A 230,686-nucleotide genomic window follows, 5' to 3' on the forward strand; every position below is an offset into this window, starting at 1 on the left:
TGGCAGACCTGACGACCGTTCAGGACGACGATTACCGCGACTGGGATCACGATGAGTTGTTCAAAACTGAAATCGGGGTAGGAGAATGTGCTTCCGTGCTCGTTGACCTCGTGGCGACTACCATCATTGAAGGCCAGGAGAAACTGAACCTTGCGAAAGAGTCTTTCGAATCGGGTGTCTGGGCGGATTCGATTTACCATGCTTACAACGTGTTCATCACTGGGGCGAAAGGTCTTTTAATGTCGAAAGACGTGACCACCAACACGCAGTATGGCATTATTAACGACTTCGAAACGCATTTCGGGCAGGAGTTCAAATATGATGTTCCTGCGGAATTTGCAGTAGAAAATCAGACTGAAGCTCCGTTCAAGTCATTGGTATTCAGTATTAATAAATTCGAGCCAAGCGAAGCATTCGCCAGCTATTTCATCAATACTGCCGAAACCTTCCTGAATTTCGTTCGCGAAACCCGCGAGTCTCAATTGATCGAAACCGGGGAGCCTGCCTTGCAAGAGCTCTCGTTTGGAAAGGATAGCTAATAAACGGCGGTCGGTGGTCAGCGGTCGGTGGTCGAAGTTATTGACCGCCGGCCGCCGACCACCGACCGCGTCATCACCATGAAACTGACACTTATCGGTGCGGGCCCGGGCGATCCCGACCTGATCACCCTCAAAGGGATCAAGGCCCTGCAAAAGGCGCGGGTTGTCTTGTACGATTCCCTTGCACACCCTTCTTTACTGGATTACTGCCCGGAAGATTGCGTCAAGATCCTCGTCGGCAAACGCTTCGGCAAAACCAGCTGCGGTCAGGACGATATCAATGACCTGATCGTCGAAAAGGCGCGTCAATACGGCGAAGTGGTGCGGCTGAAAGGCGGCGACTCCTTCATATTCGGTCGCGGTTATGAGGAGATTCTTTTCGCAGCTGAGCACGGCATTGAATCGGAAGTCATTCCCGGCATTTCGAGCAGCTACGCAGCCCCGGCATTGGCAGGCATCCCGTTAACTTCACGCGGCATGAGCGAGAGTTTCTGGGTGATTACCGGTACCACCAAGCACCACGAACTTTCCAAAGACGTCCAGCTGGCCGCTCAATCGACGGCGACGGTGGTCATTTTAATGGGCCTTCACAAATTGCAGGAAATCGTCTCCATTTATTCGCAACTGGGCAAATTCGACGAATCCATTTCCATCATCCAGAACGGCACGCTGGAAAACCAGAAGGTAGTTACCGGCAAGATCGGGAATATCGTACCGCTGTCGCAAGTAAGCGAAATGGCTTCTCCGGCGATTATCGTCATCGGAAAAGTGGCGGCACTGCCGGATCTTTCTTACGGAAAAGTACGGGAACTGATGCAGGATTCGCAGTCGGTGAATGGCCTGGCGAATTAAAGCAGGCCTAGCAGCCAGTCGAGATTGATGCTGTTTTCGTGGCCTCTGAATTCGACGAAATAGATAATCCCGGCCAAAATCACATAACTGATAAACAGCCATTTTTTCTTCACCTCATACTGATCGCGGTGGTGAAAATAGTCGTACACCATCGAGGCCGTGAAACCGAAGATCATCAGTACAAAACAGAGCATGCCGCAATCCTGGCGGTAATGCTTGTACACGTGCAGCGCGGGCGCCCCCAGTACGAGGTACATTAGCCACATTCCGAAACCAGCGCGGTACAGATAAACGCTTAATCGGCGATCATTCTTGATATCAAATAATCCTTCCAGCATAGCATTAATTCTACTGTTTGAACCAGTGAATATAAGAAAAAAAATTGATCGGAAGTGCTACCTTTGCCAACCGGTTATTGGTTTGCAAATGAAGTAATCTCAAATGAAAGCGTTTTTTACCCACTTGTCCCTGAATGTCCTTAATGCGATTTCGAGACTATCCTGGGCAAAAATTTACAAGCTCTCCGACATCTTTCGGTTCCTCATTTTTGATATCGGTCAATACAGGAAAAAAGTCGTATTAAGCAATCTTCGAAACAGTTTCCCCACCTACGACGAACAATCCATTCAGGCGATTGCAGGCAAATTTTACCGCAATTTCACCGATATCATCTTCGAAACGATCAAACTCAAATCTATTTCCAGGGAGGAACTCTTGGCCCGGATCGACCTCGATGTGGCTATTCTGGATTATTATTATGAGAAAAATCAAAACCTGGTCGTAGTGGCTGGACACCTGGGAAACTGGGAAATGCTCAACCTCTTTGGCTCGGTACGGCTGTCGCACCAGATGGTCGTAGTCTATCACGAACTTCAGAATGATGTATTTGAAGACTGGTTCAAAAATGTCAGGACGCGGTTCGGCACCGAAATGGTAACCATGAAGGAAGCCATTTCCAAAGCCATGCAACCTCGCGACCGGCCGTTTATATTTATCCTGATCAACGACCAATCGCCCGTACCCGAAAAAGCATTCTGGACCAAATTCCTGAATCAGGACACCGGTGTGTTTCGTGGCGTGGAACTGATCGCACGGCGGCTCAATTCTCCGGTCTTATATATGGCCGTTTTAAAGAATGAAGCAAAAAGAGGATTTTATAAAGGTTATTTCAAACTGATCACCGAATCGCCGAAACAGGCGCCCAACAATAGCATTTTACAGGCACAGATTGGATTCCTGGAACAGGATATCATCCATCAACCCGAAAACTGGCTCTGGTCGCACAAGCGCTGGAAACACAAAAAGCCGGAAAATCTGCCGCAATCACAGTTACTTCAGGAAATATAAAGTGAATAAACCGGTCAAATTCCTCGTCCTGCGCTTTTCCTCCATTGGCGACATCGTGCTCACGACGCCCGTAGTACGCTGCCTGAAAAAGCAGATGCCGGAGGCCGAAATCCATTATTTTACGAAAAGCAAGTTCGAATTCCTGCTCCGCGACAATCCTTACATAGATAAGGTATGGCTGCTCGAAAAAGGTAACGCCAGCGAAATCCTGTCGCTCCTCAAAAAGGAGAAGTTCGACTATATCATCGATCTCCACCGCAATATCCGCACGCTCCGCATCAAATGGACGCTCGGTGTGCCCGCATTCAGTTTTGAGAAGCTCAATGCGCAGAAGTGGCTGATGACACAGTTCAAAATCAATTACCTACCCGATACGCACATTGTAGACCGGTGTTTGGATACTTTAAAAACATTCAACATTAAGAATGACGGCGAGGGGCTCGACTATTTTATTCCTTATAAAGACCAGGTAGAGCTCGAATGGCTGCCTGAAACGCATCGGGAGAGCTACGTCGCCTACGCGATCGGCGGGCAGCACTTCACCAAGAAAATGCCTGCGTCCAGGATGATCGAGCTTTGCCGTAAGATCAACCATCCGGTAATTTTGCTCGGCGGGCCGGAGGATTTCGAAGCTGGCGAGGCGATTCGCCTGGCATTAGGCGACGCGCAGATTTTGAATGCCTGTGGTAAATACAATTTCAACCAATCGGCTTCCCTGATACAAAAGGCGTTGATCGTCTTCTCGCACGACACGGGATTGATGCACGTTGCGGCCGCATTCAGGAAGAAGGTTTATGCTATCTGGGGTAATACGATACCGGAATTCGGGATGTATCCATATCGGACTTCATTCGAGAAGCTGGAAGTCAAGGGCCTCGATTGCCGCCCGTGCTCGAAGATTGGCCATAGCAAATGTCCGAAAGGCCATTTCAGATGTATGAACGATATTTCGTTCGATTTCCCGATCCCAGAACTCCCGCAGCAAAATTAGTGTTGCATTTCAGTCCGTTATTCATCCACACAAACATCCAAAATGGCAAAAAAAGTAAACATTGGTCTGGTGCAAATGAGCTGCACTTCGGACGTTGATGCTAACTTTCAGAAGGCTACCGAAAAAATCCGCGAGGCTGCGCAAAAGGGCGCAAATATCATCTGTCTGCAAGAGCTGTTCAAATCGCTCTATTTCTGCGATGTCGAAGACCATGGCAATTTCAGCCTGGCCGAGGCTATTCCGGGTCCTTCTACTGAGTCGCTGGGTGCATTGGCGAAAGAGTTAGGCGTGGTGATCATCGCCTCGCTGTTCGAGAAACGGGCGCATGGCTTGTACCACAACACCACCGCCGTACTCGACGCGGACGGCGCTTACCTGGGCAAATACCGCAAAATGCACATTCCCGACGACCCGGGTTACTATGAAAAATTCTACTTTACCCCCGGCGACGCTCCCGTATCCGAGCAGGACACAGACGGCTACCGGATCTTCAATACCAAATTTGCCAAAATCGGCGTGCTGATCTGCTGGGACCAATGGTACCCTGAAGCGGCCCGCATTACCAGTCTCATGGGCGCGGAAATTCTCTTCTATCCTACTGCCATCGGCTGGGATGTGAACGAAACTGATCCCATTATCAATGAAGAGCAATACGGCGCCTGGCAAACCGTGCAGCGCGGGCATGCCGTCGCAAATGGTGTGTACGTGGTGTCCGTGAACCGCGTCGGCCGCGAAGCCGACCAGCAGTTCTGGGGCGGATCGTTCATCGCTAACCCGCAGGGAAGGCTGCTTTACCTGGCCCCACACGAAGGCGAAGTGACGCACGTGGAAGAACTGGATCTCGAAAAGCTCGATTTCTACCGCACTACCTGGCCCTTCCTGCGCGACCGCCGCGTGGATTCCTACCGCCCGATCTTGAAGCGGTTTATAGACTAGTCCTGATGTAGGAATATAACTATTTTAATACTCGCAAAAAGAGCGCCCCGGCAACAGGGCGCTCTTTTTCGTTAATGCACACGTTTGCATACCCCGGTGCACGAATAATGCCCCGGTAACCAGATGTTACAATTTTATAAGTATCACAATTCGATAAACATCTATATTTAAGACAATTACGAGCAGAAAATTAGGGCATTAATCTATAAAATTAGTAGGAAGGGTTAAAAATCGGATTAGTAAAACTATTTATCGAATTATTACAATAATAGTCTGTATTGATTTTAAATCACCAATTTTTATTGCAAAAAACTTCAATTTTTAAATCTAATCTCTTGCATTATTTGACATTGTCAGTATATTTGAAAAGTCATTAAACGAATGACAGAACTTCTGAACCGATGATATATTCCAGCCGCACATGAATATATCTGACCGTGTTGAGAGGGCCTTGCAGAAAACCGGATGAGCCGAAACATGGACGCCGGGCAAGTTACGCTCCAACACAATATAATTTTTTTAATACAGGTTGCTTAATACCGTGGACAAACACCGCTTGTCGACGTCTGGCTTTTTTATGGCCTTGCTGAAACTATTCGAACTGTTTGTCCTCGATTAAAGAGGGTATTGCTTTCCGGAAAAGCAGTGTTGCAAGCTTATGGCTGTGTTGTTCTGTCCACGCGAAAGTGTGTGCGGCGCACGGAAGTGTGGACGCCACACAGCCATAACTTTTTCTCCTCCTACTACCACCGAATACCTAACAATTTAACTCTGATTCCCCATGCGTAAAGTTCTACTCTTATTTATATGGGCTTGTCTGTGTTCTCCGGTCGTTCTCGCACAAGTGCGGCAACTGTCCGGCAAGGTAACGGCAGCCGAAGATGGTCTTGGACTTGCAGGCGCGTCAATCATTTACAAAGGCACCAATGTAGGTACAAATGCCGATGCTGACGGTAATTTCAGCTTTTCGGTTCCAGGTGACGGCACGCTCGTCATCTCATATGTAGGTTTCCTGATCAAAGAAATGCCGATCGGAAACCAATCCAAATTCGACATCAAACTGGACGCCGACACGCGACAGCTTGCCGAGGTGGTCGTAACCGCATTCGGTATCGAGCGCGAGAAAAAGGCGTTGGGATATACAGTACAGGAAGTGAAAGGAAGCGCATTGACCGAGTCGCGTTCAACGAACGTAGCCAATGCACTTTCGGGTAAAATAGCCGGGGTACGCGTTCAGTCGAACGGCGGCCCGGGCAGTGGCTCAACCATCCAGATCCGCGGGGCGTCGTCCGTTTCGGGCAATAACCAGCCGCTGATCGTTATCGACGGTGTACCTATGGAACAGACTGCAAGCAAAACGTGGGGGGGTGGTATTTCGGAGATCAACCCCGACAATATCAAGGAAATGTCCGTTCTCAAAGGGCCAAACGCGGCTGCATTGTACGGCTCGCGAGCTGCCAACGGCGTTATTTTGATTACTACTAAAAACGGCCAGGGTACGAAAGGACTTGGTGTGGATATCAACTCCAACATCACTTTCGAACGTCCGTGGATCAAACCGAACTTTCAGAACACCTATGGTGGGGGTAATGGCTACCGCACCTGGTATACCGACGGATGGAGCGGTAACATCACCGATCCGGCAGAAATTGCGCAATACCGCGCCGTTTACGACGCAAGATATCCTCTGGTGGGATCAGAGGGAACCGACGAAAGCTGGGGAGCTCCGATGGACGGGCGCCTGGTGAGACAGTGGTGGACGGGTGACGATGTTGCACCACTGACTCCTCAGCCCAACAACTGGGACGAGTACTGGAATACCGGTCGTACTACTACGAATAGCATTGCGCTCAATGGTGGTAATGATAAAGGTTACTTTCGCCTCGGCCTGAGCCGCGTGGATCAGACGGGCATTATGTATTACAATGATTTCCATCGTAATAATTTCCGCATTAACTCGGGCTACAACCTGACCAAAAACCTGAGCATTACGCTTTCGGGCGAGTATATCAAATCGGGCTCCGACAACAAGAGCTACGGCAGCGGACAGGAGTTCATCTGGTCGCACCGGCACGTTTCGTGGGCGCAGTTACGCGACTATGAGAGCTATATGGGTGTTCACAACCAGCGCGGCAACGACACCGACCCACCTAACTGGCAGCATACTTTCTTTACCAACCCCTATTTCTCGCAAAAGAAATTGCCTCAGAGCAACGAGAAAGACCGCCTGTTGGGCAACATCGCGTTGAACTACAAAATATTGCCTTCGCTGAGCCTGATGATCCGAAGCGGAACCGATTTCTGGTCGGATACCCGCATTAATGTGTCCAACTTCCTGCGCGTCCGCAACGGCGTGCGCACACCGGGCCGCTATTCAGAAGAAGTACTCCGCAGCCAGGAAACGAACTCGGATTTCATGTTGACCTACAACAAGAATATCTCACCCGATTTTGGATTGAATGTGCAGGTGGGAGGCATTAAAAGGACTAATTATTACAAAAGAAACTATTTCTATGTAGGCGAGCTCGTGGTGGATGGCCTCTACAATGCCGGAAACTCGGTTCCAAGCCAGAACACGATCGAATCGGAGATCCGCAAATCGGAAACGCAGAGCTTGTTCGGAACTGCTAACCTGTCCTGGAAAGACGCATTGTTCCTTGACCTGACCGCCCGCAACGACTGGTCGAGCACGCTGCCTGCCAATGCACGCTCGTACTTCTACCCATCCGCCTCATTGAGCGCGGTACTGACAGAGTTGTTCGATGTGAAAAGTAATGTATTCACATTCGGCAAAGTCCGCGCCAGCTATGCTCAGGTAGGTAACGATGCCACGCCCTACCAGCTCGCACAGACCTACCTCGCCAGCGGTTCATGGAATGGTGCCGTTCCGAAATTCTCTGAAAACATCCAGATCGCCAACAGCGGCCTGAAACCGGAGATTACAACCGGCCTCGAATTGGGTGCTGACTTGCGCTTTTTGAAAGGCAAAATTGGTTTGGATGTGACTTATTACAGCCAGACTACCAAAGACCAGATCCTCGGTGTAGAAATCTCGAAAGCCAGCGGCTACAATACCCGTATCCTGAATGCAGGAAAGATCACCAACAAAGGGGTCGAAATTTCGATCAGCGGAACACCCGTGAAGCTGCCCGGCGGTTTCAGCTGGGATGTGTCGCTCAACTGGGCGCGTAACCGCAACAAAGTGGTTGAACTCGCGGAAGGGCTCACAACCTACACGCTGGCAACACAACGCGGTATGTCGTCGGAGGCACGTGTAGGCCAGCCTTACGGCACATTCTACGGCGTAGGTTTCCAGAAATACAATGGACAAGTGGTTTACGGCGCAAATGGTTTGCCATTGACAGCCGCAGGACAAAAATTGGGTAACATCCAGCCCGACTGGATCGGCGGTATGCTGAACACACTGAATTACAAGGGCTGGTCGCTGAGCGCATTGGTGGACGTTCGCATGGGTGGCGACATTTATGACGAAGGCACCGGAACCGCCCGCTGGACAGGCCAGTATGCCGAAACCGCATTGGGCCGCGAGGAAGGTGTGATCGGTCAGGGAGTACGTGAAGTGACGGCTGCCGATGGATCGAAATCGTACATTCCTAACGACATTATTGTCACTGCCAATCAGCTTTATGGCTATTCCAACCCCCGTAACTACCACGAGTCGGCGATTTTCGATGCGAGCTATGTGAAACTGCGTGAAGTATCGCTTGGCTACACATTTGCCCCTTCGCTTTTGAAAAAGGTAAAAATCCAGTCGGCCAAGATATCGCTCGTGGGCCGGAACGTTTGGATGATCTTCAAAAACACCCCGCATATCGATCCGGAGATCGATGCGAAAGGTGGAAACCAGCAAGGATTCGGTTATGGCGAGCTGCCTAGCTCCCGCAGCATTGGTGCCAACCTGTCGCTGTCGTTCTGATCCTGTCCAAATTATTTGAAGACCTAAAATCACTTCGAGATGAAAAGCATTTTAACCCATAAAAACATCTGGATGACAGCCCTGGCAGGCGCATTGAGCATCACCAGCTGCACCAAGGATTTCGACAGCATAAACGTGAGCCCGAACAGCCCTACGGCCATCGGCCCGCAGTACCTGCTTCCTACCGGCATCGAAACCTCCATTGACCGCTACTGGGGCCACCGCGACCGCTTCGAGCGCATCAATATCGATGCAGCCGAACTATACGTGCAGCATCTTACCCGCAACATTTACAGCAACGAAGGCGACGACTACACCGTTTCTCCCGCATTGCTGTCCAACAACTGGAAAGGCTTTTTCAACGATGGCCTGCTGAACTTCCAGCGGATTATCAACCAAACCAATGCGGAATCCGCTTCACCTAACGCTAATTATGAAGGAGTCGCGCTGGTCATGCGTACCTGGGTATTCTCGCTGCTCGTGGACATGTACGGCTCCATTCCTTACACCGACGCCATCAAAGGCACGGCGGGGACGCCGGTTTACACACCGAAATACGATTCGATGGAAACCATTTATGCCGGCCTGCTGAATGACCTGAAAACGGCGAACGAAAAGCTATCGGTTGGCGGTCCGGCTATCGCGGGGGACATTTTGTATTCAGGCGACATTCTCAAATGGAAGAAATTCGCCAACTCTCTCCGCCTGCGCCTTGCCAACCGCCAGGCTGCCAAGAAACCGGCCGAATCGAAGGCGATCTTCACCGAAATCCTCGGCGACGCAACCAAGTTCCCGATTTTCAGCAGTAATGCCGATAATGCCTCGCTGAAATGCACGACTGTGCTCCCGAGCAACAACGAATGGAACCAGATCCTGATCCAGGGCGGCCGTACCGACTGGAACATCAGCAAGACGCTGGCCGACAAAATGAATGCATTGGGCGACACCCGCATTACCGTGTATGCCAACCCTAACAAAGATGGCCTGTATCAGGGCCACGCCAACGGTCTGCCCGACGCCATTGCTACCGGCTATCTCGCAACAAGCTCGACCATCGGAAAAGCATTTACCGACGCGGCCGCGCCCGAAGTGATCATGACCTACGCCGATCTCAACTTCGTCCTGGCCGAAGCGGTTATCGACGGCGATATTACCGGCGACGCCAAAAAGTATTTCGAAACCGGCATTACCACCTCTTTCGCACAGTACGGCCTCACGCCGCCTGCCGACTACATGACCAAAGCAGGACCGGTAAGCAAGGAAAAAGTCCTCGAACAAAAATGGATCTCGCTCTTCGGACAAGGTGTGGAAGCATGGATCGAATGGCGCAGAACGGGCTTTCCGGTATTCCCCGCACCCGATCCGCGCGCAGTGCTGAACAATGGAGGAACGCTCCCTACACGCTTCAACTACCCGGCGTCCGAGTATTCCCTGAATGCTGCCGCAGTAGGCGACGGTGTGAAACTCAACGGCGGTGCCGACGACATGAAAACCAAACTGTGGTGGGCTGAGAAATAACGGTTTATTCCCAATTCCAAGACTTCGAAGATTATGAAAAATATCAAATCGCTTTTCCCTTCTGCTTGTCTGCTACTCGCATTGTCGCTCGGGTTTGTGTCCTGCAAAGAAGAAGATCCGTTCCTCGACCGCGATGTGGCTCCGGTGTTGGTGGACATCGTAGGAGCACCTTTCGGGGCTCCCATTGCCAGCGAACCGACCGTGGCCTATGCCGCCACCGCTGAAAAATTGACACTTTCGGCAAGGTTACTGGAACTCGACAAGACCAATATTCTGGATCATACCAAAGGCATCGACTCCATTCCCGTTCCGAATTTGGCCATTAAAATCACCCTGCGCACAGGCGCGGTTCTGGGCGAGGTTAGTTCCGATGCACAGGGAGTGGTCAAGCTCGACAAAACCTGGGCGGACCTCGGCGTAACCGCACCAAAAGCCGGCAGCATCATCAAAATATCCTGGTCGGGCAGCCACAAGGGAATTGCATTTACGCGATTCTCGCAAGTACAAGCTAACTAATTGACAAACAAGTCACATAGCCATTTACATTGGCTACATTATTTGTAAATTGAAATAAGGTTTTCACTCCTGAATATTAATCGTCACGTACTTAAACACTTGAACAATGAATCAAAAAATTGACCGTCGGAACTTGTTAAAATCCGGTTTAATGGCATTAGGCGGCATCGCCGTAGCCCCACACCTTACTGCTGGCGCATTCGAAAACACCCCGTTGGCAATGGATCCTGAAAGCCGTATTTACCGCAGCCCAATGGTGAGAGAGCATTTCTTGCCGGCTGATTTCAAAGCGCCCAAGATCATTGCCAAACTCAGTGCCAATGAAAACCCTTACGGCCCGCCCATGTCGGCCCAGAAGGCAGTAGCGGAGTCCGTGAAAAACGGTAACCGTTACGCATGGAAAGAAATGTACGACCTCATCGATAAAATCGCCAAGAAAGAAGGCGTTACAGCAGACCACATTATGATGGGCCCCGGCTCTTCCGATTTGCTCGAAAAAGTGGCATTGGTAACTTTCATGAAAGGTGGCAATATCGTTTCGGCTGACCCTTGCTATATGTCGCTCGTGAGCGTGGCGAAATCGGTAGGTGCTACCTGGAAGCCCGTTCCCTGTACGGCAGACTGGTCGCACGACCTGAAAGCGATGGAAGCAGCCATCGATAAGGATACCAAACTCGTTTATGTTTGTAACCCCAACAACCCGACCGGCGCTATTACCAAAGGCCAGGACCTGCTCGACTTCTGCTCACGCGTTTCCGAAAAAGTACCGGTATTTGTGGACGAAGCTTACATCGAGCTCGCGGTAGGCGCCGATACGCAAAGCATGGTTTCGCTTCTGGCACAGAAGAAAAACGTGATCATCGCCCGTACTTTCTCGAAGATCATGGGAATGGCCGGTATCCGCGTAGGTTACATTGCCGCGCAGCCTGAGTTCCTCGAAGGCATCAACAAAATCACCCGCGGTGGAATGGGTATTTCCTACACGTCGATCTTCGCGGCATCTGCCAGCCTCGACGACAAAGACTTCCAGGGCAACACCCGCAAGCTGAACCACGAGGCAAAAACTTACCTCTACGAAAACCTCGACAAGATGGGTTACAAATACATCCCATCATACACCAACTTCGTGCTCTTCCCGATCAGCATTCCGGGCAAGGAACTGCTCGGTAAAATGACCGCCAAGGGAATCGCCGTACGCTCGTTCGACATCCAGAGCAAACCATGGTGCCGGGTTAGTATCGGTACCATGGACGAGATGAAGGCGTTTGTGGGCGCATTAAGCGCGCTGAGTTAAGCCTTTGAATGCATAACGTTCATGTCATCCTGAACGAAGTCGAAGGATAGTTGCGTCATCGCCTCGTACTTCGACTTCGCTCAGTGTGACAATGTGATTTTGCTTTTGTCAGTCTGAGCGAAGTCGAAGACAGTCCTTACCGCATTTCACTCCTGTTACTACAATACCTCGTTACAACATCATCGCGAAAGCAACACTCCTCTTTAATCTTCGATACACTCCTATTACTCATTAAATATTCCCAACCATGAGTGACGCATTACAAAAAACCATTACGCTGTTATTATTAATTGCTTTGGGATTGTTGCTCAAAAGCAAATTCAAGAATAAAGACCAAACCAACGGCATCAAGGAGATTATCCTCTCCGTGGCGCTGCCCTCAACGATATTTATCTCTTTAATGAAGATCGACATCGATTCGTCGATGTTCGTCATCCCGCTCGTTACGCTTGTTTTCAACTTCCTGATGTTCTTTTCCGCACCGCTTGCATTCGCGTTATTTGGGATAGAAAAAAACAGCCCTACCGGTCGCACATTGATGATGCTCATTCCTTCCTTGGCGCCGGGTTTGTCGTGTTTTCCATTCATCGCGGAGTTTTTGGGTGAAAAAAGCCTCGCTATCGCGGCATTGGCAGATGTGGGTAACAAGTTTTTCGTACTCATTTCGCTTTACATTCTGGCGATGAATATGTTTCTCAAAAACAGCGACGACAAGGAGACCAAAATGGGCGGAAAACTGAAAAGCCTCTTTGCCAGCATGTTCCAGGAGCCGATCAACCTGCTTATTTTCGTCGCCATCATCCTGCTGAGCCTGGGCATCAATTACAGCTCGCTGCCGCCGGTCATCGTAGATATTTTTGATAAAACCAGTGCTATGATGACGCCGCTCGTATTGCTCTTCATCGGCCTGGCCGTGCAACTAAAAGAAGGGAAGAAGCGTATCGTTGCAAGTATACTGTTCTTCCGCGCGGGCATTACGATGCTCATCAGCGCGGGGATGATCTACGTCCTGAACATCAACGACCAGAACATGGTGTTGCTTTCGATCGTGATTCCCCTGAGCGCCGCCAGTTTCTGGCCCCTCGCCCACATTTCCGCGTTCAACCTGCGGGAAGATGCCAAGGCTATGCCGAAGGAGAAAAGAACATTTGATCTGGAACTGGCCGTGTTGTTACTTGCATTCTCATTACCATTCTCAACGATATTAATTTTAGCGATTTTGTCTTCGGGTTCGTTTTTCGCGCATACTTCCACACTCATTACCGCCGGCCTGGTGCTGATTTGCCTCGGCGCGGTACCGAATGTACTCAGCAAGGTATTCGTAAAAATGTCCAAGGCATCGTCATAATCCAACCCATATGAAGGTCCTGACCACCAGTATTTTTTCACTCCTGTCACTTACAGTCGTTGCCCAAACCGAGATCGCGTCCGTCAGCAGCATTCAGTCGCAGGCTACGATCCGGATTTCGAAGAGTACCAAGCGGTGTAAGTATTTCTCGGCCAATGCGCCGGTGACAATGGCCGACGGCAGTCTCAAATCCATCGCCGATGTACGCGTGGGTGAGCATGTAAAGACGTGCAAAGACGGCAAAACGACGAGCACGCAGGTGAGGCAGATCGATGTTTTCAACCAGCCGACTTCACCATTGACAGCCGTGTATTTACGCCCGGCGGAAGGTAATGCGACCTCCGGCTCACCGATCGTACCCGCTTTGTTGCTCGAAGCAACGCCGTACCACCTGGTTCAAACCAATCATGGAAGAAAACGGATGAAAAAGCTGTCGAAAAAGGATATTCTTTACCATTATGAACCGTCCACGGGTATCGTGTCGTCCTGGAAAGTGGGCGCGGTCCAACAGAATGCGAGGCGGGTGAGTAAAGCCTACAACCTCGAGACGGTGGACGGCACTTACCTGGTCGATAATGTGATGGTTGCCAACAACTGATCTTATTATTTGCTCAACAATCCGGTAAAGCCTCGTTCTCGGGGCTTTATTTTTTTGGTCTGCTTCGAAACCTTTTACGACCTTTGCACTTCATTTTTGAGCAGAACAAATACATTGCATATTCCGTGACGGCAAATACCGCTTCATCAACACCCCGCGAATTGGGTTTTACATTTCCGGCCGAATGGGCACCGCACCGCGCCACCTGGCTTACTTTCCCGCATAACGACGCATCGTGGCAAGGAGATAAGCTGTCCAAAATGCGGCCGCAATACCTGGCATTCATCAAGGCGATCAGCCAGGGAGAAAATGTAGGGATAATCGCCAACGACGAAGCATTGAAGCAATTCATCACCGGCGAGCTAGTGAAAACGGGGATTGATCTTGCTAAAATCGAATTTATAGTAAAACCCACCAACGACGCCTGGTGCCGCGATCACGGTCCTTCTTTTGTGGTAAAACCGGAAACCGGCGAAAAAATGATCGTCGACTGGGGGCATAATGCCTGGGGCGGCAAATATCCGCCGTATGACGACGATAACCGGACGCCACGCGCGGTGGCCGAATACCTGAACCTGCCGGTCGTAAACCCGGGCATTATCATGGAAGGCGGTTCGGTGGAATTTAACGGAGCGGGAAGCCTGTTAACGAGCAAATCATGCCTGCTGAACCCCAACCGTAACCCGCATTTGAACCAGGGCCAGATCGAACAGCTACTGTACGATTACTACGGTATCGAGCAGGTTTTGTGGGTGGAAGACGGCATTGTCGGCGACGATACCGACGGGCATATCGACGATACGACACGTTTTGTAAATGAAGATACCATCGTGGCCTGCGTCGAAACCGACCGTAATGATGAAAACTTTGCAGTTTTGAATACCAACCTGCAAATGCTGAAAGAAATGCGTTTGCTGAACGGAAAGCAACCGAACATTATCGAGCTGCCCATGCCGAAAGCCGTCATTATCGACGATTTCCGCACGCCTGGCTCCTATGCCAACTTTTTGATTTGCAATGCAGGCGTTATCGTGCCGGTATTCAACAACCCGCACGACCAGATTGCGATCGATATGCTAGAAAAAGCATTTAATGGCAGGCAAATCATTCCGCTTTTGGCGACGGAGATCATCTGGGGACAGGGCAGCTTCCATTGCCTGAGCCAGCAGGAGCCGCTGATTTAATATAGAAAGCCGGGAAGCCATTGATAAGCTTCCCGGCTTTTCTTTTACATATCCGGTTTCTTACGGGTAATAAGAACCTCTTCCAGCACATATTTCCTCGTAGCGGAAGCGCCATCATCCCATCTGAAATGTAACGACGGCTGCGCGGGGTTGGCATATGCCAGCACGTTGTCTATCAATACGGGCCGGTCGGTAAGCGTGATATTCCCGCCCGATTTCAACACCGTCAGATTGAATTTCTTGCTGCTTAGATTGAGCGTTACGATAATGGTATGCGAAACACCGGTGGGAATGTTGCCCAACACCTGCTCTCCCCCGGAAAAATTCGTCATCATACTCAACTGCCCCGTCTCAGTAATAAACATTCGCGTGATCATCCCCGCCGAGCCATCGGTAACGTCAATGAGCATGCGCTCGCCCGAGCCCGAATGTGTGGCCGTGAACATAAACCACAGGGTCTGGGTAAAATCGGTAGAAATACCTTTAAATGACAGGAACTGATTATGGGCGGTAAGTCCGGGCGTGTTGATCTCCGTGAAAGTAAGCGATTTCTGACCGGCAGTAGCGGAGGCCGTCACCTTAATGCGTGGTTGCAGCTCGGTGCTGTACGTTATTTCGTCGCCCGTGGGGTCGCCGGGAAGGTTCTTGGCGGGAAGCGAACCAATTGTTTCACTTTCAAATTTTGACGTCAGAATTGTTGTCGTCTTGCATGAGGCTAATAACGTCGTTAGCAATAACGCATGGAGAAAAAACTGGATGGTCTTCATAAGTGCATTGAGTTTGGTGTTTGCCAAAAGTAGCACCCTGATTACCTGCATTTCAGCGTATTTATACCCGCCTGATTATCCGGCTTTTGCTACGCATAAAAAGGGAAAACCCCGCATTCAGCCTTGTTACTGTTCTTCAAATTCATACCAGGGCACATTTGTATAATCTTCGCAATGCCATGCTATTAACCGTGAGCTTTGGGAGTGCAGTAGGTAACTTAGTACAAATTACTCCGCATCCGCCAAATTTTCCCAATCGGCACGCTCGTGCAGGAATACATTGTAATCCACAAAGCCGCGGATGCCATCGACCCAGCCTTTTTCGCTATGCTGCCAAAACAACACGTGCGCGTCGGACGCGAGGTCGTTCAGGTGCGTGCGCGAGTAGCCTGCTAACCAGAGCGGGTATTCGTCGAAGTTGCCGGAAATGTATTTTTTATAATAATGCTCATTTACGTAAATAATGGGTTTCACCCCGTAGTGCGCCTCTATGAGCGTTAGCCAGTTGCGGACACCTTTAATGATAATGTCGTCCGGCTTGCCGCCATTCACTTCCAGATCGAGCACAGGCGGCAGGTCACCCGCTTCCATTCTTACCTGGCCGATGAAGTTGTCTACCTGGCGGTCGGACATCACGCGCGGGTTATAGAAATGGTAGGCGCCACGCTTCATCCCGACCCTTTTTGCTTCGGCCCAGTTTCGCTTAAACTGCGTATCGAGGTGTGTTGCGCCTTCGGTGGCTTTGATATAGACAAAATCAATCCCCACATTTTCGGAGCGGGCGCTTTTGAGTTTATCCCAATTGATCTTCGCGTTATGGTGAGAAACGTCGATACCATGCACTTTGTAGCGTAATGGCAGTTTAATGCCGAACTTGCTGATGAACTCCCATTGGTTTTCGTCCGTCCTGTCGTTCCACCAGATCAGCCCGCCAATTACGATCACAATAGCCCCGATAATGGCCCAGCCCTTTGCCGGGAGGGGTTTCAGATAATTTACTTTACTTCCCGAGGAGCGGGTTTTCTTTTTTGTCATACCCTGCAAAATTAAGAAAGATCGTTATTCCCGACATACCGCCACTCATTTTCCCTGGTTACCATTCATGTACTTTGCATTACATAGTACCTAGTATTGCCCATATATTTGAATCAACAAAACGGAATTATTAGCCATCTTTAAAACAACATAGCCATGAAACCTTCAATTAAATCCATCGCAATGACAATGGTAATCGCTGCCACCTTCGCTTTCAACTCTTTCGCAGACGACAAGGAAAGCAAAAAAGCAGCCGCATTCGGAACCGGTATTTTCGCTTCGAACAGTGGTAAAATCCACGTCAATGTTGACAAATACACCGACAATCGGGCAGTGGTGCTGATCAGCAACAAAAGCGGAGAGGTCATGTATCGCGAAACGATCGACCGTAATACTGCCAAGTTCAGAAAAACCTTCAATGTGAAAGAATTGCCTGCCGGCACTTACACGATCGAGGTTTCTGCTAATGGTCAGAAAGCCGAAAAGGATTTTGAAGTAACCGAGATCCGCACCGAACGCCAGATTTCCGTCAAGTAACCAGCCCTATCCAGTAAGCAAAATGGCCAGCTCCGACACCGGGCTGGCCATTTTATTTTGTATTTCAATGCCAAATCAGATCACTACGTTCACGATCCGCTTCGGCACTACGACTACTTTCTTGGCCGGCTTGCCTTCCATCCATTTCTGAACGGCTGCATCCGCCAAAACCTCTTTCTCGATTTCGGCCGGCGGCGTATCCAACGGGAATGTCAGCGAAGCGCGGACCTTTCCATTGATCTGTACCGGATATTCGAATACCGATTCCTGCACATATTTCGCTTCGAACACGGGGAACGCCGCTTTGGAAACCAATCCGGCCTCGTTACCCAGCGCAGCCCACAATTCTTCCGAAATGTGCGGCGCGTAGGGCGAAAGCAGGATTACCAGTTGTTCCAGCACTTCTTTGCTCTGGCACTTCTGGCCGCCCAGTTCATTCACACACACCATAAATGCACTTACCGCCGTATTGAACGAGAAGTTTTCGATATCCTCGCCAATCTTCTTGATCGTTTTATGCAGGGTTTTCAACTCCTCCGGCTTGGCAGGAACGTCTTTGACCTGCCACTGACCGGTTTCGGTATAGAACAAACGCCACAGCTTGCGGATAAAACGGTAGGTGCCGTCGATACCGTTGGTATTCCAGGGTTTCGCCTGATCCAATGGCCCGAGGAACATTTCGTACAAACGCAGGGTATCGGCCCCATAGCGCTCCACGATGTCGTCCGGGTTTACGACATTGAACTTGGATTTAGACATTTTCTCCACTTCCACGCCGCAGATATATTTCCCGTCTTCGAGGATGAATTCCGCATTCTCCCCGGAAATATCATGGCGGGTAGCCTTGAATTTCTCCACATCGAGCACGTCGTTTTCAACGATATTGACATCCACGTGTAATGCAGAAACTTCGTATTGGGATTTCAAACCTGCGCTTACAAATACCGGCCTACTATAATCATCTCCTTTAACCCGATACACAAAATTGCTGCGTCCCTGGATCATCCCCTGGTTGATCAGCTTCTTAAAAGGCTCCTCCTCCTGGACAAAGCCCCGGTCTTTCATGAATTTATTCCAGAAACGGCTGTACAGCAAGTGGCCCGTCGCATGTTCGGTCCCGCCGATGTACAAATCCACGTCTTTCCAGTAACCGATCGCTTCTTTCGACGCGAACTCATTTTCGTTTTTTGGGTCCATGTAGCGGTACCAGTACCAGCTGCTGCCCGCCCATCCCGGCATGGTGCTTAGCTCATAGCCGTTGCCAGAGCCGTGTTCCCAGCCTTGCGCACGGCCCAGAGGAGGCTCGCCGTTTTCCGTCGGCAGGTATTTATCGACTTCCGGCAAATTCAAAGGCAATTCGTTCAAGTCAAGCAAATAAGGTACCGGCTGGCCTTCGCTGTCGTTTTTGTAATAAACAGGCACCGGCTCGCCCCAGTAACGCTGGCGGCTGAACACCGCATCGCGCAGGCGATAGTTGATCTTCCCTTTCCCTATCCCTCTTTCTTCCAGCGAATCGATCAACTTTTGGGTTGCTTCTTTGTAAGTCAACCCATTGATAATACCTGAATTGATATATTTCCCGTCCTTCGTTGCGTCGGCCTGGGTTTCAGTCTCTTTTTGCGCGTCGAGGATCGGGATAATGGGCAAGTTGAAATGCTTCGCGAAGTTCCAGTCGCGCTGGTCGCCGGATGGCACGGCCATCACCGCACCGGTTCCGTAGCCGGCCAAAACGTAATCCGCAATGTAAACCGGCACTTTCTCCCCGCTGAACGGATTGAGCACATACGCGCCCGTGAATGCGCCCGAAACGGTTTTGACGTCCGACATCCGGTCGCGCTCCGATTTCTTCTGCGTCATCGCAATGTACGCATCGATTTCCCCGCGCTGTTCCGCCGTCGTGATCACATCCACCAGTTCATGCTCAGGTGCAATCACCATGAACGTTACACCGTAGATCGTATCGACACGAGTTGTGAATACTTCGATGTAGGGAGAAAGGGAGGAAGGGGAGGAAGGAGTATCCCCTTGTCCCTTTCCTCCATCCTCCCTTTCATCCCAAACTTGAAATTTGACCAACGCCCCAACAGACCGTCCGATCCAGTTACGCTGCTGCTCTTTCAATGACTCCGTCCAATCCACGGTATCCAGCCCGTCGATCAACCGTTGGGCATATGCGGTAATACGCATCATCCATTGGCGCATTAGTTTCTGGATTACGGGGAAGCCGCCGCGCTCCGAAACGCCGTCTTTCACCTCGTCGTTCGACAATACCGATCCCAGGCCGGGGCACCAGTTTACGGTGGCGTCGGCCACGTAGGTCAGGCGGTATTTCAATGTCATTTTATATTTTGCCTCTTCCGACCATCCATTCCACTCTTCGGCGGTGAATGCAGGGGTATCCTCGTCGGCCGGCGCATTCACTTTCGCATTACCTTCCTGCGCAAACTTCGCAGTCAGCGTTTCGATGGGCTCTGCCTTGTCGGTGTCATTGTTGTACCAGCTATTGAACAGTTCGGAAAAAATCCACTGCGTCCATTTGTAATAGCCCGGGTCGGAAGTCCGCACTTCACGGCTCCAATCGTAGCTCAACCCGAGGTTTTTCAACTGCTCGATGTAACGGGTAATATTCTGCTCCGTCGTGATGGCCGGATGCTGGCCAGTCTGAATCGCATATTGCTCGGCGGGCAAGCCGAAGCTGTCGAAACCCATCGGATGCAGCACATTGAAGCCTTTCAGCCTTTTGTAGCGGGAATAGATGTCCGAGGCGATGTACCCCAGCGGGTGGCCCACATGCAGCCCCGCACCCGAGGGGTAGGGAAACATGTCCAACACATAATACTTAGGCAGGTCCGACTCGTTCGACACGCTGAATGTGCCGTTCTGCTGCCAGTAATCCTGCCATTTTTTTTCTATTTCCCGATGACTGTACTCACTCATATCGTGTTAGTTGTTATGTTTTTACCGGGCTACCGGTGTGCATATCCGCCCAGCATCCTGATTATCAGAAGGTAAAGCTTTTGTTTATTTTCTGTTCTCGCAAATAAACCGCAAAAATAGCGTTTTTTGGTCGGATTAAGGTTGTCCGTCATATTATTAGGTCGCGATGACATGCGGGCGCCTTAAGGTGCACCTCCTCGCAACGATGCCGATCTGTGTGAACGGTCCCGTTTTTTTGTAATGCATGGATGCCGAATACAAGGCTATTTCTACTTTTGTGTTTCATTCGTTAAATTGCCTGTAAGCAAAATCGCACAAAATCAGGCTCATATATCAGCACTGTGGCTATTAATCAAGATAATGTAAGACTGGTTTTCGGACTCAAACTCAAACAGCTCCGGCTCGACAAGGGGATGTCGCTCAGCGAACTTTCCCAGAAATCGGGGTTGTCGATCTCCTATATCAATGAAATTGAAAAGGGGAAAAAATACCCGAAATCCGATAAGATCCTTGCATTAGCAGGCGCCATGGATGTCGATTATGATACGCTCGTTTCGTTAAAACTGAGCAAGCGGCTGGAACCGATTTCCGACCTGCTCAGCTCAAATGTACTGACGGAGCTCCCGCTCGAACTGTTTGGAATAGACCCCGCAAACCTGCTTGAAATCCTCTCCGACGCGCCTACCAAGATCAGCGCATTCGTGGGAACCCTCATTGAGATCGCGCGGAATTACAATATGTCGATCGAGAAGTTCTATTTCTCGGCACTGCGGACTTACCAGGAAATGCACGACAACTATTTCGAAGACATCGAACTCGAAGCGGAGCGTTTTCTGACGGAGCATCATGTAGAGCCGGCCCGGCTGCTCGACGAACAGCAGCTCGAAAGCATCCTGAAAGAGCAGTACCATTACACGATCGAGCCTATCAACGAGCGCACAAATCCCGAGTTTGCCACCGTGCGGTCGCTGACGATCACCAATGCAAACGGCACACGGCTTCTGATAAATGCACATTTATCCTCCGTCCAGCGTGCATTTATCTACGGGCGTGAGATCGGATACTTGTATCTCAACCTGAAAAACAGACTACATACGACAGCGCTGGTGGAAGCAGAGTCGTTTGAACAGCTTTTGAACAACTTCAAAGCGTCCTATTTCGGCAGCGCGATCATTATTAAAAGAAGCCTGCTGGTACCAGCCATCGCCGATTTTTTTGCGCAAAAAACCTGGCAGCCCGATAAACTGATCCAGCTTATCCACGATTTCAATACCACCCCGGAGTCATTCTGTTACCGGCTCAGCAATATCCTGCCGCGCTACTTCGGCATTAACCAGATCTTCTTTTCGCGTTTCAACAACTTCGTCGGGCAGAATATCTTCCATATGACCAAGGAAATGCACATTTCCAGGAAGCATTACCCGCACACCGTCCGCGATGAGCATTACTGCCGCCGCTGGGTTGCCCTCACGATCCTGAACGATCTGGGCGAGATTATTCAGGCTAAACAGCCGCCCCGCATCCTCTGCAAAGCGCAAAAATCGACGTACATCGATACGCAGGACCAGTATCTGGTAGTGAGTTTCGCGCAGCCGATGTCGCCGGCCCCTAACCTGAACGTGAGCGTGTCGATGGGTATTTATCTCGACGAGCAGACGCGGGAGAAGCTGGCATTTCTCGACGATCCGGCCCTGACATCCCGCGAAGTAAACCAGACCTGCGAACGCTGTTCACTGTTCGATTGCCGGGAGCGCATTGCCGCGCCGGTAATCCTGCAAAAACGGCACAAGAACGAAGAACTCAGAAAAGCCTTAAAAAGAATGATTAACTAATCATTTTTGGTTACTTATAATATTTAAAGAACGTAAACCCGGGAAAATCTGAACCTTCAATGGGGGTTTCCTGTCAAATGAATGTCTAATAAGTAACCTGCCAGTTCTATTAGAAAAATCTTAGAAATAGGAGGGTGAAATTTTACAGTTCTCTTCTCAACTATCTTTGTTTACTATTTGAAGAAATTGCTATGCCCGGCACTTATGATTTTGAGGACCTCATTTTAAAACTGTCGACGCCGTTTTATATATGTCTGATCGGTCTTGAGATCTTTTTAACACACAAAACACCACACGGAGAGCTGGCCGAACGTCCGGCCTATTCGTTCAGGGATACGTTCACGAATGCAGCCCTCATGCTGCTCAACGGCGGGATCGATCTGCTTTTCCGCGCCGCCTATATAAGCGTATTGATCTGGTTTTACAATTTCTCTTTCGTGGAACCGATCTCAAATCCCGCAATGTACTGGCTCGCGTTGTTCCTCGCCGAGGATCTCGCGTTTTACACATTACATTATGTGGACCACCATTGCCGTTTGTTCTGGGCCGTGCACGTGACGCACCATTCGTCGGAGCACTTCAACCTCACTACCGGCTTTCGGTCGTCGGTTTTCCAGCCGCTCTACCGTTTCATCTACTTCATTCCACTTACGTTGGTCGGTTTCAATCCGGCTGATATTATCGTCATGTACTCCATCACGCAGATTTACGGCATTATCGTGCATACCGAATATGTGGGCAAGCTCGGCTGGCTGGAATACATTTTCGTAACCCCCTCGCACCACCGCGTACACCACGCAAGCAACGTCCGGTATCTCGATAAAAACATGGGGATGTGCCTGATCATTTGGGACCATATTTTTGGCACCTTTCAGGAAGAACTGCCCACCGAGCCACCCCGCTACGGCCTCACCAAGTCGACAGAACAGCAGGGCCTCAGCCAAACCGTTTTCCACGAATGGAAGGCTATCGGGGAAGATTTCAAACAACCAGTGGATTTTAAAACAAAGCTAAAATACCTCCTCAAGGCACCTGGATGGTCTCCGGACGGCTCACGGGAAACGAGTAAGGATTTGCAGAAGAAGCTTGCGGCTATGCCGTCAGCCGTCGGCGGCCAAGAAGAACGTCACTTAAACGCCCCAATCCCCGTAATTTCCGCCCCCAAGATCAGCAAATGAATATCGTGCGTTCCCTCGTACGTGATCACCGATTCGAGGTTCATCATATGCCGCATAATGGGGTATTCACCTGTGATGCCCATGGCGCCGAGGATTTGCCGGGCTTCACGGACTATGTTCAGCGCCATTGCCACATTATTTCTTTTAGCCATTGAAATCTGTACGGTCGTTGCATCGCCTGCGTCCATAAGTTGGCCAAGGCGCCATGCAAGCAACTGCGCTTTGGTAATTTCCGTCAGCATTTCGGCCAATTTTTTCTGTGTCAACTGGAATGCGGCAATGGGTTTGTCAAACTGAATGCGTTCAACGGCATACTTCACTGCTGTTTCATAGCAGTCGATAGCCGCCCCGACAGCACCCCAGGCGATGCCATACCGCGCTTTGTCGAGGCATTGCAATGCGGCTTTCAGGCCGATGGCGCCGGGGAGAATATGCGATTCGGGAATCGATACATGGTCAAAAACCAGCTCGCCCGTCGCACTCGCGCGTAGCGACCATTTGTTATGGATTTCCGGGGTTGAAAAACCTTCCATTCCCCGCTCGACGATCACGCCTTGCACCCTCCCCTCTTCATTCCGCGCCCACACCACACCTACGTGCGCGAAAGGCGCATTGGAAATCCACATTTTGGAGCCACTAAGCACATAACCGCTATCCGTTTTGGCCAAATGCGTCATCATCCCGCCGGGATTCGAGCCATGATCAGGTTCGGTCAATCCGAAGCAGCCTAACCATTCGCCCGAAGCCAGCTTCGGCAAATATTTCCGCTTCTGCTCCTCCGAACCAAAGGCATAGATCGGCCACATCACCAGCGAGCTCTGTACTGAAACCGTCGACCGCATGCCTGAATCACCTCGTTCGATCTCCTGGCACATCAAACCGTAACTGGTATAATCCAGTCCACCCCCGCCATATTCTGCCGGAATAGTGGGGCCAAATACGCCCAGCTCACCAAATTTTGGTATTAAATACAATGGAAACGCTGCTCGCTGGGCAAAATCTTCGATAACGGGCTTGATTTCCCGATCAGAAAAGTCTCGCACAGCCTGCTGAATGAGGCGCTGCTCTTCTGTCAGAAGGTCGGAGATGCTGAAAAAATCGGTCTGGGTCATTGGAAATGAGTCAGGCGTGCATGAGCTTGCCTTTGGCTTTTGGGATCTCTCGACCCAACTCTTTTGCCGTTCTAAGGCATTCGTCGATCGCTGTTTGCACATTGGCTAGCGCCTCGCTCTGTGTTGCGCCATCAGCCATACATCCCGGAAGCTCGGGGACTTCAACAAGAAAAGACCGATCCTCCTCGCTCCAATACATAATCAATTCATACTTACTGTTCATAGCTGAAAAGTTTGTATTCTAAAATAATTGCCCTGACCTGCTTAACTTGATAGGGTTTCGCCTTGCTACCCAAAGGCTGAATATTTACAATTTCTGAAATATTCTCCTTATAAAAAATTCTATGGCTGCCTGAACCTATCCCCCAAACACCTTCTTCACATAAACCAAATCCTCCTTATGCGCCTGCAAGCCGTCCATCGTCTTGGGCGAAGTTTTTTCCAGGCATTGCTCCAAAACCAGATGCGGTTTTACGCCCAGGCCGTCGAGCGCCTGTACCAATCTTGGATAGTCGATATCCCCTTCCGTGAACGTCTCCTGCCAGATACCATCTTTCGATTGCCGTAAATGCAGCTCGGCAATGCGTTTGCCGTACAATTTCACAATATCAAACAATGCCACCTGCGAATTGCCGGAACCGCGGTAAATCCAATGCACGTCGAGGCATAGCGATACGTTCCTGGGATCGGTGGCTAGCAGCATATGATGAAACTCCCGTGCGGCTGCACGCAGCTCCACGTCGTGCGTGTGATATGCGAGGGTGATCCCCCGCTTTTTCAACTCCGCACCGAGCTTATCGAGGTTTTTCGCCTGCTCGGTCAGTTGTTCGTCGGATTTATTCTTGTCACTTCCCCATTGAATAGGATTAGGGTTTGTCACGATGATTTTCGTATCCGCAGGTTTGAGTGCATCCGCGATCGCCAGCACAGACCCGATCGATTTGGACGCTTCCCCTGTTTCGTGCAACGAGGTATTGACGTACACGGAGGGCATCGCGAGCCGGTATTTTTTGAGTACTGGCAACAGTTTGGGCACCTCGTCGGCGTTGTTGAATGCAGGCTCGTAGGCTTTCAGACCCGTCTGGGCAAATTCCGCGAGTGACGCATCCGGGTCCTTGCCCCAATCTTTACCATCACGGGCGTAAAAAGTGATCCACGAATATTGGTTGCACGATAACGGCAGCGCAGCGGCGTTTTGCCCGGCACGGGCAGCTTCGGAAAGCACTGCGGCCCCGGCGGAAACAGCCAGCGTGTTCAGGAATTGGCGGCGGTTTTGCGACATGGTTACACGGGTTTGGAAGTTTGCTTGATTGTCGTCTTCCATAAAAGGAGGACGAGTTGGTTTGTTACCCGGCGAGCGGGAATGGACAGGGGGTGTCGGAGATGGTAATGTGTTATAGGGAATGATCAGAAGTTGCCGCGTGCGTTCAGAAATTGTCTGCTGTGAAAGTATGCATACATTTGTGGCATTAAAGGATAAATCCCTTTCCATCATATGCATCATACGCTTCAACTGACACTGGCGCCGGAAATCGCGCTGGACGACGACAATTTCCGCCGATTTGTAATTCAGAAACTCCGCCTGCGCGAAAGCGACAACCCGTTTATTCGTAAAACACGCCAATCGATTGATGCCCGTAGCCGGCAGGTAAAAATTAATGTTCAAGCCGAAGTCTATGCCGGAGAAGCCCCACCCGCCTTGGTAGGTACACGCATTGTGTACCCGGATGTGAGCAAGCGCCCGCAGGCATTGATCGTCGGTTGCGGACCGGCCGGAATGTTTGCCGCATTGCGGCTCATTGAACTGGGTATCAAGCCTGTTTTGTTTGAGAGAGGAAAAGATGTGCGTACGAGGCGGCGCGATCTGGCGGCTATTAACAAGGAACATTATGTCAACCCGGAATCGAACTATTGCTTCGGGGAAGGTGGCGCCGGAACTTATTCGGACGGCAAACTTTACACCCGGTCCAACAAACGCGGCGATATTCGCAGGGTGCTGGAAATATTCGTCGCACACAGCGCCAGCGAGCAGATATTAATTGACACGCACCCGCATATCGGCACCAACAAGCTGCCGGTTGTCGTTTCCGAAATGCGCGAAAGCATTTTGAAAGCAGGTGGGGAAATTCATTTTGACACCAAAGTCACCGACCTCATTGTCAGCGATAACCGCATTACCGGTGTGGTTACCAATGACAAAGATGAGCATACAGGCATCGGCGTCATATTGGCCACAGGCCATTCGGCCAGGGATATTTACGAACTGCTGCATGCCAAAAACATTCTTATCGAAAGTAAGTCGTTCGCAATGGGCGTCCGGATCGAACATCCGCAAAATACGATCGATAAAATCCAATATCACTGTGAAACCGATCGCGGCCCGTATTTGCCGGCGGCGTCTTACAGCCTGGTGACGCAGACCCACTATAAAGGCGTACAACGGGGTGTTTTCTCGTTCTGCATGTGTCCGGGCGGGTTCATTGTACCGGCGGCCACTGCGCCCGGCGAGGTGGTCGTAAATGGCATGTCGCCCTCGCGCCGCGACTCGCCCTATGCCAACTCGGGCATGGTCGTAACCATCGAGGAAGCGGATCTTGCACCCTACAAAGATTACGGCCCGATGGCAGGCTTGCAACTTCAACGCGAACTGGAACAAGCCGCTTGCAAACTCGGAGGAGCCACACAAACTGCGCCGGCGCAACTGGCGGTTGATTTTATTAAAGCCCGTACCTCCGCCCACCTGCGTGAAACTTCTTATCAGCCCGGTCTGCAATCCGTCGATTTATACGACGTGCTTCCCGGCCATATTGCATTCCCGTTGCGCGATGCATTGTCGGATTTTGGTCGTAAAATGCGCGGTTACCTCTCCGGCGATGCCCAGCTGATCGGCGTCGAAAGCCGCACTTCCTCCCCCATCCGCGTCCCCCGTGAGCGTGAAAGCTGCGAGCACCCTGAAATCAAAGGTTTGTTCCCTTGCGGCGAAGGTGCGGGATACGCAGGCGGCATTATGTCGGCAGCCATGGACGGCGAAAGATGCGCAGAGCAGCTTGCGAAGCTGTATGCCGGAGCGCCGGCCTAGACGGTTACAATCGACGTAAGTAATTGTTATATTTGCATACATTGATTGCAACAATTATCACACACTTGTTATGCCTGAAATTTTCAGAATGTTCGGCATGAAGTTTTTCATTTATAGCCTGGAACATCTACCGTCCATATTCATGTCAGGAATGCAGACGGAACTGCCAAGTTCGAGAAGATTTGAGCCTCGAAAGCTTTTTCGACTTCAAAAGAGTGCTCAACTACGCAAAGATTTAGGTTTCGTACGTTAACTTAGGCGTAATGTTCTGCCACCTAACTCTTCAACACCTCAGCCAACATGGCCCCATTGGAATCATTTTCCTCTTTTACCGAACAATTAACCCAAAAATTGAAGTATCCGCTACCTGGTGAGACGGCCCACCAGGTGATGCAGGCTTCCTCCCGGCTTCGACTGACTTTCAAACCCAATGCCCGCACACGCAAAAGTGCCGTTCTCATCCTTTTTTATCCCTACCAGAACCAAATTTACTTCCCGCTGATCCTCCGGCCAGCCTATGACGGCGTGCATAGCGGGCAGGTCGCATTCCCTGGCGGGCGTTATGAGCTGAGCGATGAGAATCTGATCCGCACTGCCTTGCGGGAGGCGCAGGAAGAGATCGGTCTTCGGCTGACGGATGTCAAAATCCTGGGTGCATTAACGGAGCTTTTCATTCCTGCGAGTAACTTCCATGTGCTGCCGGTAGTGGCCGCGATGCCCTACCGTCCCGACTTCTATCCCGACGCGCGAGAGGTAGAAGATATTTTTGAGATCAAACTCGAAGAAATTTCTGATATTAATATTATCGGTTCGAGTGACATCCAAATACGTGGAGAACAGGTACATGCGCCGCATTATATGGTCCAGGGTTACAAAATTTGGGGTGCTACGGCCATGATGGTCAGTGAGCTACTGGCTGTGCTGAATGCGCCGGACAACTAAGTTTTATTGCTTAAATTGCTATATTAGCAGTTAATTCAACCTGATCTTCCGGTAAACTTCACCCTGTTTCCTTCTTTTTGAATGAGCCAGTCCCCCAATGAAGACCGGGAAGCGGATGGCTGATCAATTTTTTCTGGATACTTAAAACCTGGTTCCTCCTGCATTTATGGACGAAAACGGAGCTGCGCCCGACGTAGAAGATAGCGGATTGCATGATAAACTGCCCATTTCGGGCTTATACGAAAACTGGTTTCTTGATTATGCCTCTTATGTAATTCTGGAACGTGCCGTTCCGGCGATCGAAGACGGTCTGAAACCCGTTCAGCGGCGCATTATGCACGCGCTCAACGAGATGGACGACGGCCGCTTCAATAAAGTGGCCAATGTCGTAGGCTCGTCCATGCAGTACCACCCGCATGGAGACGCGTCTATTTACGACGCGATCGTCAATATCGGGCAAAAGGAACTGTTGTTCGATACGCAGGGTAACTGGGGCGATATCCGCACTGGCGACGGCGCTGCGGCGGCACGTTACATTGAGGTCCGGCTGTCGCGCTTCGGAAAGGAGATCGTTTTCAACGACGACACTACCGAATGGCAGCTTTCCTACGATGGCCGCAAACGTGAGCCGATCACACTGCCGGTCAAATTCCCGCTGCTGCTTTCGCTGGGCGTGGAAGGTATCGCGGTAGGTTTGTCGACCAAAATACTCCCGCACAACTTCTGCGAGCTCATCGAGGCCTCCATCAGCATTCTGCAAGGCAAAGACGTGACTATTTACCCTGATTTTCTCACCGGCGGCCTTGTCGATGTTTCCAACTACAACGACGGCCATCGGGGCGGAAAAGTGCGGGTACGTGCCAAAATCGAAGAAGAGGATAAGAAGATGCTCGTCATCCGGGACATTCCTTTTGGCACCACTACTACTTCCCTCATCGAATCGGTCATCAAAGCGAACGACGCGGGGAAAATCAAGATCAAAAAAGTGGTGGATAACACGGCGGCGGATGTGGAGATCCAGGTCCATCTCGCACCCGGTGTTTCGCCCGATATTACGATGGACGCCCTGTACGCATTTACCGAATGCGAGGTTTCCATTTCGCCGAATGCGTGTATTATCATCGCTGAAAAGCCGCATTTTGTCGGCGTAACCGAGATTTTAAAATACAACACCCAGCAGACCGTCCATCTCTTGCAGCGCGAGCTGGAAATCAAGCGGCTGGCATTGCTGGAAAAGATACTCTACGGCTCGCTCGAAAAGATCTTCATCGAAAACCGCATTTACCGCGACATCGAGGAATGTGAAACTTTCGAGGCTGTGATCCGGACCATCGACAAAGGTTTGGAACCTTACAAACCACAGTTTTACCGTGAAATCACCGACGATGATATTGTGGAGCTCACCGAAATCCGCATTAAACGTATCTCGAAGTACGATGGCTTCAAGGCCGACGAGCTGATGCGCAAATGGCAGGAGGATTTGGCGGAAACCGAGGACAACCTGGCACATATCACCCGTTTCGCGATCGAATATTTCAGGGATTTGTTGAAAAAATATGGCAAAGGCAGAGGCAGAAAGACCGAAATCCGTGCATTCAACCAGATCTCAGCGAATATCGTGGCCGCCAATAACCAGAAACTGTACGTCAACCGGGCGGAAGGTTTTATCGGTTACGGCTTGAAAAAAGACGAATACGTGATGGATTGCTCGGATATCGACGACGTGATCGTATTCCGCGGCGATGGTCGTTGTGTGGTCACAAAAGTACAGGACAAGGTTTTTGTAGGAAAAGACATTATCCACTGCGCTGTTTTCCTTAAAAATGATGAAAGGAAGGTCTATAACCTGGTGTATGTCGACGGCAAAACCGGCGTATCCTACGCCAAGCGCTTCCAGGTAACGGCTGTCACCCGGGACCGCGAATATGACCTCACGCAGGGAACGCCGAAATCGAAGATCACGTATTTCACGGCGAACGACAACGGTGAGGCCGAAATCATTACGGTTAATCTCCAAGCCCAAAGCAAAGCGAAGGTCAAGCAGTTTGACTATAATTTCGCCGAACTATTGATTAAAAACCGAAGCGCGATGGGTAACATCCTGACCAAATATCCCGTCCGGAAACTTACCCTGAAACAAGCCGGCCGCTCGACGCTTGGCGGTGTGGATATGTGGTTCGACCCAATCATCGGCCGCCTGAACCGCGACGAGCGCGGCGAATACCTCGGCAATTTCGGCCCGACCGACAATATCGTCGTCATTTACAAAGACGGCAGCTACGAGCTCACGAACTTCGACCTGACCAACCATTATGAGCCGCACGAGGTATTGCTGGTCAAGAAATTCGACACCAAGCTACCGATTACCGCCATTTATTATGATGCGGGCCAAAAACAGCATTTCATCAAAAGGTTCAACATCGAGACCTCTTCGCTGGACAAGAAATTCCTTTTCATCAGCGATTCGAAAAACAGCAAGCTGATCCTCGCCAGCACGGATATTCGTCCGCGACTGGAAATCGTTTATCCCAAAACAGCTCAAAAAGAGCAAAGCACCGAGGAATACCTGGTAGAGGAAATGGTCGATATCCGCGGATGGCGCGCGCAGGGCAACCGCATCCCGAACGACAAGTTCAAGGACATTCGCTGGCTCGAACCGCTCACAGTACCCGTGGAAGAGCCTGAGGTCGTGGCAGGCGATCCGGCGGCCGGCGATCCGGCGGCCGGCGATCCGGTATCAGAGGAAGTCGCCGACGAATCTGCCGACGATGCGGCGAATGCTTTCGAAGAAAATACTGTTGATTTGGAAGAGGATGAAGATGGTGGCGATTCATCAGATGACGCGGATTCTGAACCCAAAGGCGAGCCAAAGCCAAAGAAAGAAGGCAAAAAAGGTTCTGACCCAAAAAGTCAACTAGGGCTGTTCGAATGACCACCGGCTGAACCGGTAGCTAATCCACAAGCAACAAAAGTACCCGCCGATCGCGTACATCAGATTTAAACGCCGATGTACGCGATGCGGCAGAATTTCCAGGAACTGAAAATTCAAAAAGGCAACACGCGTACAGGTGAAAAAATTGATCAAAATCATATTAGCCTTATTATTTGCCTGCATGGTTTTCATCCTGCTTTGTAATTTCTGGGTAGTGTATTGTACGCGGCAATACTCCTATTTCTCGATCGAAAACCTGCCACCGAACGACGTGGCGCTGGTGTTGGGTACGAGCAAAAAGTCGGAGAAAGGAGGCGAAAACCTTTTTTTCAAATACCGTATGGAGGCCACCGCCAGGCTTTTCAAGGAAGGAAAAATCAAATACATCATCCTCAGCGGAAACAACGATTCGCAATACTATAATGAGCCGCTGGATATGCAGCGTGCGCTGCTGAACCTGGGCATTCCGGAGAATGTGATGACCCTCGATTACGCCGGTTTCCGCACGTTCGATTCGATCATCCGCTGCAAAGAGGTGTTCAATCAGGACAATTTCACCATCATTTCCCAGAACTTCCATAACGCCCGGGCGCTATATATTGCGCATAACGAAGGCATTAACGCCATTTCTTTCGCCGCGCAGGATGTTCCCGACGGCTATTCCTTTCGTACGCTCATACGTGAGTACCTTGCACGCCCGAAAGCCGTGCTCGACGTTCATATCCTGCGCCCGGCAGCGGATGTTACTTCTAATATCCAAATAGGCAAAAATGAGCATGAGGAATGAGGCCGCGCCGGAACATAGCCGCCCTGATCTTTCTCGTTGGCCTCTTTTGCACGAAAGGCTTCTCGCAAACGACTTATACCATTAAAGGCCGGATTACCGATGCCTCCACGGGTGACCCTATTCCCTTTGCGAACCTCGGCATCCGCGCGCAGCTCGGCGGCACCACGACCAATTTTGATGGCATCTACGAGCTGAAATTCACTCCTCCTGCTGATTCTGTGACTGTGACGTACGTGGGATACACGAGCCGCAGCAAGGCCATCATGCCCAATCTGCCCGAACAGGTGATCGACATCCAGCTTTCGCCCGGGACCACGCAGCTACGCGAGGTTAAAATCCTGGCAGGCGAAAACCCAGCCTACGCAGTAATGCGAAAGATTGTGGCACGTAAGAAGGCCAACAATCCCGATGAACTGACGGCATACGAGTACGAAGCTTACAATAAGATCCAAATCGATATCGATAACCTTTCGAAGGGGTTCAGAGACCGCAAGTCGGTCAGGAAAATGACCCATGTGCTGGAAAAATTCGACGAGGTGAAGGGAGAAAATGGGGAAACAATTATCCCGATCTTCATTTCCGAGTCCGTTTCCGGCGTTTTTTACCGCCGCGATCCGCAGAAAAAGAAGGAGGTCATCAATAAAACAAAGGTTTCGGGTGTAGGGCTGACCGACGGCAGCGTCGTTTCCCAGCTTATCGGCTCTACATTCCAGCAATATAATTTTTATAACAACTGGCTGAATATCCTGCAAAAAGACTTCGTTTCGCCCATTTCCGACAACTGGAAACTCTATTACGAATATTACCTGGCCGATAGCGTCGACAATGGCTCGGGCTACGATTACCACATTGAATTTGAACCGCGGCAAAAGCAGGACCTCGCATTCACGGGCTCACTGTGGGTCGACGGGCAGACATTCGCATTGACGCAGATCGATGTGAGCGTCGACAAGCGGGCAAACCTCAACTACATCGACCGCATCAAAATCCAGCAGTCTTACGAATTATCGGAGGATGAAAAGAGCTGGCTGCCGCAAAAAACCCGCGTATTGATCGATGTGGCCGAGCCTGCCCCGCAAGCCGCTGGTATGCTGCTGAAATTCTATTCAGCCCAATCCAAATACAAGATTAACTCGCCGCGCGACAGCCGGTTTTACGACACGGCCATTGAACTAGCCGAAAATTACCGCGACCATGATTCTACTTACTGGGCAAAAAACCGCCCGGAAGACCTGACTCCGACGGAAAAACTGACTTTTGAACTGATCGATTCGCTGAAAGCCCTGCCGGTTGTTAAAACCTATACCGAGCTCCTCAACATTTTTGTCAACGGCTACAAAAGGATCGACAAATGGAATATCGACGTGGGGCCGTATCTGTTTTTATATGCCAATAATAAAGTAGAAGGCCACCGTTTCCGTCTCGGCTTCCGAACCGATCCGGGATTTAGCAAAAAATGGATTTTCAGCGGCTACGGCGCGTATGGCACGCGCGACCACGACTTCAAATACGGCGGCGGGCTCGACTACATCATCAGCAGAAAGCCCTGGACAATGGCCGGCGTTTCTTATTCGAAAGACCTGGAACGGCTGGGTTTGTCCCCCGAAGCGATCGGCCCCAGCACTATTTTCGGTGCATTATCGCGGTTCGGCGCATTCCGGCGTCCATACTGGCAGCAGGATATCTCCGCCTATTTCAAAAGGGAAGTCGTGAAAGGGCTTACCGGCAGTGTGCAGCTCCGTCACCGCACCTTTGACCCGCTCTTTGCATTCACCTACCGCACAGATCCGGCAGCCGGTGAAGATTCCCCTATGAAGAGTGCGTTCGACATTACCGAAGTAAATTTCGAAGCGCGGCTCGCTCAGAAAGAGACCTTCTTATTGAATGATAATGAACGAATTAGCATGGGGAATGGCAACTCGCCCGCATTTACGCTGCGCTACACGCATGGCTTCAAACATTTGCTGGGCGGGGATTTCAATTATAACAAATTTTCCTTCAATATCCGGCAAAGCTTCCGCGCGGGGGTGATCGGACGTACCTATTACAATGTTACGTTCGGCTATATTCCTTCCATCCTGCCCTACCCGCTGCTTTATACACCGCTGGGCAACGAATCATTCTTTTATGTGGAGAATGCGTTTAACCTGATGCGCTATTTCGAGTTTATCAGCGACCGGTATTTCGCCTTGCGTATGGAGCACAATTTCGAAGGGTTTATATTAAACCGCATTCCGGCTATCCGGCGGCTGAAACTGAGGATGCTGGCTACGGGAAGGTTGTTCTACGGGAGTATCAGCCATGCCAACGAGACGCTTACCACCACTACCGACGAGTCGGGCAAGCAGGTACTGGCATTCAACCGGTTAAATTCAAAACCTTATATCGAACTCGGCTACGGGATCGATAACATTTTCCGCACCGGGCGCGTCGATTTCATTCACCGGCTGACCTATCTGGATAACCCGAATGTGACACCATTTACTGTGAAAATTTCCTTCTGGTTTAAATTGTAGGGATTACAAAATGCTTTTGAGGTCTTTGGAAGCATAAGTCAAATGCACTTCCTGCCCGATTTCGAGGTCGGGTTTGTTACGGTAAAAGGATAACTGCTCTTTTCCTTTAATACAACGGATTTCCCAATGGTTGCCGTGGAAACGCACAGCCTCTACTTTGCCTATCCAACGGCTTTTTTCCGGGTTACGCGTCGGCTTGATCTTTTCGGGGCGAATGTAAAACTGCTTTTTGCCTTTTTCGCCGGCGATCCAGTTAATATCGCCTGTCAGCTCAGCCACGTAGCTGTTTGCCGGGTTGTTGTACACTTCCTGCGGCGTACCGATCTGGATAATTTCACCATCCCGGAGCACAGCGATCCTGTCCGACCAGGCCAGCGCGTCGGCCGCCTCGTGCGTGACGAATATGCAACTCATTTTCTGCTGCCTGCGCAAGCGCTCGATCGCGTCTGCCAGTACGCGACGGTTATGGTTGTCCAAATGGGCGAAAGGCTCGTCGAGCAGCAGCACATCCGGACGTTCGGCAATCGCCTTGGCAATGGCGGTGCGCTGTTTTTCACCGCCGGAAAGGAGTTTGGCCTTGCGGTCTTTCACACTCTTCAATGCGGTCGTTTCCAGCAACTCCGCCACTTTTTCGAGTCGGTAATCCAGCTCATAAAAGCGCAGGGAATATGCGATATTCTCCTCGACGGTCTGATTGGGAAACAGTTCAAATTCCTGATGAATGAGCCGGATCGCCTCGTGGCCCGGCATGAGCTCGCTCGCCACCGGTTTCAGCAATTGTCCCTTGAAAAAAACATCACCTTGCTCCGCATCCAGGAAACGTCCCAGAATGCGTAGCAAGGTGCTTTTCCCCGACCCGCTCTCGCCCAGAATGCCCAGCCACTCGCCCGGCGCGAGTTCGAGGTCGATGCCGGCCAGGACGGTGTCTGTACCAAATGTTTTGGTGATCTTTTGTGCGCGCAGCGTCGGTCGGGACTGTTTCATGCTCAGGCCCAGGTGATTTTTTCTTCGATTGTGCTATTGCGGCGTACCGGCGTTTCCGGGGCATTGTGGTAGCCGAGGTAATAAAGGCCCAGGCATTTCTGTCCTTCGGGCAAGCCCAGGAATTCGCCCAGCTCTTTCAATACCGCGGGGCTGCTCCAATACGAGCCAATGCCGTACGCAGTGGCGGTAAGCCACATATTTTGCACCGCACAGGCTACCGCGGCTGTTTCTTCCCACTCGGGCAGGTCGTTCGGGTGAAGCTCCGCATTGATAGCGATCACACAGGCCGATTTCAATATCTTTTCGCCGGCAGCCTCGTAACGCGCCTGCGAGAATGATTCTGCGGGCGTATTGTTGCGGTAGCGGTCCATGAAGAAGCTCGCCAAATGCTGCAACTTCTCCTCTCCACGGAACACAATGAAGCGCCAGGGTTCCGTGCGCTTGTGTGTAGGCGCGTAGTTGGCGTTTTCGAGGATATTTTCGATCACTTCCTGCGGGATCTCCTTTTGGATGTAGTTCGGTGGGAAAATGGCCCGGCGTGTGCGGATGATATGATTAATGGTATCTACTGTCTGTTCCATTGTAAATTGTTTTACTGCTCAAATCTGGTCAAAGGGCAAAACTAACGATTATACCCAAAATTCACCCCGAACTCGTGTTACTTTGCCGCTAAACCATTATTTTCAGCCTCCTCTTTGGCAAAACCCGTAATTTGGCCCGTCAAAACCAACACCAACCAAACTTCAACTCGCATGCTTGTTACTACTACCCCGAACATCGAAGGTAAAAGAATCACAAAGTATATCGGACTGGTGAATGGTGAAGCCATTATCGGGGCCAACTTCGTCAAAGACTTTCTGGCCGGCATCCGCGACGTCGTGGGCGGGCGCTCCGGCTCGTACGAGCAGGGGCTGCGCGAGGCCAAAAGCATTGCTATCCGCGAAATGATGGAACAGGCGCAGCGCCTGGGAGCCAATGCGGTGATCGGCGTGGATATCGACCTGGAAACAATCGGAAATGGCAGCTCGATGCTCATGGTGAGCGCCAACGGTACCGCGGTGTGCTATGAATAACAGCGCCGCGGCGCATTAAATTTAGAATACGCCCCGGGCGATCTGCGATACGTTATCGGACTTGCCCATTGTATAAAAATGAAGCACCGGCACGCCGTAGGCCATCAGCTCCTTGCATTGCTGAATGCCCCATTCGATACCTACCTGACGTACTTCTTTATCCGTTGCGCATTTTTCAACTTCGTTCACTAGGTCTTGCGGGAATTCCAAATGGAATATATCAGCCAGCACCGTCAGTTGTTTCCTCGTTGATAACGGTTTCAGGCCGGGAATAATCGGTACGGCAATGCCCTCGGCGCGGCAGCGCTCTACGAAACTGAAATATTTCTGGTTATCGAAAAACATCTGGGTCACAATGTAATTAGCGCCCAGCTCGATTTTCTTCTTCAATGCCGCGTAGTCCGAATCGAATGACGCCGCGTCCAAATGTTTTTCAGGATAGCCGGCGACGCCGATGCAAAAGTCTGTCGGCGACATTTCGGTTTCGGCGTTGAGTAAAATTCCTTTATTCATATTGTCAACCTGCGTTACCAGCTCCGAAGCATAGGTATGCCCGCCTTGTTTCGGCCTGAAAACACCCGCCGATTTCTCAGGGTCGCCGCGCAGCACCAGCACGTTGTCGATGCCCAGGTAATGCAGGTCAATCAACACATCTTCGGTTTCGTCTTTGGTAAAGCCGCCGCAAATCACATGCGGCACCGCATCCACCTTGAAACGTTCCATCAGTCGGGCGCAAATCCCGACAGTGCCGGGACGCTTGCGGATCGGGATACGTTCAATTGTACCGTCGGGACCGACGCGGTCGATCAGCTCTTCGCGGTGATAGGTTACATCTACAAAAGGGGGATTGAATTCCATCAAAGGTTCAATGGAATTCAGCAGCTCATTGATATTCTGCCCTTTCAGCGGCGGGATGATCTCGATCGAGAATAGGGTTTTGCCTTCCGCACGGCGGATGTACTCGGTAACTTTGGTCATCTAGGAATGATGTGGTGTGTTGTAAAGGAGTACAAAGAAAGCAAAAAAAAATGGCCTACCGCATTACAGTAGGCCATTCCACGTAAACCCTCCTCTATCAGTGTTCGTCAAAAATGTTAATTGGGTTTCTGACAGGGCGTCAGGCCCAAAGCAACAATTTGCTTGACTGAATACTAATAACTAAAATTCTGTGCCAAATTAGGAAAGAATGCGCTTATGAGCAATTTATATCAAACTTTTTTTATTGAAATGTAGATAAGATACTACATTTTTTTCAAAAATCCTGTTTTAACAGCGTTTTAACACATTTACCAGTTACATGCAGTGTTTACTAATTCACCACTTTTGGGAAATCATTCCCCAAAAGGTTACACATCTTGTAATTTCTACTGAATTGCCCTCGTCATTTCGATATGTTCGATATCATCTTCCAGGTAAATCTCGCTCGACTGCCTGAAACCGAACGACTCATAGAACCTTTTGAGGTACAGCTGTGCCCCTATTCGGATCGGGACCTTGCCATATAATTCTTCCAGTTTTTGAATAGAAGCATTGAGCAGTTCGATACCATACCCTGCCCCGCGCCCGCGCGGCGACACGACGATACGCCCGATTGCCGGATATTCATACGACACTCCGGGTGGAACAATGCGTGAAAATGCCATCAATTCACCATCACGGTAGCCCGAAAGATGGTGGCTTAATTGATCCTTGTTATCCATATCGAGAAAGCAGCACCGCTGTTCGAGGACGAAAACCTCGCTTCGCAAGCGTAGAATGCCGTAGAGCTCAATTGTAGTAAGTTCGTCGAAGGTTTGAAAGCGCCAGTCTAGCTGATAATTCATGAAAGTATTGAGCAAAAGAATTTATTTTATCTGATATTGACCGTTTTTATAAATTTGCGCACAATTAGCAATACCAAGGTACCAACATTAAAATAACTAATAATACATTACAAGTATGGGAAGGGCTTTTGAATACAGAAAGGCACGGATGTTCAAGCGGTGGGACAAAATGGCCAAAACTTTCACCAGGATTGGCAAGGAGATTGTTCTCGCCGTGAAAAACGGGACCGCCGACCCGGCCACCAACTCCAAACTCCGGGTGCTGCTGCAAAACGCAAAAGCAGTGAATATGCCCAAGGAAACTGTCGAAAGGGCTATCAAACGGGCCTCTTCCAAGGATCAGGAGGACTACAAGGAAATGGTGTATGAAGGTTACGGCCCTCACGGGATCGCCATTCTCGTGGAAAGCACCACCGACAACCCCACACGCACCGTTGCCAACGTAAGGAGCTACTTCAACAAGCTGGGAGGAAGCCTCGGCACAATGGGCATGCTGGATTTCATCTTCGACCGTAAATGCATTTTCAAAATCAAAAACACCGGCAAGGACATCGAAGAGCTGGAATTCGAACTGATCGACGTAGGCGGAGAAGAGGTGTTTTTGGATGAAGAGACCAATCTGATCAACATTTACGGAGAGTTCCCCGCCTTCGGTGCATTGCAGCATTATTTTGAAGAGAATGGCTACGAAATCGTCGAAGCGGATTTCGAACGCATTCCGAACGATACCAAAACATTGAGCGACGAACAGGTTGCAGAAGTCGAAAAACTGATCGAGAAGATTGAAGAAGACGACGACGTGGTACGTGTGTTCCACAACATGGCTTAATGCAGCGCCACAATCCGGTGTTGTTTTTTCATAAATTCAAAAAAAGTCCCGGGCTCCTTACCTAACAGGGAAGCGCCCACGGGCGATGAAGATGAGACTGCTATCACGGTCTCATTTTCTATTTTAACGGCTCCCAGGCTCACGGCGATAAAGAACCACCCGGCTGTCGTTTCCAGCAGCGAGCCTACCGAGCTGCGTTCAGCCGAGCTGCGTGCAGCCGCACTGCGCACCGGTGCATCGCTTTCGCCGATCTTTTCGAGGATCAGCCGCTCCTGCCGCGCCTGCTCGTACTGCCGCGCATGCATATTGCGGTCAAGCTGCCCCATCGAGCGCGACGTTTCATATTTATCCCCCATCGAGCTCTTACCCTGATCGTTCGCCGATTCCTGCGCCGCCTCCATGGCGCTCCACGCTACCTGCATGCGCTCGTCGAGAAGTGACTTTATGTGGGCGATTACCGTTGCCTTATCCATTTTCCAAATTGTGTTTGCCACAAATATAACAAGGCACTCGGCAATTATCCTTCGATCCGGAACGCAACCGGGCAATCACCCATAGCCGCAAAAAATCTCGCTCTTCAATTACGAATTATTTCGATAATAGACTACACCAAAAAGCGAAATAATACAACGGATATGAAATTATTTATCAGGATATCCAGAGCTACATTTAAAATCACACAACTTACTGAACATTAAGCCAATAAAGCAGAAAAATACCTCAAAATAACTGCCGGTTTATTAGTATTTCATCTACAATAATTTTAATTTCTGTCAGAAAAATCTCCATCTATCATCATGAAATATTTATACTACATAGTATCAATGGCGATGTGGGCCTCGTGCACTGTCTGCCTGGGTCAGTCTATCAAAATTAATGAGTTGATGGCTTCTAATTCCGCTTCCTATCTGGATGAAACCGGCTCCGACGAGGATTGGATCGAGCTTTACAATGCAGGCGGGGTCGCGGTCGACTTGGGCGGTTACTACGTCAGCGACGACCCGGGCGAGCTGAAAAAGTTTCAGTTACCCAGCGGCACGGGCAATCTGATCATCCAGCCCGGCTCATTCCTTATCCTCTGGGCAAGTGGTGTGCCATCACGGGGGTCGAAGCACCTGGGATTTGGCCTCAGCGGAGACGGGGAACAGTTCCTGCTCGTTGCGCCGGACGAAACGATTATCGATCAGGTCATTTTTCCCAAGCAACGAACAGACGTGTCGTTTGGCAGGAAAACCAACGGGTCCGTTGAAATCGTCTATTTTTCGCCATCCTCGCCCAACGCGAGTAATGTGGCGGCTAATTCCTATACCGGTTTCGCCTCCGCACCGATTATGAGCGTGGAAAGCGGCTTTTTCCAAAACAGTTTTAATCTGACTATTTCCACGGCCGCACCGGGCGCGGAAGTGTACTACACAACCGACGGCTCCCAACCGGACAAGGACAATATCACGCCGCCTGGCAAAGCCTATCAATACAAAAACCAGTACCCGAAAGACCCTGGACAATCGGCTGGGCCTACATTCACCAACAATTTCCTGACGCTGAAACAGAATTCGCCGGTCGATATCCAGATTACCGACAAGTCGTCCCAGCCAGATGTATTCGCGTCGATTTCCGCCACCAACGATTTCACCCCTACCTATAATTCGGTCCCCATGAAACCGGTATACAAGGGCACAGTTATCCGCGCGAAGGCTTATGAGGCAGGAAAACTACCCAGCGATACGGAGTCGCGTACATACCTGTTCACGGCGGACGGTCAGCCGAAATCACAGCTCGCGGTATTCTCGATCAAAACCGACCCGGACGATATGTTCGATTATGAGGATGGCATTGGTGTTGCGGGAAAGGATTTTGTGGATTGGCGCAATAGCAACCCCGGCGCCGGATCGTTCGGCGTTCCGGTCGGCAATTACCACCGCGGCACGGAAATCCCGTCGAACGTGGAAGTACTGATCAACGGTAGCGTGGTGATCAACCAGGATCTTGGTCTGCGCATTCATGGGCAGGGATCAAGAGCCCACGACAAGAAAAGTTTCCGGCTGTACTCCACCGGCCCGAATGCATCGCAAAGCGATATCGACTATCCCCTTTTTCCCGCGTTACCATTTCACACATTCAAGCGGGTTATCCTCCGGAACTCAGGAAATGATTACGAGAGAACGCTCATGAAAGATTCTTACATCCACCAGATCGCCAAAGGGCTGGACATGGAATTGCAGGAATACCGGCCCGTTACCACTTACCTGAACGGCGAATATTGGGGCATTCACGACCTTCGGGAGCGGGAGGACGAATACTATTTCGCGAGCCATTACGCGCTGGAACCCGAGAACATAGAGTTTTTTGCAGATCCCGACATTGAAAACAACTCCGGGCATTACGCCGACCTGTCCAATTTTATCAAAAGCAATAATATGGCCGATGCCAACAACTACAACTATGCTTTGGACCGGATGGATATGGACAATTTCATAGACTACTGCATTCTCGAACTCTATTGCGCTAACTGGGACTGGCCGTATGGCAACATCACTTACTGGCGCCACAAAGTGCCCTACAATCCATCCGCCGGTAAGGGCAAAGACGGACGCTGGCGCTGGGCGCTGTTCGATGTAGACCTGAGTTTTGAGGATGTGACTGCCAACCAGTTTCCGAAAGCATTGGGTGCTCCGGATCATTTGCTCCAATATCTCCTGCAAAACCTGACTTTCCGGAACAAATTCATCAACCGCTACGCCGACCTAATCAACTCCCACTTTCTACCAGCCCGGCTTCTTGCCCAGATTGATGTTTGCAAAAACCTTATCGCAAACGAAATACCTAGAAATATCGAGCGGTGGAACCGCCCTTCGAGCTATGCTACCTGGGAATCGAATGTCAATCTCATGGTGAATTTCGCTACGAACCGGCCGGGTGTCGCGCGGAGCCATATTCAAAGCCAGTTCAACCTCGTCGACGGCACACGGTCCCTCACCGTCAACGTCTCGAACCCCGACCAAGGCTATGTGCGTGTCAATACGATCGACATCCTGCCGACCACGCTGGGTGTTGCTGCTACCCCCTATCCCTGGACTGGTACCTATTTCAAAAACGTGAATATTACATTGACAGCGGTTCCCAAGCCGGGCTACAAATTCCTGCAATGGGAAAACGCTTCAAACCAGGTTGTTTCCAATACGGCAACAATTACGTTTGCCCCCTCCTCCACGACCCCCTTATTTCGCGCCGTGTTTGCTGTGGATGTCGCACCCGTGCAGGTCCCAGCTCCCCTGGATGCCGGCGCATGTGTATACAATTTCAACGCCTGGCTTGCCACAGCCACCGGAAATACCTTTCCCGACAATATGCGGTTTGTCTATATGGAAAACGACGATCCCGGCCTTACCTCGAACGTAGTGGGCTTCACAAGCGGCGTTTACAACCTCACCAGCCGCACACGGATCAACGGCCTGAACGACGCCGGTATTTCATTTATCAACACGGGCAACGCTGCGGGTAACCCCGGCTACCCCGGCATGAAACTCGGAGGAGCTATTCTTGCATTGAACACGACGGGAAAAACGCAGGTCAGCGTAAAATGGACGGGCGGTACGATTACACCCAATACCAGGCCGTACGCGCTCCGCCTGCAATACCGTCTTTCCGAAACCGGGCCATTTACGGACGTCCTGAACACCAGCAACCAGCCGGTGGAATATGTCCGGTCGGCTACGGCGGGGCATGAGCAGATAATCAACTGGGTAGCGCTTCCCGCAGAGGCACTGGACAAACCATACGTTCAGTTGCTGTGGCGGTATTACTGCACCGACCCTACTGCCACCGGTGCCCGGGATGAATTGCGCCTCGACGACATTACCGTACAAACCTGCACCAACCCATTGCCGGTAACACTGCTAAACTTCAACGCAAAGGCGGTAGAAGAGAAGGTGTTGCTGACCTGGGTAACCACAGAGGAAAAAAATAGCGACTATTTTGATGTGGAGCGATCCAACGACGCACGCAGATGGGCAAGTATCGGCCGCATCAGCGGAAGAGGGACTATCAGTGCATTCAGCGAATATCGGCTTGAAGACCCGCAGCCGCTTCCCGGAACCAGTTATTACCGGCTTAAACAGGTAGATACCGACCAATCCTTTACCTATTCGCATATGATACCGGTTCAGCGTCCTGGTTTTGCGGTAAGTGTTTTCCCGAATCCTGCGGATCACATATTGTATATTAAACTGGCTAATCAAAAAGACCGTTTCAGCTATATTATATCCGATGTTTCCGGGCAGGTCAGATTGCGTAGCTATGCCGCGCAGGGGCGGTCGTCGATACCCGTTGGAAGCCTCTCTTCGGGACTGTACCTGATACGGATACAGAACAATGACGGGACGGCTACTTCACTGAAATTTATCAAGAAATAAGTACCCGCTCAAACTCCGGCCTTGCCTTAAAGTGGCAGGGCCGGAGTTTTGTTATCCGAAAATCACCTTCGGATTTTCGCATTGACCGCTTCCTTATTATCTTTGCCAAACTTTCTTGAATACAAACAATGACACAACTTTCGGTCCGGCACTTACTTGGAATTAAAAACCTGAACGAGAACGACATTCAAACTATCTTAGATACAGCGACTCAGTTCAAAGAAGTCATTAACCGTCCCATCAAGAAAGTCCCTTCCCTCCGCGACATTACCATTGCCAACGTTTTTTTCGAAAATTCCACCCGTACAAGGCTCTCATTCGAGCTGGCGGAGAAAAGGCTTTCTGCCGATGTAGTGAATTTTTCGGCTTCCGGCAGTTCGGTAAAAAAGGGGGAGACATTGCTCGACACGGTCAACAATATCCTCGCCATGAAAGTGGATATGATCGTGATGCGCCACAGCAGCCCCGGGGCGCCGCATTACCTGTCTACCCGCATTCCGGCGAACGTCGTAAATGCAGGTGACGGCACGCACGAGCACCCTACCCAGGCATTACTCGACGCGTTTTCAATGCGTGAAAAACTCGGAGACCTGACCGGCAAAAAAATTGCGATCATCGGCGACATTACGCATTCACGCGTGGCATTATCCAATATTTTCTGTTTGCAAAAATTAGGGGCAGAAGTGATGGTATGCGGCCCATCAACGTTGATTCCTAAACATTTGGGCGAACTAGGCGTGAAGATCGGACATAATGTGAAAGAGGCATTGCAATGGTGCGACGTCGCGAACGTGCTGCGTATACAGCTGGAACGGCAGCAGATCAAGTATTTCCCGTCGCTGCGCGAGTATTCGTTGTATTATGGAATCAACAAAGCCATGCTCGATGAGCTGGACAAAGAAATCGTACTAATGCACCCGGGACCTATCAACCGCGGCGTGGAACTTTCATCCGATGCGGCAGATTCGCAGCATTCGATCATTTTGAACCAGGTCGAAAATGGGGTGGCCGTACGAATGGCCGTACTCTATTTATTGGCGCAGCAATAACCCGCCGGTCAACACCTTACTTCCTTTCGTTTCCTCCCGAGAAGGCCTTTGTCCCATGTTTTTTGAATGTAGTCGGGCGGATATGGCACTTTGCATTCGGTATTGCCGACGTCAACCTTCACTTTCCCAATCCTTTTACCAACTTCCATCGCCTTCTCTGCCAGCGGCGGATAATAGGAGCCCACCGCGATCACGAAGCCATTCATTACATACCGCACGCGGTTCTGAGCGGAATGCACTTCGCGTTCGACCCGGTTGAGCAATCGCTCGATTTCGCCTTTGTCGAGCTGATCGTCCGGCGTTAGGGCTAGAATGCATCCCCAGGTCGCCCACCCTGCATCGGCTGTCAGTTCGTCATCGGACTCGATCCATTTTCGGGCCATTTCAAATTTATAAGGACTTTCGGCTGCATTCCAGGCCACCGTGTACTCGCTGATCATGTACCACGAAGCTCCCTCGATCCATTCGTCGAGCACTTCGGGGGTCATCAACACAGGTCTCGACATCAGCCCTGCCAGGTACATCGCATCTGAATTGCCGGTTTTGAACAATTCCAGCGCCAGTTGGTGGTTATTTCGATGTTTTTTGAGGATCGGCTTCATGTCGCCGATCTTCACGCCGTACAATGGCTCCGCCGCCCCATGGTTCCTGAAAGTTTTGAGGGTCTGCTCACTTCCCAGCAGCGCCAGCTCGTTCATTATTTCCCTTACCTGGTCCATTTCCGGATGATTTGGTTTTCATTCAAAATATAATGTTTTTAAAGAAAAATTTACTTTTCATCCCATTCTAAAAATACATTTATCATGACATATACCGAAGGAATGCTTCGCGATGGGGCACTCGAAAACAAAACGATCATCGTCACCGGAGGCGGCACCGGGCTGGGAAAGTCAATGGCCTCCTATTTTCTCCGTTTGGGCGCGAATGTGGTGATTTGCAGCAGAAAAGCGGAAGTGTTGGAAAGAACCGCATCCGAGTTGAGACTGGAAACCGGCGGCAACATCATTTTTGCAGAATGCGATGTCAGAAAGACAGAGCAAATCGAAAATGTGATCGCAAAAGCCATTGAAACATTCGGCCGGGTCGATGGGCTGGTCAACAACTCCGCTGGGAATTTCATCAGTCCCACGGAACGGCTTTCATACAAGGCTGTCGATACCGTGGTCGACATCGTGCTGCGCGGAACCTACTATTTTACATTGGCTCTGGGTAAATACTGGATCGAGAACCTTATCAAAGGAACTGTGCTCAATATCGTCACCACCTATGCCACCACCGGTTCGGGCTGGGTAGTACCGTCGGCCATGGCCAAGGCAGGCGTATTGACCATGACCAAGTCGCTGGCATTTGAATGGGCCCGGCATGGTATCCGTCTCAATGCGATCGCTCCCGGTCCGTTTCCTACCAAAGGCGCCTGGGACCGGTTGTTTCCCGAGGAGCTGGCCAGGAAATTTTCCTTCGAAAACCGCATTCCGCTCGCGCGCACCGGTGATCATCAGGAATTGGCTAATCTCTCCGCCTATCTGATTTCCGACTTTTCGGCCTATATGACGGGCGAAGTCATTACCCTCGACGGCGGAGAAGTATTGGGTGGCGGGCAATTCAATTTCCTAAAAGAAGTAACTGACGATCAATGGGATGCCATCGAAGATCAGGTCAAATCGGCAACCCGCGGCGGGAAGAGTCCCGAATAAAAATTTTATTACCGTTTTATTGGGTAATTTTGCCCGTTCGTTCGTTATTTGACAAACGATGAATACACGTACATGAGAACAAATCTTCGCTTTTGTATCTATATAATGTCTGTTTTGGTGATGGCCGGGTGCGCATCATCGAATAAGCCGATGAAGCAGATCCCGGAGGCGCAAGTGCGTCCGATGGAGCAACAGCAGGCATCGGCGCCGGTCAATGAGGAGCTTACCCTGGTGGCAATTCAAAGCAAGTATTTGTTGAAAGACACGACGCAGACGTCGGTATTTCTGTATGTGGACGCTTTGAAAGGCAAGAATCCCATTAGCGTGGCCGATTTTGTCAGGCTCTACAACCTCAACTACGTCATTTATTCGGATTACGGTACACGCGAACGCCTCGGTTACGGCAATGTAAAGCTCGATTCGACGAATGTTTCCCGCATGGGCGATAAAATCGTGATTTCCTACGAATTGAAAAGTCCGAACCGTGACTATGGTGTGTTGCTCAGCGAAATCAGCCAAACCGGTACGCTGAAAAAAGTACTGAACGACCTCACGATCCGGTTCAAAAAACTGGCCGTGAACCAAATGTACGGCGTCTATACGGGCAACTCCACTCAACCATTACAGAGGCATTATATAAGTTCAAACGAGCAGTTTACGATCAAAAAAGCGGGCGAAAGTGCCGATCAGCTGCATGTTTACTACTATAACCACGACTTCGAACCGGCAGGTTCGCCGATGAACATCGCTCCGAAGGGGGGCAACAAATCACTCGAAGTGGATAGCACATTTACGATCTCCGCCAATCAGCCTTTGCAATTCACCAGAGAAGGACTTTACAATATTTTCGCAGACACCACCCAATCGGAAGGACTGGGACTTTTGGTCGTAAATGAGCGCTTTCCGAAAGTCACACGCCCTCAATTGCTGCTGGGGCCCTTGCTTTATATGAGCACCAACAACGAAATCAACGAGATTAAGAAGGCAGAGGATTATAAAAAGGCGTTGGATAAATACTGGCTGACGCTCATGAATGGCAATGCGCCGCTGGCTCAGCAGTCGATCCGCTCGTTCTATGGCAGGGTTGAAGAAGCCAACCAACTGTTTACGACTTACAAGGAAGGCTGGAAGACCGACAAAGGAATGATTTACATCGTATTAGGCCCGCCGGATAAAGTACAACGCAGTAAAGACCGCGAAGTGTGGACCTACGATCACAGAGGTAACGCTCAAAACGTCAATTTTACATTTAACAGAAGAAACAATCAATTTGTGGATGATCATTATGAACTGGTTCGCTATGCCGAATACCAGCCGATTTGGTATCCAGTAGTAGAAGCATGGAGAAACGGAAGTATACGGTAAGAAAACCAGCCCCCAGACAGTCCCAGGCCGACATGGTCTTTGGTACGCAATCGGTATTAGAAACCCTTCGTTCGGGTAAAGAAATCGAAAGGCTATTTATTCAGCGCGAGTTCGGGCTCGCGGAAATTGAAAAGCTCGCCAAAGAGCTCGGCGTCCCCTATCAGCGCGTACCGGTCGAAAAACTGAACCGCGTAACCCGCAAAAACCATCAGGGAGTCATTGCATTTGTGTCGCCGATCCAGTACATGCCATTGCACAATGTGCTTACGCAGGTATATGAGGAAGGCAAAACCCCACTCCTGCTCCTGCTCGACCGCGTCACCGACGTGCGGAACTTCGGTGCCATCGCGCGTACGGCCGAATGCGCAGGCGTGCAGGCGATCATTGTCCCTACCAAAGGTGGTGCACAGATCAATGCAGACGCAATGAAAACCTCATCCGGCGCATTGAACTTCCTGCCCATATGCCGCGAACCTAACCTCTGGGAAACACTCATGTACCTCAGGAACAGCGGATTGCAAATCATCGCTTGCACAGAGAAAACCGACAAATCGCTCTATGATATTGATTTTTCCATCCCTACGGTGATCATCATGGGCTCGGAAGAAGATGGTATTTCAAAAGAATTCATCGACCTCGCCGACAGCGGCGCTAGAATCCCGCTCGCCGGGCACGTGGAATCGCTGAATGTGTCGGTAGCGAGTTCTATTGTTTTGTATGAAGCTGTGAGGCAGCGAATCAAATAGCCAAAAGATAGCTTTTATGTAAATGTTTGCTATATTTGAATAGCACCTGAACCGGCATTGGATTGCAACTCCTCTAAGCACGTCGGGTGCTTTTTTTATTCCGAGGAATCCCAACGTAAAGTTTCAGTAATTGAGTATAGGAAATACCGTCCCTGAACGGTCATCTGGATATTAAAATAGGCGGTTCTCCCGCCTATTTCTGTTTCAAAATAAGATATCCGGCCACATGCTCTTTGGGATGTGTAAAGCCAAGGTAAACAGCGCTAGCTAACGCTTCTTCAAGTCCTTCCATTAGCAACTGAAGCTTGTCCGGATAGGAATTAAATAGCTGGTTAATGCATTCTTTAATTCCCGACATGTTGAACTTTATCTCAGCACCAAACTCATCGCGAAAGATCCCGACATTTTTAGCCACCAAATCTTCCTTTACCCTTTTTCTCGCCACCCGGCGCAAGTGATTTAAATCCATCTGTAAGTTTGTTGATGATGAAACTGTACAGAGGAACTATTGAGTAGGATGAATGATATAGAGAACTAAATTACAGACTAAACCAAATTATCTCACTCCTGCCGGAAACTCTTCATAATCCAGCCACCGCCGATAACGTCGTCGCCTTCATAAAAAACAGCCGCCTGGCCCGGCGCAATGCCATTGACGCCGTCGTGAAAACGTGCCACGATTTGATCAGGGCCGGTTTGCTCGATAATAGCGGGGGTTCCATCGTGTTTATAGCGCACTTTGGTTACCGTTTCCAGCGGCTTCTCAATCGATGCGTATTTTTGAAGATTCAATTTGCTTACATTCATCCCGTCGCGGAAAAGGTCGGGCATGTCGCCCAGCACCACTTCATTGGTATCTTTCCGGATCTCGGTCACGAACACCGGGCGGCCTAATGCAATGCCAAGCCCCTTGCGCTGACCAACCGTGTAGAACGGGTAACCCTCATGCTTTCCTACGACCGTACCATCGGCGTAGACGAAGTTACCGCCTGCTACTTCCGCTTCCAGGCCCGGAATGCGCCTTTTCAGGAAGCCACGGTAGTCGTTATCGGGCACGAAACAGATTTCATAGCTCTCCGATTTGTTTACCAAATCGATAAAGCCCCTCTGACGGGCCATTTCGCGGATTTCGGTTTTATGCAAATAGCCTAACGGCAGTTTAGTGCGCGCCAGACTTTCCTGCGATACACCCCAAAGTACGTAGCTCTGGTCTTTCCAGGCATCGATACCTTTGGATACATAATGACGGCCGTTATTAAACTGCATATTGGCATAATGCCCGGTAGCGATAAACTCGCAATCGAGGCGGTCGGCGCGGCGGAGCAGCGCATCCCATTTGATGTGGGTATTACAGAGCACGCACGGGTTAGGTGTGCGGCCTTCGAGGTATTCGCCTGTAAAATGGTCGATTACATAATCGCCGAATTCGGCACGAATGTCCAGAATATAATGCGGGAAGCCAAGCTCTACCGCGATATTACGCGCGTCGTTGATGGAATCCAGCGAACAACAGCCGGTCTCCTTCTTGGTACCGCCGCTACTGGCATAATCCCAGGTTTTCATGGTCATACCAATGACCTCATAACCTTGTTCGTGGAGAAGAACAGCTGCAAGCGAGCTGTCGATGCCGCCGCTCATGGCGACAAGAATGCGTCCGTGTTTACTCATTGTAGTAATCTGCCGAAGGTTGAATGCCTTCCGATTGATGATTTGAATTGACAACTTCAACAGCTGCGAGCTGCCGAATGGTTCCGCAAAGGTAGGGATTAATCGCCGGAATACTGCCGGAGCGTTAAAACTTCACGCGCTCACCATCCTGATCACATTCTTAATATTCAATTCGATGATCTCGGTCATCGTCTCGCATTTGTGATAGTGCCCGTCCGAATAATGCATGGCAAGGCTTTCGCGCAATTGATGGATATTGTCCGACGTCGAAATTTTGTCTTTGATACTTACGTCCCGCAGGTCGCGCAGGCGATAACGCTCGGCTTTGGCCTGATACATAATCGACGATTGCTCTTCCTGCTGGTATTGGACCACTGTTTTATCGGTCAGATATTCCATAGCCAATTGCACGTATGCCCGGTTTTCTTTAAAAAACTGAGGCATATATACTTTAAGATTGCCCTCGTAAAACTGCTGATCGAAGTCGATGGCGCGGAGGCGGAACTGAAAATCGTCGAAATCGGGGGTAATCTGCATCACAAAATTGTAGGAGCGCATATCGCCCAACAAGGTGATCTTGCAACGCTCGTTGAACTTCACAAATTCTTTTGCAATCCGGATCGGGTTATAGTCGGGGTCGCGCATGCGTGTACGCGCGAACTCGTCGCCCGGAATACCGGCGATATGCTCCTCGATCAGCGTTTCTCCGTCGACGATATAATTGACCTGGTTGGGCGAGAAGATTTCTTCCAGCTCCAATCCGTAAATGCGGGAAGAATCGGCCTTCTTCACATAGAAATAGTCGTAAATATCGTTCAGCCGGTTCACGATCTTGACGCGGAACGGGTTGGAATTGCCGAACTTGCAGTAGTCGATGCGATCGATGTATTTATGCTCGACAATGCGCAGGTTACCGGACGCTTTGAGCATCGCATACACCTTTTTCAGCCCGGAATGCAGCCTTTCCAGCTCATGCGGCGGGTAGAGCGGACTCTCCCATAACGTATCCCTGCCGTTCTTGTCGGTCACCGGAAACGACTCGTAGAAGTTCTGCAGATCGTGATAAGCTACCGGCAACCGGGCGTCGCGTTGATAAAAACGCAGGTATTTGCGCAGCTCCGGACTCACCGGATAGATCGGTTTTTTCTTTAATATTTTAACATCACCCATTTCCATAAAAGGAAGTTACGCATATTTGATCGATTAAAACCATCGAACTGCCACTATGAGCTTATACGGACTGGTGATTTGCGGCGGCGAAAGCATGAGAATGGGTACCGACAAAAGCCTGCTGGTTTATTACCAAAAACCACAGTACGAACACGTTGCCGATCTCCTCGCACCTCTGTGTGAGCGAGTAATCCTCTGCTGCAATGCGGAACAACACAAGACCTTCCGTACCGGCTACCCAAAATTGACGGACATGCCGAAATTTGGCGGAGCAGGACCTATGAGCGGATTGCTAACCGCATTCGAAACCTTTCCGGGAAACGACTTCCTGGTGGCCGGTTGCGATTATCCTTACCTCACGACCACCGATCTGGCTAATTTTCTGCATGATACTGATAAGGATTTGACGGCTGCGGCCTTTTATAACCAAAACGCATTCTATGAGCCGTTGTTAGGATGGTATTCCCGGTCGGCAGGCAATGCTTTGCTGAAAACATTCGAAAACGGCTCGCGGTCGTTGCAGCGTTTTCTTCAAGCGGAGAAGGCGGGAAAATACCGGCCCATGTCTGAACAAACGATGCTCAGCGTAGATACAATGGAAGATTTCCGGGCCGTAAAGCAAGCGCTTGAAGCCGATAATGACTTTCAAAATGGAAACCAGTTCGATAACCAACCATAAAATCGTCCGCATTAGCGGATACGACGCCGAAGTGCTCGACGACCAGCTCGCCGTGGAGGAGCCGCTCGAAATACAAATTACGTTTCGGTCGGGAGGGCGAAAAGAGCGTAAAAGTGTTTCGGTTACCATGCGTACGCCAGGTAACGATCGTGAACTCGCCGCCGGATTTCTGTTCACGGAAGGCATTATCGATTCCCAAAAACAGATCGACGGTATTGCGCATTCACCATTCGACGAAAACCGGGTGATAGTAACCTGCGCACCTGATTTTGAGCCACAACTGGGTTCCATGGAGCGCAACTTCTACACCACATCCAGCTGCGGTGTGTGCGGCAAGGCGAGCATCGATGCGATCAGGACCCGATCCGCTTATACGAATGCAAATGAGGGCCTGGTTTTGAAAAAAGAACTGTTGTACCGGCTCACGGAGCAGATCGCCCAACACCAGAATACGTTCGAAACCACCGGCGGGCTGCATGCCTCTGCGCTTTTCGACGTTTCCGGACAGTTTATGATGTTGCGGGAAGATGTGGGACGGCATAATGCGCTCGATAAACTTATTGGTGCGGCATTGATGTCGGACCGGTTGCCGCTTAACGAACACATTCTCCTCCTCAGCGGCCGCGCGAGTTTTGAACTCATTCAAAAAGCTACGATGGCTGGCATCGCAGTCGTAGCTGCGATAGGCGCGCCATCGAGCCTGGCGGTGCAACTGGCAGAAGAGAGCGGCATTACATTGGTAGGGTTTCTTAAAAAAGACAAGTTCAACATCTACACCGGTCACCACCGGATCTTATAACTATGAAAATCCGCATTCACCGGAATTCCGTGCGTTTCAGGCTTTCCAAAACGGAGGTCTCACTGCTTGAAAATGAAGGGCATCTGGAAGAAATAACCGATTTTGGTTCCGCTCAATTGCGCTATGCAGTCGCAAAATCGGCCGGTGCTGACCTGCAAGCGCGGTTTGAACAAAACAAAATCACGCTGGACGTCCCGGGGAAACTCCTCGAAGGCTGGGCGGCGAACAATACCGTCGGGTTCGAGGGAAATATGCTGCTGGGCGACGGCAGTTCGTTGTTTATGTTGATTGAAAAAGATTTCAAATGTCTGGATAATGTCGATGAAGATCAGTCCGACAATTATGACAATCCCAAAAGCTGCTGAATCATGTCCGAAAACCTACTCCCTGTTCCGGGTGCCGAAAATCCCGAAAAACTGACCGGTTTGAAACAAGGCCCGATCAAAAAAGTGGCTGCCGGCATTCCTGCCGTGGTTTCCGCATTGGAAATGACGGTCAGTGAAGCAGGTTTGCAGCGCGGGATGAAAGCGCTTTTCAACCTCAATAAAAAAGGCGGCTTCGACTGTCCCAGCTGCGCCTGGCCCGACCCGGACGATGAGCGCTCGGGCATCGCCGAATATTGCGAGAACGGTGCTAGGGCCGTCGCAGAAGAAGCCACCACAAAAAAACTGACCGCCGAATTCTTCTCGCAGCATTCCGTACATGAGCTGGGGAAACTTTCGGATTACGAAATCGGCGGGAAGGGTCGCATTGCCGAACCGATGTTCCTGCCCGCAGGCGGCACGCATTATCAACCCATTACCTGGGATGCTGCTTTTGAAAAAATTGGAACACAACTTAACGGCCTTGCCTCGCCCGACGAAGCCGTATTTTACACCTCGGGCCGCACCAGTAATGAAGCCGCATTCCTCTATCAGCTTTTTGTGCGGGAATTCGGTACGAATAACCTCCCCGATTGCAGCAATATGTGCCATGAAAGCAGCGGAACCGCATTAGGCGAGTCGTTGGGCATAGGAAAAGGCTCCGTTACCCTAAACGACTTCTACCAGGCCGAGGTGATCATGATCCTCGGGCAGAACCCGGGTACCAACCACCCGCGCATGCTTTCTGCATTGCGAAAGGCGAAAGCGAACGGCGCCACCATCATTTCCATCAACCCATTGCCCGAAACGGGGCTGATGGGTTTCAACAATCCGCAAACCGTAGCAGGGGTGCTGGGCATTAACCCCACATTGACGGACATTTTCCTGCAAGTGAAGATCAATGGCGATTTGGCATTGATCAAAGCCATTGAGTTGCTGTTGCTGAAAGAAGAAGAAAAAAAAACGGGTGGCGTTTTCGACCAGCATTTTATAAACCAGCATACACAAGGATACGCCGATTTCCTGCGGGACCTAAAAGAATACGATGCCGAACAACTCGCCGCGCAGGCGGGCATACCTTACGCGCAGGTGCAGGAGGTGGCGAGCGTGCTCGCGGGGAAAAGCAAAATCATTGCCTGCTGGGCCATGGGGCTCACACAGCACAAGAATGCAGTGGCGACCATTAAGGAAGTTGTGAATTTGTTGCTGCTTAAAGGCAGCATCGGCAAGCCCGGCGCAGGTACTTGCCCGGTACGCGGGCATAGCAACGTCCAGGGCGACCGCACGATGGGTATTTTCGAGCGTCCGTCCGCCAGGTTTCTTGATTCGATTGAAAAGAATTTCCATTTTTCGCCGCCGCGAGAGCATGGGTATGATGTGGTGGAATGCATCAAGGCCATGCATGCCGGCGAAGCGAAAGTATTTTTCGCGATGGGCGGCAATTTCCTTTCCGCAACGCCCGATACGCGTTTCACTGCCGAAGCATTGCAGAAATGCAAACTCACCGTCCACGTTTCGACGAAACTGAACCGCAGCCACCTGGTTCACGGCCAGGAAGCATTGATATTGCCCTGCCTCGGCCGGACTGACAAGGATATGCGCAATAACGAGAACCGGTTTGTGTCATGCGAGAACTCCATGGGTGTGGTTCAGTTATCGCGCGGCGTGCTGGAACCGGTTTCAAACGAGCTTTTGAGTGAACCGGAGATCGTTTGCAGGGTGGCAAAAGCTACATTAGGCTCGCGGAGCAAGGTTAGCTGGGACAAGTACATCGAAGATTACGATCTCATCCGTACTGACATCGAACGTACCATTCCCGGTTTTGCGGATTACAACGAGCGGGTAAGGCAGCCCGGCGGATTCTATCTGCCCAACTGCAACCGCACTGGCGACTTCGACACGCCTACCCGCAAGGCGCATTTTCACATCGCTGCACCGCAAATGCAGGAGTTGAAAGCAGGCGAGCTCATGATGATGACCATCCGCAGCCACGACCAGTTCAATACTACTATCTACGGCCTGAACGACCGCTACCGGGGCATTTACAACGAACGGCGGGTTATTCTGATGAATGCGGGGGATATGCAGCAACGCAAACTCAAAAACGGAGACCTAGTCGATTTGCATAACAACTACGATGGCGTGGAACGCGTGGCGCACAAGTTCGTGGTGGTCGAATATCCCATTCCCGAGCAATGCACAGCCACCTATTTCCCCGAAACCAACGTGCTGGTACCCATTACGAGCGTCGCGGAAAAGAGCAATACGCCAACGTCCAAAATGGTGATCCTGACGCTTAAACCTCACCAGGGCTGTTAGGATAAACTTAATATTATCCTAACAGACGGACGCACAAGTTGCCGTAATTTCGGGCCTGTTTGCCTGATGGGGGTAAAAAGAGCCGGAAAATATCTTTTTAAAGGAAGTTTAATTTGAATACAATGAAAAAAGGATTTTTAATGCTTGCAATCGGGCTGATGAGCCTGGTGTCGATGGAAGGTATGTCTCAAAAGAAAAACAAGGTGATCGCGCACCGCGGTGCCTGGAAAAATACGGGTGCTACCGAAAATTCAATCGGCGCACTGGAACACGCCATCAAGCTGGGTTGCTATGGCAGCGAGTTTGATGTGCACATGTCGGCCGACTCGGTTTTGTATGTTTTGCACGACCATTCGATCCAGGGAACGAATATCGAAACGACCAATTCAGCCGAGCTTTCGAAGATCAAATTGGCGAATGGAGAAGCATTACCGACTTTGGAGGCCTATTTGAAGGCGGGTTCGAAGCAAAAGAAGACTCGTTTGATTCTCGAAATTAAAACTTCCAAAATCAGCAAGGAACGCTCGTTGGCATTGGCTACCAAATGCGTCGAACTGGTGAAGAAAATGAAGGTGGAAAAGATTACCGACTACATTGCATTCAGCTGGGACGTTTGTCTGAAAGTGAAAGAACTCGCACCGAAAGCACACGTGGAATACCTGAACGGCGACAAAACGCCTGACGAAATCCAGGCGGCCGGCCTCGACGGTATCGATTACCATTTGAGTATTTTGAAGAAAAAAGAGGATTACATTCCCGCAATGCGCCAGAAAAAGCTGACTACCAACGTGTGGACAGTAAATGATGAGGCAGATTTGAAATACTTCCTCGAAAAGGATGTGGATTACATCACCACCAACGAGCCGGAGCTGTTGCTGAGCCTTTCGAAGTAATATTTTGGAATACATTCAAATCAAAACTCCCGACCGGCAACCGATCGGGAGTTTTGATTTATAATATCACCAGGATTACATTAACGAATGCGCGCCATCTGCAACTGCCCGTTCGTTTCCTGCCACGCCCTGATTACCTGCGTAAGCTGCTTGTACTCGATCAGGAAGCCATCGTGGCCGTACAGCGAATCGATCTCCTGGAATGCGGCATCCGGAATGTGCCGGGCCAGGAATTGCTGCTCCGAAAGTGGAAAAAGCAAATCGGACTTAATGCCCAATACCAGCGTTTTCGCCTTCACGAGCCCGAGCGCATGCACGATCCCGCCGCGGTTGCGACCCACATTATGCGAATCCATGATTTTGGACAACGCCCAGTAAGAGAATGCATTGAACCGTTTCACAAATTTGTCGCCCTGGTATTGCTGGTACGACGACGCACGGAACTCGTCGATCTGGTCGGGATTGTCGCGCGCTTGCGTAAAGTTGTAAGTATCATAATTACGGTACGAAAGCAATGCAATCGACCGCGCCGCGCGCATGCCCATTGCTCCCGCATCCGGGCCTTCCTCCGCAAAAGTCGGATCGGCCTCGATCGCCATCCGCTGGGACTCATTGAACGCGATACCCCAGGGTGAATGGAGTGCATTGGAAGCGATCAGGATCAGTTCTTCGAACAAATCGGGCTTTTCGACCGCCCACTCCAGCGCCTGCTGCCCGCCAAGCGACCCGCCGATGCAGATCTTGATCTTGTTGATCGCCAGCTCCTGCCGCAAAAGATCTAATGTTCCTACGACATCCCGTACAGTAAGTGTCGGAAAGTTGCGGTAATAGGGATGGTTCGTCCTTGGATTTACAGAAAGCGGCCCCGTGGAGCCGTATGCCGAGCCGAGCACATTCACACAAATGATAAAATGCTGCGCAGGATTGAAATATTTGTCGTCGCCTACGAGCCCATCCCACCACTCGGTCGCATTGGAGCTGCCGGTAAGCGCATGGCAAATCCAGACGATATTGGTGTCGCTGGCGTTCCTTTCTCCATAAGTGGTGTATGCGAGTTCAAACCCTGGCAATTCACCACCCATTTCGAGTGTGTAGGGATACGGGTATTTAAATGTCTTCTGTTCCGCTTGCATAAGAGCCACAGCACGTGGTTAAATTCAACACATGGTAAAATGGACAGCCGAAATACAATTTTTCGGTTGTAGCTGCGAGACTAAAGCCAATCGGCTTACGGAAATTTCTAACTGTAAGAGCACACGAATTGATTTTATATCTCCTAATAACTTAGGTGGGAATTAGCACCTTTCTCCGATGTGGTAGCAGGTTGCCAGAGGTTCATAGAGCCCATTCTCTCGCCTCTTCTTTATAAATCAACCGCCGTTCAAGGGAAGCAATTGATTGATGGTGCAATATTAAGTGCGGATGCCTGAAAATACAAATAAATGCAAAAATTCTGTCGGTCGCCGGAGCTCGCCCGGGCTGCGAGAGCTTATCTTTGCCCGTCAACTATTTTATATCGAATGAGAATCTTTTTTCACAGTCTGCTGCTCGTTTTGGGCGCTATGCAGGCATCCGGACAGTCTGTAACCCCTTCACCGGAAAACATCCGCAAGCACATTTCCTACCTGGCTTCCGACAAAATGAAAGGCCGCGGTACGGGAAGCAAAGAGAACGAGAAAGCTGCGAAGTATGTGGCGAAACAATTCAAAAAGTACCATCTTTTACCCAAAGGAACCGAGGGCTATTACCAGCCTTTCACCGCGAAAATCCGACGAATAGTCGTTCCCGATAGTGTTCGCCAAACCCGGAATGTGATCGGCTTTCTCGACAACGGGGCCCAATATACCATCGTCATAGGCGCTCATTTTGACCACCTTGGCCTCGGCCGCCAGGGAAGTTCCAAAGCCGAAAAACCAGAAGGACAAATCCATAACGGCGCCGACGACAATGCCTCCGGCGTGGCCGGATTGCTCGAACTGGCGCGGTATTTTTCAGGAAATGATAAAAAGGAGCCGTATAACTTCCTGTTTATCGCTTTCGGAGCGGAAGAACTGGGGCTCGTCGGCTCACGGTATTTTGTGAATAACCCGACGTTACCCTTGGCCGATATCAACTTTATGTCGAATATGGACATGATCGGCCGTTACGATCCAGGCCGGGGCGTGGGCATCGGCGGGTATGGTACCAGCGAGGAATGGCCCGTAATTTTTAAGGATGTGAAAAGCGATACGAAGTTTTTTACAGACAACGCGGGAAGCGGCGGCTCGGATCACGGTCCGTTTTACGCCAAACAAATACCCGTGCTATTCTTCCATACCGGCGGACACGACGACTATCACAAGCCGACCGACGACACGGAGAAGGTCGACGCAAATGCGGAGGCTGGCATCCTTGGTATTCAGATCAAACTCATTGAGAATGCGATGTTATTACCAAAACTTAAATTCACAGAAGTCAAATAAGTTATAATCCAGTCTGAAACCCTTTAAAGTCAGTTTGTTTTGTACGGTTTTGTTGCTCCATCATTCACTTATGGCCAGGCTCACATCTCTCCCGAGGAGTTGTACGGAACGCTGTTTCGTGACGTCCAATGCAGCCACATTTTCTCCGACTCCAAAACATTCGCGGATGCCGTCCCACTGGAAGATCCGGTCCTGATCATCGAACGGTATCACCAGGAAAAGGACGGACCCGATTTTGATATGGAAACATTCATTCGGGCGCATTTCAGAATGCCGGTGCATATTGCTTCCGATTTTGTTACTGACAAGGATGATGCGGTGTCCGAGCATGTTGGTAAGCTCTGGTCCATTCTAACGCGGCAACCCGAGAATCAGGAACGAGGCGGGTCACTCATCCCCCTGCCCCATCCGTATGTGGTGCCGGGCGGGCGTTTCCGTGAGATTTATTACTGGGACAGCTATTTTACAATGTTGGGGCTCAAAGAGTCGGGCCGGGCGGAACTCATTGAGAATATGCTCAATAACTTTGCTTATCTGGTGGATACCCTGGGTTTTATCCCCACTGCCAACAGGACGTACTACCTCAGTCGCTCGCAACCGCCGTTCTTCTCATTGATGGTGAGGCTGTTCAGTGAAATGGAAGGCAAAAAGGTTTTGAAAAAATACCTGGCCCAGATGCAAAAGGAGTATGATTACTGGATGGATGGCTGCCAGGAGCCCTGTGAGCCTTTTACGGCACACCGGCGCCTGGTATACTTGCCCGACGGCGCACTGTTGAACCGCTATTGGGATGACAAAGCAACACCACGGCCGGAGTCGTACAGCGAGGACATGGATCTCGCGCACGAGGCGCAAGAAAAGTACGGCACCCCGCCTGACGAGCTTTTCCGGCATATCCGGGCCGCCGCTGAATCGGGTTGGGATTTCAGCAGCCGCTGGTTTGCCGATGAAAACGATTTTGCGTCCATTCACACCACCGACATCCTGCCCATAGACCTGAATTGCCTGCTATACCATCTCGAAAAGGCCATTGCGGAAGCCTACCTGTTGAACGATAACCGGCGGATGCATTTGCTCTACGAAGAGAAAGCCAGGCAACGGAATATTGCCATTCAGACCTATTTCTGGGATGAGTCGAAGCACTATTATATGGATTATGATTTGAAGAAAAGGGATTTCACCAAAGCCGTGACCATCGCAGGTGCCTTTCCGCTATTTTTCAAACTTGCGCCCAAGCCCCACTCACATTATGTGCGGGCGTATATCCGCCTGAACTTTCTGAAATCGGGTGGACTGCTGACCACCACGGTACGCACCGGCCAGCAATGGGACGCGCCAAATGGCTGGGCCCCGCTGCAATGGATCGTTTACAAGGGGTTACGGAACTACAATTTTCACAGGACTGCCAACGAACTGAGCGACGAATGGCTAGGGCTGATCGAGAAAGAGTTCAGACATTCGGGAAAAATGCTCGAAAAATACAACGTGTCCGACACCAACCTGATCGCCGGAGGAGGTGAATACGAAATCCAGGAGGGCTTCGGCTGGACGAACGGCGTTTACCTTCGCATGAAAAACAGAAAACGTTAGGAGTACTTCGTAGTCTAAATGCTTTGATTTTTTATCCATTTCCAATATATTATATTAAAAATTGCCAAAAAAAGCACCCCGTAGCCGATATTTTTAATACATTGCCATCACCAAGCCCATTTGACTTCATGAAACTCCCCATATACCAAATCGATGCTTTTACTGACAAGTTGTTTGGTGGAAACCCTGCTGCGGTAGTTCCTTTGGAACAATGGCTACCCGAGGAAACGATGCTCGCCATCGCCTCCGAAAACAATCTTGCCGAAACGGCTTTCTATGTCCCGACAGAAAACGGTTTCCATATCCGCTGGTTTACGCCCTTGGTGGAAGTTGATCTCTGCGGCCACGCCACACTTGCGGCTGCCTATGTGATTTTCAATATTCAGAACTACGAAGGGCAGTCGATCAGCTTCGAGTCGAGAAGCGGCGTGCTCACCGTCGACTGCAAGGAAGATTGGCTTACGCTGAACTTCCCTGTCGATCAATACCACATCGCCGTGCCACCACCAGGGCTGGTTGAAAGCCTGAAAAACACGACGCTTCTGGAAGTTTACAAAGGCAAAACTGATTACCTCGTTGTACTGGAATCGGAGGATGAGGTCAGGAACCTGGATCTTGACATCATTATCCTGTCGACCATTCCTGCGCGTGGTGTGATCGTAACCGCCACCAGCGACGACGTGGATTTCGTTTCCCGTTTCTTCGCGCCACAATCGGGCATCGATGAAGATCCGGTAACCGGCTCCGCGCACACGACTTTGATCCCCTACTGGGCCGACAAGCTTTCTAAAACGCAACTGAATGCGCGCCAGCTCTCACGCCGCGGCGGTTTTCTGAAGTGCGAACTGGATGGCGACCGCGTTTACATCGGCGGCCAGGCGAGGTTGTATCTCAAAGGCGAAATCCTCGTAGATTAGGCGCGGACGGCCATTCGGGGACGGCCATTCGGGGACGGCTAGTCGCTCTTTTTCCCGGCAAATTTCGTCCGTTGGCCGGCATACAAGCCTGCAACGACAAGTACCGTCCCGAAAATGGTGTAAATCGTCACGGGCTCGCCCATGAGCCACCAGGCGAAGAAAAATCCGAACAACGGGCAGAGGAAGAGCCACAACGATGCCTTTACGGTATCAATGCGGAGCAGGTAAAACCAGCAGATCAATCCTACGATCGAAACCGCCAGGCTGAGCCAAAGTACCGAACCCCAGAAAACAGTATCTAATTTGGTAGTACTGAGATCGGCCATTAACAAGGTGGCCGGCAGCAGAAAAACGCCACCCAGGAACACCTGCCAGCCGTTGATAAGCAAGTTAGGGAGCTCCCATTTCACGGTTGCATAATAAACGCTGGCCGCAGAAACGGTTACCATGCTGACGAGCAAGAGGGTAATGCCGCCTATTGTCGTGTAACTGTCGGCGAGCAGCGGATAAGTCGCTACGGCCACGCCGCCCATTCCAAGGATTATCCCCGTCCATTCTTCTGCTTTGGGTTTTCGTTTCAGCCACCACGATGAGAGCAATACGATCATCAACGGGTTGGTGGACACTGCCAGGCTGCCGATTCCGGCCGCGGTATACTTCATCGCGTACACGTACAGGCCCAGGTAGAGCGTTGTATTCAGAAAACCGAACAACGCCAGTTGCTGCCATTCTTTTCTGGTGGGCAACCGGTAGGCTTTATTTTTGACAAATACGTACGAAAATGATAGCAGCAAGATACCAGCTATAAAGAACCGAACGTTTGCCAGTATCAAAGGAGATGCCGATTGCACGCCAAACTTCGTTGCTACGGATGCCGACGACCAGAGAATGGAAAAGAGAAGACCGATACCAATGTTTTTCACGCGCAAGAATAATAAGAGTCCAAAATTACAAGTTGTACTTCGGCTTCCGCCCCCACTTTTTATATTTTTGGGTATGATTAACAAAAAGAATGCCCTGCGGACGGTGCTGATTGCTCTGTTTTCTGCCCCGGCGCTGCATGTTCACGCCCAGAACCAGTGGACTTATGACTTCAATAATGGCTTCTTGCCTATTGAAAGCGGCGGACCGGCACTGAAACCGCTCGGGCAAGCGGGGCAGATCATCAAAGAGCACATTCCCGGCTCCGATTATCTTTCACGATCGATCTATGTTTTCGAGAAAAACAGCGGGCTGCAATTCAACAATGCCGAAACCAAGGGCTTCCTGAACAAGTCGTTTACTGTCGAGATCTATTTTAAACTCGACGAACTCGATAGCTGGAAGCGCGTGCTCGATTTCAAGAACCGCAAAAGCGACTACGGCACCTACATTTACAATGGCAAGCTCAACTTCTATGACTTTGCCGTGAGCGAAAAAGCACCCGTGCGCGCAAAACAGTACGTGCATTATGTGTACTCGCGAGATCATGAGACAAAGATCATCAAAATGTACATCAACGGGCTTTCGAAAGTAGAGTTCAAAGATCCGGGTACCGAAGGCGTTCTCGACGCGGACCAGGTGCTGAACTTGTTTCAGGACGATCTGATTGCCGGCAACGAATCCAGCGCGGGCACTGTGGCACTCGTACGCATTTACGACCGCGTGATGACGCCTGTTTTTGTGCGCCGGAGCTACCAGACAATCGCCAAGAACTTTAAAGAACCGGTCGCCAAAAAAGAGGAGCCCAAGGAAGATCCGAAACCGGTGGAAGAAAAACCCGAACCCGCCCGGAATAGAAACCTTGCTATCGTCACAGGAAGAGTTTATGACGGTCGTAACCTGAAACCCGTCAATGATGCCGAGGTTCATGTCCGGAAATCAGCGAATGATTCCCTGGTAGCGCACACCAAAACCGTTGACGGCGTCTATAACGTAGAACTGCCGCCGCACGAAACCTACCGCATTACCGCGCAGGCCGACGGTTTCCAGTCGAAAAGTGTGGTTGTCAGCACCAATAATCGCTTCGAAGAGATCAAAGCATTGATGAATATGGTTCCTGAAACGCATTCCACGCCGCTTTCGACGCTGTATTTCAGTCAGGGTACCGAGGTGCTGGAAGACAGCGCTCTCACCGACCTGGATTCAATCGTCACCTATTTCCAGAGACGGCAGGATTTGAGGCTAGTACTGAAAGGCCATACCGACAATACCGGAAGCTTCGAGAAAAACCTGGAACTTTCCAACAAGCGGGTCGAGACCGTGAAAGCCTATCTGATCGGAAAAGGCATCCTGGCCGATCGTATTGAAGCATCAGGTTACGGCTCGGCACAACCGAAACTGATGAACCAGACAGAATTGACAAAAAAATCAAACAGACGAGTGGAAGTGTGGGCAGAGCAGATAAAAAGATAAAGCCATCTCATGGAGATGGCTTTATACTGACTATTCCTAAACCCTTAACCTTTTCTTATCTTATATATTTTCTAGCTTTAAAAGCTGTCTTTTCTTTATCTGTTAACGTTTCAGGCCTGCTGATCGTTTCATTGTTTCTGTAAAGTAAGAATACTATCAATAATACTCCAATTTTTCTTCTTTACAAAATTCAGAGAACTTAACCAATATACGGCGTTAATTATTCTCCAGATCTGACGAAATTTTGCTGTTTCGCTCTTTTAAACGTTTTCTACACACTTAATTTCGCAGACATAGAACCCCGAAATTCCATTATTATGCAAAGATAACAGTATTTCAGTCTGGCGTCATGGATTTATTCAATTCCCCTTCTGCCTTATTGCATTACAAATGTCCGCATTAATTTTGAAATTACAAATTATCCAAAATGCAGTCATCAAAATTTTCTTTGGAATTTTCTCGCAATTTCAACAATTTAAAACTTATTTTATATTAAAAATCAGCAATTAACTTTTATTAAATTTCGAAAAAACGATCAAAAACCAAATAAATACAATTCTTGAAATATTTATATTTTCTTTAAAAAGTACAATCATTGGTTATAATTATTCATTGTCGATTGTATCCCCAAAGTGCAAAATGATGTAACCATATCCCCAGCTTTGTCCAAAATAATGGGCAGCTCCGCCATTTCCTCATTGGAAAAAGGTTTAAGTACATAATCTACTTGCCTGCCTCGCGGAAAATTATTTCCGATCCCGAAACGTAGTTTGGGGTATTCTGTAGTGCCCAGTAATTCCTCAATATTCTTCAACCCGTTGTGCCCGCCGTGGCTGCCTTTGGGCTTGATCCGCAGTGTTCCAAACGGCAATTGCAGCTCATCCACAATGGTTAACGTATTTTCGGTCGTGACTTTGTACTGGTCCATGTAATACCGGATTGACTTACCGCTCAGGTTCATGTAAGTAGTCGGCTTGATAAAATAAATATGCCTGCCTTTATACTTCCACTCGGCCACAAAGGCTAGTTTTTCAAAGGAAAACTTGAAGTCGTGCTGCGCAGCAAGGCGATCGAGCACCATAAAGCCGGCGTTATGTCGGGTGAAAGCATACTCCGGACCAATATTTCCGAGCCCGGCAATCAGATATTTCATTGAATAAAAGTTTTAATTTCGTCTAAGAGCACATTAATTTAGGCTAAAATTCAGGGAAATTTCATGATACCCCAAAAACGATTAGTACTTAGCAGCCCTCTTCTGGAAATAATGATCAGCCGGCTATGCCAGCAATTGATTGAGAATCACCAGGATTTTTCAAACACGGTCGTCATGGGTTTGCAGCCCAGGGGAATCCATTTTGCCGAACGTATTGTGACGGAGCTGCGTGAAAAAACCGGGCAGAATATCTTGGTAGGGCATTTGGACGCTACGTTCTATCGCGACGACTTCCGCCGCCGCGAGTCCCCGCTTGTGCCGAACAAAACCAATGTGCCCTTCCTGATCGAAGGCAAAAAAGTGATCCTGATCGACGACGTGCTGGCCAGCGGCCGCATGGTACGCGCCGCGCTCGACGCCATGACGGCATTCGGTCGCCCCAAAGCAGTGGAATTGCTCGTGCTCATCGACCGCCGCTACAACCGCGAGCTGCCCATCGACCCTGATTACGTGGGAATGGAGGTTAGCACGGTTGAAACGCAACGCGTGCAAGTCGAATGGAAAGAGCAGGGATTCGACGCCGATCATATCTGGCTCGTCGACTAAAATAATTATGGTTGGTGGCCGGGCCGGGAAGCTTCTTCCTTGGCCTCTATTTTCCCGATTTCGTCGGTCTTGTAAGTCAGTTTATTGACGTAAAACACCTCGCGCCCCTGCACTACCGACGACGTGCCGATGCGCTGCATGCCGTAGGCAAGAAAATATTGGCCATACCAGGGCGAAAGGTAGCCGTCTTCATTGTTCAGGACCTTTTCCTTTTCCGATTTCGGATTGATTTTGAATTTTTCCGTCTCCACCACCACTTTATTGCGACTGATCACCTCGGTATGGATCTCGCCTTCCTGTGGATAAGCCAGTACAAAGTAATCGTCGACCGGCGTCACCTGTACCATTTCCTGTAAATCGAAGCTGGTGAGGTCTTTGATCGTAATGGTGTTATCCCAGATAAATTTTCCGCTCCGGTCGAAGCCGCATACGATGGCATGGGTGTAGCGGTAGCCTTCGAGCGCTCGCGCCACGTACGGGCGCGAAATGCCTCCGGAAATAATCGGGCTAGTGGAGCGCTGATTGGGGTAATACACTTCCGCTACCAACACAATTTCCTTCTCCGTCTGGATCAGCTGGTGCACCAGCAACCGATACCTGAACCGGTTCTCCTTGCCGAGACTTTTCCGCTTCCCGATCTTTTCGAGCACCCGAGCACGGCGCTTGGGTTTCATGTAATTGAAAAAATTCTGCAATTCGGAAAACTCGATGAACTGCGGCTCCTCGGGCGTATCGTCCGAAATGTGGGTCACGTAAAGCCCCTGCGAATACTGGGTACATCCTACGGAATAGTTACCGATCAGGTAAGAATCATTGGGGTTCAACGGGACGATCTGACCGGAAATGAAGCTGTAACGAGGATCGCTTAATGTAGTCTTTTTCAGTAGCTTACCGTCATAATTATAGGTCTTTATTTCAAAAACACAATTCTTCTTCCTGTAAGCATAAGTGATCACGTTGATGTATCCGTCGATCTCATTGATATCCACATTGTTCAGTTCGGTATTCTTTTCAAAAAGACCCGGCAGCACGCGGGTGGTATGGTCGAAAAACGAATGCACGATCACGACCGGCCGTGAGCGGTAATAGCCGGAGACCAGCGCCTTGCTGCCGATCACCTTAAAATGCTGCACATCCACCCCCGAAAGCAGGTTGCCCTTATAAGTATCGATGGAACCGTCGTTGAAATTCAGTTGCAGAAACAGGAACTTGTCGGTATCCGGCTCGGCGAAGAGCCAATAACCGCTTTCGTCGGCCTTGTAAGCCATTACGGGGATGTATCGAAAGTCAAGCTTGTACGAAGTACGCCAAAGGGCTTTCAGCGTCGTATCGTATTTCACAAATTCCCATTGTTCGTTGCGATTCGAAAACTCATTGCCCCTGATTACCGACAAAATACCCCGCTCGCCCAGGCTGAAAACCTCAAATTGCTCGGAAGAAGAAGAACTAGTCGGGATTTCGAGGCGGTCGGATTGTTGCAATTGCGCCCAGGCACCCCAGAGCGGCGCGAACACCAGTAGCAGCATTAATTTCAACCCGGAATAATTTATAGAACGGTTATGCATAACTTCTTCCTTCTGGGGTGTGACACAGATCAATAATTAGCCTAATTTTGCATCCTGCAAGGCTTACATTGCTATTAATATTAGAAATAATTTCACTTAAATAAAAACTTGCGGGAATGTATCTTTTAAAACGAGAAAGCGTTTCCGGAATACCCGATTTTTCATGACAATTGAAGCAATACTTAAAGAGGATATTCAAAAAGCGGTCCAAAAACATTTCCAGCTGGACAATCAGGAGATCCTTCTGCAACCCACCAAGAAAGAATTTGAGGGATTTTACACATTTGTCACTTTTCCTTTGACCAAAGCCGCCCGCAAGGCCCCAGCCGAGATCGGGCAGATCATTGGTGATGAGCTCCTTGCATCTTCATCAGTCGTTGCAGGCTTCAATGTCGTACAGGGATTCCTGAATATCAGTCTCAAAGACAGCACCTGGCTCGACCTGTTCGGCAAGATCTTTACCGATGAAAAATTCGGCTCGCTGCCTTCGAACGGAAAGTCTGTCATGGTGGAATTCTCTTCCCCTAACACCAACAAGCCGCTTCACCTCGGCCATTTGCGCAACAACTTCCTTGGCGATTCGCTTTCGAGGATCCTGAAAGCAAGTGGTTATGATGTGGAAAAAACCTGTTTGGTCAACGACCGCGGTATCCACATTTGCAAGTCGATGCTGGCCTACCGCGAACTGGGCAACGGCGAAACGCCGGAGTCCAGCGGCATTAAAGGCGATCACCTTGCAGGCAAGTATTACGTCTTGTTTGATGTTGAATATAAACAGCAGATCAAGGCACTGGTCGAACAAGGTCTGAGCGAGGAAGAAGCCGCTAAAAGAGCTCCCTGGATTTTGGAAGCGCAGAAGTTGCTTCTGCTTTGGGAAAATAATGACCCGGAAACGGTAGCGCTCTGGCAAAAAATGAACAACTGGGTTTATGAAGGCTTTGCGGAAACTTACAACAAAATCGGCGTGAGTTTCGACAAAACCTATTATGAATCAAACACTTACCTATTAGGCAAGGATATTATCGAGGAAGGACTCCAAAAAGGGGTATTCTTCAAGAAAGCGGACAACTCCGTCTGGATCGACCTTACGAAAGAAGGGCTCGACGAAAAGCTGGTACTCCGCGGCGACGGCACATCCGTCTACATTACGCAGGACCTGGGTACAACCGAGCTAAAAAACAACGATTTCGGCAATGACCGTTACCTGTGGGTGGTAGGTAATGAGCAGGATTATCACTTTAAGGTATTATTTGCCATTTTGAAGCGCCTTGGCCGGACTTACGCCGATGGCTGCTACCACATCAGCTACGGAATGGTGGATTTGCCCTCCGGCAAAATGAAATCCCGCGAAGGCACAGTTGTCGACGCCGATGACCTGGTAGCGCAGATGGTGCAAACCGCTGCCTCTCGTACGCAGGAACTTGGTAAAATCGACGACTTCAACAGCGAAGAAGCCAAACAGCTTTACAACCAGCTCGCATTGGGCGCATTGAAATATTTCCTGCTGAAAGTAGACCCGAAGAAACGAATGCTGTTCAATCCCGAAGAATCAATTGATTTTCAGGGACATACAGGGCCATTTATCCAATACACGTACGCACGTATCCGCTCGATCATGCGCAAGGGTGAGCAGGCGGGCATCCTTGCGGAAATTCCGGGTGACAGCTACGTGATGCACCAGGCCGAACGCGAGCTGGTATTTGCGTTGTCGCAATATCCGGTGAAGGTATTAGCGGCAGCCAACGAGTTCGCCCCGTCACTCATTTCCCAGTATGCATTCGACCTCGCGAAGGTTTATAACCAGTTCTATGCGGAGGTTTCGATCTTCTCCGACCCGGATCCCGAGGCGGTAAAACTGCGCGTCGCATTATCAGGTGCTGTTGCGGAAACGATTCGCAAGGCTTTGGGGTTATTGGGCATAGACGTTCCCGAAAGAATGTAGGAAAATAGTTACCAAAATCTGCTGATCAGTGCGTTTTGGATATGGTAACAACTCAAATATGTGCCAACCGTTTTATTCATATATGTACTAACCATAACCAAAACTACGATGAGCCTTATTAAGACACTTTTCATTATGATTACTTCACTAATTACCGGACTTTTCGTTGATAAATCCGAAATAGCGAGCCGTCCGGAGAATGCTCCTGTTGCAAAGCAAACGCTTTATGATTTCAAGGTAAAGTCGCTGGTAGGCGGCAAAACCGTTGATTTGAGCAAATACAAAGGCAAAAAAGTAGTGATCCTGAATGTGGCTTCCAAATGCGGTTACACGAAGCAGTATGCCGACTGGGAGAAATTCTACAAAGATCACGGCGACAAAGTGGTGGTTTTGGGCTTCCCTGCCAACAACTTCGGTGGACAGGAGCCGGGCACGAGCGATGAAATCGCTACTTTCTGCTCTGCAACCTACGGCGTTACATTCCCGATGTTTGAAAAAGTATCGGTACTCGGCGACGACCAGGCACCTATTTACAAATGGCTGAGCAGCAAAGATTTGAACGGCTGGAACGACAAAGTTCCTACCTGGAATTTCTGTAAATACGTGATCAACGAAAAAGGCGAGCTGACCAACTTCTTCGCCTCCAAAGTATTGCCTACCGACGAGGAATTTACGAAGGCGGTTGGGATTTAATTTTGTAACTGCCGTAGGTCGCTTCCAGAGACGGTCTACGGCAGTTTTACTCACACATAACTACACGCAACTATGAAAGACATTAACGAAGCCCGCCGCTACCTCTCCAATGCCAAAGAAATCCTTCGCGAAAAAGCGATAAAGGAAGATGGATTTTACAAAGACAGAAAGCATGTAAAAATGGCGGGTCATACCGCCTATTCCGGGGTGTTGGTTGCCTTGGACGCAGTTTTTGGGGATAAGAAAAAGGGTAGGAAGAGCGTAGAGTGGTACAAGGAAGAGCTGTCTCAAATTGACAAGAAGATTCTTACGGCATTTGTTGGGGCTTACGACACGCTCCATCTGGCTATGAGCTACGATGGAAACCTTGTTGCCGGCATTTCCCGGGAAGGCCTTGATCTTGCCGAAATAATTATCAACTGGGCCGAGCAAAAAACGGCGGCCTGACATTACCCGATTAATATTACCGAAAATGAATCCCTGGATTGAAGCCGCACGTCCCCGTACATTACCTCTTGCATTATCCTGTATTTTAATGGGCTGCTTCCTGGCTGCGGCCTCGGGGCAATTCAGCTGGCCGGTAGCGGGTCTGAGCGTTCTGACGACGATACTTCTGCAAGTACTTTCCAACTTCGCCAACGATTACGGCGATGCCGTGAATGGGAAGGACACCGAACTCCGGGAAGGGCCGCAGAGGGCTGTGCATTCCGGGCAAATTACGGCTGCCAAAATGCTGCGGGCGATCATTATTTTCTCGGTACTGGCATTGATTTCAGGCATTACCTTGCTGACGATCGCGTTGAAAGGCGCACCAGCCAATACATTCTGGGTGTTTCTGGGCATTGGAATTGCCTGCATTATCGCGGCTATCACCTACACCGCCGGCAAGCGGCCTTATGGCTACGTGGGCCTGGGCGACCTTTCGGTACTGATCTTCTTTGGTTGGGTGGGCGTCATCGGCAGCAACTTCCTGCATACCCATATCTGGAATTGGGGATTGCTCCTGCCGGCAACAAGCTGCGGCCTATTCGCCGTAGGCGTATTGAATATCAACAATATCCGCGACATCGATTCGGACCGCGCGACCGGGAAAAACTCGATTCCCGTACGCATTGGCCGCGAAAAGGCAATTGTATATCACTGGTGCATTCTGCTGATCGGCATGCTTTGCGTGACGGTTTACACGGCGCAGCATTTTTCCAGCTACACCAGCCTTATCTTTTTCCTCAGCTTTCCATTGTTTGTCAAAAACGGTCTGGCCATTTCACGCCTCACCAAAGCAAGCGACCTCGATCCGTACCTGAAACAAATGGCACTTTCGACGCTGCTTTTTGTGATCCTTTTCGGGATTGGAATTGTACTTTGATGCCTATTTCAAGTAAGGTTTGATCGCATTGCCCAGCAGGCTGTAACCTTTTTCATTCGGATGTAAGCCGTCGGAAAATAGCGCTTCGTCGATCTTGCCGTCGGATTTCAGGAATACTTTTCCCGGATTTACAAACATCACATCGGCCTCACCGGTGATCTGTAACAGTTTTTCATTCAATCCCGCTACGCGTTCTTCCTGTTGGCGACGTGGGTAAATGCCCATCATTACAACCTGTGCCTGTGGCTGACGATATTTGATCGCTTCGATCAGCTGCTTCCAGCCCGCCGCGATCTCTTCGTCGCTGTTAAAACCGATATTGTTTGTACCAATATTAATGAAGATCTGTTTAGGCCTAAAACCGTCCAGCTCGCCATGGTAAATGCGCCATAGCACGTTCTCAATGCGGTCCCAGCCGTAGCCCATATTTACCGAATTCTTGCCGAAAGTGCTGCCCCACGACGATTCGCCTACCGCCCTCGGTCCCTTCGGCATACCGCCCCAAAAATGCGTGATCGAGTTGCCGATCACTACCGTTGCAGGTGATGATTTGCTGTTTAGCTCCAACACTTCGGAATGTCGTTTCTCCCAATCATAATTGTGCAGCTCGCGCATTTGGGTTGTCGGACGTGTTGTAGAAACATCACCTGACGGCTCATGCAGGATCTTTCTCAAATGCATTTCGTAGCCATCGGCATATTGCAGCATTCCAAGGTCGGTAGGATGTGTTCCGTCCACAGTCGACTCGTAGGTTTGGCCGAAATCCTCTTTCGGGATCAGATAAATATCCTGAAAGCCCTGTGACTTCAATGCCGCAAAAGCGTCTTTCAATACTTCATTTACCTCTACATAATAATGCTTGCTTTGCGGATTAATATCCTCGTCGGTGTAACCTGCATGCTCCGCGAGCGCAATAGGCACGTCCGGCCGCTTCTTGCGCAATGCAGTAACGGTGTTGATCACCCGTTTCCTAATCTCTTCGGTAGTCAGTCCGAGCTTGGAATCGGGCCTGATCGTCAGATTGGGAAGACAATCCAGTACATAGACTTTCGCGTCGATCTCCGCTACGAGGTCTACAACTTCCTGTTCCAATCTGCCATTTCCTGAAAAACCGAGGTTGATCGTCGGCCGATCCATTTTACGGCCTAATATCGACGTCCAAGCCATTCCCGGCCGGGATGCGCAAGCACCTTGCGCAATAGACGTTCCGTAAATGACGATTGGCTTATCAGGCCTTACAGCGAGCGGCATGAACTCGGTTCCCGCGGGCGTGCCAACTTCCAGCCATTTCACACTATTGTAGAGGGGAAGGAACAAACGATACTCTCTCCCATGCTTATGGTAATTGTCGTTCGGGGCCAGGTTTTTAAAATCGTAGGTAATGGTATCTCCGAATGCATACTTCCCCGCGCACCAGCGCCATTCGCCATCATTGCTTACCGCATACAGATCAACCCCGCTCACACCCGTCGCGGGCATATGCGGGAGCGCGTGCTTGCCTCCGACTGTATAACGGATCTTGATCTCGGAAGAGTTGGCGCGAAACCTGATCATCAATCCGGCCGATTGGTTAGACAAATTCCACACCACATCACGCACCTGCTTTTCAGCACGCGCCGGCAGACGGTCGTACGGATTTTTCAGCTCCTTTGGCCAGGCTTGCCCTTCGACGACAGGAAAAGGTGCAGATTGCGGATTCCACCAAACATACTGGCTATTTTGTGCCAAGACCTGAATACCCAGCAACAGGCACAGGCACACACTTGAAATAGATCTGAAAAGCATAAAAATGAAAACGGACACCGATGTATCGCTACAAAAGTGCCCGTAAGGCTATTTCTCCCGTTTAAGGAAAGATTATTATTTCACGATTACGCCCTCGGCAACAAACGTCAGTTCATCCTTCGGTTCGGTAATTTTCGCAATTTCTTCTTTGCTCTGGCCCGCATCCTGCGCGTAATGCCTCAAATGCTCCGCCGACGCTGTCGTTTTCTTCGCCTCTCCCTCAAAGACCACGGTTTTGCCGGTTATGTCTTTCGGCACAAAAAACGCATAATCCTTGAATACAACGCGCATGGTCTCGCCATTATCCAGGTTCACCTTCATCCAGCAACCTTTTGCCTGGCAAACCGATTCTACGACACCCGTCACTTTGGCCTGCATTTCGTTCTTATCGCCCATCTTAGCCGGAAGCGCCGTCGCTGCAATCGCGCTTTTATCATCAATCTGCTTCCCGAAGTTGCTTTGAGCTTTTGCGAAGGTTATTGTTAATACTAAGCAGAGTATCGAAATAAGTTTTTTCATTTTGATCGAATGTTTAAAAGTGTGCTAATCAACATAAAGTTAACACCTCTCCCAATACAATCAAAACCCCGCTATTCCAACACTTCTACCCAGCCTTTGCAATGATTACCCCGCGGCGTGTCGACTACGTAGAGGTAAGTCCCATTGGCAATTCCCTTCCCCCAATCATTCTTGTAATCAGCCGATTTGAAGATCGATTTGCCCCAGCGGTTGAAAACTTCCAGGGACGACGAGGCGACCGGGACGATAAAAAAGTCGTTCTTCCCGTCGCCGTTGGGGGTAATGACGTTGCTTAATGTAAATGCAGGCTCAGCGCTGATTTTTTTGGACGCCGTAAGCGAGCAGCCGGCTGCATTGTAGGCTGTGAGTGTAATCGTGTATTCCCCCGGGACTTCGTAAATGTAGTTCTTCACCTCCTGGGCAGTCATGGGGTTACCGGTACCCATATTCCACTCGTAGCGCTGCGCATGGCCGCCTTTGCTGGCCAGTGAATAGGAAAACGGCTCGTTACAGGCACCACCGGATTGCACTACTTCAAAATCGGGAGCATAAGACTGGTCGACCTTCACGGTGATCTCGCGAAGCGGTCGGCAGCCGTCCTCATATAAGCCTTCGATGACGTAGGTCGTCGTTTGCGTTGGTTTTACGGTCACGGATTTCCCCATCGTTTCCTGCAAACCGGTTGTAGCATGCCATTTGTATTGCGGGGCCGTGCCCGACACGGTGAGCGTCACAGTCGCGCCCTGGCATACTTCGGTATCAGGCATGTCCACGAAGTCCGCCTTTTTCTCGACGCCTACTTTCACCCGCTCAGTGACTTTGCAGCCCGTAGCATTGCTGATTTCAACCGTGTATTCAGTTGTTTCTTTGACCGTTGCAATCGGCGCGGCGATGCTTGCATTGTTCAACCCGGCGGCCGGTGACCATTTATATTGCGTACCGCCGCTGGCGCTCAGTTTCACCGTGCTGTTTTCACAGACCGTGGTATCCCCTGTTACCTTTGTCGCCAATGTCTCGACAATGATCTTCTTTTCAGCCACATCCATTCGCTTGCAGCTCAACCGGTTGTAGGCCGTAAGGGTCACTGTATATTCCCCCGGTTTCGTAAAAACATATTCCGATTGCCCCTCTTCTCTCGAGATGGTATTTCCATTGACTTCCCAGATATAATCTACCCCGCCTTCGCTCGTATTCACGAATGTCAGTTCCAGCGGCGGGCAACCGCGCAGCACGTCTTTGGTTTGCCCGGCATACACGTCGAAATCCGCTTTCAAACGGTCGATATCAATCTTGAATGCCGCATTGTTACAGTTGTCGCTATTGTTAGTTTCCGACCAGGCCTGGGGCGTGACGGGAAAGTGGCTGCCTCCGCAGGCGCATGTAGCGTGGTAAATCATACCATTTTTATCGAACCGGCTGGTTCCGCCGTCCACATGGTCGCCTTGCAGGCGCGGGTCTCGCGCGAGGCTTCCGAAAAATGTGGCATATAGCAATGATTTTGCGCCTTGTTCTAGAATTGCGATGTAAAAGTTGTTTCCGTTCGTGGTAGGCTGAATAGCATCCTCGGTGACGGGCAGGCCTGTGGTACTGCTGGTCACGTTGTTATTGGTGCCGCTGTTTACATTTCCACCCCAGCCGGCGAGGTAAATATTCCCGCATTCACTCACCAGGAACGCCGTCGGGGAAATATCCGGGGTGCCGCGTCCGGAGCCTATCACCGTCGAGAACAACGATTGCGACAATGAAGCATTCAATGCTTGCACAAACTGCCCGCTTTTTGCATTCTGGTACACGCCCTGGCTGACCGGATAGCTGCCCATCGTAAGACCGTACACATAAACCTGATTGGCCTGATCGATATCCAGCAAATAGGCCCCATCCTGCTTATCGGTTCCAAGGTAAGTCAATGCCGAGAGCTGGTCATTCACAAAACGGGCCACAAAACCGTCCTCGGTCCCTTTCAATGCCTGTTGATAAGCGCCTGTTTTGGTGGGCAGGTTACCGCTTTGCGAAATGCCCGCGGTGTATACTTCTCCACTAGCTGTTACTTTTAATGAATAGGCTGCATCCCATTTATCCCCGCCCAGGTAGGTCGACCATAGTAATTGATCAAGCCCGGCGGAAAGTTTGACCACTACCCCGTCCTGGCCACCTCCCAACTTGCCTTGCGAAGGATTTTTCAGTGGGAAATTGGCTGAATTGGTGGAAGAAACAATATAAACGCGGTCGCTGTTGTCGACTCCTATTTCGCCACGAAAACTATCGCCGTAATTCCGGATCGCCACATCGTCCGTGACGCTCACGCCGTCATTACCGCTTCCTCCCAGAAATGTCGAACCGGTAAGCTGTTTTCCGTCTGTACTGAGCTTTGAGATGAAAAGGTCACTGCCATTGAGCAGGTCGAGGCCCGAGATAGGCGTCATACGCGTTCCTCCGCCAAATGTTGATTGAAATGCCTTCGTTAAGGGATAATCTTTGGAGGAGGTTGTTCCCAGAATGAGCAGTTCTTTTTTACTGTTCACGATCAGGCTGGTAGGCACGTCTGTCGCGTCGCCCCCCAGGAAAGTAGCATACAGGAGGTCCGAACCGGCGGGGTTGAACTTCATGATCGAAACATCGACAAATCCAGCAAATTTGACCTGAAATGCACCCGTCGTCGCGGGGAAATTATTACCGAACACCGTGCCGCCGGAATAGAGGTTACCTTCATCGTCATACGTCGCGGTGTGGCCCCAGTTGTCGACCATTGAACCCGAGTAGGTCGAGAAAATCAGTTCCGGGTCGATCGTAAGCGGCAATGCTTTGTTATAACCGGCAGGCAGTTCGAAATGCGCGATATGATCTTCGGACATGCGAAATGCAGAAGCCACCTCCGCAGTGCGGGCATTGCTGCCCGTTTGAAATGAATACGGCTGGGCTTCTTTGATATCCCCCACCGAAGTTTTAATCACAATCTGTCCTGATTCATTCAAAGACACCTCCTCAGCGCCTTTATACTGAAAACTGATCCGGGAAGCGTCGGCCCCGGGCTTGACAATGAATTCATATTTCAGCTTCGCCTGGTTGAGGTAAATGCGGAGGTCGATATCGGGGTAAATATTTTCATATACAACCTCTTCAAAACCCTTCACACCGCTCGCCCAGTTTTTGGCATCATTTCCGAGAAAGTAATTAAAATGCCCTTTGCCTTCCTTTAAAGGCTTATATCGCACATTCGGAGATGCATGGAGGAACGATACTTCCACCCCGTGCGCGCGCAGGTCAGGTACGCTCGCGTCCCCCCGTGCACCCGGCGCCTGAGTGTGTCCCTTCGCGTGCATTGCGGAGATTTTCGAGCCCTCATACAATACGTAAAGCAGTGAATGCGATTTCAAAAACAGGAACCCGCCCGGAATGGCGGCGCGGAAACGGACGTCACTGTCCCATTGCCCCTTGTTTTCGATAAAATATGCCGAAGCAGCCTGCGAATGGTCGGCTGTGCGGACGATGATCAGAAACGATATGAAGAGAAGCCGTAAAGTTTTCTGCATAGTCCGCGCGGCATGTTTTTTCTATTTGAACGCAGAAACCGAGATGATATTTTTACAAAATTCGTATTCCTGCTGCACATTTGAACCCAGTAAAACCAACTGGTTCTGTGTATTATCCATTACGTGATCGAGGTACCAATTGATGCCTTGCACGTCCAGATTTGTTGTTGGCTCATCCAGAAAAACCACTGGCACATCCGACAGGAATGCCAGCCCCAGTTTCACCCGCTGCTTCATACCCGACGAAAAATGCCGGATAATCTTCCCGCTCGCATGAGGCAGTTGGATAAAATCCTCAAAATCTCTCGCCGAAATGCCGTTTTTAAAGGGCTTGAACTTGTTATGAAATTCGATCTGCTCCCGCAACGTAAACTCCTCGATCAGTTCCAGATAAGGCGCCGCGATGACAAGGTGTTTATACCAATGGTCGGTTTCGATTTCCTTACCGGTAACGTCGGTATAAGCGATTTTTCCTTCCGAAACCGGGATCACACCCGTTAACAGTTGTAACAATGTAGATTTCCCGCTTCCATTCGGGCCCACAAATACATATTTCTCGCCAGCAGCGAGTTCGAAGCTGGCGTTTCTGACAATCCACTCTTTGATGAACTTCTTGCCTATTTTCTCGACTGTAATCCGCACAGGTTTTCTTTAATATTCTTATTTATTTGCTGCCGTAGTAGTCCCAAACGGCCTTCGCGATGCGGGCGATCACCAGCTCGCGCGTATCCATGTTCGCGGCAGCGTCGGAAACGAACACTACGACCGCAATGTCCTTTCCATTGGGCAGCCTGATAATCCCCGCATCGTTGGTTGCTGCGGATATTCCTTTGTCATTTGTGCCCGAAGTGCCCGTTTTGTGCGCCACTTCCGTGCCTTTTGGAAGCAACCCTTTTATCCTTTTTAATCCGGTAGGCCCTTCCACCATCATTTTCCAAAGATAATCATGGCTCGCTTTCGACAGCTTTCTACGCTCATACGCGATTTGCAGCAATTGCAGGTAGGCCGAGGGGCGGGCATAGTTGGTATACTGCACGTCCCAGCCTGCTTTCATTTCCTTTTCGGTCGCTACGATCGCAATATCTTTCACGCCCAACGAATGAATATACTCATTCACTTTTTTAGTGCCGCCGGCGAGCTCGAAAAGAATGTCGCATGCATTGTTGTCGCTTTCAGAAACCGAGTAGCTCAGGAGTTCGCCGATCGTAATGTCGAAATCCTGGTTCGGACGTTTGTCGCGCATCGGGCTGTGCGTCTCCGGGTCGAGCCCGGCACTTTTTACGTGAATTTTCTGGTTGATTTTATATTTCCCCTTATCCACCAGATCCAGCACCGCTATTGCCAGCGGAAATTTAAACGTGCTCTGCATGGGAAACTTATGTTCCTGGTTCATCAGCAGCGTTTCCCTTGTCTTTAAATCCATTACCCCCACGCCCACAATGCCTTTTGCGTCCTTACTAATGGTCTCGATTTCAGATTTGAGTTTTGCCTGCTGGGCAAATGCGAGGATTGGAAATAGTAGTATTAAAACTAAAATCCGGGCAAATCTGATCATAGGAATCGTTTTAGGCTTGATAATCTCTGATTAATTGTGACCGGTGCGCTCGGATCTTCGGTCTTCGATCGTCAGTTTTACTAATTCAATGCGCGTATCCTGTACGGAAACGATCTGAAAAGAATACGGCGGCATTTCGACAACTTCGTTTTCATCGGGCAAATCGCCGTAGAAGTGGATCAGCATACCGGCGACGGTGTCGTAGTCTCCTTCCGGAAGCTCCCAGCCATATTTTTCATTCAGGTAATCGAGCTCATGACGTGCGCTGAGCATATAGGTGTGTTCGTCGAGCTGGCGTTCCGTCCAGTCTTCCGTCGTATCGTATTCATCCTGGATTTCCCCGAAAATCTGCTCTACCACGTCCTCTACGCTCACCAGGCCCGATGTCCCGCCGAATTCGTCCACTACCAACGCAATACTCCTGCGCTCTTCCAGAAAGCGCAGCATCAGGTCGCGCGCAGCCATGGCTTCGGGCACGATCAGAATGGGCGTAATGATGCTGCTGATCTCCTTGGGCTTTTTAAACAACGACAATGCATGGCAGTAGCCCAGCACCTCGTCCACCGATTCTTTATGTACAATGATTTTGGAGTGACCGCTGGTGAGAAAGGCCGTCCGCAAATCCTCGATGCTCGCATTCACATTCACGGCCGATATTTCCGTGCGCGGAATCATACAATCCCTGATTCGCAAATCTTTGAAGTCCAATGCATTGATAAACATCTTTTCCTCAATACTGTGGTCGTCGAAATCGGGATCATCGGCGGATATGATGTCGTCACGTAATGAAGGCGACAGAATATTTTCTTTCACAAACGGCTCGATCACCCAATACAGCGGCGTCATCAGCCACTCACCGAACCTAACCGGAAATGCTTTTAAATCGAGCACCTTTGGAAAACTCCGGCCGATTTTGACCCAACTCGAATAGCAGACCATCCACAAAACTGCCATCGCCGCAAAAAGCAGGGCGATTAGCAACCAATTCTGCGTTCCTGTGTTCAGTTCAAACAAAGGAAAAACGGTGATTACACCCATAAAGCAGCCTAATGCAACGGCCAGCAGGCGGATCATCCTCAGAATGCGACGCCAGTAGAGCGTTTGCTCCACCTGCTCGTTTTTTTCATGGCGGAGCGAATACCGGTCGATCCACACATCCAGCAACACCGACCGCACGGCCCCGTAGTAGCCCGCCAGCATGAAGAATATGATGGTCGTAACCAGGAGTATCAGGTTCATTTCTTCGGATTTTTACCAGGTTTGGAATGGACCAACGGACTGGTGGATTTTTTAGATACAGCCTCCGGCTCCCCTGCCTGTTTCGCAAGCGTGGCAGCTTTCAACCGGCTGAATTGGAATAGCAAAAAGCAAACAATGCACAACAGTAACAGCCAGTAGCTTTCTAACAGCCCGGCGCGCCGGAATTCGAGCACCCAAAGCACCAGAAAGCCGAATGCGAGGGCCAGGAAAATCGTCCGGATCAGTTTGGAATTCATTCGTGAAGGTTCTTCTTAAACATGCGGGTCTGCGGCCCCATTTTTTGCAATGATTTTCAAAGATACACAGATTGCGCCAAAACGGTCAATGCTGGATTAATCTTCGTTTCAACCCATAATAAACCATACATAACTCGGTCATTTCGCCCTAAAATAGCTAACTTGCGAAGATTGCCGTACAATTCAGGGCCGACACTTGAATTGTAAAATTAATTCTTGAAAAAATATCCTTTATTACTATGAGCGAAACGACAAAACGCTTTGCACCCGGTGTTGTAACCGGCGATGGAGTTAGTGAAATTTTCCGCCACGCCAACGAAAACAACTATGCCCTTCCGGCGGTTAACGTGGTAGGTACCAACTCGGTAAATGCGGTCCTGGAAACAGCCAAAGCGGTTAACAGCCCTGTCATTGTACAGTTTTCGAATGGCGGTGCTATATTTTATGCAGGAAAAAGCCTTTCAAATGCCAACCAGCAAGCGGCTATCGCAGGCGGTATCTCGGGTGCGATGCACGTACACCAGATGGCGGCATTGTACGAAGTTCCGGTGATCCTTCACACGGACCACTGCGCTAAGAAACTCCTTCCCTGGATCGACGGTTTGCTGGATGCTGGCGAGCGTTATTTCGACCAATACGGTAAGCCATTGTACAGCTCGCACATGCTCGACCTTTCGGAGGAGCCTATCGAGGAAAACATCGAGATCTGCGCTAAATATTTTGAGCGTATGGCGAAACTCGGAATGACACTTGAAATCGAACTTGGCGTGACCGGCGGCGAAGAAGACGGTGTTGATAACTCAGATGTTGACAGCTCGAAACTGTACACGCAGCCTGAGGAAGTGGCATTCGCTTACGAAGAACTTTCTAAAATCTCCCCTAACTTCACCATTGCAGCTGCATTCGGTAATGTTCACGGGGTATACAAGCCAGGTAATGTGAAGTTGGAGCCGAAAATCCTTCGCAACTCACAAGAGTACATCAAACAGAAATTCGGAACCGGCGACCTGCCTGTTAACTTCGTATTCCACGGAGGATCAGGCTCATCCCGCGAAGAAATCCGCGAAGCGATCGAATACGGTGCGATCAAAATGAACATCGACACCGACATGCAATGGTCGACCTGGGAAGGTGTTCTCAACTATTACAAAGCGAAAGAAGGCTACCTGCAATCCCAACTCGGCAACCCCGAAGGCGCAGACTCGCCAAACAAAAAATACTACGATCCACGCGTATGGCTACGCAAAGGCGAAGAGAGCATGATCTCGCGTCTGAAAGTGGCGTTCGAAGATTTGAACTGCATTAACCAGTTGGGGTAATCGGTTTTCTGATTTTGACATTAAGTAAAAAAGCAACCTTCACCGGTTGCTTTTTTGTGTTATCAGCGCTTAACTCTCCACCATCATCCGCTTCCGGTGCGCGACACCCCAATCCCGCAGTGTCGCGATCACGACTTTCAGCGAATGCCCGTACTCCGTCAGCGAATACTCCACAACCACCGGAATAGAATCATAAACCGTCCGCTTCACAAGGTCGTTCGATTCCAGTTCACGCAGCTCTTTCGAGAGCATTTTGTCGGTAATGCCCGGCACTTCCTTCGCGATTTGCGAGAAGCGTTTGTTACCGAACATAAGGGATATAATGATAGGCAGCTTCCATTTGCCGCTGAGTACTTCCAATGCGTCGCGTACGGGGAGGATGCTTTTGGTGCATTCGTCCAGGGTGTGCGGGTGCGATTCCTTTGTCTTTTCCATAGCTGATTTTTTCACTATCCTTTTGTATACTACTTACAAATGTATAGCAAATTTAATTAAGTTTGCATGTCGATTCGTAAACGGCACACCAAACTTAGATAAAAATGAGCGAGTTAATAGAAAAATTGAACTGGCGCTATGCTACCAAGCGCATGAATGGCCAGACAATCCCCCAGGAAAAACTGGACAATATCCTTGAAGCGATCAAACTGGCACCTTCTTCGGTAGGTTTGCAACCTTACAATATCGTGATCGTAGAAGATAAAGCACTGAAAGACAGAATATATCATGAAGCCGCGACCCGCCAGGCGCAAATACCGGACGCTTCACATTTGTTGATTTTCGCGGTGTGGGAGAAGCTGACTTCGCAGCATGTAGAGGATTATCTCAAACTTGTTGCCTCGACCCGCAATGTGAGCATGGAATCGCTGGCAGGTTTTCACAGCAGCATTAATGGCGGTATCCTCAGCCGCAGCGAGGATGTAAATTTCGACTGGTCTGCACGCCAGGCTTACATTGCCCTGGGCCACGGGCTGGTGGCTGCCGCTACCGAAGAGGTGGATGCTACGCCGATGGAAGGCTTCGACGCAGCCAAGGTAGATGAAATCCTCGGACTTCGCGAAAAAGGTCTGCGCAGCGTGGTGATCCTCGCATTGGGCTACCGCGACGCGGAAAAAGACCCTTATGTGCATGCGAAGAAAGTGCGCCGGGCGCATGAAGAACTTTTTATATCGATATAGGCTTTTGTTTTAGTGGCTTTTAGGTACCACGGATAACAACGCGGCAGACCGCGAATTAACACGAATGTTATGAAAGTTGAAATATGGAGTGATGTAATGTGCCCGTTTTGCTATATCGGCAAGAGGCGCTTCGAGCATGCGCTGGCAGAATTTCCGCAGCGGGACCAGATTCAAGTGGAATGGAAAAGTTTTCAGCTGAACCCTCAGATGAAAACCGAACCCGGCAAGAGCATTAACGAATACCTGGCCGAAACGAAAGGCTGGACGCCCGATTATGCGGCACAAATGAATGATCATGTGACCAATATGGCCGCAGAAGTGGGTTTGGAATATAATATGGACAAAGCCGTGCTCGCGAACTCGTTCGATGCGCACCGGTTTTTGCAATTTGCCAAAACAAAAGGGCTGGGCGACGCCGCTGAGGAACAATTGTTCAAAGCCTATTTTACGGATGGTAAGAACACGGCCGATCACAATACGCTGGTAGAACTGGGCACCGCAATAGGCCTCGACGCCACTGAGCTGAGAGCGGTACTCGAAGGGACGCGTTTCAGCGAGGACGTGCGCAGGGATGTGTACGAAGCACAGCAGGTTGGTGCGCGAGGCGTTCCGTTCTTCGTGCTGGATCGCAAATATGCGGTTTCAGGAGCACAACACACCGAAACTTTCCTTGGGGCTTTGCAGCAATCGTTCGGCGAGTGGGAAAAGGCGAATCCGAAACCGCTCGTGAGCCTGGCCGATGGTGCGAATTGTACCGTCGACGGCGAGTGTGACTAAGTCAAAAATATCTGTTTGAAAGCGGCATACCGGAACTCCGGCATGCCGCTTTTTTGTTGCCCGCCACATCGCTGGTACGGTTCTATAAGTAAAGTGAATAGCGGTGGTCAGGATTGTCATGTAATTTGTGCTAATTGCGCTAATTTGTTGCACAACATACCTGCCCTCTAACCACCGCTATCAGCACTTTACACCCGACTATATGCGTTTTCTGGCATTCTTGATGCTTTTACTGGCAGTGCAACAATTCTCCCGGGCCGGTGGGATCAGGGGCCGCATTACGACAAAAAACGGCGAGGCTCTTCCCTACGCGGGCATTGCGGTGAAAGGCACGAGCAACGGCACGATGGCCAATGAAGAAGGTGAATATGAATTCAGCCTCGCGCCCGGCAATTATGAGATCATTTTTCAGTATTTGGGTTTTAAAAGCATTTCCAAAACGCTCACAATCGGCAACAATTTCACCGAACTGAACGTGACCATGGAAGAGCAGGCACTCAGCTTACAGGAAGCCACCGTCGGCAAATCGAAGGAAGATCCGGCATACAGCATTATGCGGCGGGCTATTGCCAAAGCACGTTTTCACCAGTTGCAGGTACGAGGTTATACGGCGAAAGTATATTCAAGAAGTACGGGCGTAGCCACCAAGATCCCTTTCCTGCTTCAAAAAAGGTTGAAAAAAGAGGGCGTGCAGCAAGGTAAAGCCATTCTGAACGAAAGCGTGGCGGAGATCAAATACCGGCGCCCCAACAATTACAGCCAGCGCATTATTTCCACACGCAACAGCCTCGACAACAGCATTCCTTCCCCGAACGAGTACATTCTCGCCAGTTTGTACAGCCCTGAAATAGCCGGCACGATTTCTCCATTATCCCCCAAATCTTTTGCCTATTACAAATTTGAATACGAAGGCTATTTCGAAGAAAGAGGCCAGATCGTCAATAAAATAAAGGTTATCCCAAAAGCTTACGGCGAAGGGGTTTTTAAGGGAAGCCTGTTTATACTTGAAGACCGTTGGGCAATCCATAGCTACGACTTGCAAACTACAACCAGCGGCTTGAACATTTCGGCCAAACAGCTATTCAGTCCGGTGCAGGGCGCCTGGATTCCGGTCAATCAACAGTTCCGGCTGAATGGTAGCTACCTTGGCTTCGCGGGTGAATTCCGTTACCTGGTTTCATTAACCTACGAGAAACTCGACGTAGATCCCGGCCTGCGGGAAGACATCAACATTGCCGATCATAAAAAAGAAGATGCCCCCAAAGTAAAAGGTGGCAAAGATCTCGAAAACCTAATCCAGGCACAGAAGGAGTTTTCAACCAAAAATTTCAGAAAACTCACCAAACAATACGAAAAACAGCAGAAAAAAGAACAAAAAGAACAGCTGGGCAACGACCGGCTCGTGCGGCAGGATTCCATCGTGATCGATTCGATGGCGAACAAGCGCGACACTATTTACTGGCAGACGTTGCGCCCCATCCCGCTGACAAAATCGGAAGTTTCGAGCTATGTCACCCAGGATAGCATCAAAGTCGTCAAGGACTCTGTCAGGGTCAAAACAAAACCTGACTCGACACATTTCAAACCTGTGCACCTGATCCTCGGCAATACTTACGCGCTCGGAAAACGAAATTCTTTCTATTTCAAAAGTCCGTTGCTATCCATCAGCTATAATTCTGTCGAAGGAAACGCGATTAACTTCATCACCGAATGGCAGAAGCGATGGGGTAAATCGGCGTATTTCAGTCTGCGGCCTTTGGTGCGCTATTCTTTTGGCCGAAAGCGGCTGTACGGAAATCTCGAAACGAATATCGGCGGGAGAAACTGGAATCTGGGACTTTCCGGCGGAGAAATGGCGTCGCAGATTAACAATCGTGACCCTATCCCACCCTTGCCCAACAGTATTGCCGCTCGCTTTGTCGACCGCAGCCTGATGAAGGTCTACCAGAAACAATACGGCCATATCCAATACACGCTCCGCAATATCGGCGACGTACTGAGCCTGAACGCAAGCCTGGATTTTGAACATCGTAAGGAGCTTTTCAACCAGGAAAGCGCGCGACCGATTATTTTCTGGAATCAATTCGGGTTTACGCCTAACAGGCCGGTTAACCGCGAGTTGGATAACACCGGTTTTGCAGAACATAATGCCTGGATATTCGATATTACCGCCACATTGCGGCCGTGGAGAAGATACCTGATCAGAAATGGCGAAAAACGCTATTTGAGAAGTCGGGGGCCGGCTTTTATTGTCAATTACAAAAGTGGGCTGGGCTTTCTGGGAGATTCCGATTATTCGTTATTGCAAGGTACCATCCGGCAGGATTTGAGCCTCGGGCCGCGCAGCAACCTCGAATATCTGATCAACGGCGGTGGTTTCTTAAGCACAAAAAAGATGTACTTTCCGGACTATCAGCACTTCATGGGCAACGAATTCTTCTTCCAGTATGTCTACCCACCCGATCAGTTCCGGATGTTGCCCTATTACCGTTACAGTACTTCGAAGTGGTTTTTCCAGACACATTTAACCTGGACCATGCAGCATTTCCTGCTCACACGCATACAGGCATTGCGCGTAACCGGCATTTCGGAGACGTTGCAGCTGCATTATCTGCGTGTACCCACAATGCGAAACTATTCAGAAGCGGTTTATGGAATTGATAATATCATGCGGATCGTCCGCTTGGAGGCCGTCGCGCAATTCCATGGCTCCCATTTCCAGGGGATGGGATGGCGCGTCGGTGCCTCTTTTCGGTTCGGACGGTAACTATTTCACTTTTGAAGCCTTGAAACGCGGAGCGGTTTTCGGAACCGTAGGCCAGGTATTGTTATCAACTTCGATATCAGCCATGCGCTGGCTCGGGTCGATCACGATCGTCTGAATGTCGGCAATGTTCCGGTCAATGGTGAAGGAATATTCAGGATAAGTCCAGCCCCAGTCAGCCATTTGCGTGGTTTTAGAATACCATTTCTCAGCCTTTTCGCCGCGCATAATTTCGAGCGGAATGTAAAAATTCTCCTGTGTTCCGTCCTTATAGCTCACGACCACATCCAGCGGCATGGGCATTTGCCCGATCCTTTCCAGCACCACATCGGTTTTGCCGGCATTAGCCAACACTTCACGGATGCCGTAATCGATCGTCTTGGTTGTTCCCACAAAATTCTCCCAAAACCAATCCAATTCCAGGCCCGATTCCTTTTCCATAATGCGTTTCAAATCGGTCGGATTGGGATGTTTGAACTTCCATTCGGCGTAATATCGCTTTATGGCGCGCTGAAATATTTCCTTACCCATAATATAATTCAGCTGGTTAAGGAAAACCGCGCCCTTGTTATAGCTGGCAATGCTGTATGCTTTGTTGGTATTGTAATGATCGGCGTGCGTAGTAAGCGGCTCTTCCGTTCCCGACTTCACTAAACTGCGGTAGCTGGTGGTAGCAGCGCGTTGCGGATCGCCTTTCGAAGGAAACAACTCGCCCATCACAATATTTTGCGCATAGGTCGTAAAACCTTCATCCATCCATGGGTATTTGGATTCATTGGTTCCCAAAACCCCCTGAAACCAGCTGTGGATCGATTCATGCACCGTCACGCTCGTCAATGCGTGGAGGTTCAGCCGACCGGTGATCAGCGTCGCCATCGGGTACTCCATTCCGCCATCGCCGCCCTGGATCACCGAATATTGTTTGTAGGGATAGCGTCCAAACTGCTCGTTCATGATCTTGAACGAACGCACCGCGAGCGGCTCCATTTGCTTCCAAACATTGGCCAGCGTATCGGTCTGATAGAAGAAATGCAGGTCAAGGTTATCATCCACTTTCACGACATCGTGCTGATAATCGCGGTCGGCTGCCCACATAAAGTCGTGAACGTCCGGCGCTACGAAATGCCAGGTAAGGCGCTCGCCCGGTTTGTGCGTCACATTTTTATTGGAATACCCGTGACCGATTTTGTCAGGGTTCTGCAGATAGCCCGTTCCGGCAATGGTGTAGGCCGCATCCATCGTAATTTTGACATCGAAATCACCCCAGATTCCGTAGAATTCGCGACCGATGTAAGGATTGGCGTGCCATCCTTCATAATCGTATTCCGACATTTTGGGATACCACTGCGCCATCGAGTAGTCGATGCCCTCGTTGTTGTTACGGCCCGTGCGACGAATTTGTAACGGCACCTGTGCTTCGAATTCCATTTCGAAAGTATGGTTCGACTTCGGAAGGATTTTCTCGTTGAGAGTTACTTCCAGAATCGTCCCTACCACCTCGTATTTCAGCGATTTGCCATTCTGTTTCAGCGAAAGCACTTTTTCATAGCCGATTTCCGAAGGCGATAATTTGGAAATACGGTCCTTCACCCTTGAATCCGGGTCGCTGATGGAGCGCGAGCGCACGTCCATCTGGCTGCCTGGCTGGAATGCATTCAGGTATAAATGATAAAATACCTTTTGAAGCGTGTCGGGAGAATTATTAGTGTAGACGAGTTTTTGGGTGCCCTTGTACTGGTGTTTGACCGCATCAAAATCAATTTCCATCTGATACTTCGCGCGCTGCTGCCAACGGTCACTTTGTGCTGAAACCCGGAACGCAAGCGCGACCAGCAATAGCACAGATAAATTAAACTTCATTAGAACATTAGTAATTTGATTAAACCGCAAATTAACGGAATCCCTTGAAACTGTGCATCATTCTCCACAAAAAACCTCATTTTTAAGCGATTCCAGCCGTTTAGGGCATTTGGAGCGGCTGTGAGATGCTGGCACATATTTGGTAACTATTGAATCAGAAATCAATAATTAAAAACCTAAATACTTGTCAATCATGCTTAGATGGACCGTAATATTTCTCGTCATCGCTATCATTGCCGGTATCCTTGGATTCGGCGGAATAGCCGCAGGTGCAGCCGGAATTGCTAAAATTCTTTTCTTCGTATTCCTCGTTCTTTTCGTGTTGAGCTTACTAAGCCGCGGAGTCGGGCGATCCTGACATTTTACAAAAACACCACATATAAAAAAAGCGGACGATGTCCGCTTTTTTTATATTCGTTATTCCCATTCGATGGTAGCCGGCGGTTTCGAAGAAATGTCGTAAACGACCCTGTTCACCCCTTTTACCTTATTGATAATGTCATTCGAAACTTCCGCGAGGAAATCGTACGGCAAATGCGCCCAGTCGGCTGTCATACCGTCAACCGAAGTTACGGCCCGCAGCGCGACTACGCGCTCGTATGTACGCTCATCGCCCATAACGCCTACACTCTGCACAGGCAGGAGCATGGCACCGGCCTGCCAAACGTCTTTATAAAGATCCCATTTGCGGAGACCTCCGATGAAGATAGCGTCCACTTCCTGCAAAATCGCCACTTTCTCGGCAGTGATTTCTCCCAAAATACGGATCGCCAGGCCTGGGCCCGGGAACGGGTGACGGCCCAGTATCTTCTCGTCAATTCCCAGTGTACGTCCAACCGCCCTTACCTCGTCTTTGAACAGTGTATTCAGCGGTTCGACAATTTTCAATTTCATAAAATCGGGCAAACCACCCACGTTGTGGTGCGATTTGATGGTAGCCGAAGGTCCCTTCACCGAAACGGATTCGATTACGTCGGGATAAATAGTACCCTGGCCAAGCCATTTCACGTCTTCGATCAGATGCGCTTCCTGATCGAAAATATCGATGAACGACTTTCCAATCGCCTTGCGCTTCGCTTCCGGATCACTTAGCCCGTCGAGTGACTGGTAAAAGTGCGATTTAGAATCGACACCTTTGATATTGAGGCCCATATCCTGGTAAGAATGGAGCACCTGCTCAAATTCATCCTTACGCAAAAGGCCGTTATCAACGAAAATACAATATAAATTCTGACCGATCGCGTGGTGCACCAGCGTTGCGGCAACCGTAGAATCCACACCTCCCGACAATGCCATTACAACCTTGTCATCGCCTAGTTTTTGACGAAGCTGGTCGATGGTGTGCTCCACAAATGACTCGGACGTCCACTCCTGCTTGCAACCGCAAATGTTAACAACGAAGTTATGCAACAGCTTTTTGCCTTCGGTGGTGTGTGTAACCTCCGGGTGGAACTGGATACCGTAAGTGAGTTCGTCCTCCACCTTGAATGCCGCCACCTTTACGGATTCCGTGGAAGCGATCACGTGGAAGTTCTGAGGCGCGCGGACGATCGTGTCACCGTGTGACATCCAGACTTGCGAGGATTCCGACAAACCTGCGAGCAATGAAGAATCGGTATCATCGATTTCCAGGCGTGCACGGCCGTATTCGCGGTGTTGTGAAGGTTTCACATCGCCGCCCAGCTCCTGTGCGAGCAATTGCGCACCGTAGCATACGCCCAGCAGGGGTAGTATTTTGCGAAATTTGTCGAGATCGATCCGGGGAGAGTCTTCGTCCCTTACCGAACAGGGGCTTCCTGAGAGAATGACGCCTTTGACGTTGGGAGTGAGTTCGGGGAAGTTGTTGTATGGGTGGATTTCACAATAAACATTCAGTTCGCGAACTCTGCGTGCAATTAACTGGGTGTACTGCGAGCCAAAATCTAAAATCAGAATTTGTTCAGTCATATATATATGCTATCTAAAACGCAAAGGTAGGGAGATTGGGGGAAAAGCAAAAAACGAAGTTGAAACTTCGCCACTTCCGTCGTTCAAACAGCTATTTAACCGTTTAAACTTTTTTACAACCTATATGCAACTTCCTTTTATCCCTTTGTATCTATAAGCCGAAAGATAGACACACACCACTTATATAATATTAGAACCATTTATGTAATCAAAGGTTCTATGTTATACCAAGTACCTATCTTTGCAGTGTACCTAATGGAACAACTCACCCACGGTACACTGAACTTTCAACTATTAGCCATGAAAATCTTAATGAACCTAACTGCAGCGCTGCTGCTGGGCAGTGGATTTGTGCACGCACAAGCTCCCCAGCCTCTTACCGGAAAAGGAAAAGTCACCGGCGCGGTGCTGGATGAAAAGTCGCAACCGTTCCCGTTCGTGAATATCCTCCTGCTGCAAGCCAAAGATTCTTTGCTTGTAAAGGGTATTGCAGCCGATGAGGATGGCAAGTACGCATTCGATCAGGTTGCCGCTGGCAAGTACCTCACGCTAATCTCGATGGTAGGTTATCAAAAAGCTTACAGTGACCCCTTCAATATCAAAGACGCTCCCGTAAACCTTCCTACTGTCACCCTCAAAACCGACATAAAATCGCTGAACGAGGTGACTGTCGTAGCTAAAAAGCCGTTCATCGAACAGGAAATCGACCGGACGGTTGTGAATGTCGAAAACAGCATTGTGTCCGCAGGCGCAACGGCATTGGAAGTGCTCGAACGCGCTCCCGGTGTGACGGTCGATCAGCAGAACGAGCAGCTAAAACTGCGCGGCAAAGAAGGTGTGATTGTTCAGATCGACGGGAAACAGACCTTTTTATCCCAACAAGAGCTCATCACCCTCCTGCGCAACACGCCCAGCGATAATATCGAGAAAATTGAGTTGATCACCAATCCTTCGGCCAAATACGACGCTGCCGGTAACTCGGGGATCATCAACATTAAAATGAAGCGCAACAAGAACTACGGCACCAACGGAAATATCAATCTCGGCGGCGCGTGGGCAAAATATGGCCGTGGGAATGTGAACGGAACGCTTAATCACCGCGCCGGAAAAGTGAGCTCGTTCATTAGCGCAGGCGCATTTTATAACAAAGGATTTAACAACAACGACATCTACCGCACCATCCCATACGAGGGTAAAGTCACCATTTTCGACCAGAAAACGGAGCGTATCAACAGATCGGAATACTATAATGTACGTGCCGGTCTTGACTACTTTGCAACGGACAAAACTACGGTAGGCGTACTGGTTTCCGGGTTCTACAACGATTGGAGCAACCCTTTCGGACAGACCAATACCCGGATCCTGAATGAAGACCTTATCCTTCAGCGCTCATTCCGGACCAACGTTTTCAATGGCGGCAAAATGAATAATATCAGTTCCAACGTGAACCTGAAACACCAGTTCAATGACAAAGGCAAGGAATTGACGTTCGATCTCGACTACGTGCATTATGGCGGTAAAAAGGAGAGCAACCTCGATACCCGTTATTTCAATGCAAACGGCACGCCAGATGATGCCGCCACTGAGATCGTCCGCAACGATATGCCCTCGGACATCAATATCGCCATGGCAAAACTGGATTATACGCAGCCGATCGGCAAAGGCAAGTTTGAAACCGGTTTGAAATCCAGCTTTGTGACTTCGGATAATGACATGGTGTTCGAAACTTTCATCGACAGCTGGAAGCTGGACCCCAGTCGCTCCAACCGGTTCAAATACACCGAAAATGTGAATGCAGCTTATGCGAATTATGCGGGTGCATTTTCCAAAAAGGTCAAATATCAGGTTGGGCTCCGCGCCGAGCATACGCATTCGATCGGTAACTCGGTCACCTTGAACCAGAAACGCGACAGAAATTATGTAAACCTGTTCCCGAGCGTGTTCCTCTCGAATCAGCTGGACACCAACAACGTGATCAACCTTTCATACAGCCGTCGGATCGACCGTCCCAATTACCAGTCGCTGAACCCGTTCGAGTTCTATCTTGACCCGTATACGTTTCAGCGTGGTAACCCGAACCTGAGACCGCAATACACGCATTCGTTCCAGTTGGTACACGTTTACAAAAATGCTTTGAACACGACGCTGGCTTACAGCCGCATTAAAGATATGATCGCGGATGAACTGCCTCAGCAGATCGCTTCGGAGAACAAAACATTTGTAACGTCGGATAACCTTGACAATCAGGACAACATCAGCCTGACCGTCTCTTTCCCGATACCGGTTACTAAATGGTGGCAAGTGCAGGCGAACTTTACGGGTGTTTACAACCATTACAAATCATATTACCTCGAACAACAACTGGAAATCAAGCAGGTATCGTGGAATATGTACGCCAGCAACCAGTTTACGATCGGCAAAGGTTGGTCGGCCGAGCTCTCGGGATGGTATAACAGCCGGCAGTTCTACGGCTTGTACGCAGCCCATCCAATGGGGATGATCAATGCAGGCCTGCAAAAGAATATCCTGAACAAAAAAGGAACGATCCGTTTGAATGTGAACGACATCTTCTGGACTAACCGCTTCAATGGTACCGCGGTTTACAAGGATATCGATTTCAAAGTGCGTTCCGAATGGCCAAGCCGCCAGTTCAGATTGACCTTCACGTATAACTTCGGTAACCAGAATGTGAAGGGTGCCCGCCAGCGCAATACCGGCTCTGATGATTTGCAGAAGCGCGCAGGTGGCAATTAAGAGTGGAATCCCGGCCGAACGAGGCCAGTGTTCATAAATTAGTTAGGTTTGTTATGCAGAAAATCCATCCCGCGATGTGCGGGATGGATTTCTTTTTGCTATAAACCTAAAAAAGGAATGCTTATGCCTGAAGTGCAGCTACACCCGGAAGTACTTTGCCTTCCATGTATTCGAGCAAAGCGCCGCCGCCGGTTGAAACGTAGCTCACGCGGTCGCCGTAGCCTGCATTGTTGATCGCAGAAGCCGAGTCACCACCGCCGATAAGCGAGAATGCGTCGTTTTCTTCTGTTACCGCAACTACCGCCTTAGCGATTGCGTCAGTGCCGATTGCAAAGTTCGGGAACTCAAATACACCCATAGGACCGTTCCAGAGAACAGTTTTCGAGTTTTTGATAATATCCGCGAAAATCTCAATGGTTTTTGGACCAATATCCAAACCTTCCCACTCATCAGGAATACTACCTGCTTCAACTACCTTACGCTCCGCGTCGTTTGAAAATTTGTCGGCGATCACCGTATCCAGAGGCAGGATCAGGTTTACACCTTTTGCTTTCGCCTTCTCCACGAGTTCAAGCGTAAGCTCCTGCTTGTCGGCTTCGAGCAACGACTTGCCGATGCTTCCGCCTTGTGCTTTGGAGAATGTATAGGACATACCGCCGCCTATGATCAGGTTGTCGACCTTATCAAGAAGGCGTTCGATGATCAGGATTTTATCGGAGATTTTCGCTCCACCCATAATAGCGGTAAAAGGTCTTTCTGAATGTTCGAGAAGACGCTCTGCGTTATCCAGCTCTGCTTGCATCACATAACCGCAAACTTTATCGGTGAAGAATTTACCGATCACGGCTGTGGAAGCGTGCGCGCGGTGTGCGGTGCCGAATGCATCCATTACCCACACGTCGCCCAGTTTGGAAAGTTTCTCAGCAAACGCTTCGTTACCCTTTTCTTCTTCTTTATAAAAACGCAGATTTTCGAGCAACAGAACTTCTCCCGGCTGCAATGCAGCGGCAAGCTCCGTTGCACTTTCACCAATGCAATCGTCGGCGAACTTCACTGTCTTTCCGAGGATCAGCGACAATGGGTTTACCAGGTGTTTCAGAGAGTATTTTTCGGTCGGGCCATCCTTGGGGCGACCCAGGTGTGACATTAAAATGACGGAACCGCCGTCATTAAGAATCTTGCTGATTGTCGGAATGGTCGCACGGATACGTGTATCGTCCGTGATCTCAAATTTGTCATTAAGCGGGACGTTAAAATCCACGCGGACCAGGGCTTTTTTCCCTGAAAAATCATAAGAATCTAATGTTGTCATGGGCAGGTAAAATTGTTTTCCATAGGTAGCAAATGTAAACCAATTTCTTAATTATATACTACGCATTTAACAAAACACAGCATCCATCATACGTATAATCCAATTTTTACCTTTCATTTTTCTATAAAAGCTTTAATTAACCAAATATTAATATAACCGTCCTTCACTTGCCGGGTTCAGAACGCCCGTGCCCCTTTTTCCATGAAAAGCATTGATAATTTTAATATCCTGAAAAAGATATTTTTGGTAACTTTATTTCTTCATCAACTAAAAAAGTAACCGTTTTGTCTGCCCAGTTAACCGACCCGTTCGCCGGGGAACAGGTGTTTCCCACGGATTTGCCGCCCAAGTACTATCTCGAATATTTCAATTACGTGCTCGCGTTCGTACGCAAGCGCTACGTGCACATCCTGCATGAGAGTGAGCTGGAATTTCTGGACAATTACGAGTCGCTTTCGGAGGATGCTCAATGCCTCTTCATCCGTTTCAGCAACCGCAGCAAATCGTTCTTCCGTACCAACAGCCTTTCCTATTCCGAAATTGAGGATATGCCTGCCGTGCTTACCGAACTTCAGGAATGCGGCTTCATCGAATCCCTCTGCGAAGCGCATGATGGCCGGTTTGCGGAAGTAATCGATCTTTTTACCAAACCCGAATTGCTGGAAGTTACCCGGCTGCTCCAACCGGAAATAATGCCTTCCAAAAGCATTAAAAAACCCGATCTGGTGCGGTGGTTGTTGTATGAATATGATTTCGCGGTGCTGTGCGAGGTAATCAGTGAAATTGAACCGGTGGTAAAGGTGTCGTTCGAAGCGGAAGTTATGCTGATGAAATTCCTGTTCTTCGGCAACCGCTATGCCGATATGACCGAATTCGTCGTCCGTGACCTGGGCCATGTGCGGTTTCAATCCTTTGACGAACAATACCTTTCTATTCAATTCGATACGCGGAAGGACGCGGATGATACACTAATGGTCTCGCTGATGAAGGAAACTTTCGACGTCATCAAAAACGACCGCCCACCGGAGGAAATCTACGACTGGTTTATGAACTGGCACGTAGCCAGCGGCACCGGCCTGAGTCATAAGGCTTTACCATCGTTCAATACATTCATATTAAAAGTCAGCGCCTGGCTGGAACGCAAGAAAATGCTCTCGCAGGCGCTCACCATCTACCAGCTTACCGGCGACGCCCCCGCCCGCGAGCGGCGCGTGCGATTGCTCTATAACCTGGGAGAGATCGACGAGGCACTGGCATTGTGCGAGGAAATTGCCGAAAGCCCGCAAAACGCCGACGAGCGCTTTTTCAGCCTCGATTTTTATGAGAAGATCAAAAACAAAAAGGCCCGGACCGTCAAAAGGACGACCCAGGCTTTGAAGGCTGCCGAAGCGATTGAAGTACCGATTTCTTTCCGTTTCCGTGTGGAATTCGGGGCGATAACCTATTACCAGGAGCAAGGCTACAATGCGTTTTTCAGCGAAAACGAGCCGTGGCGTGCATTGTTCGGGCTGCTGTTCTGGGATATTATTTATGACACCAATGTCCAGACGATCCATAACCCGCTGCAACGCATTCCGTCGGATTTCTTCCTGCCCGATTTCTATTTCAAACGGTCGGAACAATTGAAGGAACGGCTCGCCGCCGCGCATTCGCGCGAGATCATCGACGAGCTCGTAAGCCAGACATTTGCCGACAAATACGGCATTACCAACGTGCTGGTGCCCTGGTACGAAGGCGCATTGGAGAAGGTATTAACCCTTACCTCGCTCCTAAGCCCCGAAAAGATCCACAAGATCATGCTCGAAATGGCGCTGAACCTCCGCGAAAACACCCGCGGCTTCCCCGATCTGCTAGTCTGGAATGAGGACGACTACGCATTCATCGAAATCAAATCTCCTACCGACCACCTTTCATCGCGGCAGCTGCATTGGCAGCATTTCTTTGCCGAACATGGTGTGCAGAGCCGGATCGTGCGGGTGAACTGGATCAAGGAAAATATCAGTCTAATGTAAACTCGGCCGTCACGGGCAGGTGATCCGAGGCATATTTCTCGTCGATTACCTTCGTGTTGGCACTTTTGAGTTTGCTGCCTTGCTTGTGCATAATGAAATCGATGGTCTTCTTAGGCACTTCAACCGGGATGGTCGGCTTGCAATCGGTGCAGGAGCGTGTGAAATATTTATCAAAATAGGCGATTACCGGGCTTTCTGGGGTCGCATTGAAATCGCCTCCGAGGATCATCGGCAGTTCCGTTTCACGGAAATGCTTCCAAATGGTTTCCGCTTGCAGCATGCGGTTGGGTTCTTTCAGACCCAAATGCGTGCTAGCGAAAATCAGTTTGCGGTTATCAGGCAATTTCACGGTTACCGCGGCTATCGTACGGTCTTCTTCCTTCAATTCCGGGCGGATCGGCAATGCGAATTTCGCCGAATCGACGATCGGAAATCTGGTCAGAACAGCCACGCCGTAATCGCCTCCCTGGTGATCGATCGCTTTGGAAAAATAGAATTTCATGCCTGTGAGCTCGGCCAGTTGCTGCGCCTGGTTCTTGCCTTTTCCGGAACGTTCGGTATTCACATCCACTTCCTGCAATGCCACAAAATCGGGTTTTTCAGCATTGATCACCTTCGCAATAGCTTCCACGTCGATCTTATCGCCGGCCGACGGCGGGTTACAATGGTGGATATTGTAGGTCATTACTTTAAAACGCTGCTTTTTGGCAGGCTGGTCGGGCGACGTACTTGCTACTGCGCTGAATGCTAGGAGCGTGAGTAAAGAAAAGAAGTAATTCTTCATTGGTGGTACAAAGGATTTAGGTCTATAATGTGCCAAAAATAGCTATCATTACACATTCATTAACAATCCCTGCTTCATGAAGCTCCGAAAAATTCTATTCGCCGCGGCTGCGCTGACGGGCCTCGGCGTGGCGCATGCGCAAACCCGGCCCGAGGATGTGAAAGGTTTCACTCTCTCCAACGGCATGAAATTCCTCGTCTTGGAAGACCATTCCATCCCCACCGCCAATATGTACCTTTTTTGGAAGGTAGGCTCGCGCAACGAGGTCCACGGAATTACCGGCCTCTCCCATTTCTTCGAACACATGATGTTCAACGGCTCCAAAAACTACGGCCCGAAGCAGTTCGACCGCGTGATGGAAGCCAACGGCGGCTCCAACAATGCCTACACTTCCGAAAACGTGACGGTCTACACCGACTGGTTTCAGAAAGACGCATTGGAAACGATTTTCAAACTCGAATCGGACCGCATCGGCCACTTGTCCATTGACCCTAAAATGGTGGAAAGCGAGCGCGGCGTAGTCCTTTCTGAGCGCAGTACCGGGCTCGAAAACAGCAACTACAGGCTGCTGGGAGAACTCGTTCAATCCGTGGCGTTCCAGGAGCATCCGTATATGTTCCCGGTGATCGGTTTTGAGTCGGATATCAAAAGCTGGACGCAAGCCGATCTGGAAAATTATTTTAAGACCTACTATTCGCCCAATAATGCGACCGTCGTAGTGGTGGGTGATATTAAATTTGACCAGGTCAAAAAACTAGCCGACCAATATATGGCGCCGCTTCCTGCGCGTGGCCTGCCGCCGAAGATCCGTACCGTGGAGCCGCCTCAGAATGGGGAGCGGCGCGTGACAACTTACAAGGACATTACTACGCCAAATATACTCCTGGCATACCACGTCCCCGAAACCGCCCATGCCGATTACTATGCGCTGGATTTGTTCAGCAGCCTGCTGAGTTCGGGCAACTCTTCGCGGCTCGTGAAATCGCTGGTGATGGACACTACCATCGCTTCCAGTGTGTCCACAGGGCTCGATAACGGCTTCGATCCTACGCTGTTCATTGTTTTTGGCGTGGCCGGTGACAACGTTTCAGCACCGGATCTTGAAAAAGCCATTGAAAAACAGATCGATATGATCATTCAGAATGGCGTGACCGACACCGAATTGCAGAAAGTGAAGAACCAGAAACTGATGGAATTCTACCACACGCTTGAAACCATCAATGGAAAGGCCAACAGTCTCGGGACATACGATGTGTTTTTTGGTGATTATAAAAAGATGTTTGAAGCGCCGGAAAACTACAAAAAGGTCACAGTGGACGACATTAAGCGCGTTGCAACCCAATACTTCACCGAGCGCAACCGCACCGTAGGCTACCTGCTTCCCGAAAAATCGAAATAACAGCCATTCAAATTCAAATTGGAATGAAAAACATATTGATGCTAATGCTCGCCCTCTGCGCATTCGCGGCCAAGGCGCAGAATAATTTCAAAGTACCGCCTTACGAGACTTTCAAACTCAAAAACGGGCTCACCGTTTATCTCATGGAGCAGCACGAGGTGCCGCTGATCAACGTTTCGGCGGTATTCGACGCCGGTTCCATCAACGACGGCGAGCGCTACGGGCTGGCCAGCCTGACAGCCGATGCATTGCTTTTCGGCACGCAGAAATACACCAAGGCGCAGATCGAGGAAATGACCGATTATGTCGGCGCGAGCATTTCCACATACGCTTCAAAAGACAATGCGGGCCTGGCGGCTTCATTTGCCGTGAAAGATCAGGAAAAGCTTTTTGAACTGATCCAGCAAGTGCTCATACACCCGGTTTTCGATGCGACCGAATTTGATAAACACAAACAACGGACTCTGCTCGAACTCGCGCAGGCCAAAGAAAGCCCGCGTTCGGTGATTGGAAATTACTATAATGCATTCCTGTTCAACAACTTCCCCTATGCGACGCCCACAACCGGCAGTAAATCGACCGTTGAAAAAATTGATGTAACAGCGGTGAAAGCATTTTACCAAAGCAACTACACCACCGGAAAAGGCGCCATTTCGATTGTGGGCGACTTCAAAGCGGCGGATATGAAGAAAAAGGTAACCGCATTGTTTGGCGAATGGAAAACCGCGCCTGCAAGAATGGTGAAACGCGTGGCCCCCAATCTGGAATTCGACAAAGCCCGCGTGCTGCTCGTGAACAAGGACGACGCTCGCGAGACTACATTCATGATCGGCGGCAAGGGAATTGATTATAATTCACCGGACTACGTACCCGTTACCGTGATCAACACCATTCTCGGCGGCCGGTTTACTTCCTGGCTGAATGATGCATTGCGGGTCAATTCCGGCCTGACTTACGGCGCTGGCAGCCGTTTTACCCGTTACAAATATGCCGGTACATTTGGTATCAGTACTTTTACAAAAAACTCCACGACCGTTCCGGCGATCGATATGGCGCTAAGCGTGCTTGATAGCCTGCATAAAACCGGCATCAATGAAGAAATCCTCGCATCCGCGAAGGCCTATGTGAAGGGTGATTTCCCGCCGGATTACGAATCGGCGGGTGCATTGGCCCGGTTGCTGACGGATATGTTCACTTACAATTTCGACGAAAGTTTTATCAATACTTTCCAGAGTAAGGTCGACGGGCTGACGGTCGCGCAGGCGAAGAACATTATCGCCACCTATTTTCCGAAGGATAAGCTGCAATTTGTCTTTGTAGGCAAGGCCTCGGAGATTAAGGAACAAGTCAAAAAGTACGGCGAGCTGAGCGAAAAGCAGATCAAGGCCGACGGATTTTAGTATATCAATAACAGGTATTGCTTTAAACAGAGACCGGGTCTCGCTAGACCGGGCTCCCGGGGCCCGGCCCACCGGTAACTTTTTGGCAATACCTATCTAAAACAATCAACGAGATGACAATGAAAAAACTAATCGGTCTGGGCTGCCTGGCTGCTGCATTGCTGACGGGCGAAAGCGACCTTTTTGCACAGGGCAAGCCCGTTTACACCGCTCCGATCGGCTTACAGGCATATACATTCCGCGGCAGCTGGGGCAAAGGCATCGAAGCGACGCTGGATACGATCAAATCGCTCGGCGTTACTGAAATGGAAGGAGGCCCCATCGCTGGCATGACTACCGAAGAGCTCCGCAAGCAGCTCGACAAACGGGGTATTAAAATGAAATCCATTGGAGCGGATTACAAAAAACTGAGCGAAAGCGCCGCACAAACGATCAAGGATGCCAAAATCCTGGGAGCGACCTACGTGATGGTACCCTGGATTCCTCACGAAAAAGGCAATTTCAACCTCGAAACCGCGAAAAAAGCAGTAGCTGATTTCAATAAAGCCGGAAAAGAGCTGAAAGAAGCCGGCATTTCACTTACCTACCACAACCACGGCTACGAGTTCGTGCCCTACGAGGATGGTACGTTATTCGACTACATTGTTAAAAACACCAATCCTGAATACGTAAACTTCGAAATGGACGTTCTCTGGACCGCATTCCCTGGACAAGATCCGGCGAAACTGCTCCTGAAATACCCGACCCGCTGGAAACTGATGCACTTGAAAGACCTGAAAAAAGGCGTGAAAGGCGACCTTTCTGGCGGCACGCCAACCACCAACGACGTAGCATTGGGAACCGGCCAGATCGACATCGCCGCCACTTTGAAAGCGGCGAAGAAAGTCGGCATCAAGCATTACTTCATCGAAGACGAAAGCCCGTCATATTTGAAGCAGATCCCGGTTACGATTGCTTATATTAAGAGTATTAAGGAATAGGGAGGAAAGGGAGGATGGAGGAAAGGGAGGATGGAATTAGTTCTGTCCTCCCTTTTGCATATTCCTTCCTCCCTTCCTCCTTCCTCCCTTTCCTCCTTTCAAAGTTACCAGCCCGGATTCTGCTTCAAAGTCGGTGTGCGCTGCAACTCGTCCTGCATGATCGGGAAGAGATAATGCCTTGGCGTTACGAAAACGCGGCTTTCTACGAAATAGCGCTGCATCCGATATTTTTTACCATCCACTTCGATTTTTCCATTCGGGTCTTCGACGGGCTTCATACCATTGATCATACGTTGCGTCTTCGGATAGGGCCAGTAGCCTTGCGAACGCTGTTCGTTGGTCGAACCGGCACCTTGCCACGCCTGCTCGCGCGCGACTTCTTTTGGCGAGCTGGCTTCCAGGTACAGGCGTGAGGTCCAGATCCGGTTATTTTCATAAAACAACTCCACCCTTCTTTCGCGCTTGATGTACTCGTCCATCAACGCCTTACTGCTCTGTGCTTCTGGTGGAATGGGCGCCATGAATGAGCGCTTTCTTACATCATTCAGCATTTGGTAAATCTCCGCATTGGGCCCCGCCGACTCATTTACCGCTTCCGCATAAATGTAAATAAACTCGGGGAGGCGCCACACCGGCGGACCGCTGATGGCAAAACTCTTATCTCGGTTCCAGGATTCGCGCAGGATTTTGCGCAAGAAATAACCGGTCGTCGAAGAGTTGGAAGCTCCGATCTTGTCCGCACCGGTAGCCGTGTTGATCACCTTTCCTTTGAAAGTAGAACCGTGATACACGATGTCGCGGTAAAAACGCGGGTCTCTTTTCACGCTTTCGTAAGGGTTACCATCGTCGTAACCGTCGGTTTTCGCGCGCGAACTGTAAACCGGGTAGCCAAATCCATTCGCCGCAATGTATTCATATTCATCCACTTGCTCCTGAACCGGCATCTGGCGTGAGCTGCCGCCCCAGCTTGGTGGGTAAATGTCGCCCTGCCAGTTATTATCCTTGTCGCGGGTGACGAAGAAAACAGCTTCGTTCTGGAATGACTGCATGTCGTGGTACAAATCCCAGAGCCGCGCGGGTACTTTGGAATTATTATTGTTCACCCCGGCGTCGTCGCGAAAATCGGCTGCGTCGTGCCCCTGATAGAGGCTGTAACGCTGGCGGCCATCGACCTTGAATTCGATTACCGCCTTAGCCGCTTCTTTGGCTTTCACCCAGCGATCCACATTATAAGTGTATTCGCTGGCAAACTGGCGCGTATCGTTCGGGAATGTACCGCCATTCCACATCGGCGTAGCGGCCATCCAGGAAATCATCGCTTTCAGGCCCAGGCACGCTCCTTTATCCACCCGGCCGAAATCGGCACCGCCCCAGCTGCCCGGCACCAATGCAAATGCGGAATCGCAATCCTGCTTGATTTTGGCGGCAATGGTATGGAAAGACTCCTGCTTGAAATCCATCGGATCGGTGGGCTGGATGGTGTGGGTAATATAAACCACCTCCCCGTACATCCGTGCGGCCAGGTAATGGAAGTAGGCGCGCATGAAGTAGGTCTCACCGAGGCGTTTATCGAGGTCGCCAGCTTGCAGCGGGTTATCCGGTGTCTTGTATTTTCTAACGCCCTCCAAAATCACATTCGCCTTGCGGATGCGGGCATACAAATCCCACCAGTACTGCCCGCGGCTGCTGCGATCGGGCATGGCGTTGGGGTTCCAGTCGCCGGTATTGAACTTGTTGGTAAGGCTTCCTTCCGCTGTCGAGCCTTCCGCCTCGTCCGTTACCGGCGCAGACGAGAAGTGTGAGAAAAAAACCAGTGGACTGTTAGAACCTTTGGCATTGTCGTAAAGGTCCGTTACCAATTGGTTCATTTTGTTATATCGGGTAAAGACCTGCTCGGCATCTACCTGATCGTCGGGTTTGCGGTCGAGGAAATCCTGCTGGCAGCCCGACAACACTACAAGGCCGAATGCGATGCTTGTAAATATTCTTCTGGTATTCATAAAAATCAGGTTAAATCAGAATGAAATGTCGACGCCAAAATTCACTACCTTCTGGATCGGGTACCAGTCGCCCGAGCCCTCGCGGGTTTCGGGGTCCATATCCACGTCTTTGAGCCCGTCCCAGGTAAGCAGGTTCATGCCTTGCACGTAAATGCGGAAGTTGTCGATACCGATCTTTTTGATCGCCGTTTTAGGCAGATTATAGCCTACCTCCACCGTTTTCAGACGGATGTATTTCGAATCATACAAAAACAAGCTGCTGTTATTATTCTTGTTGTTGCTATGATCGCCGAAATGCAATGCGGGATAAGTCGCTGTCGCCGCGGTTTCTGGCGTCCAGCGTTTCAAGTGCATCGGTTTCACTTTACCATATTTATCCTGGCTGAAAAGCGGAAAATCGTACACTGCCGCGCCGGACAGCTGCACCGCCGCTCGCGACGCGCCCTGGAACAATGCGCTGAAATCGAAGTTCCTGAATCGCCCTCCTACCGGCAGACCGAACATCAGCTCCGGGTTGCGCGGGTTGCCCACGGCGGTGCGGTCGCCCAGGTCGTCGATTTTACCATCGCTGTTCAAATCCTTGTAAACCACATCTCCCGGTCGGAGCGTACCGAACGATTGAAACCCGCTGCCGTTGTTCATCGCATTCAGTTGATTCGCCTCTTCCTGGTTCGCTACGAACCGGTCGAAAATGTAATCGAAATGCTCGTCGATGCGCTTGCCGGTGTTAGCCCTTCCTGGTGATGCGTAGGGAATCTCATTCATGAAGATGATTTTGTTGCGGGCAAAAGTCATATTCGGACGAACAAAATAGGTAAAATGCTTACCAATGCTGCCGGTCCACCCGAGTTCGAAATCGAAACCTTTGTTGTTCACGATACCCGAGTTGAGGAACGGTGCGTCCTTACCGACGATGTCGGGAAAACCCAGCTTGTTACCACCGCCCATATTGGTGATAATGTCGTAGCGGTGCTCGCGGAAGAGGTCGAGGGTCAACGTAAGGTGTTTTAGGAATGTAGCGTCGATACCGATATTGGTTTTACGTGCCTTTTCCCAGGTCAGGTTCGGATTCGCCAAGTCACCTTCCGACAGGAAACCGCCCGCGCCCGAGCCGAAATTGTCGGTACCGAAGTTGTAGTCGCCACCGCGTCCGCCAAAATATTGGAGGTAAATAAAACGCTTGTCGTCGGGAATCTTGTCGCTTCCTACTAAACCAAACGAGCCGCGGATTTTCAGATTATTGAGCCAGTTTTGGGTATTGGTCATGAAACGTTCCTTCGTCAGCACCCAACCGGCCGCTACCGACGGGAAGAAACCGTAACGTTTACCTTTGGCGAAGTTCTCCGATCCGTTATACGCCGCATTCACTTCCAGCAAATAGCGGTCGTCGTAGCCGTAAGTAGCCCGGGCCGTAATGCCCTGGTAGCTAAATGGCACCTGGTTGTTGATAACCCGCTTAGACCGGTTGAAAAGTACCATTCCCGTTACATCATGCAGTCCGAAGTTGCGCATATAGTCGAGTTTGGCCTGAAAATAGGCCCGGCTTTCATTGCTGTTGTTGTTATACCCGTTCCCGATCGTCTGGTCGATATTGTACTTGTTCCCCGACTTGTACGCACCCGCATAATGCCCGGGCGTGCGGTAAATGTCGCTTCCAGCCGTCGGTACGAATGTCGCATAACCTGGGTACTCGCGGTAACCTTCCGAGTAAGTGCCCACTTTACGATCGATCCAGCCGCCGTCGTTGGCGTCGTAAGAGAACATTCCTTCAATGGCCAGGCCTTTGGTGATAAAATTCAGCTTATGCCCCAGCGAGAATGACCCATTGAGATAGGTGTTTTTCTCATTCAAAAACCCGGTGCGGCTGAGTTCCCCCAAAATGTTGAAGCGGTAAATCTGGTCGCCGTACAGCATTCCGAGCGGATTGTTGGTCTGGAAAACCCTGTTCGCGGGATCGTCGTTCTGTTCCACAACGATCGGCAGGTACGAAGGCTGCGTGTTTGCCAGCTCCACAATGCGCGCAGCTGTGGTGCCGGGTGCATTGCGGTCGGTAATGCGGGCTCCGAGGTCTAGCTTGGCGTAAAAGTTATCCGTAATGTCGATATCGATGTTCGAACGGAAATTGTAGCGTTTGAAAACTGCCTGCGTATTGTTCGTCGTCAGATCGGTGTGGCGATAATTACCATCCTGCTGGAAGTAGTTGGCCAGGACAAAATACCTGGCCCTCAACGATCCACCGCTAATAGATAAACTGTAATCGTGCTGTACACCCGGCTTGAATGCGTAATCGAAATAATTCCAATTGTAGCCCAGGCCATCGGAGTTATCGCCCTTCGCCTTGCGGAAGTCAGCAATGGCTTGCTCGGAGAACAAGTTCAATGTCGTAGGATCGGCGTCCGGGTTATCGTTTCTTCTTGCTTCGTTATAAAGCATCGCATAATCCGCTGAGCCCAGGTAAGTCGGGAATTTAACCGGCTGGTTAATCCCCACCGATCCCTTGAAATTCACTGTCGCCTTATCCTGTACCTTTCCTCGCCTCGTCGTGATCAGGATTACCCCATTCGCACCACGCACACCATAGGGCGCTGTGGCAGAGGCATCTTTCAAAATCGTAAATGTCTCTATTTCGGAAGGTGCGAGGTAATCCATGCTTCTTTCCAGACCATCGATAATCACAATGGGTGCCTTGTTGCCGTAGGTGGCCGTTCCGCGGATGAAAATGTCGCTCCGGTCCACACCCGGCTCGCCGCCGCTGAACTGATTGGCGAACAAACCCGGCAACCTTCCAGCCAATGCATTGGTAATGCTGGCCGTAGGGCTTTGCTTCAAATCCTCTGTGGTAATGGTCGCGATCGAGCCGGTAATGGTCGCTTTACGTTGCGAACCGTAACCTATAATCACGATCTCTTCCAATCCATTCAAATCTTCTTCCAGCTGAATGCTCAGCGCCGTCTGGGTTCCTACTGTCTGTTCTTTTTTGAGATAACCAATAAAAGAAACCACCAAAACATCGCCCGCCTCTGCTTCCACGGTAAACTTGCCGGTGACATCGGCTGAGGTTCCCTTATCGGTACCTTTCACGATCACCGTCGCACCGGGCAACGGATTGCCTTTCGCATCGGTAATGGTTCCGGTAATTTCGCGGATCACCGTCTCGGGCACTGCCGGCACATTAATTTTCGGCACGGGACCGACCCCGTCGTTCACCTCCTTTTTGTAGATCGCGATTTGCTTACCTATTACCTTATACGTCAGGTCTGTTCCTTTGAACGCGGCATTTAGGATAGCCGGTACAGTTTCGTTTCTCAGGTTGAGATTAATATTGATATCCTGCTTTCCTGAAAAAAGATCATCCCTGTAAAATATATGGTAACTGGTTTGTTCCTGAATTTGCCTGAACAGCGTAGCCAGATTTCCGTTGCGGATTTTGACATCCATCCGGCTTTTCTGGGAATACCCCGTCGCATGCACGCTCATCATCGCGATCCATAACAGCAGCACTGTTAGTTTCATGATTCTCAGCAATTTTGATGGGTGCAATTCTCCCAAAGGGCAATACCCTTTTTGGTCAAATTTTTTCATAAATTTGAATCGACTTTTGTGAATACAATGGTTTAAGGATCACTTGCTTGCCGGCAAGTGTGAAGATTCGGGAAACGTTGCCGCGTTTCCCGTTTTTTATGGTTTGATAGTGCTTTCCTCCAATACGTACCTCCTTTCGTTAGGTTGCTGTTTGTAAATGAGCCCGGTAGTCAGCGAGATTCCCTCCAGCGTTTTGCGAATGTCCTCTTGCAGTTCGAGCGATCCGCGGAATGTAACTCCCGCGAGTTTCGGTTGTTTTAGTTCAATATCTACCCGGTAATACCTTGATAGCTTTTTCAGGATTTCGGCCAGTGGCGCACTGTTCAATTCCAGATAGCCGTCTTTCCAGGAAACATATTCGCGCACATCCACCTGTTGCGTCTGCAATGTTGCCCGCTCCTGGTCGAAAACGGCCCGTGTGCCCGGCGTGATCTTCGTCTTTTTCGATCCGAACAATGCCTGCCGCTGGGTGGTGAGCTCCACACTCCCTTTGGTAAGCACCGTCGCCGTGTAAGGATCATCATCATAGGCACTTACATCAAATTCGGTCCCCAGCACTTTTACCTCCATATCTTTGGTATGCACATAAAAAGGCGCGTTTTCGGCGTGGGTAACCGAGAAGTACGCCTGGCCTTCGAGGTATACCTCACGCTGGCCTTTACCGAAATGCGACGGATAAACCAGCTTGGAGCCGGAGTTCAGCCAGATACGCGTCCCGTCGGAAAGCGTCAGCACCGACCGCTTGCCGTAGGGCACGATCAATGTATTAAACTGCTGATCCCCGGCCACTTGCTGGCCTATTGTCGATGAAGAGTCAACTTGAATGAGCGCACCGTTGTCCTTATAAACGACGCTCGAATGGTCTTTCCGCAGGCTCACCGCGCGTTCATCGGCGAGAATGAGCCGGGTTTCTTCCGGTATTTCCTTCGCTTTCGCGGCCACATCCTGCATTACCCGCGCGGAATCTTCGTAGAAAACCAGGTAGCCGACGCCCGCGAGCAACAGCAACGTCACCGAAGCCGCAGCGGCGATCCAGAATGTATTAAATGATCTTTGCTTTCTCCGCGAGATGGTTTCTTCCACCTGGTTCCAGAGTGCATCCTTTTCGGTTGGGGAAAAGGCTTCGTTACGGAGGGTTGTAAACAGCAGCTTCGCCCTTTCGCCGGCCACTCTTTCCGCTTCGGTCAGATGTTCCGGCTCCGGTATCGGCTCCTGTTTGTTGCTTTTTCTTTTCATGGAAGCGCTTGTTTAAACTACAAGAGCGCAACCGGTTGCAGATATAGACTTCTAAAAGGATTTATTTTAACAAAAAATAGAAAATATTTTCTTAACAACACATTATCAGGAAGATAGCCCCAAATTCCAGCTTACCTCGCAGCTCTTTGAGGGCCCGGTACACGAATGTGCGGCACGTAGGGACGGAAATCTGCATGATCGCCGCGATTTCGTCGTAGTCGAGGTCCTGGTGGAAACGGAGGTAGAGAATCTCGCGCTGGCGATCGGGAAGCAGGTTGATCTCCACAGCCAGGTGGTGCAGGATTTCGCGCTCCTTCTCGTCGGTGATCAATTGCTGCTCTATACTGAAAGTGAATGCATTAATGGCAAGTGAATCTTCCGTATCCCAGCGGTCGAAACGCAGCATGGACGATTTCCGGTGCGCCAGGTGCAGCTTCCTGCGGAGTGATTTCAGGAGATAGAATTTCACATTGACCTCCTGTGCCAGATTTTTCCGGTAGCCGTGCAAATCGATGAACAAATCGTGAATGCAATCCTTCACCAGGTCACGGTCGGTACTGTACCGCATACCGAATGCATACAGCACGTCGGCGTACTGGTCATAAAGGTCGCTAAACGCATCTGAATCGCCGGAAATGAAGCGTAGCCAGGTATCATGGTCCGGGTCTGAATGTGTCATAACTCAAGTTCAATGCATATTTCCCGAAAACGTCTCTCCAAAAGGTTTGTCCAAAAGGGCATTAAATTTAGTGAGTATCTATTAAACTTATTAAATATCTCCTGTTTCTTCTCCCTATTTTTATACCAGAAGAATTGGTGCAGCCGGCATATTTGCCAAGTCTGAAGATACTTTTTACTTTGCATCAAAAAAGCAATCAACATGGAACCAGCACTATTGAATGAAGTCCCGTCGCTCGATTTGGCCGATTTTACATCGGGAGATGCCCGGCGAAAGCAGCAGTTTGTGGAAGACCTGGGCGCGGCATTTACCAACATCGGTTTTGTAGCCATTAAAAATCACGGGTTAAGCGACGCGCTGCGTAACGATCTTTACGAAAATGTAAAGATATTCTTCTCGCAGCCGGACGAAGTCAAAAAAAAGTATGAGTTCCCTGAGCTTTTCGGTCAGCGCGGTTACATTGCCAAAGGCAAAGAAACGGCAAAAGGTTTCAAAGTAGCCGATTTGAAGGAATTTTACCACGTAGGGCAGCCCGAGCCGATCGGCCAGATGCCTTCCAATATTTTTCCGGAAGAGCTTCCCGATTTTAAAAAATACACCCTCGAAGTGTACCATACTTTCGAAAATACGGGCAAAACGCTCCTCCGCGCCATTGCCATTTACCTGGGTCTACCTGAGGATTATTTTGAAGATAAGGTTAAAAATGGCGATAGCCTGCTGCGTGCATTGCATTACTTCCCTATTCCAAACCCCGAGCTGGTACCGGAAGGTGCGGTAAGAGCTGCGGCGCACGGCGATATCAACCTCATTACCCTGCTCATGGGTGCCAGCGCCGAAGGCCTCGAAGTACTCCGCCGCGACGGAGAGTGGATCGCTATTACCGCATTGCCCGACCAGATTGTCGTGAACGTGGGCGATATGCTCGACCGGCTGACGAACCATAAACTCAAATCGACCATTCACCGGGTGGTGAACCCGCCGCGGGAGAAAATGGGGAGCTCACGCTATTCGATCCCGTTCTTCATGCACCCCCGCGCCGACATGGACCTGACGAGCCTGGATAGTTGTGTGACAACGGAACATCCGAAGCTGTATACTAACATGACCGCCGGGGAGTTTCTCGATGAACGTTTGCGGGAACTCGGTTTAAAAAAATAAAAGCTCCTCAGCTTGTCCTATCCACCCATCCGTCGCTTTCGGTACATCATTTACCTGATGGACATCCTGCTGCTGTCGCTGACGGCATTCGGAGGACCGCAGGTACATCTGATGATGATGATCGAGCGTCTGGTGCACAAACGGCGGTATGTCACTGAGGAAGAGTTGCTTGAATTACAAGCACTTTGTTCCATCCTGCCTGGCCCCAGTTCCACGCAGACGGTCACGGCAATTGGCTTGAAAATAGGCGGGCAGCCGCTCGCCTACCTGACGTTGCTCGTATGGTCGCTGCCTGCGATGGTACTCATGACGCTCGCGGCCATCGGCATACATTACCTCGAACGGAATTCCATTTCGCTGGATTTCACACGGTTTGTGGGGCCTATGGCGGTTGCATTCCTGATGTACGGAGCTTCTTCCATTGCCAGGAAAGTCATCCACAACACCCAGGGCTGGACATTCCTCGTCATTTCTACAATCCTCGCGTACATGTACCCGTCGCCTTACATGACGCCCGTGCTAATCGTGTGCGGAGGCGTGGCTTCTTCGCTTAATTTCAAGAAGCACGAAAAGATGGAAAAGGCCCAGATCCGTATCAAATGGCGTCCTATCATCTTCTGGATTTCCGTGCTGATCGCGGCAGCTATTATCGGTAAAATCACCAATTCATTGCCTGTCAGGCTTTTCGAGAACTTCTACCGGAACGGTAGCCTGGTTTTTGGCGGCGGACAGGTGCTGATCCCTATTTTGTACAACGAATTTGTGGAGTTCAAGCATTACCTGACCGAGCAGGAGTTCCTGGCAGGCATGGCGCTCACGCAGGTGGTGCCCGGGCCTGTGTTCTCCATTGCCACGTTTGTAGGAAGTGTATCGCTGCAATCCCACGGCTGGTTCGGCCAGATCGTCGGCGGGTTTGTGGCAACCGCTGGCATCTTCCTGCCCGGCACGTTCTTCATCTTTTTTGCCTACCCTTTCTGGGACCAGCTGAAACGCTACCGTGGCATACGGGCTTCCCTGGAAGGCATCCACGCCGCCAGCTGTGGCCTCACCATCGCCGCCGCCATCTCGCTCTTTCAGCCGATGATGACGAATATGCAGCCCGTGGCTACCGTTATTGCGACGCTGGTGGTGGTTGCATTCGGGAAAGTGCCTTCGTATTTGATCATTCTGGCCGGGTTGTTGCTGGGGTTGGTGTTTTGATGGCGGATTTAGGCTGAGAAAGAAATTCATGTGTATATTTACTTGAATAGTTTTCCCAAACCCAATGACCAGACACCACCTTATCCTACTAACACTCCTTTTCCTAGCAGCATTTACTTCAAAAGCTCAAATCAGCACCCCGCCCGGCTTTTTGCAAAACAAAACCAGCACGTCCCGACAATGGGTCGATTCCGTTTTTGCGACTTTGACGCCCGACGAGCGCATTGCCCAGCTGATTATGGTCGCGGCGGTATCGGATACCAAGCGGGCATTGATTGATCCCAAAACGAGTAATCCGGCGGTAGTGGAGAAATTGATCCGCGAAAATAAAGTGGGCGGGATCGTATTTTTTCAAGGCGGGCCAATGCCACAGGCGAGATTGACGAACTATTATCAGTCGATTTCCAAGGTACCGCTTCTGGTGGCAATGGATGCGGAGTTTGGTCTGGCGATGCGGATCGATAGTACGGTCCGGTACCCGTATCAAATGACTTTGGGCGCCATTCAGGGGAATAACGACCTGATTTACGAAATGGGCGCACAACTCGCAAAACAAGCGCGGAGGCTCGGAATGCATATTAATTTTGCTCCGGTTGCCGATGTGAACAATAACCCCAATAACCCGGTTATCAGTTTCCGGTCGTTTGGGGAGAATAAATACAAAGTAGCTGAAAAGGCCGTCGCCTACATGCGGGGAATGCAGGACAATGGACTACTGACCAGCGCAAAACACTTCCCTGGCCACGGCGATACCGGCACCGATTCGCATTACGACCTTCCGTTGATATCCCATTCGGCACAACGCATTGATTCACTGGAACTTTATCCGTTCCGCGTGCTCATTAACAATGGTTTGAGCGGCATGATGATCGCGCATTTGAGCATTCCTGCACTGGACAAAACGCCTAACTTGCCCTCTACCCTATCCAAACCGATTGTAACAAACCTGCTGCGCAGCCAGCTCGGATTTGAAGGGCTGATTTACTCCGACGCGATGAATATGAAGGGGGTAACCAAATACTTCCCCGACGGCAAAGCCGATGCAATGGGCCTCGAAGCAGGCATGGATCTGCTGGAATTCACCGAGGACGTGAACAAATCCATTGCAGAGATTAAAAAGAGTATTGCCGAAGGCAGAATCACACAGGCGGAGATCGACTACCGCTGCCGCAAAGTGTTGGAAGCGAAGGCCTGGGCGGGTCTTAACCATTACAAACCGGTTGATCTGAACAATCTTTACCAAGACCTGAACCCAAAAGCCGCTGAGCTAACTAACCGCCTGCTCACTGAAAAGGCCCTTACAATACTTAAAAACGATAATAGTATCCTGCCGCTTCGGGCGCTGGATACGTTGAAAATCGCCTCCGTTTCCGTAGGAGCTGATACTGCTACGACGTTCCAGAACACATTGGGGCTTTATACGACCGTCGACCATTTTCAAATTCCCGCTAAGGCTACTGCCGATCAGATCGAGGCGGTGCGTTCGAAATTGAATGCATACAACCTGCTGCTGGTAGGCGTGCATTTGGGCAGCATTTCCCCGCGGACAAGCTATGGCCTCACCGAGCCAATGAGCGCAGTTTTGCAGGAACTGATCGCCACCAAAAAAGCGGTGGTTTCTGTTTTTGGAAATCCATATGCTTTGAACAAAATGCCGAAAACCGACGACGCGAAGGCGCTGATCATGGCTTACCAACTTACGCCCTATACGCAGGATTTGTCGGCCCAGTTGATTTTCGGCGCTATTCCGGCATCCGGCAAGCTGCCCGTGACGGTCAATGCACAATATCCTTATAATGCAGGCATCGAAACTCCGGCGCTCGGCAGATTGAAATACACCATTCCCGAAGAAGTCGGGCTGGATTCGAAGGTTATTACTTTTAAAATAGATTCCATCGCCAATGCTGCTGTAACCCAGAAGGCAACGCCGGGCTGTGTGGTGCAGCTGGCCAAAGACGGGAAGGTATTTTTCCGCAAAGCCTATGGGAAGCATACCTACGAGGGTAATCACGCGGTAAAAGTGACGGATTTGTACGACCTGGCCTCGGTAACCAAAATCACCGCTTCGACCCTCGCATTGATGAGCCTCTGGGACGAGAAAAAGTTTGATCTGGATGCGACTATGAAGGACTACCTGCCCGACTTTGAAGGTTCCAATAAAGCAGACTTGCAATGGCGCCGTGTGCTTACGCACAGCGCCCGTCTGAAAGCATTTATCGTACTTTGGAAAGAAGCACAAAAAGCCGACGGCAGCTGGAAAAGGAAAACGTTCAGCACTAAACAATCCAAAAGATACCCTACGTCGGTAGTGGGTGACAGCCTGTTTATTTACAAGAATTACGACAAAACCATTTTCAAATCGATTCGCGATTCTCCTTTGAATGAAAAGGAAGGTTATGTTTACAGCGACCTTTCATTCATCCTCTACCCACAGATTGTCAAGCGGTTAAGCGGCGAGAATTTTGAAGATTATCTTAAAAACCACTACTACCACAAACTGGGCGCCAATACGCTCACTTTCAACCCGAAACGCTTTTATAAACTGGACGACATCGTGCCTACCGAGCGCGACACGTTCTTCCGCATGACGCAGCTGCACGGCCAGGTACACGACGAAGCCGCTGCAATGCTTGGCGGATTGAGCGGCCACGCGGGGCTTTTCGGCACTTCCAATGATGTGATGAAAGTGTGGCAGATGTATTTGCAGGATGGCTATTACGGTGGCCAGCAGTTGTTGAGTAAGGATGCATTGATCGAGTTTACGCGCTACCAGTATCCTGAGGAAGGCAGCCGCCGAGGTATAGGGTTTGATAAGCCGACTTTCAAATATACCGGCAATGCTCCGCGGTATGCGAGCCCGTCGAGCTTCGGGCATACGGGCTACACCGGCATTATGACCTGGGCGGATCCTGCCTGGGGGTTGAACTACGTCTTTTTGTCGAACCGGGTGTATCCAACGCGTGAAAACAATAAAATCTCGTCGATGAACATCCGCACGTCGATCATGGATGTGGTTTACGAGCAGCTTTTAAAAAAGTAACCCCGGTTATCCGCAGCGAACCCTGAACTCGCTACCTTTGCAGTATTCACGAACAAGGCTACAACTATGTACTATCGGTTTGACAAGGAAAAAGCATCGCGACGGCCCGGAATCACGCCGTTGAAGGAGGCTATTGACCAAATGCTCGACAGGTACAAGCTCCGTAACCGATTCGACCAATCGTACGTGGTTGCACACTGGGACAAGATCATGGGTTCGGCGATTGCCACCCGTACCAAGAAAGTGTACATCAAAGACGGCACCCTTTTCCTGCAAATCGAATCCGCGCCGCTACGCAACGAACTTTTCCGCGCAAAAAGCAAAATCATCGAACTCATCAACCGGGAAATGGGTAGTGCGTTGGTGCAGGATGTGGTTTTTGTTTAGCATTGCTTATTACTCTAAATGAATCCAATCCAATTTCCTGCATTTCTGAAACCCGGTGACCGCATTGGGGTTTTGGCTCCTGCCAGCATTGTGAAATATGAAGATGTTCTTCCCGGCATTAAGTTGTTTACCGAACAATGGGGCCTGGAAGTGGTCGAGGGGAAAACGCTGAGAACTTCATTTAACCAGTTTTCGGCTTCCGATGAAGACCGGCTGACGGATATGCAGCAAATGTTAGATGATCCTTCCATTAAGGCCATCATTGCCGCCCGCGGAGGGTACGGTTGTTCACGGATTGTGGATAGCCTTAATTTCGATACGTTCCTCCAAACCCCGAAATGGATTGTCGGTTTCAGCGACCTGACGGCCTTTCTTTCGCGAACTTTCCAGCTAGGCTTTGCGAGCATTCATGCGCCGATGGCCAAAACCATTACTTGCGCCGGCGCAGAACTGGCAGGGGAATCGCTCAGACAGATGCTTTTCGGCGAAATGCCCGCCTATGAGATACCCGCCCATCCCTTGAACCGCTCCGGCCACGCAACTGCCCAGGTGGTAGGCGGAAATCTGTGCCTGCTTGCGCATATGATCGGCTCCGACACAGAGACGGATACGGATGGCAAAATACTCTTTATCGAGGATATCAATGAATATCTGTACAATCTCGACCGGATGATGATTCAGCTCAAACGGTCGGGCAAGCTGGCGAAACTGGCGGGACTCGTCGTAGGGCAGTTTACAGACATGAAAGACAACAACAGCCCGACTTTCGGAAAGGATTCCTACCAAATAATCGAAGAGCATGTGGCGGCGTTCGGTTATCCTGTATGCTACGATTTCCCCGTTGGCCACGTCGGCGACAACCGCGCGATGGGCGTGGGTATGGAGGCTGCGTTGTGCGTCGATGGCGATGGCGTGCAACTCCGTTTTCTATCAAATTCCGCAGCTGTTTAGCTAAGAGATATGACAAATTTCAAGGACAAGGTCGTGTGGATCACGGGGGCGTCGTCGGGTATCGGCGAGGCATTGGCAATGGCTTTTGCCAAAGAAGGTGCGAAGCTCGTATTAACGGCCCGCCGCCGCGAGGAATTGGAGCGGGTGAAACAGCTGACTGCATTACCTAATGCGGACGTATTGGTATTGCCTTTAGATGTCACCCAATTCGATCAGGCCGGGCCTGCCGCCGCGCAGGTAGTAGCCCATTTCGGACGCATTGATATAATGGTGCACAATGCGGGCGTCAGCCAGCGTTCGTATATAGACGACACTGACCTGGAAGTTTACCAGAGCCTGATGAATGTCAACTTTTTCAGCACGGTAGCGCTTACAAAAGCAGTATTACCGCACATGATCGCCCGGCAATCCGGCCACTTCATTGTCATGAGCAGCGTTGCAGGAAAGATCGGCACGATTATGCGTTCTGGTTACAATGCGGCCAAACACGCCTTACATGGCTTTTACGACTCGCTGCGCGCTGAGGGTTATAAGCATAACATCAAAGTCACGACCATTTGCCCCGGCTATATCCGCACAAATATTTCCTTAAATGCATTGAATGCCTCGGGGGACAAATTCGGTAAAATGGATAGTAACCAGGCCAAGGGCATACCCGCCGATGTTTGCGCCGAAAAAATATTGGATGCCGTCAGGAAGGATAAAAAGGAAATCTATATCGGTGGTTTTAAAGAGGTTGCAGCCATTTACCTCAAAAGGTTCTTCCCGAACCTGCTGTTTGACCAGGTCAGGAAGAACATTCCGGAATAGCCATAATGGCTATTCCATAGCTGCTATTTTCCCTTCGCTTTTTCGAGATAATCGGTAGCCAGGCGGGCGATGGAGCGCACGCCGAGCACGAGGCTGCCTTCGTCCACGTAAAAGTCGGGCGTGTGGTGTGGTGCGGCTTCCGCTACGCTTTTACCTTTTGGCATACCTCCCAAAAAGAAGAAAAAACCGGGTACTTTCTGCTGGTAAAAGGCGAAATCTTCGGCCCCGGTTTTAACAGGAATTACATTTACATTCTCTTTTCCCGCCACATTTTCCAGTGTCCCGATCATTTTGGCGGTCAACGCTTCGTTGTTGACTGTTACCGGGTACATCACATCGATATCAACCGACGCAGTAGCTCCGGCGCTTTCCGCTATGTTGGTTGAAATCTCGTGGAGGCGCTTGTGCACATAAGAATGCATTTCTTCATCAAAGGTCCGGATGGTACCGATCATTTTGACGGATTCCGGGATAATATTCTGTCGCACGCCGCCATGTATTGCCCCTATGGTCACCACGGCGGGTGCTTGCGTGAGGTTCAGGTTACGGCTCACGATGGTCTGCAATGCAGTCACGATCTGCGAAGATGTCACGATCGGATCAACGCCCGACCACGGATAGGCACCGTGCGTTTGTTTTCCTTTTACGTCAATACTGAAAAAATCCACCGCAGCCATCGTCGCGCCGGAGCGGTAGGAAATCTTACCGACTTCAATCTGCGAATCGATGTGTAGCCCGAAAATCGCATCGACCTTCGGATTCTCGAGTACTCCTTCCTTCACCATTAGTTCAGCTCCTCCCTCCTCACCTTCCGGCGCTCCTTCTTCGGCCGGTTGGAATATGAATTTGATAGTCCCGGGAAGTTCGTTCTTCATAGACGCCAGCACTTCGGCCACGCCCATCAGAATCGCAATGTGCGTATCGTGCCCACAAGCGTGCATAACACCCGTAGTCTGACCTTTGTATTCGGTCGTCACTGTCGATTTGAACGGAATATCCACCCGCTCCGCTACCGGCAGACCGTCCATGTCCGCCCGCAAGGCAACGACCGGACCTGGTTTCCCGCCTTTCAGGATTCCTACCACGCCCGTATGCGCAACGCCAGTTGTCACTTCGATCCCCAACCGTTTCAGGTGGTTGGCAACCTTCTCAGCCGTTTTGAATTCCCTATTGCCCAATTCGGGATTCTGATGAAAATCGCGCCGCCATTCCACCAGCTTCTTTTCCAATGCCGGTGCTTTCTGATCGATCGATTTTGCTAATGGTGATTGTGCGTAACCTGACTGTCCGACCGCAACCGCGATCAGGACCGCTGCCGACATCCGGCAGAACTTGTTTGAAATCTTGCTCGTAAAAGGAGTTGTCATAGGAAGTTGTTAAAGGACCAGATTTTCAAGATCGGAAAGAAATGCTATGGTTCCAAAATAAAAAAGGCCTTATCCGCAGTGGATAAGGCCTTGAATATGCAAATGCTTGAAATCAATGCTCGTCTTCGCGGAAACCGGTACGACGGTAGCCGGCATATTCATACTGCTCTCCCGGCACTTCCTTGAACTCAAATTTCACATAGATGGAGTCCGTTTTGTTGCCTCCGGGAGTGGTTGCCGCTCCTTTGATGATTTTACCTTCCAGAATCGACACCGCGCTAGCGCCTGTGTTGAGGTTGGGCAGATCTGTGGATGCATTAAAAGTCATACCAGCGAGGCTAACCTTCGATATCACTTTGATCGGCGGATAGTCGTAAGGTTCCAGCAAACCGTGGTCATCCACAATGAGGTCTGTTTCATTATTTTCAGCGGTGTTGGCTGTTGTAACCAGGTGGTAGCCGATGCCCTGGTCTTCACCGGCTGCATACAACTGTACCCACCATTCGCCTGCCATTGCTTGCAGCTTAGTGCCTTCGAGAGCCGGTTCGCTGCCAAGATCGCAGGAAGTCATTGCGAACACCAATAGTATCAGAGAATACTTTATATATTTCATAACGTCAATTTTATTGTTTTACAAAAGTGCGAAGCGCTGTACCAAAGCCCGGGTTGATTACAACCCAACTGTAAGACACCCCTTCTTTGATCGTTGCATTGGTACATTCGAATGCATTACCGGGTGTCAGCTGGTAAGGAACGCCAAGTTTGCCTTTATCGAAATAATAAAAGAAAACAGCATCGCCGGGAGACGGAACCGCCACACCACCGACGTTATCCGCCTTATAGAGGTTGTCAGCTACTTTTGTCACTTTGGAAACACCCAGAGCTCCCGCATTACGTTTGTATGAACCTGTGATGTCAACACCCCAGGCGGCGCTCGAAATTACCCCTACATAGCGGTATTCGGTAGACGAGTATCCGTCCTTATTCACCGCATCGTATTGAATCGTATAAACGCCCGGTGTTTTTGTATCCACCGTTCCGGTCACTTTCACCTCGATGTCCTTATCACCCTCCTTGGCGCCGGCACCCGGGTCCGTAAAGGCGGCACCTGCTTTTACCACATTCCACTGCTCACCTTTCAAAGTGATAATGGGGTAGTAAGTAATCGTCGAAATGCCTTCCGTCACCTTATCCTCCTCGCACGAAAATGCTGCAAACAAGGTCAAGGCTGTTAATATAAGTTTTAGTCCTTTTTTCATAATATCAGTTATCAATGACCTTCAATTATTTCATCCACCAAACCTTGGCCGTAACCGGTACTGCCGCAGGCGCGTTTATATTACCATCACGTGAGGTGGACGTGTATGGAACACGTTTGGGCAATGCATTGCCAACGACAGATTTCGCTGCAACAGTCCATTGTCCGGGAACGTAGCTCGCATTGGTAGTAGCAACCGGCGATTTTTCAGGATAGCCAGTACGCGCCTGATCCCAGAACGACTCATATCCCTGACGGAACATGGCAACCCATTTTTGGTAAATGATCGCTTTCAGTTTGGCCTCCATATTGCCGGTCGACGGGTACTCGTAAACTCCGCCTTTTGCGATCTTTTTGGCGTCGAACGCAATATTGAATTTCGCATATGCCGCCGTTACCGCCTTGTCATAGAACTCTTTCGCCTTGGCGTCGTTCCCGATGCGGAGGTAGGACTCGGAGAGCATGAAATAGACCTCATCAATACTAAAAAAGTAGAATGGGTCGGTTGCGGTCATTTTTGCTACGCTGGGCGTGTTGGGTCCAATCGCTGTATTAAGGAAATCACCTTGTTCGAGGCCGGATTGACCGGTGGTGCCGGGTGTAAAGTAAGCTGCGAGCCTGGCATCGTCTCCGTTTGCCTGCAAATAAGTCTGGAGCGTCCGGCTCAAACGCAGGTTGGTTCCTGTATTCAGCTGGCGTACGTTGTTCTCGTACAATGGATTGCTGCGGTTCGGTTCGTCTACAAACTTGGTAACCGCCGCATCATCTTCCAGTAATGGCGTATTCGCGTCAAGCATTGCTTTGATAGCTGCGACAGCCTGAGTTGCATTCGGGCTCGCGGTTTGGCGGAGATACATTTTCAGCTTCAATGTGTTCACGAAACGTTTCCACTGGTCAATCTGATTGGCTGCGCTTAAACCTCCGTACACGAGGTCGGACGACACCGCAGTTGATTTGCCATTGTTAAAATCAAGTGCCAGGGCAGCGTCGAGCCTTTTCAGCAATTCCGCGTACACGGCAGGACCGTCGTCATACTTCGGTGCTTTGATTGTTTCAACCTGTAATGCCTCAATCAGCGGAATTTTGTCAAACCAGTCGGCCAGCATCTGAAAGCCATAAGTTTGCACGGCCACCGCTTGCAATACCATGTTGTTGTTACCGGTTGCAGTTGCCTTGATCTTCACATCTTCGAAGTCGTTCAGACCACCTGCGTACAATTCTGTCCATGCGATATTGTAGTCCGACGGTTGGAGATCGTAAGAATCGATGCCACGGTACTGAGAGCTCGCATTGGACTGCGTCCAGTGCTGTGACCAAAGTCCGCCGATGATCGCAAAATCGCCTCCAACGACACCAAGAACCGAGGCCTGCGCTGCGGGCAGCACAAATTCGGGCGCTACGTTCGTCGGGTTATTGGGATCTTCGTTTACGTCCAGCCAGTCGTTGCAGGAGCCCAGTGAAAGCGCCGCAAGAAGCAGGACACTATTTTTTATAATACCTTTCATTTGAATCCTAATTAGAATGATAGATTTAACTGAACGCCGTACGTTGCGGTAGAAGGGCCGGCAGAGAATTCACCATACAGGTTTTTCAGGCTGGTTCCGAACGTATTGGCTTCCGGGTCTACGACGTGGTTAGCCTTTGGCGTCCACAAAACGAGGTTGCGACCGAAAATACCCACCGATGCACCCCTTACCGGCAGCTTTTCCAGCGACTTCTTAGGCACGGTGTATGTGAGCGACACGTTTCTTAGTTTGAAGAAAGTTTTCGGCAACACGTGGTTATATTCGTTAGCTGATGTCGATCCACCGTAGTAAGTGAACACATCGGCACGAGATACAGGAACAGTGTTTGTCGCATAAGTATTATCTCCGGTTTTGATCACCGAACCCGGCACAACAAACGGCTCGCGGTCGTTGTATTGAGACAAATATGAGTTACCGTTGAAGTAGTTCAAACGAGCGGTGTAGGAGTAAAACACCCCTCCGTTACGATAGTCGCCGTTCGCGCTGAACTTGAAACCTTTGTAGTCCAGGTAGGTTGAGATACCCAAAGTATAGTTCGGGTTGACAGAACCTCTGTAAGTTTCTTCCGAGCTCACCAGCGGCAAACCCGTTGTTTCGTTTACGATCGTATTTCCGTTCGGGTCACGCTGTACATCAGGAGAATAGATGGCGCCCAGCGGCTTGCCTACCACCGCACGCAGCTTCACGTTGTAGCTGCTGTTCAGGAGGATGTTTCCTGATCCGCCTTCCAGACCCAGTGATTCTACTTCGTTCCAAATCTTGTTGTAGTTTACTGTAACGCCCCATTCGAATTTCTCAGCGCGTATCGGGATCAGGTTCAATGCCAATTCAACCCCTTTGTTCCTTACGCTACCCAGGTTGACCGTCTGCGTCGTAGCACCGGTTGCCGGTTCGAGGGCGAGGCTAATGATCTGGTTTTTGGTCAGCTTGTTGTAATAACTCAGGTCAAGGCCAACGCGTTTTCCGAAGAAACCCAACTCAAGACCTCCTTCGTATTCGGTCGAGATCTCAGGTTTCAGATTCTGGTTTCCGAGGTTATTTGACACTTCATAAGCATTCAAACCACCGAATGGGAAGTTGATGTTACCAAAGCCACCCGCACGCGTAGAGCCCGGCACATATACAGAATAGACCTGATAAGGATCAGCATCGTTACCCGCAGATGCGGCCGCGAAACGTACTTTCACGAAAGGAATTTCTGCCGGCAGTTTGAACACGTCGGACAATACGGCGCTGATGCTCGCGCTCGGATAGAAGTATGAGTTTTTGCCTTTTGGCAGCGTGCTCGTCCAGTCGTTACGCGCACCTACTGTGAGGTACAACCAGTTGTCGAAACCGAATGTGGCCTGCCCATAGATACCTACCAGACGGCGCTTACTTGATGTAGCGAAAGTAGTAGGCGTCACAGAGCTATTCGAGAGGCTGTAAAACCCAGGAAGATCGAGGTTGGTCACCTTCGCAAAGTTGGTTAGTGCGGTTCTTTCATTGAGGTTGTGCCCAAAGAATGCCTGCACGTCAAAACGGGATCCGAAATTGTGTTTGAAATTAAAGATCAGATCGCTGTTGAACTGGCGGTTTTGTTTTGCCAATTGCGAAACACTACCGAAAACGTCATTGGCAGTACTGTTTGGCGTGCCGTCAGCGATTTTTCCAACATTACCCCAGTCTTTCTGGAATGCGTCGGAATAGTCACCACCCACTCTGAATCTCACATCCAGACTTTTCAGCAACTGATAACCAAATTCGATGTTACCGAAAATACGGTCCTCATCATAGTTGTTACCCTGATTGTACAATGTCCAGTAAGGGTTCTGAGCGTATGGGGTGAAATAGTTATCCAACGTCATGAACTTGTAGTACGGGCTGCTAGGATCCAGCAGCGCTTTTGAATCGACGATCGAGTGGTCGCGCGGGATCTGGATGATCTCCTGCCATACTACTTTACCTCCGCCCGCATCGTCGCCCTGGCCGGTTGCTACCGCCTTCTGGTTTTTGTGAACGTAGTTGATATTGGAGTTTACAAAGAACTTATCCAGTTTCAAACCACCATTCAGGCTCAATGTGTTACGCTTGTACGAGTCAGCATTGGTAGGAACGATCCCGTCAGCCGTTGCATTGGAATATGCTACACGGTAATTGGCGGTTTCGGTGCCGCCCGAAACGGCAATGCTGTTGTTCCACTCATAACCTTTGTCGAAGAAATCTTTCAGGTTGTCTTCCTGTGCCGAGAAAGGTTTCAGCATTTGTGAATTGTCCACAACATTACCCCAAAGGCGTGTCTTGCCATCGAGTTTGGGGCCCCACGAACCGTTTTCGATGCGGTCGAACAAGCCACTCCATCCCTGGCCATAAGTATTTTGCAGGTGGGGAACGCGCAGGATTTGGGATTGTGCGAATGATGACGAAATATCCACCTGCGTTTTACCCGACTTACCTCTTTTGGTAGTAATCAGGATCGCACCGTTGGCTGCGCGGCTACCATACAATGCGGATGCCGAGATACCTTTCAATACGGTAATGCTTTCAATCTCATTAGGGTTGATATCGTTCATCTGGTTACCGAAGTCCATCGAACGGTTGAAGTCATCGTTGCTGTTTTGCGCGTTGGTCGATGAAGTATTACCGCGGTTGTTCATCGGCACACCGTCGATGACGAATAGCGGCTGGTTGTTACCGGTCACAGAGTTGAAACCACGGATGTTAAGTACGGTCGACGCGCCCGGTGCTCCCGAAGCGGTGTTGACCGAAAGACCGGGCACGCGGGCGTTAAGGGCGTCGAGCGGGCTGGTGTTACGGGCTTCTGTGATAGATGTGTTGGTAATCGTGGCGGTACTATAACCGAGTGATTTACGCTCACGCGAAATACCGAGCGCGGTTACGACCACTTCTCCCAGTTGCTGGGCATCGGCTGCCAATGTTACGTTGATCGTCGATTTCGAACCTACCGCAATACTTTGGCTCAGGTAACCTACAAATGAGAACACGAGTGTTCCGGAAGAAGGGACTGAAATGGTGTACTTACCGTCGATATCACTGGTGATACCTCTGGTTGTACCTTTTAGGGTAATGTTCACACCGGGTAGCACGCTTCCGTCATCGGCGGTTACAACTCCCGATACTTGTTTATCCTGGGCAAATGCCTGCCAACCAGGAATTAACAAGCACCCTAAGAATAGAAACAGTAGAGTCTTTCTCATACAAAGGATTTAAAGTTTGTTTAAATAGGACATTAATTGCGTCAAGGTTACAAAAATAATCGTTGTTTCAATCAATTACAATGCCGTACAAATCAATGTCCAGAATATAATTTGGCATAAATCAACTTTCATTGTCAGTTTGTTAGCGCGAAGCAGCAAAATGCTTCTATAAACGTATTTGTTAGAACTTCACGTTTTCCGCCACATTCGCAATCAAAATCGCAACACGCTTCCCCTTTCCTTAGATGAATTTCAAACAATTCAAATATTTGCTAAAAGCGGCTTACCTCTGTGGGTGCAGTTTTTGGTCTAAAATAAGCCGCTTTTTGGACCAAAAAAATTTATATTAATGTACAAACAATATTAAAAAAATCCAAATATTTATCAAAAATTCCTCGATAGGCGGGCATTCTTTATCTTCAAAATTTTTAACCGCCGCTTTATTTAGATTCATTCTTTCAAAATGCCGCGTATACAGGTACCGTACTTCACATGCCCGTATTTACACCGTCCGGTATGTTTGGTGCCTATAAATGTAAAATCCTCAAAAAAAGGCACGCTCAGTTAACAATTAGTTAAAATCAAGCCCATTTTTGAAAAATTCGCATATTTAAAAAAATTGCAAAAATTTACCACAAATGCATATAAAATTCTCCATTTAACCCCCTATAACCAAACTAAATTTTGATATTTCGCAAACAAATGGTTGTAATGGTTAAACTAATAGTTATTTTTGCAACAGTATGTTTACATAACAAACCTAACTTTAAGACTAATTTATGAGGAAGACTTTATGCTCCTTATTGGGGTGTTTGCTGCTATTAGTGACGCAGCTTCATGCCCAGGATCTCGCCGTGACCGGCAAGGTCACCGCAGACGACGGCTCGATACTTCCGGGCGTCAACATTTCTTTGAAAGGTACTACTCGCGGTACCACCACCGACACCCAGGGCCAGTACACGATTTCCACTACTACCGGGGCTACGCTTGTTTTCAGTTTTATCGGTTTTCAAACACAGGAAGTGATTGTTGGAAACCAGTCGGCCATCAACGTAACGCTAAAAAATGATGTCAGCCAGCTTCAAGAAGTGGTGGTAACCGCCCTTGGACAAGAGCGTAAAAGAAACGAGCTCGTGTACGCGGCCCAGCAGATCAACAACGAACAGATCGTACAGGCGCGTAACCCGAACGTAATGAATTCGCTCGCGGGTAAAATCGCTGGTCTTGATATCAAAACCAACAACAACATGGGTGGATCGACCAGCGCGATCATCCGTGGTTACAAATCCATTACAGGCAACAACCAGGCATTGTGGGTAATCGACGGTGTGCCTGTGTCGAACGCCAATACCAACTCGTCCGACCAGCAGACAGGTCGCGCCGGAACCGACTACGGTAATGCGGCTTCCGATATCAACCCAGACAACATTGCATCCATCAACGTCCTGAAAGGCGCTGCTGCAACCGCACTTTACGGTTCACGTGCTTCAAACGGTGTGATTTTGGTAACTACCAAACAAGGTCGCAAAAACAGCTTCGACGTAACAGTGAACAGCGGTGTTACCTGGGGTAAGATCGACAAGAGCACTTATGTGAAATACCAGAATGAATATGGCGCAGGTTATGGCGGCGATGGTTCAAAAAACCAGTTCTACCGGGGTAACCTGGGTTCAGGTGAAGGCGATATCGCTGTTTTTGACGCGGATGCCTCTTTCGGGCCCAAATTTGATCCGAGCAGAATGGTGTATCAATGGGATGCATTTGATCCTTCCTCCCCGACTTTCGGTAAAATGACCCCGTGGGTTGCTGCTAAGAACGGTCCGGCCGCATTCTTTGAAACGGCGGTAACCTCCAACCAAAGCATCAGCATCCTCGGTGGCGGTGAAAACACGACATTTAAAGTAGGTTATACCCGCAGCGACGAAAAAGGTGTTCTGCCTAACAGTAAACTCGGCAAGAACCTTTTCAATTTCTCGGCTTCTTTTGACCTGACCAAGAAACTGACCATCTCAGCCAACGCAAACTACTCGCAGGTAAAAGGTATAGGACGTTACGGAACCGGTTATGATGGCAAAAACCCCAACCAGCAATTCAGACAGTGGTTCCAGACCAACGTGGACCTGCTTGAGCAGAAAGCCGCCTATTTCAGAAACAGACAGGATGTGACCTGGAACTGGGGCAGCCCTACCAAGCCCTTCGATCAGAACGGCCCTATCTACTCAGAGAACCCGTATTTCTCCCGTTACGAGAACTTCTCGAACGATTCGCGTGACAACATCTTCGGTTACGCCGCTGCGGTTTACAAAATCGCCCCATGGGTTGACCTCACCACCCGCTTTGCTTACAACGGCACGCAGGATATGCAGGAAGAGCGCATTGCATTCGGCAGCTCGGACCCTGCTCAATATAAACGCTACAACAGAAGCTTCAACGAGACTAACCTCGATGTGATCTTCAACTTCCGCAAAGCGATCACGAAGGATATCAACTTCTCCGGTTTGGCGGGGGGAAGCATGCGCCGCTCGACTGAAAGTGCAATCCGTGCACAAACTAACGGCGGTATGGTCGTACCAGGTCTGTTCTCCCTTTCGAACTCGATTAACCCGATCGAAGCACCGACCGAAACTTACAGGAGAATCGGGGTGGATGGTCTTTATGCGCAGGCATCATTTGGTTACAAAGACCTTGTAAACCTCGACCTGACCGCAAGACAGGACAAATCGACCACGTTGGTCAAAGGGGAAAATACGTACTTCTACCCTGCGATTGGCGCCAACTTCAACATCTCGAACCTCGAAGGATTGAAAAGACTTGGCTGGCTGACCATGGCGAAACTGAGCGCCAACTACGCAGAAGTAGGTAACGATGCGCCATGGGGAAGCACCATCGACGTGTACGACAAGCCAACCGGGCTAGGCAGCATCCCTTACTTCACGCTGAGAAACACAAAAAACAATCGGGAACTGAAACCGGAAAGGACCAAAAACTATGAATTCGGTCTTGAAAGTGCATTCCTGAACGACCGCGTAGGTTTCAACTTCACTTATTACCGTTCGTCCACGCTCGATCAGATACTTCCTGTATCCATCACCGCTGCAACCGGCTATGCATTCCGTTACGTAAACTCGGGTGAAGTACAGAACAAGGGTATTGAGATCTCTGCTTATGTAACGCCCATTAAAGTGCAGAACTTCTCGTGGACATTGAATCTGAACTTTGCAAGAAACCGTAACAAGGTGATCAGCCTGTACGGCAAAGGCGACCAGGAAGTAACCAATGTTACAATCGCCAGCCTTCAGGGTGGCGTTTCTATCAACGCGGCAAAAGGACAACCCTTCGGTATCATTCGCGGGACAGATTTCATGTATCATGAAGGAACAGGCGAGAAAATCGTTAAATCTAACGGTATCTATGCGGCTACTTCCGCCTCCGATAAAATCATCGGTAACCCGAACCCAGACTGGATCGCGGGTGTAAGCAACACATTGAAATACAAAACATTGTCACTGAGCTTCCTGCTCGACATCCGTCATGGCGGCGACATATGGTCGCTTGACCAGTGGTATGGCGAAGGAACCGGTCTTTACCCGATTACGGCAGGCTTGAATGAGCTGGGAAATCCTAAAAGATCGCCTGTTGCACAAGGCGGTGGTGTATTGTTCCCGGGTGTACAAGCCGACGGAACGAAAAACACCGTACGTGCTGCGAACGTTGACGGAAACGGCGCCACGGCATATGGTTACCCTGGCAACCCGCCAAGAGCGATGTACATCTATGACGCGAGCTACATCAAACTCAGAGAGGTTGCCCTTACTTACGCGCTTCCTCAGGAGATCGTAAGCAAACTGCGCGCATTCAAGTCGATCGACATCTCGTTAATCGGACGTAACCTTTGGATCCTTCACAAAAACATGGAATTCCAGGATCCGGAAGAAGGTCTGGGTTCCGGCTTGCTGAATGGTGCAGGCGGTTACCAAAGCGGTGCTTACCCGGCTGTAAGAAACTATGGTTTCAATGTTAAATTCCGTTTCTAAGCGATATGAAAAAATTAATCATTCTTTTCCTTCCGTTCCTGTTGCTGACGGCTTGCGTCGACAGCCTGGACGATTATAATGTGGATACCAAGCGCCCGTCGACGGCACCGCCTGTTACCCTGTTCTCCAATGCATTGAAAGGCCTGGCCGATACGTTGACCAGCCCGAACGTCAATGTAAACAACTATCGTTTATACACCCAGCAATGGACGACCACCACTTACCTGGACGAACCCCGGTACAACGTTACTGCACGTATCATTCCGGAGTCATTCTGGCGAGGACTGTACAAGGGTGTTATCTCAGATTTGAATGAATCGAGAAGACTGATCAACGCGGATGCGCTCATGACGCAAGCTACCAAGGATGTGCAGCTTGCGCAGATCGAAGTGGTAGAGGTTATGACCTGGGCTGCATTGGTTAACACCTTTGGTAATATCCCGTATTCGGAATCAATGAATCCGGAAAACCCGCTTCCTAAGTATGATGACGCCAAAACTGTGTACGACGCGATCCTGGCCCGTCTGGACGCTGCGCTTCCAAAGCTCGAATCGAAAGGAACACCGTTCGGCGGCGGCGATTTGCTTTACAAGGGCAATATCCCACAATGGGTTAAGTTCGGTAACTCGCTCAAACTCAAACTGGCGATGATCATCGCCGACAGCGACCCCGACAAGGCGAAAAAAATGGTAGCAGAAGCAGCCCCGAAAGTATTTACCAGCAACTCGGACAAAGCGGCCTTCCCATACATTTCGACGCCCCCGAACTACAACCCGATCGCGCAAAACCTGAATGCGCTCTACACCAGCCGTCAGGATTTTATTCCTTCGGCAACGATCGTCACTCCGATGAACGACCTGAACGACCCGAGAAGGCCTTTCTTCTTCACGACGCTTGAAGGCAAATATGTGGGTGGCCAATACGGTTTCCTCAACACCTATTCGAGCTTCTCGCATATCAGCGACAAAGTCATCGATCCGGCTTTCGAAGGGCTACTGCTCGACTACTCCGAAGTTGAATTCCTGCTTGCAGAAGCTGTGGAAAGAGGTTTCATCACCGGTTCGGCTGCTGATCACTATAATAAGGCGGTAACTGCATCTATCACTTATTGGGGTGGAACCGCCGCAGAAGCGACTGCTTACCTGGCACAGCCGAAAGTTGCCTATGCAACAGCGGAAGGAAACTGGAAACAGAAAATCGGCTACCAGAAATGGTTCGCCCTTTACAACAGAGGCTGGGAATCGTGGGTTGAATGGAGAAGACTTGACTTCCCCAAACTTTCCCCTCCCTCGGGCGGAAACGTTCCGGCCGGCCTGGCGATCCCTGTACGTATGATCTACCCGATCATCGAACAGACCCTCAATGGCGCTAACCGCAGCTCTGCGGCAGATGCTATCGGCGGCGACCTTGCTACTACCAAATTATGGTGGGACAAATTCTGACGGCTATTTATTGTATAAACACGAACGGCGGGCCTAGGTCCGCCGTTCGTGTTTATAGCCTAATGCAAGCCTCTATGTTATAGTATACCGATTAAAAATCCAGACATACCGCTTGCTGAATAAATGCTGGGGATGCCCGATTGATGGTTGTAATTCGGAGTCATAAGGTTTTTTGAAAACCCTTCATTACAAAACCTAACTTCGGATGAAATCACCACTACTCTTAATCGGAGTCGGCGTACTCCTATTCTTTCTTGAACCCGCCCGTGCCCAAAACCACGAGGTTGTGGGAAAAGTAAAATCTGCCTCCGACAGTTCATGGCTCCCCGGTGTAACAGTTAGAATAGCCGGGAGCCAATCAGGAACCCTCACCAACGAAAATGGCGAGTTCAAAATCAACGCCCGGCAGGGACAGACGCTGCTATTTTCTTTTGTCGGCTTCCTAAATCAAAGTGTCAAAATTCCCCCTGCCGGCACGCTGAATATAAGCCTGGAACTGGATGAACTTTCACTCAATGAAGTGGTCATAACCGCAGGCGGGCTTACCGCCCAGCGTCGTGAACTAGGAAGTCAGGCTACTACACTGAAATCCCAGGATCTGACACAAGGAAAACCAACAAGCGTCGCGGCTAGTCTGGCAGGAAAGGTCCCGGGCCTGCTCGTAATGGGCGTAAGCAGTGGTGTTAATCCCGCATTCAGACTCGTCCTACGTGGAAACCGCTCTCTGACAGGCAATAATCAGGCGCTGGTAATCATCGATAACATGATTTCTTCGAATGACATTCTCGCGAATATGAACCCCGAGGACATCGATGACATCCAGGTGCTCAACGGAGCGGGTGCAGCGGCATTATACGGATCCGACGCCTCCAACGGTGCATTGATTGTCACGACAAAAAAAGGGAAATCCGGAAAAACCGAAGTGCGTCTCGCTCACACAGCCACACTCGAAAGCGTAAGTTTCCTTCCGCAGTTACAATCCGGTTTTGGCTCAGGCACTACACCCGATGATGTTCCTACATATACTCCCTATGAAAACCAGCAATTCGGGCCGGAATTCGACGGTTCCATGGTAAAAATCGGCAAGCCGCTCCAAGACGGATCTATTCAAACCATTCCCTATTCCGCGCAGAACTCCCGGAAAGATTTCTGGAAAACTGGTCTTACCAATCAAACCGACCTGAGTGTTTCGTCGGGCGATGAAAAAGGCTCTTATTATCTTTCCGCACAATATACCAATCAACACTCCACCGTCCCTTATGAGGGATTCAAGCGTTACAGCGTGCGGGCGAATAGCACCAGGCACGTCTATAAAAATCTGACCGCCTCTTTCAATACCAATTTTGTGGCTACCAGAACTGACATTAGCAGTGCTAACACATCGGCATATCAAAACTTGCTAATGTCTCCCTCGCAAGTGGATATAACGAAATACAAAGACTGGGAGAACAATCCATTTGCAAATCCGAACGGCTATTTTAACGAATATGCACCGAACCCGTACTTCTCGCTGGCTAATAACCGGAACGTTTCACGGCAGGACTACTTTCAGGGTAATCTGGAATTAAAATGGAAAATCCTGAAACCGTTAACGATTACATATAGGTCCGGAATCACTACCCGGAACTTTACCGGTAAAAGCCGGAGCGGAAAGTTTACCTACTCCGATTACACCAAAAGCATTTCTGGTAGTTCCAAAACCGATTTGCCAGGCAATGTGGGCGATTTCAGCGGTTTTACGATGCAATTTGTCAACGATCTGATCAGCGAATTCAAAACGCAACTGACACGAAACGTTAGTCTCAGCTCGGCACTCGGAGTCACATTCCGTGAAAACAGCAGCAAAACCTTATTTGCACAGGCTAACGGATTGGTCCTCACCGATCTTTACAACATCGGTAACAGCCTTTCGAACCCGATAGCGGGAGAAGAAAATTTCAAAGCACGCCAGGCAGGTGCCTACGGGGAGGCCAGGCTGGGTTTCAAGGACTTTCTTTACTTGCACGTTACCGGCCGGAACGACTGGCGATCCATTCTCTCAAAAACCAACAGATCGTTCTTCTATCCGTCTGTGGACGTTTCACTTATCATAACGGACGCATTTCCCGCACTCGCACAATCCGGTTTTCTGCAAACACTTAAATTAAGAGGAGGGTACTCAAAAGTAGGTCAGGTCAATCTGGGAAACATGTTTAACCTGGGTGCCTACTCGTTGAAAAGCACATTTTCTCAGACATCCGGCTACCCTTATTCGAGCGGAGCGGGTTTTACGCTTAACGATAAAATGGTGGCTGCCGAGATCAAACCCGAAATGACCCTCGGGTCCGAAGCCGGGCTTGACTTTGAACTCGGCCCTCTTTCCTTGTCCGGCGGCGTGACTTTCTACAAAACCAACACCATGAATCAAACGATTTCTGTCATGGTGTCGACCGCGACGGGATATCAAAGTCTAACAACGAATGTGGGTGAGGTCAAAAATGAGGGGATTGAAAGTTATCTGCATATTACCCCTTTGAAGCTACCAAACGGCCTTGAGGTTTCACTTTCTGCGAATTATACATTCAATAGCAATAAGGTATTATCCCTTTCCGATCAGGCCGATCAGCTTACACTTGCCAGTGAGGGGAGCACCGCACGCATCCTTGCGAAAGTTGGATCGCCGTTTCCATTATTACAGGTTACCCAATACAATCGTGATCCTCAGGGGCGGATCATTGTCAATCCAATCACAGGGTATCCCGCTACTGACGGTTCCTTCCATAATGTAGGCATCACCAATCCACCCCATATTCTGGGCTTAAACGGTACGATCAAATTCAAAAAACTCCGCCTCTACGCATTGTTAGAATACCGGAACGGTCATTTCATCTACAATTCTATCTCAACCGGCTACGATTTCTCGGGCGCCGGTGTTCGGACAGCCTGGTATCACCGCGATCGTTTTGTAATACCTAATTCGTCCTACAAAAACGCCGAAGGTGAATATGTGCCCAACACGAATATTACCGTCCGCAGCGGTGGCGCCGATTTCTGGACAGACGCCACAAGAAACCGGGGAATCGGTGAAAACTATGCCAATTCTGCCGGGTTCTGGAAACTGAGGGAAGTATCGCTCCGATATGACCTGCCAGCTTCGATCTTATCGAAAACGAATTTTATTAAGGGAGTAACCATGAGTGTCCAGGGCAGGAATCTGTTTATATGGGTCCCTAAATCAAACCTCTACACCGACCCCGAATACAGCCAAAACGGGATCGAAAGTAACGCCGTCGGCTTTACGAATTTAGCGCAAACACCGCCTGCCAGGTACTATGGAGCGACTTTGTCATTCACCTTCTAATTCCCCTGACATGAAACTTACATTCAAATACTGGATACTGGGAGCATTGGTCCTGGCCTCCACTTCTTGCGACAGCTATCTCGATATTAATGAAAACCCGAATGCTGCTACCAGCGCTTCCGCCTTGCTGGTACTTCCACAAGCGATCACCTCTTCCGCCACGCTTTCCAGTTCGTACAATTCATACGGAGGGCATTTCGGAGGATTTATTGCCAACGCGGGCGGGTTTTCAGGATTTGGCAACCTATTTAACTATCAGATCGTGCCGGGTGATTACAATACATTGTGGACCAATACTTACGATAACTTACAGGACTATCGCTATGTCATCGAGCAAACCGAAGGTAACGATGAACTTGCCTATGCCAATGCGGCGGCAAAAATCATGACCGCTCTCAATTATCAACGGCTAGTTGATGCTTTTAACGACATTCCTTATTCGGAAGCATTAAATAGCAACACCACCCTTACGCCTAAATACGACAATGCTGCCATAGTCTATCAGGATCTGGTAAAGCAATTGGACGACGCCATCCAGACGATTGCCACGGCCAAATTCCCTAAAAACCTGAATTCCTCGTCCGATCCCCTATTCAGTGGTAACATGACCAAGTGGAAGCAGTTTGCCAACACGCTCAAACTCCGGCTTTTCATCAGAGTTTCGGGTGTAGCCTCCCTCTCCGATTTTGCACAAAAAGGCATCAGGAGCATCGATGCCAGCGTAGGCTTCATTGCGGATGACGCTATCGTAAATCCCGGATATGTCAAAGACAAACCGAATCCATTATGGAATGCCTGGGCTTATTCCACAACGGGTACGCTTTCCAATTCTTCCCGTACTGCCACGAAGTTCTCATTTGGATTTTATAAAGGACAAAAACTAACGGACAATGGTCGCGGAAGTGTGATCTATAAGAATTTCGAGACTAACACACCCGTCAATCAGCTAGGCAATGAGGTGGACGCCCCTACTATCGTCACCAATTACTCGACATGGTACACAGGTACATTTGGAAGTGCGTCCAGTATTTCGAACTCTTTTGGCATTATGAAAGGGCCTTCACAAGGTCAGCCGCTAATACTTGCAGCTGAGTCGCATTTCCTGCAAGCGGAAGCACGTTTAAAAGGCTATCTCACGGGCGAACCCAAGGACAGCTTCAATGACGGCATTACTGCCTCATTTAAATATTTATACAAAGACGTCACCAACGCAGTCCCGGCAACAAAAGACGTTGCTACCGATGTGGCAACCTATAAAAAAGATAATCCTGACAGTTATCTGGTAAATATAGAATTATCAAAAACAGCTGCCGAGAAACTCGAAGCCATCATTACCCAAAAATACATCGCATTGAACATGATCAACTCGGATGAGGCATGGAATGAATTCAGGCGAACCGCTTTTCCTGTAACTGATCCAAAAGGCGATGCATATCACAATATCGCTTCGCTGCTATCCAATTCTTCCCGGCCCGACAAACTTCCCTCACGCGTATTGTATCCCTCATCCGAACAATCATACAATGCGACGAATTACAAGAGCGTCAACCAATTTTCCGATCTCATTTTCTGGGACCCAAACTGAACCGACCTATGAAAAGAATACTACAAGCAATAACGCTGGCGACTTTTTTCAGCTCACACATATCCTGCCTGAAAGATGAGATGACGCTTGACCCTGAAAATTCGGTCAATGTTATCGAATTTAAAAACCCTTCCAGCTTTGTGTCACCATCTGGTAGCAAATATGCCTTATACACGAGAGCATTCGATCTGGCGGATGAAAGTGAGTATCCGATCACGATAAGTTATTCCGGCGCACAGGTAGCCCCCGAAGATATAACGGTCAAACTGGGTATAGACACTGCAGCATTGAGCCAATACAATGCCGAGCAGCACAAAAAATATGACCTGATCGACGAAAAGCTCTATACACTGGTAACATCCGTGGTGATACCGAAAGGAGAACGAACTGCGGTCGCCAAACTGAAATTTAAAAGCTCAGCATTCGATTTCAGTAAAAAATATGTGCTTCCCATCCAAATCCAGTCTGCCTCGGCTGGCGTTGTCAGCGGAAATTTCGGAACGATCCTCCTGAATGTAAATGCGAAGAATAAATATGACGGCGTGTATACGGTCACGGGCAAAATGTCCGACGCTTCCAACGCGGCATTTGCCGGGCTTTACAGCGTTGGTAAAAAAGTCGAGTACACGCTCGAAACCATCTCCGCCACCGAATGCGTCGTTACTGACCATATCAATTGGGGTGGGGCAGCTTACGTCCCTATTTGGACAGGAACGGGAGTAAGTGGCTACGGCTCCTTCTCTCCTGTCGTTGAATTCGACCCAGCAACAGGCAAGATTATCAGCGTCAAGAACTTTTACGGCCAGCCGGCTTCGAATACGCGTTCGGCACAGCTTAACCCGGCAGGAATAAATATCTATGATGCGACCGCAAAAACTATCAAAATCAGCTATTGGATGTTGCAGCCCAGCGTTGTCACAACTCCGCCACACATCCGCACCACCTGGGAGGAAGAATGGAAATTCCAGAAACCAAGATAAATTACAAGTTTCCCAATAGTCTATTTTCAGCCCCGCGGTTTGCGTGGCTGAACTTTTTTTGGCAAAAAACAGGGCAAAGTCTTCAAAACAATGCCCTTGTGTCGTAGTGTCGTTTGATTTTATTTAACTTTGAGGGTTATCCAACTCTTGAAAAAATGGAATTTCTAAAAAGCGACCGCCTGAATCATCTGAAATACGAGATCCGCGGAGCTACCTACCAGAAAGCGTTAGAGCTTGAAAGTCAGGGCTACAAAATCCATAACCTGAACATCGGCAACCCCGCACCGTTCGGTTTCGATTCGCCCGACGAGATCGTCCACGACATTATCATGAACATCCGGAATGCGCAAGGCTACTCGGATTCCCGTGGCTTGTTCGCAGCGCGTAAGGCGATCATGCACTATACACAAACAATTGGTATTCAAGACGTTGAGATCAATGATATTTTCATCGGCAACGGTGTAAGCGAGCTCATTCTGCTTTCGATGCAAGCACTGCTCAACCCCGGCGACGAGGTATTGGTACCCTCCCCCGACTACCCATTGTGGACTGCGGCGATCTCACTCAGCGGCGGTACACCGGTACATTATATATGTGATGAGGAGTCAGACTGGAATCCCGATCTGGATGATCTTGAAAAGAAAATTACTTCGCGCACCAAAGGAATTGTAATTATTAACCCCAACAACCCAACGGGAGCGGTTTACGATAAAGAAGTACTTGCCCGCATCGCTCGCATGGCGGAAGAGCATGGCCTGATCATTTTCTCGGATGAGATTTATGATAAGATCCTTTACGACGGGGCCGCCCACTATCCGATGGGCTCTTTCGTAAACGATACCCTCTGCGTGTCGTACGGCGGACTTTCTAAAAACTATCGTTCGGCTGGCTTCAGAGGCGGCTGGATGATCCTCAGCGGCGCGAAACAAAAAGCCAAATCCTATGCGGAGGGCTTGCTCCTGCTGGCGAGCATGCGCCTGTGTGCTAACGTACCCACGCAGTACGCGATCCAGACCGCACTGGGTGGTTACCAAAGTATCAAGGAACATGTGGTACCAACAGGCCGTCTGTACAAGCAAATGAACCTGGTATACGATAGGCTGACGTCCATTCCGGGCATTACATGCGTAAAACCGAAGGGCTCGCTGTACGTCTTCCCAAAAATCGATTTGAAAAAATTTGGCTTCAAAGCGGACGATCAATTCGTTTACGAACTGCTGGCAGACCAAAAAGTACTCGTTGTGGCCGGAACCGGATTTAATTATCATCTGGACCCGCATTTCCGCATTGTGTTCCTACCTACGGTCGACGAACTGAACCAGGCGATGGACAAGCTGGAATTCTTCCTGACCAACCGCCGCATCATGTCGACGCGCACCGTTGAAGACGTTATTGCCTGACGAAAAATTAAACCTATCCCTCCACTGAAAGTACACATCGCCCAATGACCATACCCGACAGAACCATTCAGGAGGCCAAACGCCAGCGGCTGTTCCTCCTCCTTTGCGGTATCTTTCTTACCAACGCGCTTATCGCGGAAATCATTGGCGGTAAAATATTTTCAGTGGAGACCCTTTTGGGCATTGCTCCGGCCCAGCTGCCGATCGGCGGCCAGAAGCTCGACTTCAATATGACAGCTGGCGTAATCAGCTGGCCGATCGTGTTCATTACTTCCGATATTATCAACGAATATTTCGGTCGCAAGGGCGTCAAAAGGATTTCATATGTTACCTCGGCCCTGATCGTCTACACATTCCTGATCATCTACGTAGCCACCCAACTTCCCCCCGCACAGTTCTGGCTCGACCTTAACAATACCGACAGCCAGGGTAACACGTTCAATATCAACGACGCATTCTCCAAAATCTTCAACCAGGGACTCGGCATCATGATCGGCTCGATCACCGCCTTTTTATTGGGGCAGTTGTTGGATATCCTCGTATTCTCGTGGCTTCGCAGAAAAACGGGCAGCCGCTTCATCTGGCTCCGAGCGACCGGCTCTACCATGTTTTCACAGCTAATCGACAGCTTTGTGGTAATCGGGATCGCATTTTATGTTTTCGGGAACTGGGATTTGAAGCTGGTCTTTTCAGTTGGTACAATCAATTACCTGTATAAAGGTGTAGTGGCCATTCTGTTGACGCCACTGTTGTATCTAGCCCACTATTTCATCGACAATTACCTCGGTAAGGAGTACGCAGAAGAGCTTTCTCACCACGCCGCGCACGAGTAAGAGGCTTAAAGCGGCACCTGTCTCCGCATATTATCCAGCATAACGGCGGTTGCAATGCCGACATTCAGCGATTCCGCGGCTCCAAATCTCGGGATCATGATCTTGTCTGTCACAAACCTGCCGACCTCTTCGCTAATCCCGTTGGATTCGTTGCCCATTATGATGATCCCTCCATGGGCAGGATATGCAAATTCATACAGCGAATCGCCTCCCAGAAAAGCACCGATAACTTGCTGGCTCCCGCCTCTTATTTCTTGAAAATACCGGATTAAATCAGTGTAGTAGAGGTTCACGCGCGTAAATGAGCCTTTGGCGGCTGCTATAACTTTGGGATTGTAAACGTCGGTCGTGTCGCGTGAACAAACGACCTTGGTAATGCCGTACCAATCGGCGACGCGGATAATGGTACCGAGGTTGCCGGGGTCACGAACGTCGTCCAGCATAAGGATATATTCGGAAGGCGAGGCAGACAAAAAAGCATTTTCCTTCGTTCTAGCCACAGCCAAACACGAATCGTTGGTTTGGAAAGATCCAAGCCCTTCCAGCTCCTGCGCTGTAACCGTTTCGACGGCTACGTTATGCCGGGTTAAAATACTTGAGTATTTTTGCTGAAATTCCTGTGTTACCAGTACAAACTCGATTTCAAAGTCAGAGTCAAACAGTTCCAGTACACTTTTGGCGCCTTCTATCAGGAACGCCTCGTGAAGCTGTCTATACTTCTTGATTTTCAGCGAGTTGATATACTTGATACGATTTTTTGACAACATTGAATATTAATTGTAGGACTATATACGGCTGGTTGATTCTCCTGATTCTGACGGGGCTATTTTCCTGCGCACCCAAACCCACTTCCAAAGGTTACCTGTTGGGTAATTCGTCCATCAAGGGCAATCGCGTGGTGAGCGACTCGGAACTGGACGCATTAATTCCCCAAAAACCGAACCGACGGTTACTGGGTCTTCCTATCTTCCCTTACGTTGGTCTTTACCGTTTTGGCGAGCTGTTTTACAACCGCGAGGAAAAACAGCGCAAGGTGATCGAGGTGACGCAAAATTACCAGAAAGAATCCCAGGAACACGCAGATTCCCCGCGAAAGCTTGAAAGAATCAACACCAGGTATGCCAAAAAACTGGAAAAAGCGCAGATACGGGCTACACAGGGCAACTTCTGGATGCGCGTGATGGGGGAAGCTCCTGTCTATTACATTCAGGCCGACGTAAGGCAGAATGCCGAGAAAATGCAGAAATACCTGTACAACAACGGTTTTTTTGATGCGAAAGTAACTTTTGATCCTGATACGATTTTTAAGAGGATAAGGGTCAATTACCTCGTCGCAGAAAACCGGGCGACAATGATCCGCAACATTCAGTATGTGGTCAACAACGACCTCGCTGATAGCCTCATCAAAGCCGATGGGAAGAATGCAGCGCTGCAACCACGCAAACGTTACGACGGCGACGCGTTCGAAGAGGAACGTATCCGCATTGAAACTTTGCTTCGGAATGATGGTTACATGGGCTTTTCCCGGCAGAATATCAGTTACATCGTGAACGATACAATTACGAACGGGCCTACCGACAGCCTATTCAAATCGGTGGATGTGCGCGTCAAGGTCGATATGCCCCCAGCAGCCAACAAGCGCTATTCGGTCAATTCGGTCAATTTTGAGATACTCCCGCCATCGGGAGTGCCGGATTCGATTTTCAGGAAAGATACCAGCATGTATGAAGGCATCAGATATGTGTTTTCGGATAAAAAATTCTCCCGGAAAGTACTCGACACTAAGATGCAGGTACGGCCCCAGGCTTGGTACAGCCAGAAAAAAGAGCGCGACACCCAGCAGCAATTGTCGCTAACCGACCAGTTCCGCTTTGTCAATTACAACTACACGCTCGATTCGACCGGTCGGGGTATTAACAGCTATTTCAAAGCCATCCCGCTCGACAAGTATCAGATCTCGACCGACCTCGGCCTGAATGTAATCCAGTTACAGGGCACACCGGGTCCATTTGCCAACCTCTCTTACAAGATCCGGAATGTCTTCAACGGAATGGAAAACTTCGAAACCAACATCCGGGGGGGTATCGAACTCGTACCGAATTTTGTGGGTAACCGCGAGATTTACAAGAGTGAAGAGATCGGCGTCAATGCGTCTTTAACCTTCCCAAGGTTGCTTACCCCGCAGAATTTATTCCAAAGGCAGACTGCCAACAACAATCCGCGAACTCAGCTAAGCCTCGGCTACAATTATGTGAACCGACCGGAATACACGCGTACCAACGTCAAGATTAATACCAACTATTCTTGGCAGCCGTCCCGGACCACGCTCGTCAATGTATCGCTGGTCGACCTTAACATCATTAATAATACGTACCTCCGCGACAATTTCCGCGTGCTTCTGGACACCTTGAAAAACCGGGGCAATAACCTCATTTACAGCTTCAAATCAGCGTTCGTTTCGGACCTCAATGCCAATTTCGTTTACAATACCAACTCGCTCATCGGGCCGCAAAAGAAAGCCCATTACTTTCGGATCGCAGTGGAATCGGGTGGCACGACGCTGAACTTCTTACCCCGGCAACGCGAAGTGATCAGGGGAATGTTTGGCGACAGCCTTCAATTTTACAAATACATCCGCTGGAATGCCGACTACCGCCGTTACTGGCCTGCTGGAAGAAGATCGGCATTGGTGGCCCGCGTGAATACCGGCGCGATTTACAGTTATGGCGATAACAAGGTCCCTCCGTACGAAAAGTACTTTTTTGCGGGTGGTTCGAACAGCCTGCGTGCATGGCTGCCCCGGCGGCTCGGCCCCGGCTCGGCCAAACCGATTACCTACAACGACCTTTCTATTGAAGCCCCGGGAGAGTTCTTGCTCGAAGGAAACCTGGAATGGCGTGGCTATCTGGCCAAGTTCTTCGGCGATATCAACTATGCTTTGTTCATTGACGCCGGAAATGTGTGGCGATTAGGGAATAATGCTACATCTGATGACCAGAAACTCAAAGCAGATAAATTCCTCAGGGAAATCGCTGTCGGAACGGGTTTTGGGATCCGGTATGACCTTTCTTTCTTCGTTCTCCGCTTCGATTTTGGTGTGAAGGTGTACGATCCTGCGTTGGAGCGATTTGTCCTCGATGAATTACAATTGAAACACCTTTTCAGGCGTACGGAGGCCAATTCACTGAATATCAACCTTGGGGTAGGTTACCCATTCTGATCGAATTCCGGCTATCGCCAACATATGACAGTTTGTCAGTTTTCATCCAAATTTTCCTATCTTTGCGCTTTGAGCGTTTAAGAATTCCTTCTCATGGAGCATAGAATTGCAGATTCACTAAAAATTTTGACAGCGGCGGACAAGGAAGCCTGCGAAACCGTGAGGGTTTCGGAAGACGAACCGGTTTCAGGAAAGAAGAGGCTGTTTATCGAAAGTTATGGCTGCCAGATGAACTTCTCCGACAGCGAGATTGTCGCTTCCGTTATGCGCGAAGCAGGCTTTGCTACAACCTCGGACGTCAACAATGCGGATCTGATATTTCTGAATACCTGTTCCATCCGCGACAACGCGGAACAAAAGGTAAGGAACCGTCTGAAACATCTCAATTTCATTAAAAAAAATAAGCCCGGAACGCTTATTGGCGTGCTCGGGTGTATGGCCGAACGCCTCAAAACGAAGTTTCTGGAAGAGGAAAAGATGGTCGATATCGTGACCGGGCCGGATGCTTACCGCGATCTTCCACGACTCGTAGAGGAGGCAGGAACAGGGCAAAAAGGTGTAAATGTATTCCTTTCGCGTGAGGAAACTTACGCAGACATTGCCCCTATCCGACTGAATTCCAACGGCGTATCTGCATTTGTTTCGATCATGCGTGGTTGCGATAATATGTGCAGCTTCTGTGTGGTACCGTTCACACGTGGCCGCGAGCGCAGCCGCGACCCATATTCTATCGTCAGGGAAGCCGAAGATCTTTTCAATGACGGTTACCGCGAAGTAACATTGCTCGGCCAGAATGTCGACAGTTATAAATGGACGCCCGGCGGGACGCCGGAAGGCGGTGCTGCCGACGAAGCTGCGGGCCCAGCCCTGGTAAACTTCGCAAACCTGCTCGAAATGGTGGCGAAAGTCAACCCCGAACTACGCGTCCGGTTTAGTACTTCACATCCCAAGGACATTACCGACGAGGTGCTGTATACCATCAAAAAGTACGATAACATCTGCAACCACATACATTTACCTGCCCAAAGCGGTAATACCCGCGTGCTGGAAATCATGAACCGGACTTATACCCGCGAGTGGTACATCGATCGCATCGATGCGATTCGCCGGATCCTGGGTGAAGATTGCGGTATCTCGCACGATATGATCGCGGGATTCTGCACCGAGACGGAAGAAGAGCACCGGGATTCAATGTCGCTGATGGAATATGCCCGATTCGATTTCGGATATATGTTTACCTATTCCGAACGTCCGGGTACGCTCGCTGCGAAGAAATTTGCGGACGACATTCCGGAAGACGTCAAGAAAAGAAGGCTTGCGGAGATTATCGAAGTACAGCGGCGCCTTTCACTCGAGCGCAACCAGCGACTGCTGGGTAGCGTTCAGAAAGTGCTGATCGAAGGCCCTTCCAAAAAGTCGGATGAGGACTTCAGTGGGCGGAGCGACCAGAACAAAATGGTCGTTTTTCCCCGCGAAAACCATAAAAAAGGACAATATGTTGACGTGCTCATTACCGACTGCAACGCCGCTACCCTGCTCGGACGGGTGTTGCAGCCCGAGCCGGTTTTGGATTAGCACATTGCCCTGTCTTTAAACCCGTTTTGACAAATTAACTAAGGCTTTCGGCCTGCCGGAAGCCCTCAGATATTTCATGGATTCATCGGAAATACAAGCTATAAAGAACCGCTTTGGGATCATCGGCAACTCGTCGGGCCTGAACCACGCGATCAATGTAGCCGTGCAGGTCGCAGCGACTGATCTGACGGTTTTGATCACCGGTGAAAGCGGAAGTGGAAAGGAATCATTTTCAAAAATTATCCATAGCATCAGCTCGCGCAAGCACGGGCCGTTTATCGCCATCAACTGCGGCGCGATCCCGGAGGGCACGATCGACTCAGAGCTCTTCGGGCATGAGAAAGGTGCATTTACTGGTGCATTGGATGCCAGAAAAGGATATTTTGAAACGACCAACAGCGGGACCATTTTCCTGGATGAAGTGGGTGAAATGCCACTTGGAACACAAGCAAGGCTGCTTCGTGTTTTGGAAAATGGGGAATATATTCGTGTCGGTTCTTCCAAAGTTTTAAAGACAAATGTCCGCGTAGTGGCAGCCACAAATGTCAATCTGCTCGACGCGGTGAACAATGGAAAGTTTCGGGAAGATTTGTATTACCGTCTGAATACAGTCCCCATTTACGTGCCGCCGCTGCGCGACCGTGGCGAGGATATTCTGCTGCTTTTCAGAAAGTTCACCAATGATTTCTCCGAGCGCTACCGTACCAAACCTGTCAGGCTGGACGGCGAAGCGCGCGATTTGCTGATCCAATATTCATTTCCGGGAAATATCCGTCAGCTCAAAAACATCGCCGAGCAGATTACCATTCTTGAAACCGATAAAGAACTGCCCATCAACGTTCAAACCCTCAATCATTACCTGAACCCGGTGCAGCCGTCGAGCCGGAAGGCATTGGTACCACTTCGTTCAGGCGACGACAATGGCACTTCGTTTTCGGAAAGAGAGCTTTTATATAAAGTACTTTTCGATATGCGGCGGGATATGACGGAGTTGAAAAAACTCGTCAGAAATGTGCTTGAAAACGAGAAATATGGTGGCGACATTCTCAAAGACCATCAGGATCTGTTTAGTTCGATCAATAATGTGGAGCCTGTTATCACCACCCCTACGATTGAACCGGCGCGGCTGCTCACCCCTCCCCCGTCGCGAACGGTGGACCTGGACCGCTACTCCGATGAACGTGATGAAATAGAAGATGTGGTGCACGTTACTGCCGAGGAAGAATCGCTTTCGCTGGAAGATAAAGAGAAAGAAATGATCATTAAGGCGCTTCGCAAGAATAATAACAAGCGAAAATACGCCGCGAATGCATTGGGCATTTCTGAGCGCACGTTATACAGGAAGATCAAACAATACGACATTGAAGAATAATAGTAACGCCCGGAAAATGTGGGCATTCCTGATACTGATTTGCCCGCTTTTCATGTCGGGCTGCGGAGTGTATTCATTTACTGGGACTAACCTTTCTCCTGATATCAAGACATTCAGCGTGCTCAACTTCACGATGGGTACCGCGGGCGGGCCGAGCGATCTGCCGCAGCGACTGACAGAAGATTTGAAAGAATACTTTCAACGAAATACCAGCCTTGTAAGCCAGCCGGGCGGAGGCGACCTCGTTCTCGAAGGTTCCATCACGGGTTATGACGTAACGCCCGCAGCGCCGACAGCCAATGACCAGGCGGGGCTGAACCGATTGAACGTAACCGTACAAGTACGTTATACCAATGCAAAGGATGAGACGAAGAACCTCGATCAGTCGTTCACCTACTACGCTGATTTTCCTCAGGATCAAACACTTAACCAAAACGAAGCAAGGCTTTTGCCGACGATCCGCGAAAACATTGTGCAGCAGATCTTTAATAAATCCGCTGCCGACTGGTAGGAAAAGCCCGGCCCGAACTTTCAATTTCAACAACTCGACTTTCTCATTAATAACGGAATATGGCGCTCATCGATAAGGAAACATTTGATCAGTTGGTGAAAAACCCGGGGCTGATCACGGCAGATGTGATCCCGCAGCTGGAAGCCACGATCAAGGCATTTCCGTATTGCCAGATCCCCTACTCCATGCTGGCCAAGGCATCCAGCCTCGCCGGTACTGAAAAACTGGAAGAAACCCGCCCGCGTGCAGCCGCATATGCGCTCAGCCGCGTGGCATTGCAGCAACTGGTGGAAAGCGACAACGAGCGTTACGATGCTACCGTGGACGTGGACGATATCCTCGAACCACAGATCGCGCCAGAGCCGCTCGACAGCGACGACATTCTGATCACGACGGTCGAACAACAAGCTTCTGCCGAATCGCAACGCTCCGAAGAGCAGCGCAGGCAACAGCAGATCATCCAGGGTTTTATGAAAAAGAACCCGCGCATTGCCCGTCAGGACAACAACCTCGAACCGGTAAGCATCGATCTGACCAGCCGTTTAGCAGCCGGCACGGAAGGCAGTATTGAAACCGAAGCATTTGCCAATATCCTCATCCGGCAAGGCAAAATTGAAAAGGCGATAGACGTCTATCAAAAATTGATTTTGAAAAAACCGGAAAAAAGAAATTACTTTGCAAAAAAATTGAGCGAACTATACGCGAGATCATAAAGAGTTCATTGACACATCACACATTCAAAATTCAGTCATTCAGTCATTCAAAATTGTTTAAAGCATGTATTTGGGTTTAATTATTCTGGTTGCCATTGTTGCAGTGTTGTTGATTTTGGTTGTTCTCGTCCAAAATTCAAAAGGTGGAGGGCTTTCAAGCGAGTTTAGCGGCGCAGGAACTACCCAAATGTTCGGTGTTAAAAAGACGACCGACCTTCTCGAACAAATCACGTGGGGTCTGGCGAGCGCAGTGATCCTCATTTCACTTGTATCTTATATTATGGTCGGCGGTGCCAACACTGGTGCCGGAATCAACAGCGTGAACGTGGATAGAGCTCAGAATGCAGTAGTGCCAGGTGGCAAGATTGCGCCTGCACCCGCTACACAGGAAGGCGCGGCTCCTGCGGGAACGACAACTCCCGCTGCTACTCCCGTCGACACAGCTAAGAAATAATAGGGCGTTAGCCGATAAAAGAAAATCCTGCGACGAACATCGCAGGATTTTTTTATGCCCAATATTAAAATCAGATTTACGCCACATTGATCTCCCGCAGCATCAGCCTCTCCGCCACCGGCAGCAGCGTTTCGTGCAAAGGATATTCATATTTGGATTCCACCACATAAGTCGCCGGGTTCGGCATAGCCCGGTTCTGCTTCGTAAGGTCGACTTTTATCTGCGAAATCGTGTTTCCGAGGCCGATACGAACCGTATCGATATAGCTGGTTATCAGGTAACGCTCTTTCAATGCATTGTACAAGGCAAGCTGGTATTGAAATATGCTCACCATCGGCTGAAACGTATGCAAAAAAAGCAGGTAACCTTCCTGCAAATGCAACGGCACAATACCCACGGGTGAAACCCGCACATTCTCTTCCACCTCCGAAAACCGCTCCGAACCTTCTTCAATGGATTTGGAAAAACGGGGGATCGCAAAGTCGAGCATGTAATTCAGGTCCGACATAAATGTGTCGTCCTGGTGCGTCTCTTCGTACTGCAACTGCCAGGTTTTGACATCGATACCTGTCAGGTTTTTAGGCAAGCCCATCCTGATCCGGCTTTTATTATTCCGGACGCTGACACACGTATTGAGGTGCAACTTCAATTCTGGCAGACACGGATGTAGTCGGTTGTGTGTGAACTGGTCCCGGACGTGCTGAAAGTAGGCCATCAGCACATATTTTTTGTATTCAAAATCAAAAATTCCTTCGGTAAGCCAGTTTTTATCGAGCTCTGACATAGGGTTCTTAATTTGGTGCCGATAAAATTTAATCAATTCCTTTGCTGAAAGCAAGATTTCAGCATTCCTGACACGCAAATGACATTATAATACTATAACGCCACGCCTGAGTACAAATTTGTCACACTAGCCGGAAAAAATGTCAGAGCAAACAGGCTGGCACGAATTGTGCTAACGGGATGGAAGTCTAATCATTACTGACAATTAAAAATAAACGTTTAATATTTATGTCAACTTTAGCAGAAATACAAGTGAATGTACAACCGCTAGCTGACCGTGTTCTGATCGAACCAGCCCCAGCCGAAGAAAAAACAGCATTTGGTATCATTATCCCTGATACTGCAAAAGAAAAGCCACAACGCGGAACCGTTCTCGCAGTTGGCCCCGGTAAAAAAGATGAGCCGCTTACAGTAAAAGTTGGAGATACCGTATTGTACGGTAAGTACTCAGGTACTGAATTGGCGTATGAAGGAAAAGACGTCCTGATTATGCGCGAGTCGGATATCTATGCTATCATAGGTTAATCCAAATTACTCAGATTCAATAGTTTCTCTTAAAGTTTTTCAAATTCAAAACAATTATGTCTAAGAAAATATTTTTTGACACAGAAGCACGCGATAAGATCAAACGCGGTGTGGACACCCTGGCTGACGCCGTTAAAGTTACATTGGGACCCCGCGGTCGTAACGTTGTAATCGACAAGAAATTCGGTTCTCCAAGCATCACCAAAGATGGTGTTACTGTTGCCAAAGAAATCGATCTGAAAGATCCTATCGAAAACATGGGAGCTCAGTTGGTGAAAGAAGTAGCATCCAAAACTGCTGACTCAGCTGGTGATGGTACTACAACTGCTACCGTGCTTGCACAGGCGATCTACTCGATCGGTGTGAAAAACGTAGCCGCCGGTGCTAATCCGATGGACCTGAAACGCGGTATCGACAAAGCGGTATCAGCGATCACTAGAGATCTGGAAGCTCAGAAAAAAAATATCTCTACCTCCAAAGAAATCGCTCAGGTTGCTACTATTTCTGCAAACCATGACGAGGAGATCGGTCAAATGATTGCTGAGGCAATGGAGAAAGTTGGTAAAGAAGGTGTGATCACCGTTGAAGAAGCACGCGGAACTGAAACAGAAGTTAAAACTGTGGAAGGTATGCAGTTCGACCGTGGTTACCTGTCTCCATACTTCGTAACCAACACCGAGAAAATGGAAGCCGAACTGGAGCGTCCGTTTATCCTCATCTCTGAGAAGAAAGTTTCTTCTATGAAAGAACTTCTTCCAGTATTGGAAGCAGTTGCACAAACCGGCCGTCCTTTGCTTATCCTTGCAGAAGATGTTGACGGAGAAGCACTTGCTACATTGGTAGTAAACAAAATCCGTGGTGCATTGAAAGTAGCTGCTGTTAAAGCGCCTGGTTTCGGTGACCGTCGTAAAGCAATGCTGGAAGATATCGCTATCATCACTGGCGGTACAGTTATCAGCGAAGAGCGTGGTTTCAAATTGGAAAACGCTACGCTTGACTACCTCGGTACTTGCGAAAAAGCGATTATCGACAAAGACAACACCACTTTGGTTAACGGTAGCGGTGCATCTGAGGATATTCAGGCACGTGTAAACCAGATCAAAGCGCAGATCGAAAACACTACATCTGATTACGATCGCGAAAAACTTCAGGAGCGTCTGGCGAAACTGTCAGGCGGTGTAGCGATCCTTTACATCGGTGCTGCTACTGAGGTTGAAATGAAAGAGAAAAAAGACCGCGTTGATGACGCCCTTCACGCAACACGCGCTGCGGTTGAAGAAGGTATCGTTGCAGGTGGTGGTGTAGCGTTCATTCGTGCAACAGCTGCTCTTGAAGGCGTTGTAGGCTTAAACGAAGACGAAAAGACCGGTATCAATATCATCCGTGTTGCTTTGGAAGCTCCGTTGAGAACTATCGTTTCCAACTCAGGCCAGGAGCCATCCGTAGTAGTTCAAAAGGTTAAGGAAGGAACTGGCGCTTACGGATACAACGCGAAAGACAATACCTACGGAGATCTTCTCGAAGCAGGTATCATCGATCCTAAGAAAGTATCCCGTTTGGCTCTTGAAAACGCGGCATCTATCGCGGGTCTGTTGCTTACAACAGAATGCGTTATCGCTGACGAACCAGAAGAAGCTCCTGCGGCAGGTGGCCACAGCCACGGCGGCGGAATGGGTGGCATGATGTAATCAGCCTCCGTTTCTTCGGAAAATATAAAAACCGGCTGCCAGTTTCCTGGCAGCCGGTTTTTTGTTTAGCTAGTTAATATGAAAAGAAAGTTAAACTGAATGCTGGACCATCAAGCCATCCTGCATCACTAACCTCCTATCGGCCATTTCGGCCAGTTCTTCATTGTGTGTCACGATGATAAACGTCTGCCCCGTCTCATCGCGCAGTTTGAAAAACAGCTGGTGCAAATCCAATGCATTATGTGAATCCAGGTTACCGCTTGGTTCATCCGCTAACACGATGGCCGGCCGGTTCAGTAGTGCCCGCGCTACGGCCACGCGCTGCTGTTCACCGCCTGAAAGTTGGGAAGGCAAATGCTCCATCCTACCGCCGAGACCCAGCAGTTCGAGCAGCTCTTTGGCGCGCGTCTGAATGTCCTTTTCATTGGCATTGCCATTGATATAACCCGGCATACACACGTTTTCCAATGCGGTGAACTCTGCAAGCAGGTTATGAAATTGGAAAATGAAGCCGATCTTCTCGTTACGGAATCGCGCGAGCTCTTTATCCTTTTGAGTAAAGACATTTATACCTTCGATAAATACCTCCCCCTGCTCCGGTCTGTCGAGCGTTCCGAGAATATGGAGAAAGGTACTTTTCCCTGCGCCCGACGGCCCTACAATGGCAACTACTTCCCCCTTTTTTACTTCCAGATCAATGCCTTTTAAAACCTGCAAGGAACCATAAGTACGCCTGATCCCACTCGCCCGAAGTAGCTCCATAATGAAAAGATAATTGCGCCGAAAACTCGCCCGTTTTGATTAATTCCTTAATTTGCCGTGAAAATACCAATTTACTTTTACACTCATGAATATTCACGAATATCAAGGCAAAAGCATTCTTAAAAAATACGGTGTGCGTATTCAGGAAGGCCTCGTAGCCGACACTCCGGATAAAGCTGTGGAGGTTGCACGTGAGCTCAGCCAGCAGACAGGCACCAAGTGGTATGTTGTAAAATCCCAGATCCACGCAGGTGGCCGCGGAAAGGGCCGTATCGTCGGCAGCGAACAGCGTGGTGTAGCATTGGCTAAGTCTGTTGAAGATGTCAGGACCATCTCTAACAATATCCTGGGAAAAGTATTGGTAACGCACCAAACCGGTGCAGAAGGCAAGCGAGTAAACAAGGTCCTGATTGCAGAAGACGTATACTACCCAGGGCCAAGCGAGCCGAAAGAATATTACCTGTCGATCCTTCTGGATCGCGGCAGAAACTGCAACGTGATCATGGCCAGCACCGAAGGCGGTATGGACATCGAAGAAGTGGCAGAACATACTCCTGAAAGAATTATCAAAGAATGGATCGATCCCAAAGTTGGATTGCAGCCATTCCAGGCTCGTAAAGTGGCATTTGCCCTGGGTTTGGAAGGTGACGCGTTCAAGGAAATGGTGAAATTCATTTCTTCTCTTTATAAAGCATACGCGGAAAGCGATTCGTCCATGTTCGAAATCAACCCGGTTTTGAAAACATCCGACAATAAGATCCTCGCCGTGGACGCCAAGGTAGACCTGGACGACAACGCATTGTACCGTCACCCCGAACTGGCTGAAATGCGCGACACCAACGAAGAAGATCCATTGGAAGTAGAAGCGGGAGCCAACAACCTGAACTACGTAAAACTGGACGGAAACGTAGGTTGTATGGTAAATGGAGCCGGACTTGCAATGGCAACGATGGACCTGATCAAACTGTCGGGCGGTGAGCCTGCCAACTTCCTCGACGTTGGAGGTGGCGCGAACGCACGCACCGTAGAAGCTGGTTTCCGTATCATTCTCAAAGACCCGAACGTAAAAGCGATCCTGATCAACATCTTCGGCGGTATCGTTCGTTGCGACCGTGTTGCTGCGGGTGTAGTAGAAGCTTACAAAGCGATCGGCGAGATTCCAGTGCCTATCATCGTTCGTCTGCAAGGAACCAATGCAGAAGAAGGTGCACGCATCATCAACGAATCCGGTCTGAAAGTTTACTCTGCGATCGAGTTCAAAGAAGCAGCGGCGAAGGTTTCTGAAGTTCTGGCTGAGCTGGGCGTTTAGAAAACTACCTTAGAGGCTGACATAATGTAAAAACGTTAATGTCACCCTGAGGGAAGTCGAAGGGAAATGCGCTATCGCAATTTCCCTTCGACTTCGCTCCTTTAGATTCGTTTTATACTTGCATCACAACCTCCTGACAACACCTGACCTTTTAGCCAATTAGCAGGTACAACACCATCGTAGTTGCAAAACTAACCACGCCCTGCAACCCCGTCAGAATGGTATGCGTACGGTAGGTGTCCTTCGCCGAAATGCCTGTAAACTGTGATACTACCCAGAACCAGGCGTCATTGGTATGTGAAACTATCATGGCTCCACTTCCTACTGCCATTACCACCAGGGTTATTTGAACGGGCGTTACAAAACCGAGGGTTGCCAGTAGCGGCGCCAGGATACTCGTCGTGAGCACCATAGCCGATGTGGTGGAGCCCTGGGCTGTTTTGAAAAAAACTGCAATCAGAAAGGCAATCACGAGCAGATAACCACCCGACATTTCATTGTGCAGCAGCCACTCACTGACCATCTCCTTCAAAGAAGTTTCCTTCAAAATCGCTCCAAATGCCCCTCCCGCGCCTACCAGCACGAGGGTGGTGCCGCAATGCTCGATACCGCTTTTGAAACAGGCCATCATGCGTTGCGACGCGTTTTCCGGAAAAAGGGAATAGCTGAAAAATATCGCCAGCAGGAATGACACCAGTGGACTGCCGAGAAAGCTTAGCCAACGTGTGAGATCTTCCGGGAAATACAGGATTTTGGCAAAAGAAGCCAGGGTGATCAGTAAAATAGGCAGAACGATAGGCATGAATGCTTTCCAGGCCGGCGGCAGCAGCCGCTCTTCAATCACCTGTGGCTCTTCCACTGCTGCATCGTCAATCAGTTTTACATTCCTGGCATATTTACCTGCAAACCAGGTCGACAAGAATAGGCTGGGAATGGAAACAACCAACCCGATTAATATTACCAGCCCGATCGAATCGGGGATACCGAGGTTGCCGGCAGCGGACAAAGGCCCCGGTGTGGGCGGTACGAGTGTGTGAGTCGCAAATAGCCCGCCGGATAGCGACAATGCAATGGTGGCAAGTGGCATCCCCGTTCTTTTGGCTACAATCTGGTTCAGTTTATGCAAAATAATAAACCCTGAATCACAGAATACCGGGATACCGACAATCCCGCCGATAACCGACATCGCAAACGCCGGGCGCTTCTCACCGAACAGCTTCAATATCACATCCGCAACCTTAATGGCGGCGCCCGATTTGTCGAGAATCGCCCCGATCACGCAGCCCAGAATCACCATTAGCCCGATTTTGGACATCAATTCTCCAAAACCTTTCCCGATCGTTTCGGCCAGCTTGTCCATGGGCAGCCCTGCAAAAACACCGACGCCAATGGCCGCGAGCAGCAACCCGATGAGCGGATGCATTTTTAATACCGTGGAACTGAGGACTATAAACGCAATAGCAGCCAGTACGATAATGAAGATCATGCGCTTACAAAAGTTTAAGCACCGCCTCGTCGCCCATTACCGCATTGGCCGGACGCGGATGGCCGGCATCGAAAACAGCCAGGTCTTTCTGTTCTAACACTTTGGCAGGTTCTTCATCGATTTGTCCGTCCTTGCCGGTCACTGCTTTGAGGTCCAGTTTCAGGTGCTTGGCCATGAATGCATACATCGCCTTGCGTTTCGATGGGCCGTAATCGTGCTTCTCGTTGGCCAGATGTACAGCTTCCAGGTTATCCTTTTTGTTGTACAAGGCATAAACCTTTTGCATGAATGGGTATTCCACTTCCCGCGTGTTCTTGGTCCAGTCGCCGCCGTCCGAAATCATGATCATAGGGCGCGGGGCGGTTAATGCAGCTATTTCTACATTATTGGTCTGATAGTCGCCTTTTTTGTGGATAGGCAAGCCGCTTTCGCAGACACAGCCGCCGAAGAAATAGGCCGAAACCATCACCACCGGTACCGATACTTTCACGCGGTTATCCAATGCGGCGAGCAGGAACGTTTGCGTCCCTCCGCCCGATTCGCCCGTGCAGGCAACGCGGTTGGGGTCGACGCCCGGAATCGATAACAGGAAATCGAGTGAGCGGATGCTGTTAATGGTCTGCAATTTCAATGCTTTCGCCATTTTATGCTCGCATTGCTTCGCATCGCCTTGCCCTACCATGTCCCACACGAAGACGATCGCGCCCATACGTGCGAGCGTGGCGCAGCGCTTCTGCGTCTGCTCGCGGAAACGCCCGTGCGGGTTCTCGCCATGCCCGTGCGGCGCGAGGATGGCGGCGTAGGATTTCTGTTGTTTTAATGGTCTGTACAAATTACCCGTCACATAAATGCCCGGCATGCTTTCGAATGCTACATTTTCAATGGAGTATCCATCCATTTCTCTTTTGGAATGGATAATGGGCTTCGAGGTTGGCTTTTCAGGCAATGATTGCAAATCCATTCCATTGCGGATCTGCTGGCGAATCTGCGCCGCGCGGACTTCCCATTCTACTTTGGAAGCCGGAATATGTTTTTCGAGGAAAGCCTTGCCTTGTTCTTCGGTGAAATAGGCGCCCTGGCAGAGTTCGGCTTGCTGGGCGAGGCCCTGAGATGCGAGGCCAAGGAGGCCGAAAAGGATGGTATATGCGATTTTCATAGGAATGCCGGTTTGGTCAGAAAAGCGCAGGACCTCGGTGGGATACTGTTGGCAACCTAGGATTTTGGCCGCGGACCACTGACGGCCGACCGCTGAATGCATAATTATGTGATCTGTCGTCCGCGGTCAGCCGCCGGCGGTCATTCTCCCTCCCGCAACCCTACCGGAATAGCGACCTTCACATATCCCTTCAAAATGACAGCCTCCAACTTTTCCACCAGGCCCTTATATTCTCCATCAATCTGGAAATGCGCAGACTTTTGAACACATTCGATCGTCGCTTTTTCCACCGAAATCACCTTCATGATCTCCGGGTTAAAGTCGGTGCTGCCGGCGAGGATTTTGGCTGTTTCAATGAAATCAAGCTTTTTGGCAATGACCAGCTCGAAGAACCCGTCGCACATATCCCCGATAGGATTGATACTCACACCGGTACCGTATTTTTTGGCATTGGCTATAATGACGATCAATACCTCGGTTTCGAGCACTTCGTCGTCTGTGGTAATCTTTACGTCAAAGTTCTCGTGCTCGCTGAGTGTCCGCAGCATTTCGCGGGCGTACCCTAGCTTACCGCGGGTGTCGCTGTCCTCGTAGTTTTTAACAAGCAATGCATTCAACCCGATATCAGCTAAATGCAGACTAATTTCGCCATTAATCGAAACGGCGTCGATAGCGGACACTTCGCCTTCGAACGCCACTTCCAATGCCTGATCAATGGAGCCCGACAATCCGAAATCGGCGGAAAGACCGTTGGCGGAACCGGCAGGGATAATGCAGAGAATGGCGTCCGTACCATGTAATGCTTGCGCGACCATGGAAATCGTGCCATCCCCACCGGCTACCAGCACACGCTCCGGCCTGATATTTTCAACCATTTCCCTGATGGTCTGTTGATCGTCGTCGCCGGTGGTGGAGTAAATGCGCAGGTCGCAACCCTCGGCTTCCGATTTTCCAATAACCCTTTCAAAAATGACATCCTTGTTCACGTCTCCGGAAATGGGATTTACTACCAGCAAAACTTTCGGTTGTGAAGACATATTCGATAAATTAGGGACCTGATGTCGCAGAGGATAAAGATAGTTATGAAACGTTGTGACTTAAAACTATACCGTGGCTACGCCAATAAAAAGGAATTGACCGTATTTGGCCACGTGGTGAAAAAATACCCCTCCGGTGACCGGAAATATACCAGGCGTGGCTTTCGGTACGCAAAAACCATCATCGAGCTGTTCTCTATTAAAACCATTCCGTTCTTGAAGATCGTGCTGCATGTGGGTGAAAAGACCTTCGAAACGACTGCCGAGGCCGATGGCTATTTCCGTTTTCAGGTACCTCTCAGCGATGAAATGCCCAGCGGCTGGCATACCTACCGTGTTACCCTGAACGACGAGATCAATGGCAAAAAGTACCATGCGGAGAGTTCGGAAGAGTTTTTTCTGCCTTATAAAAGTTCCTACGGCGTCATTTCCGACATTGACGATACGTTCCTGATCTCGCACAGTCGCCGTTCGTTCAGAAAGTTATTTGTTCTGCTTTCCAAAAATGTACAGGCCCGAAAGCCATTTGATGATGTGGTAAAGCACTACCAGCTGCTTTCGTTCGCCAGCCGTGTTCACCCGCACAAAGACAACAATATCTTCTTTTACGTGTCAAGCAGTGAATGGAATTTGTACGACATGATCGTCCGGTTTGCCGAGTTGAACGGCCTGCCAAAAGCGGTTTTAAAGCTCAACAAAATCAAATCAGGACTCGACGATTTCGTGATGACCGGCAGTGGCTCACACGACCATAAGTTGCGAAAAATCCACAATATCATTGATTTCTATCCCGAATTGCAGTTTATTTTACTCGGTGACGATTCCCAAAAAGACCCTGAGATTTACGAGGAAATTTGCCGGACATTCCCCCAAAGCATCCGCGCGGTATACATGCGCCAGACGCGCAAACGGAGCAAGGCGCACACGGCCGCATTGCTGAAAAACATTCAGGATCTGGGAATAGACACCTGCTATTTCGCGCACAGCAACAAGGCGATCATCCATTCCCTCGACACCGGCATTGTTTTCCAGACGCCCACGGAGCCGGAGGTAAAGGAAATTGTGTCGAACGCCATTTCCTGACTTACTTTGCCGTTCCGGTAGGGATTATCTGCCGGCTGGTTTTGGCATATATCCGCCGTTTTGTAACTTGATCCCTCCCATTATTTGGAATAACCATGAAAAAAATCCTGATCGTTGAGGATGACCGCAGAATCGCTCAGAACATTTTCCGTGGATTGGCGGCGGAAAATTTCGAAGCGGAGATCGCCTATGACGGCATCACTGGCAAGCAGGTCGCCCTGGAAAAGAAATTCGACCTGGTGTTGCTCGACGTGAACCTGCCCGGAATGAAAGGCTATGACGTTTGCCAGCAGATCAGGATTTACAAGCCGTCGCTGCCCATTATTATGCTTACTGCTTTCGGCGAGATTGAAGACAGGGTGGAAGGGCTCAACAGCGGAGCTGACGATTACATTGTTAAGCCGTTCGATTTCAGGGAATTGCTGGCGCGTATCAATGCGGCATTACGGGTTTCCGATCTGTTGAACCCCGAGACTTCCGACAAAATCCTGCGCATTGCCGACCTGGAAATGAACCTGGGTACCAAGCAGGTAAAACGGGCGGGGAATGTAATAGACCTCACGGCCAAAGAGTTTGCATTGCTGGAATATTTCCTGCTGCACCGTGGGCGCGTAGTTTCGAAAATGGACCTTGCGGAGCACGTGTGGCATCTCAATTTTGACCCCGGAACGAACGTAGTGGAAGTGTATATCAATTACTTACGAAAAAAAGTAGATAGAGACTTCGCTACCAAGCTTATCCACACCCGGCCGGGCATGGGATATATTATGAAAGAAGAATAGGCCTCCATATGAAAATCAAAGACCGTATCGCCCTCCAATTCACGCTCCTGGTAGCGGGGGTGCTGCTGTTGTTTTCCATTGTCATTTACAGCGTTTCGGAACATTACCGCCAGGAGGAATTTTACGATCGACTGCGGAGCCGCGCGCGTACGACGTGCCGTCTGCTCGTGAAAGTGAAAGGAATTGACAAAGACCTGCTCAAATCTATCGACCAGAACACACTTTCAGAAATGCTCGATGAAAAGGTCTTGATTTTTGATTCGAAAAACGAGCTCACCTATTCCAGCGTCGACGACAAGCTGCTCACCTACCACACTTCACTACTCAATGAAGTGCGCGAAAAGCAATATATGGAGTTTCACCAGGGCGAAAACGAGGTAATCGGCCTGCTTTATCAGGAAGGCGACGATCCGCTCGTGGTACTAGCGTCGGCCTATGACACTTTCGGACATAGCAAGTTACAGAATTTGAAAAGCACACTCGGCTGGGGATTGCTGGCGGGCATCGCGGCCACGGTAGGGCTGGGGATATACTTTGCCGGGAATGCATTGAAACCGATTAGCCGCATCAATGCCCAGGTATCACTCATTACCGCCCAGAATTTGTCCCAAAAGCTCGACGAAGGCAACCGGAAGGATGAGATAGCACAGTTGGCAATCAACTTCAACACAGTACTTTACAGATTGAATAAGGCATTTGAACAACAAAAAAGCTTTGTATCCCACGCCTCCCACGAGCTCCGGACCCCATTAGCGGCTTTGAAATCCGAAATCCAGCTCGGGCAGCGCTTCAACAAGGATAACCCTGAAATAGAAGAGGTTTTTGCAAATCTGTTCTCGGATACCGAACGGCTCATTAGCATTACCAATAATCTCCTGTTCCTGGCCCGCTCCTACGAGAATATGGGTAATATGAAAATGACGCATATCCATATCGAGGACCTCGCTTTTTTGGCCAAAGAAGAACTGCTCTCCTCCCACCCCGAATATACGATGGTGATTGATTATGAAACGATCCCCGAGAATGAGAACGAGACGGTCATTGAAGGCAACGAGGAGCTATTAAAGAGGGTTTTCACCAACCTGCTCGACAATGCATGCAAATATTCGTCCGATCACAGCGCGCAAATACTGATTTCTTCCAACCACAAATCCTGCGTAGTAAAAGTCCGCGATCGCGGCATAGGTATCAGCGGAGACGACCTTCCGCATATTTTCAACCCGTTTTTCAGGTCTACCAACGCTACTGAGCTACCTGGGTTCGGAATTGGGCTCTCCATTTGCCAGCGTATTGTGGAGCTGCATCACGGCACTATTTCCGTAAGCAGCGAACTCGGTAAGGGCAGCGAATTTCAGGTACGGCTGAACCATATTTGAGGCCCGCGGGGCGCGGCCCCCGGGGCATTCTAATTTTTTTCTAAGGTTATTTTAAGGCTGGTGTAATACCGGTGTCGGAATATCGCACATTCTAACACGGAAATTATGCGAATATACCTCACCGGGCTCTTTGTACTCCTAACAACCGCCTTACACGCACAGGACACACTGCGGCTCTCGATCCGGCAGGCCGACAGCCTGTTTTTGCAAAATAATCTTGAAGTCCTGGCCGAAAAGTACCAAATCGACATTGCAAAGTCGGTCGAGATACAGGACAAGCTCTGGAACAACCCGACATTCGGGGTCGAAATCAGCGCCTATAACCCCTCTCGCGGAGCGCTGGACGTGGGCAAAAATGGTCAGAAAGCATTCACCATCCAGCAGCTCATCACCCGGGCGGGCAAGCGCAACAAGCAGGTCGCGCTGGACGTGGAATCGACCCGCAAAACTGAATTCCAGTTTTACAACCTGATCCGCACATTGAAATTCGAGCTCCGGCAGATTTTCTTCGAATCGTATTATCTCGAACAGACCATTGCGCTCTACGACAACCAGATCTCGACGCTCAGGACGACCGTTACCGCGTTTGACAGAGAGTATAACCGCAAGAATATCTCTCTGAAAGAGGTCGTTCGCCTGAAAGCACTCCTTTTCGAACTGACCAACGAGCGGGCCAATATCCTTTTTGAATTACAGGAAAACCAGCGCGACCTCCGCACGCTGCTGAGTACGGAACAACCTATCAAATCGCTGGTCGATAGCACAGAAATCCAACGCTATCACCTCGACCGATACAACATCGCCTCATTAAAAGAAAAGGCATTGCAAAGCCGTGCCGACCTGAAAGTGGCGCAATCGGAGACGAAACAGGCAGAATTAAACTACACATTGCAAAAAGCATTGGCAAAACCTGATATCCAGGTGGGTGCCGTGTACGACCAGGCGAGCAACTACGTCAATAATTACTTCGGTTTGAATGCTTCCATTGCGCTGCCGTTCTTCAACCGCAACCAGGGTAATATCCGCGCAGCCAGAAGCAGCATCAGCTATTACAAAACGGCCGAGAATGCGAAGCAAAATACGGTGAGCAACGAGGTCGACGCGGCCGTTCAGAAAGTTGGTATTGCAGACAAGGCTTTCCAGAGTGTGGAGGGCCAGTTTACCGACCAGTTCCAGCTTCTGAACAACGGTATTTACGACAACTTCCAAAAACGGAACATCTCTCTGCTCGAATTCATCGACTTTATCGAAACCTACAACGAGAGTATCAAGGAGTATAACCGCCTCCAAGCCGACCGTATCAAAGTATATGAAGAACTCAACTACGTCGTCGGGGAAGAGCTATTCAACTAACCCATTCAAACTGAACACAACTTATTCACGGCATTGCCATTAATGCACTTTCCAATGAAAAATTCACTGTATATCGTCGTCCTGGCCGTTGTTGGCGTGTGGCTGACTTCCTGCGAGCAAAAAAAGGCAGAAAACGACGAGTCGAAGGCGTTTATGCTTTCGGACACCATGATGAGCCGCATTAAAATCGACACCGTGCGTACCGAGTCGGTACGCAACGAACTTACGCTTGTAGGCAAGGTCGTACCGGACGAAAACCAGGTTATTAAAGTATATCCGCTGGTGGGCGGTAATGTGGAAGAAGTGGATGTGGAACTGGGTGACAACGTCCGCAAGGGACAGAAACTGGCGACGATCCGCTCGGGAGAAGTGGCAGATTTCGAGCGCCAGATGATCCAGGCGCAATCCGATCTGCTCATTGCGCAGAAAAACCTGTCGTCGACCGAAGATCTTTTCGAAAGCAAGCTCGTGCCGGAGCGTGATGTGATTTCCGCACGTCAGATCGTAGACAAAGCGCAGGCCGAACTGAACAGGGTTAAGGAAGTCTTCTCTATCTATGGTTTAGGTAAATCCACCAACTACACTGTAAAATCGCCGATCAATGGCTTTATCATCGACAAAAATGTGAACCGGGGAATGCAGCTGCGCTCGGATAACTCGGAGAGCCTGTTTACCGTAGGCCAGATCGCCGATGTATGGGTGATGGCGAATGTAAATGAAAGCGACATCCCGCGCGTGACGCTGGGGATGCCCGCGGAAGTACGCACGATCAGCTTTTCCGACGAGGTCTTCAAAGGGAAAGTCGACAAGATTTATAATGTCCTCGATCCTGAAACCAAGGCGATGAAAATTCGTATTCAGTTACAGAATGTCGGTTTCAAACTCAAACCCGAAATGCACGCCACGGTTACCCTCAACTTCGAGGAAGGCGACAAAATGCAGGCAATCCCATCGCAGGCCGTCATTTTCGACCGCAGCAAGAACTGGGTAATGGTTTACCACAGCCGCACAAAAATCGAAACACGCCCGGTAGAAGTGTACCGCTCCCTCGCCAACACCACCTATGTCAGCGAAGGCCTCAAACCCGGCGAGACCATTATTTCAAAAAATCAACTCCTCGTTTACGACGCGCTTAACGACTAAAATCCCATGAACAAATTCATCCGGGGGATCGTCGGGTTTTCTTTGAAAAACCGGTTCTTCATATTCTTCATGACAGGCCTGCTGATCATTTCGGGCATTGTCAGCTACCAGAACACGCCGCTCGAAGCGTTTCCGGACGTCACCAATACGCAGATCATCATCGTAACCCAATGGAACGGGCGCAGCGCGGAGGAGATCGAGCGCTTTGTAACGGTCCCTATCGAGGTCGCCATGAATTCCGTGCAGCAGAAAACCAATGTACGGAGCACCACGATGTTCGGTTTGAGTATTGTCAAAATCATTTTTGATGATAATGTAGAAGATTTTTTTGCCCGCCAACAGGTTAATAACCAGCTGCGCACGGTCTCGCTCCCCGATGGCGTAGAGCCCGACGTGCAACCCCCTTACGGCCCTACCGGCGAAGTTTTCCGGTTCACATTACAAAGCAAGGACCGCGACAGCCGTGAGCTACTCACCTTGCACAAATGGGTGATCGACCGGCAGCTTAGGAGCGTTCCGGGTGTGGCCGATGTGGTCGCATTCGGTGGTCGCGACAAGATTTACGAGGTGCAGGTAAATCCTACCAAGCTCGTCAAATACAACATTACACCTCTGGAAGTGTATCAGGCCGTTACAAAGAGCAATATCAACGTCGGCGGCGATGTTATCGAGAAAAACGGGCAGGCCTATGTGGTGCGGGGGATCGGGTTGCTGAACTCCATTCCCGACATTCAGAATATCATTGTAGAGTACGTGAAGGACAACCCGGTACTCGTGAAAGACGTGGCCGATGTGCGCGAGTCGGACATGCCGCGTGTGGGGCAGGTTGGGCTTGACGGTAATGACGACGTCGTGGAAGGCATCGTAGTACAGCGCAAGGGCGAAAATCCGAGCGAGGTACTGGCGCGGGTGAAGGACAAAATTGAAGAATTGAATACCAAAATACTCCCGCCCGATGTCAAAATGGTCACGTTTTACGACCGCGACAACCTGATCGATTTTTGCGCACACACCGTGAAACACAACCTTGTGGAAGGGATCGTGCTCGTAACCGTGATCGTGTTCCTCTTTATGGCCGACTGGCGCACGACGGTCATCGTGTCGATCATCATTCCCCTCGCGCTGCTGTTCGCGTTTATGTGTTTGAAATTGAAAGGTATGTCGGCCAACCTACTCTCGATGGGGGCGATCGACTTCGGGATCATCATCGACGGCGCCGTGGTGATGGTGGAAGGTATATTTGTGGCGCTCGACCACCTCGCGCACAGGAACGGCATGGACAGGTTCAACAAACTCTCGAAACTCGGCCTGATCAAACGTACCGGCGGCGAGCTGGGTAAAGCCATTTTCTTTTCCAAACTGATCATTATAACCGCATTGATCCCCATTTTCAGTTTCCAGAAAGTGGAAGGTAAAATGTTCACACCGCTGGCCTACACGCTGGGTTTTGCATTGCTCGGCGCATTACTGTACACCCTCACCCTCGTGCCGGTGCTATGTTCTATTCTGCTGAAAAAGAATGTGCGTGAGAAGAGCAATCCGGTGGTGCGCTTCTTCGACAATACCGTGACCAGGGGTTTTGAATGGTGCTATGCCCGTAAAAAGCTGAGTGTCATCTTCGCATTTGCATTCCTGGGCGCAACGCTCTTTTCGGCTAGATTCCTCGGTACCGAGTTCCTGCCTACGCTTAATGAAGGCGCGTTGTGGGTGGAAGCCAAAATGCCGATGAGCAGCTCGCTGGCCGAAACTACCAAAATGGTGACGACGCTTCGCGCCAAACTGAATGAATTTCCGGAAGTAAACGGGGTATTATCCCAAACTGGCCGCTCCAACGACGGTACCGACCCCTCAGGCTTCTATTATGTGCAAATGCAGGTGAATTTGAAACCGAAGGATGAATGGAAGCGCAAAATCAGCCAGGATGACCTGATCGAGGAAATGGACACCAAACTGAAACAATTCCAGGGAATCAACTACAACTATTCGCAGCCCATTATCGATAACGTGGCGGAGGCCGTGGCGGGGATGAATGCGAGTAATGCGGTGAAAATTTACGGAGACGACCTCGAAACATTGAATAACAAGGCCAACCAGGTGCTGGAAGCGATCAAGGACGTGCCGGGTATCAAAGACGTAGGTATTTTACGGAATATCGGCCAGCCGGAGATCAGTGTGATCCTGCACGACCATAAAATGGCGCAATACGGTGTAAGCATCGCCGACGCACAAGCCGTAATCGAAATGGCGATAGGCGGTAAAACGGCGTCTATCCTCTACGAAGGCGAGCGGAAATTCGATATCCGGCTGCGATACGAGCAACAATACCGCCGCACCGTCGACGACATTCAGCAGCTGATGGTACCCACGCTCACTGGCGGCAAGATTCCTTTGAAAGAAATCTCGACGATTCGCACTGTGACCGGGCCGGCATTTGTGTACCGCGACAACAACAAACGCTTTATCGGTGTGAAATTCTCCGTCCGCGAGCGTGACCTCGGCAGCACCATTGCAGAAGCGCAGTCGAAAGTCAAACCATTGCTTTCTTCTTTGCCAAAAGGTTATTCGGTAAGCTGGTCCGGAGAGTTCGAGAACCAGGTGCGGGCAACGGCGCGTTTGGGACAAGTAGTGCCCATCAGCCTGATCGGGATATTCATCTTGCTTTTCATCATGTTCAGCAACGCAAAAGATGCCGGGCTGGTGTTGATCAACGTACCCTTCGCGCTGATCGGCGGTATCCTCGCGCTCCACGTCACACACATGAACTTCGGTATTTCCGCGGGTGTGGGTTTCATAGCACTTTTCGGCCTGTGCGTGCAGAACGGCGTGATATTGATTTCGGTCTTCAACAAAAACCTGGCTGCGAGGATGACGCTGGATGAGGCGATACGGCAGGGGGTGAAATCCCGCATCAGGCCCGTGATCATGACGGCGCTGATGGCGGCCATAGGGTTGTTACCGGCCGCGGTTTCAACCGGCATTGGTTCTGAAACGCAAAAGCCACTGGCTATTGTCGTAATCGGCGGCCTGATCACCGCCACGGTGCTCACGCTATTGATATTCCCGATCATTTACGGCTTCTTCAACCGGAAGGTCAAAGTTTCTAAGTATGCTTGATTTCCGTAGTCATGCAGAGCGGAGTCGAAGCATCACGCAAGATGATACTTCGACTCCGTTCAGCATGACACCTCATTTTATATTTTGCCGCTGCTATGATTCAGCTTAGAGAAGTCGTATTGAATATGAAACACATAGCGAAGCGAAATGCCGAAATTCCAGCCGGAGCCGTCGCCTTCGATCCGCGCTCGTTCCGTTTCCACACCATTGACCTTGTAGACCAGATCGGTTGTTAGCGAATTACCCATACCCCACTGCTTGCGGGCAAAAAGCGACATGTCAATCGATTTGGCAACTTTGACCACATATTCTGCCGACGCTTCCACAAGGCCTGTCATGGATTTGGCAATGTGTGTATCGCTCGACAAGAACAAAGTATCGACGCCCAGCCGCCGCCCCTTCTCCCGGTAACCCGAAAACTCCATATAATCCTTCGACCTCCCCGAGTTAGGCACCAGTCCCGCACCCGCCCCAATCCAGAATGCCGATTTACGGACGGAAGGTCTACCAAAAAGCAGCCGTATTTTCCCGCGGAGGATCAGGCTATTCTTGTCGTTTTCCATCTGGTATTTCAGCGGATTATCGCCATAAATCATCAGTACATTATGGATTGCCGAGCGATCATATGCCAGTTCGACATTCCATTGCTCTTTAAAAACCCACCCGGCAGCAACACCCCATGCCGATACCGTGGGCGACTCGGTGCCTATCAGTTCATCGAAATCGTTATCGATCGTATTCCTGTCGTTTCGTACAAAGCCGCTCACACCCACATACCAGCGGTCATGGATTCTCACATCGCCGAACTTTTTCAACAACGATTCGGCATTGTACGGCTTTTCGCCAATGGGCCTGGTGTAGATTTTCCGGTAGTAATCCGCGTCCTGTGCCCGGACGTGCAGGAAAATGGTTAAGAAGAGGATCGTAAAAATGGGTTTCATAGAAGTGCGTCGGTTTTTTCTCCCCTTACGCGTGTCCCCAACCGATCGTTGCATCAAAAAAGCCGACTGGTGCAGTCGGCTGTAATTATTTGGCAGTCTGGAAACTAATGGTGAAAGTAGTGCCCAGCCCCAGCTCCGATTGTACCTCGATGCGCCCGTGATGCGCATGAATAATGCTCATGGTCGTTGATAAACCAATACCCATTCCATTGTTTTTACCGGTGAAATAAGGCTCGAAGATCTTGTCCATATGCTCCTCGCTGATTCCCGAGCCATTATCCGCAAACAGGACCTCGATGTGGTCGCTGTGGTTTCGGGTCGTGATCCGCAGCACGCCCTTATCCTCTTCCATGGCCTCGATAGCGTTGGTAATGAGGTTCAGAAATGCCATTTGCAGCGACACGCGGTCGAGCGGGAATGCGAGTTCTCCATCGGCAAACTCGTTCACGATCTGGATCCTTTTGAGCTGCACGCGGTCGAGCGCAGCGCTGATCGCCTGACTGAGCACCGCGTGTACCGAGCTTTCCACCAGCTCAATATCCTCCGACCCAGACGGTTGCAGCAACTGTGTAATAAGGTCGTTGATACGCGTGCAGTTGCGCTTGATGATTTGGGTGTAAAATTTGTGGTCTTCGTCGGCCAGCTCCATTTCCAGCTGCTCGGCCGAGAGGTTCACGTTTGTGAGCGGGTTGCGTACCTCGTGCGCAAGCATACGTACGAGGCGCCCAGTAACTGCCATTTGCTCGGAAAATAATCTTTCTTTTTCCGATTGCTTCCGCGCGGTCATATCATGCAGGCGCCCCTGGATATATGGATGGTTGTCATCTACTTCTACCGAAGCCGAAAACAGGCAGTATTTTTTATCGTTGTCTTTTGCCAGAAGGCGGACCTCGTGGTCGTGAATGGGGTGATCGGCAATCTCTTTCCAGCGCGTCGAGAACAAGGGATCTTCTACCAGCTCGGTGATCTTTTTCTCTTTCAACTGGTCGTCTGAATACCCCGTCAGGATACTCGCCGCTTCATTGAAGTCGATGATATTGCCGTCAAGGTCACTGATAAACAGAAAATCATTCGATTCTTCAAAAACCCGGCGGTAGCGTCGCTCGCTGTGGCGAAGTGCTTTCAAAACGGACGTCCGCTCCAATGCATACCGGATGCTTCGTTCCAGTTTTTCGGCATCCAGCTCGCTTTTGATGAGGTAGTCGGCGGCTCCGAGGCGTAAAGCCTCGACTGCGATCTTGGTATCGCCCTTGCCCGTCAGCAGGATAATCGGCTCCTCGCATTCGAAATTGCACGCAAGCTCGATCAGGTCTATCCCGGTACTTTCGCCGAGCAGGTAATCGAACAGGTAAAGGTCATATTTATTGTTTTTGATCTGCGCCTCCGCGTCCCTGAAAGTGGCGCACCAGGTGATATCGAATTTCCAGTTGACCAGGTCCTGAAAATATTCGCGGGTCAGGAAATAATCATCCTCGTCATCGTCCACCAACAATACCCTGATCAGTCTGTTACTCATTCCGCAATGCTATTCCTCTTTCAGATATCAAATTGTTTCATTTTGTTATAAAGCGTCTTGCGGTCGATGTTCAGCAAACGCGCCGCCTTACTTTTATTGAAATTGACATCCCGCAGCACCTGCATGATCATGTCATATTCTGCCTCATTGGCAACCGTTTTCAGGCTCGGCTTAGTATCATCTCCGTCGGCATTGTCCGACAATTGTGATATTCCGGAACTTGTAGCCGGTGCCGGCTCGTCGTCCAGGTCTTTCAGCCGTTTATAATTAACGATCTCGAACGGCAATGCTTTTTCCTCGATCAGTTCGCCGTCGGAAAGCAGTGTGGCGCGCTTGATCACGTTTTTTAGCTCGCGAAGGTTACCCGGCCACGAGTAGTTGAGAAAATCGTTTTTAACCTCCTCCGAAAATCCTTTCACATTCTTGCCCAACTCCACATTGGTTGTTTCCAGAAACGAACCGGCAAAAAGCATCATATCTTCTCTGCGGTTACGTAATGCGGGGACTTCGATCGTGAACTCGTTGAAACGGTAGTAAAGATCTTCCCTGAACTTGCCGCTACGCGCCGAATCCAGCAGCCGTTCGTTACTTGCGACGAGAATCCGCACATCCAGATCGATCTCTTTCGATCCGCCGATGCGGCGCATTTTGCGCTCCTGCACGACGCGCAGCAACGCAACCTGTATTTCGTAGGAAAGATTGGATACCTCGTCCAGGAACAGCGTACCACCGTTCGCCAACTCGAAATGCCCGATTTTGGTCTGCAATGCACCTGTAAAGGAGCCTTTTTCATGCCCGAACAACTCACTGCCCGCCAATTCTTTGGAAATAGCCCCGCAGTCCATCGCTACAAAAGGCATGTCCTTACGCCTCGACCGGTTATGAATTTCCTGCGCGATCGCCTCTTTTCCGGAACCGCTTTCGCCGTAAATAATCACACTGAAATTGGTAGGAGCTACGAGGTCTACCTGCTTGAAAAGGTTGTCCGAAACCTCGCCATTGCCCATAACATAGCCCGCCTTGGTCCGTAAACTACTCTTGCGGGCTGGTTTGACCGGGTCGGCGGTGCCGTCAGATGACGCCGGGGCAACATATTGCTGATCCTCATTTTCCGATGCTTCGGCATCGGCAATGGCCTTCTTTACAGTAACCAGGATTTCGTCTGGAAACAAGGGTTTGGTAATGTAGTCGTATGCGCCCAGCTTCATCACATTCACCGCAACTTTGATGTCTGAATAACCGGTGATGATCAGTACGGGAACGTTGGGTCTTTTGGATTTAATGGTCGTCAATAACTCGGTACCAGTAATATCACCCAGCCTGAAATCGGTCATGACCAGGTCCGGAGAAATGGATTCTATCAAAGCGAGGCCATCTTTACCGTTCTGGGCTGTTTCAACTATAAAATCATTTTTTGATAAAAAACGCTTCAAAAGGAAGCAAATATCCGCTTCATCATCAACAACAACTATTTTTTTCATGCCTGTTATAAGGGCTTAACTTAGTTTGCTTAAATAGTAACTCTCAACCTCGCGGTGGGTATATTCAACTGCTCGCGGTATTTGGCTACCGTTCTTCTGGCAACAGAATAACCTTTCTCTGCAAGCATATCCGTAATTTGTTGGTCATTATAAGGGTGGCGTTTGTCCTCGTCGATTACAATCTCGCGGATCGCTTCCTGAATCTCCCGGTTCGAAACCTCCGTCCCGTCTTCATTTGTCACACCTTCCGTAAAGAGATCTTTCAATAACACGATCCCGAACGGTGTCTGCACATATTTGTTTGTGGTAACCCTGGATACGGTAGAAATATCCATATCGATGATTTCTGCCACATCTTTCAGGATCATCGGGCGCAATTTCTTGATATCGCCCGTCTGAAAATAATCATATTGGAGCCTTACAATCGCTTTCAGCGTGTTCAGCATTGTATTTTCACGTTGCTTGATGGCATCGATAAACCACTTAGCCGAGTTCATTTTGTTTTTGAGGAACTGGTTGGTGGCCTTATCCTGCTTTTGCTCCGCCATTTGGGTAAATACCTTGTTCAGCTTCAAGGCCGGGCTGTTTCCCCACGTCAGCTGCACTTCGATTTCGCCGTCTTCGGTGTACCAAAGCATAAAATCGGGCTTGATGCTTTCATTGACAATGGAGTCATTCCGCAGGCCCGACGCCGGTTTCGGATTGAGAGTGGTGATTAGCTGGATGGCTTTTTTCAGCGACTCCTCGTCCAGGCCGGTAATCCGCATGATTTTATCGTAATTGCGCGATCCGAGCTCGTCGAATGCATCCGTCACGATCTTATAGGCCCATTTCCAAGTGTCGTTCTGATTTTCCATGCGGTTCAGCTGGATAAACAGGCATTCCCGCAAATCGCTGGCTGCAATTCCCGGCGGATCGAGCTGTTGGATGATTTTCAGCATTGTGTTCACTTCCTCGGTATCGATAAACATGCTGTTAGCAAATGAAATATCGTCCGCAATCACGTCGCTCTCCCTTCTGAGGAACCCATCTTCATCGAGTGAGTCGAGGATGAAGTCGGCGATCAGTTGCTGACGTTCATCCAGTTGCAGAAAGTGTACCTGCTGTTTGAGATCATCTCTGAACGAGATCGTCTCCACCATCGGTCGGGTATATAGTTCGTTGTCCGCCGATTGGTTGTTTGCATACGTTTTATAGTCTGGAATATCATCGTCCCGGAACTCGTCCCAGTCGTAGTAGTCTTGTACAGAATTGTCTTCTCCGCCCGATAAATTGTCTGCGTCATCGAATTCTTCGGGCGCTTCATCCGACGCACTCTCCTCCTTCCCTTCTTCCAGTATAGGATTCTCTTCGAGTTCTTCCTTAATTCTTTGTTCAAGCTCCATTGTAGTCAGGTGCAGTAAATTCAGCATCTGAATTTGCAAGGGAGAGTATTTTAAAGTCTGTCTCTGCGTCTGCGTCTGTCTTTGCATATAGCAACTAAGGGTAAAATTTACATTCTCTTGGTGCTTTAAATTTACGATTCTTTATCCAATCTTGACCCAACAAAGAGGTGCGTTACCGAAGATTGCGTAGTTATTTCCACATACTGAGTATTATAATTCAGAATGTAGAGCGAATCCCCATTTAAAAACGCGCCTGCGGTTACCCCGGCTGACTTTTGCCCGGCTGTCGAACCCGCGGCTTCGGGCGGGGAATCTGAACTCTCCTTCCGCATCCTCCCGTTCTATCTGACTGACAATCAAATATATCGTAACTTTCAAAGGGTTTCCCGCCTCCATTTCCCGATAGTCCCATGTTGATCACGCGGCATGGGGCTTGTCGAAACAACACTATACGAAAAGCAAAACCCTTGCCTACCCCTAAACGTCGGAACCCTCCGGCAAGGAGGGTTCCATATCTGATGCACATGATGTCAGTCAAAGGTTTCCTACCCGATCACGGGGTGGAGCCTGCATACTCGCCGGCTTTTTCAACGGCCTCGTTGGCGTAAGCCTCCCCATCCTTTTTAAGCTGGCCCGCCGCATCTGCTACCTGGTTTTTGCTTTTCTCCAAAGCAGCGATCAGGTCGCCTGCCAGGCTATTCGTTTTCTTTTTAAGTTTCCTGATTGTCTTTCTGCTTTCCTCCGGTGCGAGCAACAAGCCTATTACCGCTCCTGCCACCGCCGCTGTCACCAGCCCTAAAATGATTTTGTTCGTCGACATAACACACTCGGTTTTATTGTGGATCATTTTGTTTCATTCAAAAACGCGGAAAATCTTGTACCAACCAACACCCCTTCCCGCAGCCGCCATATGGCAGGATTATTGCCTAATCCCCCCAAAGGTTAGCTTGTAATCCAACGCTCCACGAATGGCGCCGGAAAATACCTCCACTATCGATGGCTGAAATTATTACTTCTCACACAATGCTATGAAAATTGTTATTATAGAAGATGAACGGGATTTGGGAGTGTTGATGCGCAATTTTCTAATAAGGCAACTGAATATTAAAACACCCGAGGGATTGGTCCTGGTGGTCGCTTCATTATCCGAGGGACTGGATTGCGTCAGGGATCAGAGTCCCGATTGGGTATTCATAGACAACAACTTACCTGATGGAAAAGGCGTGGAGGCAATCAGGCAAATACGCGAGGCCCACCCGGCCAAACGCGCGAAAGTGGTCATGATGAGTGCCATGACTAACCTTAAAGAAGAGGCTTTCCGAAACGGTGCCGACTTTTTCCTCGACAAACCGATAAGCTTTGTAGAAGTCAAGAATATCTTCACAAAACACGCAAACGAACTCTGAGCTTACCAACCACCGGCATCGCTTCCAAATAGTGGAAAAATTTACATCAATTGGGGATTATCTTCGATTGGTCGTGGAAAATATTACTCAAAAAGGCCATTCCGGGCTGTTTAATTACAGTTAACTTCTAAAACAGCACAGGACATTTTGTCCCGGACCGCGCCCTGCTTCCGGGCATCTTTACTTTCTGGCTACGATACCGCGCGTGCTTTTTCTTTTCGGGACTAGTCTTCTTTTTCTCGTAAGGAACGAGTTTTAAATCGTATTCAGGGATAAAATAGTCTTCCTTATACTCAGCTACGGGCAATGGCATATAGTGGCGGCCCGGAAAAGTCAGTACATCGTATTCGTAATCGTAGAGGTAGATGGTTACGAAACCATCGCGGCTGTACTTGATTCCAATATCTGAAAACGGGCTGTCCTCGTCCGCCGAAGCCACCAGCCGCATCATCTCCTTTTGTTTGCCTTTCACCAGAACCGTCATATTGTACTGGAAAACGCGATGCAGCGAGTCGATCTGGATGGCGACGCCGAGGTAATACTTTGCGTCTTTAAGCCGCTCCTGGCCCGCATACATAACTGCCGTATTGTTCAATGCACTTTTGTCCTGGTAAGTCTGGTAACTCAGCTTTGCGTCGTCGAACCGCTCCATATACCGGTACACATTTCCCTGGTTCACGTTATAAAACTTCCGGCCGGGTGCAGCTGCCATCGCGAGCTTGAAATCCTCGAAAGCGCCATTATACCGGGCATTGGCCTCGTTCACCTGGTGCTTCTGGTCGTGCCGGTTACCAATGTAAGCCTGTACGATCCCGTGGTTGTTGTGCAGGAATGGCAGCTCCGGCTTCTCGCGCACAAGACTGTCAAAAACGGCCATCGACTTATCCAGCTGGTCATTTTCCAGCAGTGCGATTCCCCACCCGTTCTGGGCGTTGACATTCGACGGATTGAGCGAAACCGCCTTTTTGAAAACCTGATAACCCTTTTTATACATATCAAAATGCAGCAGCAGGTTTCCGTAGTTACTCCACATAAGGTCGTACCCCTGCTCATACTGGAGTGCTTTGGCCAGATATTGCCCCGCCTCCGAATACCGCTTCTGATCGATCATAATGCCGCTCATCCCCGCCAATGCTTCGTACCGTATCGGGTCGAGCTTGATTGCCTTCTGAAAATCTTCCTGTGCCAGGGCGCTCTTCTTCAGGTAGTATTCCGAAAAAGCCTTGGTCACAAAAAGGTCGGCAAAGAACTTGTTATCCTCGTTCAATGCCTTCTCGCCCTTCTTGAAATCTTTCAGTGCGAGGTCATATTTCTTTTGGCCATAGTTGGCAACTGCCCTTCCGAGGTAAGCTGGCAAATACGTTGAATCTTTTTTGATAACCCTGTCAAAAAGGGTAAATGCAGTCTGGTACTCATGCTTGCTAAGATGGGTATTCGCGATTCCGGATTGCAATGCGGGTGTTTCGCGTTTTAAAGTCGATGCAAGTTTGTAATACCGTTGCGCCTCACCGATCTGGTGCAGCCCGTAGCACGAATGCGCCATTCCCAGGTAAGCATCGCCGCGAAAGGTACGGTCGTCGGTTTCAAGGTATTTTTCAAAAACAGCCTTGGCCATCCCGAACTGGTTGAGCGAAAGCAGCGCATTCGCGTAGCGTATCTGTGCCTTCAGGTGCGTGCGTGCTACCTTCTCGAAATCCTTCACTGCCCGCTTTTCATTGCCGGTGCGCATTAGGATATCGCCGCGTTGCAGCCGGTAAGCCATCTCATCCTTCTGACGAATCGCGGTAGTCAGTTCATCCACGGCTTCCTCCATACGTCCGCTGTACTTATGTACCATCCCGACGTTGAAATTCCATTTTCCGCCGGTGTTTTTCGCCGAATTATCACTCGCGAAGCTGGTCGCTTCCTGATACTTTTTCTGCTTCCCCAGCGCCACCAAAGTATTCAGCGTCGCCTCCGAACCACCGGGCGAATCGGCAAAGTCGTTGCGTGCAGCATCGAATTTGCCCGATAGCAACGCAAAAAGTCCACGGTTATAATGCATATGCGGGTCACCCTCGGCGAGATCGAGCGCTTCCATGATGTGCAATGCCTTTTGGTAATTCCCTGAAAGCGCGAGGATCACGGCCTCGTTGTTCATGCGCTGAACCGAATCCGAAGGTTGGAAGGCCAGCTTGTGGTAGGCCGCATAGGCTACCTGCAAATTGCGGACGCCACGCTGGTATTCCTCGCCGCGCAATAATGCAGGATTATTCTCTTCGAATGATTTATTAAAAAGGGGTAGAAGTTCTTTTACAAATCGTTGGCACTCACTAAAATCCTGGGCTGAGAGCTGCCGAGGTGCTAACACCATCAACATCAGCAACATACCTGTCATCACAAGTAAGTGAATTTTCTGTACCATAGGGGGTGCTTAATGGCTCAAAAGCTACTAACCTACAAGTATTCTCGGAAAATTACAATTATTGCTTAGACCGTTTGATAAATTATCAGTAAAATATAACTTTTTAAATAAATAAGATCATTCTAAGTAAACTGCCGTTGATTAGAGTTGCACGGAAGCGAGCGCATCGATAAATATCTTCTTATCGTTAACCAAAACAGTGAGCGCACTTTCCGAAGCATTTTCAATTGAAATCGATTGCTTTGACACCGTTACTTTCAGCAAAACGCTCCTGAACCCGATCCGGAAAGAATATCCTTCCCATTGCTCAGGAATGTAAGGTTTAAACGATAGCAAGCCGTCTTTCACGCGCTGCCCAGCAAAGCCTTTTACAACGCTCATCCAGGTACCGGCCATCGAAGTAATATGCAGTCCGTCCTCGGTGTCGTTATTGTAATCGTCCAAATCCAGGCGGGCTGTCCGGAGGTACATTTCATACGCTTTTTCACGCATGCCCAGCCCGGCTGCGAGGATCGAGTGCACGCACGGCGACAACGACGACTCGTGCACGGTCATCGGTTCATAGAATTCGAAATTCCGGCGGATGGTCGCCTCGTCGAATTCATGCTCGAAGAAGTAAAGACCCTGCAAAACATCGGCTTGCTTGATGAAGCACGAGCGCAATATCCTGTCCCACGACCACCGTTGGTTAATAGGCCGCTGCTCGGCAATGTCGGCTACGGTGAGCAGTTCCTTGTCGAGGAAACCCTGCTGCTGCAAATACACCTGCCTGTTTTCATCAAATGGGTAATGCATATTATCCACAATATGCTTCCAATCAGCCAGTTCCGTATTAAGTTGCAGATTCGTTTTGAAAATAACCTCGTTCAATTTCCGGGAATCTTCCTTCCACAGCTTATCGATCACTTCCAGCGTGTAGCGAAGCGTCCAGCAGGCGATGTAGTTGGTATACCAGTTGTTGTTGACATTATTTTCATATTCATTCGGTCCGGTCACGCCCAGCATCACATATTGCCCCTTTTCTTCCGACCAGTTGATCCGCTGCTTCCAGAACCGGGAAATGCCGATGAGTACTTCAAGACCCTGGTCGGTTGCGTAGCTTTCGTCACCCGTGTAGCGGGCATAGTCGTAGATCGCGTAAGCAATGGCGCCGTTGCGGTGAATTTCTTCAAAAGTAATTTCCCACTCATTATGGCATTCTTCGCCGTTCATGGTCACCATCGGATAAAGCGCGGCGCCATCGGAAAAACCGAGTTTCGCTGCATTCTCGATGGCTTTTTGCAAATGTTTGTAACGGTAAACGAGCAGATTGCGCGCTACTTTATCGTCGGCCGTCGAGAGGTAGAACGGAATGCAATAGGCCTCCGTGTCCCAGTAGGTACTCCCGCCGTATTTCTCCCCGGTAAAGCCTTTTGGCCCGATGTTCAGGCGCTCGTCCTCGCCGGTGTAGGTTTGCCCCAAATGAAAGATATTGAACCGGATACCCTGCTGCGCGGCCACGTCGCCGTCAATAGTAATATCGTTTTTCTCCCACTTGCCTGCCCACGCCTGTACCTGCTCCGCGTACATGCGGTCGAACCCCTTTTCCGCAATGCGGGCGACGTAGGCTTTGGCTTTGGAAATGAGCTCCTCGTGCGGGTAGTTGGCCGACGAGAGGTTTACGGCATATTTATAAATGGTAATCTCCTGCCCTTCCCGCACTTCAACCTGGGCGGTACCGGCTACATATTTATCCCTGGAAGCCGTTTGCACGGTTGCCGCTGCCTGCATTCCATTCAGTTTTATATCAAACTTCATCCCGGTCGCAACGCGGAACTGCTCTACCTGATAGGGGTTGCTTTTTGTTTCAAGCACCAGGTATCCTTCCGGGCCGTACGCCTCATGCGCGATGCCGTTCCAGAACGATTCATCGTAGTTGGAATCACGATTACGGATATTGCCGTCCAGGAATGGGGTAATGGTGAAATGATCGGTAAAATTGAGCGGTACCATGCTGTAACTGATGGCGCCGGCCTCGTCGTCGGCCATGCTGCAAAATCGCCTGGAATGAATGCGCAGCTTTCTGCCGCCGGTGAGTGTAACAGTTGCAGTGCGCTCAAGGACACCTTCCTTCATATTCAGCACACGGCGAAACTCGTCGATTTGGCAGGTATTCAAGTCGAGCAGCTCGCCACCGACGCGGATTTCAATGCCCGTCCAATTGCAGGCGTTGAGTACTTTGGCGAAATAGTTGGGATAGCCGTTCTTCCACCAGCCAACCCGTGTTTTATCAGGAAAATAAACACCCGCAACATAATTCCCAAGCAGTGTTTTACCTGAATATCCTTCCTCAAAATTGCCCCGCTGGCCCATCCGGCCATTGCCAAGGCTCATGAGGCTTTCGGTGATTTCGTTGTGTTCGGGGTGAAAACCTTCTTCTACGATGCACCATTCATCGTGTGTAATATAGTTCTTCATATTTTTTCCAATTGGGGCAGACCAAAATTTTCAAAACCGGGGATCACAATATCGGCTTCGGTCAGTACCGACGCTTCCCCTATGCCTACCGCCAACATTCCGGCGGCCTTTGCCGACTCGATACCAGCCACCGCATCCTCGAATACCGCGCAATGCGCGGGCGTTACATTTAAATCGGCCGCGCCCATGAGGAATACCTGAGGGTCGGGTTTGCCTTTTGTAATGCGGTTACCATCTACGATCGTATCGAAGTAATGCAGCATATCAATCCTTTCCAGAATGACCTTCGCATTCTTGCTCGCTGAGCCCAGGCCACTTGGAATACCGTTCTGTTTCAGTTCGTCGAGGAAACGGCGCACGCCGGGCAATGCGTCGTCGGGCGTCATTTGCATGCAAAGGTCGAGGTAACGGGCATTCTTGTCAGCAGCTCTGCGAAGTTTCTCTTCTTCCGATAGGTGAACACCTCCGATAGACAGCACTATTTCCAGCGATTCCATCCGGCTGATGCCTTTAAGTCGTTCATTTTCTTCGCGAGTAAGGTCGAAACCGAGATCCTGCGCCATTTCGCGCCAGGCGATGTAATGGAATTGTGCAGTGTCAACGATCACCCCGTCGAGATCAAAAAGGCAAGCTTGTATTGAGGGCATATCATTTCAAATTTAATATCTTGCAAAATAGTAAAAAATAGCAATTTGCTGCGCCAAGGCCGAAATACAGGCCTTCCGGCCTCGCCGGGCCGTAGCTAACGCTTTCTTGTAACATTCACAAAACCGAAAGAGATGTCCGCCGTTAACAAGGATAAATTCATTATATACCAGCTATTTACACGCCTGTTCGGCAACCGGGAAACGACCAACAAGCTTTACGGAACGATCGAAGAAAACGGATGCGGAAAATTCAACGATATCGACGATACCGCCCTGGCCGCATTGAAGGCGTTTGGCGTTACGCATCTTTGGTATACCGGCGTGCTCGAACATGCCACCCTGACGGATTACTCGCAATTCGGCATTAATGCCGATCATCCGTTGATCGTGAAAGGCATCGCAGGTTCACCATATGCCGTGAAAGATTATTATGATGTGGGTCCCGATCTGGCCGTGGATGTACCTAACCGGATGCAGGAGTTTGAAAATCTCGTCGCCCGCACCCATGCGCACGATCTCAAGGTGATCATTGATTTTATCCCAAACCACGTTGCGCGGCAATATCACTCGGATGTGCGCCCCGAGGGCATCAGGGACTTTGGTGAGGACGACGATAATACCGTTACTTTCAATCCTGCCAACAACTTTTATTACATTCCGAACCACGACTTCATCGTACCGGAAGGGCACAAGCCGCCGCTCCCGGTAACATCACCCTACCACGAGCGACCCGCGAAAGCGACCGGTAACGACGTTTTTCAGGCCCAGCCAAGTCAGTTCGACTGGTACGAGACGGTCAAACTGAACTACGGCGTCGATTACCTCGACGGCCGGTCCCGCCATTTCGCCCCTCTTCCTTCGACCTGGCTCAAAATGCGGGACATACTCATTTACTGGACTAGAAAAGGGGTAGACGGCTTCCGGTGCGATATGGCCGAAATGGTGCCGGTCGAGTTCTGGGGCTGGGTGATCCCGGAAGTAAAAAAGGAGAATCCTACGGTCATTTTTATCGCGGAAATCTATAATCCGTTTGAATACCGCAATTATATCAATATCGGCAAGTTTGATTACCTGTATGATAAAGTAGGGTTGTACAACTCGCTGCGGCGTATCATCGAAGGCCACGGCAGCGCCGAGGACATTACGCGCATCTGGCAGCAAGAGTCGGGGGATTTCAGCGAGCATATGCTTCGGTTTCTCGAAAATCACGACGAGCAGCGCATCGCTTCCCGCTATTTTGCGGGCAATCCGTGGACGGCTTTGCCTGCCATGGTCCTGAGCGCCACTTTGCATACCGGCCCGCTCATGGTCTATTTCGGACAAGAACTGGGCGTGGACCCTACCCAGCAAGAGGGCTTTCAGGGCGAAGACGGCCGGACTACCATTTTCGATTACTGGGGCGTACCCGAATTTCAGAAATGGGTCAACGGCGGCAACTTCAACGAGGAACTCCTCACCACCGAGCAGAGGACGCTGCGTAAATTTTACAGCGACCTCAATGCATTTGTCCTGAAAAATGAAGCGGTATATGCTGGCGCATTTTATGATTTGCAATATGTGAATGTCGACGGCCAGTCGTTCAACTACGACAAGACGATCATTTACAGCTATTTGCGACACACCCCCGATCAGAAATTATTGTTTGTATACAATTTTCACGAGTCGCGGACCGTAGAGACTTTCATTAAGGTACCGCAGGATGTCTGGACGGATGTGTTGAAACTGGGCAATACCGGATCTTATAAATTGAAACCCGTATTTCCGCCTGAAGTGGCTCAGGTACAGTTACCAACGGCCGACATTACCTCTACCGGCGTGCACATCGAGCTTCCCCCGATCTCGGCATTTGCTTTCGAAATTGTGCCGAAGTAGTGGGTTCTTCGCCCAGCCGGCCATTGGAAAAGGAGCTTTTGATCGTTAATTTTACATTGTCCACGAGCTTGTGGCTTTTTTTTCCATGACAAGTATTTTGTCATTACGTACCCTGGTTTAAAGAATTCAAGTATGATGAGATTTGTAGTGCTTTCCATTTTGTTACTGGGTTCTGTTGCCTCATTCGGGCAAGCCAGCCTGCAAAAGACGTTCGTGCAGAAAATGGAACTGCCCGCCAGTCCGGATATTGGCACGCAGGTGCTGCGGATCAGCGAGTCGTTCCTCGGCACGCCCTACGTGGCAGGAACGCTGGAAGGCAACCCCTCCGAGCGGCTTGTCTGCAAGTTCGATGGCCTGGACTGCACTACGCTGGTTGAAAGCGTGATTGCGCTGGCGGTGGCCAAAACCGAAAATTCGACTTTCGAAGAATATAAAAACGAATTGACCAGGCTTCGTTACCGCGACGGCGTGATCGACGGCTATCCTTCCCGGCTGCATTACATTCTTGACTGGATGTATGAAAACCAGAAACGCGGACGCCTCGAAGACATTACTGCTAAGGTGGGCGGCGTACCCTTCACAAAGGAGATTAATTTCATGACCACCCACGCCAATCTGTACCCTTCCCTGGCGGCAAGCGAAGTGTATGAAAAACTGAAAGAGCAGGAAACGGTGATCAATTCGAGGGAACACAGCTACATTCCCAAAAACAGCATCCAGAAAGCCGAACCCATGCTGCATGATGGCGATATTGTCGCATTTACTTCATCGGTGGAGGGGCTCGATGTGAATCACATGGGTATTATTTCGAAAGTAGGCAGCCGTGCTTACCTGATCCACGCTTCGCTGACGGGCAAAAAGGTAATTATGACGAACGTTCCCCTGGCCGAGTATGTGGCTTCCGTTCCGAAACACACGGGTATGATCGTGGCCCGGCTCAACGATATCTGATGAATGAATGGATTTAACCGACCTGATTAATTACCGGAATTCCCCCTGGCTGTTGCTGCTCCTCTCCGGCGTCATTGGACTGGTTATCAGCATTATCATCATCAGCCTGATCAAAATAACGGCATCGAGGAAAAGCTGGACCCCGGTGCGCGCCGTCCGCGAAAACCTCACCAGTGTACTGCATTTCTTCATACCGATCGTACTCATTACGGCCGCGGCCAAAACTTATACTTACTCCAACCCGCAATACGACTGGGTGTTTGCATTGAGCAAAACCGCACTGATAGGCATTACCACCTGGCTAATGGCCCGCATCGTGATCATCGTCGAAAAGATCCTGATCGCCAAGCTGGATTTCAATACGCCCGACAACAATCAGGCACGGCGGCTGTTCACAAAGATCAAATTCGTGAAACGCATTGTCGTGATCATGGTCGTGACGATCGGCGTTTCGATATTGCTGCTTAGCTTCGATAGTGTGCGGCAATATGGCGTCGGGATCCTGACTTCTGCCGGTATTGCGTCGGTAATCATCGGTTTTGCAGCGCAAAAGTCGCTGGCGAACCTGATGGCCGGCATCCAGATCGCATTCACGCAGCCGATCAAAATCGACGACGTGGTGATCGTGGAAGGCGAATGGGGACGCATTGAGGAGATCAACCTTACTTACGTCGTGGTCAATATCTGGGATTTGCGCCGCATTGTGCTGCCCATTACCTACTTCATTGAAACTCCCTTCCAGAACTGGACGCGCAACGAAAGCGCGTTGACCGGCGCAGCATTTTTTTACCTCAATTACCACACACCGGTAGACGAGCTCCGGACCAAATTGAAAGAAATTCTCGACAGTACACCGCTTTGGGACGGGCGCGCATGGGCGTTGCAGGTGACCGACACCCAGGGGCAGCTGATGGTGGTCCGTGCACTGATGTCGGCACGAAATTCCAGCGAGACCTTCGACCTGCGTTGCCTGGTACGCGAAAAACTGATCGAATTTATCGCCAAAGAGCATCCCGAAGCGTTACCCACGACCCGCGTGGAAGAGCCGTCCCTGACGAAATTTAAGATTTCGGAAACAGGCATATAAAAAATTGGCCTCCGGAAGTTCCGAAGGCCAGTCTTTTCTTACTACTCACCTAACTCAATTTAACTCAATACAGTTTTTCTTTGATATTTTGAACCTCTCATTTACGCATCGTCGCAGGCGCCACTTTGACTTGAAAAAATGTGTAACGGCTTGCAAAAAATGGTGAAAATGAAACGGGGAAAGCCTATGGAAATGCCTCACGGCGCACGCAAATCTGAACGTGCGATTTACATTACAAAGGAGCTTTTCCGTTGTTAAAGAGGCATTAACGCTGAATTAAAAAGGAATTAAAAAGGTGGGAACTTCAAAATGAAGGTGGTACCGGAGCCCAATGCGGACTCCACTTCGATGCTCGCGCCTTGCATGTTGATAATGCGTTTGGTGAGTGCGAGGCCGATGCCATAGCCCGCTTTGCTGATCGTGGACTGGCTGCGGTAAAAAGTATCGAAAATATAGGGCAGCTCTTCCTGTGCAATGCCGATACCCATATCCCGGAAATTTATAACGATGAGCCTGTTTTTAATTTCAAGGAACACGTTGCAGGTTTTATCGGGCGAATACTTGCAGGCATTGTCCATCAGGTTCAGGAACGCTGTCCTGAGCAGACTTTCGTCGCCGAAGCGTTTCAACTGCTCCTCGTCCTCAGGGATTTTGTCATAGTGAATGTGCACCTGGTAGCCCGCATTCTTCTGCTGTACCGATGTTTTGGCCTGCCACAACACCTCGTCAATCCTGATCTTCGAGAATGTTACCCTAAATGCGTTTTCTTCTGTCCGTGCGAGTTCAAGCAGGCGGCTTACCAGCTCGTTCATTTCCTTCGCTTCCGACCAGATACCTTTCAATGCATCCTGATAATCAGTAGGTGAGCGCTCTTTCATCAGGCTCAGCTCTGCCTCGCTCATAATGAGCGCCAGTGGCGTACGCAGCTCGTGCGACGCGTGCGAGACGAAGTTTTTCTGCGCCACGAATGCGATTTCAAGCCTGGTAAGCATCTGGTTAAATGTCTCTGCCAGTAGTGCCAGCTCGTCCTTTTCGCGGCCTACCCGCACTTTTTCATGCAGATTACCCGCCGAAATGTTGTTTACCTGGTCGATAATGTCGGCCACGGGCTTAATCGCGTCGTTCGAGAACTGCCAGCCCGCAACACCTACGAGAATCATAGACAGCAGCCATCCGATGAGCAGGATTTCCCTCAGGCGATTCAGCTGGTTCATACCGAGATAGTCATTCGCGATCACAGCCACGACCCAGGGTTTCCGGTGATCCTGCAAAATGTGCCGGATAATGATCACCTCTTTCTTCTGATGTTTGGTATGGATTTCCCTCCCGGCCCGCGCATCGGTGAGCATGGGTTTAGAGAGCTTGAAATTCTCCTTTCCACTGATGAATATGACCGAATCGGAACCATCGTAAATCGTGATTTCCTCGTCGAGCAGGATTGTCTTGTTTTCCTTTTCGATCTTTTCGATATCCGCTTTGCTGATACCCTGGCTTGCTTCTACAAGTTGGGCGATCGTCTGGCCGCGCTCGTTCAGGAAGGAATAAAATTGCTTTTCGCGGTACTGGTCGTAGAAAAAGTAAATAGCAAGACAAAACAGCGCCATTATGGAGCCTACCAACAGGGTAAACAGCAGCGTCAGGCGCGATTTGATGTTCATTCTTCCTTGAAAATGTAGCCCATGCCCACCACCGTGTGGATCAGCTTGGTAGGATAGTCTTTATCGACTTTTTTGCGGAGGAAATTAATATACACGTCGATCACGTTGGTACCGGTATCAAAACGGATGTCCCACACTTGTTCGGCAATGTCTACACGCGAGACTACCCGCCCGCGGTTACGCATGAGGTATTCAAGCAAAGCGAATTCCTTGGCGGTGAGATCGATTCGGTTACCGCCCCTTCTGGCCACTTTTTCATCGAGGTTCAGTTCGAGGTCGGCCAGTGAGAGTACCTGACTGGATTGTTCGCGGACACTGTTGCGCTGCGAAAGCACTTTAATACGGGCGATCAGCTCGCGGAATTCGAAGGGCTTTACCAGGTAATCGTCTCCGCCCGCTTCGAAACCGTCCAGCTTGTCATCGATCGTGCCCAGTGCCGTCAGGAAAAGGATCGGGGTTGTCAGGCCGTCGGCGCGGAGCTGCTTGGCGAGGTCGTAGCCGTTGAGGAGCGGCAGGTTTACATCCAGAATGATCACGTCGAACCGGTAGTTGGAGGCCATTTTCTTACCGACTTGTCCGTCGTAAGCCAGTTCCACTTCCCACGACTGCTCTTCCAGGCCCCTTTTGAGAAAACCTGCGAGTTTTGGTTCGTCTTCAACGATTAGTATTTTCATAGATGCCAAGCGGTTTAAAGTGCCAAATGTTGCACAGATTTTTGCTTAAAAAAAGGCTGCCCGAAATATCGGACAGCCTTTTTGTCTATATCCACACCATTAGAACGTTGGCATTTCTCAATATCCCACGTTCCATTATAATGCAAAATATAAAATTTAAATTATAAACAATAGGTATTTCCCTATTTTCGCGAAATTTCATGCAAGTATCAGTAATAATCTGCGGAATTGTCATAGTCCGAACGATCGCCGAAAGCGCCGAAATCATCGTCTTCTTCCAAACGCATGGCCTTCGCTGCTTTTTTAATGAGTCCGATCTGGCCGGCATGGTACACGTCATGCTGGATCACGCCGTGTATCAGAGTATAATAGGAGTAGTCACGCCCCGGTACAAATTCTTCCAGGAAGCTATCATCTTCGATCTTTTCCAGTTCCGAAACGAGCTCTTCCTGTGACAGGCTCAGCTCCATCTGGATCGCCTCCCATTCGAACTCGTCGACTACCGGAAATTTTTTCCAGTCCTTGTCCTGCGTCTTAATGTCAAACTCAGCGTCGCCCTGCAATTTACGAACGGCAAAAATGCGCCAGGTAGTCATGTGGTACACGATTTCGGCGATTGAATGCGTATTGCTGCTCAGGCGCGCTTCCGCGATTTTTGGGGTTACATCGCGCAGCGCTTCTACTACCGACGGTCCATACCATGCTTCTTCGCTTTCGTAGGTGTCGTTAAGTACATCTATAATTCTTAAAATCTCTTCTTTTGCTTCCATTACGATTAGATTAAACAGCTGCAAATTTAAGGTGATTCGGACGAAGATTGCCCAAATGTGGTTTCAATATTAAAGAGACATTTTGACGGCATCCATACTCTCCCGATCCAATCCGCGAAAATCGGCTTTTCCAACCTTTCGCGAAGTGATACCGTCACAAATGCAGTTGCTAAGTCCGGGCTGGTAAACTTTAAAGTCATGAACTCACGGGCTCATAAACTTTAAGCATTTCAATTTTCGTTTATTTAACAAATTTTAAAATACAACTCAAATGTTCAAGAAAGCTTCTTTCCTCTTACTGATCGTCGGCCTCGGGTTGATGTCGTGTTCGAAAGACCCGATCAGCGACCTTTCCAATGAAGAGTCGTTGGTATACATTACAAATCACGATCAATCCGCCAATTTTAGTCAGTACAAAACATTCAGCATCGTGGATTCCGTGCTGATCGTCGAAAATAGCCGCGCGGGTACTTCCCTGGACGACATCGACCGCGCCATGCTGCAACGGCTCATCACCAATATGCAAAGCATGGGTTATAAGTATGTGAGCCGTAAGGACAACCCCGACGTCGGTATTAACGTATCCTGGATCACCAATACTTACCTCAATGTATATCAACCGCTTTCTTCCTACTATGGTGGTTACTGGGGTGGTTACGGCTACGGTTACCCGAGCTATTACAACTATTATGAAACCAGCGAAAGCTCCTGGATGATCTCGATGCTCGATTTCAAAAATCCTAAGACAACGGCATCCGGCAAGACTTTCAATGTGATTTGGGACGCACAGATCCGCGGCTCGGCCATTGGCGACCAAAACCTCATCGACAAAATGGCGGATTCCATTTTCGGGCAATCCGGTTATCTCAAAATCAAGTAACAAATGAAACGAATCATCATCATTGCCCTTTTCCTTGGAAGTGTACTCCCCGCATGGGCACAGGAGAAACCCAAGTTATACACCATTGCGTCGCCGTTTGAGCGGTACACCTATTACCTGGCTACTGCGCGTTTCATCGGCGCAGTGCCCATGGGCTCATTCAAGGATAATTATGTCGACAAATCTTCTTTCCAGAATGCATCGGTGTCTATCGAATGGGTCCTGAGAAACTCCCAACTTTCTGTGGGCGGAGAAATCGGCTCTACTTATTTTGAAAAACGCGTTCCGAGAGCCTTGTACGAAGGCGACGGGGGCACTATCTCAGCTGTTCAAACGCGCACCGTTTCGCAATATCCGGTAGAATTGTTTGCTAATTACCACTTCCTCCCACGCAACTCGCAGGTACAGCCATACGTGCAGGTGAGCGCGGGCGCGAGCATTATCGATTACACCGTTTACTATGGCACTTTGTCATCACAAGATCAGGCGGTACGTTTTAAATACGGCATTGGCGCCGGTTCTAAATTTTTCTTCAAGAAGGATGGGACGTTTGGCCTTGATGTTCGTGTCAAATATGATGGCACGGCTTATAAATATGACTACATCGACAAAGGCATATCATCCGTGAACGGTTCGATAGGCCTATTCTATCGTTGGTGGTAAATAACGCATCGTGACACATAAAAAGAAGGTTTTGACCAAAACATCGCTTATCTGGCTTAGTGGCATTCTCGCATTCCTGATCGGTTCCGGGCTTTGGGCCTGGAACCGTTTTGGTCCCAGCCACCACAAATCTTACGTTCAGGTTACTGAAAGCTTCCCCATGGCGCGGACGCTCGACTCCGCCTCCAATTCATGTGACCTCACGATCCGGCGTTACCGTCAGATCGGCCGGGAAATGCAGTTCGAGCTGGCAGCGAATGCAGGCGGGCTTTCTCCTTACGACGTAAAAATCAGCCAGAACGGCAAAACACAAACCTTCCAGGCCGTGCCGCACCGTTACGGGACATGGCTCACAATCCCCGGCGTGCAGGTCAATGGCGGCGAAGCGCAGATCAATGTGGTAAGCCTCGGCCAGCAAGGGTGCCAGACGACCGCCGCGTTCAATTTCGAAGCTGCGATGGCCAATGACGTGATCGATGCCAAAGAGTGGATCCGGCAGGGAAGCAAAGACAACTGGCTCGATGTGAGGCCCATTCGCAAAGACGGCAAACTCCTCCTCCGCGACTTTGCCAACTATAACGACAACCGCACGAAAGTGGTCATGATCGACGGTATTGTCGTGCAGGGATTGGAAAATGGCATTGAAGTGAAACCGGGTTATTTGTATTCGGTAACTTCCCGCTGGATCGACGCTCCCTACAATGACTGGTGGAATGCGGCCAAAAACCGCACAGTCCGCCAGCAGAACATCTACATTGCCGGCAAGCCCGACCAGGCAGCCTCCAATGCGCTGACGCGCATCAGCATCCCCGACTGGTTTTCACCTTCACGCACCATCAACGTCGATTTCGACACGCGTTTTCCCGAATTTGAACCCATTAAGGACAAGCTGGTGATGCAATACCGGCTGAATAACTATGTTTCTTCTGACAACTATTACAAACGCGGGATCGGTTTTTTGTCCAATACTGAAAAAGAGTATCCGTCGGAAAAGCTGCATTACACGGCCACTCCCAATTACTTTGGCGATAAGGATGAAAAGTGGTTTGCGAGCCTTTCCAAAGAACAGGTAGAGGCATTGGCGGGCATCCCCGGTTTTGGCGTGTATGCGTACGATTTCGAGTTTTGGAGCCAGCATTATTCCAAAGAGGTTATACAACGGCTGATCTGGTTTTCCAAAGTGGTTAAAAAGAACCATCCGCATATGCATTTGATGGATTACTGGGGGGGCGGGGCCTATACCAACCCACATATTAATACGGTTGGCGGTGCTAACCCGAAGGATTTTATCAAAGAATACAGCGAACCGAAAGCGAACAATCCGAACTTCGATCCACTGCCGAACGGCGATAGCTTCCGGGATATCTTCAACACTGTCCCCATTGACGTGTATCCCAAACCGATGTTTGCGATCGACAATGCAGGTAATTCGCCGAACAACTTCGTGCTGCTTTCCGCGATCCATTCGCTGCGCATCAACAAGCTCCTGCCCTACCAGAAAAACAGTAAATTCATTTTCTACGGCTGGAACCGGTACATGCCGTTATACAAAGACCCCATTGTCCCCTGGAACTACCAGCTTTCCGACCCCAAAGGGGAGCTCATCATGAACCAGCTCGAAATGATGCCCGCGAGTCAGGCATTAAGCTTTTCATTGTTCTCACTAATCCTGTTCGACGGCTACTACCTCTGGCACGACGGTGCGCCGAGCGCACAAAACCCGAATGCCTACAAACTTTCGAAAGATATGTGGGGCTGGGGCTACGAATGGTACCCGGCCGATAGCAAAACACCCGAAAACGAAGTGGGTCGCAACACTACCGGAGGAACTGCCGCTCCTTACTGGGACTTCCCGACCGAATATTATGCACTGGGTAACTGGATGGCGAAACAGGTGGAGGACGTAATTGTAGGCGGACGGAACCAGGACCTTGCATTTCAACTGAACGGACAATGGATCCAGCCTAAAAAGGAACAGGCATTGCTGGCCATCGACGGCAAGCAGCCTTTTATTACTGCCGTCGTGAAAGGCAATCAGATCGTGGTACTCGGCGTCGATTCGTTCCAGCAGCCTTCTGCCCAACGGAAAATGAAAGTTCGCCTTCCGGATGGCGTGGAAGCAGAAATCGAGCTGTATGGCAACTGGCCTGCGCTTTACCGGGGTACCCTGAAGAAATAGTTTTGAAATACATCATAAAAGCAGAAAGCTCGCCGATGAAGCGAGCTTTCTGCTTTTATGATAGAAATACTAGGCAACTTTCACATAGCTGCCGAGCCATTTCAAATGCGTCCCGTACTTGTGCATGATCTCCTGCACTTGCGGATCGTCCATGTGCCCGAGGAATTCCACCAGGAACCACGCCCTGAACGACGCTTCGCCACGCAATGGGCGACTCTCGATCTTGGTAAGGTTAATGCCGCGATCGTTGAAATCTTTCAGGAACTCGTACAGCACGCCGGGGCGGTTGGTATTGGGCAGGTTAGCGATGATCGTCGTCTTGTCGTCGCTGCTCTTCATATTTGTAAACTCCTTAGCCAGAATCAGGAAGCGGGTCTGGTTCTGATCGCTGTCTTCGATATTATCAAATAGGATAGGAACACCAAACAACCTTGCCGAAATCGACGAGCATATTGCCGCCGCATCGGGCTCCTGGGACGCCAGCTTAGCCGCTTTGGAAGTCGAATCCACGGCGATCAGCTCGATACCCATGCCTTCAAGGTATTCACTGATAAATTTGCCGCATTGCCGGAATGCAATGTCTTTGGAATAAATCCTTTTAATCGATTTCAGGCTATCGGATTGCGACGCGAAAGTAAAATGTACTTTCAAAAGCATTTCCGCCACAATTGAAAGGTTTTTTTCCCGCAGGAAGTCGACCGTTTCGACCACTATACCCTCCTGGTTATTCTCGATCGGCACCACGCCAAATTTGGCGCGGCCGGTTTCCACGCTTTCAAATACCGAATGGATCGTCGGCAACACGAGGTACTCGCTCATCGCCCCGAAACGACCTTCGGCCGCCTGATGCGTGAAGCTTCCCTCCGGCCCCAGGTAAGATACCCGCTCAGGCAGTTCCAGATTGCGGGATACCGCGAAAATCTCGAAGAAAATGGCATCTATCGCCTGGCGGGTGAGTAACCCATTGTTGTGCTTCGCCAGCCGGTCGAGGATTTGTTTTTCTCTTTCGGGGCGGTAGATAATCGACTGGGAAGACCGTTTCAGCTCGCCAACCTTTTTGACAAGCTCCATACGCTCGTTCAAAATGCCCAGCAACTGGTCGTCCAGCCCATCGATCCTGTTTCTTAAATCCTGTAATTCCACAAAGACTCTTTAAATATGATGTTCAAACCGGGAGGTGCGTTTACACTTTTGAATAAAGAACTTCCCGGCCTGATATTACTTGACCACGCCAAAGATAATGCACGGGGGTTACCCTGCGAGCGCGAGTTCCTCAACGTTCTTCTCCACTTTGAGATTATCGATGATAAATCGCTGTCTCTCAGGCGTATTCTTGCCCATAAAATAACTCAGCAGTTTCTGAATGGACGTTTCCTTTTGAAGGATCACCGGTTCCACACGCATATCTTCCCCGATAAACCGGCCGAACTCTTCCGGTGAAATCTCTCCTAATCCTTTAAAGCGGGTTATTTCCGGCTTACTGCCCAGCTTGTCGATGGCGGCCTGCTTTTCCTCTGCGGTGTAACAGTAAATAGTTTCTTTCTTGTTGCGGACCCGGAACAACGGCGTTTCGAGCACAAACAAATGTCCGTTCCGAACCAGATCCGGGAAGAATTGCAGGAAGAAGGTCATCAGCAGCAAACGAATGTGCATACCGTCTACATCGGCATCGGTAGCGATGATAATGCGGTTGAAGCGAAGATTTTCCACACCGTTTTCCACATCCAATGCGTGTTGCAGCAGGTTAAACTCTTCATTTTCATAAACAATCTTTTTCGTAAGCCCGAACGAGTTGAGCGGTTTACCGCGCAAAGAGAATACCGCTTGCGTCTGAATATCCCTCGATTTGGTGATGGAACCGCTCGCCGAATCCCCTTCCGTGATAAAAAGTGTGGTTTCGTAGCGCTGGTCACTTTTCAAATCGGTGAGATGCAGGCGGCAGTCGCGAAGCTTTTTGTTATGTAAATTGGCCTTTTTGGCACGGTCGTTGGCGAGTTTCTTGATCCCTGCCAGCTCCTTACGCTCCCGCTCCGACTGCTCGATCCGTTTTTTCAATGCATCGCGCGCTTCGGGATTCATGTGCAGGAAATTATCCAGCCTTTCTTTGACGAAATCGTTAACAAATGTTCTTACCGTAGTGCTGTTCGGGTCGGGTGTGATGGTGTTGGAACCGAGCTTGGTTTTAGTTTGAGACTCGAAAACCGGCTCCTGAACGCGGATCGCAATGGCGCCGATGATGGACGAACGAATGTCTTCGGGGGCATAATCTTTACCGAAATGTTCGCGAACGGCTTTAACAACTGCTTCCCTGAATGCAGCGAGATGGGTACCTCCCTGTGTCGTATACTGACCATTCACAAACGAGTAGTATTCTTCACCGTACTGGTTACCATGAGTCATCGCCATTTCAATGTCCTCACCCTTCAAATGAATGATCGGATACCGCAAAGTTTCCGCGTCGGATTTGCTTTTCAGGAGGTCGAGCAGGCCGTTTTGGGAGAAGTATTTCTGCCCGTTAAAATTGATCGTCAACCCTGCATTCAAATAGCAGTAGTTCCAGATCATGTTATCGAGGTACTGCGGAATGTAACGGAAGTTCTTAAAAATAGTACCGTCCGGCTCAAACGCTACGTGCGTGCCGTTCCGCTGGCTGGTAGTGCCTTCCTGCGATTCACTCACAAGTGCTCCCTGGTTAAACTCCGCACTCTTAGTCTTGCCGTCGCGGAACGATTGCACCTTGAAATGGGCAGAAAGTGCATTCACCGCTTTGGTACCCACGCCGTTCAAACCCACCGATTTCTGGAAGGCCCCCGAGTCGTATTTACCACCGGTATTGATCTTCGAAACGCAGTCCACGACTTTTCCGAGCGGAATACCGCGGCCATAATCGCGCACTTCCACGCGGTGTTCGGAGATCTTTATCTCAATTGTTTTGCCATTACCCATCATGTGCTCGTCGATCGAGTTATCGACCACTTCCTTCACCAACACGTAAATTCCATCGTCCACCGACGAGCCGTCCCCGAGCTTTCCGATATACATCCCGGGTCTGAGGCGGATATGTTCTTTCCAGTCAAGCGACCGGATACTGCTCTCGTCGTACTGAACATTTGTACTTTCCATATTTATAACTATTCTTTTAGGAGTATTATCGCTTTTGGAACTGGTATTTTAATAATTTGAATCTTTTGTCGTTACCCTGTTATACCTTTGCAGGGGTCCCTTGGGAAGGGAGCCCGATTAATAGAAATTCTTTAAAAATAGGAAAAATCTAATTTACTTTGCCATGATATACACTACCACAATATTACGTGTACTCGAATCCCAAATTCAAAAATACTAGTCTTACACATAGTTTTAATGAATTTTCAGACTTTCAATAGTACAATAATTCTTCTTATGAACAGATCCAGGTTGGCTAAAAGTTATAAATCTATACTTCCCTATTTCCTGAGTTTAATCATTTCACTACCCGCTTTTTCACAGGTTACTGCCCCGACAGCCCCTTCCGGGAACGCTCCGGCGTCTAACGGCGCCCAGGGCACAACGCAGTCAGGCCCGAGAGGTAATAGCACAGGCACCACTGGCTCTGGTAACACACAATCGGGCCCAGGCGGGCAGCAAGGCGGAAATCAGCAGGGAGGAAATCAGCAATCGGGTAACCAGCAGCAAGGAAACGACGGCCAGGGTGGCGACAAAGGTAAAAACGCCGCTAACCAGAACAGCCAGAACACCGAAGGCGGTGACCAGAGCAAAGTCAACACCAGCACGAGCACCGCGATGACTCCCGAAGAGCAAGCCAAAGAATCGCTCCGTCAGAAAATCTACGGCTACTCGATATTTGCGGATAAAAAATTAGGGCTAATTCCTGACTTACAGATCGTTACACCAACAACCTACGTTGTAGGCCCGGGTGACGAATTGAAGATATATCTCTATAACTACGCCGAAAGCACTTACGAAACGATTGTCAATAAAGATGGGTTCATCAGCATCCCCCGTGTCGGTAATGTAATGGTCGCAGGTCGTACAATTGAAGAAATCAAGAAAATCCTGATCGACAAGTTTGCCAAGTTTGTACCGGGAATGATCGGCACAGGCGGCGAAACGGCACGCACCAAACTGATGGTTACCCTTGGAGAAGTGCGATCGGTGAAAGTTTTTGTAACGGGAGAAGTGATTAACCCGGGCACTTACACGGTATCTTCCCTCTCCTCCGCATTCAATGCATTGTACCAGGCTGGTGGCCCTAATGAAATTGGATCTTTCCGCGAAGTACGTGTTGTTCGCCAGGGCAAGGTCGTGTCGAGAATGGATATTTATGATTATCTCGTAAATGGTAAGATCGACGGCGACATCCGTGTTCAGGAAAATGACAACGTCGTGGTCGGCTACTACCTGAAACGCGCCGAGATCGCCGGTATGGTGAAACGTCCGGGCATTTATGAATTGAAACCGGAAGAAAAACTGGGCGATGTGATCCGCTATTCAGGCGGTTTCAGCGACAAGGCTTACCGTGCGAGATTGAAGATACAACGCATTACTTCCAGGGAGCGTAAAATCCTCGATGTGCCCGAAGACCAGTACGACAGCTTCGAAATGGCAACCGGCGATTCGATCAATGTGGAAACCGTACTCGACCGCTTCGAGAACATTGTAAATATTGAAGGTGCGGTAATGCGCCCCGGCCAGTACTCGCTCGACAACAGCCCTACGCTGAAAAAGCTGATCGAAAATGCACAGGGAATGCGCGAAGACGCTTTTGTAGGCCGCCTGAACGTGCTACGGACCCGCGAAGACCTGACCATCCAGACAATCCCCATTAACTTTACCGATGTGCTGAACGGCACAACTCCCGATCTTGTGCTCACCCGCCTGGATCAGGTTATAGTTCCTTCGAAATTCGAAATGGCGGAAACTGCCTTCGTAAGCGTTGAAGGGGAAGTTAACAATACCAAAATCGGCGAGAACGAAGGAAAATTCCCTTACACTACCGACATGACACTCGAAGACGTACTCGTACAGGCAGGCGGTTTGAAGGAATCGGCTTATACGTCGGAGGTCGAGGTGGTCAGAAGAAAAAGAAATTCGGTAGCCGGTGCGGCAAATGCACAGATTTCGGAGGTTTATAAATTCAATGTGAACCGCGACCTCTCCCTGAATGCGAAGGCAACCAATTTTGTGCTCTTCCCGTTCGACCAGGTGATCGTCCGCAAGTCGCCCAACTATGTTGAACAACAGACTGTTTTTGTTGAAGGAGAAGTGCTGGTGACCGGCCCCTATACGATTGTCAACAAGAATGACAAGATCAGCGACATTATCAAAAGAGCCGGTGGACTGACCGAGCTCGCTTATCCGGAAGGAGCAACCCTGCTGCGTCGTACGGTTGTGAAAAACCTCGAAGAGGCTGTGGACTACGAACAGGTTCAACAAACCGAAAAAAGCATCAAACAAGGAACGCTTACCGGTGACCTGCCGAACGTGAAGGAAGAGAAAATCGGTATCGTTTTGAAAAACATTCTGAAAAATCCGGGTTCATTCGAAGACCTTGTGGTTCAGGAAGGTGATATTATCCGTATTCCTAAGCGCCTGGAAACCGTTCAGGTAACCGGCTCGGTACTTTACCCTACTACCGTGAAATACGGCAAAGGGATGAACTTCTCGGATTACATTTCGCAATCGGGGGGTTTTACGGTGCAGTCGCTCAGAAAGAGCTCGTATATTAAGTATCCTAACGGCAATATCGATCGCACGAGAAGATTCATGTTTTTCAATGTGTACCCGAAAGTACAGCCGGGCTCGGAGATCTTCGTTCCGACACGAGCTGCTCCTGCTTTGAATACGCAGCAGACGATTTCAACAGCTACAACCCTGTTGAGTTCAATTATGGGATTAATTGTAACAGTATTGGCATTCCGTTCACTTAAGTAACTATGGCGACAGCGACCACACAAGAAATTCCGGAAGACGAGCTATCTCCAAAGGAAGTCGTCGAGAAAGTACTAGTAGTTAAAGACGCGCTGATCCGTAACTGGAAATGGATGCTGCTCCTGCCTGTTGTAGGGTTCGGTATCGGGTTTGCTATGGATACTTATCAGAACAAACCACCCACCTACGAAGCCAACGTGGTGTTTAACCTCGGTGCAGCGGGAGCGAGTTCCGGTCTGGGTGACATGGCTGGCCTGCTGGGATTGGGCGCGCAGCCGGACGCGAATATCTTTACCGGAGAGAACTTCTTCTATTTCGTAAAGTCCCGCCCGGTATTAGAGCGGAACCTAATGAAAGAAATAGAAATCAACGGAAAAAAACAGATTCTGGCTAACTTCTATATCGATTCGAGCGGTATTAAAACTTCCGATTGGGCAGACTATCCCGATTTGCAGAAATTCCATTTTACGACGAATGATATCAAAAAACTGGACATTAATTCGCGTATAAACCTCAATACCATCGTAAAGCGTACAGCCGAGGCTACCGAGATCGCTTCGCTCGACCGCAAGTCGTCTTTCACCTCGCTTTCCACCAAAATGGAGAACGAACACCTCGCAGGATTGTGGGTGACTACCCTTCTGGAAACGGTGGAAGAAATGTACACTGAAAACCAGACCCAGAAAACACGGAAAACGCTCCGTTTGCTCAACCACCGTGCAGATTCACTCGCAGTGGTACTGGGAATTGCCGAGCATAAGCTGGCCAGACAACTCGATTACAGCGCGCAGATCATGATGCCGGAAGCCAAAGTATCGGCCAACAGCGCGGAAAGAAAATCGTCCTTCCTGCAACAGCTGTATTACGAAGCAATGGCCAATGCCGAGAAAATGCGTATTTCCCTCGTAAAGGAAGCTCCTCTGTTCACAGAGATCGAAGGTATTAAAGTGCCTCTGGATGTGAAATATGAAGACAAGCGTAATGCTAAAATCGGGGCATTGGCAGGTTTGATGATCGCACTGATCTTCGTCTATTTCAGAACAGTGTTTTCTTCACCCACCACCACCACTACCGTGCGTAAGGAAGTAGTAACGGCGTAATCATGGCAACTCAACACTCTATTACAATCAAGGCCGGCGGGTCTGAAAAGGATTATTGGAAAGACCTCTGGCTTAACAAGCAACTCCTCTGGATCCTTTCGAAAAGGGACATTTCCGTTCGCTACAAACAAACGCTCCTGGGCGTGGCGTGGAGCGTATTGCGCCCGCTCATGACGATGATCGTGATGGTATTCGTGTTCAGCTACCTGGCGAAAATCAAAAGCGACCCGGGTATTCCCTATCCTTTGATGGTATTGAGCGGGCTGACGATCTGGACATTTTTCGCAAACACGTTTACTCAGATCAGTAACAGCATTCTCATCAACTCCAATCTCGTTTCGAAGGTTTACTTCCCGAGATTGCTTATGCCGCTCAGCTCTGTTGCTGTCGGTTTCGTCGATTTTATGATCACATTCGGGATATTTCTGATCCTGACACCATTCTTCGATCACCCTATCAGCTGGAAGATCGTGTTTCTTCCTTGCTTCATTTTACTTACATTTATTACATCAATGGGCTTTGGCCTGTTTTTTGCGGTGCTAAATGTGCGCTTCCGCGATATTGGTCAGTTAATCCCGTTCATGGTTCAGGTTGGGATGTACGCCTGCCCTGTCGCTTACAGCAGTACGCTTGCGCAGGGTACATGGTTCGAAAAATATTATAATCTGAACCCGCTGGTGGGTATCATCGACGGTTTCCGCTGGTGCCTGTTGGGAGATAAGGCTTACTTTAATCCGGATAGCCTGTATTCCACAGCAGCAATTTCATTGATTATACTGATCGTGTCGCTGATCTATTTCCGCAAAAAGGAGAACACTTTCGTTGACCATATCTGAAACAATCACACTTGGGCATGTCTGTAATTGTAGCTGAAAATATCAGCAAAAAATATATCATCGACCACCAACGCAAAAACGGCTCGTCCGGTTTACGCGACATTGTTTCCGAGACGGTTAATAAATTGTTCGGCAAACAAGAGAAGAATGGTTTCGCTGAGAAAGAAGAATTCTGGGCATTACAAGATGTCAACTTCTCCATCGACAGGGGCGACCGCATTGGTATCGTTGGCCATAATGGCGCAGGAAAATCCACGTTGCTGAAAATCCTCAGCCGCATTACCGAGCCTACCACCGGCCAGATCAAGATCGATGGCCGCATTGCCAGCTTGCTGGAAGTGGGGACCGGCTTTCATCCGGAATTGACGGGACGCGAGAATATTTTCCTGAATGGAGCTATTCTGGGAATGTCAAAGGGCGAAATCCGCGAATCATTTGACGCTATCGTTGATTTTGCTGGGGTTGAAAAATTCCTTGATACGCCCGTTAAAAGATATTCTTCGGGGATGTACGTCCGTCTGGGTTTCGCGATCGCGGCGCACCTTAATCCCGAGATCCTGATTGTGGACGAAGTACTCGCCGTAGGCGATACCGAGTTCCAGAAGAAATGTCTCGGCAAAATGCGTGACGTTTCGGAAAGCGGCCGCACATTGCTTTTTGTGAGCCATAACCTGACCGCCATCCAGGCGCTTTGCAACAAGTCATTCTATTTTGAAAAAGGCCGGCTGATCGACCAGGGCGAAACAACGCATATTGTAACGAACTATCTTAGCAAGGTTTCGCATAAATCCCTTGAAAAGCATTGGGACAATATCGAAGCCGCTCCCGGCAACGACCAGGTACGCGTGAAGAGCTTCAAACTTTTCCCGGAATACCAGGACGACCTTACCCATATTGATGTCCGTACGCCGATCAACTTCCAGTTTGAGTTCTGGAACCTGGTAGAAGGCGCTTCACTGAACCTGAGCATGCACTTGTACACGTTTACCGGTGAATGTATCTTCAACGTAGGCACCACGGCTGAAAACTTCTCGAAGGGTATTGTCAGCGGCACCTGCGAAATCCCCGGCAACTTCCTGAACGACGGTTCCTACGTCGTTTCGATGATGATCGTGAAAGATACGAGCACCGTGCTTTACAATATGGAGGAAGCCCTTGTTTTTGATATTGAGGATTACCGTGAAAATGTGACCTGGTATGGCAAATGGCCCGGATATATTCGTCCTCAACTCAATTTTTCTATTCGCCAATCTGAACACGTAGTGAATGATTAACGTCACTAAAACCTTTCTACCTGATCAGGAAGAATATCTGCAATATGTCCGTGGAATCTGGGAACGGGGTTATCTGACCAACAACGGACCACTTTTACAACAGCTCGAAGGACAGCTTAAAGAATATCTGAACGTCGATCACCTGTACTTCTGTGGTAATGGAACGATCGTTCTGCAAATCGCGATCAAGGCGCTTGAACTGAAAGGCGAGATCATCACGACGCCCTTCTCCTACTGTGCCACTTCCAATGCGATTTTGTGGGAAAACTGCACGCCTGTTTTCGTGGACATCGATGCTTCGACATTCAATATCGATGCGGAGCTGATCGAGGCGTCCATTACACCGGCAACATCGGCGATCCTCGCGACGCACGTCTACGGAAATCCCTGTGACGTAGAGGCCATCGAGGCGATTGCCAAAAAACACAACCTGAAAGTTATTTACGACGCCGCGCATGCATTCGGCGTAACTTATAAAGGAAAATCACTGCTTTCCTATGGCGACCTGAGCACTTGCAGCTTCCACGCCACGAAAGTTTTCCATACGATCGAAGGCGGTGCATTGATCTCCAACCATCCCGAGCTCGACCGCAAACTGCATTTACTGCGTGCGTTCGGCCACCAGGGTGACGAGCATTATGAATTCGCGGGAATCAATGGTAAAAACTCGGAATTCCATGCGGCAATGGGTTTGGTAAACCTTCCGCAGGTACCGGCGATCATCCAGGCGCGCAGGGACGTTTTCGACGCCTATGACGGCCTGCTCAATTGGGATATTCTGTTTAAACCCACATTGAGCGCCGACATCGAATATAACTACGCTTATTATCCGGTAGTGTTCCCTTCGGAGGCGGTTATGTTCAGGGTAATGGAGGCATTAAAAGTGGAAGAAATCATTCCAAGGAGATATTTTTATCCGTCGCTTAACACCCTTTCATTCATGCCAAGGCAAATTGCCTGCCCTGTTTCCGAGGATATCGCGGCAAGAGTGTTAAGTTTGCCATTATATGTAGGGCTTCCTTACGAAGATATTGAAAGGATTGCCCGCATTATCAACGGTCATTTATCACCATAGTAGCATGGTCATTTTTTATTGGCTAACTTTTTTCCTGTTTTTATACGGTATCAGCTTTGTTGCAAAAAAAATTGCTCAACCTTCGCTCACGGAACTGATTATTACCTTCTTCATTCTATTTGTCGGTAGCATTATCCCTACCGGCTTTATTTTGTCGGCGCTGGATCTTACCGCGAACGTATTCGCATGGATCGGCGGCACTTTCGGTATTCTCGCATTACAGTACCTGCTCTGGACAAAGCTCGTACCACAACAAGCGCATTATACCATTCGCGGGCTGATCGCTAACCGGCTGAGCACATTCCGGCTCTGGACCAGGGAGCTATCCGTTTACCTGAAAGTGATTTTCGGTGCGATGTTCCTGACGTTCGCGATCATTGGAATAACCAACCTGATCCTCGTGCTATTTACCGCTCCCAATGAATGGGACAGCATGACCGGGCACCTAAACCGCGCTATCCGCTATATTCAGCGGGGCACTATGGAGCATTTCGGCGGGGCCAACTGGAACATGGATACCTATCCGAAGAGCCTCACCACGATCCATATTTACTCCTACCTGATCAGCGGGGACATTGAAAATTCATTTAAACTCATTCACCAGCTATCGTACTACGTAACGCTGGCGTCGGTATTCGGTATAGCACAAAGGATTGGAAGGAACCTGTCGGCCAGCTTTTTCTGCGCATTGGCATATAGCGTGTTCCTTGATTTCCTGATGCAAGCCGTTACAACGGAAACGGACATTGTGCTGACGGCCTATCTGAGCTGCCTGCTGTATTTCCTGTTTACCTATTTCACCAACCGCGACAACCGCTACCTCTATCTTACAGGAATCACATTCGCGATCGTTACCGGTCATAAGGCTACATTTGCCTTGCTCATGCCATCGGTATTCGTGATCATGATCTATACCGTATTCCTGGCACCGGGTTTTAAAGTGTTTTTTGAAAGGACTTTAAGGCTTGGCCTCGCGATCGCGTTTTTTGCATTGATTTATACTATTCCAACCGGCTATATCCGTAATATCCAGGTTTTCGGCCATCCCATTGGCCCTCCTACGGCCCGGTACCATCAGTCGTATGAGCGCGCAGGAGGGGCAGCTAACCTGTTTGAACAGGGCAGCCGGAATGTGATCCGCTATACCTATGATTTCTGTAACCTCGACGGCATCCGGAATGCGCAATGGGGTTATGACCTGAATACCGCCATCAGGAAGCCACTGGTAGTTCTGGAAGATAAGCTGCGAATGCGCCTCGACGAGGAGACTGATTTCACTATCGTCCCATTTTCGTTCCAGCGCGGATTTTATTATTACAATGCGAATCCCTACTGGGGCGTATTCGGATTTGCCTTGATCCTTCCGCTGATGCTGCTGGTACTGATCCGCGTTTTCAGATCGCGCGTGCATTTCTTCCTGGTCATTGCATTTTGTCTTAACCTCGCGGCGATCTCCTATTCTGCGGCCTATGATCCGTTCAAAGGCCGGTACTTTATGGAGGCGGGGCTTTTTGGTGTACTTTTTCTGCTCCTGCTTTTCTCACATCACCGTTTATCGATCATCAAGCCGCGCAGGAATGTCTGGAAAGGCTACATTATGGTGGTTGTAGGACTGGCATGTATTTCCGGGATTATGGCTGTTTACCTGAATATCCGCTGCCTTCCGCTGCCATCCTACGGCATGGAATCGGCATTGACGATGGATCGTATTCCTTACCAGACATTCGCACGACCGGACATTACAAAGGCTTACGTCCGTTTCGATTCCATCGTGCCGGAGAATGCAACCGTGGCGCTCGCTACCGTGAACAGCGATTTTGAGTACCCGCTCTACGGTAAAGACCTGACCCGGAAACTGATTTCAATCAATCCTTTCGAAGAAGGCCTGCGACCTATTCCCAAAGATGCTGATTACCTGTTTTATGCCCGCAAGGTGATCAACGACACGAGTAAGATCCGTGCATTACCGACCGATATCCGGCTCGGCTCCGACACCACCTTGTATCACCGAACCTTTTTGAGTGAGAAGGGGGAAGATTATTATCTGAGAAAACTCAAATAGCCCAAGCCATGACTATTGCCATCATGCAGCCGTATATTTTCCCATATATCGGCTATTTCCAGCTGATCGATGCCGTGGACAAGTTCATTATTTACGACGATGTGAACTTCATCAACAAGGGCTGGATCAACCGGAATAATCTGCTCGTCGGCGGCAAGGCGCATCTTTTCAGCATTCCGCTGAAAGACGCCAGCCAGAATAAACTGATCTTCGAAGTGCAACTTGCGAAACATGAACAGTGGCAGAAAAAGTTATTGAAAACCATTCAGCAATCATATCAGAAGGCTCCCTGTTATCAAAAGGTTTTTGAACTGATAGAAGAAATCGTAAATTTAGAAGTTGATTCAATTAACGAGCTTTCTATATACGCATTAAAAAAAACTTGCGCATACTTGGGCATAGGCACGGAGATTGTTCCCTCTTCAACGATATATAATAATAAACACCTGAAAGGACAGGACCGAATTCTGGATATCTGTAAACAGGAGCAAGCAAACCACTACATCAATCCGATTGGCGGAGTGGAATTGTACGACAAAGGCAAATTTGAAAACGAGGGAATAAGACTGGACTTCATAAAAAGTATATCTAGCCCGTACCCCCAATTTAAAAATGCTTTCGTACCTTGGTTGTCTGTTATAGACGTTCTGATGTTTAACGGCCCGGATGGCTTCAGGAAACAATTAGAGGCATACGAACTTATTTAGGAATGGCGAAGATTATCGTTTTTGGAGTACTCGACACAGCAGAACTAGCGCACTATTACCTAACCCATGACTCTGATCATGAGGTTGTTGCATTCGCCGTCAATCGCCAATATATCGAACAAGACACTTTCCACGGCCTACCTGTGGTAGCATTCGAAGATGTGGAAAGTATTTTCCCGCCTTCCGAATACAAGTTCTTTGCACCTATGACCGGCCGCAATATGAACCGCAACCGCGAGGCGATTTACAACCACGCCAAAGCGAAAGGCTACCAGTTCATTTCCTATATCAGTTCCCGTGCGACGATCTGCAATAATGTGATCGGCGAGAACTGTTTTATTCTCGAAGACAATACGATTCAGCCGTTCACGACCATCGGTAACAACGTCGTCATGTGGAGCGGCAACCATATCGGCCATCACGGCCAGATCAAAGACCACGTCTTCTTTACTTCGCATGTGGTGCTTTCGGGGCATTGTGTGGTAGAATCGTACTCCTTCTTTGGAGTGAACGCCACCATCCGCGATTACACGACCATTGCGCAGGGAACATTGGTGGGGATGGCATCGGCCATCATGAAAGAAACCGAAGAATGGGGCGTCTATGTCGGAAACCCTGCGAAAAAGGTACCCGGAAAGATGAGCTACGAAGCTTATTGAGTCGATCCGGTGACGAAAGTTTGAGCTAGTTAATATCGGTAATGGACCAGAAGAAAATACTTTTTGTAAGTCATGATGCTAACAGGGCAGGAAGTCAGTTGCTGTTGCTGCAGTTATTGAGGCTATTGAAAGAACGTGGCGTCCCGATGCACCTGCTACTCTGTAACGGAGGGGAACTGGAAGCGGAATTTGAGGACGTCGTAGGTGTCACGCGTCTTCATCAAAACAAAAAGATCACAACACCTCCCTTTACCGGCAAGCTCCTCCGCAAAACCAATCTGCTGAAAATTTATGAAGAACGTTCCCTGCAGAAAGGCAACGAACGGGTACTGGCGGAACTGGAACAACAGAACATCGGCCTTATCTTCATCAATTCCATTGCTAATGCGGAGGTTTACTACGATTTTCTGAAATCCTTTCACGACTTGCCGCTGGTACTTTTTGTACATGAGCTGGCGATGTCGGTGAAAATCTATACCCAGGAGGAGCAACTGGCTTTTCTGCTTAAAAAGACTGATCGCCTGATTGCCGTCTCCAATGCGGTAGCCGATCATTATATCCGGAAATACGATTTCCCCGCGACGCACGTAAGCACTTTCACGCTTATCGACCATGAGCGGATTGATCAGCGATTGCTTGCGGTACAGCACGATATTCTCGAAAAAACCTATAAAATCCCCGAAGACGCCATTGTGATAGGTGGCTGCGGAAACGCCGAATGGCGCAAGGGCAACGACATTTTTAACTGGATCGCCAGCAGGGTGATCCGCAAAACACAGCCACTGCCCGTTTACTTCGTGTGGGTGGGCGCAGGCCCGCAGCATGAGATCTACGAGCTGATCGAAAGCGATATCCGGCTAATGGGATTGAGCGACAAAATCATCCTCATTCCGCCAACTCCGCGCGCGCTCGACTATATTAACCGCTTCGACGTGCTACTGTTGAGTTCCCGCGAAGATCCTTATCCGCTCGTGGTGATGGAAGCCGCATTGCAGGAAATTCCTGTGGTTTGCTTTGAAGACGCCGGCGGCGCACCGGAACTGATCGAGGGCGATGCCGGTTTTGTAGTTCCGTATATGGATATCTCGGCAGCTTCGGACGCGATCATCCAGCTGATCCTCGATCCGTCGCTACGGAACACGCTAGGGCAGAATGCCCGTAAAAAAGTCTTGGAAAGGCATAACACGGACAAAAGCGTAGCGAGCGTCGAAGCCATTATTCAAAAGTATCTACCTATGCAGGTTTCGGAACAGCACAATCAATGACCATTGCCTTTACCATTTGCTCCATCAATTACCTCGCGCAAGCCCGGACATTAGGAGACTCGCTGAAAGCGACCAATCCCGATGTCCGGTTTTTCATTGGCCTGGTAGACACACTTCAGGGAGTTGCATTTGAAGACTCCTATGCGCACGACTACCCAATGATCGAGATCGACAAGATTGAAATCCGCGATTTTCAGGAGATGTGCGCGCGTTACAATATTACAGAGCTAAATACCGCGGTAAAGCCGTTTTATTTCACCTATTTCTTCAAACATTACCCCGAGGCGAAAAACGTCATCTATTTCGACCCGGATATCATTGTATTTCAGCCATTAACAGGCCTTACCGACTCGCTGGCGAAACACAATGCCGTGCTTACACCGCATATCAACACGCCGATCAACGACCGACTGATACCCAACGAGTTGCATCACCTCAATACCGGCGTTTACAACCTCGGCTTCGTGGCATTCAGCCGTTCCGAAGAGAATGACCGGTTTATTTCGTGGTGGGAAGAGAAACTGCGCTACGAATGCCTGATCGACCTCTGTAACGGACTTTTTGTTGATCAGAACTGGATGAATTTCCTGCCCGTCTTTGTCCCGAATACCCATATTGAAAGAAACCCGGGCTACAACGCAGCTTACTGGAATTTGCACGAGCGTGACTTTTCGCAGCGCGACGGCCATTGGTATGTCAACGAAGAAAATCCCCTGATCTTCTTCCATTACAGCGGGTACGACCCCGCCAAACCCGACATCCTTTCGAAATACCAGAACCGCTTCGAGCTGAACGCCCGCACCGACCTGACCGAGCTTTTTGCATTATACAAAAACAGTCTGATCAGCAACGGGAACGCCTATTACCGCAATTTCCCCTGCTCGTACATCAAGCCAGCGCCTGTGCGTCGTTACCAGCGTGTGAGGAAATATCTCAAAATGCCTGTCAATTATCTGATCGGCAAGCTGCAAACGATCTGATGAAAGAGCTGGTTACCGTTATTATTCCTATTCTTGAACGCCAGATTGACCCAACGGAAGAAAAGATGCTGCATCACGCATTGGATATTCTGGCGGAATATCCGATCATATTCATTGCGGGAGAAGGCGCCGATCTATCGGTAGTGCGCGAACATGCCGAAAATATCGATGTCGTGCATTTCCCAAAGCATTTTTTTCAGTCGAGACAGCATTTGGGCCGGCTTTTCCTCATGTCGGATTTTTACGACCGGTTCAACTGGTGCGACTTTTTACTCGTCCATGAACTGAACAGTTGGGTGGTTAAAGATGAACTGTATTATTGGTGCAAGCAGGGTTATGATTATTTCAAAACAGGTCCTGCGCTGGCTCATGCCGGTAGTGCGCCGGGTATCCTGAAACGCATTTCGGGACTTTCCGAGGAAGAAAAACGATTATACGGGTCGGGTTATGCCGACAACGGGCTTTACCTTTGCCGGATCGAGCGGATGACGGCTACTTTGAAAAGCAAGAAAAAACTGGCGCACGAATACCGTCACAATGCGAATTTACCTTATGCCGATTCGCTGTTCTGGGAGCTGGAAGCCAATCGCTTTTTACCGCATCTGAGAACACCCACCGACATTGTGCGCAGCCATTTCGCGCAATATGGTGTCCAATATCAAAATGGCACAACGTTACCTTTTGCTTTGACGGGCATTTCGCATAATAACATCGGTGAAATATCCTTCTTTAAAACTTTGCCTGAAACGGAATAGTCGTTCATGAATATTATATACACAGTCTGTAACCGTACCAACCTGGCGCATGCGCTGGCGCTGGCGGATTCTGTGTTACAGCACCAACCCGACGATGTTTTTTACCTCGGACTGGTTGATTCCATTAGTATTAACAACCTTCCGGAGCATGTAAATCTTCTTCCGGTGGCCGCATTAGCTATTCCCGGCTGGGATACAATGGTTGCGGATTATTACGATTTCGAATTACTGCCCGCCTGCCGTCCCTGGTTCGCGTTGGAAATATTGAAGAAGCACACCGAATGCAGACAACTCACGTTCCTGGCACCGACGGTGCAACTCAAAAAGACATTCAATAGCTTGCTGGATGCCGGCTCTGAGATGTTTTTGACACCCAATATTTCGGTTCCTTTGAAAAAATCGCCCATTCTGGACGACAAACGCATTCTGAATGCAGGCATGTACCACTCGGGAAGCTGGACATTGCGACCTTCGGAGAAAACCACACCCGTGCTGGAATGGTGGGCGCAGCGGACTATCGACCGCGCCAATTTCGATCTTTGCAATGGCATGAATACCGATCAGCTTTGGCTCAATTATGTGCCGGTTTGGGTACCTGCGACGCAGACACTGCATAATCCCGGCTGGCATTATGGTTTGAATGCAGTTTTGAACAAAATGCTCGTTGCAAAAAATGACGGTTACGAGGTCGATGGACAACCACTCATCTCGCTCGACTTTGCCGGGCTTGGGCATTTCGATCCAATCTGGTCAGATCACGCGGGGTTGGTTGCCGAAAACAAGGCATTTCAGACATTGTTCATGGAATACCAGCGCATTGTAGTGAAAAAGAGGTACGACCTGGAAGTCAGCGGCCAACCGGCATTTGGAAAACATGCCGATATCCTTCCCAACCGGTTAATGAGAAAGGGCATTGCCGCGAAATTGAAGGAGTTGACTAGATATATCGATCAGTTTTAAACAGGATTCCATGCATTTTTTAGAACAAATCACACAGGACCTGCGGAACTCCGTATCAGCACTGAAACCGGCCACGGCAGCCGCCAACGCGCAGCGGTATCCGAAACTGACGGTCATTACACCTTCCTACAACCAGGCGGCATTCCTCGAAAGAACAATCCTGAGCGTGCTTAACCAGGGATATCCCAATCTCGAATATATCATCGTCGACGGCGGCTCGAACGACGGCAGTGTAGAAATCATTAAAAAATACGAAAAACACCTCTCCTGGTGGGTTTCGGAGAAGGACCGCGGGCAGGTCCACGCCATCAACAAGGCGCTGGAACGGGCGACGGGCGAGTATATCAGCTTCCAAAATTCCGATGATGTATATTTTCCCGGTACTTTCGCTCGTTTTGGAGAAGCAGCTTTGAAATACCCGGTCGATATCCTGTATGGCGACCTGTACATGATCACCACCGACGACGAAGTGACCGAAATACTCAAAACAACTTCTTACGACTTCGATTGCCAGATCCTGGAAGGGATGCAGATCCATAACCAGTCGCTGTTTTTCAAGCGCTCACTGGTAGAAAAATATGGGATGTTCGATGAATCGTTCCGTTTTGCATTCGACTACGACTTCATTACACGGTACACGTCGCACAAATCGACTACGACTAAAAAGATCGATGGCCTCGGGGGCGCATTACGCGTACATGCGGAAGCGAAGTCGTCGACCATCGCGACAACCGTCGGCCGTGAGGAACATGCGAGGGTACAAAAATTGTACATTTCAACGAACGGTTCCCCGGTAGTCAACAAAATGAAGTATCTTTGGTGCCGCGTCCGTAAAATTGCCTATTTCATTCTGCGGTTAGATATTCAGTACATCAGATTCAGGCTTTCCAGATGAATTGGAGCTTATTTAATGTAGCCAACAATTTTAATTATCTCCGGTATTCGATGGGCATCGCGATGATGTTCAACGGGTTTCCGCTGATATTTTTTATTCGCGATACACTCGGCATTGGGCCTGCGAGCAGCGTTTTTACCGCGATTTTCTTTTCGCTCGCGCTGGTGCTGATGGTCCCGCCAACGCTTTTCAAACGACTTTACAAGCCGAATATCATCCTGATCAACCTCGGAGCGGGATTTCTGCTGCTCACTCTCTGGTACTTCATGTTCATGAACCACCAGGGAAAGGCGGTAGCGGATATCGGTAACTTCGTGTTCACATTCGGGTTCCTGGCATTGCTCATGCACGTCCCTAACGACGTGAAAGACACGCTGATACAGGTACTTTTCCTGTTTTCATTCTTTACAAACATTACCCTCGTTTACTCACTCATCACCGACCCGAACTGGACGCCGGGGATGCGGGCTGCGGTAAATTTCGCCAACGAAGGTGCCCAGCCGGGCGGTAACCCGCACATTACGGCGCGCAATGGAGTTATTACCCTCCTGTCCGCGATGGTATTGCTCGGTAACACCAAGCATCTGCTCACGAGGCTATTCCTGTTTTTCTCGATGTTGTTTGGAATGGGCGTGGTGGTACTATCACTCGCGAAATCAAGCTACCTGGGCCTGGGGATCGCTTTCGGAGCGTACTTTCTCTTTCATTTCAAATTTTCGGACATTACTTCGGCCATCGGCAGTGCCTTTAAGTTCAGGAATATGGTGTTTATCATACTCATATTACTGGCGATCAACTATTTCCTGTCACGCTATGGCAATATTCTGAACCTGCTTCTAGGCTATTGGGATATTTTCCAGGACCGGATCATGAACGTGATCTTTACTTCCACCGGGGTGAGGCTTTCGGAAGAAGCGGATGTCGATTATTCGGCGATGGGACGGGTGAGTGGTTTCGGAGAATTTTTGGAAACACTGTATTCATGGGACATCTTCCTCGGCAGGGGTTATAAGAACGACTATCTGGACGTTCCGCTGCTCGAATCCTGGGTAAACCACGGAATTTTCGGATTTATCTTTTTTGCCAGCTTCAACTTCTTCATGTTCCTGTACGTGATCCGCGAGGTACGCCGCCATACCAATCCGCTGACGACCTTTCTGGCGTACTTCTTCCTGTCGATGGTGGTGCTGCTCTTTACCGGTGGCCGGCCCTACGATATTGCGTTCTGGTTCCCCTATTCGGTGATGATCCGTTTCCTGGGTATCAAATACCTCGACACCGTACCACGTCTGAGAAAAATTATCAGACCCCAGCCGCAACCCATAAGCACCGTAACCACCTGACACGCTCCCCCGAGCCGGGGAACCTTCCCGGAAGGTTCCAGCATTCCACGCATGAAGAACAGAGTTGAACAACTGGATGGGTTAAGGGGCATATTCGCTGTCCTGGTCATTGCCCACCACCACAATGCATTCAAGGAGTCGATTCTTTACAACAACTTTTTCGTCATCAACGCGAGCCTGTTTGTTGACTTTTTCTTTGTGTTGAGTGGCTTCGTAATTGCACTTAACTACGTCGATCGCATTCACAGCACAGGCGATTTTCTGACGTTTCTGAAAAAGCGCTTTATCAGATTGTATCCGCTCCTCTTCTACACCGAAGTCGTTTTTGTATTAGCCAACCTGCTCGGTGAGCACAGCGCATTCAAAAACGTCGGCGGAATGGGACTCGGCTATTACTTATACACATCTCTGGACGCGCTCACATTCATGGGTTCCAGCACGGTATTTGGGGGTTGGATCAGCAATAACTATCCGTCCTGGTCGATTTCCGCCGAAATGATTTCCTATGTCGTGTTCGGGCTGGTCGTTTTGACCTTACCAAGGTTTAAATATGCCGCATTCGCGATCATCGGCTTGCTATCAGGTATTTTCATTTATTCGAGAGGAGAGTATCTGCTGGCCTACGATTACGGCTATGTGCGCGGGCTCCTGTGTTTTTCGCTGGGCATATTCACGCAAAGGCTATTAAGCCGGAAAACATTTCAGCTTTCCGCATTCGAGATCCCGTTCCTGCTCTTTTTGATGGCCGCCATGTATTTCGTGCACCATTGGGAGCTAAACCTCTGGAAACTCGTTTTCCCGTTCATTTTCTCGATTGGTATCGTCATTTTCGCAAATTCCACGGGTGTTGTTACGAAGATGCTGAGCAGCAAGCCGTTCCAATACCTGGGTAAAATCTCCTACTCCATTTACCTGAACCACGCGATCGTGCTCATTTTCATCAATATCGTGTTGTTCAGGTTCTTAAATTCGCCGCATAACGAACTGATGTTCGGGGTTTCGCTGCTCAGCGCAATCGCCCTCACGATCCTGTATTCGCATTTCACTTATGAATTTGTGGAAAAACGTGTGGGCAAGTTTCTCAGGGATAACTGGCGTTAAATTAAACCTTTCGCGGTTCGGATGGGTTATCCTTTCAGACAAAAACAGTAGCGTTATGGCAACTTTCTCAGAATTGATCAACAGCGATAAACCGGTTTTGGTAGATTTCTCGGCTGAATGGTGCGGCCCTTGTAAAATGATGAAACCGATCCTTGAACAAGTTAAAGCGGATTTGGGCGATTCTGCCACAATCATCAAAGTCGACGTAGACAAAAATCAGTCGGCGGCACAGGCGTACCGTATTCAGGGCGTTCCTACGCTGATCGTGTTCAAAAACGGCAAGCCGCTCTGGCGCCAATCGGGCGTAGTGCAGGCCGATCAGCTGAAATCCATCATCAAGCAATACATTTAATATCCATTGGGCTCAATGCGCAACACCCGCGATTTCGAAACTATTGAAAATAAAGATTTTAGCATTGAGCCATTGCTGGAAAACAGCTACGAACAAGTCCGGTTTGTGCAATGCAGCTTCACCGACCTGGCTGGTATTGATTTCATCGACTGCGTTTTCGAGGAGTGTAACCTGAGCAATGCATCAATCAAAAATTGTAAAATTTCCGATATCGGATTCCTCAATTGCAAACTTACGGGCGTCAATTTCTCGGAGAGCAAAGACTTCGCATTTGCAGCCGTTTTCGAGAATTGCATTCTCGACTATGCCATTTTTGAAAGGAAGAAATTGAACAAAACGGTTTTCAGTAACTGCAAAATCCACAATGCCGATTTCACGCAGAGCGACTTGTCGAAATGCAAAGTGCATAACTGCGACTTCTGGGATGCCGTTTTCGATGGTACCAACCTCAGCAGCACCGATTTTTCGACCAGCAAGAACTTCACCATTGACCCCACCGCGAACAATATCCGCAAAGCAAAATTCCTGTCGTCGGACCTGGCCGGGCTTTTGACCAAATTCGACATAATTATCAAATAGTGCTTTGACTGCCTGCCCATTTTTCGTTTCTTGGGCGCTTCTAAACCAAGCCTTTGATTATGTCCACCCAGTTTTTTGCAGAGAAAGTTTTTACAGGAGCAGAAGTCCTGTTCAACCAGATTATCGTCGTCGAAAATGGCCGTGTCAGCAGCGTCGAAAGCGGTACACCCAAGACGGGCATGCCACAGGTAACCAACCTTGCGCCGGGTTTTTTTGACAGTCACATCAATGGGGGTGAGCAGTTCTATTTCACCGAGCGCGCCGACCAGGAGACAATTGATGATATTTACCAGGCGAGCGTCCACACCGGCACCGCCTACGTGCTACCGACCCTCATTACTTCACCGCACGATAACATTCTTAAAGGTATCGAAGCCACGCGCAGCTATATGGCCAAAAACCCGGATTCGGGCGTGCTGGGCATGCATTTGGAGGGCCCTTACCTGAACCCGGTCAAGCGCGGCGCGCATTTGGCGGCATTCGTTCGCAAACCAACTGACCAGGAACTCGACGAGATCATCCGCTACGGCAAGGACGTGATCCGCCTGATCACCATCGCGCCCGAAATGTTTACCGAAGACCAGCTGCAAATGTTGCTCGAATCGGGTATTACCGTTTCGGCAGGCCATTCTAATGCTACTTACGCCGAAGCTATGACCGCATTCGACCAGGGCATTCAGCTTGTGACGCATTTGTACAACGCTATGTCGGCATTTGGCCACAGGGCTCCCGGGCTCGTGGGCGCTACTTTCGACACCGAATTTGTTTATGCGCCAATCATTATAGACGGTACCCATTGTGATTTCGGCGCGGCGAGTGTTGCTTACAAAATCAAGCGCGATAAGCTCTTCCTGATTTCGGATGCATTGTTTTTAGGCCAGAAGGTCACGCAGTTTAAATGGGGGGAATTTGATGCCTATTTGAAAGACGGGAAATACATCAACTCGGATGGTAACCTCGCAGGCGCTACTATTTCGCTCGGCGACGCGGTACGGAATGCCGTGGAAATCATCGGAATACCAGTTCAGGAAGCGATTGAAATGGCGACTGTCCGGCCGGCAACCGCATTGGGGCTGCAAGACAAGATAGGTAGCATTGCACCGGGCTATCCCGCTGTATTTACCGCTTTCGACGACAACCTCGAAAATTTCGAAGTGCTTCGTTATTAACGCCTTAAAGCACAAGCATACCCCCTTTTTTCAACTCCTGCCACGTGCGGGAGTTGAGGAATATATCGAAATTTCCTAGTCCGGCTGCTTCAAAATCATTTCTAAATTGCTCGAAAGCATAAGGTTCGGGATTGGCAATGAGCAATTTGGGAAGCATTTCAGTCAACCACTCCCCTACTTCGACGTCCGCTTCAACGGCCCATTCTTTTTTCTTGTTATAAAAAACGAGTTCCGCTATTTCGCGTACTTTCCTCCCTTTTCTTTCCTCAAAAACAGCTATTTCGGGTAAACTGCCGGTCCATACAATGAATGCATTCGGTCGTGCCGCCAGTTCTACGGGTTCGTGGATGCTCTTTTCAAGGTAATTCGGCGGAATAGACGTCGGCGGCGTTTTGAAATCGAACCATTTGGACAATGGAAAATCCAGGCAAACGCCGTGCATAAAATTGAAAAGCGATTTGCGTAAGCCTTCTGCAAACCGGTCATGATCGGCACCCAGCGGGTCGTTATGTTCCAAATCATTATTCGCAAACGTGCCCGTATCCGGCCCCAGCCGCATGACATCGAACGCTTCCGGATGTAAACCGACCGGACTATGCGCGGTCATTGCGAACCGGTGCCAAAAGCCCGATTGCACCACGCCCAGCTGGAACATCTGCCGCACCATTTCCAGCGAATCGATTGTCTCCTGTGCGGTTTGCGTCGGGAACCCGTACATCAGGTACGCGTGCACCATAATGCCTGCCTGCGTGAACGCATCCGCCACGCGCGCTACCTGCGCAACGGTAACACCTTTTTTCATTCGTTCGAGCAGGCGATCGGAGGCCACTTCAAGCCCGCCCGAAATAGCGATACAGCCCGAAGCTTTCAATAGCAGGCAGAGGTCGTAAGTGAAGTTCTTTTCGAAACGGATATTAGTCCACCAAACGACCGTGAGCTTCCGGCGGATAATTTCCAGCGCCAAGTCGCGCAGCAATGCCGGCGGCGCAGCTTCATCTACAAAATGGAAGCCGTTCTGCTGCGTCTGCGCGATGATTTCCTCAATGCGGTCGCAGAGCAATGAAGCTGTCATCGGCTCGTAACGGCGGATATAATCCAGGGAAATGTCGCAAAACGAGCATTTACCCCAATAGCAGCCATGTGCGAGCGTCAACTTGTTCCAGCGGCCGTCACTCCAGAGACGGTGCATCGGATTCACGATCTCGATGACCGAAAGATAATCGTGCAAGGGCAAATCGCTATAATCCGGCGTACCTGTTTCGCGCTGCGGTACATCTTTTTCCTTCGCACCATTGTGATACACCACCTTTCCCTCTACCAGCGAATACACTCTTTTCAAACTTGCGAGGTCGCGCTCACCATCCAAATGCTCCAAAAGGGATTGCAGCGGCGCCTCTCCGTCGTCGAGGCATATAAAATCGATGTAATTAAACACTCGCGGCTCTTCCAGCGAACGCAGTTCCGTATTGGCGAAGCCGCCACCCATCACGATTTTGATATGTGGGTAATGTGCTTTCAAATACTGCCCGCATTTAAAACCACCATACAAATTCCCGGGAAAAGGCACCGAAATGCATACGATATCGGGTTGGTATCGCGTCACTTTTTGTTCCAGCACATCCTTCAACGTCTGCGAAAGCAGCGTATCCGGCGTTTCCAGCGCGGCTTCCATTTCATCAAAGCTCGTCGCAGACCGCCCCAACCGCTCCGCATACCGGCTGAAACCGAAATGTGGGTCGATGGCTTCCTGGATCAGATCGCCGAGGTCTTCGAGGTATAATGTCGCCAAATGCCGGGCTTTATCGTGGATACCCATCGTTCCGAATGCCCAATCCAGATCTTCCAGTTGCTGAAAGCGACTAGCCTCCGGCAGATAGCTGCGATCGCAAATGCTATGGGCCAGTGTGGGGTTATTGTTTTTAAGAAAACGGATCACCGGATCGATCGTCGAAATGTACTCATCCCGCAGCGCGTAAATACGGAAACTATTGTCCGTCAGCTCGATATCCGACGCTTCGAGCATGGCAAAAATCTTTTGCAATCCCTTTGAAGAAAATAATTCCAGGATCACATCAATCCCCAGATCAGCCTGATACGACGCTCTGCCCAAAGTATTCAAAAACCCTTTGAGGTAAGCGGTAGCGGGGTAAGGCGTATTGAGCTGGGTAAATGGCGGGGTAACCAGAAGTATTTTCTTTTTCACGGATGCGCGTTTTCTACGGTGCAAAGGTAAGGTTTTTGGATTTGAAAGAATACTGGTAACTTGACCTACAACCGAACCTGCGCCGCTTTGCCATGAAGATCATCCCGGATACGTTACTTGAAAACTATCGCAACCAGCTTGGGAGCAAGTTGCATGAGGCATTGCAGCAACTCGACGAATCGTTCGTGCGGCCGGATTCTTTCAACTTTTACACCTCCATTGCCGTCATCACATCCTCCAAAATCGAAGGCGAACCCATGGAGGTCGACAGCTACATCAAACACAAGCTCCAGCACATCGAATACCTCCCTGAACTGACCCAAAAGCCCAACGACCTTTTCCGCGCATACATTTACGCGAGGGAGAACAGGCTCACCAACGAGCACTTTTCACAGGTGCACCGGATACTTACCGAACACCTCTTGCCGGCGCATTACCGGGGCGCTCACCGGCGGAACGCCATGGTGGTGATGGAACATAAAACGGGCCGCATTCAATTTGAAGCAGCACCTGCTCATTTGGTAGAAGGAGAAATGGACAAGCTGTGGGAAGATATTGACGAACTCCTGCGTTGTAATTTATCACTGGAAGAAACTTTCTATTACGCCTCGTTCATCCATTTGCTATTTGTTTGCATCCACCCTTTCAACGACGGAAACGGCCGCGCCGGACGGCTACTAGAAAAGTGGTTTCTATCGGACAAGCTTGGGCCGGTGGCATGGTATGTGCAATCGGAGCAACATTATTATCAGCACGTAGACGATTACTACCGGAACCTGAACCGGCTCGGGGTTTTCTACGAACAGCTGGATTTCACCAAGGCCGGACCGTTTTTGATGATGCTGCCGGAGGCGTTGGATAAATGAGAGGCGGTATTTGGAAAGTTAAGGCGCAAATGGGCAACCATGTTCTTCCGGGCAGGCTAGTCGTAGCCAAAAGCCTCCCGGCCCTCCATATTATCAAAATGTGAAATGACGACAGCTGCTAGCCCGATTGCTTTCCAAACGGGTAATATTGTGAACACAATTTGCCACAAGTCGCTATGCAGTCTTTCAGTCATTTATATTCCAGATTCCTCCTTGCGGGAACGCTGCTTATTGCCGGTGTTGCGCCCACGCAAGCACAGCAAAACAAAACTTACCCGCCCTCTGCATTTCCCGACCGGTTGATATTAGGCTACAAAGGCGATCCTGCTACTTCTCAGGCGGTAAACTGGCGTACAGATTCGACCGTGACAGGCGCCGTTGCAGCGATTCATGAAGCCGATCCCTCGCCTGATTTCCCAGCCAAAGCACGCATCGTTCAGGCGGCTACACACAAGGTGGTGATAGAAGGCAAGACTGCCCATTACCACGAGGCCAATTTCGGTGACCTCAAACCATCCACACAATACGTATACCGCGTCGGTGACGGGAAATCGTGGAGTGAATGGTTTCATTTCAAAACGGCCTCCGACAAACCGGAGCCGGTTTCATTCCTCTATTTTGGAGATGCACAAAACGACATTCGTTCTCTATGGTCGCGGGCGGTGCGGGGTGCTTTCGCTAATATGCCCAAAGCCAATCTGATGATCCACGCGGGCGACCTTATCAACAATTCCAATGCGGATTACCAATGGGGTGAATGGTTTGAAGCAGGTGGCTGGATCAACGGGATGATTCCTAACCTGGCAACACCCGGTAACCACGAATATTACCGCGATGCGCAGCGGAATCTTTTTGTTTCCATGCATTGGAAACCCCAATTCGCACTACCTGAAAACGGTCCGGAAGGCCTGGCAGAAACCGCATATTATATTGATTACCAAGGAATTCGATTTATCTCTCTCGACTCGCAGGCAGCTATCCTCGATTCGACCACAATGAAAAAGCAAGCTGCGTGGTTTGAGCAAATTACTACCGGCAATCCAAACCGCTGGACGATCGTGGTGCATCACCACCCTATTTACTCTACAAAAAATGGCCGCGACAACGACGAATGGAGGGCAACAATGGAGCCTTTGTACAAAAAACACAAGGTTGATATCGTGTTGCAAGGCCACGACCATACCTACGGGCGCGGATTGAATATCCCCATTGGTCAAAGCCGCAAAAAGCCCGACGGACCGATTTACGTGGTATCTGTAAGCGGCCCGAAAATGTATGACATCGGCTTGCAAAACTGGATGGACCGCGCCGCTTCAAATACGCAACTGTACCAGGCAATCACCGTCGATCAGAACAAACTCGCCTTCAAAGCATTTACCGTTAATGGCGATTTGTACGATGCATTTGATTTGAACAAGGACAAAAACGGCGTCAACACGTTAGTCGAGCTTTCCAATACATTGAAAATGAAGGAGCGGCTCGATTTGCCGGCAAATTATTTGAGGACATTCAAGGATGAAGAGCTGAAAGAATATAACCGGCGTTATCAGGAATATAAGAAACGCAAGGGGATCAAGTAACCAAAACGGCTGGCATGTAGCGAAATACCAGCCGTTTCATCTATTTCAGTTTTACAACATACAATGCATTCCGGCTAGTAATAAAAAGCGTGTCACCGGATACGGTGATGGTCGAAGGTCGCTCCGGCGTTTCGATTATATTGATTTCCTTGCCGGTAGAATCAAACACATAAACCTGCCCATCAGCAATATACACGTTCCCCTTGCTATCCACTGCCGAGCTGAATTCACCTTTTTCGGCAAATAGTTGCGGCTCCGACAAATGTCCTTCCGGCCCGACGTTGAACCGGACAGTCCTTTTCAAATACTCGTCGGTGCCATACAGTACCTTCCCCGGGTAACCTTCCAGCAATGCATTCGAACGCGCGAGGTCGTAAACTACCGGCACAATCGTCACGCCATCAGGGGCAAGCCAGCACTCGCTAAACTTATTGGTACTCACGCTCAAAAAATCACCGGAGTCGCGGCGGCGGTTTGAAGGATCTAGCGTCTTCGCGATGCTTTTTACGTTGTTCAAAGGCACTTTTTTGAGCAAATGCATGGTTTCTTCCGGGTGCTCGGGGTTCATCGCATACACGAATGTGCCAAAACCGCTGTTTCCCCAGCCGCTGAAAGAGGTCCCGGCAGCATCCGGCGGATTGGTGAAGGTTTCAGGTTTTCCGTTAATGAGGTAACCTTGTTTTGGAGCATATTTGAATACAACTAAGAGATTATCCTTCGTATCAACGCCCAGCGAAAGCGGCTCCCACGGAAAGTCAGCCACGAGGCTTAATGCATTCGCCGTCGCCGACCATTTATAAATTCTCCGTGCCCGCGATTCGCTGAAATAAACGTTGCCTTTGCTGTCGTGGCAAATACCGTCCGCAAATTCGAAGCCTTTGGCTATTTGTACCACTCTTCCTACCTGTAAATCAATCGGACGCGGTTTGGGCGTGTCAATTACCAACCGGTTAAACTCCCACGGCCGCACTTCAATGCCCGAATTCACGTCGTACAACGGAACCGTCGACGGATACTTGGTCTGGCTGTAATTATGCACATTCAGAAATTCCAGCCTGCGGTTGTTCCACGAGCGGATCGAATGCGGGTAGGGCGTACTGACGCGGATCACCCGGAACATATATAAGTTTGCAAAAAGTATATTATCGCACGATTCGATTTCTAGCGGCTGGCAATTCGAACTTTCCTTGCTCTCCTCTTCCAGCTGCAATGCATAGACCTTCCAGTTGGACACATTTTTGAACCGAACTTCATTCCGTACATGGTGCTCTACCGACATCGCGTAGATACGCCCCGGCGTAATCGTATTAGACACGTACGCGCCTGCGGATGCGAAGGTATTCGCAGTCCAGATGTTTTTAAATGTGCCACCACCATTATTGGTTATCCAAAGGCTCCAATATTGCGTGTCCCAATGTTGCTCGTTGCCCACGTGCGAGGAGTTATTCGAAGCCTCCTGTCCTGGCCTTTTACGAGAGATGTTACCATGACCGCCCAGGAACTTCACATCATTCACGTACGAGCCGGCTCCCGCCATCCATTTCAAACCTACCGCCCGAGAATTGCTGGCTGCCGTCGAAATGCCGATGCCCGTCAGAATATTGCTTCCTCCCTCCGATGACTCCACCATCGGCTTCGGTGGCCCGAAACTTCCGAATGCTTCTGTATTGTCCTGCAAGATAAATTGGGTTGAAACCGGGTTAAGGCCGATCAGAACCGTTTTCTGCTTCAATTTTAGGGTTTCGGTAATGCGGTACCAGCTTTGCGGCACGTATATCACGTCGTACTGATCGATAGCTGCCTGAATGGCCTTCGTATCGTCGGTTAGCCCATCGCCTTTCGCGCCAAGTGCTTTAAGATTTCTCCAAAGGCTGATGTCCGGGAACACCGGAATATCCTTTTGAACCGGTACAGGCTCTGTTTTAAGCACTTCGATGTCCTGCGTTGTGGTTTGAACCGGTTTTGAATCGATTGCCGTCATTTGAAGGCCGTGGTTCAATGCCTTTATTTTGTATAGCTCACCTGGCCCGGCAATCTGCCTCCCGCTTGTTCGGAAACCCACCAGGACAGGTACTTTTTTGCAATCGATATTGCGCAAACTTATCTGGGTATACGCGTTGTTTTCATTGCTGATCACGAACGCCGGCCCGCTTATGTTTTCCAGACGACTGTCCTCCATGAACAGTTTTTCGTAGAAATACGGATTGGTCTCGATTACAGTCGGCACATTCTTTACCGTCATCCGCACGATCGTCAGCCCCGATTCCTGCGAGCGGATCGCTGCTTTGCGCTGTCCTTCGAAATAAGTATCGACCATCATAAACTGCCAGCCCGGCGATGGCTTGAAGGTGTAAATACCATAGTCGCCGCCATAGAACCGCACATCCTCCATTTCGTTACCCACATCGAACATTCCAGCTTTGCCAGTACCGGCATGAATATCGACGTGTGAAATAAAACTATGCTGCGCGAAATGCGTCCGCAATGCCACCGCCGACGGATTACCCGATCCTATCCGCAAATCCACATTCGACATCGCACTATAAAACGTGCTCGCGCCGGCATCGGGGATCGGTTGCCCTTCTTTTGGAATAGCCGACGTGAACCAGAACATATATTTGGCATTACCCTTGTCCTGGGGATATTGCTCCTGAAAACCAGGTGCATTGTCGGCCAGGATAATCAGCGGCCGCCTTTTGCCATAGCCGATCACCCGGACTGCCGTGGGAATATATATTGTCTTGCTAATCTTGTAAGTTCCCTCCGGAATGAACACGACCCCAAAATTGAAATTGGTTTTCACCTCATTGATAGCCCGTTGCAGCTCGTCGGAAACGTCGGTTTTGCCGTCATTGCTGATTTTGAAGGTTTCAGGGGTAAAATAGGTGGCGTCATCATCGTTCAGCCGCGCCTGGTAGAACGACTTGCTTTCAGGAGTTGGGGCAACCTTCGGCTTTTTCTTTTGCGCAAAGCCAATATGCTGCACCGAAACGATCAGCGCAAGCATTAAAATTCTTTTCAGCATATCCGGTTATTTTTGGGCAGCCCAGAGGATCGCGTTTTTGAAAATCGTTTTATAAACGTCGCTTTCGAACAGCACCGGCGAATGTCCCATAAAAATGTAGACATTCTTGGCCTTCTTTTCAGGATTCGACCAAATGACCGGATGGTCTCCCATTTTGATCTTCGAATCGGGCGTATAAGTCGATTCGTCCACGCTCGCGATCACATCCACATTTGGGCGAGGGCTTTTGTCGTAGATATACCATTCCTCTTTCTGAACCGGAAACGACGCAGGTACGCCCTTCATAATCGGATGTTTGCCGTTTTCTACCTTCACCGTCGCGGCGGCAAAGTCACTTATGTAGTTCTTGTAACGGATACCGCCCATGAATTCCGCAAACCAGGGCCATATTTTATAACCGTCGAATTCACCCAACAAGGTCGCATGATGAAACCCAATCCAGCCGCCTTTGCCTTCATCGATATACTTTTCAAATGCGGCAGCGGCCTCAGGTTTCCAGGCATAGGGTACATAGTCGATCTGGATAATGAGCTGATATTCAGATAAAAAAACCTCGTTAACCGGATCCGTTTTGTCAATATAATCGATACTGAAATGCGCATCGGCAGCCAGAGAATCCAACCACAGCCGGGCTGCTTTGGAATAGGCGATGTGATGCCCACCGGGCTCGGCCATCGCCAAAACGTGGAATTTCGGCTTTACCTGCGCCCAGGCGGTGCCGGCAACAAGCCACAACACGACGCAACAAACCGGAATTTTCCGGAATACATTTTTCATTGGATTTAGGATTAAGGGATTTAGGATTAAAAGGGCATTGCCTTGTTATCAGCGCATTACCGGCAAAGTAATGCTGCTGGGATTCCTGGCGTTGTGATGGATCGTAATCTCCGACTTCTGAAAATCCGATTCCGACGCTTCGAAAATATTCATGAATTTCTGAGGGTTCCGATCGACCAGCGGAAACCAGCTGCTTTGTACCTGCACCATCACACGGTGGCCTTTTTTGAATGTATGCGCTACCTCATTCAGTTTCACAGTTACTTTTTCGATCTTGCCTTTTACAAATGGCTCCGGCTTTGAAAAACTGTTCCTGAATTTACCTCGCAGGACTTCCGCGCGCACCATTTGCTGGTAATCGTCCATGATCACGGGTTTTCCGCCTTCCTGCACCGCGGGCACCGTCGATCCGGCTGGCCAGACGTCAATCACCTTTACGATAAAATCGGCATCGGAGCCGGTCATCGAAACCATCAGATGGGCCACTATTTCTCCCGTTAATGTCAAATCCTCGGTCAGCGTATCCGTCTGAAAACTCACCACATCGGGGCGCCGGGATGCAAAACGCTGGTCTTCGGCCATGTACTCGTTGTTGCGGTGGCCGCTGATTACATTCGTGTATGGCACGGGTTTGGCCGGGTCGCTTTCGTATGTGGTTGAACCCGGTTCCGACAGCTGTCTTTCAACATCCATTCCTCCGTTTTTAGTAAAATAATAAGTCGTAGGCTGGCTATTAACAGGCGGCCATTGCTGGTAATACTTCCACTGATTTGAACCAGTTTCAAAAACGGTAACCTCCGACTGCTCAAATGTGCCTTTTCCTTTGAGATAGAAATTGAAAAACTTTGTCTCAATCTCTTCCTGGTAATATTTGTTCACGTCAGTCCCAAACTGATATTGCGCAAAACCCCTCCACGAGGGCGCGGCCCAGCCGCCGTGCGTCCACGGCCCCATTACGAGGCGGTTGTTGTTGCCCGGGCTTTGCTTTTCGATGGCCGCATAAGTTTTCAATGCGCCGTACAAATCCTCTGCATCAAACCACCCTCCTACTACCAGCACCGCCGGTTTGATGTTTTTTAAATGCTTTTTGATATTTCGTGACTGCCAGAATTCATCGTACACCGGATGCGCCGTCGTCTGCCGCCAAATCGAATTCGGATCAGCGAAATAGGGAGCGGCATTCGTCTTTTTCAGCGGACCGAAATCGAGGAAATATTTGTAAGCATCGTTATACTCTGCATTAAAATGGCTTAGGTAACCCGTGCCATCCTTGGTTTTAGGGCCATCAAAACCACTGTAAAAACCGAAGTTATCCATTAAAAAGAAAGCGCCATTGTGGTAGCAATCGTCACCGATAAACTCGTCGGACATTGGTGCTTGCGGGGAAACGGCGGCCATGGCCGGGTGCGCATCCGGCAGGCCGGCGGACGAATAGTAACCGGGAAACGAAATGCCCCATTGGCCTACCTTGCCATTGTTTTTAGTGTTTTTCAAAAGCCATTCAACGGTATCATAGGTATCGCTCGACTCGTCCACATCGTTATTGCTCTTCTTGTTTTCGATCGCGGGCGTCATTTCGCGGAAATTCCCTTCGCTTTTATAGCGGCCGCGGGCATCCTGATACACAAAAATGTATTTCTCCCGCATTAGGTACGCATTAGGCCCGAGACTGCGCCGGTAGTTACTTTCACCGTAGGGCCGCACGGAATAGGGCGTGCGCTGCATGATGATCGGGTAGGTCTGTGAATCGTCTTTGGGCGTGTAAATGGCGGTGAAGAGCTTCACGCCGTCACGCATGGTAATGTATTGCTCTGTCTTGGTGTAGTTAGTCTTGATCCAACTCGTATCCGGGGCCGAATTCTGGGCGACAGCCGCCCATGACAAGAGGAACAACAAATACAGCAATACATTTCTTTTCATGACTGGTTGGTTTTGTTTGGATTAGTAAATTCAAAAATACGTAAGAAACCGTACATTCGTCCAGTTTAAACTTTCACAACTCCTCCACATACTATACGTAAACGGGTCATTAAATATTCCTTCATGATATTCTTCATTTTTCTGGCATTAATAGTCCTCGCCACGGTTGCATTCATGCAGCAGCCTTTATTTGGAAAACATCCATCAGGTGCACGGCTCGAAAGGATTAAAAAATCACCACATTATCGTGACGGGCAGTTTCAAAACGAGAGCTTCACCCCCGATCTCGCTGAGGGTAACAGTTATCTGAAGGTAATCACGAAGTTTTTTTTCGGTAAAAGCAAATACAATGTTCCGGGGGCATTGATCCCCTCTCAAAAAACGGATCTGCTGCATTTGAAACCGGAGGAAAACGTGCTGGTATGGTTCGGGCATTCGTCGTACTTTATGCAAATCGACGGTAAAACGATGCTCGTCGACCCGGTTTTCAGCGGGAGCGCGTCGCCTCTCAAATTCACCACGCCGAGCTTCAAGGGTACCGACGTTTACAATGTCGAAGATTTCCCGGCTATTGATTACCTTTTCATTTCTCACGACCACTGGGACCACCTCGACTATGAGACGATCCTGAAACTCAAAAGCAAGGTCAAAAAAGTAATAACCGGCCTCGGTACCGGCGAGCATTTTGAGTATTGGGGGTACGACCTGACCCATATCATCGAAAAAGACTGGAACGAAAGTGCCGACCTTGGCGACGGTTTCAAAGTGGATATTACACCTGGCAGGCATTTTTCAGGCCGCGATTTCAGCCGCAACCGGGCTTTGTGGGTGTCATTCGTTTTGCAAACACCCACTATGAAGATATTCATCGGCGGCGATTCGGGGTATGACAACCATTTCAAAAAGATCGGCGCTCAATTCGGGCCATTCGACCTCGCATTGCTCGAATGCGGGCAGTACAACGAAGCCTGGAAATACATCCACATGATGCCCGAAGAAACGGTAACAGCGGCCCGCGATCTCGGCGCCAGGAAATTAATGCCCGTCCATTGGGCCAAATTCGCCCTCTCCATCCACGACTGGAACGAGCCCATCCTCCGCGCAAGCGCCGAAGCGCAAAAGCAGAACATGCCGCTCGTAACGCCACTAATCGGCCAGAAGGTGGAATTGAAAGGGGATCAGGTATTTACGCAATGGTGGAAGGAGGCACGGTTGCAGCCTGAGGGGTAAAAGTAATGTTTGGCAATGCCGAAGTATGTGATTTCATCGCGATCCCTCGGGCGCATTCCTTTCTTTATCATAGTAAATCGGCTACTAAGCCAAGATAACCTCTCTCAATTTGTCTCCCAGTTCATGGATCGCCGATTCGAGACGCTTGGCTTGCTGTGGCGAGGGGTATTTAGAACCTGCCACATAATGCCGCACTAACGAAGGATTAATGCCGGCACGGCGTGCGATCCCAGCGACTTTTACATCGTCGAAAACTTCAAAGAATGCACTCAAATCATACACATGGTCAAACTGAATGTCGGAAACCTTTATCGATCTCCATTCACTGTAAGCGTTGCCTTCATTTTCAATATAATCGGCAAGCAATTCACGAAGATTTTGCTCGATTTCTTCGATAGTTGTCCCCGATGTCACAGGCAGGTAATCCGGTACATTCTCGATCCGGCCCCAAAGCTCTCCCTCGCTTTTTTCGATAATTATAGTCAGTTTCATACAATTCTATTTTAAACCGGCTGCTTTTAAAATTTTGTTCAACGTCCCGGGCGGGATATCCTTACTTCCATGAAATGCCACGGGAATCGCGTGCGGCGTTTCCGGATGCTTGAAGATTCGGTGACTACCACGGCACCTTGCTTCATACCAGCCATTCTGTTCAAGTAGCTTTATCAACTCCTTTGCATTCATCTTAATATAGTGTGTATAAAAATAAAGGTCGCAAAATTGCGACCTTTATACAAGTATCAAGTTCAGTTTTTACCTCTTCCCCAACTCCCTCTCTAACTCCGCTATCCGCTCGTCCTGATTTTGCAACGCCTTTCGCTGCAAATCGATGTATTCGTTTTTGCTGACTGTGATCAGCTCAGCATGATTGATAAACTCAGGATCATTGCCGCCGCGTCCGACCAGCAGCCAAAAGGGATCGACATCGAATAGGGTGATGATCTCACTAATTGATTCGGCCGTCAAACTTGCCGCGCCCTTTTCAAATCTATGATAGGTACTTTGAGCAACACCTATCTTCTTAGCGAACTGGGTTTCACTAAGTTGCAAATGCTCACGAAGTCTTCGAACTCTTTGATAATCAAACATTATTAAAATAGAGTCACAAGTTTTAATTCATTTTGAATTGATATTAATTTAAAATGAATTAAATTTGATAGAACACAATCTGTTAACCGCAAATTACACATTATGCACATCGAAACAAGTTTGACCGATCGGGCTTTGGTGCCGATCAAGCAGCGACTGTTGCTGCGGTTTTCGAAAGCGAAAGGAATGGTCGGGCCGAAATGGCGCGAAAGTCTGGCGCAGCATGACCCGTTTTTTGATACCCGCATGGGAGAGGCGTATATGCGCTCGGTGGCGCAGGCATATTCCGACCCGAGGCGGGGGAATGTCGACCGCATAGAGCGTGTGACATTGGGGCTTGAAAGGATTGCCGGGATCATCCCTTTGCCTATTTAGGATCTTTGCCAGCAGCGTTTAAATGCAAACAGCCGGACTCAAAGCCCGGCTGTTTGCATTATTCATCGATCAGTGGATTTCACTCATCATTCACCCTTGATAAAGCGCAACTTCGTCGCTTCGCCGTCGTGATTGATCTTCATAAAATAATGTCCTCCGCTCAGTTTCTTCACGTTAATGCGGTGGTTGTTCTTGCCCTCTGAAATACGGATCGTTGAGCTGCCAACAGGCTGTCCGGCCAAGTTGTAGATCGTTACATCCGAAGTTCCGGCAGTCCGTGACGAGAATTGAACGTTCACGAAATCATCAGCAGGGTTCGGCGCGATGACAGTTCCCAGGATAATGCCCGGATTTATCGCCACGACCTTGCTCTTAGTGTAAGTACCATCGATGTCGATCTGTTTCAACTGGTAGTAGTTAATACCGAGCAATGGTTTTTCGTCCAGGAAGCTGTATTTGCCTACGCGCTGGTCGGTCAGAGAAACTTTTCCAAGAACGGTCTCATCCTGCATGCGGTCGTCGAAACGCAATATTTCAAATTCTTTTCCATCCTCTTCGGCAACAACGTTCCAGGTCAGTTCTACACCTTTTTCAACAGCTTTTCCCTGGAAATTAGAGATGTAGATAGGTAGCGGAACGTTCACCCCAAATGCGGTGGCCGTCGGTGTCGATTTGCAGTTCCCACCCTGGATTTCAAGCGTGTATACACCGGTCGCGAGCGTATTATAACCAATAGAAGGACTGTTGCTCTGAGGCGCTACGCGGTTCTGACGGACCACGGCACCATCTTTTTTGATCTTCCAGTCAATAGCAAACACATTGTCGCCGTCGAAACGGAACGAAAGAGCTGTTTCTCCTGAGGATAGGATCGACTCCAAACTTGGCCCGCGTGAACACGCTGTGCGGGTGTCAGTCGCTGAAACACTGAAACTCTTTGTTGCTACGTTGGTCGCTTTGCAATCCTCTGCTTTCAGCTCGAAAGTGTAAGTGCCGTTTTGCAGATAGTTGAATGTCAGGTTGGTCGTGTTGGAAGTAAGCGTACCGGTTTTGCCGCTTGCCACTGCATTGGTGCCGCCGTCCAGGATTCTCCATGAAAATACATGCAGGTTGGTTCCGCCGAAGTTAATGGTCGCGCTGCTAGGCGTGATGGAGGCGATACTGGTTACCGAGGGTCCGTTCTGGCAGTCAGGAGTAGTTACCACAGGCGGGTTGATCGTGAATGCACGGCTGCTTACTGCCGAGGCACAATTGTTCCCTTCAATTTCCAAAGTGTAATTGCCGGGAGCCAGCGAGTTGTACGCCAAATTAGTCGAAGTAGCGCTGCCAAAATCGTTCGTAGTTCCCGATCTTACCTGTGTTCCACCCGACGTGATACGCCATTTCAGGCTGCTTACGCCAGAACCTGTGAAAGATACGGTAAGGGCAGTCTGGCTGATGTTGGTAACATTGCTGATGGCCGGGCCGGATGCGCAGTTATTGTCGGCTAGCGGTGTTGCAGGCTTCGGCACTGCCGGCCAGAAACAGCTATTCGCCATGGTGGTCGTCAATACACCTCTCCATTGCGGATCCAGGTAGCTTCCGTTTCTTCCCTCGATCGTTTCACCAAGCAGACCCATGTAATAGTTATCATTACGTGTGTCGTTCTCTCCCTGCTTGATCATTACGCGCAGGAAACCGTTCACATATTTGATAAACTGGTAAGTATTCCCCTGACTTCCTACAAAAACACCCAGCCTGTTACCATCCGGCATAGCCACGCCATTACAGGTGATTTGACCGCTTCCGTTCGTACCCAACATATTAACCGGTGCAGTACTCGGGTCGACCGAGTTCACGCAGGTGCTGATCAGCGCGTCGTTGGAAGGATTGTTTGGAAAAGTGTTTTCCTTCAGGTTAAAAAGAATAAAAATGTTATCGGCAACCCGACCATTCCAGTTGAGGTAAATCCGGTTCTCCGTAATGCGTGTGTACACTGGCTGGTCGTCGCTTGTTCTACCAAGAAGTTCGCCATGTGTCCATATCCTGCCACCGCAGGAAACCCTCGTAGCCAAAGGTGCAGCCGTTTTGGCCGCAATAATAAAAGATTCGTCCGCAGACTCTGCATAGGGATTCCTGATCTCGTAAGAGCCGTTCAGGTCACTTGCAATACTGCTTTCCACGTTTACACTGTCCGCAGGCAATCCCATGCTTCCAGCTGCGTTGTTAGGAGCCGCTACCACTGAGCTTATCACTCCTCCCGCAAAAACAACTTTCAGTAAAAATTTCATAGAGCGTAAAAAATTTGTGGGCGATGCGAACGAAGTAATCGATTTGTCATACAATTTGAAAATCAATCCTTTCGCTCGTTCCAAATATACTACAAAGACTTAGAAAATATTTTATACTTGTAGAATAATATTGCTCATAAAAACGTTGGTTCATCTGGTCTGAAAAGCGTGTAGTCATAAAAATTGGCCTTAATAGATTAGCAGACGCAATTTTTATGACAAAAACACCACACAATTGTTGAGAAAAATATCAGTGAGGATATTGCAAGATCTGCAAGTGGCTGAGGATAAGATAGAACTAGCTCTACCAATTTGTAAACTAGTTTGATCACCCAAGTAATATGAGCGCTTCTTGAACATCGAAAAGATTGGGAAATAAACAAAAAAACCGCTCAAAATCTGAGCGGTTTTTTGAATGATTGAAAGTGCTTTTTCGCACGGTTTTGTGACCCATAGGGGAATCGAACCCCTGTTTCAACCGTGAAAGGGTCGTGTCCTAACCGCTAGACGAATGGGCCGACTGGTCTCCTACTTCGTGCGTTTTTCAACTACTTTCTTTCACTTTTCGTTTCCCTGTTCCGAAAACGTGGTGCAAAGGTGCAGGTTTGATTTCTAAAAAGCAACACTCGAGATAAAATAAAAATCAATTAATTTTTAGTTAACTCATTTTCAATAACATTTGATACAAACTTTTTTTATCTCTCCGGCGATGAATGTAATTCAGGTAACTTTCTAACTTTGGCTTTACTACCTACGCCGTTTCGCTTCCTATGACCAGACTGATACACTTCCTCTTGTTTTTGCTTTCTGCCCCATTTGCATTTGCACAAACCCAGACGCCGGATGAGTTCCTCGGCTTCCCGCTTGGCTCAGGGTTTGCGTATCATCACCTGATCACAGATTACTTTAAAACGGTCCAGTTACAGAACCCCGACAGGATGAAACTGGTCAGGTATGGCACCACCAACGAAGGTCGCCCGCTGATGCTCGCATTCGTGTCATCGGCTGAAAACATCGCGAAACTGGAAACGATACGGATCAACCACCTGAAAAGTATCGGTTTGCTGCCGGGAAAACCCGACGCCAGCGTGCCTCCCATCGTTTGGTTGAGCTATAATGTGCATGGCAACGAGGCGGTGTCGGCCAACACGAGCATGAAGGTGATTTACGAGCTGCTCAACAAGGGTAATGCGCTTACACAGGACTTCCTTAAAAACATGGTGATCCTCGTCGATCCTTGCATTAATCCCGATGGCTACGAACGCTACACACAATGGTATAACCGCGTCCGGAATGCAACGCCGGATGTGACCCCGTTTGCACTCGAACATGAAGAACCCTGGCCCGGCGGGCGTTTCAACCACTATCTTTTCGACCTCAACCGCGACTGGGCCTGGCAAACGCAAAAGGAGACGCAGGAGCGCATTGCGCTGTACAATCAATGGATGCCGCACTTTCATGCCGATTTCCACGAAATGAGCCCCGCACGGAGCTACTACTTCCCGCCAGCGGCAAAGCCTTACAACCAGGACGTGACAGCCTGGCAAAGGCAATTTAACGAGTTGGTTGGCGAATACTGTCGAAAATATTTTGATAAAAACAATTGGTCATACTTCACCCGGAACGACTACGACCTGTTTTATCCCAGCTACGGCGATACCTGGCCCACAGCTAATGGCGCGATTGGGGTCACGTACGAGCAAGGCGGGGGCGGCCGGGCAGGCCTCGCGCTCGAACGCACGAGCGAGCACGATACGCTCACGCTTAGCAGCCGCATTGCGCATCATTATGCGACAAGCCTCGCTACATTGGAAGCCGTAATGTCGCAAAAAGAGAAAGTAGTTGCAGAGTTCATCCGATTTCATCAGGATGCCGCCAATGCGCCCACAGGGACTTTTAAAACTTACCTTATCAAAACCGGCGGCAAGGAGAATATCCGGTCATTCAGCAAATGGCTCGACCGGCAGGGATTCAGCTATGGCACTGCCGGTAAGTCCACGTCAGCTAAGGGCACCGAACTTACTTCTTCGGCAGAGCAGACCGTCAAAATAGACCATAACGACCTTTTGATCAGCGCATATCAGCCTAAATCCAATTTACTACGTATTCTTTTCGACCCCAAACCGGCCCTGGAAGATTCGGTAACGTACGATGTTACCAGCTGGGGCCTCGCTTATATTTTTGGGTTGAAAGCTTATGGTTTAAAGGAAAAACTGGCACCTGTTTCTATCCCATCCACTGATATTAAGGATACTACACCAGCCGAACTGCCTTACGCCTATCTGGCAAACTGGTCGAGTTCGGAGGATGCCGCATTCCTTGCACAGCTATTGAAGGATGGTGTGCTTGTCAAAACCTCGAATACTCCATTTGAAATGGATAAGACCAGCTACCCGGCCGGTACATTGATCATCACCCGGAAGGGCAATGAAAGCATTGCGTTCGATAAAGTAGTAACATCGCTTGCTAACAAGCATTTTGTAAAACTCACTCCCGTCAAAACCGGTTTCGTGAGCACAGGGCCCGATTTCGGCAATGATCACGTGGTTGCGCTCAAAGCACCAAAAGTGGTTGCTTTGGCTGGCGATGGGATTTCAGCGACCGCATTTGGCGCTATCTGGCATTATTTTGAACAACAGATCAAATACCCGGTAACGATCGTCAATGCCGCAAAACTAGCCGACCTACCCTGGAACGAAGTGGACGTATTGATCCTGCCTGACGGCCGTTACGGCGATATTATCTCCGAAAAACAGCTCGAAGCCATACAAAGCTGGGTCAAAAGCGGCGGCAAGGTGATAGCCATGGAGCACGCGACCGATGCGCTCGTCAACAAACCAGGTTTTGGTTTAACCAAAAAATTCTCTGAAAAACGAAGGGACAACGACACATTCAAGAAATATGGCGAGCAGCAGCGGGAGGAAGCGAGCGATTCTTCGCCGGGCAGCATGTACCAGGTCAGTATGGACCGTACGCATCCGCTCGCATTCGGGTGTGGGGATGAATATTTCACGATCGTGCGCGACGCCTACGAGCGCGACTACCTCAAAGAGGGCTGGAATGTAGGCTACCTCAAAGAGGATAATTACAAAGCCGGATTTGTAGGCACCAAAATGGCCGGTAAACTGAAAAATACCCTCATTATCGGCGCCCAGGAAATCGGTCGCGGACAAGTAATATACCTTATGGACGACCCCCTGTTCCGCGCGATGTTGGAAAAAGGCAAGGTGCTGTTTGGGAACGCGGTGTTTAGGTAATTTGAAAGTACCGCACCGCCAGCTCATACCCTTTCAGCCCCAACCCGGCAATAATGCCCTTGCAGCGCGCGGTGAGGTAACTGTGGTGCCGGAACGATTCGCGGGCGTGGATGTTGGAAATATGTACTTCGACCGCCGGCGTCGTGACAGACGATAATGCATCGGCCAGGGCGATGGATGTATGCGTATAACCGCCCGCATTGATAATGATGCCGTCGAATGAGAAACCAACCTCGTGGATTTTATCGATCAGCGCGCCTTCGTGGTTGGATTGAAAATAATGCAGCTCCACGTCAGGGAAAATCCCTTTCAGCGTTTCGAAATAGTCGTCGAATGACTGATTTCCATATACGCCCGGTTCTCTTTTGCCCAAAAGATTCAGGTTAGGGCCGTTCAGGATCAATATCTTTTTCATTTGCTTTGTAGCATTAATAAATTCTTCCTTCGCTATGTGGCAAAGCTACATCAAACATTTTAAAAATTATCTCCGGCTGGAACGATCGCTGTCGGGCAACTCGGTGGAAGCATATGTGCGGGATGTGGAAAAGTTGGAAGAGTTTCTGCAACTGAGTAAAATCGATCTTGCGCCTACCCGCATACAGGAAGAACACCTCTCGGCTTTCTTGAAATACGTCGCGGAGCTGGGCCTGGCCGCGCATTCGCAGGCGCGGATGTTGTCGGGCATCAAAGCATTTTTCAAATATTTAATGCTGGAAAACGAGATTTCGGAAGATCCGACCGAACTGCTCGAATCCCCTCGCCTTCCTCGCAAGCTGCCCGACGTGCTGTCTTATGAAGAAATTGAGACGATGCTAAGCGCCATAGATCATTCCACGCCCGAAGGCACGCGAAACCGGGCAATTATGGAGGTTTTGTACAGTTCCGGTCTGCGTGTCTCGGAACTGACGGATTTACAGCTTACCAACTGCCATTTCGATATCGGCTTCCTGCGCATTATCGGCAAAGGCGACAAAATGCGGCTGGTACCGATCGGGAAAGAGGCTATTAAATATACCCAAATCTACCTGGACCACGTTAGGGGTGACATCGCCCCGCAAAAAGGCAGTGAAGATATTGTGTTTCTGAACCGGCGCGGCGGCCAGCTCTCACGGGTGATGATCTTCCTGATGATTAAGGATACGGCCGAAAAAGCAGGTATTCACAAAAACGTGAGCCCGCATACGTTCCGGCATTCGTTTGCCACACACCTCATCGAAGGCGGGGCCAGCCTACGCGCAGTGCAGGAAATGCTGGGGCACGAGTCCATTACTACCACTGAAATATACACGCACCTCGACCGCGACTATCTGCGGCAGATCATCACCGAATTTCATCCCAGAAGCTGAGCGATTACCCTTCGACTTCCTTCAACAGCGAATCCAATTTTAGCGAATCGGCATCCGGCGTAGCACCTGGCAATGCTCTTTTCAGCTGTTTAGGCTTGTTCCAGGGTGCAGTAGTGCGGCTCGACATGTCATATGAAATGTATGCGAACAATGCGACGAACGCGATAAAAACGACAATAAATATCTTCTTATTTCGGTTTGATTTTTCCATTTCACTCTTCCTCTCTCAACTGCTTAGGCGTCTTGTACAGCACCAGATCACCGGTTTTCGCGGATATTTCCTCCCATTTCAGATTTTTAAATTCAATAAATGCCGCGCTACCCTTTTTCATGGAACCGATACTGGCCCCCGACAAGTATTCCGCGAAATAGGTAATGTCCGGATTGTGACCGAACAAGATCAGCGTCGAATGCTCGTCCGGTATGGTATTCACGGCTTGCAAATATGCCCTGGGCCCGCCGTCATAGATCCCGTCCTTCGTCTGAATAACATCGATCGGCAGTTTGTATTGGCCCGCAATGATTTCGGCCGTCTTATATGCTCGTGAAGCGGGACTCGATAGGAAAACATCGGGCTTTATGCCTTCCTGGACCAGCCACTTCCCCATCGCGAGCGATTCAGACAGACCCTTGCTGTTCAAATTCCTGTCGAAATCCTTGATTCTGAAATTCTGGTCTTCGGCGGTCGCATGGCGGACTAAAATGAGGGTCTTTTTCATGTGCTGGTTTTTTCCTCAAAAGTAAATAATCTGCTTATGTAAACCCGCCGGTGAAGACTTAAAAATTGGATCAGTCATTTTCAACCACTTAATAGGGTTAAACGACCTTTTGACATTATTTCATCCGCAAACCGCGACAATTAATACGTAATTTTGTTCCTTGATCAACTTATAGAGAAGAAATCCATTAGCAATATATTATGTTACAGTTCCTTAAATATGTCCTGGCGACTTTCGTAGGCCTTATCCTCTTCCTGTTCCTCTCCTTTTTCATTCTTGCCGGCATTGGTTCACTTTTATCGTCCGAAGAAAAGGTAACACTTGACGACAAATCGGTACTGAGGCTCGATCTGAATCAGCCGATCAGGGAGATAGGCGTCGATAATCCCTTCTCGGAATTTGGAGTGCCTTTCACCGGTGAAGAAAGTGTGGTAGGGTTAAAAGATATTGTAGATGCTTTGAAAAGCGCGCAGTCTGACGACAAAATCAAAGGTATTTACCTCAAAACCGAAGGTCCCGAGGCCGGATGGGCCACCTTGGAAGAAATCAGGAACCAGCTCCTGGAATTCAAAAAGTCTAAAAAATTCGTCGTTACCTACGGAGAAAGCTATTCAGAGAAAGGCTATTACATTGCTTCCGTAGCCGACAAGATTTACCTTAACCCCGCCGGTGGCATCGAATGGAACGGTCTTTCTGCCGAGTACAGTTTCTTCAAAGGCACATTCGATAAACTGGAAATCAAGCCGTTGGTATTCCGCGTAGGCGAATTTAAAAGCGCGATTGAAATGTTCTCACGCCAGGATATGAGCGAGGCGAGTAAAAAACAATCTATCGAACTCATTGGCGCCATCAATAATAACTTCCTGAAAAACATTTCGGCTTCCCGCAATATCCCGATCGGCGAACTCAAAAACCTGGCCGACTCGCTGGCCGTCGAAAACCCGAAATCCGCATTAAAATACAAGTTCATTACAAACCTTGGCTATCAGGATGAGCTTGAAACGGCGTTGAAGAAAGAGCTGAAAGTCGATGCGGATAAGTCCATTTCTTACGTTGGCGTGAACAAATACCTGCAAGGGTCCAGCTCTGTTGAAAAAGGTGATTTCAACACTAGAGTTGGCGTTTTGGTGGCGGAAGGGGAAATCACCGGCGGCGACGGCGATGACGGAAATATCGGTTCCGACAAGTTTGTGAAGGAACTGAAAGAGATCCGTGAAAACGATAAGATCAAAGCCGTGGTAATCCGCATTAATTCACCCGGCGGCAGCGCATTGGCATCGGATGTAATGTGGCGCGAAATCGAGCTTACGGCGAAGAAAAAACCTGTTATTGCTTCGATGTCGGACGTTGCGGCTTCCGGCGGATATTATATGGCGATGGGCTGTGATACCATCGTTGCCCAACCTAACACCATCACCGGCTCCATCGGTATTTTCGGGTTGATTTTCAACGTGACCGACTTTATGAACAACAAGCTGGGCATTACCTTCGACGGTGTCGGTACCAGCCCGCACGCTGACTGGCCCACGGCCACCCGCGAAATGACGGAATTCGAAAAATCCATGATCCAGAAAAGCGTGAATGAAGGCTACGAAACATTCACGCGAAAAGCAGCCGAAGGCCGCAAGATGCCGGTAGAAAAGCTGAAAAGCCTCGCGCAAGGCCGCGTTTGGTCGGGAATAGAAGCCAAACAAAACGGGCTTGTTGACGTGCTCGGTGGAATAGACGATGCGATTAAAATTGCTGCAAAGGCCGCCAAACTCAAGGAAGGAGACTATCGTGTACGCTACTATCCTGAGAAGAAACGTCCATTCAATGAGATGATAGAAAAACTATTGGGCGACAATGAAGAACAGGCCACCAACAAGGCGCTTGGCGATCTGGCACCTTATGTGAAAACATACAAAAAACTCATGAATATGGGAGGAATGCAGGCACG

The 230,686-nt window shown here is 49.6% G+C and carries 182 protein-coding genes, 1 tRNA gene and 1 riboswitch (2 of these 184 only partly in view); of the genes, 111 read left to right on the forward strand and 72 right to left on the reverse strand.

Going from position 1 to position 230,686, the window contains the following annotated elements:
* On the forward strand, positions 1–539 hold the 3' portion of the coding sequence (locus IEY24_RS21405) for a ferredoxin-like domain-containing protein (RefSeq protein ID WP_188935865.1). 1,690 nt of this gene lie to the left of the window's left edge; the window shows 539 of its 2,229 coding nt (coding positions 1,691–2,229); its start codon lies beyond the left edge, outside the window; its stop codon occupies positions 537–539.
* Between the two features lie 78 nt (positions 540–617).
* Entirely contained in the window at positions 618–1,391 is a 774-nt protein-coding gene (cobA, locus tag IEY24_RS21410) for a uroporphyrinogen-III C-methyltransferase (protein WP_188935867.1), read from the forward strand.
* On the opposite strand, the gene IEY24_RS21415 is transcribed toward cobA, so the two are convergent.
* On the reverse strand, positions 1,388–1,729 hold the full coding sequence (locus IEY24_RS21415) for a hypothetical protein (RefSeq protein ID WP_188935869.1): 342 nt from the start codon (positions 1,727–1,729) through the stop codon (positions 1,388–1,390). The genes cobA and IEY24_RS21415 overlap by 4 nt on opposite strands.
* Before the next feature lie 103 nt (positions 1,730–1,832).
* Between IEY24_RS21415 and IEY24_RS21420 the strand changes: the two genes are divergently transcribed.
* The 10 genes from IEY24_RS21420 (at position 1,833) to IEY24_RS21465 (ending at position 15,060) form a co-directional block, all read left to right on the forward strand.
* Positions 1,833–2,738: a lysophospholipid acyltransferase family protein gene (locus IEY24_RS21420; RefSeq protein WP_188935871.1), complete on the forward strand. Its 906-nt coding sequence runs from the start codon at positions 1,833–1,835 to the stop codon at positions 2,736–2,738.
* 1 nt (position 2,739) lies between these two features.
* The gene (locus IEY24_RS21425; protein WP_188935873.1) at positions 2,740–3,729 is read left to right on the forward strand and encodes a glycosyltransferase family 9 protein; all 990 of its coding nucleotides are present in this window, start codon (positions 2,740–2,742) and stop codon (positions 3,727–3,729) included.
* Positions 3,730–3,771: 42 nt separating this feature from the next.
* A complete protein-coding gene (locus tag IEY24_RS21430; RefSeq protein WP_262892425.1) occupies positions 3,772–4,665 on the forward strand; it encodes a carbon-nitrogen hydrolase in 894 nt (297 codons plus the stop codon).
* Positions 4,666–5,446: 781 nt separating this feature from the next.
* Positions 5,447–8,602 (forward strand): SusC/RagA family TonB-linked outer membrane protein, encoded by a 3,156-nt coding sequence (locus IEY24_RS21435; protein ID WP_188935875.1) that lies wholly within the window; start codon positions 5,447–5,449, stop codon positions 8,600–8,602.
* A 39-nt stretch (positions 8,603–8,641) separates the two neighbouring features.
* Entirely contained in the window at positions 8,642–10,120 is a 1,479-nt protein-coding gene (locus IEY24_RS21440) for a SusD/RagB family nutrient-binding outer membrane lipoprotein (RefSeq protein WP_188935877.1), read from the forward strand.
* Positions 10,121–10,153: 33 nt separating this feature from the next.
* Positions 10,154–10,636: a hypothetical protein gene (locus IEY24_RS21445; protein ID WP_188935879.1), complete on the forward strand. Its 483-nt coding sequence runs from the start codon at positions 10,154–10,156 to the stop codon at positions 10,634–10,636.
* A 106-nt stretch (positions 10,637–10,742) separates the two neighbouring features.
* Positions 10,743–11,930 carry a pyridoxal phosphate-dependent aminotransferase gene (locus tag IEY24_RS21450; protein ID WP_188935881.1) on the forward strand — a complete coding sequence of 396 codons (1,188 nt, stop codon included), beginning with the start codon at positions 10,743–10,745 and terminating at the stop codon, positions 11,928–11,930.
* 247 nt (positions 11,931–12,177) lie between these two features.
* Complete coding sequence (locus IEY24_RS21455; RefSeq protein ID WP_188935883.1) at positions 12,178–13,278, forward strand: AEC family transporter; 1,101 nt, start codon at positions 12,178–12,180, stop codon at positions 13,276–13,278.
* Positions 13,279–13,288: 10 nt separating this feature from the next.
* A complete protein-coding gene (locus IEY24_RS21460; RefSeq protein ID WP_188935885.1) occupies positions 13,289–13,876 on the forward strand; it encodes a Hint domain-containing protein in 588 nt (195 codons plus the stop codon).
* Positions 13,877–14,001: 125 nt separating this feature from the next.
* Positions 14,002–15,060, forward strand: a complete 1,059-nt coding sequence (locus IEY24_RS21465; protein WP_188937305.1) for an agmatine deiminase family protein — start codon at positions 14,002–14,004, stop codon at positions 15,058–15,060.
* Positions 15,061–15,104: 44 nt separating this feature from the next.
* Here the strand turns inward: IEY24_RS21465 and IEY24_RS21470 are convergent, their stop codons facing one another.
* Together IEY24_RS21470 and IEY24_RS21475 are read right to left on the reverse strand one after the other, a co-directional pair.
* A complete protein-coding gene (locus tag IEY24_RS21470) occupies positions 15,105–15,827 on the reverse strand; it encodes a hypothetical protein (RefSeq protein WP_188935887.1) in 723 nt (240 codons plus the stop codon).
* A 228-nt stretch (positions 15,828–16,055) separates the two neighbouring features.
* Positions 16,056–16,862 carry a glycoside hydrolase family 25 protein gene (locus tag IEY24_RS21475; protein WP_188935889.1) on the reverse strand — a complete coding sequence of 269 codons (807 nt, stop codon included), beginning with the start codon at positions 16,860–16,862 and terminating at the stop codon, positions 16,056–16,058.
* A gap of 156 nt (positions 16,863–17,018) precedes the next feature.
* Here IEY24_RS21475 and IEY24_RS21480 point away from each other — a divergent pair, with 156 nt between their 5' ends.
* Positions 17,019–17,399, forward strand: coding sequence for a T9SS type A sorting domain-containing protein (locus IEY24_RS21480; RefSeq protein ID WP_229222835.1), 381 nt, complete (start codon positions 17,019–17,021; stop codon positions 17,397–17,399).
* Between the two features lie 75 nt (positions 17,400–17,474).
* On the opposite strand, the gene leuS is transcribed toward IEY24_RS21480, so the two are convergent.
* Positions 17,475–20,336: a leucine--tRNA ligase gene (gene leuS / locus IEY24_RS21485; protein WP_188935891.1), complete on the reverse strand. Its 2,862-nt coding sequence runs from the start codon at positions 20,334–20,336 to the stop codon at positions 17,475–17,477.
* Positions 20,337–20,677: 341 nt separating this feature from the next.
* Here leuS and IEY24_RS21490 point away from each other — a divergent pair, with 341 nt between their 5' ends.
* Positions 20,678–22,168: a helix-turn-helix domain-containing protein gene (locus IEY24_RS21490; protein ID WP_188935893.1), complete on the forward strand. Its 1,491-nt coding sequence runs from the start codon at positions 20,678–20,680 to the stop codon at positions 22,166–22,168.
* Positions 22,169–22,359: 191 nt separating this feature from the next.
* Entirely contained in the window at positions 22,360–23,346 is a 987-nt protein-coding gene (locus IEY24_RS21495; RefSeq protein ID WP_188935895.1) for a sterol desaturase family protein, read from the forward strand.
* Here the strand turns inward: IEY24_RS21495 and IEY24_RS21500 are convergent.
* The 3 genes from IEY24_RS21500 to IEY24_RS21510 all read right to left on the reverse strand — a co-directional run bounded on the left by IEY24_RS21500 (position 23,295) and on the right by IEY24_RS21510 (position 25,740).
* A complete protein-coding gene (locus tag IEY24_RS21500) occupies positions 23,295–24,458 on the reverse strand; it encodes an acyl-CoA dehydrogenase family protein (protein WP_188935897.1) in 1,164 nt (387 codons plus the stop codon). The genes IEY24_RS21495 and IEY24_RS21500 overlap by 52 nt on opposite strands.
* A 10-nt stretch (positions 24,459–24,468) precedes the next feature.
* Positions 24,469–24,681: a type II toxin-antitoxin system HicB family antitoxin gene (locus IEY24_RS21505; protein ID WP_188935899.1), complete on the reverse strand. Its 213-nt coding sequence runs from the start codon at positions 24,679–24,681 to the stop codon at positions 24,469–24,471.
* Positions 24,682–24,816: 135 nt separating this feature from the next.
* Positions 24,817–25,740, reverse strand: a complete 924-nt coding sequence (locus IEY24_RS21510) for a sugar phosphate isomerase/epimerase family protein (protein ID WP_188937309.1) — start codon at positions 25,738–25,740, stop codon at positions 24,817–24,819.
* Between the two features lie 213 nt (positions 25,741–25,953).
* On the opposite strand from IEY24_RS21510, the gene IEY24_RS21515 reads away from it, so the two are divergent.
* The 5 genes from IEY24_RS21515 to IEY24_RS21535 all read left to right on the forward strand — a co-directional run bounded on the left by IEY24_RS21515 (position 25,954) and on the right by IEY24_RS21535 (position 34,714).
* Entirely contained in the window at positions 25,954–27,537 is a 1,584-nt protein-coding gene (locus IEY24_RS21515) for an NAD(P)/FAD-dependent oxidoreductase (protein ID WP_188935900.1), read from the forward strand.
* 300 nt (positions 27,538–27,837) lie between these two features.
* Positions 27,838–28,479, forward strand: a complete 642-nt coding sequence (locus tag IEY24_RS21520) for an NUDIX hydrolase (protein WP_188935901.1) — start codon at positions 27,838–27,840, stop codon at positions 28,477–28,479.
* A 166-nt stretch (positions 28,480–28,645) separates the two neighbouring features.
* Positions 28,646–31,411 (forward strand): DNA gyrase/topoisomerase IV subunit A, encoded by a 2,766-nt coding sequence (locus tag IEY24_RS21525; RefSeq protein WP_188935902.1) that lies wholly within the window; start codon positions 28,646–28,648, stop codon positions 31,409–31,411.
* A 181-nt stretch (positions 31,412–31,592) separates the two neighbouring features.
* Entirely contained in the window at positions 31,593–32,198 is a 606-nt protein-coding gene (locus tag IEY24_RS21530; RefSeq protein ID WP_188935903.1) for a SanA/YdcF family protein, read from the forward strand.
* Positions 32,195–34,714 carry a DUF5686 and carboxypeptidase-like regulatory domain-containing protein gene (locus IEY24_RS21535; RefSeq protein ID WP_188935905.1) on the forward strand — a complete coding sequence of 840 codons (2,520 nt, stop codon included), beginning with the start codon at positions 32,195–32,197 and terminating at the stop codon, positions 34,712–34,714. Before IEY24_RS21530 ends, IEY24_RS21535 begins: the two co-directional genes overlap by 4 nt.
* Before the next feature lie 3 nt (positions 34,715–34,717).
* On the opposite strand, the gene IEY24_RS21540 is transcribed toward IEY24_RS21535, so the two are convergent.
* A complete protein-coding gene (locus IEY24_RS21540; RefSeq protein WP_188935907.1) occupies positions 34,718–35,698 on the reverse strand; it encodes an ABC transporter ATP-binding protein in 981 nt (326 codons plus the stop codon).
* Between the two features lie 2 nt (positions 35,699–35,700).
* Positions 35,701–36,279: a nitroreductase family protein gene (locus tag IEY24_RS21545; protein WP_188935909.1), complete on the reverse strand. Its 579-nt coding sequence runs from the start codon at positions 36,277–36,279 to the stop codon at positions 35,701–35,703.
* A gap of 171 nt (positions 36,280–36,450) precedes the next feature.
* On the opposite strand from IEY24_RS21545, the gene IEY24_RS21550 reads away from it, so the two are divergent.
* Complete coding sequence (locus IEY24_RS21550; protein ID WP_090377922.1) at positions 36,451–36,771, forward strand: heavy metal-binding domain-containing protein; 321 nt, start codon at positions 36,451–36,453, stop codon at positions 36,769–36,771.
* Positions 36,772–36,792: 21 nt separating this feature from the next.
* Here the strand turns inward: IEY24_RS21550 and metF are convergent, their stop codons facing one another.
* The gene (gene metF / locus IEY24_RS21555; protein WP_188935911.1) at positions 36,793–37,749 is read right to left on the reverse strand and encodes a methylenetetrahydrofolate reductase [NAD(P)H]; all 957 of its coding nucleotides are present in this window, start codon (positions 37,747–37,749) and stop codon (positions 36,793–36,795) included.
* A 386-nt stretch (positions 37,750–38,135) separates the two neighbouring features.
* Positions 38,136–38,594, reverse strand: coding sequence for a GNAT family N-acetyltransferase (locus tag IEY24_RS21560; protein WP_188935913.1), 459 nt, complete (start codon positions 38,592–38,594; stop codon positions 38,136–38,138).
* A 115-nt stretch (positions 38,595–38,709) separates the two neighbouring features.
* On the opposite strand from IEY24_RS21560, the gene IEY24_RS21565 reads away from it, so the two are divergent.
* Positions 38,710–39,423 (forward strand): YebC/PmpR family DNA-binding transcriptional regulator, encoded by a 714-nt coding sequence (locus IEY24_RS21565; RefSeq protein ID WP_188935915.1) that lies wholly within the window; start codon positions 38,710–38,712, stop codon positions 39,421–39,423.
* On the opposite strand, the gene IEY24_RS21570 is transcribed toward IEY24_RS21565, so the two are convergent.
* Positions 39,420–39,896, reverse strand: a complete 477-nt coding sequence (locus IEY24_RS21570; RefSeq protein ID WP_188935918.1) for a transcription elongation factor — start codon at positions 39,894–39,896, stop codon at positions 39,420–39,422. The genes IEY24_RS21565 and IEY24_RS21570 overlap by 4 nt on opposite strands.
* A gap of 357 nt (positions 39,897–40,253) precedes the next feature.
* Between IEY24_RS21570 and IEY24_RS21575 the strand changes: the two genes are divergently transcribed.
* The gene (locus IEY24_RS21575; protein WP_262892429.1) at positions 40,254–43,835 is read left to right on the forward strand and encodes a CotH kinase family protein; all 3,582 of its coding nucleotides are present in this window, start codon (positions 40,254–40,256) and stop codon (positions 43,833–43,835) included.
* A 128-nt stretch (positions 43,836–43,963) separates the two neighbouring features.
* Complete coding sequence (locus tag IEY24_RS21580) at positions 43,964–44,884, forward strand: aspartate carbamoyltransferase catalytic subunit (protein ID WP_188935922.1); 921 nt, start codon at positions 43,964–43,966, stop codon at positions 44,882–44,884.
* 8 nt (positions 44,885–44,892) lie between these two features.
* Here the strand turns inward: IEY24_RS21580 and IEY24_RS21585 are convergent, their stop codons facing one another.
* A complete protein-coding gene (locus IEY24_RS21585; protein WP_188935924.1) occupies positions 44,893–45,603 on the reverse strand; it encodes a DNA alkylation repair protein in 711 nt (236 codons plus the stop codon).
* 84 nt (positions 45,604–45,687) lie between these two features.
* Here IEY24_RS21585 and IEY24_RS21590 point away from each other — a divergent pair, with 84 nt between their 5' ends.
* From IEY24_RS21590 to rlmB, 3 genes are all read left to right on the forward strand, one after another.
* Entirely contained in the window at positions 45,688–46,578 is an 891-nt protein-coding gene (locus IEY24_RS21590) for an SDR family oxidoreductase (RefSeq protein WP_188935926.1), read from the forward strand.
* 150 nt (positions 46,579–46,728) lie between these two features.
* On the forward strand, positions 46,729–47,943 hold the full coding sequence (locus IEY24_RS21595) for a GWxTD domain-containing protein (protein ID WP_188935928.1): 1,215 nt from the start codon (positions 46,729–46,731) through the stop codon (positions 47,941–47,943).
* Complete coding sequence (gene rlmB, locus IEY24_RS21600; RefSeq protein WP_188935930.1) at positions 47,919–48,689, forward strand: 23S rRNA (guanosine(2251)-2'-O)-methyltransferase RlmB; 771 nt, start codon at positions 47,919–47,921, stop codon at positions 48,687–48,689. The genes IEY24_RS21595 and rlmB overlap by 25 nt, the downstream gene beginning before the upstream one ends.
* Positions 48,690–48,882: 193 nt before the next feature.
* Here the strand turns inward: rlmB and IEY24_RS21605 are convergent, their stop codons facing one another.
* From IEY24_RS21605 to IEY24_RS21615, 3 genes are all read right to left on the reverse strand, one after another.
* Entirely contained in the window at positions 48,883–49,158 is a 276-nt protein-coding gene (locus tag IEY24_RS21605; RefSeq protein WP_188935932.1) for an LPD3 domain-containing protein, read from the reverse strand.
* 92 nt (positions 49,159–49,250) lie between these two features.
* The gene (mnmA, locus tag IEY24_RS21610) at positions 49,251–50,357 is read right to left on the reverse strand and encodes a tRNA 2-thiouridine(34) synthase MnmA (RefSeq protein ID WP_188935934.1); all 1,107 of its coding nucleotides are present in this window, start codon (positions 50,355–50,357) and stop codon (positions 49,251–49,253) included.
* Positions 50,358–50,489: 132 nt separating this feature from the next.
* Positions 50,490–51,533: a hypothetical protein gene (locus IEY24_RS21615; protein WP_188935936.1), complete on the reverse strand. Its 1,044-nt coding sequence runs from the start codon at positions 51,531–51,533 to the stop codon at positions 50,490–50,492.
* A gap of 49 nt (positions 51,534–51,582) precedes the next feature.
* Between IEY24_RS21615 and mobA the strand changes: the two genes are divergently transcribed.
* The 5 genes from mobA (at position 51,583) to IEY24_RS21640 (ending at position 56,579) form a co-directional block, all read left to right on the forward strand.
* Complete coding sequence (gene mobA, locus IEY24_RS21620) at positions 51,583–52,206, forward strand: molybdenum cofactor guanylyltransferase (RefSeq protein WP_188935938.1); 624 nt, start codon at positions 51,583–51,585, stop codon at positions 52,204–52,206.
* The gene (gene fdhD, locus IEY24_RS21625) at positions 52,178–53,005 is read left to right on the forward strand and encodes a formate dehydrogenase accessory sulfurtransferase FdhD (protein WP_188935940.1); all 828 of its coding nucleotides are present in this window, start codon (positions 52,178–52,180) and stop codon (positions 53,003–53,005) included. The genes mobA and fdhD overlap by 29 nt, the downstream gene beginning before the upstream one ends.
* 2 nt (positions 53,006–53,007) lie before the next feature.
* Positions 53,008–53,370 carry a DUF7009 family protein gene (locus tag IEY24_RS21630; RefSeq protein WP_188935942.1) on the forward strand — a complete coding sequence of 121 codons (363 nt, stop codon included), beginning with the start codon at positions 53,008–53,010 and terminating at the stop codon, positions 53,368–53,370.
* A 3-nt stretch (positions 53,371–53,373) separates the two neighbouring features.
* Positions 53,374–55,686 (forward strand): FdhF/YdeP family oxidoreductase, encoded by a 2,313-nt coding sequence (locus IEY24_RS21635; protein ID WP_188935943.1) that lies wholly within the window; start codon positions 53,374–53,376, stop codon positions 55,684–55,686.
* Between the two features lie 122 nt (positions 55,687–55,808).
* Complete coding sequence (locus tag IEY24_RS21640; protein WP_188935944.1) at positions 55,809–56,579, forward strand: glycerophosphodiester phosphodiesterase; 771 nt, start codon at positions 55,809–55,811, stop codon at positions 56,577–56,579.
* 80 nt (positions 56,580–56,659) lie between these two features.
* Here the strand turns inward: IEY24_RS21640 and IEY24_RS21645 are convergent, their stop codons facing one another.
* The gene (locus tag IEY24_RS21645) at positions 56,660–57,712 is read right to left on the reverse strand and encodes a homoserine O-acetyltransferase family protein (protein ID WP_188937316.1); all 1,053 of its coding nucleotides are present in this window, start codon (positions 57,710–57,712) and stop codon (positions 56,660–56,662) included.
* 131 nt (positions 57,713–57,843) lie between these two features.
* Positions 57,844–57,951, reverse strand: a riboswitch (SAM riboswitch).
* 148 nt (positions 57,952–58,099) lie between these two features.
* Here IEY24_RS21645 and IEY24_RS21650 point away from each other — a divergent pair.
* The 3 genes from IEY24_RS21650 to IEY24_RS21660 all read left to right on the forward strand — a co-directional run bounded on the left by IEY24_RS21650 (position 58,100) and on the right by IEY24_RS21660 (position 61,548).
* A complete protein-coding gene (locus IEY24_RS21650) occupies positions 58,100–59,041 on the forward strand; it encodes a M20/M25/M40 family metallo-hydrolase (protein WP_188935945.1) in 942 nt (313 codons plus the stop codon).
* A gap of 39 nt (positions 59,042–59,080) precedes the next feature.
* Complete coding sequence (gene treA / locus IEY24_RS21655) at positions 59,081–60,631, forward strand: alpha,alpha-trehalase TreA (protein ID WP_188935946.1); 1,551 nt, start codon at positions 59,081–59,083, stop codon at positions 60,629–60,631.
* Between the two features lie 128 nt (positions 60,632–60,759).
* Positions 60,760–61,548, forward strand: coding sequence for a PhzF family phenazine biosynthesis protein (locus IEY24_RS21660; RefSeq protein ID WP_188935948.1), 789 nt, complete (start codon positions 60,760–60,762; stop codon positions 61,546–61,548).
* 38 nt (positions 61,549–61,586) lie between these two features.
* Here the strand turns inward: IEY24_RS21660 and IEY24_RS21665 are convergent, their stop codons facing one another.
* The gene (locus tag IEY24_RS21665) at positions 61,587–62,471 is read right to left on the reverse strand and encodes a DMT family transporter (RefSeq protein WP_188935950.1); all 885 of its coding nucleotides are present in this window, start codon (positions 62,469–62,471) and stop codon (positions 61,587–61,589) included.
* Between the two features lie 73 nt (positions 62,472–62,544).
* Between IEY24_RS21665 and IEY24_RS21670 the strand changes: the two genes are divergently transcribed.
* Complete coding sequence (locus IEY24_RS21670; RefSeq protein ID WP_188935952.1) at positions 62,545–63,942, forward strand: OmpA family protein; 1,398 nt, start codon at positions 62,545–62,547, stop codon at positions 63,940–63,942.
* 592 nt (positions 63,943–64,534) lie between these two features.
* Here IEY24_RS21670 and pth read toward each other — a convergent pair.
* On the reverse strand, positions 64,535–65,095 hold the full coding sequence (gene pth, locus IEY24_RS21675; protein ID WP_188935954.1) for an aminoacyl-tRNA hydrolase: 561 nt from the start codon (positions 65,093–65,095) through the stop codon (positions 64,535–64,537).
* 63 nt (positions 65,096–65,158) lie between these two features.
* Between pth and pyrR the strand changes: the two genes are divergently transcribed.
* Positions 65,159–65,701: a bifunctional pyr operon transcriptional regulator/uracil phosphoribosyltransferase PyrR gene (gene pyrR / locus IEY24_RS21680; RefSeq protein ID WP_188935956.1), complete on the forward strand. Its 543-nt coding sequence runs from the start codon at positions 65,159–65,161 to the stop codon at positions 65,699–65,701.
* Positions 65,702–65,706: 5 nt separating this feature from the next.
* Here pyrR and IEY24_RS21685 read toward each other — a convergent pair whose 3' ends face one another.
* A complete protein-coding gene (locus tag IEY24_RS21685) occupies positions 65,707–67,266 on the reverse strand; it encodes a hypothetical protein (protein ID WP_229222860.1) in 1,560 nt (519 codons plus the stop codon).
* 163 nt (positions 67,267–67,429) lie between these two features.
* On the opposite strand from IEY24_RS21685, the gene argS reads away from it, so the two are divergent.
* The 4 genes from argS (at position 67,430) to IEY24_RS21705 (ending at position 71,267) form a co-directional block, all read left to right on the forward strand.
* Positions 67,430–69,208, forward strand: coding sequence for an arginine--tRNA ligase (argS, locus tag IEY24_RS21690; RefSeq protein WP_188935958.1), 1,779 nt, complete (start codon positions 67,430–67,432; stop codon positions 69,206–69,208).
* A gap of 135 nt (positions 69,209–69,343) precedes the next feature.
* Entirely contained in the window at positions 69,344–69,901 is a 558-nt protein-coding gene (locus tag IEY24_RS21695) for a glutathione peroxidase (RefSeq protein WP_229222862.1), read from the forward strand.
* 72 nt (positions 69,902–69,973) lie between these two features.
* A complete protein-coding gene (locus tag IEY24_RS21700; RefSeq protein WP_188935962.1) occupies positions 69,974–70,348 on the forward strand; it encodes a DUF5618 family protein in 375 nt (124 codons plus the stop codon).
* 25 nt (positions 70,349–70,373) lie between these two features.
* The gene (locus IEY24_RS21705) at positions 70,374–71,267 is read left to right on the forward strand and encodes a 1,4-dihydroxy-2-naphthoate polyprenyltransferase (RefSeq protein ID WP_188935964.1); all 894 of its coding nucleotides are present in this window, start codon (positions 70,374–70,376) and stop codon (positions 71,265–71,267) included.
* 3 nt (positions 71,268–71,270) lie between these two features.
* Here IEY24_RS21705 and IEY24_RS21710 read toward each other — a convergent pair whose 3' ends face one another.
* The 7 genes from IEY24_RS21710 to IEY24_RS21740 form a co-directional block, all read right to left on the reverse strand.
* A complete protein-coding gene (locus IEY24_RS21710) occupies positions 71,271–73,052 on the reverse strand; it encodes an SGNH/GDSL hydrolase family protein (protein ID WP_188935966.1) in 1,782 nt (593 codons plus the stop codon).
* Between the two features lie 75 nt (positions 73,053–73,127).
* On the reverse strand, positions 73,128–73,571 hold the full coding sequence (locus tag IEY24_RS21715; RefSeq protein ID WP_188935968.1) for a DUF4920 domain-containing protein: 444 nt from the start codon (positions 73,569–73,571) through the stop codon (positions 73,128–73,130).
* Positions 73,572–73,642: 71 nt separating this feature from the next.
* Positions 73,643–77,101: a DUF7948 domain-containing protein gene (locus IEY24_RS21720; protein WP_188935970.1), complete on the reverse strand. Its 3,459-nt coding sequence runs from the start codon at positions 77,099–77,101 to the stop codon at positions 73,643–73,645.
* 21 nt (positions 77,102–77,122) lie between these two features.
* The gene (locus tag IEY24_RS21725) at positions 77,123–77,743 is read right to left on the reverse strand and encodes an ABC transporter ATP-binding protein (RefSeq protein WP_188935972.1); all 621 of its coding nucleotides are present in this window, start codon (positions 77,741–77,743) and stop codon (positions 77,123–77,125) included.
* Between the two features lie 22 nt (positions 77,744–77,765).
* Positions 77,766–78,656 (reverse strand): class A beta-lactamase, subclass A2, encoded by an 891-nt coding sequence (gene bla, locus IEY24_RS21730; RefSeq protein WP_229222872.1) that lies wholly within the window; start codon positions 78,654–78,656, stop codon positions 77,766–77,768.
* A 30-nt stretch (positions 78,657–78,686) separates the two neighbouring features.
* A complete protein-coding gene (locus tag IEY24_RS21735) occupies positions 78,687–79,895 on the reverse strand; it encodes a hemolysin family protein (protein WP_188935973.1) in 1,209 nt (402 codons plus the stop codon).
* Positions 79,892–80,152 (reverse strand): hypothetical protein, encoded by a 261-nt coding sequence (locus tag IEY24_RS21740; protein WP_188935975.1) that lies wholly within the window; start codon positions 80,150–80,152, stop codon positions 79,892–79,894. Before IEY24_RS21740 ends, IEY24_RS21735 begins: the two co-directional genes overlap by 4 nt.
* Before the next feature lie 239 nt (positions 80,153–80,391).
* Between IEY24_RS21740 and fbaA the strand changes: the two genes are divergently transcribed.
* Positions 80,392–81,471 (forward strand): class II fructose-bisphosphate aldolase, encoded by a 1,080-nt coding sequence (gene fbaA, locus IEY24_RS21745; protein WP_106597385.1) that lies wholly within the window; start codon positions 80,392–80,394, stop codon positions 81,469–81,471.
* A gap of 69 nt (positions 81,472–81,540) precedes the next feature.
* Here the strand turns inward: fbaA and IEY24_RS21750 are convergent, their stop codons facing one another.
* On the reverse strand, positions 81,541–81,906 hold the full coding sequence (locus tag IEY24_RS21750) for a winged helix-turn-helix transcriptional regulator (RefSeq protein WP_188935977.1): 366 nt from the start codon (positions 81,904–81,906) through the stop codon (positions 81,541–81,543).
* 104 nt (positions 81,907–82,010) lie between these two features.
* On the opposite strand from IEY24_RS21750, the gene IEY24_RS21755 reads away from it, so the two are divergent.
* From IEY24_RS21755 to IEY24_RS21765, 3 genes are all read left to right on the forward strand, one after another.
* Complete coding sequence (locus IEY24_RS21755; protein ID WP_188935979.1) at positions 82,011–82,646, forward strand: NAD(P)H-dependent oxidoreductase; 636 nt, start codon at positions 82,011–82,013, stop codon at positions 82,644–82,646.
* A 69-nt stretch (positions 82,647–82,715) separates the two neighbouring features.
* Entirely contained in the window at positions 82,716–83,423 is a 708-nt protein-coding gene (locus IEY24_RS21760; protein WP_188935981.1) for a DsbA family oxidoreductase, read from the forward strand.
* Positions 83,424–83,625: 202 nt separating this feature from the next.
* Positions 83,626–86,190 carry a DUF5686 and carboxypeptidase regulatory-like domain-containing protein gene (locus tag IEY24_RS21765; RefSeq protein ID WP_188935982.1) on the forward strand — a complete coding sequence of 855 codons (2,565 nt, stop codon included), beginning with the start codon at positions 83,626–83,628 and terminating at the stop codon, positions 86,188–86,190.
* Here the strand turns inward: IEY24_RS21765 and IEY24_RS21770 are convergent, their stop codons facing one another.
* Positions 86,191–88,047 carry a M1 family metallopeptidase gene (locus tag IEY24_RS21770; protein ID WP_188935985.1) on the reverse strand — a complete coding sequence of 619 codons (1,857 nt, stop codon included), beginning with the start codon at positions 88,045–88,047 and terminating at the stop codon, positions 86,191–86,193. It lies immediately after the preceding gene.
* 193 nt (positions 88,048–88,240) lie between these two features.
* Between IEY24_RS21770 and IEY24_RS21775 the strand changes: the two genes are divergently transcribed.
* Complete coding sequence (locus IEY24_RS21775; RefSeq protein ID WP_083769210.1) at positions 88,241–88,405, forward strand: DUF1328 family protein; 165 nt, start codon at positions 88,241–88,243, stop codon at positions 88,403–88,405.
* Positions 88,406–88,464: 59 nt separating this feature from the next.
* On the opposite strand, the gene guaA is transcribed toward IEY24_RS21775, so the two are convergent.
* Positions 88,465–89,994, reverse strand: a complete 1,530-nt coding sequence (guaA, locus tag IEY24_RS21780; RefSeq protein ID WP_188935987.1) for a glutamine-hydrolyzing GMP synthase — start codon at positions 89,992–89,994, stop codon at positions 88,465–88,467.
* Between the two features lie 312 nt (positions 89,995–90,306).
* Here guaA and IEY24_RS21785 point away from each other — a divergent pair, with 312 nt between their 5' ends.
* Complete coding sequence (locus IEY24_RS21785) at positions 90,307–92,748, forward strand: TonB-dependent receptor (RefSeq protein WP_229222874.1); 2,442 nt, start codon at positions 90,307–90,309, stop codon at positions 92,746–92,748.
* A 121-nt stretch (positions 92,749–92,869) separates the two neighbouring features.
* On the opposite strand, the gene IEY24_RS21790 is transcribed toward IEY24_RS21785, so the two are convergent.
* Positions 92,870–94,060: a phosphoglycerate kinase gene (locus IEY24_RS21790; protein ID WP_188935991.1), complete on the reverse strand. Its 1,191-nt coding sequence runs from the start codon at positions 94,058–94,060 to the stop codon at positions 92,870–92,872.
* Between the two features lie 284 nt (positions 94,061–94,344).
* On the opposite strand from IEY24_RS21790, the gene IEY24_RS21795 reads away from it, so the two are divergent.
* Positions 94,345–96,072 (forward strand): VRR-NUC domain-containing protein, encoded by a 1,728-nt coding sequence (locus IEY24_RS21795; protein WP_188935993.1) that lies wholly within the window; start codon positions 94,345–94,347, stop codon positions 96,070–96,072.
* On the opposite strand, the gene IEY24_RS21800 is transcribed toward IEY24_RS21795, so the two are convergent.
* On the reverse strand, positions 96,059–96,856 hold the full coding sequence (locus IEY24_RS21800; RefSeq protein WP_188935995.1) for an endonuclease/exonuclease/phosphatase family protein: 798 nt from the start codon (positions 96,854–96,856) through the stop codon (positions 96,059–96,061). The genes IEY24_RS21795 and IEY24_RS21800 overlap by 14 nt on opposite strands.
* Positions 96,857–96,932: 76 nt before the next feature.
* Between IEY24_RS21800 and IEY24_RS21805 the strand changes: the two genes are divergently transcribed.
* The 3 genes from IEY24_RS21805 (at position 96,933) to IEY24_RS21815 (ending at position 100,635) form a co-directional block, all read left to right on the forward strand.
* The gene (locus IEY24_RS21805; RefSeq protein WP_188935997.1) at positions 96,933–98,255 is read left to right on the forward strand and encodes a M16 family metallopeptidase; all 1,323 of its coding nucleotides are present in this window, start codon (positions 96,933–96,935) and stop codon (positions 98,253–98,255) included.
* A 23-nt stretch (positions 98,256–98,278) separates the two neighbouring features.
* On the forward strand, positions 98,279–99,655 hold the full coding sequence (locus IEY24_RS21810; RefSeq protein WP_188935999.1) for a M16 family metallopeptidase: 1,377 nt from the start codon (positions 98,279–98,281) through the stop codon (positions 99,653–99,655).
* Between the two features lie 119 nt (positions 99,656–99,774).
* On the forward strand, positions 99,775–100,635 hold the full coding sequence (locus tag IEY24_RS21815) for a sugar phosphate isomerase/epimerase family protein (RefSeq protein WP_188936001.1): 861 nt from the start codon (positions 99,775–99,777) through the stop codon (positions 100,633–100,635).
* Between the two features lie 104 nt (positions 100,636–100,739).
* On the opposite strand, the gene IEY24_RS21820 is transcribed toward IEY24_RS21815, so the two are convergent.
* From IEY24_RS21820 to IEY24_RS21835, 4 genes are all read right to left on the reverse strand, one after another.
* Positions 100,740–102,635: a RagB/SusD family nutrient uptake outer membrane protein gene (locus IEY24_RS21820; RefSeq protein WP_188936003.1), complete on the reverse strand. Its 1,896-nt coding sequence runs from the start codon at positions 102,633–102,635 to the stop codon at positions 100,740–100,742.
* 15 nt (positions 102,636–102,650) lie between these two features.
* On the reverse strand, positions 102,651–106,148 hold the full coding sequence (locus tag IEY24_RS21825) for a TonB-dependent receptor (RefSeq protein ID WP_229222877.1): 3,498 nt from the start codon (positions 106,146–106,148) through the stop codon (positions 102,651–102,653).
* Between the two features lie 165 nt (positions 106,149–106,313).
* Complete coding sequence (locus IEY24_RS21830) at positions 106,314–107,453, reverse strand: FecR family protein (RefSeq protein WP_188936007.1); 1,140 nt, start codon at positions 107,451–107,453, stop codon at positions 106,314–106,316.
* Between the two features lie 91 nt (positions 107,454–107,544).
* Positions 107,545–108,132 (reverse strand): RNA polymerase sigma factor, encoded by a 588-nt coding sequence (locus tag IEY24_RS21835; RefSeq protein WP_188936009.1) that lies wholly within the window; start codon positions 108,130–108,132, stop codon positions 107,545–107,547.
* Positions 108,133–108,333: 201 nt separating this feature from the next.
* On the opposite strand from IEY24_RS21835, the gene IEY24_RS21840 reads away from it, so the two are divergent.
* From IEY24_RS21840 to IEY24_RS21865, 6 genes are all read left to right on the forward strand, one after another.
* The gene (locus IEY24_RS21840) at positions 108,334–109,290 is read left to right on the forward strand and encodes an isopenicillin N synthase family dioxygenase (RefSeq protein WP_188936011.1); all 957 of its coding nucleotides are present in this window, start codon (positions 108,334–108,336) and stop codon (positions 109,288–109,290) included.
* Positions 109,291–109,347: 57 nt separating this feature from the next.
* Positions 109,348–110,490 (forward strand): chromate efflux transporter, encoded by a 1,143-nt coding sequence (gene chrA / locus IEY24_RS21845; protein WP_188937334.1) that lies wholly within the window; start codon positions 109,348–109,350, stop codon positions 110,488–110,490.
* Positions 110,491–110,554: 64 nt separating this feature from the next.
* Complete coding sequence (locus IEY24_RS21850; protein WP_188936013.1) at positions 110,555–113,530, forward strand: serine hydrolase domain-containing protein; 2,976 nt, start codon at positions 110,555–110,557, stop codon at positions 113,528–113,530.
* Positions 113,531–113,596: 66 nt separating this feature from the next.
* Positions 113,597–113,917, forward strand: a complete 321-nt coding sequence (locus IEY24_RS21855; RefSeq protein WP_188936015.1) for a DciA family protein — start codon at positions 113,597–113,599, stop codon at positions 113,915–113,917.
* Positions 113,918–113,935: 18 nt separating this feature from the next.
* Positions 113,936–114,868, forward strand: coding sequence for a S66 peptidase family protein (locus IEY24_RS21860; protein WP_188936017.1), 933 nt, complete (start codon positions 113,936–113,938; stop codon positions 114,866–114,868).
* 9 nt (positions 114,869–114,877) lie between these two features.
* Positions 114,878–115,678 carry an SDR family oxidoreductase gene (locus tag IEY24_RS21865; RefSeq protein ID WP_188936019.1) on the forward strand — a complete coding sequence of 267 codons (801 nt, stop codon included), beginning with the start codon at positions 114,878–114,880 and terminating at the stop codon, positions 115,676–115,678.
* 23 nt (positions 115,679–115,701) lie between these two features.
* On the opposite strand, the gene IEY24_RS21870 is transcribed toward IEY24_RS21865, so the two are convergent.
* The 5 genes from IEY24_RS21870 to IEY24_RS21890 form a co-directional block, all read right to left on the reverse strand.
* A complete protein-coding gene (locus IEY24_RS21870; RefSeq protein WP_438821077.1) occupies positions 115,702–117,045 on the reverse strand; it encodes an amidohydrolase in 1,344 nt (447 codons plus the stop codon).
* Between the two features lie 112 nt (positions 117,046–117,157).
* Positions 117,158–117,658: a lipid-binding protein gene (locus tag IEY24_RS21875; protein WP_188936021.1), complete on the reverse strand. Its 501-nt coding sequence runs from the start codon at positions 117,656–117,658 to the stop codon at positions 117,158–117,160.
* 10 nt (positions 117,659–117,668) lie between these two features.
* The gene (locus IEY24_RS21880) at positions 117,669–118,304 is read right to left on the reverse strand and encodes a DUF5011 domain-containing protein (RefSeq protein ID WP_188936023.1); all 636 of its coding nucleotides are present in this window, start codon (positions 118,302–118,304) and stop codon (positions 117,669–117,671) included.
* Between the two features lie 25 nt (positions 118,305–118,329).
* Positions 118,330–119,808 carry a SusD/RagB family nutrient-binding outer membrane lipoprotein gene (locus IEY24_RS21885; RefSeq protein WP_188936025.1) on the reverse strand — a complete coding sequence of 493 codons (1,479 nt, stop codon included), beginning with the start codon at positions 119,806–119,808 and terminating at the stop codon, positions 118,330–118,332.
* A gap of 11 nt (positions 119,809–119,819) precedes the next feature.
* Positions 119,820–123,026 (reverse strand): SusC/RagA family TonB-linked outer membrane protein, encoded by a 3,207-nt coding sequence (locus IEY24_RS21890; protein WP_188936026.1) that lies wholly within the window; start codon positions 123,024–123,026, stop codon positions 119,820–119,822.
* Positions 123,027–123,805: 779 nt separating this feature from the next.
* On the opposite strand from IEY24_RS21890, the gene IEY24_RS21895 reads away from it, so the two are divergent.
* From IEY24_RS21895 to IEY24_RS21925, 7 genes are all read left to right on the forward strand, one after another.
* Positions 123,806–127,060, forward strand: a complete 3,255-nt coding sequence (locus IEY24_RS21895; protein WP_188936028.1) for a SusC/RagA family TonB-linked outer membrane protein — start codon at positions 123,806–123,808, stop codon at positions 127,058–127,060.
* A gap of 5 nt (positions 127,061–127,065) precedes the next feature.
* Positions 127,066–128,502: a SusD/RagB family nutrient-binding outer membrane lipoprotein gene (locus IEY24_RS21900; protein WP_188936030.1), complete on the forward strand. Its 1,437-nt coding sequence runs from the start codon at positions 127,066–127,068 to the stop codon at positions 128,500–128,502.
* A 205-nt stretch (positions 128,503–128,707) separates the two neighbouring features.
* Entirely contained in the window at positions 128,708–131,842 is a 3,135-nt protein-coding gene (locus IEY24_RS21905) for a SusC/RagA family TonB-linked outer membrane protein (RefSeq protein WP_188936031.1), read from the forward strand.
* A 10-nt stretch (positions 131,843–131,852) separates the two neighbouring features.
* Entirely contained in the window at positions 131,853–133,427 is a 1,575-nt protein-coding gene (locus IEY24_RS21910; RefSeq protein ID WP_188936034.1) for a SusD/RagB family nutrient-binding outer membrane lipoprotein, read from the forward strand.
* Positions 133,428–133,435: 8 nt separating this feature from the next.
* Positions 133,436–134,407: a DUF1735 domain-containing protein gene (locus tag IEY24_RS21915; RefSeq protein ID WP_188936036.1), complete on the forward strand. Its 972-nt coding sequence runs from the start codon at positions 133,436–133,438 to the stop codon at positions 134,405–134,407.
* Between the two features lie 155 nt (positions 134,408–134,562).
* The gene (locus IEY24_RS21920; protein WP_188936038.1) at positions 134,563–135,807 is read left to right on the forward strand and encodes a pyridoxal phosphate-dependent aminotransferase; all 1,245 of its coding nucleotides are present in this window, start codon (positions 134,563–134,565) and stop codon (positions 135,805–135,807) included.
* A 44-nt stretch (positions 135,808–135,851) separates the two neighbouring features.
* Positions 135,852–136,640 (forward strand): queuosine precursor transporter, encoded by a 789-nt coding sequence (locus IEY24_RS21925; protein ID WP_188936040.1) that lies wholly within the window; start codon positions 135,852–135,854, stop codon positions 136,638–136,640.
* A 5-nt stretch (positions 136,641–136,645) separates the two neighbouring features.
* On the opposite strand, the gene IEY24_RS21930 is transcribed toward IEY24_RS21925, so the two are convergent.
* Positions 136,646–137,407, reverse strand: a complete 762-nt coding sequence (locus IEY24_RS21930; RefSeq protein ID WP_188936042.1) for a TrmH family RNA methyltransferase — start codon at positions 137,405–137,407, stop codon at positions 136,646–136,648.
* Between the two features lie 32 nt (positions 137,408–137,439).
* On the opposite strand from IEY24_RS21930, the gene tamL reads away from it, so the two are divergent.
* The 6 genes from tamL (at position 137,440) to secG (ending at position 144,485) form a co-directional block, all read left to right on the forward strand.
* Entirely contained in the window at positions 137,440–139,860 is a 2,421-nt protein-coding gene (gene tamL, locus IEY24_RS21935) for a translocation and assembly module lipoprotein TamL (protein ID WP_188936044.1), read from the forward strand.
* A gap of 93 nt (positions 139,861–139,953) precedes the next feature.
* Positions 139,954–141,435 carry a tRNA (N6-isopentenyl adenosine(37)-C2)-methylthiotransferase MiaB gene (miaB, locus tag IEY24_RS21940; RefSeq protein ID WP_188936045.1) on the forward strand — a complete coding sequence of 494 codons (1,482 nt, stop codon included), beginning with the start codon at positions 139,954–139,956 and terminating at the stop codon, positions 141,433–141,435.
* A gap of 76 nt (positions 141,436–141,511) precedes the next feature.
* Entirely contained in the window at positions 141,512–142,807 is a 1,296-nt protein-coding gene (locus IEY24_RS21945; RefSeq protein WP_188936046.1) for a sigma-54 interaction domain-containing protein, read from the forward strand.
* Positions 142,797–143,318, forward strand: a complete 522-nt coding sequence (locus IEY24_RS21950) for an LptE family protein (RefSeq protein ID WP_229222895.1) — start codon at positions 142,797–142,799, stop codon at positions 143,316–143,318. The genes IEY24_RS21945 and IEY24_RS21950 overlap by 11 nt, the downstream gene beginning before the upstream one ends.
* Before the next feature lie 59 nt (positions 143,319–143,377).
* A complete protein-coding gene (locus IEY24_RS21955; RefSeq protein WP_188936047.1) occupies positions 143,378–144,031 on the forward strand; it encodes a DUF8458 domain-containing protein in 654 nt (217 codons plus the stop codon).
* Positions 144,032–144,095: 64 nt separating this feature from the next.
* Entirely contained in the window at positions 144,096–144,485 is a 390-nt protein-coding gene (secG, locus tag IEY24_RS21960; RefSeq protein WP_188936052.1) for a preprotein translocase subunit SecG, read from the forward strand.
* A gap of 76 nt (positions 144,486–144,561) precedes the next feature.
* Here secG and IEY24_RS21965 read toward each other — a convergent pair whose 3' ends face one another.
* The gene (locus tag IEY24_RS21965; RefSeq protein ID WP_188936054.1) at positions 144,562–145,269 is read right to left on the reverse strand and encodes a hypothetical protein; all 708 of its coding nucleotides are present in this window, start codon (positions 145,267–145,269) and stop codon (positions 144,562–144,564) included.
* A gap of 227 nt (positions 145,270–145,496) precedes the next feature.
* Here IEY24_RS21965 and IEY24_RS21970 point away from each other — a divergent pair, with 227 nt between their 5' ends.
* Together IEY24_RS21970 and groL are read left to right on the forward strand one after the other, a co-directional pair.
* Positions 145,497–145,793, forward strand: a complete 297-nt coding sequence (locus IEY24_RS21970; protein WP_019940524.1) for a co-chaperone GroES — start codon at positions 145,497–145,499, stop codon at positions 145,791–145,793.
* Between the two features lie 56 nt (positions 145,794–145,849).
* Positions 145,850–147,481, forward strand: coding sequence for a chaperonin GroEL (groL, locus tag IEY24_RS21975; RefSeq protein WP_188936055.1), 1,632 nt, complete (start codon positions 145,850–145,852; stop codon positions 147,479–147,481).
* 90 nt (positions 147,482–147,571) lie between these two features.
* Here groL and IEY24_RS21980 read toward each other — a convergent pair whose 3' ends face one another.
* Positions 147,572–148,243 (reverse strand): ABC transporter ATP-binding protein, encoded by a 672-nt coding sequence (locus IEY24_RS21980; RefSeq protein ID WP_188936058.1) that lies wholly within the window; start codon positions 148,241–148,243, stop codon positions 147,572–147,574.
* An 85-nt stretch (positions 148,244–148,328) separates the two neighbouring features.
* Here IEY24_RS21980 and sucC point away from each other — a divergent pair, with 85 nt between their 5' ends.
* Positions 148,329–149,552 carry an ADP-forming succinate--CoA ligase subunit beta gene (sucC, locus tag IEY24_RS21985; RefSeq protein WP_188936060.1) on the forward strand — a complete coding sequence of 408 codons (1,224 nt, stop codon included), beginning with the start codon at positions 148,329–148,331 and terminating at the stop codon, positions 149,550–149,552.
* A gap of 151 nt (positions 149,553–149,703) precedes the next feature.
* Here sucC and IEY24_RS21990 read toward each other — a convergent pair whose 3' ends face one another.
* The 3 genes from IEY24_RS21990 to IEY24_RS22000 form a co-directional block, all read right to left on the reverse strand.
* On the reverse strand, positions 149,704–151,038 hold the full coding sequence (locus tag IEY24_RS21990; RefSeq protein ID WP_188936062.1) for a GntP family permease: 1,335 nt from the start codon (positions 151,036–151,038) through the stop codon (positions 149,704–149,706).
* A gap of 4 nt (positions 151,039–151,042) precedes the next feature.
* Complete coding sequence (locus IEY24_RS21995; RefSeq protein ID WP_188936065.1) at positions 151,043–152,194, reverse strand: alpha/beta hydrolase family protein; 1,152 nt, start codon at positions 152,192–152,194, stop codon at positions 151,043–151,045.
* Between the two features lie 140 nt (positions 152,195–152,334).
* Complete coding sequence (locus tag IEY24_RS22000) at positions 152,335–153,231, reverse strand: diacylglycerol/lipid kinase family protein (protein ID WP_188936067.1); 897 nt, start codon at positions 153,229–153,231, stop codon at positions 152,335–152,337.
* Between the two features lie 45 nt (positions 153,232–153,276).
* On the opposite strand from IEY24_RS22000, the gene IEY24_RS22005 reads away from it, so the two are divergent.
* The 6 genes from IEY24_RS22005 (at position 153,277) to IEY24_RS22030 (ending at position 162,082) form a co-directional block, all read left to right on the forward strand.
* A complete protein-coding gene (locus IEY24_RS22005) occupies positions 153,277–154,314 on the forward strand; it encodes an App1 family protein phosphatidate phosphatase (RefSeq protein WP_188936069.1) in 1,038 nt (345 codons plus the stop codon).
* Positions 154,315–154,409: 95 nt separating this feature from the next.
* A complete protein-coding gene (locus IEY24_RS22010; RefSeq protein ID WP_188936071.1) occupies positions 154,410–155,096 on the forward strand; it encodes a response regulator transcription factor in 687 nt (228 codons plus the stop codon).
* Between the two features lie 8 nt (positions 155,097–155,104).
* Entirely contained in the window at positions 155,105–156,472 is a 1,368-nt protein-coding gene (locus IEY24_RS22015; RefSeq protein ID WP_188936073.1) for a HAMP domain-containing sensor histidine kinase, read from the forward strand.
* Between the two features lie 105 nt (positions 156,473–156,577).
* Entirely contained in the window at positions 156,578–157,825 is a 1,248-nt protein-coding gene (locus tag IEY24_RS22020) for a TolC family protein (RefSeq protein ID WP_188936074.1), read from the forward strand.
* Positions 157,826–157,879: 54 nt separating this feature from the next.
* Positions 157,880–158,968: an efflux RND transporter periplasmic adaptor subunit gene (locus IEY24_RS22025; RefSeq protein WP_188936075.1), complete on the forward strand. Its 1,089-nt coding sequence runs from the start codon at positions 157,880–157,882 to the stop codon at positions 158,966–158,968.
* Positions 158,969–158,974: 6 nt separating this feature from the next.
* Positions 158,975–162,082, forward strand: a complete 3,108-nt coding sequence (locus IEY24_RS22030; RefSeq protein WP_188936076.1) for an efflux RND transporter permease subunit — start codon at positions 158,975–158,977, stop codon at positions 162,080–162,082.
* 77 nt (positions 162,083–162,159) lie between these two features.
* Here the strand turns inward: IEY24_RS22030 and IEY24_RS22035 are convergent, their stop codons facing one another.
* The 5 genes from IEY24_RS22035 to IEY24_RS22055 all read right to left on the reverse strand — a co-directional run bounded on the left by IEY24_RS22035 (position 162,160) and on the right by IEY24_RS22055 (position 168,225).
* Complete coding sequence (locus tag IEY24_RS22035) at positions 162,160–163,023, reverse strand: hypothetical protein (protein WP_188936077.1); 864 nt, start codon at positions 163,021–163,023, stop codon at positions 162,160–162,162.
* 85 nt (positions 163,024–163,108) lie between these two features.
* Complete coding sequence (locus IEY24_RS22040) at positions 163,109–164,539, reverse strand: hybrid sensor histidine kinase/response regulator (RefSeq protein WP_188936079.1); 1,431 nt, start codon at positions 164,537–164,539, stop codon at positions 163,109–163,111.
* Positions 164,540–164,559: 20 nt separating this feature from the next.
* Positions 164,560–166,020 (reverse strand): sigma-54-dependent transcriptional regulator, encoded by a 1,461-nt coding sequence (locus IEY24_RS22045; protein WP_188936081.1) that lies wholly within the window; start codon positions 166,018–166,020, stop codon positions 164,560–164,562.
* A 29-nt stretch (positions 166,021–166,049) separates the two neighbouring features.
* Positions 166,050–167,492 (reverse strand): RNA polymerase factor sigma-54, encoded by a 1,443-nt coding sequence (gene rpoN / locus IEY24_RS22050; RefSeq protein ID WP_188936083.1) that lies wholly within the window; start codon positions 167,490–167,492, stop codon positions 166,050–166,052.
* Positions 167,493–167,958: 466 nt separating this feature from the next.
* On the reverse strand, positions 167,959–168,225 hold the full coding sequence (locus tag IEY24_RS22055) for a YtxH domain-containing protein (protein WP_188936085.1): 267 nt from the start codon (positions 168,223–168,225) through the stop codon (positions 167,959–167,961).
* 208 nt (positions 168,226–168,433) lie between these two features.
* Between IEY24_RS22055 and IEY24_RS22060 the strand changes: the two genes are divergently transcribed.
* Positions 168,434–168,811, forward strand: a complete 378-nt coding sequence (locus IEY24_RS22060) for a response regulator (RefSeq protein WP_188936087.1) — start codon at positions 168,434–168,436, stop codon at positions 168,809–168,811.
* Positions 168,812–168,938: 127 nt separating this feature from the next.
* Here IEY24_RS22060 and IEY24_RS22065 read toward each other — a convergent pair whose 3' ends face one another.
* The 3 genes from IEY24_RS22065 to pgmB all read right to left on the reverse strand — a co-directional run bounded on the left by IEY24_RS22065 (position 168,939) and on the right by pgmB (position 174,319).
* Positions 168,939–171,215, reverse strand: a complete 2,277-nt coding sequence (locus IEY24_RS22065) for a tetratricopeptide repeat protein (protein WP_188936089.1) — start codon at positions 171,213–171,215, stop codon at positions 168,939–168,941.
* 141 nt (positions 171,216–171,356) lie between these two features.
* Complete coding sequence (locus IEY24_RS22070) at positions 171,357–173,672, reverse strand: glycoside hydrolase family 65 protein (protein ID WP_188936091.1); 2,316 nt, start codon at positions 173,670–173,672, stop codon at positions 171,357–171,359.
* Entirely contained in the window at positions 173,669–174,319 is a 651-nt protein-coding gene (gene pgmB / locus IEY24_RS22075) for a beta-phosphoglucomutase (RefSeq protein ID WP_188936093.1), read from the reverse strand. The genes IEY24_RS22070 and pgmB overlap by 4 nt, the downstream gene beginning before the upstream one ends.
* A 132-nt stretch (positions 174,320–174,451) precedes the next feature.
* Between pgmB and IEY24_RS22080 the strand changes: the two genes are divergently transcribed.
* The 3 genes from IEY24_RS22080 to IEY24_RS22090 all read left to right on the forward strand — a co-directional run bounded on the left by IEY24_RS22080 (position 174,452) and on the right by IEY24_RS22090 (position 178,229).
* Positions 174,452–176,191 (forward strand): alpha-amylase family glycosyl hydrolase, encoded by a 1,740-nt coding sequence (locus IEY24_RS22080; protein WP_188936095.1) that lies wholly within the window; start codon positions 174,452–174,454, stop codon positions 176,189–176,191.
* Positions 176,192–176,323: 132 nt separating this feature from the next.
* Positions 176,324–177,142 carry an N-acetylmuramoyl-L-alanine amidase-like domain-containing protein gene (locus tag IEY24_RS22085; protein ID WP_188936097.1) on the forward strand — a complete coding sequence of 273 codons (819 nt, stop codon included), beginning with the start codon at positions 176,324–176,326 and terminating at the stop codon, positions 177,140–177,142.
* A 7-nt stretch (positions 177,143–177,149) separates the two neighbouring features.
* Entirely contained in the window at positions 177,150–178,229 is a 1,080-nt protein-coding gene (locus IEY24_RS22090; RefSeq protein WP_188936099.1) for a mechanosensitive ion channel family protein, read from the forward strand.
* A gap of 287 nt (positions 178,230–178,516) precedes the next feature.
* Here the strand turns inward: IEY24_RS22090 and IEY24_RS22095 are convergent, their stop codons facing one another.
* The 3 genes from IEY24_RS22095 to IEY24_RS22105 form a co-directional block, all read right to left on the reverse strand.
* Entirely contained in the window at positions 178,517–179,887 is a 1,371-nt protein-coding gene (locus IEY24_RS22095) for a HAMP domain-containing sensor histidine kinase (RefSeq protein ID WP_188936101.1), read from the reverse strand.
* Positions 179,884–180,561, reverse strand: a complete 678-nt coding sequence (locus IEY24_RS22100) for a response regulator (protein WP_188936103.1) — start codon at positions 180,559–180,561, stop codon at positions 179,884–179,886. The genes IEY24_RS22095 and IEY24_RS22100 overlap by 4 nt, the downstream gene beginning before the upstream one ends.
* Before the next feature lie 209 nt (positions 180,562–180,770).
* Positions 180,771–181,331 (reverse strand): DinB family protein, encoded by a 561-nt coding sequence (locus IEY24_RS22105; protein ID WP_188936105.1) that lies wholly within the window; start codon positions 181,329–181,331, stop codon positions 180,771–180,773.
* A gap of 271 nt (positions 181,332–181,602) precedes the next feature.
* Here IEY24_RS22105 and IEY24_RS22110 point away from each other — a divergent pair, with 271 nt between their 5' ends.
* Genes IEY24_RS22110 through IEY24_RS22120 form a run of 3 tightly spaced genes read left to right on the forward strand, consistent with a single transcriptional unit; the run spans position 181,603 to position 185,053 of the window.
* Positions 181,603–182,211: a DUF4136 domain-containing protein gene (locus IEY24_RS22110; RefSeq protein ID WP_188936107.1), complete on the forward strand. Its 609-nt coding sequence runs from the start codon at positions 181,603–181,605 to the stop codon at positions 182,209–182,211.
* A gap of 3 nt (positions 182,212–182,214) precedes the next feature.
* The gene (locus IEY24_RS22115) at positions 182,215–182,874 is read left to right on the forward strand and encodes an OmpW family outer membrane protein (RefSeq protein ID WP_188936109.1); all 660 of its coding nucleotides are present in this window, start codon (positions 182,215–182,217) and stop codon (positions 182,872–182,874) included.
* A gap of 10 nt (positions 182,875–182,884) precedes the next feature.
* A complete protein-coding gene (locus tag IEY24_RS22120) occupies positions 182,885–185,053 on the forward strand; it encodes a hypothetical protein (protein ID WP_188936110.1) in 2,169 nt (722 codons plus the stop codon).
* A 69-nt stretch (positions 185,054–185,122) separates the two neighbouring features.
* On the opposite strand, the gene pheA is transcribed toward IEY24_RS22120, so the two are convergent.
* Together pheA and IEY24_RS22130 are read right to left on the reverse strand one after the other, a co-directional pair.
* Positions 185,123–186,196 (reverse strand): prephenate dehydratase, encoded by a 1,074-nt coding sequence (gene pheA, locus IEY24_RS22125; RefSeq protein ID WP_188936111.1) that lies wholly within the window; start codon positions 186,194–186,196, stop codon positions 185,123–185,125.
* Positions 186,197–186,304: 108 nt separating this feature from the next.
* The gene (locus IEY24_RS22130) at positions 186,305–188,176 is read right to left on the reverse strand and encodes a DNA topoisomerase IV subunit B (RefSeq protein ID WP_188936112.1); all 1,872 of its coding nucleotides are present in this window, start codon (positions 188,174–188,176) and stop codon (positions 186,305–186,307) included.
* A gap of 276 nt (positions 188,177–188,452) precedes the next feature.
* Here IEY24_RS22130 and IEY24_RS22135 point away from each other — a divergent pair, with 276 nt between their 5' ends.
* The 18 genes from IEY24_RS22135 to nagA are packed head-to-tail and all read left to right on the forward strand — an operon-like array spanning position 188,453 to position 208,093.
* Positions 188,453–190,984 carry an SLBB domain-containing protein gene (locus IEY24_RS22135; protein WP_188936115.1) on the forward strand — a complete coding sequence of 844 codons (2,532 nt, stop codon included), beginning with the start codon at positions 188,453–188,455 and terminating at the stop codon, positions 190,982–190,984.
* 2 nt (positions 190,985–190,986) lie between these two features.
* Entirely contained in the window at positions 190,987–192,081 is a 1,095-nt protein-coding gene (locus tag IEY24_RS22140) for a hypothetical protein (RefSeq protein WP_188936117.1), read from the forward strand.
* A 2-nt stretch (positions 192,082–192,083) separates the two neighbouring features.
* On the forward strand, positions 192,084–192,917 hold the full coding sequence (locus IEY24_RS22145) for an ABC transporter permease (RefSeq protein WP_188936119.1): 834 nt from the start codon (positions 192,084–192,086) through the stop codon (positions 192,915–192,917).
* A gap of 17 nt (positions 192,918–192,934) precedes the next feature.
* Entirely contained in the window at positions 192,935–194,191 is a 1,257-nt protein-coding gene (locus IEY24_RS22150) for an ABC transporter ATP-binding protein (protein WP_188936121.1), read from the forward strand.
* Positions 194,184–195,266, forward strand: coding sequence for a DegT/DnrJ/EryC1/StrS family aminotransferase (locus IEY24_RS22155; protein ID WP_188936123.1), 1,083 nt, complete (start codon positions 194,184–194,186; stop codon positions 195,264–195,266). The genes IEY24_RS22150 and IEY24_RS22155 overlap by 8 nt, the downstream gene beginning before the upstream one ends.
* Positions 195,267–195,270: 4 nt before the next feature.
* The gene (locus tag IEY24_RS22160) at positions 195,271–197,328 is read left to right on the forward strand and encodes an ArnT family glycosyltransferase (protein WP_188936125.1); all 2,058 of its coding nucleotides are present in this window, start codon (positions 195,271–195,273) and stop codon (positions 197,326–197,328) included.
* Positions 197,329–197,336: 8 nt separating this feature from the next.
* The gene (locus IEY24_RS22165; protein WP_188936127.1) at positions 197,337–198,035 is read left to right on the forward strand and encodes a WbqC family protein; all 699 of its coding nucleotides are present in this window, start codon (positions 197,337–197,339) and stop codon (positions 198,033–198,035) included.
* Positions 198,036–198,037: 2 nt separating this feature from the next.
* A complete protein-coding gene (locus tag IEY24_RS22170) occupies positions 198,038–198,694 on the forward strand; it encodes an acetyltransferase (protein ID WP_188936129.1) in 657 nt (218 codons plus the stop codon).
* Positions 198,695–198,735: 41 nt separating this feature from the next.
* Positions 198,736–199,959 (forward strand): glycosyltransferase family 4 protein, encoded by a 1,224-nt coding sequence (locus IEY24_RS22175; RefSeq protein ID WP_188936130.1) that lies wholly within the window; start codon positions 198,736–198,738, stop codon positions 199,957–199,959.
* Positions 199,956–200,939: a glycosyl transferase gene (locus tag IEY24_RS22180; RefSeq protein ID WP_188936132.1), complete on the forward strand. Its 984-nt coding sequence runs from the start codon at positions 199,956–199,958 to the stop codon at positions 200,937–200,939. Before IEY24_RS22175 ends, IEY24_RS22180 begins: the two co-directional genes overlap by 4 nt.
* Positions 200,939–201,694, forward strand: a complete 756-nt coding sequence (locus tag IEY24_RS22185; RefSeq protein ID WP_188936134.1) for a DUF5672 family protein — start codon at positions 200,939–200,941, stop codon at positions 201,692–201,694. The genes IEY24_RS22180 and IEY24_RS22185 overlap by 1 nt, the downstream gene beginning before the upstream one ends.
* A gap of 6 nt (positions 201,695–201,700) precedes the next feature.
* The gene (locus IEY24_RS22190; protein WP_188936136.1) at positions 201,701–202,654 is read left to right on the forward strand and encodes a hypothetical protein; all 954 of its coding nucleotides are present in this window, start codon (positions 201,701–201,703) and stop codon (positions 202,652–202,654) included.
* Between the two features lie 10 nt (positions 202,655–202,664).
* Complete coding sequence (locus IEY24_RS22195; protein ID WP_188936138.1) at positions 202,665–203,549, forward strand: glycosyltransferase family 2 protein; 885 nt, start codon at positions 202,665–202,667, stop codon at positions 203,547–203,549.
* A complete protein-coding gene (locus IEY24_RS22200; RefSeq protein WP_188936140.1) occupies positions 203,546–204,892 on the forward strand; it encodes a hypothetical protein in 1,347 nt (448 codons plus the stop codon). Before IEY24_RS22195 ends, IEY24_RS22200 begins: the two co-directional genes overlap by 4 nt.
* Positions 204,893–204,943: 51 nt before the next feature.
* Positions 204,944–205,993, forward strand: coding sequence for an acyltransferase family protein (locus IEY24_RS22205; protein WP_188936142.1), 1,050 nt, complete (start codon positions 204,944–204,946; stop codon positions 205,991–205,993).
* A gap of 55 nt (positions 205,994–206,048) precedes the next feature.
* Complete coding sequence (gene trxA, locus IEY24_RS22210) at positions 206,049–206,345, forward strand: thioredoxin (protein WP_188936144.1); 297 nt, start codon at positions 206,049–206,051, stop codon at positions 206,343–206,345.
* Positions 206,346–206,360: 15 nt separating this feature from the next.
* Positions 206,361–206,924, forward strand: coding sequence for a pentapeptide repeat-containing protein (locus IEY24_RS22215; RefSeq protein ID WP_188936146.1), 564 nt, complete (start codon positions 206,361–206,363; stop codon positions 206,922–206,924).
* A gap of 59 nt (positions 206,925–206,983) precedes the next feature.
* The gene (nagA, locus tag IEY24_RS22220; protein WP_188936147.1) at positions 206,984–208,093 is read left to right on the forward strand and encodes an N-acetylglucosamine-6-phosphate deacetylase; all 1,110 of its coding nucleotides are present in this window, start codon (positions 206,984–206,986) and stop codon (positions 208,091–208,093) included.
* A 4-nt stretch (positions 208,094–208,097) separates the two neighbouring features.
* Here the strand turns inward: nagA and IEY24_RS22225 are convergent, their stop codons facing one another.
* The gene (locus IEY24_RS22225) at positions 208,098–210,296 is read right to left on the reverse strand and encodes a B12-binding domain-containing radical SAM protein (RefSeq protein ID WP_188936148.1); all 2,199 of its coding nucleotides are present in this window, start codon (positions 210,294–210,296) and stop codon (positions 208,098–208,100) included.
* Between the two features lie 92 nt (positions 210,297–210,388).
* On the opposite strand from IEY24_RS22225, the gene IEY24_RS22230 reads away from it, so the two are divergent.
* The gene (locus IEY24_RS22230; protein ID WP_188936149.1) at positions 210,389–211,162 is read left to right on the forward strand and encodes a Fic family protein; all 774 of its coding nucleotides are present in this window, start codon (positions 210,389–210,391) and stop codon (positions 211,160–211,162) included.
* A 176-nt stretch (positions 211,163–211,338) separates the two neighbouring features.
* A complete protein-coding gene (locus IEY24_RS22235) occupies positions 211,339–212,742 on the forward strand; it encodes a purple acid phosphatase family protein (RefSeq protein WP_188936150.1) in 1,404 nt (467 codons plus the stop codon).
* A gap of 40 nt (positions 212,743–212,782) precedes the next feature.
* Here IEY24_RS22235 and IEY24_RS22240 read toward each other — a convergent pair whose 3' ends face one another.
* From IEY24_RS22240 to IEY24_RS22250, 3 genes are read right to left on the reverse strand one after another with little or no spacing between them, the layout of a single operon-like run.
* Positions 212,783–215,767, reverse strand: coding sequence for a glycosyl hydrolase family 28-related protein (locus tag IEY24_RS22240; protein WP_188936152.1), 2,985 nt, complete (start codon positions 215,765–215,767; stop codon positions 212,783–212,785).
* Positions 215,768–215,773: 6 nt separating this feature from the next.
* Positions 215,774–216,544, reverse strand: coding sequence for a ThuA domain-containing protein (locus tag IEY24_RS22245; RefSeq protein WP_188936154.1), 771 nt, complete (start codon positions 216,542–216,544; stop codon positions 215,774–215,776).
* Positions 216,545–216,592: 48 nt separating this feature from the next.
* Complete coding sequence (locus IEY24_RS22250; RefSeq protein WP_188936157.1) at positions 216,593–218,464, reverse strand: CocE/NonD family hydrolase; 1,872 nt, start codon at positions 218,462–218,464, stop codon at positions 216,593–216,595.
* Between the two features lie 123 nt (positions 218,465–218,587).
* On the opposite strand from IEY24_RS22250, the gene IEY24_RS22255 reads away from it, so the two are divergent.
* A complete protein-coding gene (locus IEY24_RS22255) occupies positions 218,588–219,694 on the forward strand; it encodes an MBL fold metallo-hydrolase (RefSeq protein ID WP_188936160.1) in 1,107 nt (368 codons plus the stop codon).
* A gap of 84 nt (positions 219,695–219,778) precedes the next feature.
* Here the strand turns inward: IEY24_RS22255 and IEY24_RS22260 are convergent, their stop codons facing one another.
* The 3 genes from IEY24_RS22260 to IEY24_RS22270 all read right to left on the reverse strand — a co-directional run bounded on the left by IEY24_RS22260 (position 219,779) and on the right by IEY24_RS22270 (position 220,783).
* The gene (locus IEY24_RS22260; protein WP_188936162.1) at positions 219,779–220,186 is read right to left on the reverse strand and encodes a type II toxin-antitoxin system HicB family antitoxin; all 408 of its coding nucleotides are present in this window, start codon (positions 220,184–220,186) and stop codon (positions 219,779–219,781) included.
* 6 nt (positions 220,187–220,192) lie between these two features.
* Complete coding sequence (locus tag IEY24_RS22265; RefSeq protein ID WP_188936164.1) at positions 220,193–220,378, reverse strand: type II toxin-antitoxin system HicA family toxin; 186 nt, start codon at positions 220,376–220,378, stop codon at positions 220,193–220,195.
* A 69-nt stretch (positions 220,379–220,447) separates the two neighbouring features.
* Positions 220,448–220,783, reverse strand: coding sequence for a helix-turn-helix domain-containing protein (locus IEY24_RS22270; RefSeq protein ID WP_188936166.1), 336 nt, complete (start codon positions 220,781–220,783; stop codon positions 220,448–220,450).
* A gap of 102 nt (positions 220,784–220,885) precedes the next feature.
* Here IEY24_RS22270 and IEY24_RS22275 point away from each other — a divergent pair, with 102 nt between their 5' ends.
* Positions 220,886–221,158 carry a hypothetical protein gene (locus IEY24_RS22275; protein WP_188936168.1) on the forward strand — a complete coding sequence of 91 codons (273 nt, stop codon included), beginning with the start codon at positions 220,886–220,888 and terminating at the stop codon, positions 221,156–221,158.
* 86 nt (positions 221,159–221,244) lie between these two features.
* Here IEY24_RS22275 and IEY24_RS22280 read toward each other — a convergent pair whose 3' ends face one another.
* A complete protein-coding gene (locus tag IEY24_RS22280; RefSeq protein WP_188936170.1) occupies positions 221,245–223,425 on the reverse strand; it encodes a T9SS type A sorting domain-containing protein in 2,181 nt (726 codons plus the stop codon).
* Between the two features lie 446 nt (positions 223,426–223,871).
* A tRNA-Glu gene (locus IEY24_RS22285) sits at positions 223,872–223,943 on the reverse strand.
* A 252-nt stretch (positions 223,944–224,195) separates the two neighbouring features.
* Between IEY24_RS22285 and IEY24_RS22290 the strand changes: the two genes are divergently transcribed.
* Positions 224,196–226,682 carry a M14 family metallopeptidase gene (locus IEY24_RS22290; protein WP_188936172.1) on the forward strand — a complete coding sequence of 829 codons (2,487 nt, stop codon included), beginning with the start codon at positions 224,196–224,198 and terminating at the stop codon, positions 226,680–226,682.
* Here IEY24_RS22290 and aroQ read toward each other — a convergent pair.
* Positions 226,675–227,097: a type II 3-dehydroquinate dehydratase gene (aroQ, locus tag IEY24_RS22295; protein WP_188936174.1), complete on the reverse strand. Its 423-nt coding sequence runs from the start codon at positions 227,095–227,097 to the stop codon at positions 226,675–226,677. The genes IEY24_RS22290 and aroQ overlap by 8 nt on opposite strands.
* Positions 227,098–227,131: 34 nt before the next feature.
* Here aroQ and xerD point away from each other — a divergent pair, with 34 nt between their 5' ends.
* The gene (gene xerD, locus IEY24_RS22300; RefSeq protein WP_188936176.1) at positions 227,132–228,028 is read left to right on the forward strand and encodes a site-specific tyrosine recombinase XerD; all 897 of its coding nucleotides are present in this window, start codon (positions 227,132–227,134) and stop codon (positions 228,026–228,028) included.
* A 4-nt stretch (positions 228,029–228,032) separates the two neighbouring features.
* On the opposite strand, the gene IEY24_RS22305 is transcribed toward xerD, so the two are convergent.
* Together IEY24_RS22305 and IEY24_RS22310 are read right to left on the reverse strand one after the other, a co-directional pair.
* Complete coding sequence (locus tag IEY24_RS22305; protein ID WP_188936178.1) at positions 228,033–228,239, reverse strand: hypothetical protein; 207 nt, start codon at positions 228,237–228,239, stop codon at positions 228,033–228,035.
* Position 228,240: 1 nt separating this feature from the next.
* The gene (locus IEY24_RS22310) at positions 228,241–228,747 is read right to left on the reverse strand and encodes a SixA phosphatase family protein (RefSeq protein ID WP_188936180.1); all 507 of its coding nucleotides are present in this window, start codon (positions 228,745–228,747) and stop codon (positions 228,241–228,243) included.
* A gap of 200 nt (positions 228,748–228,947) precedes the next feature.
* Between IEY24_RS22310 and sppA the strand changes: the two genes are divergently transcribed.
* On the forward strand, positions 228,948–230,686 hold the 5' portion of the coding sequence (gene sppA, locus IEY24_RS22315; RefSeq protein ID WP_188936182.1) for a signal peptide peptidase SppA. It continues 28 nt past the right edge of the window; only the first 1,739 of its 1,767 coding nucleotides appear in the window; the start codon lies at positions 228,948–228,950; its stop codon lies off the right edge, out of view.

It is taken from the genome of Dyadobacter endophyticus (genome assembly GCF_014641595.1).
GTDB classification, from domain to species: Bacteria; Bacteroidota; Bacteroidia; order Cytophagales; family Spirosomataceae; genus Dyadobacter; species Dyadobacter endophyticus.

Bases quoted from the DNA above. Each gene is read 5' to 3' on its own strand.
- IEY24_RS22145 (WP_188936119.1), top strand. From the start codon at position 192,084: ATGGCAACTCAACACTCTATTACAATCAAGGCCGGCGGGTCTGAAAAG.
- IEY24_RS21715 (WP_188935968.1), bottom strand. From the start codon at position 73,571: ATGAAAAAACTTATTTCGATACTCTGCTTAGTATTAACAATAACCTTC.
- IEY24_RS22020 (WP_188936074.1), top strand. From the start codon at position 156,578: ATGCGAATATACCTCACCGGGCTCTTTGTACTCCTAACAACCGCCTTA.
- IEY24_RS22070 (WP_188936091.1), bottom strand. From the start codon at position 173,672: ATGAAGAACTATATTACACACGATGAATGGTGCATCGTAGAAGAAGGT.
- IEY24_RS21890 (WP_188936026.1), bottom strand. From the start codon at position 123,026: ATGAGAAAGACTCTACTGTTTCTATTCTTAGGGTGCTTGTTAATTCCT.
- IEY24_RS21515 (WP_188935900.1), top strand. From the start codon at position 25,954: ATGCATCATACGCTTCAACTGACACTGGCGCCGGAAATCGCGCTGGAC.
- IEY24_RS21920 (WP_188936038.1), top strand. From the start codon at position 134,563: ATGGAATTTCTAAAAAGCGACCGCCTGAATCATCTGAAATACGAGATC.
- IEY24_RS21915 (WP_188936036.1), top strand. From the start codon at position 133,436: ATGAAAAGAATACTACAAGCAATAACGCTGGCGACTTTTTTCAGCTCA.
- pgmB (WP_188936093.1), bottom strand. From the start codon at position 174,319: ATGCCCTCAATACAAGCTTGCCTTTTTGATCTCGACGGGGTGATCGTT.
- IEY24_RS21615 (WP_188935936.1), bottom strand. From the start codon at position 51,533: ATGGAAATGGGTGATGTTAAAATATTAAAGAAAAAACCGATCTATCCG.
- cobA (WP_188935867.1), top strand. From the start codon at position 618: ATGAAACTGACACTTATCGGTGCGGGCCCGGGCGATCCCGACCTGATC.
- IEY24_RS21650 (WP_188935945.1), top strand. From the start codon at position 58,100: ATGAGAATCTTTTTTCACAGTCTGCTGCTCGTTTTGGGCGCTATGCAG.
- IEY24_RS21955 (WP_188936047.1), top strand. From the start codon at position 143,378: ATGGCGCTCATCGATAAGGAAACATTTGATCAGTTGGTGAAAAACCCG.
- IEY24_RS22030 (WP_188936076.1), top strand. From the start codon at position 158,975: ATGAACAAATTCATCCGGGGGATCGTCGGGTTTTCTTTGAAAAACCGG.
- IEY24_RS21415 (WP_188935869.1), bottom strand. From the start codon at position 1,729: ATGCTGGAAGGATTATTTGATATCAAGAATGATCGCCGATTAAGCGTT.
- IEY24_RS22155 (WP_188936123.1), top strand. From the start codon at position 194,184: ATGATTAACGTCACTAAAACCTTTCTACCTGATCAGGAAGAATATCTG.
- trxA (WP_188936144.1), top strand. From the start codon at position 206,049: ATGGCAACTTTCTCAGAATTGATCAACAGCGATAAACCGGTTTTGGTA.
- IEY24_RS22245 (WP_188936154.1), bottom strand. From the start codon at position 216,544: ATGAAAAATGTATTCCGGAAAATTCCGGTTTGTTGCGTCGTGTTGTGG.
- IEY24_RS21980 (WP_188936058.1), bottom strand. From the start codon at position 148,243: ATGGAGCTACTTCGGGCGAGTGGGATCAGGCGTACTTATGGTTCCTTG.
- IEY24_RS21575 (WP_262892429.1), top strand. From the start codon at position 40,254: ATGTGGGCCTCGTGCACTGTCTGCCTGGGTCAGTCTATCAAAATTAAT.
- IEY24_RS21870 (WP_438821077.1), bottom strand. From the start codon at position 117,045: ATGACAACTCCTTTTACGAGCAAGATTTCAAACAAGTTCTGCCGGATG.
- IEY24_RS21805 (WP_188935997.1), top strand. From the start codon at position 96,933: ATGAAGCTCCGAAAAATTCTATTCGCCGCGGCTGCGCTGACGGGCCTC.
- IEY24_RS22240 (WP_188936152.1), bottom strand. From the start codon at position 215,767: ATGCTGAAAAGAATTTTAATGCTTGCGCTGATCGTTTCGGTGCAGCAT.
- IEY24_RS21765 (WP_188935982.1), top strand. From the start codon at position 83,626: ATGCGTTTTCTGGCATTCTTGATGCTTTTACTGGCAGTGCAACAATTC.
- IEY24_RS21910 (WP_188936034.1), top strand. From the start codon at position 131,853: ATGAAACTTACATTCAAATACTGGATACTGGGAGCATTGGTCCTGGCC.
- chrA (WP_188937334.1), top strand. From the start codon at position 109,348: ATGGACATCCTGCTGCTGTCGCTGACGGCATTCGGAGGACCGCAGGTA.
- IEY24_RS22150 (WP_188936121.1), top strand. From the start codon at position 192,935: ATGTCTGTAATTGTAGCTGAAAATATCAGCAAAAAATATATCATCGAC.
- IEY24_RS21580 (WP_188935922.1), top strand. From the start codon at position 43,964: ATGACACAACTTTCGGTCCGGCACTTACTTGGAATTAAAAACCTGAAC.
- IEY24_RS21770 (WP_188935985.1), bottom strand. From the start codon at position 88,047: ATGAAGTTTAATTTATCTGTGCTATTGCTGGTCGCGCTTGCGTTCCGG.
- IEY24_RS21750 (WP_188935977.1), bottom strand. From the start codon at position 81,906: ATGGAAAAGACAAAGGAATCGCACCCGCACACCCTGGACGAATGCACC.
- IEY24_RS21785 (WP_229222874.1), top strand. From the start codon at position 90,307: ATGAACCTAACTGCAGCGCTGCTGCTGGGCAGTGGATTTGTGCACGCA.
- IEY24_RS22140 (WP_188936117.1), top strand. From the start codon at position 190,987: ATGGCGACAGCGACCACACAAGAAATTCCGGAAGACGAGCTATCTCCA.
- IEY24_RS21900 (WP_188936030.1), top strand. From the start codon at position 127,066: ATGAAAAAATTAATCATTCTTTTCCTTCCGTTCCTGTTGCTGACGGCT.
- IEY24_RS21925 (WP_188936040.1), top strand. From the start codon at position 135,852: ATGACCATACCCGACAGAACCATTCAGGAGGCCAAACGCCAGCGGCTG.
- argS (WP_188935958.1), top strand. From the start codon at position 67,430: ATGACAATTGAAGCAATACTTAAAGAGGATATTCAAAAAGCGGTCCAA.
- IEY24_RS22135 (WP_188936115.1), top strand. From the start codon at position 188,453: ATGAACAGATCCAGGTTGGCTAAAAGTTATAAATCTATACTTCCCTAT.
- IEY24_RS22190 (WP_188936136.1), top strand. From the start codon at position 201,701: ATGAATATTATATACACAGTCTGTAACCGTACCAACCTGGCGCATGCG.
- rpoN (WP_188936083.1), bottom strand. From the start codon at position 167,492: ATGCAAAGACAGACGCAGACGCAGAGACAGACTTTAAAATACTCTCCC.
- IEY24_RS21860 (WP_188936017.1), top strand. From the start codon at position 113,936: ATGAATCCAATCCAATTTCCTGCATTTCTGAAACCCGGTGACCGCATT.
- IEY24_RS21850 (WP_188936013.1), top strand. From the start codon at position 110,555: ATGACCAGACACCACCTTATCCTACTAACACTCCTTTTCCTAGCAGCA.
- IEY24_RS21635 (WP_188935943.1), top strand. From the start codon at position 53,374: ATGTCCGAAAACCTACTCCCTGTTCCGGGTGCCGAAAATCCCGAAAAA.
- IEY24_RS22025 (WP_188936075.1), top strand. From the start codon at position 157,880: ATGAAAAATTCACTGTATATCGTCGTCCTGGCCGTTGTTGGCGTGTGG.
- IEY24_RS21450 (WP_188935881.1), top strand. From the start codon at position 10,743: ATGAATCAAAAAATTGACCGTCGGAACTTGTTAAAATCCGGTTTAATG.
- IEY24_RS22290 (WP_188936172.1), top strand. From the start codon at position 224,196: ATGACCAGACTGATACACTTCCTCTTGTTTTTGCTTTCTGCCCCATTT.
- IEY24_RS22205 (WP_188936142.1), top strand. From the start codon at position 204,944: ATGAAGAACAGAGTTGAACAACTGGATGGGTTAAGGGGCATATTCGCT.
- IEY24_RS21820 (WP_188936003.1), bottom strand. From the start codon at position 102,635: ATGAATACCAGAAGAATATTTACAAGCATCGCATTCGGCCTTGTAGTG.
- IEY24_RS22235 (WP_188936150.1), top strand. From the start codon at position 211,339: ATGCAGTCTTTCAGTCATTTATATTCCAGATTCCTCCTTGCGGGAACG.
- IEY24_RS21815 (WP_188936001.1), top strand. From the start codon at position 99,775: ATGAAAAAACTAATCGGTCTGGGCTGCCTGGCTGCTGCATTGCTGACG.
- mobA (WP_188935938.1), top strand. From the start codon at position 51,583: ATGAGCTTATACGGACTGGTGATTTGCGGCGGCGAAAGCATGAGAATG.
- IEY24_RS21790 (WP_188935991.1), bottom strand. From the start codon at position 94,060: ATGACAACATTAGATTCTTATGATTTTTCAGGGAAAAAAGCCCTGGTC.
- IEY24_RS22170 (WP_188936129.1), top strand. From the start codon at position 198,038: ATGGCGAAGATTATCGTTTTTGGAGTACTCGACACAGCAGAACTAGCG.
- IEY24_RS21885 (WP_188936025.1), bottom strand. From the start codon at position 119,808: ATGAAAGGTATTATAAAAAATAGTGTCCTGCTTCTTGCGGCGCTTTCA.
- IEY24_RS22275 (WP_188936168.1), top strand. From the start codon at position 220,886: ATGCACATCGAAACAAGTTTGACCGATCGGGCTTTGGTGCCGATCAAG.
- aroQ (WP_188936174.1), bottom strand. From the start codon at position 227,097: ATGAAAAAGATATTGATCCTGAACGGCCCTAACCTGAATCTTTTGGGC.
- IEY24_RS22065 (WP_188936089.1), bottom strand. From the start codon at position 171,215: ATGGTACAGAAAATTCACTTACTTGTGATGACAGGTATGTTGCTGATG.
- IEY24_RS21585 (WP_188935924.1), bottom strand. From the start codon at position 45,603: ATGGACCAGGTAAGGGAAATAATGAACGAGCTGGCGCTGCTGGGAAGT.
- IEY24_RS22085 (WP_188936097.1), top strand. From the start codon at position 176,324: ATGATGAGATTTGTAGTGCTTTCCATTTTGTTACTGGGTTCTGTTGCC.
- IEY24_RS22195 (WP_188936138.1), top strand. From the start codon at position 202,665: ATGCATTTTTTAGAACAAATCACACAGGACCTGCGGAACTCCGTATCA.
- IEY24_RS22280 (WP_188936170.1), bottom strand. From the start codon at position 223,425: ATGAAATTTTTACTGAAAGTTGTTTTTGCGGGAGGAGTGATAAGCTCA.
- IEY24_RS22305 (WP_188936178.1), bottom strand. From the start codon at position 228,239: ATGGAAAAATCAAACCGAAATAAGAAGATATTTATTGTCGTTTTTATC.
- IEY24_RS21470 (WP_188935887.1), bottom strand. From the start codon at position 15,827: ATGAAGACCATCCAGTTTTTTCTCCATGCGTTATTGCTAACGACGTTA.
- leuS (WP_188935891.1), bottom strand. From the start codon at position 20,336: ATGAGTGAGTACAGTCATCGGGAAATAGAAAAAAAATGGCAGGATTAC.
- IEY24_RS21495 (WP_188935895.1), top strand. From the start codon at position 22,360: ATGCCCGGCACTTATGATTTTGAGGACCTCATTTTAAAACTGTCGACG.
- IEY24_RS22035 (WP_188936077.1), bottom strand. From the start codon at position 163,023: ATGAAACCCATTTTTACGATCCTCTTCTTAACCATTTTCCTGCACGTC.
- IEY24_RS21430 (WP_262892425.1), top strand. From the start codon at position 3,772: ATGGCAAAAAAAGTAAACATTGGTCTGGTGCAAATGAGCTGCACTTCG.
- IEY24_RS21735 (WP_188935973.1), bottom strand. From the start codon at position 79,895: ATGAACCTGATACTCCTGGTTACGACCATCATATTCTTCATGCTGGCG.
- IEY24_RS21840 (WP_188936011.1), top strand. From the start codon at position 108,334: ATGGAACCAGCACTATTGAATGAAGTCCCGTCGCTCGATTTGGCCGAT.
- IEY24_RS22160 (WP_188936125.1), top strand. From the start codon at position 195,271: ATGGTCATTTTTTATTGGCTAACTTTTTTCCTGTTTTTATACGGTATC.
- IEY24_RS21995 (WP_188936065.1), bottom strand. From the start codon at position 152,194: ATGAAAATCGCATATACCATCCTTTTCGGCCTCCTTGGCCTCGCATCT.
- IEY24_RS21440 (WP_188935877.1), top strand. From the start codon at position 8,642: ATGAAAAGCATTTTAACCCATAAAAACATCTGGATGACAGCCCTGGCA.
- IEY24_RS21660 (WP_188935948.1), top strand. From the start codon at position 60,760: ATGAAACTCCCCATATACCAAATCGATGCTTTTACTGACAAGTTGTTT.
- rlmB (WP_188935930.1), top strand. From the start codon at position 47,919: ATGGAGAAACGGAAGTATACGGTAAGAAAACCAGCCCCCAGACAGTCC.
- metF (WP_188935911.1), bottom strand. From the start codon at position 37,749: ATGACCAAAGTTACCGAGTACATCCGCCGTGCGGAAGGCAAAACCCTA.
- IEY24_RS21945 (WP_188936046.1), top strand. From the start codon at position 141,512: ATGGATTCATCGGAAATACAAGCTATAAAGAACCGCTTTGGGATCATC.
- IEY24_RS22270 (WP_188936166.1), bottom strand. From the start codon at position 220,783: ATGTTTGATTATCAAAGAGTTCGAAGACTTCGTGAGCATTTGCAACTT.
- IEY24_RS21455 (WP_188935883.1), top strand. From the start codon at position 12,178: ATGAGTGACGCATTACAAAAAACCATTACGCTGTTATTATTAATTGCT.
- guaA (WP_188935987.1), bottom strand. From the start codon at position 89,994: ATGACTGAACAAATTCTGATTTTAGATTTTGGCTCGCAGTACACCCAG.
- IEY24_RS22100 (WP_188936103.1), bottom strand. From the start codon at position 180,561: ATGAAAATACTAATCGTTGAAGACGAACCAAAACTCGCAGGTTTTCTC.
- IEY24_RS21740 (WP_188935975.1), bottom strand. From the start codon at position 80,152: ATGAATTCCAAACTGATCCGGACGATTTTCCTGGCCCTCGCATTCGGC.
- IEY24_RS22230 (WP_188936149.1), top strand. From the start codon at position 210,389: ATGAAGATCATCCCGGATACGTTACTTGAAAACTATCGCAACCAGCTT.
- bla (WP_229222872.1), bottom strand. From the start codon at position 78,656: ATGATCAGATTTGCCCGGATTTTAGTTTTAATACTACTATTTCCAATC.
- IEY24_RS21565 (WP_188935915.1), top strand. From the start codon at position 38,710: ATGGGAAGGGCTTTTGAATACAGAAAGGCACGGATGTTCAAGCGGTGG.
- IEY24_RS21460 (WP_188935885.1), top strand. From the start codon at position 13,289: ATGAAGGTCCTGACCACCAGTATTTTTTCACTCCTGTCACTTACAGTC.
- IEY24_RS22175 (WP_188936130.1), top strand. From the start codon at position 198,736: ATGGACCAGAAGAAAATACTTTTTGTAAGTCATGATGCTAACAGGGCA.
- IEY24_RS21605 (WP_188935932.1), bottom strand. From the start codon at position 49,158: ATGGATTTAAATCACTTGCGCCGGGTGGCGAGAAAAAGGGTAAAGGAA.
- IEY24_RS21865 (WP_188936019.1), top strand. From the start codon at position 114,878: ATGACAAATTTCAAGGACAAGGTCGTGTGGATCACGGGGGCGTCGTCG.
- IEY24_RS22255 (WP_188936160.1), top strand. From the start codon at position 218,588: ATGATATTCTTCATTTTTCTGGCATTAATAGTCCTCGCCACGGTTGCA.
- IEY24_RS21645 (WP_188937316.1), bottom strand. From the start codon at position 57,712: ATGCAAGCGGAACAGAAGACATTTAAATACCCGTATCCCTACACACTC.
- IEY24_RS21525 (WP_188935902.1), top strand. From the start codon at position 28,646: ATGGACGAAAACGGAGCTGCGCCCGACGTAGAAGATAGCGGATTGCAT.
- xerD (WP_188936176.1), top strand. From the start codon at position 227,132: ATGTGGCAAAGCTACATCAAACATTTTAAAAATTATCTCCGGCTGGAA.
- IEY24_RS21905 (WP_188936031.1), top strand. From the start codon at position 128,708: ATGAAATCACCACTACTCTTAATCGGAGTCGGCGTACTCCTATTCTTT.
- IEY24_RS22055 (WP_188936085.1), bottom strand. From the start codon at position 168,225: ATGTCGACGAACAAAATCATTTTAGGGCTGGTGACAGCGGCGGTGGCA.
- IEY24_RS21970 (WP_019940524.1), top strand. From the start codon at position 145,497: ATGTCAACTTTAGCAGAAATACAAGTGAATGTACAACCGCTAGCTGAC.
- IEY24_RS22260 (WP_188936162.1), bottom strand. From the start codon at position 220,186: ATGAAACTGACTATAATTATCGAAAAAAGCGAGGGAGAGCTTTGGGGC.
- IEY24_RS21800 (WP_188935995.1), bottom strand. From the start codon at position 96,856: ATGAAGAATTACTTCTTTTCTTTACTCACGCTCCTAGCATTCAGCGCA.
- groL (WP_188936055.1), top strand. From the start codon at position 145,850: ATGTCTAAGAAAATATTTTTTGACACAGAAGCACGCGATAAGATCAAA.
- IEY24_RS22215 (WP_188936146.1), top strand. From the start codon at position 206,361: ATGCGCAACACCCGCGATTTCGAAACTATTGAAAATAAAGATTTTAGC.
- IEY24_RS21855 (WP_188936015.1), top strand. From the start codon at position 113,597: ATGTACTATCGGTTTGACAAGGAAAAAGCATCGCGACGGCCCGGAATC.
- IEY24_RS21710 (WP_188935966.1), bottom strand. From the start codon at position 73,052: ATGCTTTTCAGATCTATTTCAAGTGTGTGCCTGTGCCTGTTGCTGGGT.
- IEY24_RS21540 (WP_188935907.1), bottom strand. From the start codon at position 35,698: ATGAAACAGTCCCGACCGACGCTGCGCGCACAAAAGATCACCAAAACA.
- pyrR (WP_188935956.1), top strand. From the start codon at position 65,159: ATGATACCCCAAAAACGATTAGTACTTAGCAGCCCTCTTCTGGAAATA.
- IEY24_RS21875 (WP_188936021.1), bottom strand. From the start codon at position 117,658: ATGAAATATATAAAGTATTCTCTGATACTATTGGTGTTCGCAATGACT.
- IEY24_RS21640 (WP_188935944.1), top strand. From the start codon at position 55,809: ATGAAAAAAGGATTTTTAATGCTTGCAATCGGGCTGATGAGCCTGGTG.
- IEY24_RS21590 (WP_188935926.1), top strand. From the start codon at position 45,688: ATGACATATACCGAAGGAATGCTTCGCGATGGGGCACTCGAAAACAAA.
- IEY24_RS21500 (WP_188935897.1), bottom strand. From the start codon at position 24,458: ATGACCCAGACCGATTTTTTCAGCATCTCCGACCTTCTGACAGAAGAG.
- IEY24_RS22250 (WP_188936157.1), bottom strand. From the start codon at position 218,464: ATGAAAAGAAATGTATTGCTGTATTTGTTGTTCCTCTTGTCATGGGCG.
- IEY24_RS22165 (WP_188936127.1), top strand. From the start codon at position 197,337: ATGACTATTGCCATCATGCAGCCGTATATTTTCCCATATATCGGCTAT.
- IEY24_RS22090 (WP_188936099.1), top strand. From the start codon at position 177,150: ATGGATTTAACCGACCTGATTAATTACCGGAATTCCCCCTGGCTGTTG.
- IEY24_RS22005 (WP_188936069.1), top strand. From the start codon at position 153,277: ATGAAACGTTGTGACTTAAAACTATACCGTGGCTACGCCAATAAAAAG.
- nagA (WP_188936147.1), top strand. From the start codon at position 206,984: ATGTCCACCCAGTTTTTTGCAGAGAAAGTTTTTACAGGAGCAGAAGTC.
- fdhD (WP_188935940.1), top strand. From the start codon at position 52,178: ATGGAAACCAGTTCGATAACCAACCATAAAATCGTCCGCATTAGCGGA.
- IEY24_RS21545 (WP_188935909.1), bottom strand. From the start codon at position 36,279: ATGGAACAGACAGTAGATACCATTAATCATATCATCCGCACACGCCGG.
- pth (WP_188935954.1), bottom strand. From the start codon at position 65,095: ATGAAATATCTGATTGCCGGGCTCGGAAATATTGGTCCGGAGTATGCT.
- IEY24_RS22130 (WP_188936112.1), bottom strand. From the start codon at position 188,176: ATGGAAAGTACAAATGTTCAGTACGACGAGAGCAGTATCCGGTCGCTT.
- IEY24_RS22040 (WP_188936079.1), bottom strand. From the start codon at position 164,539: ATGAGTAACAGACTGATCAGGGTATTGTTGGTGGACGATGACGAGGAT.
- IEY24_RS21535 (WP_188935905.1), top strand. From the start codon at position 32,195: ATGAGGCCGCGCCGGAACATAGCCGCCCTGATCTTTCTCGTTGGCCTC.
- IEY24_RS22080 (WP_188936095.1), top strand. From the start codon at position 174,452: ATGTCCGCCGTTAACAAGGATAAATTCATTATATACCAGCTATTTACA.
- IEY24_RS22115 (WP_188936109.1), top strand. From the start codon at position 182,215: ATGAAACGAATCATCATCATTGCCCTTTTCCTTGGAAGTGTACTCCCC.
- IEY24_RS21520 (WP_188935901.1), top strand. From the start codon at position 27,838: ATGGCCCCATTGGAATCATTTTCCTCTTTTACCGAACAATTAACCCAA.
- IEY24_RS21550 (WP_090377922.1), top strand. From the start codon at position 36,451: ATGCTTGTTACTACTACCCCGAACATCGAAGGTAAAAGAATCACAAAG.
- fbaA (WP_106597385.1), top strand. From the start codon at position 80,392: ATGAGCGAAACGACAAAACGCTTTGCACCCGGTGTTGTAACCGGCGAT.
- IEY24_RS22015 (WP_188936073.1), top strand. From the start codon at position 155,105: ATGAAAATCAAAGACCGTATCGCCCTCCAATTCACGCTCCTGGTAGCG.
- IEY24_RS22110 (WP_188936107.1), top strand. From the start codon at position 181,603: ATGTTCAAGAAAGCTTCTTTCCTCTTACTGATCGTCGGCCTCGGGTTG.
- IEY24_RS21825 (WP_229222877.1), bottom strand. From the start codon at position 106,148: ATGAAACTAACAGTGCTGCTGTTATGGATCGCGATGATGAGCGTGCAT.
- IEY24_RS21570 (WP_188935918.1), bottom strand. From the start codon at position 39,896: ATGGATAAGGCAACGGTAATCGCCCACATAAAGTCACTTCTCGACGAG.
- mnmA (WP_188935934.1), bottom strand. From the start codon at position 50,357: ATGAGTAAACACGGACGCATTCTTGTCGCCATGAGCGGCGGCATCGAC.
- miaB (WP_188936045.1), top strand. From the start codon at position 139,954: ATGGAGCATAGAATTGCAGATTCACTAAAAATTTTGACAGCGGCGGAC.
- IEY24_RS21720 (WP_188935970.1), bottom strand. From the start codon at position 77,101: ATGCAGAAAACTTTACGGCTTCTCTTCATATCGTTTCTGATCATCGTC.
- IEY24_RS21435 (WP_188935875.1), top strand. From the start codon at position 5,447: ATGCGTAAAGTTCTACTCTTATTTATATGGGCTTGTCTGTGTTCTCCG.
- IEY24_RS21445 (WP_188935879.1), top strand. From the start codon at position 10,154: ATGAAAAATATCAAATCGCTTTTCCCTTCTGCTTGTCTGCTACTCGCA.
- IEY24_RS21990 (WP_188936062.1), bottom strand. From the start codon at position 151,038: ATGATCTTCATTATCGTACTGGCTGCTATTGCGTTTATAGTCCTCAGT.
- IEY24_RS21830 (WP_188936007.1), bottom strand. From the start codon at position 107,453: ATGAAAAGAAAAAGCAACAAACAGGAGCCGATACCGGAGCCGGAACAT.
- IEY24_RS21760 (WP_188935981.1), top strand. From the start codon at position 82,716: ATGAAAGTTGAAATATGGAGTGATGTAATGTGCCCGTTTTGCTATATC.
- IEY24_RS21775 (WP_083769210.1), top strand. From the start codon at position 88,241: ATGCTTAGATGGACCGTAATATTTCTCGTCATCGCTATCATTGCCGGT.
- IEY24_RS21530 (WP_188935903.1), top strand. From the start codon at position 31,593: ATGGTTTTCATCCTGCTTTGTAATTTCTGGGTAGTGTATTGTACGCGG.
- IEY24_RS21755 (WP_188935979.1), top strand. From the start codon at position 82,011: ATGAGCGAGTTAATAGAAAAATTGAACTGGCGCTATGCTACCAAGCGC.
- IEY24_RS22010 (WP_188936071.1), top strand. From the start codon at position 154,410: ATGAAAAAAATCCTGATCGTTGAGGATGACCGCAGAATCGCTCAGAAC.
- IEY24_RS21700 (WP_188935962.1), top strand. From the start codon at position 69,974: ATGAAAGACATTAACGAAGCCCGCCGCTACCTCTCCAATGCCAAAGAA.
- IEY24_RS21595 (WP_188935928.1), top strand. From the start codon at position 46,729: ATGAAGCAGATCCCGGAGGCGCAAGTGCGTCCGATGGAGCAACAGCAG.
- IEY24_RS21475 (WP_188935889.1), bottom strand. From the start codon at position 16,862: ATGACAAAAAAGAAAACCCGCTCCTCGGGAAGTAAAGTAAATTATCTG.
- secG (WP_188936052.1), top strand. From the start codon at position 144,096: ATGTATTTGGGTTTAATTATTCTGGTTGCCATTGTTGCAGTGTTGTTG.
- IEY24_RS22310 (WP_188936180.1), bottom strand. From the start codon at position 228,747: ATGAAAAAGACCCTCATTTTAGTCCGCCATGCGACCGCCGAAGACCAG.
- IEY24_RS21505 (WP_188935899.1), bottom strand. From the start codon at position 24,681: ATGAACAGTAAGTATGAATTGATTATGTATTGGAGCGAGGAGGATCGG.
- IEY24_RS21965 (WP_188936054.1), bottom strand. From the start codon at position 145,269: ATGTCAGAGCTCGATAAAAACTGGCTTACCGAAGGAATTTTTGATTTT.
- IEY24_RS21420 (WP_188935871.1), top strand. From the start codon at position 1,833: ATGAAAGCGTTTTTTACCCACTTGTCCCTGAATGTCCTTAATGCGATT.
- IEY24_RS21930 (WP_188936042.1), bottom strand. From the start codon at position 137,407: ATGTTGTCAAAAAATCGTATCAAGTATATCAACTCGCTGAAAATCAAG.
- IEY24_RS22000 (WP_188936067.1), bottom strand. From the start codon at position 153,231: ATGTCTTCACAACCGAAAGTTTTGCTGGTAGTAAATCCCATTTCCGGA.
- IEY24_RS22095 (WP_188936101.1), bottom strand. From the start codon at position 179,887: ATGAACATCAAATCGCGCCTGACGCTGCTGTTTACCCTGTTGGTAGGC.
- IEY24_RS21695 (WP_229222862.1), top strand. From the start codon at position 69,344: ATGATTACTTCACTAATTACCGGACTTTTCGTTGATAAATCCGAAATA.
- IEY24_RS22060 (WP_188936087.1), top strand. From the start codon at position 168,434: ATGAAAATTGTTATTATAGAAGATGAACGGGATTTGGGAGTGTTGATG.
- IEY24_RS21705 (WP_188935964.1), top strand. From the start codon at position 70,374: ATGAATCCCTGGATTGAAGCCGCACGTCCCCGTACATTACCTCTTGCA.
- IEY24_RS21630 (WP_188935942.1), top strand. From the start codon at position 53,008: ATGAAAATCCGCATTCACCGGAATTCCGTGCGTTTCAGGCTTTCCAAA.
- sucC (WP_188936060.1), top strand. From the start codon at position 148,329: ATGAATATTCACGAATATCAAGGCAAAAGCATTCTTAAAAAATACGGT.
- IEY24_RS21835 (WP_188936009.1), bottom strand. From the start codon at position 108,132: ATGACACATTCAGACCCGGACCATGATACCTGGCTACGCTTCATTTCC.
- IEY24_RS22265 (WP_188936164.1), bottom strand. From the start codon at position 220,378: ATGAATGCAAAGGAGTTGATAAAGCTACTTGAACAGAATGGCTGGTAT.
- IEY24_RS21685 (WP_229222860.1), bottom strand. From the start codon at position 67,266: ATGCATAACCGTTCTATAAATTATTCCGGGTTGAAATTAATGCTGCTA.
- IEY24_RS21480 (WP_229222835.1), top strand. From the start codon at position 17,019: ATGAAACCTTCAATTAAATCCATCGCAATGACAATGGTAATCGCTGCC.
- IEY24_RS21510 (WP_188937309.1), bottom strand. From the start codon at position 25,740: ATGTCGCAAAACCGCCGCCAATTCCTGAACACGCTGGCTGTTTCCGCC.
- IEY24_RS21895 (WP_188936028.1), top strand. From the start codon at position 123,806: ATGAGGAAGACTTTATGCTCCTTATTGGGGTGTTTGCTGCTATTAGTG.
- IEY24_RS22185 (WP_188936134.1), top strand. From the start codon at position 200,939: ATGAAAGAGCTGGTTACCGTTATTATTCCTATTCTTGAACGCCAGATT.
- IEY24_RS22105 (WP_188936105.1), bottom strand. From the start codon at position 181,331: ATGGAAGCAAAAGAAGAGATTTTAAGAATTATAGATGTACTTAACGAC.
- IEY24_RS21560 (WP_188935913.1), bottom strand. From the start codon at position 38,594: ATGAATTATCAGCTAGACTGGCGCTTTCAAACCTTCGACGAACTTACT.
- IEY24_RS22180 (WP_188936132.1), top strand. From the start codon at position 199,956: ATGACCATTGCCTTTACCATTTGCTCCATCAATTACCTCGCGCAAGCC.
- IEY24_RS22200 (WP_188936140.1), top strand. From the start codon at position 203,546: ATGAATTGGAGCTTATTTAATGTAGCCAACAATTTTAATTATCTCCGG.
- IEY24_RS22045 (WP_188936081.1), bottom strand. From the start codon at position 166,020: ATGAAAAAAATAGTTGTTGTTGATGATGAAGCGGATATTTGCTTCCTT.
- IEY24_RS21670 (WP_188935952.1), top strand. From the start codon at position 62,545: ATGATTAACAAAAAGAATGCCCTGCGGACGGTGCTGATTGCTCTGTTT.
- IEY24_RS21810 (WP_188935999.1), top strand. From the start codon at position 98,279: ATGAAAAACATATTGATGCTAATGCTCGCCCTCTGCGCATTCGCGGCC.
- IEY24_RS21880 (WP_188936023.1), bottom strand. From the start codon at position 118,304: ATGAAAAAAGGACTAAAACTTATATTAACAGCCTTGACCTTGTTTGCA.